A 228036-nucleotide genomic window follows, 5' to 3' on the forward strand; every position below is an offset into this window, starting at 1 on the left:
CACGGAAGCACACCCGTGTCCGCCCTTACCGGCACGCACGTGCAAAACGACGCGGTCGATGAACTTGGACATGTGTCGAATCATCCTCCTTCAGGACTGGTCGAACGCAGAGGTGGGTGTCGGGAAACACACAGGGATGGTGGAGAAAACGCAAAAGCGGGCCAGGGTTTGCACCCTGACCCGCTCGGCTGTTGTCTGGAGAGAGTGAGGCGCTCAGGCCTCGACCGGCTCCGCGACGACGATGTTGACGGTCTTGCGTCCACGCTTCGTGCCGAACTCGACCGCGCCCGCCGCGAGGGCGAACAGGGTGTCGTCACCGCCACGGCCGACGTTCACGCCGGGGTGGAAGTGGGTGCCGCGCTGGCGAACCAGGATCTCGCCCGCGTTGACCTTCTGGCCGCCGAAGCGCTTGACGCCGAGTCGCTGTGCGTTGGAATCGCGACCGTTCCGGGAGCTGGATGCACCCTTCTTGTGTGCCATAGCTGAATCTCCTCGGGATGTCTTACTTGATGCCGGTGACCTTGATGACCGTCAGCGGCTGACGGTGACCCTGACGCTTGTGGTAGCCGGTCTTGTTCTTGAACTTGTGGATGCGGATCTTCGGGCCCTTGGTCTGCTCGACGACCTCCGCGGCCACGGAGACCTTGGCCAGCTTGGCGGCGTCGGTGGTCAGGTCTGCCCCGTCGACGACGAGAACCGGATCCAGGGAGACGGACGTGCCCGGCTTGCCCTCGATCTTCTCGACCTTCACCAGGTCACCGACCGCGACCTTGTACTGCTTTCCGCCGGTCTTGACGATCGCGTACGTTGCCATCGGTCGGCTTCCTCCACTCGAATAAGTACAGTCATGTTTCTTCTCGCGACACAAGTGCGCGACGCGAGATGTTCTTGGCTGGCTTGCTGCGCGGGGCGTAATACAACGCCCATCGCCAGGCAGCGACCGACCAAGGTTACCAGAGCACCCCTTCATCGACCCAATCCGCCCGTCGGCAGCCTGCGAGCAACCGGTTGCCCGCGAGGGTTCGCCGCTTGCTCGACCTGATCGGTCGGGACTCGGCTCGGCCACGGATCCGGCTGCTGCTCAACGATTCGGCCGGGGGGGGGGGGGGGGGGGGGGGGGGGGGGGGCCCGGCCCCCGCCGCGGGCGGGGGGGCCACGGCCCCCGCCCGGGCGCCGCCCGCCCCCCCCCCACCCCTGAACACAACCCGCCCCCAACCCAACCCACACCCCCACACAACCCCCCCCCCCCCCCCCCCCCCCCCCCGCCCCCCCCCCGGCCCCCCCCCCCCCCCCCCCAATCGAAGCCGTTGGCTCAGCTGCTACGCGTCCGCAGGCGGCGGACCCGCCGGACGGCCGACGGCACGGCGGCGCGGACGCCGCTGCGGTACCTCGGCAGGCACATCGGCCGTGTAGTCGACCGCGGGAGCCGGAGCATGGTCTGCGGTCGGCAGCACGAACACCGCACCGCTGCTGTCCGCGGCGGGCGCGGCGGCGGAGCGGGCGACGCGACGCCGCCGTCCGGTGCGCGGCGCCGACTCTGGCGCACCGTTGGTTACCGCGTGATTGTCGAAAGGTTCCGGCGCCGATTTCTCGACCACCGGCGCCGAATCCACTGCGGCCGTTGCGGATTCATCGGCCACCGAGGCGGGCTCCTGGACCGCTGGCGCCGATTCCGCTGTCACCGTTGCGGATTCCCGCACCGCCGACGCAGACCCTCGCGCCACCGGCTCCGATTCCGCTGTCACCGTGGCAGATTCCTGCACTGCCGACGCGGACTCCGGAGCCGCCTGTTCAGCCACCGACTCCTCGGCGGCCGCACCCTGCTCGGTTGCGACGTCCGCCGCAACAGCCTGGTCGGACACCACGTCCGCAGCCGCCACGACCTCGGTATCCGCCGTCGCCGACTCGACCTCGTCGGTCACCGACTCGTCGTCGTCCTCATCATGGTGATGCGCGGCCATCGCCAACGCCACGGGATGTGCCCGCTTGACGGCGATCTCCTCTTCGGACTCGACCGGCGCGGTCCCGTTGGTCGCGGCCGCAGGCGCGGCAGGCGCCGCACCCTTGTCCCGGCCACGGCGGCGGCGCGACCCGGTTTCCCTGGTGCCTCGGGCACCACCGTCGTCACCCGACGACGGCTCGACCGGGTAGGCGTGCACCAGGATGCCGCGTCCATGGCAGTGCTCACAGGTCGTCGAGAACGCCTCGACCAGGCCGGTGCCCAGCTTCTTGCGGGTCATCTGTACCAGGCCGAGCGAGGTCACCTCGGACACCTGATGCCGGGTGCGGTCCCGGCCCAAGGCCTCGGTCAGCCTGCGCAGCACCAGGTCTCGGTTCGACTCGAGCACCATGTCGATGAAGTCGACGACGATCATGCCGCCGATATCGCGCAGCCGCATCTGGCGCACGATCTCCTCGGCCGCCTCCAGGTTGTTCCTGGTGACCGTCTCTTCGAGGTTGCTGCCGCCCGCACCCGTGAACTTGCCGGTGTTCACGTCGACGACGGTCATCGCCTCGGTGCGGTCGATCACCAGGGTGCCGCCGGAGGGCAGCCACACCTTGCGATCGAGCGCCTTGGCGAGTTGTTCGTCGATGCGGTAGGTCTCGAACACGTCGACGCCGTTGTTCTCGTGCCGGGAGACCCGGGCGAGCATCTCCGGCGCCACGGTGCCGATGTACTTCTCGACCGTGCTCCACGCCCGGTCACCCTCGATGACGAGCTTGGAGAAGTCCTCGTTGAACAGGTCGCGGATGACCTTGACCAGGAGGTCGGGCTCCTCGTACAGCGTCTTGGGCGCGCCGTCGTTCTTGCCTTCGGCGGCCTTCTCGATGGTGCGCCAGGTCGCCTGCAGCCGCTCCACATCGCGGGCCAGCTCTTCTTCGGCGACACCCTCGGACGCGGTGCGGATGATCACGCCTGCGTCGTTGGGCACGATGTCGCGCAGGATTTCCTTGAGCCGCTTGCGCTCGGTGTCGGGCAGCTTGCGGCTGATGCCGGTGGAGGTGCCGCCTGGCACGTACACCAGGAAGCGACCCGCGAGGCTGATCTGGGTGGTCAGCCGGGCGCCCTTGTGCCCGACCGGATCCTTCGAGACCTGAACCAGCACCTGATCGCCGGGCTTGAGCGCCTGCTCGATCTTGCGTTCCTTGCCGCCGAGACCCGCGGCCTCCCAGTTCACCTCACCGGCGTAGAGCACGCCGTTGCGGCCGCGGCCGATGTCGACGAACGCCGCCTCCATGCTCGGCAGCACGTTCTGCACCTTGCCGAGGTAGACATTTCCGACCATCGACGCGGAGCCGGTGCTGGTCACGAAGTGCTCGACCAGGATGTTGTCTTCGAGCACGGCGACCTGGGTTGCGGTCGGGTGATCGGGGAACGCCTTCTCGCGCACCACCATCACCCGGTCCACCGATTCGCGGCGAGCCAGGAACTCGGACTCGGTCAGGATCGGCGGGCGGCGCCGGCCTGCCTCGCGGCCGTCCCGCCTGCGCTGGCGCTTGGCCTCCAGCCGGGTGGAACCGGTGATGCCCTGCACCTCGTCGACCGTGGTGGCGCGGCTGCGGCTCTTGTTCCTCGGCTCGCGCTCGTGCACGACGGTGTTCGGCGGGTCGTCGTCGGTGACGTCGGCCTCGTTCGCGTCGCCTGCCACCTTGCGGCGGCGACGGCGCCGGCGGCGCCGGGTCGAACCGTCCGAGGTGTTCTCGTCGTCGTCGGAGTCGGCGTTGTCGTCGGCCGAGTCGTTGGCGTCCGAGGTGTCCGCGGCATCGCCGGTCGGCTCGTCCTCGGTGGTGTTGTCGGAGTCGGCGTCGTCGTTCTCGTCGTCGGCGTCGCTGTGTTGTTCGCCACGACCGCGGCCGCGGCCACGACGGCCACGCCGCCTGCGACGGGGCTGACCGTCCGCGTCGTTCTGCTGGTCGGTCGAGTCCTGCTCGTCCTCGACGGTGTCCGGCTCTTCCTCGGGCTGCTCTGCTACCGGCTCTTCGCGGCGAGGCTCGCGCTCAGGACGTTCGCTGCGCTCGGGACGTTCGGTTCGCTCGGGACGCTCCACGCGCTCGGTTCGCTCCGTGCGGCGCTTGCGGCGGGCCTGTTCGGCCGCTTCGGCGTCCGGCGGCAGGAACAGCGGCGCGGCAACGACGGCGGCGGACTCGAACACCACCGGGGCCGTGACGTGCGGCTCTTCCCGGACCGGGTGGGTGAACAGCTGCACCGACGGCTGGTGGGCAACCGCGTTGGGATCCCCCGCGTTGGCTGCGCCGATGATGGGATCGGGGGCGGAGAAGACCAGCCCGCCGTGTCCCCTACTCGGTGCGGGCTCCGGCGGCGCCGGGGCTTCGACGGGCGCCTGCGGCTGCGGCTCGGCCGGTGTTTCGGCCGTCTCGGCTGCGGGGGCGTCGCCCTCCGGCGGGCCGAGCGCGTCGCGGACGGATTCCGCGATCGCCCGGTCGACGTTCGATTGCGCGCTGCGCGCGTCGGCCCCCAACTCGGTGAGCTTGGCCAGGATGCGCTTGCTCGTTACCCCCAGCAGCTTGGCGAGTGCATGAACTCGAATTCGCTCCGGCAATGGTTCGGCATCCTGTGATGTTGTTTCCAATGGCACTTGTTCGGCCACGAAGTCTCCTCGGACCCCCGGGCGCGTCCCTCCCGGTAAGGAGTGAAGCGGCCGACGCGGGGGCACTTTCCGTTCGCCTCACGCCGCTCGGCGCAAGGTCATATGGTCTCGCCCCGCATGTCCGGTTATCACCATGTCGTTCGTCGGTTTGGGCTAACTGGTCACGCGGCGCCTGGCTGTTGGCTGAACTCCACGGTGTGAGCGCTCATCCAGCGTGCCGACGCGAACAGCAAACCCGACAACCGGGCCTTTTGTCCGTGGCAGCGATGATCGGCATCGAACCGCGGTGTGTCATCCGGCTGCGATTGCCCCGAACATTCACGTACCTGCGCGAACAGTCGGCAGCAAAGGCGGCCGACACCAGTATCCCACACCGTGCGCCGCGATCCCGCCGCGGCGCACGACTTGGTCCGTTCCGTAACTCTTGCTTATGCCGGGAACTCCGGAAACCAGAGAGCAATCTCTCGTTTGGCCGATTCGGGCGAATCGGACCCATGGACAAGGTTCTCCTGCGTCTCCAGAGCGAAGTCTCCGCGAACGCTGCCTGGCACGGCCTTCTCGACCGGATCGGTGCCGCCGGCGAGTTGCCGGAATGCCGCGATGGCGCGGGGACCCTCCAGGATGGCCGCGACGACGGGGCCGGAGGTGATGAACTCGATCAGGGAGCCGAAGAACGGCTTCTCGGCGTGCTCGGCGTAGTGGCCCTTGGCCAGGTCCTCGGACACGTGCTTCAGCTCGAGGGCGGCGATCTTGAGGCCCTTGCGCTCGATCCGTACCAGCACCTCGCCGACGAGGCCACGGGCCACACCGTCCGGCTTGATGAGTACCAACGTCTGCTCAGTCACGGCGACACTCTAACCGGCACCCCCGCCGGGTACCGAACCAGCGCTCGCGTGGCGGGCGACATGGGCCTGGCGATCCCTTCGCCCGGACACGGCAGCGCCCCGGCTCCGAGGGGAAGCCGGGGCGCTGCGCTTCGAGTAGCCGCTACCCAGGGCAAAGCGCCTGACCCGCGCAATTCCACTTCGCGGACATCGAGCTCAGCGTCTGCGATGAGCCAGTCCCCGCATCGCCGACCTGCCCCGCCTCGGATGTCAGCGGCGTGCCGGGCTCCAAAGGCAGCCCTGGCGCAGCCACCGCCTGCCCGGCGCCGAGCACGGCACCGGTCGCAAGTGCCCCAGCCACAACAACATTCGCGATTACGCGTCTCATGAATACTCCTTGTCTCGGCACGACGCCCAATCGACGTCGTCGCCCGCGGCAACGCTATGAGCGAGCACGCGGCCGAAGAAGACAGAAGTTGTCGTGGCCCCAGTTGCCGTAGCCCCGATACTGGGGCCCAGGATTCAGGGCGAACGCTGGATCTGCTGGCTCGGGAGCAGGCCCTTGTCGATGCGGCCGCGCACATCCGCGCGCAGCACCAGGATGAATCCCCAGACGACGCAGAAGACGACGCCGATGATGCCGATCGACAGGTGGATGAAGATGCCGAGCAGGAGCAACACCTGCAGGCCGAGGTTGAAAGGCATTGCCCAGGAACGGCGTTGGAAGCCCGCGCCGAGGAACATCACCACGGCGAGTGTCACCAGATAGGTCCCGGAGAACCAGGTCACGCCGCCGCCGACATCAGCGACGACCGGCAGCGCGAGCAACACCACGATCGCCTCGAGCACCAACGTGCCCGCCATCACGCCGCGGAAGCCTTTCCACGGGTCGGTGGCAGGCGGCGGGACCGCCGGGCTCTGATCGGGCTCACTCATGCTGTCACTCCTCGGCGTGATCGGGGGCCCTCCGTGGTGACGCAAGCTGCCTCCTCCGGGCCTGACCCGATCACGCCGGGTCCTTTCCGAACAACGCACGCGTCGCGCCCGCCGTGACGACCGAGCCGGTGACGACAACCCCTGCGCCGGACACCATCTCACCCGTGTCGCCGACCTCCTCGGCGATCGCGATGGCGGTCTCCAGCGCGTCGGGCAGGGTCGATGCGGTGATCACCCGCTCGTCGCCGAACCGCTGCACCGCCAGGTCGGCGAGGACGTCGACGTCCATCGCGCGCGGCGAACCGTTGTTGGTGACGACGATCTCGTCGAGCACCGGCTCCAACGCGGTGAGGATGCCGTCGGCGTCCTTGTCCGCGAGCACCGCGACCACACCGACCAACTTGCGGAAGTCGAACTCGGAGGTCAGGGTCGACGCGAGCGCCTGTGCACCTGCCGGGTTGTGCGCGGCATCGATGAAGATGGTCGGCGCGCTGCGCATCCGCTCGAGCCTGCCCGGGCTGGTCATGCTTGCGAAACCCGCACGCACCGCCTCGATGTCGAGCTGACGGTCGGCGCCCGCGCCGAAGAACGCCTCCACCGCCGCCAGCGCGAGCACCGCGTTGTGCGCCTGGTGTTCGCCGTGCAGCGGCAGGAAGATCTCGTCGTATACCCCGCCGAGGCCCTGCAATTCGAGCTGCTGGCCGCCGATCGCGATCTGCCGGGCCAGCACTCGGAATTCGGAGCCTTCGCGCGCTACCGCGGCGTCGACCTCGATGGCCCTGCGCAGCAACACTTCCATCGCCTCGGGGTCTTGCTCGGCGATCACCGCGACGGTGTCGCGCGGAACCAGGCTCTCCGGTGCGCGTTTGATGATCCCGGCCTTCTCCCCCGCGATGGCGGTGAGGTCGGTGCCGAGGAAGTCGGTGTGGTCGAGGCCGATCGGGGTGATCACCGCGACCTGCCCGTCGATGACGTTGGTCGCGTCCCAGGTGCCGCCCATGCCGGTCTCGACGACCGCCACATCGACCGGCGCCTCGGCGAAGGCGGCGAACGCCATGCCGGTGAGCACCTCGAACTTGCTCATGGCCGGACCGCCCGCGGCGGCCGAGCGCTCGTCGATCATCTCGACGAACGGCTGGATCTCCCGGAAGGTTTCGACGTACTTGGCCGGGGTGATCGGCGCGTTGTCGATGCTGATCCGCTCGGTGGCCAGCTGCAGGTGCGGGCTGGTGATCCGGCCCGTCCTGCGGTGCAGCGCGGTGAGCAGCGCGTCGATCATCCTGGTCACCGACGTCTTGCCGTTGGTGCCCGCGACGTGGATCGCCGGATAGCCGTGCTGCGGCGCGCCGAGCACGTCCATCAGGGTGGCGATCCTGGTCAGCGACGGCTCGATCTTGGTTTCCGGCCAGCGGGTGTCGAGTTCGGCTTCCACCAGCGCCATTTCGGCGAGCTCGACCGGCGACGGTCCCGAACTCAACCGCGGTCCTGCCGCAGGGTGCCGCAGCTCGTCGCCGTACTGCGGTTCCGGTTCGGTGTTCATTTGCCGCTCAATTCCGCGAGCCGAGCGCCGATGCGGGTCACTTCGGCGCCCGCGATCTCCTGACGGCCCTTGATCTTCGCGACCACCGGCTCCGGCGCCTTGGCGAGGAACGCCTCGTTGCCGAGTTTGGCGGTGGTGGTGGCCAATTCCTTCTCCGCGGCGGCCAGATCCTTCTCCAGGCGGCGGCGTTCGGCGTCCAGGTCGACGGCGCCGGAGGTGTCCAGCTCGACGGTGACGGTGGCGCCGCTCAGCCTGACCTCCACCGACGCGGTGGCGGCGAAGTCGGCGCCGGGGGCGGTGAGCCTGGCCAGGTTGGTGACCGAGTCGTGCTGGTCGGTCAGCCCCGCCACGTCGAGTCCGACGAGCTTGGCGGCCACCTTCTGCTTGTCGGCGAGGCCCTGGTCGCTGCGGAATCGGCGGATCTCGGTGATCAACCGCTGAGTGTCCGCAATGCGTTGCGCGGCAAGTTGATCCGTGGCCACCCCGGAGGCCCGCGGCCACGCGGCGATCACCAGCGACTCGCCGCCGGTCAGCGCCTGCCACAGCGATTCGGTGACGAACGGGATGACCGGGTGCAGCAGGCGGAGCACCGCGTCGAGCACGGTGCCGAGCACCACCTGGGTGGCATCGACGCGCGCCGGGTCCGCGGCGAACTGCACCTTGGTCAATTCCAGGTACCAGTCACACAATTCGTCCCAGGCGAAGTGGTACAGCGCCTCGCAGGCCTTGCCGAACTCGTAGCCGTCCAGCGCCGTGTCGACCTCGGCGCGCACTTCCTCGAGCCGGTCGAGGATCCAGCGGTCGGCGTCGGTGAGGGCGGCACGGTCCGGCAGCTCGCCGGTGTGCGCACCGTTCATCAGCGCGAACTTGGTGGCGTTGAACAGCTTTGTCACGAAGCTGCGCGAGGCGAGCGCGTGCGGCTCGCCGACCGAGAGGTCACCGCCGGGCTGCGCGGCCCGCGCCAGCGTGAAACGCAAGGTGTCGGCGCCGTATTCGTTGATCCAGACCAGCGGGTCGATGCCGTTGCCACGCGACTTCGACATCTTCTTGCCGAACTGGTCGCGCACCAGGCCGTGCAGGAACACGTCCTTGAACGGAACCTGGCGTGCACCGTTCTTGCCTGCGGTGAGCACCGGATCGTCGGCGACGAAGGTGCCGAACATCATCATCCTGGCCACCCAGAAGAACAGGATGTCGTAGCCGGTGACGAGAACGTCTGTCGGATAGAACTTCTCGAGCTCGGGCGAGCTGTCCGGCCAGCCCATGGTCGAGAACGGCCACAGACCGGAGGAGAACCAGGTGTCGAGCACGTCGGGGTCCTGCGCGTACCCCTTGGGCGCGGTCTCGTCGGGTCCGACGCACAGCACCTCACCCTCGGGGCCGTACCAGATCGGGATGCGATGACCCCACCAGAGCTGCCGGGAGATGCACCAGTCGTGCATGTTGTCGACCCAGTCGAACCAGCGCGGCTCCGAGCTGGCCGGGTGAATCACGGTGTCGCCGTTGCGGACCGCGTCACCGGCGGCCTTCGCCAGCGATTCCACCTTGACCCACCACTGCATGGACAGCCGCGGCTCGATCGGCTCGCCACTGCGCTCGGAATGCCCGACGCTGTGCAGGTAGGGCCGCTTCTCGGCGACAACGCGGCCCTCGGCGGCCAGCCGCTCGCGCACCGCGACCCTGGCTTCGAACCGGTCCATGCCGTCGAATTCGGTTCCGGTGCCGATGATCCGGCCGCTCTCGTCCATGATGTTCGGCATCGGCAGGTTGTGCCGCACGCCCATCTCGAAGTCGTTCGGATCGTGCGCGGGCGTGATCTTCACTGCGCCGGAACCGAATTCGGGATCCACGTAGTCGTCGGCGATGATCGGGATCTGCCGCCCGGTGATCGGGTGCTCCAGGGTGGTGCCGATCAGCGCCTGGTAGCGCGGGTCGTCCGGGTGCACGGCCACCGCGGTGTCACCGAGCATTGTTTCGACGCGGGTGGTGGCCACGATCACGTGCGGTTCGCTGTCGTCGAGCGAGCCGTACCGCAGCGAGACGAGCTCGCCAGGGATCTCCTGGAAGTTGACCTCGATATCCGAGATGGCGGTGCGCAGCGCGGGCGACCAGTTGACCAGTCGCTCGGCGCGGTAGATCAGTCCGGCGTCGTAGAGCCGCTTGAAGATCGTCTGCACGGCCCGAGACAAGCCGTCGTCCATGGTGAATCGGTCGCGACTCCAGTCGACGCCGTCACCGAGCGCGCGCATCTGCCACTGGATGGCGCCGCCGGATTCGCGCTTCCAGTCCCACACCTTGTCGATGAAGAGCTCACGGCCGAAGTCCTCTTTGGTCTTGCCGTCGACGGCAAGCTGCTTCTCCACCATCGTCTGGGTGGCGATGCCCGCGTGGTCCATGCCAGGCAGCCACAGCACCTCGTAACCCTGCATCCGCTTGCGGCGAGTGAGGGTGTCCATGAGGGTGTGGTCGAGTGCGTGGCCGATGTGCAGGTTGCCGGTGACGTTCGGCGGCGGCAGCACGATGGAATACGGCGGCTTGTCGCTGGTCGCGTCGGCCGCGAAATAGCCAGCGGCTACCCAGCGCTCGTACATGGCGGCCTCTACGTCGCCGGGGTTCCAGCTCTTGGGGAGGGCTTCGGCACGATTACGCGGGTCAGGGGGTGCGCTGGTCACCCAACGATTCTAGTGGCCGGTCTCAACCGAATTCCGCAGGGGCGGGGTGCCGGAACCAAGGAAGGCGGAGTCTTCGGTGGATGAGGGACACCGAAGACTCCGCCTACACCTGATAGCTTACCGTCCCGATTGGAAGTGTTCTGGAGCCGTTCCGGAATCCATAACTAATTCTCAGATTCCGCCGGTTTCTGAGACCGATGGTCCACTTGACCGGCCGGGAACGACAGAGTTATCCGACGGGAACGGCGTTCGCGGCGGCCAGCGCGAGGTCGCTGTTGATCGCGACGGCTGCGCTGTAGCCAGCGCTTGCCGCGTTGATCACCTGGGCCGCCGGGTTCGAGACATTGCCCGCCACCCAGACCCCAGGGACGCTGGTGCGTCCGGTCGGGTCGGCGACCACCCAGCCCTTCTCGTCGAAGTCGCAGCCGAGGGCGTGCAACAAGTCGGCGTTGGGCAGGAAGGTCGGCGCGACGAACACCGCCGAACGGGGCACCGCCCTGCCGTCGGTCAGTTCCACGCCGCGCAGCGTGCCGTCGACGACCAGGCGAGCGACCTCGCCCTCGACGACGCGGACGCCGCGCGCGGTGAGCTGGGCGCGGTCGGTGTCGGACAGGGTCATCGTGTGCTGAAACAGGATCACGTCGTCCGACCATTGCGGCAACAGCACCGCCAGATGCATCACCCGGGGATCGGCGCCGCCGAGCAGGCCGAGCGGCTGGTCGCGCACCTCGTAGCCGTGGCAGTACGGACAGTGCAGCACCTCGGCGCCCCACCGTTCGCGCACGCCGGGCAAGTCAGGCAGTTCGTCGCGCAGGCCGGTCGCGATCACCACCCGGTGCGCGGTCAGCACTCGCCCTCCGGCCAGGGTGACGGTGAAAACACCATGGTCATCGGACTTTTCGACGATGGTCACGACATCGTCGATCAGCTCGCCGCCGTATCCGGCGACCTCAGCGGCACCGGTGACCAGCAGCTCACCCGGCGGCATTCCGTCGCGAGACAGGAAGCCGTGCATGTGCTCGGCAGGCGCGTTGCGTGGCTCGCCGCCGCGCACCACCGCCACCGTGCGGCGCGACCTGGTCAGCACGAGCGCCGCGGACAGTCCGGCCGCGCCCCCGCCGACGATTACTACGTCGTACTTCTGGCCTGTGTCCATCTCTTCCTCGCTCCTCTACCGATCATCTCCGCCGACCAGGGTGCCGAATATTGCGCGAGAACAGCAACAAATATTGCCGTTTCTGGGAAATCGCGGTGCACTGGTGCGATGGAGAATCAGCCGACCATCGCCGCAACGCTGGCCGACATCGGCCCGCGGCTCAGGGCGCTGCGCACCCACCGCAACATCACGTTGACGGCATTGGCGGAGACCACCGGGATATCCAAGAGCACGCTGTCGCGCCTGGAGTCCGGACAGCGCCGCGCCAGCCTGGAACTGCTGTTACCCATCGCGATGGCCCTGCAGATACCGCTCGACGAACTCGTCGCGGCACCACGGATCGCGGACCCCCGGGTGCACTCGCACCCGCGAAAGATCAACGGTATCACCGTCTTTCCACTCACTCGCCAGCCCGGTCCGATCCAGGCCTTCAAGATGGTGCTCCCGGCCGACCGCACCGAGCCGGAGCCGCGCGTCCACGAGGGTTTCGAATGGTTGTATGTGCTGTCGGGTCGGCTGCGGATGATTCTCGGCGAGCACGACGTCGTCCTCGGGCCCGGCGAGGCCGCGGAATTCGATACCCGCCAACCGCATTGGTTCGGCACCACCGGACGCGGGCCGGTCGAAATCCTCAGCCTTTTCGGGAGCCAGGGTGAGCGCATGCATCTGCGCGCTCGAGCCCGCGGCCGCTCCGACTGATTCCCATGCCCGGATTGTCCGTTCTTGCCAGATCGGCCGAGGACCCGGACCCTGGAGAAGGTGAACCCTTCCGCAAGTCCACTCCGGGAAAATCTCAGTGAAAATCCAGGGTTTTCCCCGTTGCCGCCACGGCGGCGAGTGGGGACGCTGGAAGAGGTGAACCCCCCGCTCGCCACGCTGCCTTCGCCGACCGAGACCGCGATGCCCGTGCTCGCGCCGCACACCGTGCACGATCTACGCGGCCGCGCCGTCGACGAATTGCAGTATCCCCCGCTCTCCGCGTTGGTCATCGCAGGCATCCCCGGTGCGGGCAAGAGCACCGCCTTGCGCCGGTTCTTCGGCACGACCGCCGACGGCGAAGGCCCCGCGGCAGGCCCGGAGGGCTCGGTCGTGCTCGACTCCCAACAGGCCCGCAACCGGTGGCGGCACCGGCTGGACTGGCTGCCGTACCCGCTGTGGCGTCCGGTCGTGCACATCGCGCACTTCGCGGGAATCCGTGCGGCGCTACGCGATACCGAAGGACCGGTGGTGATCCACGACTGCGCCACCTTCGGGTGGGCCCGCAGGCTGATCTCGCGCTGGGCATTCGGGTACGGCAGGGAACTGCATGTGATCCTGCTCGATGTTCCGCCGACGGTGGCCAGGGCCGGTCAACATGCGCGTGGGCGGCGCTCGCATCGAATCACCTTCACGCTGCATTGTTTTCGCTGGCGGCGGCTGATGGAACGGCTGCGGGCCGGCGGCACGATGCGACCGGTTCCCGAGTCGCTGGTGATCGTGGACCGGAGCAACATCAACGAGATCAGCCGAGTCACCTTCGCCCCGTAGCGTTGCCTGGCCCGAAAGGACAGTGCGACAGGCCTTACGGCACCAGCACAGTCAATGCGCCGGGGACGGCGGTGATGGTGATCGGTAGCGTGCCCGCCGGTTCGCCGTCGGCGGTCGCGGGTGCACCGGGCGCAGTGAGCGTGATCGCTGCGGCGCGATATTGCTTGACCTCCGGGTGGTTCTGCCGCTTACCCGCCGACAAGGCGGGCAACAGGCGCAGCATCTCGCCGCGGGACAGCGCGCCGACCACGGTCAGATCGAGCAGACCGTCGTCGAGCACGGCGTCGGGGCAGATCAGCATGCCGCCGCCGTAGGTGCGGGTGTTGCCGACCGCGACCATCACCGCGTCGGTCTCCAGCAGCGCGCCCGCGCCGGGGTTCGTCAGCCCCTCGGTGACCGCGCCGGTCAGCTCCACCCGGTAGGGCACGGTGAAGCGGCCGGAGATCTCGGCCAGTGCGGCCAGTGTGTAGCGCAGTCGACCCCTCGGCCAGCGCATGGCGTTGGCGCGCAGTGTGACTCGGGCGTCGAACCCGGTGCCCGTGACGGTCGCGAACCACATCGGCGTCGAATCGGGTGTCGGCGAGTCGATCCGGCCGAGGTCGATGGTCCTCGTTCGACCGTCGAGTACCGCGTCTGCCGCGGCCGCCGGGTCGTCGGTGGGGATGCCGAGTTCTCTGGCCAGGTCGTTGCCGGTGCCAGCGGGGATCATGCCCAGCGGCACACCCGTCTGCGCGACCGCGGGGAGAAGCACGTTGACCAAGCCGTCGCCACCGATGCAGACCACGGCGTCCTGCCCGCCGCGCTGGATCGAATCCCGTACCTGCCGAACGGATTCGACGGCCGACGCGGCCCGCACCTCGGTGATCTCGGCCCCGCGTTCGCGGAGCCGGGCCAGCGCGGCACCCGCGACGTCATTCCCCTTACCGAGCCCGGCCAGTGGATTGGTGACCACGGTCACCGCGCGCACGGATCGGGATGAATCCTCTGTCACGGAACCAGCTTTCCAGGGTTGAGGATGCCCGCAGGGTCCAATTCGGCTTTCACGGCACGCAACACGCGCACACCGAGCTCGCCGATCTCGGCGGGCAGCCACGGCCGATGATCGGTGCCGACCGCGTGATGATGGGTGATGGTGCCGCCCGCCGCCACGATCGCGTCGCCCACCGCCTGTTTCGCCGTGTGCCACTGGGCAATCGGATCGTCGAGCTGCTTGGCGATGACGGTGAAGTACAACGACGCACCGGTCGGATAGGTGTGCGAGATGTGACACATGACCAGCGGCGGTGTGCCCTGTCGGGCGAGCGAGTCGGCGAGCGCCTCGGTGACCTCCGCCTTGAGCACGGCAAGGTTCGACCAGGTGGTCGCGGTTTCCAAGGTCTCGCACAGCACGCCGACGTCGAGCAGCGCGTCGCGCAGGTACGGCGCGCCGAAACGTCCGTGCTCCCACTCCCTGGCCGGCGTCTCGCCGAGCGCGGCGCCGCCCGCCCCGGCGAGGATCGCCTCCGCCTCGGCGCTGCGGAACGCGACGTGCGCGGCCGTGCCCTCGAAGGTGGTGATGGCCAGGCAGCCCGCGACCGCGCTGCCGCCGATGTCACCGGAGCGGGCCAGGTTGATCCCGGTCTCGGCCTCATCGGACAGCCGGAGCACCGTCGGCGCCGCGCCTGCCTGGACGACCGAACGCAATGCGGCAGCACCGGTTTCGAAGTCGGGGAACGACCACGCCTGGTACGCAGTGGTTTCCGGCACCGGGTGGACGCGCACGGTGACCTCGGTGATCACGCCGAGCGCGCCCTCCGAGCCGACGAACAGCTCGCGGAGGTCAGGGCCTGCCGCCGAGGCGGGTGCGCGACCGAGCGCCAATGTGCCGGTGGGAGTGGCGATCTGCAGCCGCTGCACCATGTCGTCGAAGCGGCCGTAGCCCGCCGAGGCCTGCCCGGAGGACCGGGTGGCCGCGAAGCCGCCGATGCTGGCGAATTCGAAGCTTTGCGGGAAGTGGCCGAGCGAGAGTCCGTGCGCGCGGAGCAGCTGTTCCGCGCGCGGGCCGGTGAGTCCGGCGCCGAGGGTGGCGGTGCCGCTGATCGGGTCGAGCTGCGACACGCTGTCGAGCCTGCGCAAATCCACCGCGATCACGGTGGCGAAGCGGCCGCGCACCGGATCGACGCCGCCGACCACGCTGGTGCCGCCGCCGAACGGCACGACCGCGATGGTGTGCTCGGCGCAGTAGGCCAGCACCGCGAGCACCTGCTCGTGGTCGGCGGGGAAAACGATGGCGTCCGGCGCGTCCTGCGGGCCCACGTCGCGACGGCGCAGCAGATCGGGGGTGCTCTTGCCGCCCGCGTGCACCAGCCGGTCGTGATGATCGGTCGAGATGTGGTCGGCGCCGACCACCGCGACCAACCCCTCGTGTTGGGCGGGAGTCAGCGCCGACTCGCGCAGCGGCACGTCACCCTCATCGCGGCGTGCCACGGGCTCGCCCGACACCCCGAACACCTGCGTCAGCAGACCACGGATCTGCGTGGACAGCGGTTTGTGTCCGGCGGCGATGCCCCAGGCATCCCAGACCATACCTGCTGCGGCCTCGGCGGCAGCCGAATTTGCCGCCTCCGACGAGGCCTCGGCGGGATAGTTGTTCGTCTCGACCATGCGTTACAGTTTGACATAGAATGTCAAGCAGTAACTCGCTACCCGACCTATGAGGTGCCCTTGACCGCTCCGGACGAGCCGCTTTCGGCCATCGATCTGGCGATCCTCGATGCCGCCCGCCGCTGCGTCGAGGAGTTCGGCGTGCGCCGGACCACCCTCACCGAGGTGGCCCGCCGGGCCGGGGTCAGCAGGCCGACCGTCTACCGCCGCTGGCCGGACACCGGGGCGCTGCTCGCCGAACTCCTGGTGCGCGAGCTGCGCGCGATCGTCGCCGCCACCATGCCGACCGAGGGCACCGGCCGTGCCAGGTTGACCGGCGGTATCGTCGCGGGCGCCGCGACGGTTCGATCGAATCCGTTGTTCGGCAAGATCTTCCGCACCGACACCGATCTGATGCTCACCTACGTCTTCGGTCGCCTCGGCCGCAACCAGCGCGCACTGATCGACCTGTTCGCCGCAGGCATCCGCGCAGGCCAGCAGGACGGCTCGATCCGCGACGGCGAGCCGGAGCAGTTGGCGACCATGCTCCTGCTGATCGCCCAGTCCGCGGTGCAGTCGGCGGGCACGGTCGCGCCCCTGCTCGCCGGCGCCGACCTGGATGCCGAGCTGCGCAACGCGATAGACGGCTACCTCGTGCCAGGCAGCGCGCGATGAGCGCGCATTCGACGCCAACCACCTGCTGTGCCACAGATATCGGAAAGGTAGTGCGATGACCAGCAATTCGGCCGTCCCCGGCGATTCGGCATTGAACGCCGAGCGCCGCACCAGGGAACTGCGGCAGCTCGGTGACGAGACGCGGATCGACCTGCTCGTCATCGGCGGTGGCGTCACCGGCTGCGGCGTCGCGCTGGACGCGGCCGCGCGCGGGTTGCGGACGGTGCTGGTGGAGCGGCACGATCTGGCGTTCGGCACCAGCCGGTGGAGTTCGAAGCTGGTGCACGGCGGGCTGCGGTATCTGGCCAGCGGACAGGTCGGCATCGCGCACGAAAGCGCGGTCGAGCGTGGGGTTTTGATTCGCACCACCGCACCGCATCTGGTGCGCCCGCTCCCCCAGCTCGTGCCGTTGCTGCCGAGTATCGGCGCCGCGCAGAGCACGCTGGTGCGGGCCGGGTTTCTCGCGGGCGACGCGCTGCGCCGGGCCGCGGGCACGCCCGCCTCGATCCTGCCGCGGTCCCGCCGGGTCGCGGCGGCCGAAGCGTTGCGGCTCGCGCCGACGGTGCGCCGCGACGGTCTACGGGGCGGATTGCAGTCGTGGGACGGACAACTGGTCGACGATGCGCGGCTGGTGGTCGCCCTGGCACGCACCGCGGCCGCACACGGCGCGACGGTCCTGACCCGAGTGGAAGCTCGTGATGTGACAGGCAATTCGGCGACGCTGCGAGACACACTGACCGGCGAGACGCTGGCCGTCCGTGCCAACTCCGTGGTCAACGCCACCGGCGTATGGGCCGACGAGGTCGATCCGAGCATCGAGTTGCGGCCGAGCCGCGGCACCCACTTGGTGTTCGCCGCAGCATCGTTCGGCGGCCTCAGCGCGTCGCTGACCGTCCCGGTGCCGGGGAGCACCAGCCGCTTCGTCTTCGCGTTCCCCGCCGCGCACGGGCGGGTGTACGTCGGCCTGACCGACGAGGACGCCCCCGGCCCGGTGCCGGACGAGCCGAAACCGTCCGAGGAAGAGATCGATTTTCTGCTCGACACCATCAACACCGCCCTGCGAGAGCCGTTGACCCGCGCGGATATTCGCGGCAGTTACGCCGGGTTGCGGCCGTTGCTGAAGACCGAGGACGACAGCACCGCCGACATCTCCCGCAAGCACGCGGTGCTGCGCTCGCCGAGCGGCGTGATCACCGTTGTCGGCGGCAAGCTCACCACCTACCGCCAGATGGCCGAGGACGCGGTCGATGCCGTGGTGTCCGGCGTCGGCTTCCTCGCGGGCCCGTGCCGCACCAAACGACTACCACTGGTCGGCGCGGTATCCGGTGCGGCACGGGATCGCATCGACGCGTCGCCGGTGCTGATCGATCGCTACGGAAGCGAAGCCACCGCGGTTCTGGCCGCGGCCCAAGACAATCCGGCGCTCGCGCTGCCGGTGACGCCAGGGATCGACGTCACCGCAGCGGAATTCCACTTCGCCGTCACGCACGAAGCAGCGCTCGACGCCGACGATCTGCTCGACCGGCGGACCCGGATCGGGTTGGTCGCCGAGGATCGGCTCGCGGCCACCCCTGCGGCCGTCGTCGCGTTGGCGCCGGTCATCTAGTGACCGGAGCACCCGTCCCGCAACGACTTTCGGTCCGCGCTCAGACGGTCGTTTCGAAGGACCAAGAGTCGAGATCGGCGCGCATCGAGGCGCGCGGCCATTCGTCCAGGCCGTGCGCGGCTTCGGCGGCGCGGATCGCGGCCAGGCCAGGAGTCTGTTCCTCGTCGGTCAGGTAGCGGAAACCGATGCGCTCGTAATAGGGCCCGTTCCAGACGACCTCGGTGAAGGTGGTCAACGTGATCGCCTGCATGCCTTGCGCTTTCGCCCATCGCACGGCGTGGTCGATCAGGCGTTTGCCGATCCGTTCGCCACGGCGATCGGGACGGACGGACACCTGATCGATGTGTGCGATGCGATCAACCACCCCGAGAACCAGGTAGCCGATGGGTTGATCCACCTCGTCGACCCATACCCACGCGCGTCCGGCGCGCTGGAATTCGCGCAGCGTGTCCAGCGTCGGCGGCTCGTCCTCGGCCACCGCCGTCATCCCGATATCCGCGAAGGGTTTTCCCGCCGCCGTCTCGATATCCTGCAGTACGGGCAGATCGGCCTCAGTCGCCGAGCGAATCACGGACACTCCTCGCATCATCGCTGATTCACGGGGCCGGTGTGGCGAGAATGCCGTCGATGAGCACACGAAGCGCCCATTGCGCCCGCGCATCCCCGTCACCCGACACCAAGGACTCGCGCATCGAAACGACCATCGGGTAGCGGTCGGGAGGCAACTCGGCGTACCGCTTCGACACCTCGGCGATATGGGTCTCGGCGCGCATCCCTTTGGTGTTGTACGCGCTCTGCTCGGCGGCCGCGGCGGTGATGTAGAGGAACAGCAGGTCGACGCCCCACGAGTTGGCCTGTTCCGCGACCCCGGCCTCGGCGAGCAGCGCGAGCATCCTGTCGACGAGCACGAGCGCGTTCGTCCCGGTCGGGATCGCACCGAGCGCGACGAGCGCAACGCCCTCGTGCCGTGCCATCGCGGCGACGGCCGCGTTGACCAGCTCGCTCAGCCGATCGCGCCAGCTGCCGCCGCTCGGCGCCGGAACGGTGCCGAGCACATGGTCGAGCATCGCGGCCATCAGGTCGTCGCGGTTCGCGACGTAGACGTAGAGCGAGGCCGCGCCGGTGTCGAGATCCTGCGCGACCCGGCGCATGGTCAGCGCGGCCAGGCCCTCCTGATCGAGGATGCGCAGGCCGGTTTCGATGATCACCTCGCGGCTCAGTGGCGCCTTGGCCGGGCGGGCTCGACGACTGACGGGCGCATCGCTCATGGCGTGAGCATACCGTCCAAACGAACGACGTTTGACACGAACGTCGTTCGGTCTCTACTCTGAGCGTACCGAACAACGTTCGTGACGGACCTTGTTCGGGATCACACCACTGCGTCGACAGTGGCCCATCCCGCATCGATTCAGTTCTCCCCCAAGGACTCCCATGATTCTCATCACCGGTGGCCGCGGCGCGGTCGCTACCGAACTGTCGGCCATGCTGCAGAGCGACGGTCTCGCCGTGCGCGTCGGCTCACGTCAGCCCGAACAGCTCCAGACGTCCAGTGGCGTGGCGGCTGTTGCCTGCGACCTCACCGACCCCGCCACGTTCCCTACCGCACTTGCAGGCGTCACGTCGGTGTTCCTGTACGCCGAGGGCACGACGATCGCCGAATTCGTCACCGCCGCAACCGAAGCCGGTGTCGATCACATCGTGCTGCTGTCGTCGGCGTCGGTGCTCGGCGCGGACGCCGCGGCCAACCCGATCGGCAAGGCACACTTGGACGCCGAGCTCGGCCTCGCCGCCGCGCCGATGACCACCAGCGTGCTGCGTCCCGGCGCCTTCGCGGGCAACGCCCGTTCCTGGGCGGGACCGATCAAAGCAGGCAACCCCATCAGCCTTCCCTATCCGGACGCCTACACAGACCCGATCCACGAGCGCGACATCGCCGAGGTCGCCCACGCCCTGCTCACCAAGAACGAACACCGCGGCACCCAGCACAGCTTGACCGGCCCCGAGACCTTCACCTTCCGCGCGCAACTCGAGTGCATCGCCGAGGTGACCGGACGTCCCGTCACCATCGACCATGTCCAGCCCGAGGCATGGAAACAGCAGGTGGGCGCGCACATGCCCGCCGAGATCGCCGACGGACTGCTCGACTATTGGCGACGCACCGACGGCATCCCTGCACCGATCACCGACACCGTCGCCGCCATCACCGGACGCAAGGGCCGCACCTTCACCTCCTGGGTCGAGGAGAACGTCGCGGCCTTCACCGACTGAAGCCGATGTATTCGCCCGCGCCGGAACATGTTGCGGCCGAGACGGTCACCACATTTATGCGGCATGGCGCATAAATCGAAGTCGGTTGTGCCCGCTCCTCCCCTCGGCATTCGCGATGCTGCCGCCGAGACCAGAAACCCGGCGGCGCTGGCGAATTCGATCCGAGTTCCGGTCTGCTCAGCAGGCACGGCGCGGCATCCGAGCCCGCGCCCGTACCGTTCGACGCACCGAACCGGCTCAGGTGCACGCTCTATGCTGGCTGCGAATGTCGGTACTGCGCCAGGAAGGAGGGCGCGGGTGCGTAGCAAGTCACCCACAGTTGGTATCGCGCCAGGCCACGGCCTGATCGCGCGCTTCGGTGGCGTTGTCGTGTATCTGAGTGCTGAAACCACGGCAACTGACCGGATACTCGGCACGATCGAGGCCGTCGCGGATACCGAACATCCCGGTGCCGCGCTGGCTCAGCGGTTGGCCGCCGTCGTTTTCGGCAGCACCTCCGATGTGCCACCGTTCGGCCTGGTGGCGCCTACCGCCGACGGCACGCTGATCCTGTTGCGCGGCCCGGTATTCGCCGAGATCAACGGCGCCGAGGGCACCAGAAGGTTGGCCGGGGCGCGGGCGTTCACCTGGGTCGATGAGATCGTGCGGGAACCGCTGCGGCGGATCACCGTCGGTTCGGACGGTGCGGGTGCGCTGACGGCGGCGCCGCGCACCGATCTGCGCGCCGGCGTGGTTCCCGGCGGTGGATTCGTGCTGCAGGTGGCGCTGCGCCGGGCGAGCAAAGGGGGCAAGGGTGCCGTTGCGGCCCGGCCCTCGACGCCGTCGTCCGCGCCCGAGCCTGATGCCACGGCCGCCTCCGGGTTTACCGCAATGCCCGAACCGACCGGTGCCGAGGCGGCAGTCGACGGGGGATCCGCTGGTTCGCCCGCGGTCGCCTCGTCGTCGACCGGGCAGACCGCTGCAGCATCGACTTCCGGGGACCAGTCCCCTTCGGCAACCGCATCATCGACAGCCGCATCCGTATCCACCGCCGCCGCGCCGGTGCGCGGGCGCAACGCCAAGCGCGCCGAACCGTCGAGACCGCTGGCGCGTCCGCGGCCGCCGGTCGGCAACCGTTCCCCCGCGAACGCTTGGCCGCCACCCATCGACCGACCCGAAACCGTTGCGCTGCACAAGGCCTCGGCAGATCGCAGCGTTCGCGTGCTGCGGCCGACCACGGCACCGCTGCACAAAACGATCGGCACCCTGATCCTCGAGAACGGCACCGCCTACCCGCTCGACCGCCCCTACGTCATCGGCCGTGGACCCCAAGCCGACGACTCGGTCCGCACTGCCACCGCCGCCCCGATCGTGATCCAACGGGACCGGCACGTCTCCCGCGTCCACGCTTACGTCTCCGTCGACCGAGGCAAGGTCTTCGTCCGCGACGCAACAGACACCTCCGGCACCTTCATCGCCCCGCCAGGCACCGACCAGTGGACCCGGATAAGCACGGCCCCAACCGAACTCCTCCCCGGCTGGAGCGTCCGCATCAGCGAACGAATCCTCACCTACCGCCCCGAAGACCACCCAACCTCCTGACCGCAGGAAGCGCCCGCCCTGCGCGCAGTGATGAATTCGGCTGCGCGCGGAACAACCCATGACGAACGGCGGCGAGTGCGATGGCAGCGGCGATCTCCGCACCGCAGCGGCGATCTCGGCACCGCAGCGGACTCAGCATCGTGGCCGCGGACTCGACATCACAGCAGCAGACTCAGTACCGCAGCGGTCGCGGGCATCGAGGGTGTCAGGAGCGGCGGCGGGCGCGGCGAATGTACCGGCGGCGCTTGCCGATTCGGCGGGCTCCGAGGGCTGCGGCCACGCCGGCGGACGCGGCGAGAACGGCGGATGCGGCGGTGGTGGTCACGGTGGGTGGGCGGGCGAGCAGAATCCAGACGGCTCCGACAACGGCGACGGAGAGCAGGGCAGCGCTGATGGCGAGGCCGATGGTGTTGGCGAAACCACCACGGCCCCTGCGTAAGCGGCGCATGTTCGATTCGAGGTAGGACGCCGCGAAGAGGGCGAGCAGCGCGATACCCGCCGTGGTCGCGGTGGTGGTCGGGCGCTGGACGGCGCGCAGTTCGACCCGTTGAGTGTGGACGGCGGTGCCGTTGCGCAGCAGGACGAGTTCACCGGTCAGCGTGCCTGCCATGACGTACTGGTTGACGGGCGCCGGGAGCACCGCGCTTTGATCGCCTGGCACGAACGGGACGATCTCACCGCCGAGCGGCACGCCGAGCACGGTCACCCGCAGCGAAGCGGCTTGCGCGTCGACCCCGTCGGCCCGCAACGGAATCGGCTTCGTCAGATCGATCTCAATGGGCGTCGTTGCTGGGTCGACACCGCCGAGGGTGACCGTGCCCGGCGCCAGATCGCCGCTGATCGTCGATCCACCGACCCCGACGACGGCGAGCAGCACCGCAGCCACCGCAAGCACCGCAGCGAGCGCGAACGGCACCTTCGCAGAGGAGAAGCTGACGACCTCCTGGATCGGCACCAGATCCCGCCGATCGATCTCGACCAGCAGCGCCCCGTGCTCCGCGATCACCTGCCGTGGTCGCACCCGCGTCACCGCGGGGTGAAATGGCGGTGCGCCCTGACCACGGGTCCGAGAGGACGTCGGTGGACCGGTTCCGGCCGACGGAACGGCCCCTGACGGTCGAGGCCCAGGCGCCATACGGCTGGCAGGCGGTTGCCCACCGCCTGGATACCACTGCACGGTCGGCGGAGCCGTCCCGCTGGCGGGTGGCCGCGTCGCGTCCGAAGGTCGCTGTGCCCCAGTCGAAGACGACGGCGGACCGGGCGCAGACCACGGCACACTCGGCAGCGCAGGTCCGAACAGCGGCGGACTCCCCTCGACCGGCCCTTCTGTGCCCGTTGGCGCAGGCGAAATCCCCTCGCCCGGTGGAGCGGTCGGCGGAGCCATCCGCGAACCAGGCGGGACCACGGCCGAAGGTCGGGACGGCCCGGTCGACGTCCTTCCGGTGGCGGACGGCGGCACGCTCGGAAGAGCAGGCCCGAACGGAGGAGGAGTTGCCTGGCCCTCCGGCGCAGGTCCAGCCGGACCCCACTGCGTCGTCGGCGGGGCGGCATCGAATGGTGGACTCGCCTCCTCAGGCGACCGATCAGGCGCGCTGGACGGCGACGATCCCGAACTCTCCGGCGGTTTGCGAAGAGCTGGCGGCTCTGTCGGTCTCGGCGGGCCGAATACTTCGGTAGCCGACGATGTTTCGTCCCCCGGCGGTCTTGGGACAACTGGCTTGGCCGGAGTCACATCCTGCGCCGGCCCTGGTGGAAAGGTCACAGTCTCGTCGGCAGGGGGAGGTCGATGGCCTTGCTCTCTGGGTGGGCCTGGTTGCACCGGACGGAACGGAGGCGGGGTTTGGTATGCGGCGGGCGGGAGCAGATCGCTTGGGGGCGGGCGGGTTCCGGCATCGGGAAAGGTGGGCGCGGCGTGGAAGGGAGGACCAGGCTGCGGAGTGGGGGCGGTCTGGAAGAGAGGGCCAGGCTGCGGGGTTGGGCCGGACACGGAGCTGGAGCCAGGGTGCACCGGGCGACCAGGGTGAACGACGCGGCCGGGCTGCGGGGTATAGCTGGGATGCGGAGCGTGACGACTGGGCGTCGCGCCGGTGGCGGCCGCGACGATCGTGTCGGCGCCTATGACTGGGATGCCTACGGGCGGTAGCCAGTTCTGCCCCCAGCAGTGCGCGGCTGGTTGAGCCAGCGCGATACCGAAGGCTTCCGCGGTGGGAAAACGGTGGTCCGGGTTGGTGGCCAGGCCGCGCATGACCACTGCGGCAATGGGTTCCGGGATGTTGGGGGCGACTTCGGTGAGCGGTATCGGATCGTCGAAGGCATGTGCGAACAGCATGGCGAGCGGGCCGTCGCCGGGCGGGAACGGCAGCACACCCGAAAGCAGTTGGTACAGCATGGTCGCCAACGCGTAGACGTCGGTGGCGGGGGACAGTTGTTGGCCGCGAGCCTGTTCCGGTGCAATGTAGGAGGGGGTGCCGATGATGTCCCCCGCTTTGGTCATCAAGGTCTCGTCGCCGCCGACGATCTTGGCGATTCCGAAGTCGGTGAGCTTGATCGCGCCGCCCGCAGCGAACATCAGGTTCGCCGGCTTCACGTCGCGGTGCAGGATGTGATGCCGGTGCGCGGCTTCCAGTCCGGCCGCGCACGCGAGGGCGATGGCGACGGCGGTCGCGGAATCGTAACCGTCCGTGGCGAATCGCTCGCCGACCGTGCCGCCAGGCAGGTATTCCATCACCAGCAGGCACAGATCGCCGTGCTCCAAGTAGTCGAAAACCCGCACGACGTGCGGATGATCGATCGCCGCAAGCACCTGAGCCTCGGCGATGAACCGGCGGCGAACCTGGTCGTCGTTGGCGAATTGCGGTGGAATCTGCTTGATGGCGACCGGTCTGCGCAGGCGGCGGTGGGTGCCTGCCAGCACCACTCCGCAGCCGCCCCTGCCGACTTCGGCGCCGATGTCGTAGGCGGGCAACGCCGCCCGCACGCGCTCGCCCTGCTCGGTCACGGTGTCGGCCCTCCGGCCGGGAACCGGTAGGTGTCGGCCGACTCGATGTCGTCCGGGTCGGCGTCGTCGTCGAGGTCGTCCTCGTCCGGTTCCGGTGTCGGCGACGCATACCCGAGGAGGAAGGACACGGCGGCGGCGACACCGGCGAACGCCAACCACAGTCCGGTGTCCGGCACCCACCATCGCGCCACCGACGCGGTGAACGCGAACACCAGCCCGATGCCGAGCCCCGGTGCGAGCATCCGCAGCCCGCGCTGCCACCGATTCGCCGAAAGCCGGTGCCTGGCAACGGCTACCGCAGCATCCGCGAAGGCGAGGGCGGTGAGCACGAACAACGCGATGCCGAACAATCCGTACACCGACCACAGCGAACCGCGCACGTCGGTCACCATCGGAATCGCGGCCACCGCCGCACCGCTCGCACCGTAGACCGCGAGCTCGCCGCCGATGAGCCCGGTCGCCTGCCCCGCCAGCCCGCGCAGCTCGAGCCGATACCGCAGCGACTCGGATTTCCCTGGGGCAATGGTCAATTCGACCGCGGTGGAGTAGGAGAAGAAGCTCAGCCCGAGCACATGCCCGGCGAGCTCGACCTGCCGGATCTGCAGCGGTGCACCGGTGTTGTTGGTCAACGCGATCGCGATCTGCACGGTGCTGCCCGGCTCGAGCCGCATCGGCTGTTGCCCGGACGCAGTCGCGACATCTCGCCCATCGATGTTCGCGGTCATGTCCACGCCGTCAGGTCGAGCGCCCGCCTGCGCCGCCGTCCACAGGAGCACCAGTAACAGCAGCACCGGCCAGACAGCGTGCCCGATACCGTTGGCTCGAGCTGTCATTCGCCCCTCCGCGCTGGTAGATGCGAGACGAGGCGGTGGCCGTAATACCAGCTGCCGAGCACGAGGAAGAACAGAATCACGGTCAGCGTCGAGGTGCCTGCCCCGATGCTGCCGACGAGCACCACATCCAGCGGCGCAACCAAGGTCCGGCCGCACTTGGCCTGCACCTCGTGCCTGCCGACGTCGACGGCGCCGGTGGCCAAGGGCACCTCGAACGCGCCGTCCGCTCCGGCTGTGGTCTTGCCGAGCGCGACGTTCCCGATGGCGATCTGTACCGGTGCCTGCGGATCGCAACCGTGGCCGGTGGCCGTGACGCCGGCGCCGGGACTGACCGCCGATGGCATGAGATCCAATGCGGCGGGCCGTAATTCAGGTGGCGCCTGCGGCGGCGCGGGAGCTGAGGGCAACACCACCGGGGTCCGCGGCGGCACAACGACATCCGGCCTGTTCGGTGGTGGCGGAGGCGGCGGGGTCACGACCGGCGGGGGCGTCGTCGGCACTTCCGTCGGCCGCTGCGGTGTCGTCGGTACCGAGGTGACGGGCGGTTCGGTGGACGTCGGCGGAGTCGTCGTCGGCGGAGTCGTCGGACAGGTCGGCCCATCCGACCAGCCACACGGATCAGGCAGTCTGGGCAGCGGCGGCAAGGGAATGGTCGGGCCGAGCGTTTGGTCTTGCGGCGCAGGCACATCCCGTGAGCCATTGTCCGACGGAACAGGTGGCGGCGGCTGCGCGGGAACAGGCGATACGGGCCCGTCCCTGGTCCCACCGCCGTCCTGTGGCGGCGGAGGCGCCGGTTGCTGCGGAGCAGGCGACACCGGCCCGTCCCGCGTCCCACCACCGTCCTGCGGCGGCGGAGGCGACGGACTCGTCGGCTGCCGCACAGGAACCGGCGACACCGGCCGATCCGCGGCCCCCGCGCCCGCTGCCGACTCGACGACATCCGGTAATGGCACTGGCGGTGCCGCCTCCGCAGCCGGCGGAGGAAGCGGCGCCCGTTCGTCGCGGATCGCCGCGTCCTCGTGTGTAGGCGGCGCGGGGCCGTCGGGAACAACCTCTTGCACAGGCGCAGACACGAGCCCTTCGGGCGCAACCTCTTGCGAAGGCGTAGGCACGGGCCCCTCGGGCGCAACACCATCGCTCGGTATGCCGGAGGGCTGCGCCTGTGTAACCGGGGGTGGCGTCGGCGGCGCCGAGGTCGGTCCACCCGAGCTGGATTGTGGCGAAAAGGCAATCACCGCAACCACATAGAGGATTCCGAGCGCGGCGGTGGACAGGCGATTCACGCGGCGAGACATCACCTGCCGGCGCGCTGCGTCGGCACGCTTCGTAGCTGGTGCGAGCGTCCCCATCGGCTGTGCCCTTGCTAGGCGTGCGATCCCTTGCATCGTAATGCTCTGTGCGCCAGCGTGGAGCCAACTCCGGCTTGCCCGCTTCTGGCAATTACCCAGCAAGGCAACGCTCGCGCGGGGTGCCGCGACCGTCGACGGCGTGGCGCACATGTCCGCTCGTGCGCCGCGGCGCACCCGATCCGTCGATCCGCCCTCGCGACGCGCCGACCGTTAGGGTCGGCGTGGAGCAGCGCGCATGTTCCGCACCCGTGGCGTCCCGAGTGCATACCATCGAAGTAGCTGGTCCACCACCCGACTCAGACACCGCGAAAGAGGACAATAAAAGCCATGCACCGTAACGGGCCGACCCAGGACATCGACGAGTCCGCGCTATCCGTGACCGCGCCGAAGGAGCAGGCCGCCGGGGTTACCGCGGTGGCGGTGTCGTTGACGCGCGCGGTCGGCGAGATGGGCGTGATCCGGACGGCCCGCACCCTGGCCAGGGTGAATCAGGTGCACGGCTTCGACTGCCCCGGTTGCGCGTGGCCGGAGCCGACCGGGCATCGCCGCCCGGCCGAGTTCTGTGAGAACGGCGCGAAGGCGGTCGCCGAGGAGGCGACGCTGCGCACGGTCACCCCGGAGTTCTTCGCCGCGCACTCGGTCGACGAGCTGGCGGGCAAGTCGGGGTATTGGCTCGGCCAGCAGGGCAGGTTGACGCATCCGATGGTGTTGCGTCCCGGCGCCACCCACTACACCCCTATCGCATGGGACGACGCGTACCGACTGGTCGCGGATCATTTGGGCGCGTTGGCTTCTCCCGACGAGGCCGTCTTCTACACATCCGGTCGCACCAGCAACGAGACCGCCTTCCTCTACCAGCTGCTCGTCCGCGCGTTCGGCACCAACAACCTGCCCGACTGTTCGAACATGTGCCACGAATCCTCGGGCGCCGCCCTGGTCAGCTCGATCGGCATCGGCAAGGGTTCGGTCTCGATCGACGATTTCGCGGCCGCGGACCTGATCATCGTCGCGGGCCAGAACCCTGGCACCAACCATCCGCGGATGCTGAGCGCGCTGGCGAATGCCAAGGAACAGGGCGCCAAGATCGTCGCGATCAACCCGCTGCCCGAGACCGGCCTGCTCGGCTTCCGCGATCCGCAGACGGTCAAGGGTTTCACCAGCGGCGTGTCCATCGCCGACGATTTCCTGCAGATCCGGCTCGGCGGCGACATGGCGTTGTTCCAGGCACTCGGCAGACTGCTGTTCGAGGCGGAGGATCGCGCGCCGGGCACCGTGGTGGACCGCGAGTTCGTCGACGCACACTGCGCCGGTTTCGCCGAGTACGAAAAGCAGGTGCGCGCAGTCGATTTCGACACGGTGCTGGAGGCGACCGGCCTGACCATGGCCGAACTCGAGCGCACCGCACGGCGGATGACCGAGTCGAAGAACATCATCATCTGCTGGGCCATGGGCCTTACCCAGCAGGTGCACGGTGTCGCCACCATCGAGGAGGCGACGAACCTGCTGCTGTTGCGCGGCATGATCGGCAAGCCTGGCGCTGGTGTCTGTCCGGTGCGCGGGCATTCGAACGTGCAGGGCGACCGCACCATGGGCATCTGGGAGAAGATGCCCGAGCCGTTCCTCGCCGCGCTTGACCAGGAATTCGGCATTGTCAGCCCGCGCAAGCACGGCTTCGACACGGTCGATGCCATCCGCGCGATGCGCGACGGCCGGGCGTCGGTGTTCTTCGGGATGGGCGGCAATTTCGTCTCGGCCACCCCCGACACCGAGGTGACCGAGGCGGCGCTGCGCACGTGCGCACTGACCGTGCAGGTTTCCACGAAACTCAACCGCAGCCATGTCGTACACGGCAGCACCGCGCTCATCCTGCCCACCCTCGGCCGCACCGACAAGGACCTGCGCGACGGCGTGAAACAGCAGGTTTCGGTGGAGGATTCGATGTCGATGGTGCACCTGTCCACCGGTCGGCTCGACCCGGTGAGCAAGTACCTACGCAGCGAGGTCGCGATCGTCTGCGATCTCGCGCTGACCCTGTTCGGCGCCGATCACCCGGTCCCGTGGGCCACCTTCCGGCGCGACTACGACACCATCCGCGACGCGATCTCCCGGGTAGTGCCCGGCTGCGCGGACTACAACACCAGGGTGCGGGCCCGCAACGGTTTCGTCCTGCCGCATCCGCCGCGCGACAGCCGCGAATTCCGCACCAGCACCGGCAAAGCCAACTTCGCGGTGAACGAGCTGCACTGGACCCCGGTCCCGGCGGGCAGGCTGATCCTGCAGACGCTGCGCAGCCACGACCAGTACAACACCACCATCTACGGCCTGGACGACCGTTACCGCGGCGTGCACGGCGGCCGCAAGGTGGTGCTGGTGCATCCCGACGACATCACCGAACTCGGCTTCGCGGAAAACGATCTCGTCGACGTGATCTCGGAGTGGACCGACGGTACCGAGCGCAGCGTCGAGGGTTTCCGGCTCATCGGCTACCCGACCCCACGCGGCAACGCGGCGGCCTACTACCCCGAGACCAATCCCCTTGTCCCGCTTGACCATGTCGCGGCCCGCTCGAATACCCCTGTGTCCAAGTCCGTCACCATCAGACTGCAACGAGCCTCCCATGAGTAGAGTCACCGCCCGCCGCAGAATGCGCAGGATCTCGCCGCAGGGTGAGATCCAGCGCCCCGACACCCTGGCCGTCGAAGAGCCGCTGGAGATCCGGATCGGCGGTCAGTCACTGACCGTCACCATGCGCACGCCGGGCAACGACGTCGACTTGGTGCACGGATTTCTCTTGAGCGAGGCCATGATCGGCGCCGCCGAGGAGATCATGGCGGCCCGCTACTGCGCGGGCGCCGACGAGGACGGCCGCAACACCTACAACGTCCTCGACCTCACGCTACGCAACCCGGTGCAGGTGCGGCCCCGCAATTTCATGACCACCGGCGCCTGCGGGCTGTGCGGCAAAACCGCACTCGACGAGGTGCGGACCCGCACCCGGTTCCCGATCGCGGGCGGCGGGCCGGTGGTGGACACCCCGGTGCTCGCCGGCATGCCGGATACGTTGCGCGGCAAGCAAACCCTGTTCGAGGCGACCGGCGGCCTGCACGGGGCCGGCTTGTTCACCGCCGACGGCGAGGTGCTCGCGGTGCGCGAGGACATCGGCAGGCACAACGCCGTGGACAAGGTGATCGGCTGGGCGCTGCGGCAAAACCTGATCCCCGCACGGGATCTGGTGCTGATCGTGAGCGGGCGCGCCTCGTTCGAACTGGTACAGAAGGCGGTGATGGCGGGCATTCCGATGCTCGGCGCCGTCTCGGCGCCCAGTTCACTCGCGGTCGATCTCGCCGCCGAAGCGGGCCTCACCCTGGCCGGTTTCTTGCGCGGCGAGACGATGAACGTCTACACGCACCCGGATCGGATCAGCACCGCGCCGACCGCCGACTCGTTGCCTGCCTGAACGTTCCTTGCCTGTCACCGCGTGTCCGACTTACCGTGACAGCACGTGATCGGAGGGGAACGGAGAGACCGATGCGGATTTCAGTAGAGGGCACCCAGGAGGGACTGCGGGTGCGGATGCGCTTCGAACAGTACCGCCGCCGCCTGCTCGCCACCCGAATCATCTTGGCGGTCTTGGCCGTTCAGGGCGCCGTCGTCGGCCTGTGGGCGACCGTCGCGCCGCACTCCTGGTACACCAGCTTCCCCGGTTTCGGCATGCGGTGGATCTCGGTGGACGGCCCCTACAACCATCATCTGGCCGGCGATGTCGGCGCTTTCTTCCTCGCGCTGACCGCGGTGACGATCGCCGCGCTCGTCCTCAACGGCACTGCTGTCGCGCGCGTCGCAGGCATCGGCTGGCTGACGTTCAGCGTGCCGCACGTCGTCTATCACGCCTTCCACCGCCCTGCCGAGCAGAGCACGGTCAGCTTCACGATCAGCGTGGTCAGCGCGGCCCTGCTGGTCGCACTCGGCCTCGCCGCGGTCCTGCTGCCCCCGCGCGGCGACATTCCGCTGACGGACCCGAACCCGATCAACGTCCGGTTCCCGCGCCGTCGACCGGCGGGTGCGCCGCGTCGACGCGACTGACCACCCCGGAGCGCAGCGCCCACGGCGCACATGGGCCCCTGTGCACACGACAACGCCCCACAGCCCGTCTCGGCGCTGTGGGGCGTTTGCATGTCTGTGCGGCTGGGGGCTGAACTACGCCGTTGGGACCGCGAGCAGGCGGTCCTTCGCGAGGCACAGCCACGCCACCGACGTGAGGGTTCGATCCCCGGTCACGCTCTGATCTCTAGCGCCCGTCAGTCCTTCAGGGCGTCGAGCAGTGCCGCACGCTGACGCGCGCCGAGCCCGCCGATCCGGCGATCCTCCGGGATCTCCGCCTGATCCATCAGCTTGGCGGCCTTCACCGGTCCGACACCCGGCAGCGCCTTGATCACGGCGGCCACCTTGGTCTTCTTGACCAGCTCATCAGAGTCGGCCTTCTTGAGCAGGTCGGCCACCGAAACCTTGCCCGCCTTCACCTTGCCGATCAGTTCGGAGCGCGCCTTGCGGACCGCTGCCGCTTTGGCCAACGCTTCAGTGCGCTGCTCCGCGGTCATGGTAGGCAGTGCCATGTCTCCTCCGCTTCCACTCGTCACTCGAACATCTGGTTGACCGGACCGAGTAAACAGCACTTCACCGGCAGCGCAAGGCCGACACACCGGGATCGACTCGGTGGAGTTAGCGATGAGTTTCCTGGATCGGTCCCGTCGAAACCAGTAATCAGCGGACGAAACGGACGAAAAGAATCCTTTGGCGGGCCGCAAAGAAGTCGTAACACCGATGCCGGTCTCCGCGACAAATCCAACGAAAGCATCAGCGCGGGATGAAGGTTCAACGGTGAACCACGGGGGATCAATGACGATTCCCGGCAGCGGGCGCGAGCGGTTTTCCGGTCGTCACCGTGTCCCCTTGTGCGGATGTTTTCCACAAAAGAACGACTGCGGGGGCATGCCAACTTTCGGGGGGACTTGCCAGCGGCGCGAACCACGTCGATCGCCGCGGTCTGCGCAACGACAGCGCGGAACCGATCCTTGACCGCCCCCGCAGGCGGGCTGCTAGGGTGCCGAATTAGAACAGGTTTCACTTCGGCAGGAGTTCGGATGACCAAGCAGATCCGCGATGTGGTCGAGCAGTACGTCAAGCTGGTCGGCTCAGGCCCGACCGAGGCGATCGTCGACCTCTACGCGCCCGACGCGACCGTCGAGGATCCCGTCGGCACCCCGGTCCGCCGCGGCCACGACGCCATCCGCGAGTTCTACGACATCATCGCCGCGCTCGACCGCGAGACCGCGCTGAATCCGGAAACCGTGCGCATCGCAGGCACCGAGGCGGCCTTCCAGTTCACCATCGTCACCAGGGCAGGCGGGCACCGTTTCACCCTGTCGCCGATCGACGTGATGGAGTTCGACGAGGCGGGCAAGATCACCCGCATGCGCGCCTTCTGGAGCCAGGACGACATGCGCAGCGAGGCGGAATAACCTCCTGTCACCGCATGCCGGGTGCAACGAGGCTCACGCGGGCTATCATCTACCCGGTCACCGTGCCACCGCCAGGCGGCCGGTGCCCGAGTAGTCCCAGTTCGCACCGCGATCAGTCGAGTCTCGTTCCGCCCACCAAGTTTGGAGCCGCATGCCCGACGAACATCCCATCGACGATGTCGCGCAGCTGGCGCTGCGCGTGGAGCGGGCCCGCGGGCGCCTCGCGTATCAATACGATCCGGCGCTGACCGACGCGCTGTCGGAAGCCGAGTTGATCGAGGAACGCGAACTGGCCGAACGCATTCGAGAGCAGGACCGCGGCCAGCGCTGGAAGCAGGCCGAGGCCATGGCCGCGGCCGCCGACCGCGCACGGCACACCAGCGAGTCGATCGAGAAGGCCGACATTCGCGATGTGCTGATGGCGCGCAAGGCGATTGCCGCACAGCGCCGCGAATCGAGCCCACACGCGCAGCTAGCCTCGCTATACCAGCACCGCACCTGGTCGTTACGCGCGCTCGCCGCGGTCGTCGTCGCAGGCATGCTGTGGTCGGCGGTCAACGTGCAGCACAACATCGCGCCCGGCGGCCCGACCGATCCGCTGTACTGGTTCAGCTATCTCGTCGAGGCGATGATCAGCGTGTGCCTGGTGATCATCATGATCGGCACGAGCAAGGTCGTCGAGTGGGGCGTGCAGCTCAGCCGCAGCCAGGTACTGATGGCCGAATTCGCTTTGCTCGCACTGACAATCGGCCTCAACACCTACCCGCACGTCCGTGACCAGCGTTGGTTCGACGCGGGCGTGCACGGCGTTGCTCCCGCCATGATCGGCGTCGCCCTGCTCATCCACGACGCCGCGAGCACCCGCTACGACCGCGCCATCACCCGCGCCACTCTCGAAATCCAGGACCGCAGGCACCCCATGACGGGCACCCCGCCGGAAGCCACCGAACGCGACCGCGATCTGTCCGGTCTCTTCGGCCGCAACCCGTCCAACTCCCGAATCTGAGCACTCCCCCGGAAACCCGCCCGCGTGACGAACGCGGGCGGCGCTGCCGCTGGAACAGCCTGCGGCACGGTCGGATACGGAGCTTTCAGTACGGATAGCGGTGTTCCACCGCGTCTTTCGCTTCCTTGAGCCCGGCGCCGGTCAGTTCGCGGTAGCGCTTGATGGCTTGAATCTTCTTGCCCTGAGCCATGAGTTCGTCGACTTCGGCGAAGCTGCCTGCCCCCGAATGCGCGGCGGCCGGCGCGGGCTTGATCGGGACGACGGGAAGCGCGGGAAGTTGCTGGATCCCGAAGTGGTCGAGAAGCACGTCGACCTTGACGTTCAGGGCGTCGATCTTCCGCTCGAGGCGGCGGCGGGCAAACATGATCGAATCGTAGTGACCGCCACCGCTTCTCGTCAGCTGTGGGGATCAGGCGGCGTCCAGGACGGCGTCGGCGAGATTGGCCGCGGTGTCGAAATCGGCCGCCTCACCAGCGACTTCGAGGAGCCGGTCGACGCAGCGGGGGCCGGTGACCAGGCGGACGCGGCGGTCGGTGTGCCCGGCCCAGGTGCGTGCCTCGATCAGCACGTGCAGACCGGCAACGCCGAAGAACGTCACCTGCGAGAGATCGATGACCACGAGTGGAGCCGCGGTGTTCAGCGACCCGATCAGCCGAGAGCGGAACAGGTCGGCGGTGTAGAAGTCCACCTCACCTGCTAGGGCGCACAACGTGACGGCATCGCTCGGGGCGGTGATGGAAACGCTGAGTCGATCCGCCGGGTCGGGCCTGCTTGGCGCCGCACGCCCGAGCGGCAGCGGGGCCGGTCTCGACGGGATACCCATCAGTGCTGCGGGGGAAGTCAGAGTGGTCGACATGAGGACCTCGGTCCTGTCGCGCGCGGCCCCATGAACTCGATGGCCGGCAATGCGTTTCGCTCCGACGCAGCTAGGCGTCCAGAACTGGGCTGTCTACTCAACCTTGAAGGAGGGGTACCCCGTTCGACAGGTCTCCACACCTACCAAAAGAAGCCACTGCATCAGCAGTGGCTTCTTTTGGTAATTCAGTGTGGTCGAGAACTTGGTGGGGTCGGTTACGCCGACTTCTCCCGGCGCTCCGTCCGCTGCGCCTTCCGCGGCACGATGGTCGGCAGCACGTTCTCGGTGACGGTATCCGAGTCGACGACCACCTTGGCGACATCGTCGCGGCTGGGGATGTCGTACATCACCGGCAGCAGGACTTCCTCCATGATGGCGCGCAGGCCGCGAGCGCCGGTGCCACGCAGGATGGCCTGATCGGCGATCGCTTCGAGCGCGTCGGTGGTGAACTCGAGGTCGACCCCGTCCATCTCGAACAGCCGGATGTACTGCTTGACCAGCGCATTCTTCGGCTCGGAGAGGATCTTGACCAACGATTCCTTGTCCAGGTTGGTCACCGAGGCGACCACAGGGAGACGGCCGATGAACTCGGGGATCAGACCGAACTTGATCAGATCCTCCGGCATCACCTCGGCGAAGTGATCGGTGGTGTCGACCTCGGCCTTGGACCGAACCTCGGCGCCGAAACCGATGCCGCGGTGCCCGGTGCGATCGGAGACGATCTTCTCCAGGCCCGCGAATGCACCGGCCACGATGAAGAGCACGTTGGTGGTGTCGATCTGGATGAACTCCTGGTGCGGATGCTTGCGCCCGCCCTGCGGCGGCACGCTCGCCTGCGTGCCCTCCAGGATCTTCAGCAGCGCCTGTTGCACGCCCTCACCGGAGACATCGCGGGTGATCGACGGGTTCTCGCTCTTGCGGGCGATCTTGTCGACCTCGTCGATGTAGATGATGCCGGTCTCGGCGCGCTTCACGTCGTAGTCGGCGGCCTGGATCAGCTTGAGCAGGATGTTCTCGACATCCTCGCCGACATACCCGGCCTCGGTCAGCGCGGTCGCGTCGGCGATGGCAAACGGCACGTTCAGCATCTTGGCCAGCGTCTGCGCGAGGTAGGTCTTGCCGCAGCCGGTCGGGCCGAGCATCAGAATGTTCGACTTGGTGAGCTCGACGACCTCGCCGCGGCTGTCGCGGCCCTTGTCGCCCGCCTGGATGCGCTTGTAGTGGTTGTACACGGCCACGGCGAGGGTGCGCTTGGCAGTGTCCTGCCCGATCACGTAGTTCTCCAGGAAGTCCCGGATCTCGGCGGGCTTGGGCAACTCATCGAGCTTGACCTCGCTGGACTCGGCGAGCTCCTCCTCGATGATCTCGTTGCATAGATCGATGCACTCGTCGCAGATGTACACCCCTGGTCCCGCAATGAGCTTCTTGACCTGCTTCTGGCTCTTTCCGCAGAACGAGCACTTCAGCAGATCGCCGCCATCTCCGATGCGCGCCATCTCGTGGGTCCCTACTTCCTTGTCCGCGTGCAACCGTCTGTCCAGGTTGCCAGTTATCTGCCGCCCTCGGGCGTGGTCGCAAACGCGTCGACCGGTTCCGTGTATGGCGCAGTGCTGTCAACCGGGAGCAAAGGTCCCTAGGTTGACCGTACCTGGTGTGTGCGATGGAGGTCGACAACTCGAGCATGTTTCTCGGCCGGGTTGTGCGAGTTCTCACGGCACCGGAGCGCGTTCTGTCTGTTCGACGGCCTTGGTCGTGCTCCGGCCGCTTATTCATCGACGCCTACTCCCTAAGTGTTTCCGGAGCGGGCGTGTCCTCGATAGCGGTCCGGCCGGGCAGCATGCCACTGGCATACGTCCCGGCCGGATTTCCCTGGGGTACAGCAACGTGAGAGCGAATCACCGCCGGGCGAGGCAATCCGCCCCGTCGTTTCCGGCTACCCGAAAACGACGGGTCGATGCCTTACTTTTGGGCGCTGAGCTTGCGGTAGTCGAACACCGTGTCGATGATCCCGTAATCCTTGGCCTCCTCGGCCGTCAGGATCTTGTCGCGGTCGGTGTCCTTGCGGATGGTGTCCGCGTCCTTGCCGGTGTGCCTGGCCAGCGTGGTCTCCATCAGGCGACGCATGCGCTCGATCTCGGCGGCCTGGATCTCGAGGTCGGAGACCTGACCCTGGATGCCACCCTCCAGCGACGGCTGGTGGATCAGCACGCGGGCGTTGGGCAGGCAGGCACGCTTGCCGGGGGTGCCCGCGGCGAGCAGCACCGCGGCGGCGGAAGCAGCCTGGCCGAGGCAGACGGTCGCGACATCGGCGCGCACGTACTGCATGGTGTCGTAGATGGCCATCAGCGAGGTGAACGAGCCACCGGGCGAGTTGATGTACATGGTGATGTCGCGGTCGGGGTCGAGCGACTCGAGCACGAGCAGCTGCGCCATGACATCGTTCGCGGAGGCGTCGTCGACCTGAACGCCGAGGAAGATGATGCGCTCCTCGAACAGCTTGTTGTACGGGTTCGACTCCTTGACGCCGAAGCTCGAGTGCTCGATGAACGACGGCAGGATGTAGCGCGACTGCGGGCTCTGCGGCGCCGTGCCGCCGAGTGCGCGTGGGTCAAACTGGTTGGCCATCTTGGTCTCCAAAGTCTGTGTGAGGAAGCGGCTGCTGCGCTGGAACGGACGAAGAGTCCGGATGGCGCCTAGTCGTTGCCTACGCCGTTGGTCTGGTTCGCGTGGCTGATCACGCGGTCGATGAAGCCGTACTCCAACGCCTGCTGAGCAGTGAACCAGCGGTCGCGGTCGGCGTCGATGGTGACCTGTTCGACGGACTTGCCGGTGTGGTGCGCCTGCAACTCGTTGAGTTCACGCTTGGTGTGCGCGAACTGCTCGGCCATGATCGCGATATCCGCGGCGGAACCGCCGATACCCGCCGACGGCTGGTGCATCATGATCCGCGCGTGCGGCAGGGCGAAACGCTTGCCCTTGGTGCCCGCGGTGAGCAGGAACTGGCCCATCGACGCGGCCAGGCCCATGCCGTAGGTGGCGATATCGCACTCGGCGAACTGCATGGTGTCGTAGATCGCCATACCGGCGGTGACCGAGCCACCCGGCGAGTTGATGTAGAGCGCAATGTCCTTGGTCGGATCCTCCGCGGTCAGCAGCAGGATCTGCGCGCAGATCTTGTTCGCGATGTCGTCGTCTACCTGCGTGCCGAGAAAGATGATGCGATTACTGAGCAGTCGCTCGTAGACCGAATCGCTGAGGTTGAGACCAGTAGTCGCGGACGCCATAGCGATCCCTGCCTGGTTACTTGTCACGGATACCTGCCTTCTCATACCGGCTCGCTGGCCGACGGCCATCTCTGGTTCGTTGTCACAAACATTAACGAAGCAGGGCGGCACCGAACTCCCGGTACCGCCCTACTTCGCTCACAGCGCAATCAGCCCTGTTCCGGGCCTTGACTCGCGCTGGTTTTCCATAGAAATTATTCGGCCTTCGCCGCGGCGGTCTCGGTCGACTCGATCTCAGCCGCGTCGTCGGCCTCGACCTCGGGAGCGGAATCCTCAGGCGCACCGAACATTTCGGCGGTGTCGACGGTGTTGCCCGCGGAGTCGGTCACCGTGACCTTGCCGACCACACCGGCGAGCGCCTTGCCACGACGGACGTCGGCGAAGATCGCGCCGAGCTGACCGGCCTGCTGCACCTGCTGGATGAACTGCTCCGGCGACAGGCCGTAGCGCTGCGACTGGAACAGAATCCGCTCGGTGAGCTCTTCCTGGCCGACCTGGGTGTTGTCCGCCTCGGCGATGGCGTCGAGCAGCAGCTGGGTCTTCACCGACTTCTCGGCGGACTCCTTGGCGTCCTTGTCGAACTCTTCCCGGCTGGAGCCCTGCGCCTCGAGCGCCTCGGCCAGCTTGGCCTCGTCGTGGTCGAAGCCGTGCACCGCGTCGTGGGTGACGGCGTCGATCTCGGCCTGCACGACCGCCTCGGGCAGCGGCACGTCGACCTGCTCGAGCAGCGTCTCCAGCACCTTGTCGCGGATCTCGCCTGCCTGCTGCACCTTCTTGCTGCGCTCGACCCGGGTGCGCAGGTCGTCCTTCAGCTCGTCGAGGGTGTCGAATTCGCTTGCCAGCTGGGCGAAGTCGTCATCGGCCGCAGGCAGCTCGCGCTCCTTGACGGACTGCACGGTGACGGTGATAACGGCTTCCTTGCCTGCGTGCTCGCCCGCGACCAGGTTCGAGGTGAAGTCCTTCGACTCCCCCGCGGCCAGGCCGATCAGCGCCTCGTCCAGACCCTCGATCAGCTGGCCGGAGCCGACCTCGTGGGACAGACCTGTGGTGGCCGCCTCGGGGACGTCCTCGCCGTCCACGGTGGCCGACAGGTCGATCGAGACGAAGTCGCCGTCCTGGACCGGACGCTCGACACCGGTGAGGGTGCCGAAGCGCTGGCGCAGCGACTGCAGCTGCTCGTCGATGTCCTCGTCGCCGATGGTGAACGCGTCGACGGTGACCGCGATATCGCCGTAGGCCGGCAGGGTGATCTCCGGGCGGACGTCGACCTCGGCGGTGAAGGCGAGCTCTTCGCCGTCCTCGATCTTGGTGATCTCGATCTCGGGCTGGCCGATGACCTTCACCTCTGCGGTGCTGACGGCCTCGCTGTAGCGGCCGGGCAGCACGTCGTTGACGACCTGCTCCAGGATCGCGCCGCGGCCGAGGCGGGCCTCGATCAGCTTGGCCGGTGCCTTGCCCGGACGGAAGCCGGGGATCTTGACCTGCTTGGCCAGTGCCTTGTACGCGCGCTCGAAGTCCGGCTTCAGTTCCTCGAAGGGCACCTCGACATTGATCCGGACCCGGGTCGGGCTCAGCTGCTCGACGGTGCTCTTCACGGACATGCTCCTTGTTCGTCGTCTGTTCTGGTTGAGACGCAATCCCCCATCGCCCCGGACTCGCTCCGGGAACCCCGGCACCCGCCGGGTGGCGAGGGACGCGGCGTACGCATCCCGACCAGGTTAGTAGACCGGGCCGGGCGGGCTGCACTCGGCCGCTGTAGTTCCGGCCGCGACGGCGTCCTACTTTCCGACCGCGACCGCGTCGGTGACGAACACCAGCGTCTCGTTCGGCGCGATGCCACGGCCGCCCGCGCCGTAGCCGAGGTCCGGCGGCACGATCAGCAGCCTGCGCGCGCCCTGCTGGACGCCGACCAGACCCTGATCCCACCCCGGAATGACCTGGCCCGCGCCGAGGGTGAGCTGGAACGGCTTGCCGCGATCGAAGGAGCTGTCCAGCTTCTGCTTGTTGGACCAGGTGACCAGCGCGTAGTTCATGGTCAGCGGCTGGCCGCTCGCGGCGCCGGGCCCGCTGCCGGGGGTCAGGTCCTTGGTGATCAGTTGCTTGGGCGGGTCGCAGTTGTCGGGAATGGTGATCTTCGGGGCAGCGCCGAAATCGCCGCTCACGCCGATGTCCTCCGCGGTGCATTCCCGGCCCTTGCTCTGGGTCGGAGCGCCCGGTGTCGGCGCGACGGGCTTCGCGGGCGACGCGGAAGCGGTCGAAGTGGGGGTCGAGGCCGCCTTGTCGTCCGAGCCACAGGCGACCAGAGTGAACGCCGCGGCGGCCATGGTGCCGATCCCGATAATCCTGCCGAGTGTGTGCATGCGGCGGACCCTAGACCACCGGAGGCCGCCAGGCTCGACAGGACCATCATGGGTGTCGTGCGGCTCGTAGTGACCGCGTCGGGGATTCGAAGGTCACCGATTGTTTCCAGACCGTCGTGCGGCGCGCCGACCGCCCGCGGAACGGGACAGAGATCGGTAGGCTGACCGGGAATTCTCCGTCCGGAGTGGGCGATTGGTCCGGGGCAGCAGCACCCGATGCCGACGATCACTGCGGCGCCGCGTCCGATGTTCCCGAGCGTGAGGAGGGTCGGCACATGACCCACATGGCAAGCGCAGGTGGCGATACTTCGGCCGACAATGTCGAAAGCACCGATGGTCAGACCGTCGCGCCCAAGCCATACCGGCTGGCCGAGGTCGCGGGGCCGTTGGATCCCGACGAGCTGGTGTCGATCGACGCCTGGTGGCGAGCCGCGAACTACCTGGCCGTCGGGCAGATCTACCTCATGGCGAATCCGCTACTGCGCGAACCACTTCGGGCCGAACACATCAAACCGCGACTGCTCGGTCATTTCGGCACCGTCCCAGGCCTGAATCTCGTGTGGACGCACGCCAATCGAGCGATCCGACAACGCGGCCTCGACGCGGTCTTCGTAGCGGGACCGGGACACGGCGGGCCTGGCCCGAACGCGTGCGCATGGCTGGAAGGCACGTATTCCGAGCTGTACAGCCATATTCCGCAGGACGCGGCCGGGATGAGCGCGCTGTTCGCGCAGTTCTCCTTCCCCGGCGGGGTGCCGAGTCACTGCGCGCCGGAGACGCCTGGGTCGTTCCACGAGGGCGGTGAGCTCGGCTACTCGCTGCTGCATGCCTTCGGCGCGGCGCTGGATCAGCCGAACCTGACGGTGTTCTGCGTGGTCGGCGACGGAGAGGCGGAGACAGGCCCACTGGCCACCAGCTGGCATGGCAACAAGTTCATCAACCCGGCACGCGACGGGGCGGTGCTGCCGATCCTCGCGCTGAACGAGTACAAGATCGCCAATCCCACCATCCTTGCCCGTATTCCACAGTCGGAACTGGTTGCGCTGCTACGTGGCAACGGATACGAGGCGATCATCGTCGCGGGCGACGAACCCGCGGCGGTGCATCAAGCGATGGCGGTCGCGATGGACACCTGTTTGGAACGGATCGCGCAGATTCAGCGGGCAGCGCGCAGCGGAGCCGACGGAACACGCCCGGTATGGCCGATGATCGTGCTACGCACCCCGAAGGGGTGGACCTGCCCGCCGATCGTGGACGGCCACCAGGTCGAGGGTACGTTCCGCGCACACCAGGTGCCGTTGCCTGCCGCGCGCTCAGACGCGAATCATCGTGCGGTACTGGAAAAGTGGCTGCGCTCTTATCGCCCGGAGGAGTTGTTCGACGAGCACGGGCGGCCGGTATCGGAGCTGCTGTACCAGGTACCCGAAGGCGATCAGCGGATGAGCGCCAACCCGGTGGCCAACGGCGGCACGCTGGTTCGCGACCTGGTCCTGCCGGACTGGCGCGATTTCGGCGTCGAGGTCACCGAACCCGGTGTGACACAGCACGAGGCGACCAGGGTGCTCGGCGGCTGGTTGCGTGAGGTCACCAGGCACAACCCGGACAACTTCCTCACCTTCGCACCCGACGAGCTGGCCAGCAACCGGCTGCAGGACATCCTCGAGGTGACCGGCCGCGACTGGCAAGCCGAGATCGGGCCGCACGACGAGAAACTCGACCGCACCGGCCGGGTGATCGAAGTGCTGTCCGAGCACATGTGCCAAGGCCTGCTGGAGGGCTATCTGCTCACCGGCAGGCACGGGGTGTTCACCTGCTACGAGGCGTTCATCCACATCGTCGACGCCATGTTCAACCAGCACGCCAAGTGGCTCGACGCCAGCGCGGCGGTGCCGTGGCGGCGGCCCATCGCGAGCCTCAATTACCTGCTCTCGTCCCATGTTTGGCGGCAGGACCACAACGGGTTCACCCATCAGGACCCCGGCTTCCTCGACGTGGTGCTGAACAAGAAACCGTCGATCGTGCGGGTGTATCTGCCGCCGGACGCGAACACGTTGCTGTCCACCTACGACCACTGCCTGCGCTCACGGCACTACGTCAATGTCGTGGTGGCAGGCAAACAACCTCAGGCGGACTGGCTTTCGGTGCACGACGCCGCCGAGCACTGTGCGCGCGGTATCGGCATCTGGGACTGGGCCGGACACAACGACGAGCTCGGCACCATCCCGGACGTCGTGCTCGCCTGCGCCGGTGACGTGCCGACGCTGGAAACCCTTGCCGCTGCGGCAATTCTGCGAGAACGCCTGCCGGAGTTGCGAATTCGAGTGCTCAACGTGGTCGATCTGATGCGGCTGCAACCGCAGGACGAACATCCGCACGGCCTGCCGGACAGCGAGTTCGACACCCTGTTCACCCACGACCGTCCGGTGATCTTCGCCTTCCACGGTTACCCGTGGTTGGTGCATCGACTCACCTACCGCCGCACCAACCATGCCGGACTGCATGTGCGCGGCTACAAAGAGCGCGGCACCACCACAACGCCGTTCGACATGGTGATGCTCAACGACCTGGATCGGTATCACCTGGTGATGGACGTCATCGATCGGGTGCCGAGCCTGGGTGAACGGGCCGCCGGGTTGCGCCAGGAGATGGTGGACGCACGGTGGACGGCGCGCGCATGGACCAGAACGCACGGCGAGGACATCCCCGAGGTCGCCGACTGGCGTTGGCCATATCCGAGTGCGTAGGCGGCGCCACCCGCGCAGGTCCACAAACCCTGTCCACCATTCACAAAGCGTGCGCCCGCTGTGAACAGCACCGAGTCTCTGTGGACCCACGTCCCAGCGTTGACGGTGAAACTTCCTTGCGAACGGTCGTCCGGCTGGGCGACGATCGCAGGATGCTCCTGACTATCACCTGCACACCTCCGGAGGGCGCCGACTGGCCGGCGACCGACCTGGGCTTCTTGCTGCACAAGAACCCCGACCGGGTGCAGGCGTTCGACCAGTCGTACGGCACCGCGCATGTCGTGTATCCGGAGGCGAATGCCGCCCGGTGCACGGCCGCGCTGCTGCTCGAGGTCGACCCGATCCGGCTGGTGCGTGGAAGGTCCGGCAGCACACCGGATTTCAGCCTCGGCCAGTACGTCAACGATCGGCCGTATGCGGCGTCGTCGCTGCTGTCGGTCGCCATCGGCGCGGTGTTCCGCACCGCGCTGCACGGACGCTGCACGCTGCGCCCGGAGTTGGTGGAGACCGCACTGCCCCTGCGCATCGAATTGCCCGCAGTGCCGTGCAAGGGCGGGCCGGAGGTGGCCGAGCGCATCTTCGCGCCGCTCGGCTGGGCAGTGGACGCCACCGCATTGCCACTGGACCCGGCGTTCCCGGACTGGGGCGATTCGCATCACCTCCGGCTCACGCTGACCGGCACCCTTCGCCTGGCCGATGCCCTCTCTCACCTGTACGTCCTGCTGCCGGTCCTCGACGGCGCCAAGCACTACTGGCTGGCCGCCGACGAGGTGGACAAGCTGATCCGCGCGGGCGGCGGCTGGCTGGCCGAGCACCCGGAACGGGGCTGGATCACGCGGCGCTACTTGGCGCGCCGACAGTCGCTGGTGCGTGCCGCACTGGCTCGGCTCGCTGAAGTCGACGAGGTGGAGCCGGAACTGCTCGACGCCGTCGAAGAGGTGGTGGACGAAAGTGACACCACCGCAAGCCTTTCAGATAACACTGTCGCCGAGGCGAAGGCAGCCGCTGGCAATCCGACCGCCGATGTCGGCACACACGCGGGCAGCTCGATCGTGGGCGGCGCTCCCGATACTGGCCGGCACACGGGCAACGTGGTCGCTGCTGCGGGCAGTCCGACCGCCGACCGCAGTTCAGACACCCCCGACGACGCGAGCAACGCGGCCGTCGACGGCGCTCCCGATGTGGGTCAGCACGGGGGCGATGCCGCCGCGCGCGATGCGGACAAGCCGACGGGCGGCGCTGCGGCTGAAACGACCACGCGCACACCGTCATTGGCAGTGACGCGGCGGGCGGCGGTGCGTGCGGCGTTGCACGAGGAGGGGGCGCAGCGGGTGCTCGACCTCGGTTGCGGGGAGGGCGCGCTGTTGCTGGAACTGTTGTCGGACCGGACGTTTACCGAGATCGTCGGCGTCGACGTGTCGATGCGGGCATTGCGGATCGCGGAACGCAGGCTGCGGCTCGACCGGCAGCCGGAACGGGTGGCCCAGCGGCTGAGCCTGGTCCAGGGTGCGCTCACCTACACCGATGCACGGCTGCGCGGCTACGACGCCGCGGTGCTGATGGAGGTCATCGAGCACGTCGACCTGCCGCGGCTCGGTGCGCTGGAGCATGCGGTGTTCGCGTCGGCCGCGCCGAAGACGGTGCTCGTCACCACGCCGAACGCCGACTTCAACGTGCACTTCGACACCTTGCCAGCCGGCGAGTTCCGGCACGCCGATCACCGATTCGAGTGGACCCGTGCGGAATTCGCGGCGTGGGCCGACGCGGTGGCGGCGCGCAACGGCTACGCGGTGCGTTTCGTGCCGATCGGAACGGTGGATCCGGAGTCGGGGGCGCCGACGCAGATGGCGGTCTTCACGAAGTCCGATGCAGTGTCCGCGACGCGGGAAGGGGCGGCGTGATGACGGAGCTCTCGGTGCCGGAACTGGCACTGGTGGTATTGGTCGGCAGCACCGGCTCGGGCAAGTCGACGTTCGCGCGCAAGCACTTCCGATCGACGGCGATCGTCTCCTCCGATGCCTGCCGCGGTGTGGTCAGCGACGACGAGACGGACCAGTCGGCGACGGCGGAGGCGTTCGCGCTGCTGCACCACATCGCGGGTGTCCGGCTGCGGCGCGGCCTGCGCACGGTGGTCGACGCGACCAACGTGCAGGCCAAGGCCCGCCAGGAGTTGATCGCGGTGGCGCGGGCACACGACGTGCTGCCGGTGGCGATCGTGCTCGACGTGCCGGATTCGGTGTGCCTGGAACGCAATGCGACTCGACCGGATCGGGCCGCACTCGGTGCGCACGTGGTCGTCAGGCAGCAGCGCGAGCTGCGGCGCAGCCTGCGCGGGCTGGAGCGCGAAGGCTTCCGCAAGGTGCATGTGCTGCGCGGCGTCGCCGAGGTCGACGCCGCGACCATCGTCGACGAGAAGGCGTGGAACGACAAGCGGGAACTCACCGGCCCGTTCGACGTGATCGGTGACGTGCACGGCTGCCGCGCCGAACTGGAAACGCTCCTCGGCGAACTCGGCTACAGCATCGACCGCGACGACGCGGGCCGCGCGGTCGGCGCCAGGCACCCGGATGGGCGCACCGCGGTGTTCGTCGGCGACCTCGTCGACCGCGGCCCGGACACACCGGGCGTGCTGCGCCTCGTGATGGGCATGGTGGCGGCGGGAACCGCGCTGTGCGTCACCGGCAATCACGAGAACAAGCTGGTGCGCGCCCTCGACGGCAAGCAGGTGCGGGTGGCGCACGGGCTCGCCGAGTCGCTGGCGCAGCTCGACGACGAGGACGAGATCTTCCGCAAGGCGGCGCACGAGTTCTGTCGCGGGCTGGTCAGCCACTACGTCCTCGACGGCGGCAACCTCGTCGTCGCGCACGCCGGTCTGAAGGAGGAGTACCACGGCCGCGCGTCGGGACGCGTCCGGTCCTTCGCCATGTACGGCGAAAGCACCGGGGAGACCGACGAATACGGCCTTCCGGTGCGCTACCCGTGGGCCAACGACTACCGCGGCCGCGCCACCGTGCTGTACGGGCACACCCCGGTGCTCGACCTGCAGTGGGTGAACAACACACTGTGCCTGGACACCGGCGTGGTCTTCGGCGGCAGGCTCTCCGCGCTGCGTTACCCGGAGCGCGTGCCGGTTTCGGTTGCCGCAGAACAGGTGTGGTACGAGCCGGTGCGGCCGCTCGAGGCGACCACGATCAGCACCGCCGAGGGTGTCGTCCGCCGCGACCCCGGCGTGCTCGACCTCGACGATGTCGTCGGCCGCCGGGTCGTCGAAACCCGCTATCACGGACGGGTCGGCGTGCAGGAGGAAAACGCCTGCGCCGCACTGGAAGTGATGAGCCGGTTCGCGATCGATCCGCGGTGGCTCGCGTATCTGCCGCCGACGATGGCGCCGTGCGCGACCTCGGAGCTGCCCGGGTATCTGGAGCACCCGGCGGAAGCCTTCGCGTACTACCGCGCCGAAGGCGTCGAGCAGCTCGTGTGCGAGGAGAAGCACATGGGTTCGCGGGCTGTGGTTTTGGTGGCGCGTTCGGCGCAGGCGGCGCGGGACCGGTTCGGCGTCGACGACGGCGGGACCGGTGTGCTCTACACCCGCACCGGCCGTCCGTTCTTCGACGACCGCGCACAGACCGAGGCGCTGCTGGCCAGGGTGCGTGCGGCCGCCGAGACGGCGGGCCTGTTCGACGAGCTGCAGAGCGAGTGGTTGCTGCTCGATGCCGAGCTGATGCCGTGGTCGGCGAAGGCAATCGGCTTGCTGCGCAACCAGTACGCGGCCGTCGGCGCCGCGGCGCGGGCCGCGCTCGGCGCCGCCGACGCCGTGTTGACCTCGGTCGCGGCGCGCGGGCTCGATGTCGCGGAGCTGGCGGAGCGCACCGGCGCGCGGGCGGCGGACGCCGCCGCCTTCACCACCGCATACGGCCGCTACTGCTGGCCGGTCGACGGACTGTCCGGGCTGCGGCTCGCGCCGTTCCAGATCCTCGCCGCCGAGGGCTCGAATTATGCGGTGCGGGACCATGATTGGCACCTCACCCGGATCGACCGGTTGGCGGCGGCCGACGCCGAGTTGTTCGCGCCGACCGGTCGGGTGTTCGTGGATCTCAGCGATCCGGCGAGCGAGGCCGGCGCCACCGCGTGGTGGACCGAGCTCACCGAGGCGGGCGGCGAGGGCATGGTGGTGAAGCCGCGCCAGGCACTGGTCCGCGGCGGCAAGGAGGGTTCGGGGCGGCTGGTCCAGCCGGGCGTGAAATGCCGTGGTCCCGAGTACCTCCGGATCATCTACGGCCCGGAGTACCTGCGCGAGACCAATCTGCGCAGGCTGCGCACGCGCGGGCTCGGCCGCAAGCGCTCGATGGCGTTGCGCGAGTACGCCCTCGGCCTCGAGGCCCTGGATCGACTCGCCACGGGCGAACCGCTGTGGCGGGTGCACGAGGCGGTATTCGCGGTGCTCGCACTGGAATCCGAGCCGGTGGATCCGCGACTGTGACCGACCTCACATAAGCACAGCTGACCCAGACAGGGTAGACAAAGGTGCACAGCGGCGGCTGTGCACCACGCCAGAAGCATTGCACTCGACAACTGACACACGTTACCGTCGAGTGTTAGCAGGCTGCTTGCAAGTGTTATCGGCCTGGCTGGCGAACCGGACAAAGGAGTCTGCCCATGCCCTCAGCGAGCTCAGACAGCACGCCGAACACCGGGCACATGATCGTCGACGACCGCTTCACCGCCGTAGCCGCGAAGTTCTTCGCGCTGTTCCGGCGCAAGCGGCAGGGCGGCGGCGCGCTCGCGGTGTACCTCAACGGCGCCCCGGTGCTCGACATCTGGGCGGGCTGGGCCAGCCCGGACCGGCGCTGGCACGCCGACACCATGGCGCTGTCGTACTCGACCGGCAAGGGTGTCGCGGCGACGATCGCGCACCGGCTGCTGGAGCGTGGCCTGCTCGAGCTCGACGCACCGGTGGCGACGTACTGGCCGGAGTTCGCGGCAAACGGCAAGCAGGACATCACGGTTCGCGAGCTGCTGAACCATCGTGCCGGACTGCAACGCGTCCGCGGACTGCTCGACAATCCGGCGGACCTGCTCGACCACGACGCGTTGGCCGCCGCCCTCGCCTCGTCCGCACCGGATCCATTGCGGCTGCGCGCGTCCGGCTATCACGGACTCACCTTCGGCACCCTCGTCGCCGAGATGGCACAGCGGGTGACCGGGCGCGGATTCACCGAGGTGGTGCGCACCGAACTCGAAGAACCGTTGGGCGAGAACGACTTCTGGTTCGGCGTTCCGCACCACCAACGCCATCGCCTGGCCGCGTTGTCCCCGCGACTCGGCGTCGCCAAGGTGCCGTTCGATCGGATGATCGCTCCCTTCGCCTCGCTGCGCTCGGTGCATTCGGCGCGCAGCGCGATCTACGACGGCTGGGCCGACATGACGCTCGGCCAGCAGCCCTACGACGCGATCATGCCCAGCTGGAACGGCGTTTTCACGGCAAGGGCCGTCGCCAGGATGTACGGCGCGATCGCCAACGACGGCATGGTCGGGCATCGTCGACTCCTGCGCAAGGACACCACCGACCTGATCGCACAGATGCCGCCGGGCAGCCGCTTCGACTACGTCCTCGGCGCGCCACCGCATTTCGCGCTCGGCTACCACCGCGGCATCGTCGGCACCACCCTCACCAGGCGCGCGCTCGGCCACTTCGGTATCGGCGGCTCCGGCGGTATCGCGATCCCGAGCCTCGGTCTCTCCGTCGCCTTCGTCACCAATCACCTTGGCAATCACGCCATGTCGCTGGGCGATGCCCGCCTACCGGTGCTCGCTGCCTTGTCTCGGCGCGCCGCCGTCGGCGCCGCCGACCTGGACCCAGTCTCGTCGGACTCCCTCGACATCGCCGCAGGCTGACTCAGCCCTTGCCTTTCAGCTTGCGCCACCCACCGGCTCGGTTGTTCGCGATGATCTGCTTGAACATCGCGAGAAGCGCTGGGGCGGGAACACTTTCGCCCTCGCGAACAGCGACGGTGCGTGCCGTCTTGTTCTCGTGCCCTGCGGTGATGATCCCCTCGGGATCGGGCACGATGGCCCCGTCGTAAAGAAACACATTGACGTGCGTCTTCGCCGCGAGCAGCGCGCAGATGTTCCCCTCGAGCACGAAATACGGCTGCACCGTCCGCTTGATCGTCTCGACGACCTCGGGGTCCGCGGCGTGCACCAACTCGCGCACCTCCTGACAGATCGCCTGCTGCCACTCGGGTAGTGCGTCGATATAGACATCGACGCGGGGGTCTACCTCGTAGGACATGCGCTACCTCGCCTTCGCTCGAACCGGCTACGCCGTTCCTGTCGCGATCCAAACACACAATCGGCGAAGCACACCGGATATTTCCTGATCAGGTGTTGGGCTCGGCGCGCACGTGAGCACGCATCCCGTGTGTGCCGAACAGGATCAGCACTTCGACTGCGCCACCGTCGGCGCTGCCGAGCCAGTGCGGCAAGGACGTGTCGAATTCGGCTGCCTCGCCGGGTGGCAGCGTGAGGTCGCGCGCGCCGACGACCAGTCGAAGGTGACCGTTGAGGACGTAGAGCCATTCGAAGCCCTCGTGCGTCTTCAGCGCAGGCTCGACGGGTTCCGGTTGCGCAGGGATCAGCATCTTGAATGCCTGCACCCCACCGGGGCGGCGGGACAGCGGGATGAAAGTCATGCCGAATCGGTGGATCGGCTTCAGATGGATTCGGGGATCGCCGGTGCGTGGGGCGCCGACGAGGTCGTCCAACGGAACGTCGTAGGTGCGGGCCAGCGGGAGTAGCAGCTCCAAGGTGGCTCGGCGTTGTCCGCTCTCGAGGCGGGACAGGGTGCTCTCCGAGACACCGGTCGTCGCGGCGAGGTCGGCCAGGGTGATGCCGCGGTCGCGACGCAGCGCACGCAGCCGCGGTCCCACGGCGTCGAGCACGTCTTCGGTCCCTGGGTCCATGCGGCCATCTTGCCAGAACCGCAATTTTTCGTGCCAGATCACGACTGGGCCGGTGATGCTGAAAACGTCTCGACCGGAAGGAGACCACGATGCCAACCACCACCCGCCGCAGGGACACTCCGCCGCCGCGGACCGGACGCAACGAAACCGAAACGCTGCGCGGCTTCCTCGACTATCTGCGGACCTCGATTGCCGCGAAGGTGGCGGGCGCTCCCGAACCGCAGGTCCGCACCGCCGCGGTACCCTCCGGCACGAACCTGCTCGGCCTGCTCACCCATCTCACCTTCGTCGAGCGCTCGATGTTCCTCGGGGACAACGTCACTGACTGGCAGGCAACATTCCGGGCCGCGCCGACGGACACGGTGGCCGACGTCGTCGCGCGTTATCGGCGCACGGTCGAGCGCGCGAACGAAGTTCTCGACGGGTGCACCGATCTCGGCGCACCGATCCCCCGGCCGGGGCGTGCCGCGCCGAGCGTCCGCTGGGCCCTCGCCCACATGATCGAGGAGACCGGCCGCCACGCAGGCCACGCGGACATTCTCCGGGAACTGATCGATGGCGCCGCCGGGCGCTGAATCCCCTTCTCCAGCAAAGGAACACATGATCACCACAGCACCGTCGGCCCGCCGCTCCACACGGACACTGGCGACCGTCCTGCTCGCTCTCACGCTCACGATCGGCACCGCAGCGTGCTCGACGTCGGCGACCGGCGAACCACCGTCCTATGCCGTTGCCACCCAAGATGATCCGCAGTTCACGAAGAACTTTCGGCACGAGTTCGCCGACGTCGACGGCGTCCGAATGCACTACGTGACCGGCGGCAGCGGCTCGCCGGTGGTGCTGATTCACGGTTGGCCGCAGACCTGGTACGGCTGGTGGCCGATCATGCCTGCGCTCGCCGAGCGGCACACCGTCTATGCCATCGACCTCCCCGGTCTCGGGGACAGCACCGGCTCGCCGACCGGCTACGACAAAGCGACCTTGGCGCGGTACGTGCACGCGCTGATCGCCGATCGGCTCGGGGTGCGCGACGCCCGCGTGATCGGGCACGACTTCGGCGCTGCCGTCGCGTTCCAGTACGCGGCGCAATTCCCCACCGACACTGCGCGTCTCGGTTACCTCGATCTGCCGCTGCCGGGGCCGGCGATCGATGCGCCGACTTACCGATCTCTGAGCTGGCATATCGCCTTCCACTCGCAGCGACGGGTGCCGGAGGCGGTGGTCCGCGACGATGTCCGCGAGTACCTGACACTGTTCTACCCTCAGGTCTCTTTCGGCGGAACGGCATTCGGCGGCACCTCGGATCGATCACCGTTCACTGACGCCGAGATCACCGAGTACGCAAGGACTTACGGCAAACCCGAGGCACTGTCGGGTGGTTTCGAGCTCTACCGCGCGCTCGACAAGGACGTCCGCGACACCGTGGCAGCACCGCCGGTCGGGCTCCCGACCCTGCTCATGTCCGCCCAGGGGCAGCTGGACGCCATCCGCGCCACCGCGGCGCCACGCATGACCAACATCGTGCGCGGGGTGGATGTGCCGCACGCCGGGCATTGGCTCGTCGAGGAGAATCCCCAGTTCGTGACCGCGGAACTGCTGCGTTTCCTCGACGAATGAACCCCATGCCGCCTGAGTACGATCGACCGTATGGAAAGCGGCCCCGAATCTGCCATGCTCCCCCGGCATCGGCCCGCCGACACCACCGACAAGCGGCTGCTCCGCGGGGCGAAGACGCGCCAGACGGTGCTGCGGCAGGCGGCCGATATCGCCTCGCTGGACGGGCTGGAGGGGGTCAGCTTCGGCAGGCTCGCCACCGAAACCGGCCTCAGCAAGGCGGGCATCCAGACGCTGTTCAAGACGAAGGAAGCGCTGCAGCTGGCCACCATCGACTACGCGCGCGAGCTGTTCGTCGACCACGTGGTCCAGCCGGCCAGGCCGCAGCCGCACGGCGTGGCCAGGCTGCGCGCACTGGTCGACAGCTGGCTGGCCTATGTCGAGACGCCCGTGCTGACCGGCGGCTGCTTCTGGGTCGCGTGTGCGGCGGAACAGGACAGCAGGCCGGGTCCGGTGCACGACGCGTTGTTCGATGCCAAGCGGGCCTGGTTGCGCACCCTCGAACGCGAGCTGCGCGAGGCAGTGGACGAGGGCGAAATCGCCGATGTGGACGCCGCATTCGCCGCATTCCAGATCGACGCGGTGCTCTCCGCCACCAATACCGCACTGCGTATCGGCGAGAAGTCCGCCGCAGGCCGTGCCCGAAGCATCGTCGCCAGCCTGCTGGTCACGCCGTGAATCAGGCCTTGTGGGCCACCGCGAAAATGCGACGGAACGGGAACCACGTACTGCCGTCGGCCATTTGCGGATAGGCGTTGCGCAGCCGCGGCGCCAGCTCGGTGCGGAACTCCTGCCAGTCCGCGTTGTCGAGCGCGCCTCGAATCGGCGTCAGCGCGGTACCGGTCACCCACTCCAGCACCGGATCCGGCCCGGTCAGCCGCTGCAGATAGGTGGTCTCCCACACATCGACGCCGGTGCCTTCAGCGATCATCACCGCCACATACGCACGCGGGTCGGGCACCGCATCGGCGGACCGCAGCGCGATCTCCCCCAATGCGCCCTGCCATCGCGGTTCGGTAGCCAACGCCCGGATCGCGCGATGCGACGGCGCATCGAAATTCCCCGGCACCTGCAACGCGAACCACGCACCGCGCGGCAGCGCGGCCATCCACTCCCCCAGCAAGGCCAGATGGTCCGGAACCCATTGCAGCACAGCGTTACAGACCACCACATCGGTCTCCGCATCCGGCTGCCAGTCGTGCACATCGAGCACCCGCGCGGCGACTCCACGCTCGCGCGCCTCGCGCACCATCTCCGGCGAGGAATCGAGCGCATCGATCCGCGCCTCCGGCCACCGCTCTCCGAGCACCCCGGTCAGCGTGCCCGGCCCACACCCCAAATCCACTACGGTGCGCGGTTTTTCCGCATCAATCCGCCCCACCAATTCGAAGAACGGCCGAGCCCGATGATCGGCAAAGTCGAGATATTTCTTCGGATCCCACATCTGACCCTCCTCGCAATACAGTACGAGCGTTCTTAGTACGATTGTACGGTATAGCGTGCCGCCACTACGGGCGTCGTTTCGGGCCGCCGGGCCATGCCCATCGAGCCCAGCTCGACGCCGTCAGGCTTGCTGAGCCAGGTGCTCGGACAGGCGATCCAGGTAGGGGCGTTGGCCGGTGCCGAGTTTGGCGGTGGCGGTGGGAAGGTCGAACCAGGCGGCACGGTCTATTTCGGGAAAGGTGGCGGTCTTGCCGGAGCGCGGAGGCCATTCCATGTCGAAGGTCCCCGGGACAATGACGGTCGGGTCGAGGTCGCCTTCGAGGGCCCAGACGGTGAGGTTCTTCTTGCCTTTGCCGCTGCCATAGCGGACGTCGCCGAGGGGAATCCAGTCGCCCGGCGGGACGAAAAGGCCTAGTTCCTCATGGAATTCGCGGGCGGCCGCAGCTTGGGCTTCTTCGAGGTCCGGTTCGTACTCGCCCTTCGGTATCGACCACGCGCCGTCGTCCTTCTTAGCCCAGAAGGGTCCGCCCATGTGGCCCAGCAGCACCTCGGGCCGGCCTGCGGTCCGGCGGAACAGCAACACGCCCGCGCTGTACTTGTCCGTCACCCCACGCAGTCTAGGAGTGACGGAGGCGGGCGGCGCGGAGGGTGAGGTAGTGGTTCTCCGGCGAGCTCGGGGTGCGGGCCGCGGCGGCCGTGTAGTGGGCGATGGCGGCGGGGAAATCGCCTGCCATTTCATGGAGATGGCCACGCACGGCGTCCAGGCGGTGGTTGGTCGCGAGTTGGTCGTCCAGGGTGGCGGCGAGCGCGAGGCCCGCGGCGGGCCCGTGCACCATAGCGGTGGCGACGGCCCGGTTGAGGGTGACGATCGGGTTGTCGCCGAGCTTTTCGAGGAGCAGGTAGAGATCGAGGATCTTGGACCAGTCGGTGTCTTCGGTACGAACCGCCTGAGTATGCAGGACGGCGATGGCGGCCTGGATTTGATAAGGACCGGAAAGTCCTTTGGCGAGAGTGCTGGTCGTCAACCGAACGCCCTCGGTGATCTGGGTGCGGTCCCATCGCGCGCGGTGCTGCTCGGCGAGCGGAATCAGTTCACCGTGCGCACCGGTGCGGGCCGCACGGCGGGCGTCGGTGAGCAGCATGAGCGCGAGCAGGCCGGTGACCTCGGTGTCGTCGGGTAGCAGCCGATGCACGGCGCGAGCCAAACGAATTGCCTCGGTGGACAGATCGACGCGATGCAGCTCCGGACCGGAAGTACTCGTGCTGCCTTCGGTGAAAATCAGGTAGAGCACGTGCAGGACGGTGCCGAGTCGCTCGCTTCGCGAGAGCTCGTCGATCCCCGCGAATGGCCGGTCCAGCGTCGCCAGCTTCTTCTTCGCCCGCGTGATCCGCTGCGCCATGGTCGTTTCCGGCAGCAAGAAGGCATGTGCGATCTCCGCCGTGCCGAGACCACCGACCGCGCGCAAGGTCAACGCGATCGCGCTGGCCGAGGACAACGCGGGATGACAGCACAGAAAGAACATGGCGAGTGTGTCGTCCTGGTCGACCGGCATCGCATCGGGCACGTCACGATCGAATGCCGTTGTCTCCCTGCGCCGCCGCGCGACCTCGGCGCGCACCGCGTCCGCCATCCGGCGCTGCGCCACCTGAATGAGCCAACCGCGCGGATTGTCCGGCAACCCGTCGACCGGCCACTGGGTCGCCGCGGCCAGCATCGCCTCCTGCACGGCGTCCTCGGCGGTGTCGAAATCACCGAAACGACGGACCAACGCACCGAGGACCTGCGGCGCCAACTCGCGCAACAGGTCCTCGGCCCTCGCCGGGAGCGGTGTGTCGTCGGGCACCACTCGCCGGTTGCTCACTGGTCGGTGGCTGGGACGCTCAGCACCAACCGCACTTCGATGTATTCGCCTATCGGCTTGCCACCCGGCCCCGGTGCCGCCGAGGCCTGCGCGGCGATCTCGTAGGCCCGTTCCGGGCTTTCCACGTCGACGATCCAGTACCCGGCCAGAAATTCCTTCGTCTCCGGGAACGGTCCGTCGGTCACCACCGGCGCCGAGCGGCCGTCGGAGCTGACGATGCGGGCTTCCGTAGGACCGGCGAGCCCTTGCGCGTCGACCAGCTCGCCCGACTTGGCCAATTGCTCGCCGAGGGCGCGTTGAAAGTCTATGTGCGCCTGGATATCTTCGGGGGACCATTCCGCGATCGGAGTGTCGCAGAATGCGGGGGTGGTGTAGGTCTTCAACAGCATGTACTTCATCGAAACTTCTCTCCGGCTACCGCCGATCGGTGCGCCCAGGTGGCGCGCTCGCGATGGGGTCGCAACCGTGCGCGCGGTTTCGACATATCGTGCCCGGTGAACCGCGTCACAGCGGAATCGACGTGTCGGCCAAGCGATCCGGATCGACCGGCTCTCCAGCCAGGATCAGCTCCTTGATCCGGTCGGTCACGTCCCACACGTTCACGTTCATGCCGGCAAGCACCCGGTTGTCCGCGTCGAGCCAGAACGCGACGAACTCGCGGCCCGCCACATCACCACGCGTCACCACGCGGTCGTACTCGCCGGGCGCCGCATAGCCGGTGTACTCCATGCCCAGGTCGTACTGGTCGGTGAAGAAGTAGGGCAGCCGGTCGTAACTGGCGTCCTTCCCGAGCATGGTCGCGGCCGCGACAGCAGGCTGGTTGAGCGCGTTCGCCCAGTGCTCCACCCGAATTCGGCGACCGAGCACCGGATGCTGTTGTTCCGCAATGTCACCGACGGCGACAATGTCCGGATCGCTCGTCCGTAGGTGCTCGTCGACGAGCACGCCGCCGTCGACGGCGAGCCCGGCGTCAGTGGCCAGGCCGATGTTCGGGCTGGCGCCGACCGCGACCAGCACCGCCTGCGCCTCGACGACGGTGCCGTCGCCGAGCTTCACCCCGGTGGCCAGCGCGGTCCCGATCCCGTCCTTCGTGGTGATCTCGGTGACCTGAGCGTCGAGCCGCAGATCGACGCCGTGCGCACGGTGCAGGTCGGCGAACACCTCACCCATTTCCGGCCCGAGCGCGCCGAGCAGCGGGTGCTTCGCGGTTTCGACGATGGTCACCTCCACGCCCGCGTTCCGCGCCGCCGAAGCCACCTCCAGGCCGATCCAGCCCGCTCCGATGATCACGATCCGCTGCGCCGCGCTGCTGAACAGCTCAACCAGGGTGTCGGAATCCTCGATGGTCCGCAGCGTGTACACGTTCGGCGCGTCGGCGCCGGGTATCGGCAGCGTGCGCGGCGTCGAACCGGTGGCGAGCGCGAGCTTGTCGTAGGAGATCGTGGAGCCGTCGGGCAGCGAGATGGTCTTCGCGGCCCGGTCGAGTCCCTCGACGGTCGTGCCGACCTGTACCTCGATGTGATGGTCCCGGTACCACTGGCGCGGTTCGACGGTGAATTCGGGGAGCTGCTTCTTGCCTGCCAGATGTTCCTTGGACAAGGGTGGGCGCTCGTACGGCAGCCACTCCTCCTTGCCGACCAGCGTCACCGTTCCGGGAAAGTCGTTGGCGCGCAATGCTTCCGCTAGCTTCGCTGCGGCGAGTCCGCCGCCGACGATAACGAAATGTTGATCCGAGCTCATGGCGGACTCCTTGTTCGAGAGGTAACCGGACTCCTGGTGGCCAACCCTACTGGGGCCGACGGCGGCATCTCCCGAAAACGCGTCCACCGGACGGGAACGAATCGGCGGCTCCCGTGGTTGCTCGGTAGAGCGGCGAAAAGTGCGCGCCGCCCACTGATCATGTCTTTCGAGAGGACCTACCGTGAGTGATGCCGGTTCCGCCAAAGATGTCGCCGATTTCTGGTTCGACCCACTGTGCCCCTGGTGTTGGATCACCTCCCGCTGGATCCTCGAAGTCGAGCAGGTCCGCGACATCGAGGCGCGCTTCCACGTGATGAGCCTGGCCGTGCTGAACGAGAACAGGGAAGGCCTGCCCCCGCAGTACAAGGAACTGCTCGCCAGCGGCTGGGGTCCGGTCCGGGTCGCCATCGCCGCCGCGCAACAGCACGGCGAGAAGGTGCTGTTGCCGCTCTACACCGCGATGGGCACCCGTATCCACAACCGCCGCGAGGAATACAAGCGCGACTCGCGCACGGAATCCCTCGCCGCGGTGATCGCCGATTCGCTCGCCGAGGTCGGCCTGCCCGCCGAGCTGGCAGCGGCTGCCGAAAGCACCGACTACGACGAGGCGCTGCGCAAGAGCCACCACGAGGGCATGGACAAGGTCGGCGACGACGTAGGCACGCCGACGATCCACATCAACGGCACCGCGTTCTTCGGCCCGGTGCTGTCCCGGATCCCGCGCGGCGAGCAGGCGGGCAAGCTGTGGGACGCCTCGGTCACGCTGGCCGACTATCCGCACTTCTTCGAGCTCAAGCGGACCCGCACCGAGGAACCGGAATTCGACTGAGTGCACGCAGGCATGCCGCGGGATCGCCCCCGCGGCATGCGGCCCGCTCAGAACTGAACGGGTTTGGGCGGTAGCGCGGGCGTCTGCCCGGCGGAGCTCGGATAACCGCCTGGCGCGGGCACTCCCGGTCCGACAGGCACTCCCGGTCCAGCGGGCACACCAGGTCCGGCGGGCGGACTGGGACGCAACCACAGCCTGCCGTGCGCGCTGCGGTCCCGCAGCGCCCACATCCGCCAGGTCAGCACCGGGTGCGAGGACATGGCGTTGACCACCCAGACGAAGAAGCCCTTCTCCTGCGCCGCCCGGTCGGCCATCTCGTCGAAACCGACGAGCCTGTTCATGTACTTCCCCGCGGCCAGCGTGCCCATCGCGGCGGGTGCGCCGACATGCCGATTGCAGAAGCCGTGATTGTCGGCGGTGTACTCCTGCGCGCGGATCAGCGAGGTGCCGATGATCGGCAGGAACGGCACCAGGAACATGCCGAGCTGCCGCCAGTACGAGGTGTGCCCCGCCGCGATGTGACCGACCTCGTGGCCGATGATGAACGCCAGCGCATCGGGTTCGCGTGCGGCGCCGCCGATCTCGAACAGATCGCTGTAGACCGCCACGAAGCGGCGGAACCCGTGCCCGCTGGCGAACGCGTTGATCTGACCGTTGCCGAGCACCACATACGCATCCGGCACCTTGGCCATGCCGAATCGAGCAGCCGCCTCCACCACCATCTGGTAGCCCTCCGGAAACTGCGTCGGCGACATCTTCACACCGTTGACCCGCTGCGTCGAATAGGTGATGCCACGGCCGAACCAGAGCACCACCGGCGCGGAGACCAGCAACAACACATACTGATCGAAGCTGCCGAAAGCCAAGAGCAGCACCGCGAACAGATACGCGACGGTGGTCAACATGACCACCACGACGAGCATCGGGATCTCCCAGTTGTGCCTGGCAGGCATCCCGAAGGGCGAAAGGCCGCGCGGCTGCTGCTGCGGCGGCACCGCAGGCGGGACGGGCGCGCCGGGATAGGCACCGTACGGCGCCTGCGGGTAGGGCGGCGGGAAGGACGCGGCGGACGCGTCCTGCGGCTGCGCCCACCCTGCCTGGGCAGTCGGATCGGCGTGCGGGCCCGACTGATGGGGCGGTTGGGGTTCGTGCGGCTGCATGAGATGAACTCTATTCAGATGCGAGTGAGGGGAGCGGCGCCACGGTGATGCGTCGGGATCCTGACGGTCCCGGACATGCCAGGCGTACTTCTCGATTCGCGGAAGCGGTCCCCGGCGTTAATGGGGTCGTATGCCCCTTCGTGCCTGGCCGGGAACCGGCCTGAGAGAATGCCTGCCATGCGCGTATACCTCGGTGCCGACCATGCCGGTTTCGAACTCAAGAACCACGTCAAGGATCATCTGGAAAAGGCGGGCCACGACGTGGTCGACTGCGGCGCGCTCGAATACGACGCGCTCGACGACTACCCGGCCTTCTGCATCGAGGCCGCCCGCCGCACCGTCGCCGACCCCGGCAGCCTCGGGCTGGTCTTCGGCGGCAGCGGCAACGGCGAGCAGATCGCCGCGAACAAGGTGCCCGGCGCCCGCTGCGCGCTGACCTGGAGCGTGGAGACCGCCAAGCTGGCGCGTCAGCACAACAACGCTCAGCTGGCAGGCATCGGCGGCCGCATGCACTCCACCGAGGAGGCGCTCGCCATCGTCGACGCGTTCGTCTCGACCCCGTGGTCGGAGGAGGCGCGGCACCAGCGGCGCATCGACATCCTGGCCGACTACGAGAAGTCCGGCGAGGCTCCGGCGGTTCCCGCGTACTGATCGCGCGTATCCGTCCGTGCCAGAAGGTCATACGCTGCACCGGCTCGCGAGGCTGCACCAGCAGCGCCTCGCGGGCGGTGTGGTGCGCGTGTCGAGCCCGCAGGGCAAGTTCGCCGCCGGTGCGGCGCGCGTCGACGGACACTTGCTGACGCGCGCCGAAGCATGGGGCAAACATCTACTGCACCACTACGACTCGGGTCTGGTCGTGCACGTGCATCTCGGTCTCTACGGCAAGTTCACCGAATCCGAGCTGCCGATGGGCGAACCGGTCGGCCAGGTCAGGATGCGCATGCTCGGGGCGCCGGACGGGCAACCCGGCTTCGGCACCGACCTGCGCGGGCCCACCGCCTGTGAAGTGCTGCTCGCACCAGAGGTTTCCGCGCTCACCGACCGGCTCGGTCCCGACCCGCTGCGCCGCGGCGCCGACCGCGACCGCGCATGGCAGCGCCTGCACCGCTCACGCAGGCCGATCGGTGCGCTGCTGATGGATCAGTCGGTGCTCGCGGGCGTCGGCAACGTGTACCGGGCGGAAGTGCTGTTCCGGCACCAGGTTTCGCCGTACCGCCTCGGCACCGGACTGTCCGCCGACGAATGGGACGCGATATGGGCGGATCTCGTCGCGCTGATGAAAGTCGGTGTGCGCGTCGGCAAGATGGTCGTGGTCCGCCCCGAAGACGACCACGGCGCACCCTCCTACGCCCCGGACCGCCCCCGCACCTACGTCTACCGACGCCAAGGCGAACCATGCCGCGTCTGCGGCACCCCCATCACCCACGCAGTCATGGACGCCCGAAACCTCTTCTGGTGCCCCACCTGCCAACCCGACTAGCCCCGCAGCCTCACCTAAGCCCGGCCTCACGATCGAGGGGGTACTGGTGCAGGCATCGCCCGAGAAGCCACCTGCACCAGTACCCCCTCGATCAGAAACATCGCCCGTGGGCGCTCGGCATGCAGCGGCACCGTCAGCTGCACTGGAACACCGCCTGCCGACGTCTAACCGTCGGCCCGACTCGTGCCGTCGCTCAACGTGACTCGTCGGTGAGCCGCTCAGCGCGGTGTCTGTCGACGCTTCCTCAGCCTGCGACGGCCGTGTCGATTTCCGGTTCGTCGGCGAGGGCGAAGCGTCGGCCGCCTGCTGTCTTCGCGGAGTACATTGCGCGGTCGGCGCGGCGAAGCAGGTCGCTGAAGTCGCAGGAGCTGCCGGGTGGGCAGTAGGCGGTACCGACGCTCGCGGAGACCGGCACCGGGCCCGCCGTCGACCAGACCGGGTCGCGCAGTGCGGAAACGATGCGGTGCGCGAGGTCGCCGACCGTGTTGTGCGGCGGGTTGACGGCAAGCACGAATTCGTCTCCGCCGTAACGACAGATGACGGTGTCGGGCGGGCACACCTCACGCAGCCGGTTGGCCAGCTCGACGAGCACCTCGTCGCCGATCGCATGCCCGTAGCCGTCGTTGATCTGCTTGAACCGGTCCAAGTCGATCAGCAGCAGGCCGACGCCGCGGTTCGGGTCGGTGGACATCAACCGCACCCGGTCCTGCAGCAGCGTCCGGTTGGCGAGGTCGGTGAGCGCGTCGTGGGTGGCCTCGTGCCGCAGCCGATGCTGCAGCGCGGCGATCTCCTGCACGCGCAACGACACCTTGGCCGAAAGGTTCTGCTCCTGCTGTGCCAGCGCGCGCTCCTGCAGCGCCTGCGCATAGCTGTCGATGGCTTGGCTGGCGACGAACGGCCAGCGCGTGGCGACGAGCGAACCGGGCGCGCCGGAGGGGAAGCCGAGCAGCCAGCGAGTGGCCTGCGCGAGCATCCGGATCCGGTCGAACGGCGCCTCGGCGAGCCGAGCCCCGAGTCCGCGTGCCTCCGGCACCGGGAAGGGCTCGGACCTGGCTAGCGTGAGTAGGCGCTCGACGATCTCGATCAGTACCGGTTCCAGCTGTTGTGGCGACGCGCCGGAACCCGGCTCGGCGCACACCGCCCGGGCCCAGGCGCGGGCCATCGCGGCGACGGGGGGCTCGATATCGACCGACATCGAACTCACCCGGCGCCGGTGACGTCGGTACCCAGAAGCCCTGTGCTGGCACAGGTGCCGTCGTCACCCCGATCGTTCGCACTGCTACGCGGTTCTGTCCACCTGGCTCGGCGCACGCTCACCGCCCCCTTTCCAGATACCCCCGTCCGGCAAAAAGGATCCTAGCAAGCCACCCGGCATCGAAAAACGCTGTTTTACAACGTGTTCTCGATCCCTCGCGAATGGCGATCGGGTATGTGATCGCTGGAATCGCACTGGCGTTACACAGGAATTTTGTTCGCTGAGAAGTCGCGCGCTGACGCGCTGACGACGCGCTACTGGTGCGCGCCAAGCGGGTCCCCGCGACCACCAGCGACACGTCGACGCCGTGGGGCCGCGCGCTTGGTCCAGCGGACCGCGAACCATGGCGTCGCATCCAGGTAGCCGTGTGATTTGCCGAGGATGCGCGAGGCTTCGGCCCGATCGGGAACTGGTGACGGATTTCTCGTCCCGCAGCACACCCGGCGGTCGGAAAGACAGGACAAATTCCTGTTACGGCGGCGAGTTGCGTTGTCGACACAGGCATCCTCTCCGCGACCGCTCGGGCGTGACTGGTGGCCACCCCGTGGGCCACGGCTCCCCCCGACAGGAGTCGTCACGCGTCCCATATGCTCCCCGCTTCCGTGCCGACACGCCCGAGTTTCCAGGAATAGAACCCTTTTAATTTCATTTAGTTCTGGTTCACCCGCCGTAGGCCCGACTGGGCCGATGACGTGCAAGACCGCAGGCGCTGCGTTGCCCGGACGCCAACAACCGTGCCAACGCGGCCGGGCCGAGCGGGGGCTGATTGGCATTTCTGAAGCAGGGTTCGGTACAGTCTGAACGCACACGACATCGTGGCGATCCCATCGATGTCGTATGCCTGCCGGTGTAGTTCAATGGTAGAACTTCTGCCTTCCAAGCAGATAGCGCGGGTTCGATTCCCGTCACCGGCTCCACACAGAATTCAGCCTCGACGGCGGCCACCGCCGCCGCGAGGGACACGGGGTGTAGCGCAGCTTGGTAGCGCATCCGCTTTGGGAGCGGAGGGTCGCAGGTTCAAATCCTGTCACCCCGACCATATTTCACGCCTTCCGGTGCAGGTCAGAGACTTGCACCGGATTCGGCGGTTCGTGGCCGATCGCCAGCGGCGGCCTGATTCGACCGCTGTCGTCCGGTACTTGGTGCACATAAGGTGCCCGCGGCCGCAGGCACCACCGACCCGCGCTACGCCGAAACGCCGGACCAGGTGCGGCCGGTGATGAGTTCGTAGGCCTCCTGGTACTTCTGGCGGGTGGCCTCGACGATGTCTGCGGGGATTTCCGGGCCAGGGTACTCCTTGTTCCAGCCGGTGGAGGTGGCCCAGTCGCGGACGAACTGCTTGTCGAAAGAGCGTTGCGAGCGCCCCGGTTCCCATTCGGCGGCAGGCCAGAAACGGGACGAATCGGAGGTGAGGACCTCGTCGCCGAGGGTGAGAACGTCACCGTCCCAGCCGAACTCGACCTTGGTATCGGCGACGATGACGCCACGCTCGGCGGCATGCGCGGCACCACGGGAGTAGATGTGCAGAGTCAGGTCGCGCAGCTGCTCGGCGACCTCGCGACCCTCCTGGTTCACCACGTCCTCGAAGGTGATGGACTCGTCGTGCCCCTCGGACGCCTTGGTGGTCGGCGTGAAGATCGGCTCGGGCAGCTTGTCGCCCTCGCGCAGACCGGGCGGCAGCGCAACCCCGGACACCGAGCCGAGCTGCTGGTACTCCTTCAGCCCCGAGCCGACCAGGTAGCCGCGGGCGATGCACTCGACCTGCACCATCTTCAACGGCTTGACCCGGATCGCGCGGCCCGCGAACTCGGCGGGCACATCGGTGGCCGAGACCACATGGTTGGGCACATCGGTGAAGAAGTCGAACCACCAGTTCGACAGCTGAGTCAGCAGCGCGCCCTTGTCCGGGATCGGCGTCGGAAGCACCACGTCGTACACCGAGACCCGGTCGGACGCGACGAGCAGCAGCGTTTCGCCGTCCTCGTAGAGGTCACGCACCTTGCCCGCGTGCACATGCTTCACTCCACAGCTCCATCCGGTTCGAGTCGATAGGGTTCTAGGGGAAAAACTCCCGCGCGGGCCACCTTACCGAGGTGGCATCGTGGGGAACGCCCGAGCTTAGTTCTTCGAACCCGAAGGAGCCTCATGCCTGCCCCGAACCTGACTCGCGACCAAGCGGTCCAGCGCGCGTCGACAGTGTCGGTCGAGAATTACCGCATCGACCTGGATCTGACCGACGGCGCGGGCAAACCGGGCGAGCAGACGTTCTTCTCCCGCAGCACGGTCACCTTCACCGCGACCGCGGGCGCGGACACCTTCATCGACATCGTGGCCCGCAGCATCCGCTCGGCGGTGCTCAACGGCACCGCGATCGACGTCTCCGGCTACGACGAGTCGACCGGCATCGCGTTGACCGGGCTTGCCGAAACCAACGAGCTGGTCGTCGAGGCCGACTGCGAGTACTCGCACACCGGCGAGGGCCTGCACCGCTTCGTCGACCCCACCGACCAGGCCGTCTACCTGTACTCGCAGTTCGAAACCGCCGATGCCAAGCGGATGTTCGCCTGCTTCGACCAGCCGGACCTGAAGGCCACCTTCGACGTCACCGTCACCGCGCCCACCGACTGGCAGGTCATCTCCAACAGCGCCGTGGTGGAAACCCTTGCCACGGAACCGGGTAAGCACGTCTTCCGCACCACCCCGAAGATGAGCACCTATCTGGTCGCGCTCATCGCGGGCCCGTATGCGCAGTGGGCCGACGTCTACACCGACGAACACGGCAGCATCCCGCTCGGCATCTACTGCCGCGCCTCGCTGGCCGAGCACATGGACCAGGAGCGCCTGTTCACCGAGACCAAGCAGGGATTCGGCTTCTACCACAAGAACTTCGGCGTGCCGTACGCGTTCGGCAAGTACGACCAGCTGTTCGTGCCGGAGTTCAACGCGGGCGCGATGGAGAACGCAGGCGCGGTGACCTACCTGGAGGACTACGTCTTCCGCTCCAAGGTCACCCGCGCGTCCTACGAGCGCCGCGCCGAGACCGTGCTGCACGAGATGGCGCACATGTGGTTCGGCGACCTGGTCACCATGAAGTGGTGGGACGACCTGTGGTTGAACGAGTCGTTCGCGACCTTCGCCTCGGTGCTGTGCCAGTCCGAGGCCACCGAATACACCGGGGCATGGACCACTTTCGCGAACGTGGAGAAGTCCTGGGCGTACGTGCAGGACCAGCTGCCTTCCACCCACCCGATCGCCGCGGACATTCCGGACCTGGCCGCGGTCGAGGTCAACTTCGACGGCATCACCTACGCCAAGGGCGCGAGCGTGCTCAAGCAGCTCGTCGCCTACGTGGGCCTGGATCCGTTCCTGGCTGGGTTGCGCGCCTACTTCGCCGACCACGCCTACGCCAACGCGACCTTCGACGACCTGCTCGCCGCGCTCGAGAAGTCCTCCGGCCGTGACCTTTCCGAGTGGGGCGCGCAGTGGCTCAAGACCACCGGTCTCAACACGCTGCGCCCGGATTTCCAGGTCGACGCCGAGGGCAAGTTCACCTCGTTCGCCGTCCTGCAGAGCGGCGCCGAGCCCGGCGCTGGCGAGCGGCGCGTGCACCGGCTCGCGATCGGCGTCTACGACGATCAGGACGGAAAGCTGGTGCGCACCAAGCGCGTCGAGCTCGATCTGGACGCGACCGAGCGCACCGAGGTTCCGGAGCTGGTCGGCGTGCCGAGCGGGCAGTTCGTGCTGGTCAACGACGACGACCTGACCTACTGCTCGGTGCGGCTCGACGCGGACTCGCTCGACGTGCTGATCAACCGGATCGGCGATATCGCCGAATCGCTGCCACGCACCCTCGCCTGGTCGGCGGCGTGGGAAATGACCAGGCAGGCCGAGTTCCGGGCCCGCGACTACCTCGCACTCGTCCAGCGCGGCATCGGCGCCGAGTCGGAAATCGGTGTGGTGCAACGGCTCCTGATGCAGGCCAACCTCGCGCTCAAGAGCTACGCCGACCCGGCGTGGGCGGAGAGCACCGGCTGGGCCGCCTACACCGAGCGGGTGCTCGAGCTCGCCCGCGCCGCCGAGGCGGGCTCGGATCACCAGCTGGCGTTCGTCAACGCGCTCACGGCCGCCAAGCTGTCCCCCGCCGTCGTCGACGTGCTGTCCGCGCTGCTCGACGGCGACCCGGCCGAGGTCGGCCTCGCCGGACTGGTGATCGACACCGATCTGCGCTGGCGGCTCGTGATCGCGCTGGCCGCGGCGGGCCGGATCGACGCCGACGGCCTTGAAACCCCGTTCATCGACGCGGTGCTGGCCAAGGACCCGACCGCGGCGGGCAAGCGGCACGCGCAGACGGCCGCGACCGCACGCCCCAACGCCGCGGCGAAGGAGCAGGCCTGGACGAAGGTGATGGACGACGACTCCATCCCCAACATCACCGCCCGCTCGATCGTCACGGGCTTCGCGCCCGCCGGACAGAGCGCACTGCTCGCCCCATACGTCGACCGGTACTTCGCGGAGGTCCCCGGTGTGTGGGAGCGGCGCTCCAGCGAGGTCGCGCAGACCGTGGTCGTCGGGCTCTACCCGGCGTGGGCGGTCACCGAGGACGCCGTCGCCGTCGCCGACAAGTTCCTCGCCGGTGACCACCCACCGGCCTTGCGCCGCTTGGTCGTCGAGGGCAAGGCGGGAGTGGAGCGTGCACTGCGCGCCCGCGCCTTCGACGTCTCGTAGGCAGCGCAGTCGGCAGGATCCCGCCGACTGATAGCTCAAACAAGCACCGAGCCGGACCACCGGCTCGGTGCTTGTCGTTTCAGCGGCACACCCACCAAGCTGCGCGGGCCCGGCAATGCCACCAGCGGGCCGTCCCGACCGGCTTCCCCAAATCCGCACCCGTTCTGTGGATTCGAACTGCCCCCAGCAGCCCGGAACGAGTGCGGACAGTGCGGATCCACAGAGGCTCGGCGCTGTTCACAGAGGGTGCACGCTCTGTGAACCGTGGGCAGGGTTTGTGGAACCTCGAGCCTGGGCGGTCAGCGGAACGAGTCGGCGTTGGCAACGACCCACTGGGCGAAGGTGGTGGCGGGGGCGCCGGTGAGGTCGGCGATCACTGTGTTCGCCTGCTGCGGGTGGTCGACCATCATCGCGAGGCCCTCGACATACCATTCGGCAAACTCGCCCATGATCGGCGTCAGCTGCTGAATCGCCTCGGCGCGTGCGACTTTCACCATGGTGAGCGTCCGGCCGATCGCCGCGCCGATCTGATTGATCTTGTCGGCTCTGGTCAGGGTTTCCGGTCCGGTGAGTTCGTAAGTCTGCCCGGCGTGGCCGTCGGACAGCAGGACCGCTGCCGCGACGCGGGCGATGTCGTCCATCGTGATCGGCGCGTTCGCGGCTTCGGGGTAGGCGTCGGGCACCTGGTCGCCCGCCCGGATCTGCTCGGCGAACATGGTGGCGTTCTCGGTGAACTCCCCGGTGTAGAGGTGAGTCCAGTCGACCCCGGACTTCTCGACCGCCTGCGCGATCGGCTGCCATTCGGTGTGTTCATTACCGGAGAGGTCGACAATGTGTTGGATGCCTGCGGCTTTCGCCAATGCGACGACCTCATCGACCGTTTCCAGAACCGGGGCGAGGTACATCCGGTCCACCCCTTCGAAGGCGGCGGGCAACGACGACACTCGACGGAGGTAGCCCTCGGCGATCTCGACTCCGGCGGGCAGCGCGGCCCGGGCCGGATGGTTGGTCAGTGCCCTGACATCGTCGGCGCCTGCCGCGATCAGATGGTCGACGACCTTGCGGCCGATGTTTCCGGTGGCTGCCGTGACAAGAATCTTCATGCTTCCACGGTGCTCGGGGTGCGCGACGGGGAACAAACCCCAAATGTGGTGCTAGCCAACCCAAAAAATTTCGCGTCTGCGGTGGTCTGTCGCCGCACAGCAGGCCCGAAAACGCCAGCGGCGCGCTCACCCGAGATGGGTGAGCGCGCCGGAAGCATGCTCTCGACTCCGCCGAACCGGCGGTAGGTCAGAGGGTCAGCGGCCGATGGCGGCGGCCATTACACGAACGGCGGAGACCAGTCCGTCGATCAGCTGGCCCTGCCGGAACGAGCTGAGCGCGGCGGTGACGCCGAGCTGGCAGACGCGGTCGTTCGCGCGGTCGGCGACGTCGTGGCCGGAGCGGACCTCGATCGCCTTGTCGTTGGGCGAGACGGCGATCAGCACCGAGCGGGCCGCCTCCGGCGTGGACGGGAAGATCGCGTCCGCGCCCGCGGCCGGATCCGCACCGAGATCGCCGATGTAGACGTTGAACCGCACCTTGGTCGCGCGGGTCGCCTCGGTGAGCACGTTGTCCATCGCCAGCCGCTCGTCATCGCTGAACGGGGCTTCCTTGAACACGTCGCCCGCCTCGTGCACGCCGGAGACGCGCCCGCTGGTGGTGACGACGTACCCGTGCGGCAGGTCGGCCTCGACCACCGCTGGCCAATTAGAACTTGCCACTTGCCCGGCCTCCGATCAGCTCCGCCTGGTTGGCTTCGATCGCCGCATGATGTCCATGCGACGCAGCCTCGTGATGACCGGTCGAGGTCACCTCGTCGGTCGCACTCCACAGCACCGGGGCCGACGTCCACTGCTGACCTAGGTCGAAGTGGGCCGGCTTGTCACCAGCGTATGGCTTACCGAGATACGACAATCCAGCGATCGCGCCGTAGATCACCAGCGGGATGCCGAGGAAGACCAGCACTGTCTCGAGAATGCTCACGGTCCAACGGTAGACGATGCCGTGTAGTAGTTCGCCTTCTGGTTCGAGTGCATGCCCGTGTCGGGGTCGAATTGGCGGCATTCACCGGCCCTACGTGGTCACGCAAGCCGCCTCCTCCGGGCCCTGACGCGCACGCCGCAGGTTTCAGACCAGCCAGGCGGCCGTGTTCGGCGGCAGCTGACCGCCCTCCAGTGGCGCGCTCGCCAGCAGCACATCACCGGGCGGCAGCTGGGTCGGCGTCGCCGACGCGTTCAGCACACAGACCAGTCCGCCCTTCCTGCGGAAGGCGAGACAGCCGGGCGGGCTGCCGTACCACTCGATGAAGTCGCCCGCGAATTCCGGTCGGATACGGCGCAATTCGATGGCCATCCGATACAGCGAAAGGGTGGAGCCGAGCTCCTCGAGCTGGGTCTCCACCGTCAAGCCCGCCCAGTCGGCGGGCATCGGTAGCCAGGGCTGCCCGGTGGTGAACCCGAACGGCGGCTTGGTGCCCTCCCACGGGATCGGCACACGACAACCGTCGCGTCCGCGCTCGGTGTGCCCGGACCGCTCCCAGGCCGGGTCCTGCAGCACCTCGTCGGGCAGGTCGTCCACGTTCGGCAGGCCGAGTTCGGCGCCGTTGTAGATGAACACCGAGCCGGGCAGGCCGAGCTCGAGCAGCAGCATCGCGCGGGCCCGCGCCACCCCTGCTGGACCGTTGCCGTAGCGGGTGACCTCGCGCTTGATGTCGTGATTGGACAACGTCCAGGTTGGCGTCGCGGACACCGGTCCGACCGCGGCCAGCGAATTGTCGATCGCGTCACGGATGGCGTCGGCGTCGAACTCGGTCTCGGCCAGCCGGAAGTTGAAGGCGAGGTGGAGTTCGTCGGGGCGGACGTACTCGCTGAACCGGACGTTGTCGTTGACCCACACCTCGCCGACCGTGATCGCCTCCGGGTAGTCGTCGAGCACCTTGCGGATGCGGCGGTGGATCTCGTGCACGCCCGGCTGGTTGAACCGCAGATCGTCGTCGTCGTTGACCAGCAGCGCGGACTTGACCTCCGCCATGTCGGGCAGGCCTTCCGGCTTCGCCATGCCGTGCGCGACGTCGATCCGGAATCCGTCGACACCGCGATCGAGCCAGAACCGCAGTGTCTTCTCGAAATCCGCGGCGACCTCGGGGTTTTCCCAGTTCAGGTCGGGCTGCTCCGGCGCGAAAATGTGCAGATACCACTGGCCTGGCGTGCCGTCGGGTTCGGTGACCCTGGTCCAGGCCGGGCCGCCGAAGATGCTCGGCCAGTTGTTCGGGGGCTCGGCGCCGTCGGGTCCGCGTCCGTCGCGGAAGTAGTAGCGGGCGCGTTCCGGGCTGCCGGGGCCCGCGTCGCGGGCGGCGAGGAACCAGGGATGTTCGCTGCTGGTGTGGTTCGGCACCAGGTCCATCGTGATCTTGAGGTGGCGGAAGTGCGCCTCGGCGATGAGTTCGTCCATCGCGACGAGCCCGCCGAACAGCGGGTCGATATCGCGAGGATCAGCGACGTCGTAGCCACCGTCGGCCATCGGTGAACGCATCACCGGGCAGATCCACAGTGCGTCGACGCCGAGCAGCTCAAGATAGCCGAGCTTGTCGCGGACTCCGCCGAGGTCACCGACCCCGTCGCCGCCGGAATCCGCGAAGGATCTCGGATAAACCTGGTAGAACACGGCCGATCGCCACCATGGTTGCGTGGTGGGATCCACCGGCGCCCGTACGGCTGGTGCATCAGTCACACCAGTAATAGTGCCAAAGTCTTGCGGCAAAAACCCTAACGAGGAGCAGCATTCTCGACTTCGGGCAAATCGCCAGCTTCCGGCAATGGGCGCGAAAACCCTCGGCCCGTGGCGGCTCTCGACCCAAACGCCCTTACCAGGGCGCGTTCATCAGCGAATTCGCCGCCATCTCCAGATAATCGAGCAGCGCCTTGCGATGTTCGTCATCGAGCACGTCGGGCTCGATCTCGGCAACGGCGATGTGCATGCAGCGCAGCCAGGCGTCGCGTTCCAGCGGACCGATGGTGAACGGGTTGTGCCGCATCCGCAGCCGCGGATGGCCACGCTCGTCGGAGTAGGTGCGCGGTCCGCCCCAGTACTGCTCGAGGAACATGCGCAGCCTGCGTTCGGCCGGGCCGAGGTCTTCCTCCGGGTAGAGCGGGCGCAACACCTCGTCGGTGGCCACCTCGCGGTAGAACGACGCGACGATCCGCCGGAACGTGTCGGCGCCACCGACCGCGTCGTAGAACGACGCAGCGGTCTGCTCGCCTTGCTGTCCTGCCGCCGCCGCTGCTGTCTGCTCGCCCGAAGTCATAGACCCTCTCGATTCGCTGGGATACCGCCACCCCATATTGTGCCCGCACCCCTCAAACCCCGCCCACAGCGCGGTATCCAACGGCCGGAAATCGCGACCCGGCGGCTCTTCAGCCACAGTTAACCGGACATTGTTGAAAATCACCGTGCAATAGCCGTCGTTCCATGGTCAACTGGGTGGCAATCTCTGCCGAGCTAACAGCATGATCCTGCCAATCATGAAATTGAGGTCCAGATGAAGCAGCGGCACAGCGCCAGGTCACACGAGGCGCGGGCACATCGACAACTCCAGCCCGCCGACGTCCACAATCGTGGGTCGGGGGCTACTCCGCTGCATGTCTTGTCCGATCATTATCCGGGCGCGCATCACGGTCATCCAGACCATGCGCACCGCTCCGCACCGCCGCCCAGCGAGACTCCGAGCTGGTTGAAGCGCCGGGTGCTGCTTCTGAACGCCACCTACGAGCCGCTCACCGCCCTGTCCGCGCGCCGCGCGATCGTCCTGCTCATCTGCGACAAGGCCGACACCGTTCATCACGACGCCGACGGCCCGGTTGTCCATTCCGCCGAAGCCGCCGTCACCATTCCCTCGGTGATCCGCCTGCGCAGCTACGTCCATGTTCCGTACCGGGCCCGCGTCCCGATGACCCGCGCCGCCCTCATGCATCGCGACCGCTATCGCTGCGGATATTGCGGTGGCAAGGCGGAAACCATCGACCACGTCATCCCGCGTAGCCGCGGGGGCGAACACTCCTGGGAGAACTGCGTCGCCAGTTGTGCGCCGTGTAATCACCGCAAGGCCGACAAGTTGCTGAGCGAACTCGGGTGGACGCTGCGCTCACCGCTGGTCTCCCCCAAGGGTCCGCACTGGCGACTGCTGTCCACCACCGCCGATCTGGATCCCCTGTGGTTGCAGTACCTCGGCGAAGGCGCCGCCTGACCCGGGCTCACTTCATGATCAGGGGGCACTGGTGGCGGGAGCCACTCGCGAAACGCCGCCACCAGAGCCTCCTGATCATGAACGCGCTCAGGTGTATTCGACGATGAGCGTGGCGGTGGTTCCTGGTTCGAGTGCCTCGAAGACGTGCGGTAGGTCGGAGGGGTAGGCGAGGTAGTCGCCGGGGCCTAGTTCGACGGGTGCGTCGGTGAGGCCGGTCAGGGCGCGGCCGGTGGCCATGAGGACGTGCTCCACCGAGCCTGGGATGTGTGGGTCGGATTTGCGGGCGTGGCCCGGCTCTGCGGTGATTCGGAAGATGTCGCGCCTGGCGTTCGGTGGGCTCGCTGCGAGCAGCGTCGCGCGATAGTTGGCGTGCTCGGCCACGACCACCGGGCCGTCACCCGCGCGGATCACTTGCACGCTCGGGCGTGGCGGGTCGAGCAGCCGGGACAGCGGCATGTCGAGCGCGACACACAAGGCCCACAGCGTTTCCAGGCTCGGATTGCCGGTGCCCGATTCCAGTTGGGAGAGTGTGGATTTCGCGACGCCTGCGCGGCTCGCGACCTCGGTGAGCGACAGTCCGGCGCGGGTGCGTTCGCGGCGCAGCGAGGCGGCGATCACCGCCTGCGGTGCCGCTCCGGTCGAGTCGTCGCGCGCCATGCCTGCTCCCGTCGAGTGATGTAGACCGCACCCAGCGAACCATATTGACGAACCGACCAACAATGTTCACTATAAACGTCATGCGTTCGATATGGCGAACACTCGGGCGGGACACCGCCTCCGGCATCGCGGCGGTCTGCCTTGCCGTCGCGCTGATCGGGGTGTCCTACGGGGCGACCGCCGTCAGCTCGGGTCTGCCCATGTGGCTGCCCATGGTGCTCGGCGTCGTGGTGCTCGCAGGTGGCGCGGAGTTCCTGTTCATCGGAATCATCGCCGCGGGCGGGAGTCCGATCGCGGCCGTGCTGGCCGGGCTCGTGGTCAACGCCAGGCATCTGCCCTACGGACTTTCGGTGCCCGACATGGTCGGCACCGGATGGCGGCGCTGGCTCGGCGTGCACCTGATGAACGACGAGTCGGTGGCGATGTCACTCGCCCAACCCGACATCGCCCGCAAGCGAGCCGCCTACTGGGCCACCGGATTCGGCGTGTTGATCGCCTGGCCGGGCGGCGCCGCCATCGGGGCACTGGTCGGCACCCTGGTGCCGGACACCTCGGTGATCGGGCTCGACGCGGTGTTTCCTGCGGTGCTGCTCTCGTTGGTCATTCCCGCGCTGAGCGACCAGGCAACCCTGCGCGCGGTTCTCGTCGGTGCGGCCATCGCGATCGCCACTGCTCCGTTCCTCCCCGCCGGAATGCCGGTGCTGGTTGCGCTTTTGGGGCTACTGGCCGTCGGGCGCGGGTCTAGTGAAGACAAGACCGCAGAAGAGCAGGCAGGTCATGCAGACGTGCCGCGTGGAGCCACAGTGTCCCTACCATCGGCAGATCGCGCGGGCACACCGCTGAGAGCCGTCGTGCCTGTGCCGTCAGCAGACCGCACGGCGGTACCACTGGAAACCGTTGTGCCAGTGCCACCAAGAAGAACCGCGTCCACGCCGGACGCACGCCGGGGAGTCGACGCGCCCGTGCCACAGAAATGGGCTGCACCCATGTCGTCGACGGACCGCGCAGACGCGCGCCCGGGGACCGCTACGGACATGCTGCCGGAAGATGTTCCGGCCGTGGGGCTTTCCCGCAGTGCAGTGCGAGCTGGTGCCGAATGATGCTGGCCGTGGGGATGGTCGCACTTGCCGTCGGCACCTATGCGTTTCGCTGGGCCGGTCCCGCGCTCCGCGAGCGAATCCGCTTCCCGGCCAGAGCGGTTCGCGTGCTCGAGATCGGTGCCGTAGTCCTGCTGGCCGCACTGGTGGCCGTGACGGCCTTGCCGAGCGGCACCGGCGACTTCGGATTCGCCTTGCCCGCAGGGGTTCTCGTCGCCGGAGTGCTGGCCTGGCGCAAACTACCGATCCTGGTGGTCATTCTCGCGGCCGCCGGAACCACGGCTCTGCTCCGACTCCTCGGCGTCCACTGATCCACCGAGGCCGACCAGTCCCACAGATCGTTCATACCTTTCACAGAGCCGGCAGCCTCTGTGAAAGGTATAGAACCTCTGTGGGCAGTGCCCTATCTGTCGCTTGGTACAGCTATTCGGATCAGAGCGCGAACCGGTGCGCAACCGATCCTTGGTCGATGTCAAAGCTTCTCAGTCCAGATGCCGAAAGGTTAGCGGCACAGCATAATCCGGCACAGTCATGGAACCGGTGCTCGGCCCCTGCGGCGGCGGCGGATCAACTCGGGGACAGCGAGATGCCGCCGCCGAGGCGACGGGCGACCGAACCGTAGCGGGCGTCGATGCGCAGCCACGTCTTGCTGGCGCGGACCCGGACGATCTCGGCAGGCGGGATGCGACGCGAATCGGCCTTGTCCCCCGAGTGCGGGATGAAATCCATTGCGGTGAGGGCGAAAACAACTCGCATCGGCACCTGCACCTCGACGTCGGCGGCCGAGACGGTCAGCACTGTCTGGTCGAGCAGTGACGCGGGTGGCCCGTGACTGCTGCCGTGTTCCTTCGCCAATTGCGCACCCTGCTCGGCAAGTTCGACCAGGGTGCGGGCCGGCACGTCATCGATGTGCGCGAACCCGTCCGGCGGGGGCAGCGCCCCACGCCAGGCGGAATCCATCGAGTAGCCGAGGTCGATCGGTAGCCCCGAATCGAGCCCGGCAAGCACCAGGTCGGCGCCGACGGTCACATCGTCTACGCCGAGGTCGGCGACCACGGTGCGCACCGCGAGCGCCTCGAAACCCGTTGCCACCCAAGCCGAAACATGCCGTTCCCCGCGACGGCGGATACGCACCACCACCGCGGGGTCCAACCGCACCGCCCGAGTCAGGAACGTCGCGAGATTCTCTCGCTCCGCCGGATCGGACAGGTGCAACACGCGTTGCTCCGCCATCACAGCTGCGCTGCCGTTCTCACCCGATGACCACCGTTGCGGATCAGTCGTTCATCCACTCGGCCAGATAGCCGCGCTCGGCATCGCTGAGCCTGCGCAGCCGCTGGGCGTTCATGTCGAACGCGGCGATCTGGGTGGAGGCGAGCACCGCGGGCGGTGAGTCTGGCGCCGCACCGGCGGCGCGCACCTCGTAGCCGATGGTGAAGTCGACCGCCCGCAGCTGCTCGATCCACATGGCGATATCGAGCGGCGTGTCCTCGTGGCGCAGCTGGCCGCGATAACGCACCCGCAGGTCGGCGAGGACGCAGCCCGTCCGCAGTTCTGCGGTCGGGCGGTCCTCCTCGAACAGCCACGGGATGCGCGCTTCCTCCAGCAAGGTCACCATGCGGGCGTGGTTGACATGCTGGAAAGCATCCATGTCCGACCACCTGACATCGACCTTGGTGTGAAAACGCTTGGGCAGCACAAGATTGCCGCCCTTCCCATGACCGTTCAACGAGCTCGTCAACGTGGTACCTCCGATTGCGCGCCCACCCCGCTCACCATGCTTCGCACTTGCCGCGCTGCAACCGACAACGTGGCGAGATCGTGGGTTCCGGACTCGAACAACTCCGACAGTGCCGCTCGGGCGCGGCCGAGCCGGGACTGGTTCTTCGACTCCCAGTATGCAATCTTCTCGTCCGCGCTCTCTTCCGGGTCGCCGGCGGAGAGCACGTCGAGGGTCAGCGAGCGCAGCGACGAGTACATGTCGTCACGCAGCGCGAGCCGCGCCAGCGAGTGCCAGCGGTCGCCGCGCTCGAGGTGGCTGACCGCCTGGAGCAGCCAGTCGATCTTGAGGTGCTCGTTCAGCGCGTAGTACAGCGCGCCGACCTCGTCGCCGTCCCGATCGGTGATGTCGGCGATGTCCACGATATCGAGCAGCGGGAACAGGTTGAGCAGCCCGAACACCTCGGTGGCCAGATCGGTCGGCGCACCGCGCGCGATGAGCTCGGCCGACTGGTCGGTGAGCGTCGAGACGTGGTGCCCGCGCAGCCAGCCCGGCACCTTCGGCGCCAGTTCCTGCACGTCCCGGCAGTACCGGTTGATCTCGGCGCCGACCGCGATGGGCTGCGGCCGGTTGCTCAGGAACCAGCGTGAGGCCCGGTCCAGCGTCCGCTTGGTTTCCAGCTCCAGCAGGTCACGCACGCCGGTGGCAGCATCGGCCGCCCGGATCCGCGCCCACATCTCGTGCAGGCCGAAGATCTCGGTCGCCGCGGCGAACGCACGCACCGAGTCGGTGGCCGTCGCGCCGGTCTCCTCGCTCAACCGGTGCGCGTAGGTGATGCCGCCGTAGTCGACCATCTCGTTGACGATCATCGTGGTCAGGATCTCCCGACGCAGCCGGTGCCGCTTGATCGCCGCACCGAACCGGTCCCGCAACGGAGTCGGGAAGTAGTTCGGCAGCCGGGTCACGAAGTACGGGCTGTCCGGCATGTCGGTGTCGAGCAGGTCCGCCTTCAGCGAAAGCTTCACGTGCGCCATCAGATTCGCCAGCTCCGGCGAGGTGAGGCCTGCGCCGTCCTCGAGCAGCCGCTTCAGCTCCGGATCCGAGGGCAACGCCTCCAGTTCCCGATCGAGCCCGCGCCGCTGCTCGAGGTCGTCGATGAGCCGCATGTGCACGTTCAGCATCTGCGATGCGTCGGTGCGCGACATGCCCATCAGGAAGTTCTGTGCCACATTGTCTTCCAGCACCATCTGCGCGACCTCGTCGGTCATCGAGGCGAGCAGCGGGTTGCGTTCCGGCTCGGGCAGCTGGCCACTGCTCACCACCCCGTCGAGCAACACCTTGATGTTGACCTCGTGGTCGGAGCAGTCGACGCCCGCCGAGTTGTCCAACGCGTCGGTGTTCATCTTGCCGCCGCTGCGGCAGAACTCGATGCGACCGAGCGCCGTCGCGCCGAGGTTGCCGCCTTCGCCGATCACCTTGGCCCGCACCTGGTTTCCGTTGACCCGGACCGGGTCGTTGGACTTGTCGCCGACGTCGGCGTTGCTCTCGGTAGACGCCTTGATGTAGGTGCCGATGCCGCCGTTCCACAGCAGCTGGGCCGGCGCGAGCAGGATCGCGCGGACCAGCTCCGGCGGCGACAGGGAGGTGACATCGTCGGCCAGCCCCAACGCCTTTCGGGCCTGCGGGCTGATCGGCACGGACTTCACCGTGCGATCCCAGACGCCGCCGCCCGCGCTGATCAGCGCGGGATCGTAGTCGGCCCACGACGAACGCGGCAGCTCGAACATCCGCTGGCGCTCGGCGTACGAGACCGCGGTGTCCGGGTTCGGGTCCAAGAAGATGTGCCGGTGATCGAACGCCGCGAGCAGCCGGATGTGCTCGGACAGCAGCATGCCGTTGCCGAACACGTCACCGCTCATGTCACCGATGCCGACGACGGTGAAATCCTCGGTCTGCGTATCGATGTCCATTTCCTGGAAGTGGCGTTTGACGCTCTCCCACGCGCCCTTGGCGGTGATGCCCATCGCCTTGTGGTCGTAGCCCGCCGAACCGCCGGAGGCGAAGGCGTCGCCGAGCCAGAAGCCGTAGCGCTGCGCCACATCGTTGGCGATGTCGGAGAACGTCGCGGTGCCCTTGTCCGCGGCAACCACCAGATAGGTGTCGTCGCCGTCGCGGCGCACCACCCTCGCGGGCGGCAGCACCTTGCCGGTCGCGCGATCCACGTTGTCGGTGATATCGAGCAGGCCGGAGATGAACGTCCGGTAGCACGAAACACCTTCGGCGCCGAGCGCTTGCCGGTCTGCTACGGGATCACCGGTGGCGGCAGGCGGCTGCTTCACGACGAAACCACCCTTGGCACCGACCGGCACGATCACCGCGTTCTTCACCGCCTGCGCCTTCACCAGGCCGAGCACCTCGGTGCGGAAATCCTCCAGCCGGTCCGACCAGCGCAACCCGCCACGGGCCACCGGACCGAACCGCAGGTGCACGCCCTCGACGCGCGGCGAGTACACGAAGATCTCGAACTGCGGACGCGGCTTGGGCAATTCGCTGATCTCGCGCGGCTCCACCTTGATCGACACGTAGTCGCGGGACATGCCCTCGACGTCGGTGATGTAGTAGTTGGTGCGCAGCGTCGCCCGGATCAGGGTGAGGATGGCGCGCAGGATGCGGTCCGCATCCAGGCTGACCACCTCGTCGATCCGGGTCCGCACCTGGGTTTCCAGCTCGGCGGCGTGCTCGGCCGAGACGGTGTCCGGGTCGAAGCGGGCCGCGAACAGGTCGACGAACAGCCGCGCCGCATCCGGATAGGTGAGCAACACTCGGGCGATGTTGGCCTGGCTGTACGGAAAACGCGCCTGCTGCAAGTACTTCGCGTACGTGCGCAGGATCGACACCGCACGCCACGGCAGCCGCGCGCGCAACACCAGCTCGTTGAGCTGGTCCGCTTCGGCGCGGCCGTACCAGGCCGCCTCGAACGCCTCGGTGAACCGTTCGCGCAGGCCGCGCACCTCCGCCTCCAAAACGGCGGCACGCTTGGATGATTCGAGCAGTTCCGCGTCCAGGTCCCGGTCGAGCGCGCTGCGCAGCAATTCGGGACGAGCCAGCAGGCCGAAATCGTAGATCCACCGTTCCCGGCTGGTGCTCGGGTCGGCACCCGGCGCCACGTCCAGCTCGAGCTGGTAGGGCCGCTCGTCGACCACCTCGACGCCGAGGCTCTGCAGCACGGGAAGCACCTGGCTCAGCGAGATGCCGGTGCCGCCGACGTAGAGCGAGAACCGCCACGAGCCGGGATCGGAATCGGCGTTGCGGTACAGGTATTGGTCGATGCCGCCGTCGCTCAGGTTTTCCAGGCGGACGATGTCGGCGAGCGCGCGACCTGCCTCGAAGTCTTCCTTGTACGCGTCGGGGAACGCCTGGGCGTAACGCTCCACGACTGCGGGGTCGAGCATCGTCGAGGTGCTCACCTCGTCGTTGAGCCGGTCTTCCCAGGTCCGGCTCGCCTCGGCGAGCAGCGCCTGGATGCGCAGCCGGTTGGCCTCGGAAGTGTTCGCGGTGGTCGACGCCGCATAGCGCGGCACCCCGAACTCGGCCTCCGGCATCCGCACCGTGAAATACACACTGGCCAGGTCGCTTTCGCTGACCCGCGCGGAGTAATCGATGTCGACGCCGCCGAGCTCACGGACCAGGATGTCCTGCATCTCCAGCCGCACCCGGGTGGTGTAGCGGTCGCGGGGCAGGTAGACGAGGCAGGCGACGAATCGGCCGTAGCCGTCGGCACGCAGGAACAACCGCACCTGACGACGCAGTCCGACGTTGAGCACCGCGACGGCGGTCCGGCGCATGGTCTCGGCGTCGGAGGAGAACAGCTCGGTGCGCGGGAAGGACTGGATGACCTCGAGCATCGCCTGCCCGGAGAACGACTCCAGGTCGAACCCGCTCTCTTCGATCACCGAGCGCACCCTGCGCTCGATCACCGGAATGTCCAGCACGTTCTCGTGCACGGCGGTGACCGTGAAGACGCCGATGAACAGGTGCTCGCCGACGATGGTGCCCGCCTCGTCGAAATCGGCGACACCGATGAAGTACGGGTACACCGCGCGGTGCACGGTGGCGGGCACCAGGCCCTGGGTGAGCATCAGCAGAGGCCGGTCGGCGGCGTTGATCGGCACCCGGAAATCGGTGCCGACGTCGGGGCGCAGCACGCCCAGGCAGGTGCCCGGCAGCGGGTTGGAGCTCTGCTGACCCTGATCGGTGCTCAACCGGTAGCGGGCGTACCCGAGCACGGTGAAGTTGCCGCCGGCCAGCCAGCGCAGCAGGTTCGCGGTGTCGACCAGGTCGGTCTCCGAGAACGGCGCCTTACCCGACTTCGCGGCCAGCTCCAGGTCGTCGGCCAGCCTGCTCTGCACATCCTTGATGGCCTCGGTGTCGCCGATGACCTGGCGGACGTCGGCGACCACATTCGGCATGCCCGATTCGATGCGGCTCAGCACCGCGGGGCTCGTGGAGGGGTGCAGCTGCAGGTGCATCCACGATTCGCGGATGCCGCCCGCGCCGTTGCCGTCGACCTCGTGCGGGGCGGCGTGCTCCAGCCTGCCTTCCGCGTCACGCTCGACCTCGAAGATCGGGTGAATGACTTCGCTGACGCTCACGCCGAGCTTGTTCAGAGACGACGTGATTGATTCGACAAGTAGCGGCATATCGTCGGTGACCAGCTGCACCGCCGCGCCGAGGCCGGAACCGTCGTCCGGGTGGTACACCCGGACCAGCGCCCGACCCGCGGGCCGGTGCATGGCCAACTCCATGTGCCGCCGGAAGATCTGAGTGATACCGGTGATCGCGCAGTCCACATCGCCCGCGTCGACGTGGCGGAAATACGCTTCCTCGAGCGTCGCGAGTTCGCCGCGCAGTGCCTGCGGCAGACTCGCGGCCCACGCCGCACTGGACAATTCGGACGAGACCGTCATTTTTCGCCTACTCCCTCGGATTCGGTTCCGTAACAAAGCGACGCCGGTCCGAGAGTAGCTGTGCGTCGAAGACGCGGGGGTGAAATCCCTTCCAATCCTGGGTTGTTCACCGCAACCGCCGCGTTCGCCACGCGATTGCCGACCTCGGTGGAATGAGCTCGGCATAGCCATCGTTCGGACTCACGAACGTCAGGTGAGCGCGACAGGGACTTTCCGCGGCGGCAGCGGCACCCGAGCGGAACCTCGGATCAGCTCGGCCACCAGGTCGGCGGTAGGGACCACCGATTGATCGAACTGCGCCTTCGCATTCACGGGTTCCACCCTAGCGAGCTTCGCGCGGGCCGTGGGCACGGGCCGGTCGCGGTTGTGCCGGATACGAGACAAAAAGGACGGGGCAGGTGGTTTGACCACCTGCCCCGTTGGTAACCCCAATCAGTCGCGCGTCAACCTGCGGTGGGTAACCCGGTGCGGGCGGGCCGCTTCCAGGCCGAGCCGCTCGACCTTGTTGGCCTCGTACGCCTCGAAGTTGCCTTCGAACCAGAACCACTTGGCGTCGTTGTCGTCGTTGCCTTCCCACGCGAGGATGTGGGTGCAGGTCCGGTCGAGGAACCAGCGGTCGTGCGAGATGACCACGGCACAACCGGGGAACTGCTCCAGCGCGTTCTCCAGCGAGCCGAGGGTTTCCACGTCGAGGTCGTTGGTCGGCTCGTCGAGCAGGATCAGGTTGCCACCCTGCTTGAGCGTCAACGCCAGGTTCAGCCGGTTGCGCTCACCACCGGAGAGCACGCCTGCAGGCTTCTGCTGGTCCGGGCCCTTGAAGCCGAACGCACTCACGTACGCGCGCGACGGCATTTCCTGGTTGCCGACCTGGATGAAGTCCAGGCCTTCGGACACCACCTGCCAGACGTTCTTCTTCGGGTCGATGCCTGCGCGGTTCTGGTCGACGTAGCTCAGCTTGACCGTCTCGCCGACCTTCACCGTGCCGCTGTCCGGCGACTCCAGCCCGACGATCGTCTTGAACAGCGTCGTCTTACCGACACCGTTCGGACCGATCACGCCGACAATGCCGTTGCGCGGCAACGTGAACGACAGATCCTTGATCAGCTGACGGTCGCCGAAGCCCTTGTCCAGATGGTCGACCTCGACCACCACACTGCCAAGGCGCGGGCCAGCCGGAATCTGGATCTCCTCGAAATCCAACTTCCTGTGCTTGTCGGCCTCGGCGGCCATCTCCTCGTACCGGTCGAGGCGGGCCTTGTTCTTGGCCTGACGAGCCTTCGCACCCGAGCGCACCCAGGCCAGTTCGTCCTTGAGCCGCTTCTGCAGCTTCTGGTCCTTCTTGCCCTGCACCTCGAGCCGCTGGGCCTTCTTCTCCAGGTAGGTGGAGTAGTTGCCCTCGTACGGGTAGGCGCGGCCGCGGTCGAGTTCGAGAATCCACTCGGCGACGTTGTCCAGGAAGTACCGGTCGTGGGTGACGGCGAGGACGGCGCCCGCGTACGCGGCCAGATGCTGTTCGAGCCAGAGCACGCTCTCGGCGTCGAGGTGGTTGGTCGGCTCGTCGAGCAGCAGCAGGTCGGGCTTGCTCAGCAGCAGCTTGCACAACGCGACGCGGCGGCGCTCACCTCCGGAAAGGTTGGTGACCGGCTCGTCCGGCGGCGGGCAGCGCAGCGCGTCCATGGCCTGTTCCAACTGGGAGTCGACGTCCCACGCGTCGGCGTGGTCCAGGTACTCCTGCAGCTTGCCCATCTCGTCCATGAGCTCGTCGGAGTAGTCGGTGGCCATCAGCTCGGCGATCTCGTTGAAGCGATCCAGCTTCACCTTCACCTCGCCGAGGCCCTCCTCGACGTTGCCGCGAACGGTCTTCTCCTCGTTCAGCGCGGGCTCCTGCATCAGGATGCCCACCGTCGCGCCGGTCCCGAGGAACGCGTCACCGTTGTTCGGCTGGTCCAGTCCGGCCATGATCTTCAGCACGCTGGATTTACCCGCGCCGTTCGGGCCGACGACACCGATCTTGGCGCCGGGAAGGAAGTTCAAGGTGACATCGTCGAGCACGACTTTGTCGCCGTGCGCCTTGCGAACCTTCTTCATTGTGTAAATGAACTCAGCCATAAGGAGGAAGCCTATCGGTGTCGGAAACGGTGAGTTGAACCGGCGGATACCCCTCGCGACGCTCAGCCAAAAGTCCGCAGCGCCGATGGTCAGGCGTCAGCGTGCTCGGGGTGGATGCTTCGGGGTGATGCCGCAGGAGGGGCTGCGACATTCTCCCCCAGTCCATCGCCATTCGGCATCTGGACCTCGCCCCCGAGTGTCGGAGCCTGGCCGCCGGATGTCAGGGGTTCGCCCCCTGGCCCCCGAGGTTCAGCACCGAATCGGTCCTGAGTATTCCGCACCTCCGACCATCGGGTCACCTGCGCGGTGCACCGCCCCAGATCAGGGCCGACCGCACTGGCGCGCATCTCCAGATCCCGCCGGTCCACGCCGTCTTTGGTCCGATACTCGACCGAGCGCAACTGGCCGTACACGATGACCGGATCTCCGCGCCGCAACGACGCTTCCGCGCCTGCGGCCAACCTCCGCCAGCAGGTCACCGTCAGAAACAACGTGCCGTTGTCGACCCATTCCCCAGTCGCTTGATCCAACCTTCGGGAGTTGCTGGCCATCCGAAAGGTCAGTACCTGATCGCCATTCGGCAGCTCCCGCTTCGCCGGATGGTTCACCACCGTCCCCACCACAGCCGCGTTGGCCTCGTACATCGCTGCGCCCCTTCGCTTTTCACCCCGAGGCCGGTCCCCGAGAATCCCCCGAAGGAGACCCCTCCACCTTCACCGATCTCCGCCCCATCCGGGACCCCGCCCAGCAGAATGTGCACAACTTTCTCGGTTGTGGACATCCGCCGCTTCGCACTGACCGAACGGCGTGACTGTCCGCAGCGGTGGCCCTACAGGACCGCGAGATCGGTGTTGGCTCCGCAGAGGATGATCACCGGGCGTTCGTCGGGAGCGGGAAGGTAGACGCCGCTTTGGATAGCGGCAAGGGCCACAGCGCCTGCCAGTTCGACGACGATGCGGAATTCCCGCCAGAGGTAATCCCGCGCAGTGGCGATGGCGTCGTCGGTGACCAGGAGGGAGCGGAGTTCGTAGCGACGCGCGATGTCCATCGCGATGTCGCCGATTCTGGTGGCGCCCAACGATTCCGCGGCGATGCTGGACACCTCGACCTCGACCGGGCGGTTCGCGTCGAGTGCCGCGTGCAGGGTGGGGATACCTTCGGGTTCGATGCCGATCACCTGGTGGCGTCTGCCGATCGCGGCGGCAATGCCCGCGACCAGCCCTCCCCCGCCGACGGCGGCGAGCACCGGCGGACGACCGCGCACCTGCTCCTCGATTTCCAGGCCGACGACGCCCGCGCCCGCGACGATGGCGGGCAGGTCGTAGGCGTGTAGTCGAAGCGCCTTGCGTTCCTTGGCCAATTCGATCGCGTGATCGAGCGCTTCGGCGTAAGTCGTTCCGTGCCAGAGCACTTCGGCGCCGTGCGACCACATCGCGGCGACCTTGGTGTGCGGCGCGGACTCCGGAACCACTACGGTGCAAGACTTTCCGAGCTGCGCGGCAGCCAAGGCGGCGGCGATACCCGCGTTGCCGCCGGAGGCGATGACCACCTGATCGGCGCAGTCGGCGGATTCCAGCAGCGCGTTGAGACTGCCGCGAACCTTGAAAGTGCCGCCGTACTGAAGGTATTCGAGTTTCATCGTGACCGGAACCGGGCCGTTCGGCCCGGCAACGGAGGTATGGAAGACCGGCGTCTTGCGGATCCGCCCGGCCAGCCTGCGCCGCGCCGCCCGCACATCGGATCGGTAGACGCGCTCGATCGGTTCGGAGCACAGGATGGATCTCTCGGTCACCACGGCGCCTCGCTCGCGCCCAGTTCCGCCGTACGCGAATGCGCGCTGTCAGCTAGCACAACAACACCTCGACCACACTCGACTCCACCATCCGCACCGATGTTGCGCCCGAGGGCACCATGCCCTTCATACCTGAAGAACGGCCTGCATGTGCGGTGGCTGTCCCCGCTGGCGACGGTGCACCGGCGGGCCGGCAACTCACTTACGTACCTTACGGTCTCGTTTGGCCAGTTCGGCGAACATCGCGTTGTGCGCGGCGAGGGCCGCGTCGTGGTCACGGTCGGCGGCCCGGTCGGTGCGCTGCGCCAATCGCCGATCGCTGCGCGACCATTGGATGAGCAACGCCAGCATCACCACGACCAACGGCACCTCACCACTCGCCCAGGCCAGGCTGCCACCGGTGCGTTGATCGCCGAGCAGGTCACCGTTCCAGCCGAGACCGAGTCCGCGATAGAACCAGCCGCCGAGCACCGTGGTCATGCTCATCAACGCGATGCCGAAGAAGGCATGGAACGGCAGCGAACCGAACACCATGGCGAGCCTGGTCAGCGGTTCCACCTGGCGCGGTTTGGGGTCGATGCCGATGACCACCCAGTAGAACAGGTAGCCGCTCAGCAGGAAGTGCAGGTTCATCAGCAGATGTGCCGCATGGGAATCCGCGTACGCGTCGAAGATTCCGCCGAGGTACAGCGCGTAGAACCCGCCGACGAAGATGGCCGACGCCACGATCGGGTGCGTCAAGAATCGCGAGACCGGATTGTGCACTGCCGCGAGCAGCCACTCGCGCGGCCCCGGCGCACCGGTCCGGCCTGCCGGCGGCAAGGCACGCAACGCCAGCGTCACCGCACCGCCGAGCGCGAACAGGATCGGCGCGAGCATGGACAACGCCATATGGGCGCCCATGTGCACGCTGAACATCGCGGGCGAATACCGGCCGACACCCGACGAGGTCGCGAACAGCAGCACCACGCAGCCGGACAGCCAGGCGAAGGTCCGGCCGATCGGCCACTCATCACCCCGGGCCCGAAGTCGGCGCACACCAAACAGATACAGCACCGCGAGGACGATGGCGAGGGTGCCGAAGATCAGATCGAAGCGCCAGTCGAACAGCAGCCGCCCGACCGTCGGCGGTCCGGCGAGGTTGTAGCCGAGTTCGACCTCGGCCGGTGTCGGCTCCGAGACAGGCGGCGGGGGCGGTGTCCGGCCGAGGCCGACGGCAAGACCCATGGTCGCCGCGAACACCAGCACCTCGACACCGGCGAATCGGATCAGCGCGCCACGGTCCTTCGGATCCGCGACGAGCGCGGGCAGCGCCGCACGTCGTTGCGCGAAACCGAGCAGACCGAGGACGACAAGTGCGCCCGCCTTCGCCAGCACCAGCCTGCCGTAGGTGGTGCTGAACAGTTCGTCCCACGGCACCCGAACCCACGAGTTGATCACCCCGCTGGCGCCGATGGTGACAAACGCGACAGTCGCCGTCAGCGAGAATCGCCGGGCCGCGAGATCGGTGTGCGGACCGCCGCGACGTGCGTGCGCCAGCAGTGCGAACAGACCGCCCACCCACACGGCGGCCGAAACCAGGTGCAGGATCAGGCTGTTCGTGGCGACATCGTGCGCACCGCCGGAGGACGAGTGTCCAGTCAACGCGAGCGGCATCATCGTCACGATGGACGCGCCGAACAGCACCGGCGTCCACCCCCAGCGCAGCGCGAGCCGGGCACCGATCGCGACGATCAGCGCGAACAGCACCGTCGTGCGCCAGGCGCCCGCCAGTTCGATCTGATCGATCGCGCGCCACAATGCCTCGGGCCGCAAGCTGGCGCTGACTGGCTGGCCTGTGGTGTCGGACACGGTCAACGGGATGAGCAACGCCGCGCAGGCCGCCCAGATGAGCGCGAAGTTCGAGGCCCTTCGCACCGCGCGATAGCCGCCGACGTCCAGCAATCCGTTCGCCTGCGGCGGCGCCAGAAACGCCGCGAACAACAGCGAACCGACCGTCAACGCCGCCGACAGATCGGCGAGTGCACGCACCGCGGGCAGGCCGTAGGTGGTCAACGCGCCGGGGTCGGGGATGCCGAGCAGGCTCAGCGCCTGTGCCGCGGACAGCCCGACAACCAGCGCCGCAACCAGCGCCGCGATCGCGCAGGCCAGCGCCACCAACACCGCGTATGTCGCCGCCGTCCGAGTGACCTCGAGATCAGGTGAAGCGGACGAATCCTGCGCTGACGACATACGACTGAGGGTAGTTCGATTGTTAACGCGTGGCCGCGTCGGGTTTGGGCCGATATTGTGGGCGGCGAATCACGGAGGTGCAATGTCGATCGTCTCGATCGTGTTGATTGCCATGGTGGCGTTGTTCTTTGCCGCCATGGGAGTTTTCGGGCTCTTGCGGCCCAGCCAACTCGTCGACTCGCTCGGGGTGCTCGCCGACAGACCCGACTCCCGCGCCGAGGTGCGGGCCGTCTACGGCGGTTTCGGGATCGCCATCGCGGTGGTGCTGGTTTTGGCCGCCGTCGATGTCGGTGACCTGCGATTCGGTGCCTGTGTTGCGGTCGCTGCCGCCCTCGGCGGGATGGCGGTCGGGCGCGTCTGGTCGGCCTGCATAGAGGCGCCTTCCGCCTTCTATCCAGTCTGGTTCTTCCTGGTGCTCGAAGTGATCATGGCCGCAATGCTCGTCTTGGCCGTCGCGCTTGACCCCTAGCCATCTGGTCGGTCGCTATAATTGGCGCGCTGGACAGCACGACCAATGTCGGCCATGGTGGAACCCACTGCCTCCGTAGCTCAGTTGGATAGAGCAAGGGCCTTCTAATCCCTAGGTCGCAGGTTCGATTCCTGCCGGGGGCGCCGCGGACGTCCCCCCAGTCCTGAACACCAGGTCTGGGGGGACTTTTCAGTTCAGGTACCCAGTACGCCACGAACCAAACACAACTTTGCCGACGCGTCGGGCGAGATGTCAGCAGGCCAACGTCACGTGCTCCTCCAGCACCTGGGCAGGCTCGACCAAGACTTCCGACACTCCCTGGTCCGCAGCCACGCGACGAGAGAGGAGGGCGGCTTGCTCGGCGGATCATTGCGTTGCTGGCGCACGTAGCCGACAATCGCGTCGTGGCTTCGGGGGGATCTGTAGACAGGCCCAGAGGCCTGAATCTCGATAGCGTTCACTGGCACCTTGTCAGAGAGGACGCGCAGCGAGCTTCGATATCGACGCGGGCCGGCGCGGTGCTGAGCACGAACGCGCTTGTGGTCGCCGGGACAGCGTTGGCCATCTCACTGAAAGGATCGAGACCGCTGAATCCGGCGGTGTTTGTTCCTGCCTTGTGCACTTTGCTGTTTGTCGCCGCCTCGGTGGTGTACGCGACACGGGCGTTGGTCATGCTGAGACAAACGGAGGTCGGGTTCGTCGAGCCACGTAGCGGGGCTTCGATGTTCTACAACCTGTCGGGCATAAGCCGACACTGGCCAACCTTCGAGGATTTCAGGGCTGCAGCCATGAACCAATCGCCTGAGCAGCAGCTTCGAGGAGCCCTCGATGAGCTGTGGCGCGTCTCCCATCTGCATCTCTACCGCTACCTCAAGCTCCGTAGAGCTGCATGGCTCCTTCTAGCGTCGATAGGCCTGCTGGTGGTCACGGTTGTCCTGGCTGCTATGTCCTATTGAGCTGTCCGATCGACGACTTCATTGTTAGCCGAAGGGCGCTGGGTTTCGATGTCGATCCAGGATCGTGCCGTAATGGTGCCCGCGCCGCAGAGCGAAGTCATCGACCCCGAGTACTCGCGGTGTCTGCTGATCTGGGTCCGGCAGAGCCCGGATCAGCCGCAGTAGCGTCATTCGGCTGACCGAAGCGGCCAGATGCCGCGTCATCCGGGCACCCGGACGACCACCCAACGCCAGCACGACCGCGCACTGCAAACGGTTCAGAAGGGTCGCGCACCGCGCATGACGTGCCGCTAGCCCAGTCCTTCTCCTGCAATCGGAGTTATCGCAGAACAGCCGTCTCGCCTGCAAGCGGATCATTACTTCCCGGCCGGTGGCCACACCGAGCGCGGTCGCGCCCACGCTGCTCACGATGTCCCAACTGTCTCCTTCAGTACGCATAGCATCCTCCGATCGAGTCGACGAGCAGATAGGGAACTGGTGGCGGAGGGCTCGGTCGTTGCCGCCGCCAGTTCCCGCAACAAGAGTCGATAGCCGTCTGGCAACCAGGGCAGACGCCGTGATCTGCTCACCGGCCGGTAGGCAAGAGTGCTTCGGGGTTCAGGTCGGCGATCGTCGGGTAGCCGTCGAGGCCCATCAGCAGGTCTGTTTCTTGCAGCAGCGCGTCGAGGACGTTGACGATGCCGTCGGCTCCCGCGAGGGAAAGGCCGTAAATGTAGGGGCGGCCGATGCCGACGGCGGTCGCGCCGAGGGCAAGAGCCTTGACGATGTCGGCGCCGGATCGGATACCGGAGTCGAACAACACCGGCATGCCGTCGGCGGCCGCGACGACACCGGGCAGTGCGTCGATCGCGGCCAGGCCGCCATTGGCTTGCCTGCCACCGTGATTCGAGCAGTAGACGGCGTCCACGCCGGTGTCCTTGGCGCGCCGGACATCGTCGGGGTGACAGATTCCCTTGAGTATCAACGGAAGACGAGTCAGCGAGCGGAGCCACGGCAGGTCGTCCCAGGTGAGGCGGTTGCCGAAGATCGAGTTCCAGGTGTCCATCGCCACCGACGGATCCGCTACGGCCGAGGTGGGGAGCAGCTTCCGGAACACCGGATCAGTGAGGTAGTTCGCCAGGCACTCGCTCCGCAGCCGGGGCGAGTTGGTCAGCGACGGGTCGCGGGGTCGCCAACCGGTGTGCCAACAGTCCAGAGTGACCACCAGCGCACGGAAACCCGCGGCTTCGGCACGGTGCACCAGGCTTTGCGCCAAGTCACGATCGGTCGGGGTGTAGAGCTGGAACATTCCAGGAGTGCCGCCGAAATGTCCGGCGACCGTTTCCAGCGGATCCACGGCCATGGTCGACGCCACCATCGGCACGCCGGTGCGGGCCGCCGCCTGAGCGGTCGCGATCTCACCGTGCCCGTGCGGATCACACAACCCGATCACCCCGACCGGGGCCATGAACAGCGGGGTCGGCAGGGATATACCGCACAGCTCGACGGACAGATCACGGTGCGCGCTCGCGCGGAGCATGCGGGGAAGCAGAGCGAGTTTCTGGAAGGCGGCCACGTTGTTGGACTGAGTGAATTCGTCACCCGCCCCGTGCGAAACATACGACCAGATATCGGCCGCCATCGTGGTGCGTGCCTTGTCTTCCAGTTCGATGTAATCCGCGAAGTTGGTCATGAGCATGCCTTTCTCGGTCGGTCGAGGCAGAGCACGGGACTCACCGCGGCGGTTAGCCGGGTAGAACTGGTTTGAGCATTCGGATCAGGGCCGGGGAGGTTGCCAAGGAATCGAGTGCCGGTCGCAGGCTCTCGGTCAGGGCGGCACGGTTGTGGCTGGTCAGGTGTTGCAGGAAGTAGCGGCGTACCCGGTCGATGTGGTCCGGTGCGACGGTGCGCAGAAGTTCGCGGCCGGATTCGGTGAGCACGACCTCGACGCCGCGTTTATCGGTGACTGCCTGCTGACGGTCGACCAGACCGCGGGCCTGCATGCGCTTGATCTGCTGGGACAACCTGCTCTGCGACAGCAAGGCCGCTTCGGCCAGGTCGTTCATGCGCACCCGGAAATCCGGTGCCACCTCCAACGCGACCAGGATCCCGTATTCGTCCAGCGTCAGTCCGTGTCCACGCCGCATGTCGGTGTCGAGTCTGTCCAGCAACAGTCGACTGGTGAACACCAACGACCACCACGCTGCCAGCTCGTCACCGTCCCACCTGCTCGCATGTGCAGTATCTACGGACGTGTCCTGTGCGACCATGATCACATCTCCTTCGGTGCAACTGTTCAGCTACCATCCAATTTACATTAAATTTGATGCAATCAACAGGAGGTAGCTATGACCAACACCGCAAAGCTGCTCCACCAGCACCAGCCCGCGGCGCAGCGGAGTTTCAAGGATCTGATCCACGATCGACTTCCCTCGACCCCGGCGTCGTTCCCGCAGGACGGCACCTTCGACGAGGCCACCGCGACCTGGAACTACCTGGCCCAAGCGCAGCCGGTCGGGGTAGTGGCCCCTCGTTCTACCGCGGAGGTGCAGGAAATCATCCGCTGCGCCCGCGAAGCGGGAGTCACGCAACTGGCCATCCGCTCGGGCGGGCATTCCTTCGAAGGCGCCAGCCTCGGCGGGCGCGATGGTCACGCGGTGGTGATCGACATGGTCGAGATGGACGACATCAGCATCGACCGCGACGCCCAGACCGCGACCGTCGGCGGCGGAACACTGACCGGCAATCTGATGGTGGCAGCCTTCCAACAGGGCGGGCTCATGCTGCCCACCGGGGAATGTATTGCGGTCGGCATGGGCGGCCAGATCCAGTGCGGCGGTTACGGCCACTACTCACGCACGTACGGCATTCTCACCGATCGTCTGCTGCGGGCCGAGATGGTGCTGGCCGATGGATCCGTGGTCGTCGTCGACGAGCACACCAACGCGGATCTGTTCTGGGCGATCCGCGGCAGCGGCACCGGCTCGTTCGGCGTGATCACCAGCCTCACCGTCGAATTGAACAAAGCCCCTGCCGCACCGGCGAACTTCTTCATCCAATACCCGCTGACCGATGCCGCGTCGTTCGCGTCGACGTTCAAGGCGATGCAGGAGTACTCGCTCAACGCGCCGCCTGCCTTCAATCCGATGATCGTCATCTGGCGCGGGCGTCTGGAAATCCTCGGCTCCCTGGCCACCGAAACCGCAGCCGAACGCGACGCGCTGGTCGCGGACATGCGCGAAAAGCTACCCGCTACCGAGGAATTCGATATCCGGCCCGCGGACTACCTGGAAACCATGCGGATCCAAGGCCTCGAGGACACCTCCGCGCCGTACTACCCCGACCTCAGCGATGTCCGGCGCGAACGCCGAGAGCACCTGCGCTACATGAAGATCAAAGCCGGATTCGTCCCCGAACCGTTCACCGACGAATTCATCGAGACCCTCGCCGAATTCGCCGTCACCCAACCCACGGAAGGACTACGGATCCAACTGCTGGGCCTGGACCCGAGCTCCGGGCTTCCCGTCGACGCCACCGCCATCAAGAATCGCGACTGCCCATGGCTGATGGGGATGTCGTGCTGGATACCACTCAGCGATGCCGGTGACATCGCCACGATGGAAACCACCGGCAAGAACCACGAACAGTGGCTCAACCAGGCCTACGAGATCTTCTACCCCTACACCACCGGCGGCTACATCGGCGACGACGACTACGCCGAAGGCGAGCAAGGCCGTGACATGTTCGACAGCTACTACGGCCAACACCTACCACAGCTGAAAGCCATCAAGCGCAAGTACGACCCCGACAACCTGTTCCACCACAAACTCAGCATTCCGCTCGACTGACCAGCGCGGGGCGACACCCGCTCGAGGAAGGAGTGCACGTGACGACGGTACGAGAAGCTTCCTACCAGGTCCTGAGGTCGCTGGGCGTCACCACCTTTTTCGGCAACCCCGGATCGAACGAACTGCCGTTCCTGCAACAGTTCCCAGACGACTTCCGCTACATCCTCGCCCTACAAGAGGGCGCCGGTCTGGCGATGGCCGACGGCTACGCACAAGCCACCGGAAAACCAGCACTGGTCAGCCTGCACTCCGCCGCAGGCGTCGGCCAGGCCATGGGCAACCTCGTCAACTCCTGGCAAGCCGGAACACCCCTGATATTGATCAGCGGCCAGCAATCCCGCCCACTGATCACCCTGCAAGGCATGCTCACCAACCACGACGCCACCACACTGCCCCGACCACTGGTCAAATGGAGCTTCGAAGCGCCCTCACCCCAAGCAGTCCCCGCCGCCCTGGCACGAGCAATCGCCTGCGCGACGACCGCACCCACCGGACCGGTGTATCTGTCTGTGCCACTATCAGATTGGAACGAACCCGCCGACACCGACAACCTGCCCTACCTCTTGGGCCGCCACATAGCCGGACGACCCATCGCCGACCGGGCAGCGCTACAAGCACTCGCTCGACGCCTGGACACCGCCGACAACCCCGTGCTGGTCCTCGGACCCGACGTAGACGCCTACGGCGGCTGGGACGCCGCGGTCGCACTCGCCGAAAAGGCCGGACTACCAGTCAAATTCGGCACCTACGAATACCCCAGAATCTCTTTCCCGACCCAGCACCCCTGCTACCAAGGCACCCTGGGACCAGCAGTAGGCCAGGTCCGAGAACAGCTGGCGCCCTACGATTTCGTCGCCTGGGTCGGCGGGGCGGTGCTGCCCTACCACGCGTGGGAACCGGGACGATACCTACGCGAGGGCACCGAACTGACCCTGCTCACCCCCGACCCCGACCAAGCCGCACGCACACCACTCGGCACGGCCATCATCGGCGACCCCGCCGAAGCACTAGCCCGGCTCGCCGAACTCGTCACCACCACCCATCCACTGCCTGAGCCGATGAAACAACCTGCACCGGTTGATATCTCGGTGCAGCACACCGACACGATCAGCGAAACCCAGTTCCTCCGAGTACTCGCCGATGAGCACCCCGCCGACCCCGCCTGGGTCTTCGAAGCACCCTCGCTGGGCCCGTGGTGGAACCGGCTACCGATCACCGAACCCAACAGCTACTTCTGTGCGGCCGCCAGCGCGCTGGGCTACGGGCTGCCCGCGGCGGTGGGAGTCGCGCTCGCCCAACCGGACCGGCCGGTTATCGCCCTGATCGGCGACGGCTCAGCGAACTACAGCATCACCGGACTATGGAGCGCCGCCCAGCACCACCTCGACATCACCTATCTCATCGTGCACAACGGCGCCTACCGGGTATTGAAAGATCACGGAGCCTGGCTGAACGCGGACGGACTACCGAGCCTGAACCTGCCAGGCATTGATTTCACCGACATCGCCACCGGTTACGGGATTCCCGCCCGCACTGTCGCCACCACCAACGACCTGGCCGACGCTCTCAAACAAGCCTTCGGCACTACCGGCCCGCACCTGATCCAGGTCCAGATCACCGACGAATCGAGCGGCGTATTCGACTGAATACCCGTACACCTCAACAACTTCGAAGAGGCAAGATGCGCGCATTGCACTTTCGACGGTCCGGGGCCTATCAGACGGGTCATCGCAGCCAGGCGCTCACCCGCAGTTACCTCACCGCTGTCGTCCGAGTCGACGCAGACAAGCCAAGGGAGCTGAATTGACCGACATCGCAACGCTTCTCCGCCAGCACCTGCCCTCGGTGCAGATGAGTTTCGAGGGCGATCCGGAGTACGACCGGGCTCGGGCTACCTGGAACGTGCGGACCCAGTTCCGTCCGCTGGGGATTGTGCGGCCGCGCAGCACCGCCGAGGTAGCGACGATCGTACGATGTGCGCGCGAGGCGCGGGTCACCCAGCTCGCGATCCGTTCCGGCGGGCACTCCATCGAGGGCAATGGGCTGGGCGGCCGCGGCGGACATGCCCTGGTGATCGACCTGATCCACCTCGATAAGATCAGCGTGGACCCGCAGGGGCGCATTGCGACCGTGGAACCCGGTGCGCTGCTGGGCAATCTGTACTGGGAAGCATGGTCACACGGCGAGCTCATGGTCCCCGGCGGTGACTGCCTGCCGTCGGCATCGGTGGACAGGCCACCTGCGGTGGATACGGGCGCTCGGTTCGCCGGTACGGCATCCTCACCGACCACGTGATGCAGGTAGAGGTCGTCACCGCCGACGGACGCGTGCTGATCGCCGACGATGACACCAACCCTGATTTGTTCTGGGCGCTGCGCGGTTCCGGCACCGGATCGTTCGGTGTGATCACCAAGTTCGTCTTCCGCCTGCACGAGGCGCCGAAAGCTCCCGCGAACTTCTCCCTGCGCTACCGCCTGACCGACATCGACTTCGTCGAAACATTCACCGCGCTACAGGATTTCACGCTGAACGCGCCAACGACCTTCAGTCCGATGCTTGTCATCTGGCAAGGCATCCTGGAAATGGTCGGCGCGATCCTCACCGACACACCCGCCGAGCGCGACGCCCTCATCGCCGACATGCGCGCGCGTCTACCGCGTCCGACCGAGTCCGAGATCGAACCGATGAGTTATATCGATGTGGTTGCCACCCAGGCCGCGACCCAGACCTCGGCGCACTGGCTGGCCAAACCCGGCAAGGTCAGCCGCGAGGCCGGGGAAAACCTGCGCTACCAGTCGATCAAGGCCGCGCACCTGCCCGAGCCTTTCACCGGGGAGGTCATCGCGAAACTCGGCGAACTCGCGGCGCGGCAACCACTGCAGGGCGCCCGGATGCAGATGCAGGCCCTGGACCCGGCTTCCGGGCTCCCGGCCGACGCCACCGCGGTCAAGGTCCGCGGCGATGTGTGGCTGCTGGGCTTCGGCACCGATGTCGAATCCGACGAGACCGATGACCCCGCGCACCTTGTCAGCCTCGGTGACGCTCGCCGCGGGTGGCCGCGCGAGGCCTACGAACTGATGTACCCCTACACCGCCGGCGGCTACATCGGCGACGACGACCTCGAAGAACAACTCCACGGACGTGACATGTACGCCAGCTACTACGGCGACCACTTCCCCCGGCTCCAGGCCATCAAACGAAAGTACGACCCCGACAACCTGTTCCACAACGCCATGAGCATCCCGCTCGACTGACACCCCCATCGGCGAAAGGTCAGCTACACCGCAAGCTCGGCATTCGTTGTCCAGTTCGTCGGATCGAAGGAGCTGATCGTGAAGTTCTTGCAGCCATTTCTCCATGCGCCGGCACTACTGGATTCGCCCGGTGTCGCGGCCGACGCCGCACCCGAAAAGTTTGCGGCGGGCTCCCCGGCATCGTTGAAGGCCGATTTGGAGTCCCTGCTCGGTGCGGACAAGGTGCATGCGCGGGCGATCGATCTCGTGCGGTATGCCAGTGACTACAGCCCGTACCGGTTGATTCCGAAGGTAGTGGTCAATCCGCAGACACCGGCGGAGGTCGCCGCGGCGCTGGCGTATGCGCGCGAGCACGGGCACACAGTGACGTTCCGGGCGGCGGGCACCAGCCCGAACGGGCAGGCGACAGGCGACGACATCCTCGTCGATGCCCGGCGCGGCTGGAGCGGGGTGATCGTGGAGGACCAGGGGCAACGGGTGCGGGTGCGACCGGGCACCGTGCTGGCCGTAGCCAATGCGGCGCTGGCTCGGCGCGGCACCCGGCTTGGGCCCGATCCAGCCAGTGCCGCTGCGTGCACCGTAGGCGGCGTGATCGCCAACAACTCCTCTGGCTTCGCGGCGGGAGTGGCTCAAACGGCTTCGGCCACACTACGTTCGGTCACGGTGGTGCTGCCGTCGGGAACCGTCGTCGACACCGGCGCGGACGACGCCGATGAGGTGCTGGCCAGTGCCGAGCCGGAACTGGCGGCGGGGTTGATGGGGATCAAAGCCGAGATCGAGGCCGATACCGAACTCGCCGACCGCATCCGCCGCAAGTTCAGTATCAAGAACGCCAGCGGGTATCGGCTCGACGGCTTCCTGATCGGGGCGACTCCGGCGCAGATCCTGACCCGGTTGATGGTGTGCTCGCAGGGCACGCTGGGATTCGTCGCCGAGGCCGTGTTCGACACGGTGCCGCTGCTGCCCGCCCGCGCGGACGCTTTCTTGCTGTTCGACACACTCGAACACGCCACCGAGGCGGTGCCGAAGTTCGTCGAGGCAGGCGCCCAGGTCGCCGAACTGCTGGATGGGCGCACCCTGCGCGCATGCGCGCAGCTGCCCGCGGCGAATCCCGCTTGGGCCGAACTGGATTCGGGTTCGGCGGCGTTGCTGGTGGAAGTACGGGCCACCGACGAGGCGGCACTGGATTCCACGCTGCCGCCGGTGGAATCGATTTTGGCCGACTGCGTACTGATCGAACCCGGCCAATTCACCCGCGACCGAGCCCAGATCGCCATCTATTGGCAGCTCCGTGAGGGACTGGGGGGTCTGGTGGGCATGCAGCGCCCCGTCGGCGCGACGATGATCGGCGAAGATGTCTGTGTGCCGCCCGCTCGGGTTGCCGACGCAGCGAAAGACCTTGCCGCCCTGCTGGACAGACACGGCTACGACCCTTCCCTGCAGGGGCACGCCTCGGCGGGCAACTTCCACTTCTGCCTGATGGCCGACTTCGGCACCGACGAAGGCACGAACAACTACGCGACGTTCATGGATGAACTGGTCGAGCTCATCACCGGGAAGTACGACGGCTCGTTGAAGGCCGAGCACGGCAGCGGCCGCAACATGGCACCGTTCGTACCGATCGAATGGGGCGGTAAGGCCACCGAACTGATGTGGCGGATCAAGCACCTGTTCGACCCACACGGGGTGCTCGCTCCGGACGTGCTGCTCACCCGCGATGCCACCGCACACCTGAAACATCTGCAGTCGATGCCCCGGGTGGAAGACACGATCGAGCATTGCATCGAATGCGGTTTCTGCGAACACGTCTGTCCCAGCCGCCATCTCACCACCACACCACGTCAACGCATCGTCGTGCGGCGGGAAATGGCACGCCAGGGCGGGGATACTGCGCTGCGGCGCGCGCTGCTCGAACAGTACGAGTACGACGCGGTGGAAACCTGCGCCGGAGACGGCAGCTGCTCACTGGCCTGCCCGCTCGACATCGACACCGGCACAATGATGAAGGCCTTGCGGCGTTCGGAACATAGTCCGCGAGAAGAGAAGGCGTGGCTGCTGCTGGCGCGGCGGTGGGGACTGATCGAGCGGCTGGCACGGGTGGCGGTGCGCGGTGGGCACTTGATGGGTGCCACCGTGATGACGGCGATCACCGGACTGCTGCGCCTGGTCGTGAGCACCGAGCTGATGCCGGGCTGGCTGCGCGAGATGCCCGCCGCGGCCCCCGCACACCTGCCGAGGACCGAGCGAGCCGGTGCCGTGGCGGTGTACTTTCCCGCCTGCATCAATCGCATCTTCGGCCGCGCACAACGGGATCAGCGGGAGTTGAGCTTGCCCGAGGCGCTGGTCGAGGTGTCCGAGCGGGCGGGTATGCCGCTGTGGATTCCCGAGGATGTGCGCGGTAGCTGCTGCGCCACAATGTGGCATTCCAAGGGCTACCACGACGGCAACACCTACATGGCCAACCTGATCATCGAAAACCTCTGGCGTTGGAGCGATTCCGGCAACCTGCCGGTCGTCATCGACGCCGCCTCCTGCACGCTGGGTGTGCTGGATGAGATCACCGCCTACCTCACCGAGGACAACGCGGCGCACCGAGCGGCGATGACGATCATCGACGCCACCACCTGGGCCCAGCAGCAGTTGCTCCCCAAGCTCACCGTCGGCGAGAAGCTCGACCGGGTTGTAGTGCATCCCACCTGCTCTACCCGCCACCTCAATATTGACGGCACGCTCGCCGAAATCGGTGCGGCGCTCGCGACCGAGGTCGTCGTGCCACAGCAGGCCACCTGCTGTGCCTTCGCCGGCGACCGCGGCTTCCTGCACCCCGAACTCACCGAAGCCGCTACCCGCGACGAGACCGACGAGCTCACCGGCCAGAACTTCGACGCCTACCTGTGCAACAACCGCACCTGCGAGGTCGGCCTCGAGCACGGCACCGGCGGCCACTACGAATCATTCGTCTTCGCCCTCGAACGCCAGACCCGCCCCTAGGGCTGACCCGCCCACTCAGAAAGGAAGTACGCAGATGACGACGGTACGAGAAGCTTCCTACCAGGTCCTGAGGTCGCTGGGCGTCACCACCTTTTTCGGCAACCCGGGATCGAACGAACTGCCGTTCCTGCAAGAGTTCCCCAAGGACTTCCGCTACATTCTCGCTCTGCAGGAGGGCGCCGGTCTGGCGATGGCCGACGGGTATGCCCAATCCACCGGAAAACCGGCACTGGTCAGCCTGCACTCGGCAGCAGGCGTGGGCCAGGCAATGGGTAACCTCGTCAACTCGTGGCAGGCCGGAACACCTTTGGTGTTGATCAGCGGCCAGCAGTATCGTCCGCTGATCACCTTGCAGGGCATGCTCACCAACCACGACGCGACGACGTTGCCGCGGCCGCTGGTGAAATGGAGCTTCGAAGCGCCGTCGCCGCAAGCGGTCCCCGCCGCCTTGGCACGGGCGATCGCCTGCGCGACGACCGCGCCCACCGGGCCGGTGTATCTGTCTGTGCCACTATCAGATTGGAACGAACCCGCCGACACCGACAACCTGCCCTACCTCTTGGGCCGCCACATAGCCGGACGACCCATCGCCGACCGGGCAGCGCTACAAGCACTCGCCCGACGCCTGGATACCGCCGACAATCCGGTGCTGGTCCTCGGCCCCGACGTAGACGCCTACGGCGGCTGGGACGCTGCGGTACACCTCGCCGAAAAGGCCGGACTGCCGGTAAAATTCGGCACCTACGAATACCCGAGGATCTCGTTTCCGACCCAGCATCCCTGCTACCAAGGCACCCTCGGAGCGGCGGTGGGCCAGGTCCGAGAACAATTGGCCCCCTACGATTTCGTCGCCTGGATAGGCGGGGCGGTGCTGCCCTACCACGCGTGGGAACCAGGCCGGTACCTGCGCGAGGGCACCGAGCTGACACTCCTCACCCCCGACCCTGACCAAGCCGCACGCACACCACTCGGCACGGCCATCGTGGGCGACCCCGCCGAAGCACTTGACCGGCTCGCCGAACTGGTCACCACCACCCGTCCACTGCCTGAGCCGATGAAACAACCTGCACCGGTTGATATCTCGGTGCAGCGCACCGACACGGTCAGCGAAGCCCAGTTCCTTCAAGTGCTCGCCGACCACCACCCCGACGATGCCGTGTGGGTATACGAAGCGCCGTCGCTGGGCGCGTGGTGGGACAGACTGCCGATCACCAAGCCCAACAGCTTCTTCTGCGGCGCCGCCAGCGCCCTGGGCTACGGGCTACCCGCAGCGGCCGGAGTCGCACTGGCCCAACCGAATCGGCCCGTGATCGCGCTCATCGGCGACGGCTCGGCCAACTACAGCGTCACCGGCCTATGGAACGCCGCCCAGCACCACCTCGACATCACATACCTTATCGTGCACAACGGCGCCTACCAGGTGCTCAAGGACTACGGAGTCTGGCTGGGCGCGGACGGGCTGCCGGGGTTGAACCTGCCGGGCGTCGATTTCACCGACATCGCCACTGGCTACGGCGTCCCCGCCCGCACCGTCACCACCACCGGTGACCTCGCCGACGCGCTGAAGCAAGCCTTCGCCGCCTCCGGTCCGCACCTGATCCAGGTCCAGATCACCGACGAACCGAGCGCAGTATTCAACTGAATCACGCAGCAGCACAAAGGCGTTGAGGGAATTCCGACAGTGAGCGGCTGGTTCCGCTTGCCGTCGCGGCCTGGCTCGATGAAACGAGTGTGCGCGCGGTGCTTGCCGACCCGAACGCCTATGCCGAGGCGGTGCGTGCCGACGAGCAGGAAGCGACACCTAGGTGGGCCGCGCCGCTCTGCAGGCTCGCCCGCACCTCAGCGGATATTGAACGCTGTCGCGCCTCGCCGATTTCGGGTCAGACCGCTTTCACCGAATGCACCTGAGTGGCGACATCGGCCGGAATATTGAGCTGTTGACCTGGGCCGCTCCGGAAGATGATGCCGCCGCGATAGTTGTATTCGGTGAACCCGTCCCAGTATCGGCCGGTGCGGTTCCACTTCGAATAGGCTTGGCCGTCGATGTTCTGCAGGCGTAGATCGGTGGAGCCGAGGCGGAAGTATGCGATTCGCCCGCCCCCGTTGGCGGCGCTGAAGAGGCAGAAATGCCCATTCGGGCAGCGGTCGTATCCGGTGGCGGTTTGGGCGGGGGCGGCTTGGGCGGGGGCGGCCAGGCCGGATATGCCGAGGACCAGCAGCGCCGTCACGGCGACTTCGCGCAGTTTCATCGTCTTCTCCTACTTCTCGAGATCCCCTGTGACACAGGAGATTTATCGAGTCGACGGTACGACTCGGCGGATATCGTCGGCGTATCGAAAATCCCATACGCGCTGACAACGATTCGCCGCCGACAATGCCTGCCCGCGGCGGCATGCCCCCGCGGCATTCACCCGACGCCGTCGGCAAGCGCCGACACAAGCCGCTCGACGCAGACTTCGAGATCGCAGCAGGCTCCGATGGCGACCGACTCGCACAACGACAACCTCCGCTTCGACCTCGGCGAGCCGACGTCGGCTCCAATTCGGCCACCGAATAGCAGTCACGCGGCCTCGTGGTAGAGGTGCTCGAACACCCCCTCGCTCAACGTCACGCTGGTCAGTCTGGCTTCGGCGGTCTTCAGCAGATCGAGCGCTACCGATGGATCCGGTGATGCGGCACGATGCACGTGATAGAGCCATCCCGAGGCCCGCAGTAGTTCGACAACTGCCTTGTCGAAATCGGATATGGCATTCGTCAGATCGAGATTGTTCACGAGATGTCCTTACACAGTACAGAAGAGAACAGACGCTACTCGCCTGCGAGAAGAAATTCGAAACGAAGGGTGGGATATTGCTCACACCAGATCGAGTGCCGAGCCGTCGGATATCCACGAATTCAAGGGAGGCGGATGTTGAGAAAGAGCACGACTGACGTTGCAATCGAGAACGTGAGGAAGACCGTGGCTCCCAGCATGTTTCGGTCGCCGGTGCGGACGTGGGCGAAGATCGCGCCGGTGAAGTAGAGCACCAGCCCGATCGCGGCGGCGATGGCGAAGGGCGGGAACCAGATGCCCAAGAGGAGGCCGATCGTCGCGGCGATCTGCAGGCTCCCGAGCACGGTGAGCTGGGAGGTGGTGAGGTGGACCGCTTCGGCGAATTGGCGTAACCAGGCTGGGCGGACGAACTTCATCACTCCGGAGTGGAGCATCGCCACAGCGAGCAGGACGGACAGGACCAAGGCTGCGATTTGCATGACGGCAACGCTAGGGATCCGATAGGTACCCTTTGGTAACCTTTGGACCGTGAGCCCTCCTGCCGGAACCATGTTCATGTCCGACTGTCCTGCGCGCACAGCAATCGAGATCGTCGCGAACAAGTGGTCCGTAGTCACCCTCTACGCGCTCAAAGACGGCCCCAAGCGGCACAGCGAACTTGTCGCTCTGTCCGGCGGGATCTCCCGGAAGGTGCTGACCCAGACCCTGCGCCGGCTGCAGAGCAACGGCCTCATCGACCGACAGCGCTACGCCGAAGCGCCCCCACGAGTGGAATACAGCCTGACCCCACTCGGTAGAACACTCCAGGAACCGATAGCGATGCTGACCGAATGGGCGCAGGTGCACGGAGAAGCACTCGTCGACTTCCAGGAATCGACAGCCGCAAACCAGACACAGTAGGTTCCGCTCAGCCCGCACTGTCGGATTTGCCAGATTGTCTGTACAGCAATGGCTTTAGCACCGCGACAACCCCGACTCGGCGGGCCGTGGACTAGAGTGTCGAGCCGACGTACTCGCGGATCTCGGCGAAGTGGGAGTCCGTGAGGCCGGTCCGGGGGTTGACAGGGATCAAGTGGGTGGGCGTGTCGCCGCGGGAAGCCAGGAACTCGTCGCGGGCGGTGGGGTACATGCTGAAGTCGTCGTCGAGCCAGACGAGCGGGCGCTGCCTGGCGTAGGCGCAGACAGCGGGGAACTTCCAGGCAGGGCCGGTGTCGCCGAACCGGATCACCGGCAGACTGGGCAAACCGATGGCGGGGCCGACCATGGTGTTGGCCTTGTGTTCCCAGGTGGTGGCCCAGACCAGCTCGGCGGGTCCTGCGGCTTGCAGTAGGGCCTGGCCGTGGTGGTATCACGCCTCCTTATACGACCGCAGTTCCTGCCTGGCGACCACGCCGAGGTGAACCTCGTCGGGCCCGTCGGCCAGCCGCAACGACCGCGCACCCGCGAAAGCACGCGCCAGCGGGAAGTCGTCGGACATGCCTGCGCCGCCGTGCAATTGGATGGCCATATCGATGACGTCCTGCGTCATCCGTGGCACCACTGCCTTGATTTGGGACACCTCGCTGCGGGCGCCGGCGATGCCCTTGGTGTCCAGCAGCCACGCGGTGTACAGCACCAGCAGCCTGGCCTGGTTGATGGCAATGCGCGCCTGAGCAATTCGTTCACGGTTGCCGCCGAGGTTCACCAGCGGCTTCCCGAATGCCGTGCGCGACAGGCCACGCCGACAGGCCAGCTCCAGCGCGCGTTCGGCGAGCCCGATGGCACGCATGCAGTGATGGATGCGTCCGGGGCCCAACCGGCCCTGCGCGATCTCGAATCCCCTACCTGGGCCGCCGATTACGGCGTCGAGTGGCAGTCGCACATCCGTGAAGGACACCTCACCGTGCCCGTACGGCTCGTCGAAGTAACCGAACGCGCTGAGCATGCGCTCGACCTTCACGCCTGGCGTGTCCAGCGGCACCAGGACCATCGAATGTCGCAGGTAGACATGGGCTTGCGGGTCGGTCAATCCCATGAAGATCACGAACTTGCAGTTCGGGTGACCGATGCCGGTGCTCCACCACTTACGTCCATTGAGGACGATCTGGTCGCCATCGACCTCGGCACGAGCCGCCATATTCGTCGCGTCCGAGGACGCCACATCCGGCTCGGTCATACAGAAGGCCGAGCGAATCGTGCCGTCCAGCAACGGCATCAACCAGTCCTGCCGCTGTTGCGGGCTGCCGTATTGCACAAGCACCTCGGCATTGCCGGTGTCGAGCGCGTTGCAGTTGAAGATCTCCGGCGCCAATCCCGAACCGCCCATGGCCTCGGCCAACGGCGCGTAGTCGACATTGCTCAGACCCGCACCGTGTTCGTCCCCGGGGAGGAACAGATTCCACAGTCCGGCCGCGCGGGCTTCACGTTTCAGTTCGTCCACCACCGGCGGCACCGTCCACGGCGCCTCCGCCAAGGCGGCCACGACCGCCGGCTCTTGCGGTTCTATGCGTTCGTGAACGAACCTCCGCACCTCATCGAGGAGGCTCGCCGCGCGGTCGGAGTGCGAGAAATCCATATCAGCCTCTTTTCGTCGGATCAACGGAACAGTCGTATTACAGCTTCCGCGACACAGGCTGGTTTGTCGGCACCTTCGACATGGATGACCGCCGTGGTCAGCTCTTCGATCGATGCGAACGCACGCATCAGCCGACCAATCCGCCACTACAGGTGAGGGTTTCGCCGGTGATGTAGTCGGATTCCGGCAGGCACAGCAGGTAGACCGCGCCCGCGGCTTCTTCGGGCGTGCCGAGACGGCCGAGTGGTGTGATGTGCGGTGCGGCTTGCAGGATCATCGGGTTGACGCCGACCTTGATCTCGCGGCCTGCGATGTCGATGGTCGCGTCGTCGTCGGCGGATCCGGTGAGCCGGGTTTGGATGAGGCCGAAGGCAACCGCGTTCACGGTGACGCGGTAGCGGCCCCATTCCTTGGCGATCGCCTTGGTCAGGCCGAGGATTCCGGCCTTTCCTGCCGAGTAGTTGGCTTGACCGGCGTTGCCGTACAGGCCTGCGAGTGAGGAGATGTTGACGACCTTGCGGGTGATCGGATTGCCCTGCTCGCGTTCGCGTTTCGCGGCGGCGCTGATAACAGGCTGTGCGGCGCGCAGGATCTGGAACGGCGCTTTGAGATGGACGTCGAGGATGTCGTCCCACTGCTCGTCGGTCATCTTCTGCACGACGGTGTCCCAGGTGTAGCCCGCGTTGTTGACGATGATGTCCAGTCCGCCGAAGGACTGCACGGCGGTATCGACGAAACGGGGCGCGAACTCGGCATCGGTGACGCTGCCCGCGCAGACTGCGGCCCGCCCACCGGCACTGGTGATCTGATCGGCGACCTGTTGTGCGGCAACGGGATCGAGGTCGTTGACGACCACGGCCGCGCCGTTCGCGGCGAGTTTGGTGGCGATGGCGGCTCCGATGCCGCGTCCGCTGCCGCTGACGATCGCGGTCTTCCCTGCCAATGGTGCTGACATCAGGATGTCGGTCCTTCCGTGGTGAGCTTCGTGAAGTCGCCGTGCCTGCCCGCGCCTGCGGCGAAGCGGGCGGCGCCGGCCAGGCTGTCGGCAAGAAATGAGGTGGTGCCGTGTTCGAATTCGTTTGCCAGGGCTTCGGTTTCGGTGCGGCCGTGCTGTTCGAGCATCGACAGCCGGTCATGTCGCATGCAGGTTTGCGGGAAGCGGGTGAGGTCGTGGGCGAGCTCGCGGGCTGCTGCCAGGGCTTGCCCGTGCGGCACGACCCGGTTGACCAGGCCGATCCGGAGCGCTTCGGCGGCGTCGACGGGGCGGCCGGTCAGAATCAGATCCATGGCGTGGCTCTCGCCGATCAGTCGAGGCAGTCGCACGGTGCCGCCATCGATCAGCGGAACACCCCAGCGCCGACAGAACACACCGAGGACCGCGTCCTCCTCGGCCACCCGCAGGTCAGCCCACACGGCCAGTTCGATACCGCCGGCCACGGCATACCCGGAGATCGCCGCGATCACCGGTTTGGACAAACGCATGCGCGTTGGCCCCATCGGACCATCCCCGTCGGGTGCCGCCCGGTTGCCGCGCTCGGTGCCGAGCGCCTTGAGATCTGCTCCAGCACAGAATGTTCCGCCGATGCCGTGCAGCACGGCTACTGCCGCATCGGGATCGGCGTCGAAGTCACGGAACGCGGTGGCCAGTGCCGCGGCCGTCGGACCGTCGACCGCGTTGCGGGCCTGCGGCCTGTTGATGCCGATCAGCGTGACCGGCCCGGCACGCTCGATGAGAACGGTGTCCTCGGACATGGAACCTACCTCCATCAGGCTGGTCTACAGCGACCGTGCGATATCGACCTGCCAGGTCGGCGATTGCCGACGGCACCTTCGACGTGCCCGCCGTTTGCGGCTCGGCTCGCTGCTCGGCTACCCACAAAGTGAAACAGTCCGATCGTACTGTTGTCAACACCTGCGATGATGCAGCCATGGCACGCACGGAAGGACGTCAGCACAGCGACGCGGCACGCAGCCACCAGACCCGCGAGCGCATCCTGCGCGCCGCAGTCGACTGCCTCATCGAGGACGGATACGCCGCAACCAGCATCGGGGCCATCCAAGCCCGCGCGGAAGTCTCTCGCGGCGCGTTACTGCACCAATACCCGAACAAGGCACACCTGCTAGTCGACGCCGTACGGCATCTGACCGATCAGCAGATGCGTGAGGCCGCCGACAACGCGGAAACGAAAGCCACCGAAGAAGATTGGACCGACATGCTGTGGCGCAGCTTCGCCACGCCACTGTTCGGCGCCGTCCTCGAACTGTGGGTAGCCGCCCGCACCGACACCGAACTGCGCGAGGCATTGCTGCGCCATCAGCGGGAACTACACGACAACATCCGCGCGACCCTCGTCAGCAACGCCGAGGGCGCCCCGGAAAACCTCGACACCGTTTTCGAGATGACCCTCACCTACTTCCGTGGGCTAGCCCTCACGACCATTCTCAGCACCAACCACCGCGACAAATTGCTCGCCGACTGGCGCCGCACCGTGCACGCGCTGCTCACCACAGCAATAACGCGCTGAGCATCGCAAGCAGGACCCCGTCCGAGCACTCGATCATCGACGCGGGCGCGCACCGAGTGAGCCCTTACCTTCTGTCAGGCAGCGGATCTGCCACTTGGCTTCCCACGCCCACGCCCCGAATGCTTGCATGGTCCACAGCAGCGCACCGGCGATCGCGGCCTCGCACCGCGACTGCAAGGCCTGGCGCACTGGCCCGACCGGTTACTTCGGAGTGACGAATTGGGACAGCACGGTAGTGGTGCTGCATCCGTCCGGTGCCGGAGTATCGGTGTTGAGACGTTCCCCCAGCCAGGAGAACGCGGCAGAGAAACCCGACAGAATCGGGGTCATGTGCTCGGCCAGCTGCTCACGTACATAGGTGACCCGAACCCCACGAGCACAGAGGTCGTCGACCATCCGGTCGGTCGAGCCCACCGGAATCACTTCGTCCTGCACAGCTTGAAAGACATAGAGCGGCGCAGTCGGCGCGTGGGTACCCAACCTGGCCTGGTTGATAACGTCGGCGAGCGGCGGCAACGCCAGGACCTGGTCCAGCGGGATGTCGAAATACCGTTTCCAGTCGGAGAAGAACTGCTGGGGCAGAGTAGACGACAGGCATTGCGTCTGGAGCTGTTCCATCACGGCCACTCCCTCGGGTGTCAGGTGCGGTCGCATCGCCGCTTCGACCTCGGGATAGGTGGTGTAGTACGAGGACAAGCCGCTACCGACGATGGCCGAGAAGGGCCCGCCGTTCGTGGTGAACAATGCCGCATTGATGTCAGGTCCGGGGCCGCCGTATGCGGCGCCGACGATGTTGAGTTCGGGTGCGTAACTGGGTTGCAGCTCAACCGTCCACCCTGTCGCGAACCCGCCGCCCGAATATCCGAACAGACCGATGCGAGTCTCGGGACCGAGACCGAGCGGAGCGAACTGTGTGGCCGCGCGAATGCCATCCAGCGTCATATAACCGGGCTCTCGGCCAACCGGGAAGTGGCCGAATCGCCCGCCGAAGTCGGGCACCGACACCACCCAGCCGTTCGCCAGTATGGATTGCAGATCCTTTAGCTGCCCCATGGTCTCCGTAGAGGACTGAGCACCGGCCCGCAGCCCGTAGGACGGGACGCATTGTGGACCGGAGGCGTCCTCGAACATTTCCTGCGACACCAATGGCCGGTCCGGTCGGACATTGTCGGGCAGGAACACCGTGGTGACGGTGACATCCGGCTGATCGAACACATCGGTGGTGCGATAGAGCAGTTGCCAAGCTTGTGCAGGCAGTGGCACGATCAACTCGATCGGCCTGGATCGCAGAATCGCGCCCGGCGCTGCGGACTCGAAACCGACTGGTGGCTGGTAGAACTCATCCACCTGCGGAAGCGACGGCGCCGCACCCGCCGGATTCGAGGAAACAATCGCCGGCCCGGCCAACATCACCACGACGGCCACTGCGGCAACGCCGAACTTGCGGACGCGTCGTTGCGCCTTACTGGACATCTCGACCTCCATTGTTCGGATACACCGGCCTCGCGACTGCGAACCCCGGCAAACCTGTTGTGATGCTTATTAATGCCGGTGGGCCCGACCTGGAACCACCCGAAAATGCACCAGCCCACGGCCGAAAACGGGGAAAGAATTGCCGCCACCCACAGGGGGATCAAAACAGGAAGCAACCAGAACTCGATAAGTATTGCCGGAGTGAACATGGCGGCAAATGACAGAAGCGCGACGACGTCGATACCAGCAAAGAACAGTATCCCTGGTCCGCAACTGAGACCGGCTTCCTTGGCTGACGCTGCGGCGTTGCGCAGCTGGTCGGCGGTATAGGTTCGCTCTACGGGAGCGGCATCGTCGATCCAGACGGTGGCCGTCGCGGACTCGTCATGGCGGCTCACCAGGCGCTGTTCGGTATGGCGAGTAACTGTGCCGTAGAGCATTCCGAGAGAACCCATCAGCACAACACTCAAACGCCGCTGAACACGCATACCGCCACGCTCCTTGTCAGACGTAAGAACGCTGAAATGAGTCACGCAACGCAGGGTCAGCTGTCGACCCCGCTGAGACATTCAATACATCATGTCTCAATGAGACATTAGATCATGAATGTCTCATCGGCAAGGGTTCGACTCCCGGGAAATATCGACAATGCAGTCGCGCGGACAGGGCGAGGATAGGGGTATGTCCGATACAGGTCCCGCGTCGTCAGCCATCGATTTCCGGATCGATCCCATTGGTGCGGCTCGACAGAGAACCAATCCGACCGTGCTGTGCCGGATGCGCACCGGGTGGGCAGTCATGGGCAACACGCAGCATCTGCCGGGATACTGCGTACTACTGCACGATGGTGCCGCAGATCAGCTCACCGAGCTTCCGCGTGCCGAGCGGGTCACCTTCATGCACGACATGGTGCTGCTCGGCGAGGCCGTCGAGAAGGCTTGCCGCGCAGCCGATCCAGCGTTCGCTCGGATCAACTATGAGGTGTTGGGGAACCTGTGGCCACATCTGCACGGACACATCCATGCCCGATACCACTGGGAACCTGACCACTTACGTATCGGCCCGGTCTACCTCTACGGCCCTGACCGTGACGCACCAGAGCACCAGCTCAGTGCCAGGCACGACACCCTGCGCAATGCCATCGCAATGGCATTGCGCGAGATCCTCACCCAGTAGCCCGAGGTCGAGCTGATGCTGGAAATCGGAGGCTATGCGTTCACCGCCTATTGCGCTCGACCGGTTCAGAACGCCGCCAGTGGTGGTGGCGTTCGCAGGCTCGAACCGCTCACTCCTGCAGAGTTATAGGGGCATCGGTGAGGGCGGCGCTGGAATGGTTTCCGTCTGCGCAGTAGAAATCCCAGCTGTTGTTGAATTCGGCGGGGCCGGACTTGAATGGGAAGGACGTCGTGTTCGGGATGTCGACGGTGTAGGGGTGTGCGGCGCCGTCGCAGGGGATCAGTATCGCCGTCTTCATGGACAGCTCACTTTGGACTTCGCCCTGCCGTAGCCAGCTGTTCCGCAAGCTGTTGGTGCGGCCGCCGGTGCAGGTGTAGGTGCCCTTGATCGTCACACTGCCGTCGGCGTTGAGGCGCTGGGTTTTGTCGACCGTGAGGCTGGAGGACGAAGCCGCCTCGGTCGGTCCCGCCTGCAAGACCGTGGCAGCGAGCACCACTGCGGCGGCGGCGACCAGTTTTCCTGGGATGGTGGTCCACCGTTCGGCGGTCCGGAAATATTCGACCATTTCACGACTCCCTCGTGCAGGAATGGAAATTCGAGGATCCAGACCGCGATTTGGGCTGTCCCCCGCAACTGTAGAAGCGCCACCCCGGACGAACTACTCTCAGTTGTTTTCTGCGCCAAGCAAATACATTGCCGACTCGACCGATATCGTTGATGATGCGTGGAATAGATTGTGTACCAATATCTTTCCGCCAATCGCCCATTATTTCAACTCGACTTTGCGGCCCCGCGTCTGCTGCATCAAAACCCCCCGCCAACAGCACCAACGGTCGACTGCATAAGAACACCCGCGGCGACTGCTCGACTTTTCAATGTCGAATGAACCATTCTGTCACCACGTCGGCAGAATCCGCACAAAATGTTCACTTTCCCGCAACCACGAGCGTTTCCACCTCTAATGCATTGGGACACAACAGCTCTCACGCCAAAGCATCGACTGTCTCGACACTCCATGAGTATCTAGAGGCGATCCGTTCGCCCCAGCCCAGTAGCCTGTGCCGGTGGGGCCAATGAACAAAACACTGGGAACAACGACGCGACCGGGCACTGCCCTGGCAGCGGTCACCGTCGTCCTGTTCGTCACCTTCCTCGACACCACTGTCGTCAGTGTCGCGCTCGGCGATATCCGCCGCGAACTCAGCACCGACGTGACGTTGCTGCAATGGGTGGTCAACGCCTACACCGTGGTCTTCGCCAGCCTCATGCTGGCGGGCGGTTCGCTGGGTGACCGCTGGGGTCGTAAACGGGTCATGCTCATCGGATTGGTGATCTTCTGCGCCGGATCGGCGACCGCCGCGCTTGCGGCCAGCGTGCCGGTGCTCATCGCCGGTCGCGCGATCATGGGCTTGGGCGCGGCCGCGTCGGAGCCGGGCACCCTGTCGGTGTTGCGACACATCTTCCCGGATGACCGGAAGCGCGCCAGGGCGATCGGTGTGTGGGCGGCGGTGTCCGGACTGGCGCTGGCGGCCGGGCCGGTGCTCGGCGGTGTGCTGGTGCACGCGTACGGGTGGCGCTCGATCTTCTGGTTCAATCTGGTGATCGGAGTGGTGGCGCTCGTCGCCGCACTGTGGTCCGTCCCGGAAAGCGCCGATCCGGGCCTCGGTCCCGTCGACTGGGCCGGATCCCTGCTCGGCGCACTCATTCTCGGGTCGGTGATCTACGCCGCGATTTCCGGCGAGGAGAAGGGCTACACCGCGCCCTCGGTGATCACGCTGTTTGCGCTCGGCGCTCTCGCGTTCGCCGCGTTCGTCGCCGTCGAAGCGCGAGCTCGCGCGCCCATCTTCGACTTTCGATATCTGCGCATACCTGCGGTGCGCGGCGCGCTGGTTGTCGCCTTCGCGGTCTACTTCGGCGTCTTCTCGATCTTTTTCTTCACCGCGCTGTATCTGCAAGTGATGCAGTCGTATTCGGCGGCACACACGGCGACGGTGTTCGTGCCGATGGCGGTCGCGATCGTCGTCGGCTCGCTGGCCGCCGGTTTCTGGGTGGCGCACCACGGGGCGCGCACTCCCATGATCATCGGTTGTGTGGTGGGCGCCTGCGGGATCCTGCTGACCCGGCATGTCCTCGCGGGCCCACTGCACGACCTGCCGCTGGCAGGGGCGATGGCGGTGGCCGGGTTCGGCTTCGGCATCGCGGTGGTGCCGTTGACCTCGGCCGTGCTGTCCGGGGTTGCTCCGGAACAATCGGGCATGGCCGCCGCAGTGACCAACACGATGCGCCAAGTCGGTTCGGCGGTCGGCGTCGCCGCGCTCGGGGCAATGGTGAGCGCGTACCTCAGCTCGGATCTGAAGGCACGGATGACCGAATTAGGCCTGCCGACCGCACTGCAACCCACTGCCATCGACGCCGTCGAACGCGGCCGGATACCCGCGGGTGTCGACATCACCCCGTATCTCGCCTATCTGTCGAAGGTGTCCGACGTGCTCAACACCGGAAAGGCGGCATTCCATCACGGTCTCGATGTGGCACTGCTGGTTTCGGCGTTATTGATCCTGGCGTCGGCGGCTTTCACCGCGATCGATGCCGCATACCATCGAGCGGACGCCACCTGACGCAGCTCGTTACTACCGCTCGTCGACACCGCCGAGCACCGGTTTCACATCGATGACCGGCGTACCATCGAGAGCTTCCAGATCACGGACGGTCAGGACCGATCCGTCCACATCGACCACCGTAACCCGGTGCAGACCAACCGGATTCGGCCGATGGGGCGATCTGGTCGCGAAGACTCCGGCGGGCGGCCTTGCCCGGCTACAGCGCGGATACACCACCAGTACGGCACGGTCCGCGCGGTGCAGCCAGGTCAACACCAGCACCTCGGCCCCAGCGCGCAGACCGACCGTGGCCTCGATCAGCTCCGCGCGCAGGCGAATTCGCGCGATAGGCGCTCCCTCGTCCCCCTGCTTCGGGGCCGTGGCCCAGTCGGTGAGCGGCGACTCCACCCAGCCGACCGGGGACAGCAGATAGCCATCGTTCACGGCTGCAGCAACCCGATCACGTTATCGTCGGCGTCGATCACCGTGGCGATCAGTTTCCCGCCGCCGACGTCGCGCGGCTCCTCACGCACCTCGGCGCCCGCCTCGACCAGCGCCGCGATGCGCTTGTTGATGTCGTCTACCTGCCAGTACCCGATCGGTCCTGTCATTCCCTTCGCCGCGTGGCCGTTCGGATCCAGCCCGATGTCCTGACCTGCAACCGCGTAACCCACGTAGTGCGGAGTGTCCGCAGTCGGCTCCGCGCCAAAGAGGGCTCCGTACAGTGCTTTTGCCTTGACGAGGTCGGTAACGGGGTACACGATGGTCTGCAGTCCGTCTGTCACATTCGCTCCTTGTTCGTTCCAGTGAGGTGCTCCGGCTGTCCCTCCGGTGACGACTACTTGACCGGCCCGAACGGGAAGATGTGACACATGGACCAGAATTTCCTTGCCGAGCGCTTCGAGGAGCACCGCACGCACTTGCTTGCGGTGGCCTACCGAATCCTCGGCTCGGGCAATGAGGCCGAGGACGCGCTGCAGGAGGCGTGGCTTCGGTTGAGCCGTTCCGATACCGCCGAGATCGACAACCTCGGCGGCTGGCTGACCACCGTGGTGGCCCGGATCTGCTTGAACGTGCTGCAGTCGCGCAAGGTCCGCAACGAGGAACCGCTGGCGGATCACGAACCCGCCGACATCGCGACCGATCCGGAAACCGAAGCGGTGCTGGGCGATTCGATCGGGCTCGCGCTGCTGGTGGTGCTCGACACCCTCGCGCCGCCGGAGCGGCTTGCCTTCGTGTTGCACGATATTTTCGCGGTGCCGTTCGACGAGATCGCCCCGGTGGTCGGCAAAACACCTGCCACCGCACGGCAATTGGCGAGCCGGGCACGGCGGCGGGTGCAGGGCGCGCGGGCCGCCGCAGACCGCGACCGCCAGCGTCAGGTGGTCGCCGCCTTTCTCGCTGCCGCACGTGGCGGCGATTTCGACGCGTTGCTGACATTGCTGGACCCGGATGTAGTGCTGCGGGCGGACGCCACTGCGGTCGCGACCGGCGCGGTCCCCGCATACGGAGCCAAGGCGGTCGCCGACACCTTCGCCGGTCGCGCCAAGGGCGCACGGCTCGCGCTGATCGACGACCGCTCGGGTTTGGTGTGGACGGTATCCGGCACTCCCCGAGTGGTTTTCGACTTCACCATCTCGGACGGCCGGATCGTCGCGATCGATCTGCTCGCCGACGCGGACACGCTCGACCAGCTGGAGCTACGAGTACAGCGCTGAAGGAATCGCCTTACGCCGGTACAGTTTTCGATCCGACCGAGGCGGTGGCCGAGTCCAGCGCCGGGTGCTCACTCCCGAGGGGCACGCTCTTCGGCGGTGGCAAGCGCCTTCGCCAACGTCGCGACTAATCCCGCGGCACCGGCGGCGTCCAGATCGCCGTCCTCGCCCGTGGTGACGACAAAGCGTGTCGGACCGCGCTGTATTCCTCTCCTGTCGCGATAGTCCGCGACGAGCAACATCACCGTCCCACATGTCGTGCCGGGAATGGCGAATGTGCGCCAGTGACAACGCATTCCGCCTGCACCGACACCGTCGTCTTCCCACGCGTGGTCGGCGGGACGCTCACACCAGCGTGGACATGGCGGTGGCTGCTGAGCGGGTGGGCCTGGATCGGTGCCGCAAAGAGCTGTGGCGGGTATGGAGTCACCGCCGGTCAGCACGCCCACGACCTCCGGAAGCATGGGGAACCAGCACGCCCATGCCTGCTCCGCGCAATTCACGTTCGATGGTCTCGGCGGCCACATGATTGCCCGCGGCATGCAACTCGTTGATCCGAGCCGAAATTGCCTCCATGCCGTGCGTCGCCGCGATCTCCCGCAAGTCGTGCGGCATCGATGGCGGTCCGAACTGCAACCGCAGTTTGACAGGTCCAATACGTGTAGACATCGTCGAAGCCAATCTTTTCTGGACTGTAATGCAATTCGACCAGTGCGCTCGTGCTGGTCGGATCCCCGCCTCCCGATCAGCGCCGCGCGGCTGCTCGAATTCGGTGATCAGCCGAGTGTGCCGAGAGTTGTCGCCGCCGGATCTCGAAGAATGGGGAATCTTCGATGGCGCGATCGGTTTCCGCTCCCCCGAGGTCATGCTCGCCCCGTTATGCATCGCGACCTCTAACCCACTCGCCCTTCCACTCCTGTCAATGGAGCTGAAATCAGAATTTTCGATGATGGTCAAAAGCTTGTGCACCGAGAGTAGGCGTCGTCCGGAACACAGTCAACCCACATCAATAGCTATACAGTGCACGTTTATCGATGCCAGTGGTTTGCCACGGATACCGGAGCAGCCCAGTCGATGTGGTGGTCGGTGAGCCAGTCGGCGGTGTTGGCCGTGCGGCCTTTGAGAAGTTTGAGCAGCACGTGATCGCGGAGCAGGCTCGGTATGCGGCCGACCGGCGTGGCGGCTTTGCTCATTCGCGCGCTGGTGACCATCGCCCGTGTCACCCGGGGACGACGCAGCCGATCGTAAGCGGCGAAAGCGGCTTCGATAGTCGGCAGGTCCCGCAGGCATTGCGCCAGTACGACGCTGTCTTCCATCGCCATCGACGCACCGTGGCCTGCCTGGGGTATCGCCGCGTGGGCCGCGTCGCCAACAACGATCATGTTCCGCGTGTGCCAGGCGGGCAGCCTGGGTAGGTGATAGGCGGTGACCGCGACAACGTCCGCAGTCGACCGGATGAATTCGGCGGCGGGAGTGTTGTCACCGGCCACGCAATCGATCGCCTGCTGTTGCCAATACTCCGACGCGCTCACTCCGTCTTCGGTGTTGCCCCTTTGTGGCCCAGGGATATTGGTGAACCACCAAGTTTGCCCGTCCGGGTCGGTGATGTAGACGAAGGCGACGCGGCGGCCGTAGACGATGCGATAGGTCGCCGGCTCGGTCGGGACCGGACTGTGCCGGGTATATCCGCAGACCATTGTGGCCCCGGTGTACTGCGCTTCGGGTGCGGCCGCATCGATGAGGCCACGGACCGTGGAGTGCGCCCCATCCGCACCGATGAGTAGCTCGCCCTCGCTCTCGCTGCCGTCGTCGAAGGTGGCCACCACCCCGCCACCGGCGGTGCTGGTGGCCGTGCTCAGCCGTTTCCCGTATTCGATACGCAGTCCACGCCGGATGGCCTCGTCCCGCAGGACCCGATACAGCTGTGCGCGGGTCAGCGTGCGCGGGCCTGCGCCGTGGCTGCCGCCCATATTTCCCTGTCCCAGAAAGCGACCCGTCTTGTCGTATGCCTCGGAGCGTTCAGCAGCGAACGAACAGTCGAGCACGGGCTTGTCGGCCTCGAGCGTGCGAAGAACATCCATGCCGTTGGCGAAGAGGGCGAGAAACGCACCCACATCATCGGCACCGTGCGGATATGCCTCGTACACCACCGATTCGATGCCGGCTTTCTGTAACGCCATCGCCGTGACCGGACCGGCGATACCACCGCCGATGATGAGCGCCTTTGTCATGATTCGTCCCTCTGTTGACTAGCTTGTGACGCGGCCGGTTGTCATGGCGGCAGTGTCTGTCGTCATGTCGACCTTTTCGGGGAGTTCAGCGTGCTGAGGCGCCTACTGGAGGCAATGCACTTGCGAGAGTGAGCAGTTCGCTGACGTCAGCGTCGAATCCGTCGGTTGCCGGGCTGGCGATCGGCACAGCAGGTCCTTCGACATCGATGCCCGTGGCACGGGCGTGCAGCGCACGCCGCAGTTGCTGCGCCAGCTCGGCGGGCGTGTCGGCGCCTCGCTGATCGTCGCCGCGGATATGGGCGACGTAGGGGCTGATGCGGACCAGCCCGTCCCGGCATTCGATGACCCGTCGATAGAAACGACGGTGCACGCCGGTGAGGCGGAACCGGTCCAACCGGGGGTTGGTCGGCACACGGTTGGTCAGCGCGTCTTCCGGGAATTCGGCATGCAGCAGCGTCCACAGCGGGGCAAGGTCTCGGTATGCGCGACGGTGGCGCAACCAGATACGCGCCGCGGCCACCCTGGTGACCGCGGCAGGCAGGGTGATCCCGAGGAAGAACAAACCGCACCCTGGCAGCAGCAGCACGACCGCGGTCAGCTGAATCGGCGTTGGCAGGTTGATATTCGCGAAGAGCAGTGCACCGTTGAGCACGAAGAGGACGCAGACGACCACCAACGTCGCCGACCCCGCCGTGGTGATCAGCAGCGCCCGCCGGAACCAACCCGCGGCGTGGCGCACCGCGCGGCCGGTCGACACTGCCGCGGTCACTTCCGCGTAGAGCATGAAGGCGTTCGCGGCGGTGTAGAACAAGGCGATGCTGGCCACGCCGCGGGCGGCCGGATCCTGGTACGAGGACAGCCGCGCGCCGATGAGCCGCATGTCGGCAGGCATGATCACGGTCGCAACGAGCAGCACGATCAGCACGGTGACCAGCACCAGCGCTTGGCGCTTCGCCCGAACGGCGGCCCGTCGTTCGTCGAGCAACGTGAACGCGAAAAAACACACCATGCAGTACGCGCCGGTCAGCACGAGCACCTGGCCGATGAACTGCCACCACATCGGATCCAGCCCCAGGAAGGCCTCGCCTTTGACGGCTTGCAGGATGCAGGGAATGTTCCCGCTCCAGCACGCGACCATGGCGGTGATCCAGCGCAGCCGCACATCTCGCGGTCGGCGCACCACCAGCGACAGCATCCACACCAGGGCGGCTGCCTCCAGCCACGCCACGATCGGTATCAGCGTCACAGCCAGCCCAGCCTGTCGTTCAGCGAGGATCCGAGACGCCGTACCGATTCGTCCGAGACCAGCTGCGGCGTGACGCGGTCCAGCACCGACGCCCACTCCAGGATGATGGTGGCCACCGTCTCCGCCTCACGTTCCTGGGCGGAGTCGTACGAGGTGCGGCGCAGCGCGCGACGCACCGCATCGGGCGGTAGGTCGCCGCCGCGGAACAGCTGCGCCGAGAACGACTCGTCCTCTTGCTCGCTGCGGTGACCGGCGAGCAGATGTCCGAGCTCGTGCAGAATGATGTGGTCTTGGTGCGCCTTGGTGGTTTCCTGTTGATAGAGGATGTAGTCGGCGCGTTTGGTGGTGATCCACGCACCGAACGGACCAGGCACGATGATCGGGTGCGGCACCAGCCGAATCGGTTTTCCGCGTTGCTCGCCGACCCGCGCACACAGCGTGGTCACATCCAGCGGTGGCCGGATATTCAAGTCATTGAGCAGTCGGCGACAGCGCCTGCGCAACTCGCGCTCGGTCATGCCGCGCCCCCCTTGGTCGCCGATGAACCTCCGGCAGTACGGATCTCGTGCCGACTCAGTCGTTGCCGAATTCGCTGCGCTGGCTCAGCCGGATGTCTCGCCACGTTCAGCCTGTTCCAGGCGATACACCACATCCAGCAGTTCCATTACCTGCCGACGCCTTTTACTCGATAACTCGCCTGCCCGCAGCGCCATCATTTGTGCTTCGCTGCTTTCGGCGATCTCGGCGAGGCGGCGCTGCTCGGCTCGTAATTCCGCCAACCGCTCGCCGACCTGGTCGGTGACCGCTGCCTCGAAGAAGTAGGCGGGTGGCACACCGAAATAATCCGCAAGCGCCTGCACATGCCGCAATGTCGGATTGACCTTGATGCCTTTGCGTAGCTGCCAGATGTAGCTCTGCGATATCGGCACGCCGTCTGTGGTGATCGCCGAAGCCACCTGCTCGTTGCTGCACTCGCGGCCCTCGGCCGTAGTGACTGTCGCGAACAGATAATTCAACTTCTCGGCGAAATCACCGCCTGTGGGCTCCCCCCTCCGTTCGCCCTTGTGCATCACACCCTCCAGGACCGAGCATCGTGTTTCGACCTCAATCAATCGTTCTCGAATCGAGGCTGTCGACGATGGTTGAAGCGCTGTGGTACGAGATTAAACTTCTTGGCAATGTGAGTCAATCCACCTGCCGCGCGGCGAACCGCAGCGAAATCGGCTGGGCCGTAGCCCTTCTCGGCCGGGCGGGCAGGTCCAGATCGCCACGGCCTCGCATCTGGGCTGGTCGGGCGCGTGCTCGCCACCAAGCCTCATGGCCATGGATTTTCGATACCCGTTGCCGATCTACACCCACTCGGTGAGGCGGACGACGAGGCCGTTCGGGTCGCGGACCTGGAAGTATCGTTCGCCGGAGTTTTCGGCCCATTGCGAGTAGGCGAGGGGCGTGACGATCTCGACGTTCGCTTCTTGCAGGCGGCGGTATTCGCCGTCCACACCGTCCACGACCATCACGATGATCATGCCCTTGCTCAGCGCGCCTGCCACCGAGGGCGGCTTGAAGTCCGGGAGCCCGACCCGCAGGAAGGCCAGCCGCAACCCGCCCTGCGTGTGGGAGACCACGGCCAGGCCGTCGTCGGACATGGTGTGCGTGAACTCCAGGTGATCGACCAGAAAGTCGGCCGAAGCGGCCGGATCGGGGACGTTGAGCATGATGGCACCGGCAAGGACGTACACCCATCGCCTCCGCTCGTCTGCTCGATCTGAAGACCATCGACGTGCACAACCCGCAGGTGAGGAGTAATTCACGGGTCCGAGCAGAGCTTATCCGGCCGCCTTCCGGAAACGCCGCAAGCATTCGAAGGGAGTGGCGCGATCGCGGGCGCGGCGCCCTTTGCGTGCCCAACCCCTGATACTCGAGGAGCGCCGTCTCCTTCGGATATCCACACCATCTACTCGAGATATCCACAACTGGCACTCCATCGTGTTGAGCGGCCGCGGTCCCCTAATAGATCGAAAGTCGAGCAGCCAATCGCGGTACGCCATAACCACTTCCCGTCGTCGCTGGTGGGACGGGGTTTTGCCAGGCAAGGAGAAGGCGGGCGAAATCGAGTTGAAGTACCGAGCCTGGGACTGAAAGATATAGATACGCAAGCGGATTGGCCTGTACGACAATTCCTGCGACTCCCACGAGGGGGGAAAATCCATTGCTAGAGAAGGTATTTCAACGTGCTTAGATCCAGCAGAGCAGCTGTCACCACCGTGGCAACGCTCAGCGCGCTCGCTGCGGCGATCGCGTTCACCGCGCCTCAGGCGGCGGCAGATGTCAGCGTCCGTGTCAACGCCGGGCAGAGCTTCGGTAGCTCGCAAGGCGCCATCGGCACGGGCTGCGCCTACCCGATCACCGTGTACTCGGAACCGGGCAAGGAGTTCTTCCTCGTCGACATGATCGGCGATGACCAGCGGTCCGCGAACTACGAGACGTTCCGTCCGTATCGGGTGGTCACGGATGCGTCCGGAGCGGCGCACTCCACGTGGACCCCCAACCGGCGTGGGCCGCTCAAGATCGTCGTGCTCGAGGCGTCGGCCGACGACAAGGACGCCTTCGACGCATGGGTTCCGCGCAATACGACGAACGTGGGGACCGGCATCAACCTCGGCCCTGCTTGCGCCGTTTTGCCGTAGTCGTTTCGCTGCAGACCGGTGTGTTGTCCACGGCTGAACGCCGGACAACACCCGGCCTGTCTCGCGTTCGGCCACACATGAACTGACCTGCGGCGCTCGCGTGCGGCCCGCCGCCAGTAAGCCGCTTGGGCGATACTGACGACATGTCACGCACGGACATCCCTGATCAACCCGACGCACCTCGACCCGAACTGGATGCCCGACCCGACTGGCAGCGGACCTACCACGTGTGCTTTCCGGTCGCCGCCGTCGTCGGCACCCAACGATGGGTCTTGCGGATCAACGGCTTTCCGGACCACCCGCTCTGGACACTGTTCGTCGACGGCATCCGACGATTCGATCTCGAAGGCTCACCGCCGGGCTGGGTGCTCCCCGCCGCCGACGCCGCGGCACCGATGGATATCGACCTCGCGCACGAAATCATCCAACCGGTGGCAGGTTACGAGGCCTACGGCAGCGAGATCGGCGATCCGTGCGACGACCCGGTCTGCTGCCCATAACCGCACTCCGCAGCGCAGTACTGCGTTCGGGCAGACGGGATTTGCGAATCCGCCGGAGTCGGCACCGCCGTCGGACCCATCGCGATAGTGTGAGAGCTGGCGCAGCCCACCGAACTGCCTCGATGAAGCAGCAGGCAGTCTTGCCGAAGGGGAGGGACCGTGCAGCCAGATCCGCAGTCCGAGTTCGGTTTCATGCCCTTGTGGCCCTTCCGGAGCGTGGCGGAGGCTCTCGACTGGCAGAGGTCGTATCCCACGAGCGACGCCGAGGACTGGCATCTCGACGCCGACCTGACGGCGCTCACGTTCACCAGGGAGTTCCTCGGTCACGTCACGGTGGACAAGGTGGTGCGCGGCACCGAACGCAGGGTCGTCGTCGGCCGCGAGACCATGGTCGGCGTCGGGTTCGACGCGCCGAACGGGGCGCCGATCACCGCCGCCGTGCTGCACCTGGTCCGCATCGGTGCAGGCGATGATGCGCCATGGGAGGTCGTGGGGAGCAAGGGCGGCACGCTGTCGGTGGACACACCCGAGTACGGCGCGACAGTGACCTCGCCCGTCGAGATCGGCGGCCGGATCACCGGCGTCGACGAGAGTCTGACGGTCCACATCCGCGTCCAAGATCAGGCCGAGCCGCTGGGTCAGGTGTCCGGTATCGCGGCGGGCGGCACCGACGAGCCGTGGTCGGCGACGGTCACTTTCACCGCGGAACCAGGCAGCATACTCACTATCGCCGTGTCGACCGGCGGGCATATCGCCGAAGTCGAGCACTTCGCGATCACTGGCGTCCAGCACTGAACCTCGCGCTCGAGATCCGCCACGCCCGACGTCGGCAACTCCTCGTCAGCGCAGGTGAATTCGAGGACAGCTGCGACGGGTCGTCGTACGGTGAAGGCGTGGTGTGTGAGGACTACGCCGCGCCCACCCGGTGGGCCGAGCGGTGACCCAGCTGATCGACTTCTCGGCCGCACTCATCGAGCCGGCCGACATCAGGGCGGCCGGATTCGCGGGCGTCGTGGGCTACTTCTCGGAGTCACGCCCCGGAACGAACTTCGGCGCGAAACCACTGCGCCGCGACTACTGTGACCGGTTGCGTGCCGAGGGCCTCGAGATCGTCACGAACTATCAGTACGGGAAGGGCCCGACCGCGGACTGGCGCGGCGGCTACGACGGCGGCGCGCGCCATGCCGAGACGGCGCTGCGCTTGCATTTCGAGGCGGGTGGGCCCGGCTATCGGCCGTTGTACGCACCGGTCGACGACAACCCGACCCTCGACGACTGGAATTCGCTCATCGCACCGTTCTTGCGCGGGTGGGCCTCGGTGGTCGGGCCGGAATGGACCGGCGTCTACTGCAATGCCCGTTGCATCGACTGGGCGTTGGAAGACGGTGTCGGTCAATGGTTTTGGCAGCACAACTGGTCCGGCGATCCGTCCATCAACGGGGATCATCCGGCCGCGCACATGCATCAGATAGAGATCGATCGACGCGAAATCGGCGGTGTCGGTGTCGATGTCAACAACGTACTGAAACCTGACTATGGACAGTGGTCGGCAACACGCGACCCGGCCACCCCGGTCTCGCCGATCAGCAGGGAAGACGATCAGACCGGCATCAGCCCCAACACCTCGTCGCGCGGCGGCGCGCCGGTGCTGTGGTTCCTGCTGCACACACAGGAGGGCAATGGCGACGCCCAATCGCTGGCGAACTATCTGCAGAACCCGAATTCCGGTGTCTCCTACCACTACACCGATGACAACACCGGCACCGTGATCGACGTGGTCGACACCGATCTCGCGTCCTGGTCCGTGCTCGGCGGCAACTCACGGTCGATCAATCTGTGCTTCGCCGGATCGCGGGCGGCCTGGTCGCGAGACGAATGGTTCGCGCGGATGCAGCGCGGAATCGACTGTGCGGCATGGATCACGGTGCAGGACTGCCGCAAGTACGGGCTGCCGATCCGCACCATCTCCCCGGAAGAATTGGGCCGCGACGAGCGCGGTGTCGCGGACCACAACGCCTACACGATCGGCAAGCACGACGGCTCACACACCGACGTCGGCCCCAACTTCCCGTGGGACTACCTGAACGACAAACTGGCGGAGTACGGCAACTCGTAGTGACGCGCGGGCCGCCGCACCGGGTTTCGGAGGGTCGGATGCTGAATCGGCGAGCAGTGTTGGCCGGCGGTGCCGTGCTGGGGGCGTCACTGGCCGCGCCGGGACTCACCAGCTGCGGCACCGATACGAACGCGTGCCTTCGTTCGCGGCATCGCCACCACCGGGCTCGCTGGACGGTGAAAGTCGTTGGGCCACAGTCTTTTCAGATGCTCAAACCGCTCCATTGCGTCACCGTGTACGGCCGGTGACCCAGCTGTCCGTCCCACGCGCTGATGAGCAACGTCAGATTCGTCGGGCCCTCGCTGCCGGGATGGATGTAGCCGCCATACAGGTACGGCTGCGTCCGTCCGAAGAACCAATGCGACGGTGGCCACCAGGCATTGGCGACGACCTGGGTTTTCGGGGCAGTCCACACCTGGTCGGGTCGCGGGGCGGTGCGGGTTCGGATGCTGCCGTCCGACACGTCGAAATAGCTCATCACGTACAGGTCGCCGATCCGTTTCACCGAGAACTCGCCGATGTGGTTCTGCGGGCCGAACAGCGACGAAGGTCTGGCCTCAGCGGCCGGAACCCAGCGCCATGAGCCGTTCAGGTACGCCCAGTGCTCCCGCGCATCGAGCCTGCCGTTGAAGAAATCGACTGGCTTGTAACGGAACACCTGGATCTGCCCGCGGTCACCCCGGTAGAAGTGGCTGCCGTTCCACGCCTTACTGAAGACGTACAGCAGCCCGTCGGGGTCGACGCCCGCGAAGCTCCACATCATCTCGAGGCTGCCGCTGCTGCCCTGCGCATCACCGGGCCAGTGCCGATCGAAGTCCCGCCAGGTCGCGCCGTTGTCGTCGGAATAGGCGATGCCGGACATGAGCGAACCGTCGGTGGTGCTGCCCGCCTTGATCCACCGGTGCACCGAGGTGTACTGGATGAAGATCCGGCTCCGCCCGCCGACGGTCAACGTGATCGCATCGTTCGGAATCCGCGTCACCTCATGCCCGAAACCGTTGTCCGCGTGATGCTGATAGTCGAACAGCTCCGCGCACTTCTCCGGTGGCTGGGACGCCGTGAAGAAAATAGGAGTGCTCCCAGACCGGTCGAACTCGGCCTGATACAGCATCAAGGGACACCCGGCGTACTCCCCCGCAGCCCCCTGCCCCCGAAACGTATCCCCGAAGACATACCCCCACGTCCCGTCGTACCGCAGATAGGGAATACCGAGATCACTCGACCCCATACCGAACCGACTAGCCGAATCCCTCACGTTGTCAACAAGATACGTCCCACTCTGCACGCTCGCCACACTCCGCGGCATGGGCTCCTCCATCAGCAGTCAACCCCGGTAGCCCCTTGGCCGCACACGGACCCAACAGCCCAGCAAGGCAACGTCACCACCAATCATCCCAGCCCCTCCCCCGAACAAGACCGAAAAGCACGATCCCACTCCCCACCACCCGTTCACCGAACCGGCGCCGCCGCGCCCGTTCTGGATTTGGTCGGTTGATCACGAGGCACTGGTGGCGGCATCGCCCGAGAAGGCCCCGCCACCAGTGCCCCCTCAGCACGAAACCATCTCCTTCGATCGTGGACCCCGAGCCCCACGCATCCGCGCCCGTTCTGGAGTTGGTCGCCTGATCACGGGGCACTGATGGCGGCATCGCCCGAGAAGCCCCCGCCACCAGTGCCCCCTCAGCACGAAACCACCGCCTTCGATTCCACACCGGGACCGCAGGTGCCCCTGAGACCGGCAACCACCGCCAGCCCCACCCCAACACCGAAATCCGCACCCCCACTCTGCATCCGCACCCCACCATGCGTCCGCACCCCCACCATAGGTCCGCACCCCCACCATGCATCCGCACCCCTTCTGGCCGCCCACAACCAGTGCGAATCCACAGAACAAGTGCAGATTCCGAGTCCTCGCTCGCGAACCCCTCGCAGCCGCACACCTTCTGTCTTCCCGCACACTTCCTGTCTTCCCGCACACGATCTGGCATGCGAAATCGTGTGCGGGAACTCAAAAAGTGTGCGGCACAGAGTTTTTGATCTTGAAAGCTCTCGAAACGAGAGCACAGCCAAGTGACCCGGCTGGGACAAGACACCGGGTGACTGACTGCAGAGGTCAGCCGGGTACGGCAGGCGACGCCACCACGCTAATCCGGTGCAAACCCTTGGCTGCCGAACTCACAGGAGACCGTGGAGCCTGGGGAAGCTCTGCCTTCGCCGAGCCCAAAGCGGCACGACCGCAGTCCAACCCGGCCCGTGGGGCGCGGTCTCGGACGAGCGCGGCTTTGGGGGCTGGTGCGGGATTCGTGGGGCGTGTTGCGTTTGGGGTGGTGGTTTATCCGCGGGTTGAACGGTCTCCTGACGAACGGGACGGTTTCGGGGTTTGCACCGGATAGCGTGGTGGCGTCGTGTGCGGTACCCGGCTGGCCTTCGCAGTCGATCACGCGTTCTCTCGTTCCAGCCGGGTTACTTGGCTGTGGTCCGGTTCAAAGATCTTTTCGGGGAAGTGATCTCGAGGAAAGTTGACCGGAGTCTTATGGTGCGTGTCGTGCGGCGTGTTGCAACCATAGGACTCCGCTCAACGCAGATCAGCAACCATTTCTCTCTGGTCAACGGAGCGGCAACCATTTCTCCCGTCGGGGGTTTCACAGTCGAGTTGGGTTCTTCGCATGCCTGTTGTGGGCGTCGCGTTCCGTGTGAGGAAACGGCCGCGTGAGCCCGGTTGAGTGTGAGGTGGGTCTCGGGGGTGGATTCTTACGTGTTCTTGCTTTTGGGTTGGCGTGGCTTTGCCGATAGGTGGACAGGATTGGGTCAACGCCGGATCGAGAGGGACGACATGCCTGTATTTCTGCAACTGATTCTTACGTTGGTCGCGCTTGGCCAGTTGACGAGTAGCTCGGTATGAGCGGGCGAGGAGGGAATAGTATGAGCACCTTGGCATTTGGTACGTCTGCTGATGAACGTCCGCTTGTTTTGCCTGCTGCGACGACGCAGTATTGGGCGGGGCGGCATGTGGTGGTCACCGGAGGTAGTAGTGGGATCGGGTTGGCGGTGACGGAGTCGGCGCTGGCCGCGGGGGCTCGGGTCAGTGTTGTTGCGCTCGCTGACGCTGCGCTGGAACGACTTTCGGCCGCTGCGCAGGCGACGCCGGACGTGTTGACCGTGGTCGCCGCCGATGTGAGCAATCAGCAGCAGGTGGCTGCGGCGCTCGATCGGGCGCGGGTGGCCAACGGCCGGATCGACGCGGTGATCGCCTGTGCGGGCATCGCGAAGCCGAACTACTTCGAGTCGCTGACCGATGGCGACTTCACCAGGCATATGGCCGTCAACTATTTCGGTGCGCTGCACGTCATCCGGGCTGCGCTGCCTGATCTAAAGACCGGCGAACGGGCGAGCATCACGGTCATTTCGTCGATGGCGGCGGTGCTGCCGTGCTTCGGGTACGGCGCTTACAGTCCAAGCAAATTCGCGGTGCGTGCGCTGTGCGAGGTGCTGCGCCAGGAGCTCAAGCCGCACGGCATCACCGTGACGGTGGTCCTGCCACCGGACGTGGACACACCACAGCTCGCGGCCGAGTCGGCGACGAAACCGCCTGAGCTGCAAGCGTTGAGCGGGTCGACGCCGATCACCGCCGAGCAGGTCGCGCAGGCCCTCTTGGTCGGCGCGGCGCGCGGCGACGCCTCGGTCATCCCGTCGTGGAACGCCCGCCTGCTGAGCTGGTTTGCCGGGTTCGCACCGGGGCTGGTCGCACGGTTCGTGGATTGGACCATCGCCCGCGTGCAGCGCGGTCAGCTGTGAGCGGAACAGCCAATCATGGTGCGTCGGTGCATGATTCGTAGCTGATCGACCCGGTAGCGCTCAGCCTGTAGCGCCGAACCACTTGGGCAGCACCGTGATCAGGTCCTGCTGATCATCGCCGACCCACGCCACGTAGCCGTCCGGGCGCAGCAGGATCGCGGGCACCTCGAGTTCCTCGCTGAGGTCGACGACGTGGTCCACGCGATCCGCCCATCCTGCCGTCGAAAGGAGGCCGGTCTGATCGAGGAGCAGTCCACGACCTCCGTGCATCAGTTCGTAGAGGCGTCCGCGCCGCAACGGCATGTCGCGCAGCCGCCTGCCGAGTAGTTCGTGCCCTGCGCCGAAGTCGTAGCGGATGCCGATACCGGTGAGCTTCTCGATCAGATACCGGTTCACCACATCGAAGTCCATCAGCTCCGCCACCAGCCGACGCGCCGCCTGGGGCCCTGGCTCGGGAGTTATCAGCAGGGACTGGGCGCGCGTGGTGTTCAGCACGTCGGCGGCCACCGGATGCCGTTCGGCCTGATAGCTGTCCAGCAGATCCGCCGGCGCCGACCCGTTGATCACGGCCGCCAGCTTCCAGCCGAGGTTGAACGCGTCCTGGATACCGAGATTGAGGCCCTGCCCACCCAACGGCGGATGGATGTGCGCCGCATCGCCCGCGAGCAGCGCGCGGCCGCTGCTGTAGCGCTCGGCCTGCCGAGTGGCGTCGCCGAAGCGCGCGATCCGGCGCGGTGCGTGCGCGCCGAAATCGGTGCCTGCGATCTCGCGCAGCCGCTGCGTGAATTCCTCGAATGTCGGTGGGACCGTGCGGTCTTCGGCCACGTCCTCGGTGCGCATGACGAAGCCGTACACGTCCTGTTCGTAGGGCACGGGTCCGAACCGCAGCAGGCTGGTGCCGATGTCGGCGGCCACGGCGGCCAGCTCCGCCGCAGACGCGGTCACCTCCACATGGCCGAGCAACCACTCGACCGTGGCCGGCTCACCGGGGAAGCCGATGTCGAGCAGCTTGCGCACGGTGCTGCGGCCACCGTCGCAGCCGACCAGGTAGCGCGCCGACAGCCGGGTGCCGTCGGCCAGCTCGGCGGTCACTCCGGTGTCGTCCTGGCTCAACCCGACCAGCTCGACGCCGCGCCGGATCTCGGTGCCGAGTTCGATGGCACGCTCGGTCAGCAGACGCTCGGTAATGTGTTGCGGGATACCGAGAATCCATGGATGCGCGGTGTCCAGTCGCTCCGGCGTCGGCGTCTTGATGCCCGCGAAGCCCCCGCCGACCGGGTACTTCGTGCCGAACTCGAGGAAGCGCTCCAGCAGACCGCGCTGGTCCATCACCTCGATGCTGCGCACATGCAGGCCGAGCGCCCGGGCCTGCACGGTCGGCTCCGGCGCCTGCTCCAGCACCACCACGTGCACGCCGTGCAATCGCAACTCGCAGGCAAGCATCACTCCGGTCGGCCCGCCGCCGGTGATGATCACGTCGATCATGAGACCCCATCCACGTTCGCGCATCCTTGGTTCCGCAGCTGCTGGCTTCGGCTGAGCGATTGTGCCGCATGGGGACAGATCCGGTCACCTTCGGGTGCGGCGCCACCTCAACGAGCGGGTCCCGGTGCCGACGCCCGCCAGGTGCAGGGCGATCAGCAGCAGGCCGAGCGTGGTCAGGGTGCCTGCGGTGATGATGTCGCCGACGGTCTCGTCCGTCAGATCGAGTATCAGCGCGAGACCGAAAGAAACGGCGGCAGCTATAGCCATCATGGTGAACCTCCTTGTGGTGCGGAGGAATTACCCCGATCGGGCGCCGCGAACCACCCGCACCGTGTGAATCGCCACCGAGTGGGCATTACGGGCGGTGAAGGAATGAGGAACCATGAGCATTTTCCGAAGTACGAACAGGTATCGGCGACATGATCGGGTCGGCACCGCGCGACGCGGGTGGGGACGGTCCGGCGGATGGGGACGGTCGGGCGGACACCGCGGCTGGGGCCGCCGCGACTCTGACTACGACCGCAGATCCGCGAGTTCGGGTGGGCTGGAAGCGGTTGCGCGCTTCGGGTTCATCGCGCGCGGCATCGCCTACCTGGTGATTGGCATCCTCGGATTCATGCTGGCAATCGGAACGGCCGAGCACGAACCGGACGGCGGCGGTGTGCTCGCGGCGATCGCGGGCAAGCCGTTCGGGTATCTGCTGCTGTGGATTCTGGTGTTCGGGTTCGCCGCGCTGGTGGTGTGGCGGATCGCTCAGGTCGCCGGTGCGCGGCGGACGTACTCCGGCGGGCAGCGCGCCTACGCCGTGGTTTCCGGAATCGTCTATGCCCTGGCCTTTTTGGGCACGTTCCGGTTTGTGGTGCACGGCCGGACACCGAAGCCGAGCGACGCGATCGCGCGTGATCTGAGTGCGCGCATCCTGAGTTGGGACGGCGGTCAGGTGGTCGTCCTGTTGATCGGTCTCGCCATCATCGCCTTCGGGATCTGGCAGACGATCCGTGGCCTCGGGCTCAGCTTCGTCGACGACCTCCGCATGGGCTGGATGACCTACGGCGCGCGCCGGGCCGCGGTCTGGCTCGGCCGGATCGGCTATCTCGCGCGCGGCGCGATCGTCATCGGCATCGGCATCGCCGCCGTGGTCGCGGCCATGAACTACGACCCCGCCGAGGCCAAGGGCATCGATGCGGTGCTGCGCGATTTCGCGGGCATGGCGTTCGGCCCGTGGCTGCTCATCCTGATCTCCCTCAGCCTGATGGCCTTCGGCCTGTTGTCGTTCCTCGAGGCCAAGTACCGCAGGACCTACGGCGGCGTCCCTGTCTGATCCGGGCCAACCTGCTCGAGCACTGCAACCCCACCGATCTGTGCAGATGCGACTGCCGAACGGTGGGGTTCGCCGTCGATTACCACGTCGAAGACCTGCGCAACAATGCATATGCACTAAGTCACTGTCTGAGCTATCAGCACTATGTCGATAGCGCATTGCCGCCTCGGACTGTGAGCATGATCCTGTCGCCTTGCCGGTGTGACCTGGGCGATAGAGCAACGATGCTGATGGAGGATCACGTGGGCAAGTCTCGACTGCGTCGACTCGTCGTACTGACGATGTCGGCGTTGGTGGCGGTGGGCGGCGCGGGGGTGGCTGCGGCCGATCCCCCTTATCCGACCTTCCCGCCGGACCGAAATCAGTTGCCGCAGTTGCCGACCGAACCGCAACTGTACGACCTGCTGCCGATTCCGACGCCGCGTGAGGATCCTTGGTACAACGATCCGGAGAACCTGGATTCGTATCAGCCCGGCCAGATCGTGCGCTCCCGCGAGGTGCAGACTCGGCTGCTCGGCATCCCGTTCCCGGTGTACACCAAGCAGTTGTTGTTCCGGTCGAACGACGTGCACGACAACCCGATCGTCACCGCGACGACGGTCATCGTGCCGGGTATTCCGTGGTCAGGCAGCCCGCGGCCGGTGCTGTCGTTCCAGGAGGCGATCGACTCCACCGACTCGGCGTGCAATCCGTCGTACACGCTGCAGACCGGAACCATGAAGGAAGCCGCGCTCGCGGTGTACTGGCTGACGCAGGGTTTCGCGATCAACGTGCCCGACTTCGACGGCAAGTTCAACACGTTCAACACCTACGCCGAAGGCAAAATGGTGCTGGACAGCTTGCGCGCCATGAAGAACGACGCCGGACTCGGTCTCACCGATTCGGGTATCGCACTCTACGGGTATTCCGGCGGCGGATCGGGATCCATTCGCGCGGCCGAGTTGCGCGCGACCTACGCCCCCGATGTGCGGATCCTCGGCACCTCGATCGGCGGCACGCCAGGCAACCTGGTCGGGATTGCCTCCTACGCGACACGCGAGCAGCCCGGCTTGACCGGCACCAGCAACTTCACGATGTGGCTCGGCCTGGCCAGCTTGGCTCGCGAGTATCCGGACGTGTTCCGGCCGGAGAATCTGCTGAACGACGAAGGACAGCGGTTGCTCCGGGATTTCCAGAGCCGCTGCTATGCGACCATCGCGCTGTCGGGCGTCTACCGGCCGCTCAGCGACTACTACCAGCCGGGCCGGTCGCTGGAGACCTCGCCGGAGATCCTGAAGGTGTTGCAGGACAACAGCCTCGGCCAGCACATCCCGGACACCCCGGTGCTGTGGTGGCACGGCATGTGGGACGAGCTGATCCCGCCCTCGGTGGTGTTGCCGACGGTGAACTCGTACTGGGAGCGCGGCGCGGATCTGCGCTTCTACACCGTGCCGGTGCCCGAGCACATCACCAACGCGGTGACCGGCTGGCCGCCCGCGGTCGCCTGGACCAGCGCGGTGCTGCGCGGGCTGCCACCCGGCCCGAAGTTCAAGGCGGACTTCCAGCCGTTGCCGCCGGGGTTCCCCGGTAGCTGATACTTCGCCCGGCGGCACGCGGGGGTGCCGCCGGGCGGAAGGACCGCGTATCCTCCGCAGGAGTTTGTGCCGAGAGGCGGGAGTCCGATGACGCACATCCCCCCGACCGGCGAACTGAACAGTGGACCGGACCGATGGCCTGCGATGATCGCCGCCATCCGGGCGCGCGCGATCGCGCTGACCGACCAGGTCCGCGTGGACGTTCCGCCGTACGACGCGCTGCCCGCGTCGCTGTTCGTCGCCGATTTCGTGCCGAGCGCGCGGTTGAACCTCGAACTGTTCTTCCGCTACGCCGTCGACAACGTCGAACCCTCCGAGCACGACACCCTTCCCCTGATCGAGCGGGCCATGAAGCTGGTCAGGGACGGTATGCCGCTCGCGGAGGTGCTGAGCAACTATCGCGTCGGCATCGGCTTCTTCTGGTCGCAGCTGATGCCGGCGATCGACGCGGGCGATCACCCACTCATCCCGCAGCTCGGCTTGCTGCTCACCAACTATTCGAGCCTGGTCATGTCACGCATCGCGATCGCCTTGGTCGACGATGCGCGGCAACCTCGGTGGGATCTGTTGGAGCAGAACGAGATCGCCGCCGCGCTGCTCGCCGGGCGGGATCCGAGCGAATGGACCCGCGACCACGAGGTGACCTTGGCGGAGGCCTTCCTCGTCGCGGTCATCCGCCTGGGCGAGTCGGCGCCGGGCACGCTGACCGGTCTGCGCTCTCGCATCGGCAAGGTGCCCGGCGCCTTCCTGCACCGCGATCGCGGCGGCTGGACCGCGCTGGTCCCGCTCGGCCCCAACGACCATGACGACCCGGTCGGCGCACTGGTCACCCGACTCGACTTGCGCGACAACGGATCCCATCCGCAGTTCTGGATCGGCGTCGCCACCGCGGCCGCACACGCCGACATACCCAGCGCGTATGCCGAGGCCCAGATCGTCGCGGAAACCGCACGCTGCCTTGACCTTTCCGCTGTCGTCTGCCGCCGCCAGGACATGATGTTCGAGTACGCGATAGCAACGACGGGCGCCGCACTGCCGAACCTCGCCGCGATCCTCGATCCGCTCGACGACCACCCGCTCCTGGTCGGCACCCTCGACCAGTACGTGGCAAACCAGTTCAACCACAACGCCACCGCCCGCGCCCTCTACATCCATCGCAACACGGTGACCTACCGACTCTCCCGCATCGCCGACTTCACCGGCTACGACCCACAAGACCCCGCAGGCATTTCCACGCTGATGGCGGCCCGCGTCGCCCGCCGCCTGGTCACCAAATCCTTCCGCACGTAGCGCGACAAGACCGACTCAGAAGGTGGAGCGGTCGCTCCGACGACGTCGTGCTCGATCCTGCGCATTGTGATCTACGCGGCGGAATCACCGGACGCGAGCGCAAGGCGACGGGATAATCGGTGGGCGCCTGGAGCGGGGCAGGCGGTCGAAAGGAGACCACTGTGGCGGACTCGATCAAGGAGCGACCGTTTGCGGTTGGCACGCTTGCCGGTGGGAATCCGCCGGTCGGCGGCACGCGGTTCTTGGTGCGGATGGCTCGGCTCGGGCGGCTGGATTCGGTGCTGACGCCGGATCATTTGATCAGCGTGTTTCCGAAGTCCATCTGGGACACCGATTTCACGCCGCAGGCGAAGGTGGTGCGCAGCCCGGACGAGCAGCTGGATTTCGCGCCGCTGCTCGGCCATCTGGCGGCCGGTGCTGGGCGAGTGCAGATAGGGGTCGGGGCAACCGATCCGCATCGCAGGCACCCGGTGCTGTTGGCGCAGACGTTTCTGACGCTGGCGCAGATGACGAAGGTGCCGCCCATCCTCGGGATCGGTTCCGGTGAGCGGGAAAACCTGGAGCCGTACGGGTTCGCCTGGAATCGGCCGGTCGATCGTTTCGAGGAGGCGCTGCAGGTGCTTCGTGCGGCGCTGACCGCGCCGGAATCGCTCGACTTCGCCGGCAAGTACTACCGAATCGACCGGGCAGTCATGGATTTGACGGCACCGCCGGATCGGATGCCGCAGATCTGGATCGGCGCGCACGGGCCGAGGATGCTCGAGCTGACGGGGCGTTATGCCGACGGCTGGTATCCGTGGGAGACGGTGTCGCCGCAGGAGTATCAACGACGACTCGGCGTAGTCCATGCGGCTGCACGCGCGGCCGGTCGCGATCCCGACGCGATCGTGCCTGCGCAGATGATCCAAATGCTCACCGCACGTATCCCTTCGGGCATCCGGCGACTGCTGCGCGCCCCTGCGGTCCGCTATCTCGGCTTGATGGCGCCGAACGCGGTGTGGGCGCGCTGCGGTGCGAAACATCCTTTCGGCGAGGACTTCCGGGGGCTGATCGATCTGATGCCGCACCGGTTGACCAAGGCCGAGGTGTACGAGGCGATCGCGGAGGTCACCGACGAGGTGCTGCATGAGTGGCTCACGATCGGCACGCCGCGCGAGATCCTGGCCCACCTGCGCGAACTGTCCGACGCCGGATTGCGGCACGCCATCATCTTTCCGGCCGCCGCGCTGGTCTCGAACGCGGACGTCGCATTCGGGTACGGGGTCGTGTTGTGGCTGGCGGCGCAGATGCGGCGACAAGCGGAATGAGCCCCGCGGTGGGGCCAGCACTACCACCAAGAAGGGTGGTCACTACCTGGGAAAGGCACCCAGCTTCTTCGTAGCGTGACAGTGTCCGCCACGAAGGGAAGAGTTTTGCGCATCAAGGTAAGCCGTCGACCGTTGGCCACCGCACTGGTGGCCTGCGCGACGGTAGCTGTCATGGCGTCGTGCAGTTCCACGGAAACCGAACAGGCTCCTGCCGACACTGGACGAGCGGCGATCGTCGAAGCCCTCGACAAGTTGATCACGGAAGACCACCTGCCCGGCGCCCAAGCCGTGATCACCGAGCACGGTCAGGTCTGGAGCGCCGCCGCGGGCGCAGGCGATCTCGAGCGCGGCACCCCCTTCCCGGACGACGCCCGCGTGCGAATCGGCAGCAACACAAAGCCTTTCGTAGCGACCGTCATGCTGCAGTTGGTAGCCGAGGGCAAGGTCGCGCTCGATGCGCCGGTGGCGCAGTATCTCCCTGGCGTCGTGCAAGGCCCCGGCATCGATGGACATCGGATCACCATCCGAAACCTGTTGCAGCACACCAGCGGACTACCGGAGTACGCGGCGGAGTTCGGCGTGACCCCCAAGCCGGGACAGCTCGACATGTACACCGACCGCGTGCGATGGGGCAAGGTGGACATCGCCGAAGTCGTGCGCAACGCGCTCACCGCACCCGCGGATTTCGAACCAGGCACGCAATGGGCGTACTCCAACACCAACTACGCCATCGCAGGCATGGTGATCGAGAAGATCACCGGAGACACCCTCGCCGCGCAGCTCACTCACCGCATCATCGAGCCACTCGGCCTGCGCGACACCTACTACCCCGACCCTGACGAAACCGGGATCCGCGGCCCCCATCCCCGCGGTTACCGCACGACCGACGGCACCCGAATCGACTCCACGGAGCAGAACGTGACATCGGCAGGCGCGGCGGGCGCACTCGTCTCCACCGGTGCTGACCTCAATCACTTCTTCACCGCCCTCCTGAACGGTGAACTACTCCCGCCTGCCCAACTGGCTGAGATGAAAACGACCGTCCCCCTGCCGATTCCGGGATCGACCGCCGGTTACGGGCTCGGCCTGATGCTCCGTCATCTCTCCTGCGGCAAAGACGCTTGGGGCCACGGCGGCGACATCGACGGCTTCGAGACCAGGGGCGGTGTCACCACCGACGGCCGCGCGATCACGATCAGCGTCAACGAGGTCCCCGAAACCGCCGAGCCCACACAGCACATCACGGCAATCGTCGACAACGCTCTCTGCGCGCCGTGACCGGCACTGCCGGATGCGCGTCGTCCCGCGTTCAGATCATCGAGCGGTAGATCCCCTGCGGTTCACCGCCGAGCTGAGTCAACGCCGAAGCATGGAAGATCGAGCCGGGCACGTGGATCGCGTGCGCCAGTCCGGCGTGCGCGTCGCGCCAGAATCGTTGCAGCGGCGTCTTCATCTGCAGGGCACCGCCACCCGAACGGGCGAAGATCTCGTCGACGGCGCGGACCACCCGCCATGCGGCGGCGGTCTGCGTGCGTCGACCGATGGCGCGCAACTCGAAGGTGATGTCCTGCCCCTTCTCGCTCATGTCCCAGAACCGGTCCACCGTTTCCAGGATCGCGGCCCTGGATGCCGCGATCTCGGCGGCGGCCTCGCCGATCGCGAACAGCACGTAGGGATCGTCCTTGATCGCGGTGCCCGCCACCGTGATTCGCGATTTCTGTGCGGCGAGGTGGCAGGCCAACGCACCCTCGGCGATGCCGATCAGCGACGAGGTGATGCCGAGCGGGAAAATGCAGGAGAACGGAAACCGGTACAGCGTCTCGGTGCGACCCGATTCTTTCTGCGCGGTGCCCTCGAAGACCTTCAACGCATCGATGGTCCGGTGGGTGGGAACGAAGGCGTCCTTGACGATCAGGTCTTTGCTTCCGGTGCCGCGCAGGCCGACGACATCCCAACTGTCCTGGTCGATGTCGTAGTCGCTGCGTGGCAGCAGCACGTGCAGCATCTGCGGCGGCAGCAGCCGCTTGCCGTGCTTGTCGCCGACGGCGGCGCCGATCATCACCCACTGACAGTGGTCGGTGCCGGACGAGAACGACCAGCGGCCACTGAGTTGGTATCCGCCGTCGACCGGAGTCGCGATACCCATCGGCGCGTACGGCGAGGCCATCCACGTGTCGGGGTCGGCACCCCACACCTCGTCTTGGGCCGCAGGATCGAAAAACGCGAGCTCCCAAGGATGTACCCCGACGATGCCGGTAATCCACCCGGCGGCGCCGTCCATCGCGCCGATCGCCATGGTGGTTTCGGCGAACTCGCGCGGGTGCACTTCGAGACCGCCGTACTGCTTCGGCTGCAGCATCCGGATGGCGCCGGACTCCCGCAGCCGCTGGGCCACGGTGTCAGGCAAGCGCATCAGCTTGTCGCCCTCGACGCCTGCCGCGCTGATCTCGTCCGCGTATTGCGCGATGCGCTCCAGAACCTGCGCCATCACATTCCCCGTCCCTTCCGGTCCGACCACGAACCCCTAAACTAGAACGCGTTTCATTAGATCGGGGGCGGAACTCTCGAGTTTGCTCGGAGATACCGCGCGAGAGTCCGCCCTCAGGCAGGTCAGCGGGTTTCAGAGATACGGGAGGCGGCCCGCTGCGGCAACCCGTCGGCCTCGAGATACCCGCGAAGCCGGGCGAGCGTGTCATTCACCATGAGGATCGCGGCGGTGGCGAGGCCCGCGGTCAGACCCAACCAGACGCCGATCGCGCCGAGACCGAGGGGGAAGGTGAGCAGCAGCGCGACCGGAAGCCCGACCACCCAGTTGCCGAGCAACGATGCGCGAAAGCCGACGCCGGTCTCCGTCAGACCGCGCAGCAGGCCGACCCCGAGAGTCTGTGCGGCGTCGAAGAATTGGAGCACGACCGCGACGCAGAGAAACGTGTGCGCGATCCGCAGTGTCGCCGCCGACTCCGCACCGTCGAGAAACCAGCGAAGCACCCAATCGGGGGCGAGCAGATACAGCAGCCCGGCCAGCGCCGGAATCACCGCGGCTTGCCGCACCGCCAGCCAGGTCAAGGCGTGCGCCTGCCGGTACGCCCCACCGAAAACCGCACGGCTCAACAGGATCGAGGCGCCGTGCGACAGTCCGACCGCCGCCTGCAGCACGACGTAGACGACCTGACTGACGACGTTGTGCGCGGCCAGTGTTGCCGCCCCGAACGTGCCGATCACCAAGCCGAGCACCGAGAAGATGCCCGCCTCGGAGCCGAAGGTCAGTGCGATCGGGGCGCCGAGCCGTAGTTGGGCACGCACGTCCGGCCAGCGCACCGGCCAGATCCGCACCGACAGCGCCACATTCAGTGCCGGATCGCGGCGCACAAGAAGCCAGAACACCACGGCGGTGAGCAGGAAGACCACCGACGTCGCGGCGCCGATGCCGGTGAGTCGCAACGCCGGTAGCGGGCCGAAGCCGTAGACCAGGCACGGCACGAGCACCAGGTTCAGCAGCGCGGCGCCGACGGAGACCATCGACGCGACCTGGGCGCGTTGCATGCCGATGGTGTACAGGCGCAACACCTGAAACCACAAGTACGGCAGCAGCGCAGGCGCCAAGGCCACGATCATCGGTCGCGCCGCGTCGAGCACCGCCGCGTCCTGGCCGAGCCATTGCAGCGACCAGCCGAACCCGATCAGCAGCAGTCCGCCGAGCACGCCGGACACCGTGGCGATCGCGAAGCTCGATCGCAGCACCGCCCTGAGGTCGGAATCCGGTGTCACCTCACGTTTTTCGGCGCTGCTCACCGCGATCGCGACGAGATTCTCGGTGCCGGTGATCACGCCGACGCAGATGCTGCGAATCTGGTTGAACAACAGCAGCACAAGGCCACCTGCGGCGATGTGGCGCACACCGAGTGTGCCCATTACCGCGTAATTGGTCGTCGACATCGCGACTTGCGTCAGCTGCACCACCGAAATCAATGCACCGAGTGTTGCCAGCCGCCGACCGTCCGAATAGCTCACCAGACCTCCTCAGCCGCACCTCGGTGCCAGAAGCGGGGATCGTGCCAGGTAGGAGCGTTGAGCAACAAGTTGTTGGCAGAATACTGTGCCGTTGCGGGTTTCGACCCGAAAACGCTACGCATTCGGCTGCCGACATGCGACGCGCTCGGAGCACACGCAACTGTCGGCATTCGACAGGTATTGTTCCCCCGGCTGTTCGTTTACCGAGGATTTATGCGCCGCGCCCGGACGGTGAAACCACACGCTCACGTCGGGTGTCGAACTATGCGACAGCACCGAATAGCAATTCCTACTTATGTGGAGGCGTCGTGAACTGGGAGCAGTGGCAGGACAGTTGGGACCGGCAGCAGGAGTTCTACATGCCCGACCGCGAGGAACGGTTCCGGGTGATGATCGAGCTGGTCGAGGCGGTCGGCGGCCATGCGCCCGGGGTGCTCGACCTGGCCTGCGGCACCGCGACCATCAGTCACCGGCTGTTCGCGCGGCTGCCCGAGGCAAGGTCGGTCGGGGTGGATCGGGATCCGGCGCTGCTCGCGATCGCCCGCGGTTCGTTCGAGGGCGACCCGCGGATGACGTTCGTGACCGCCGACATCAAATCGCCCGACTGGATGTCCGGCTTGCCCGACGAACCCTTCGACGCGATCGTCACCGCGACGGCACTGCACTGGCTGAAGGCCGAACCGCTCGCGCGGCTCTACGGCGACCTCGGCAAACTGTTGCGCCCCGGTGGCATCTTCCTCAACGCCGATCACATGCCGGAGCCGGGAACGCCGCTGCTCAACGCCATCGACGAGACCGTGCAGCAGGCACACCAGCAGCGGGTGACCCGCGCGGGCAGCATGGACTGGGCGGACTGGTGGGTTGCGGCCGCCGCCGACCCGCAGCTCGCGGCCGAGGTCGCGGCCAGCCGCGAGATCATGAGCACTCACGTCAAGGGTGAGGAACATCCGGCGGGATGGCACATCGCGCAGCTGCGCGAGGCCGGCTTCCTGGAGGCGGGCATCGCGTGGCGCTCGGTGACCGACGCCTTGGTCGCCGCCATCCGCTGACCGCGCCGTCCCACCAGCCACGAGCCGCCCCGGGGAGCACGCACGAATCCGGATCGCCCGTCGCCCCATTCATTCCGCACTGGGTGCCGGGTGATCCGGGTGTGCGTGGGGTTCATGCCTTGCGCGCGATACCGCCGACCATCAACCGCTGTCCGATGCTCAACGAGCTCGGCACCTCGCCGTCGGGGTGCCATTCGGGCAGGTAGACCAGGCCGGGCTCGACCAGGTCGAGGCCGCGGAACAACCCGAGAATCTCGTCCTCCGTGCGGAAGCGGCCGGTGCCGAGCAATTGCAGGAACGACTTCTCCAACTCGCGTGCCTCCGGGCCGGAGTCGCAGAAGTGGGTGATGAACACGTAGCTGCCCGCGGGCACGGCGGCGAGATACTGGTCGACGATGCCTGCCGGGTCTTCGTCGTCGTGCAGGTGATGCAGGATGCCGACGAGCAGCACCGCCACCGGTTCCGCGAAATCCAGCGTCCGCTGGACGTCCGGGTCGGCCAGCACCGCCGCGGGCACCCGCATGTCCGCCGCGACGACCGTGGTCCGCTCCTCGCCCGCCACCAGAGTTCGACCGTGTGCCAACGCAATCGGATCGATGTCGACATAGACGACGCGCGCCTCCGGCTGCAGCGCCCCCGCCACCTGATGGGTGTTCTCCATGGTCGGCAATCCGGCGCCGAGATCGAGGAATTGTTTAATCCCTGCCACGCCCGCTAAATAGCGCACGCCTCTACCGAGCATCGCCCGGTTCACCTTGGCCACCTCCGCGACCTCGGGCACCGTCTCGGCAAGGTGCTCGACGACCGCATGATCGGCAGGGAAATTATCTTTTCCGCCTAGTAACGCGTCGTAGACGCGCGCAATACTCGGCTTGGTTGTGTCGAACTCCGCTGACTCCGAACCTGACATTGTTCGTCCTCTCGCATGACACCCACAGGGTCACTGTCCCGCTCCTCGCATGCACCTAAGCATGAATGTTCAACCATTGCGGCACATTTACTGAACCGTGACCCACATGAGCGGCCTGTCGCGCGAAAGTTGGCCGAATGTTCGATATCTCGGCCGAGATCTGCGTCCAATATGCGAGTTTTCCTCGTCAGGGCTTCACATTTGGTGTAAGTGGTTGAGTCGCGGTGTAGTTCACGAACCGAGATCAAGGCGGCAGTTGTCGGACACACCGTCTACTTGCATGCGTGGGTGGTGGTCGGCTTCGTCGAAGTCGATGTCGGAGTTGTCGTCGACGTCGGGGTTGTCGTGCGCGACGGTGTCGTTGTCGTCGTCGGCACGTGCGCGACTGTCGGTGTCCCCGTTGGTGTCTTGGCCACGGATGCGGTAGCGCAGCTGGTCGGCGCCGGGCTGGACGACTTCGCCGGTGACGTTGTCGTCGTGGTCGCCGTCGTGCTGGCGGGGACGGTCACGGTAACCGTGATCGTTTTCGGTGTGGTCGTGGCCGTGGTGGTCGCGGGGACGATCACGGTGACCGTGGACGTCCGCGGTGTTGTCGGCCAGCTCGGGACGACGACGGTGACGGTGGACGGCCTGCTGCCCCACGGGTCGGGGTCGGGCTGTATCGAAATGCCGCCGGTGATCGAGAAACTGGGGAACGTCCACGGGCTGGAGGTGGCCGTCACCGTGGTCGTTGTGGTCTCGGTCGGGACCGTGCTGGTTTCGGTGGTCTCCGTGGCGCTGGTGATGGGCTCGGCCGAGGCCGTCTCCGTCACGGTCACGGTTTCCGGGGCGATCGGGCCGGTGCCATCGACCGAAGCGTTCGGGTCTGCGGCGGGAGGCGGTGCGTCACTGGTTGTTTCGGTGACCACGCTGGTAAGGCTCGACTCGAGCGACGTGGTGCTCGTCATGCTGCCGTGCAGCAGCTGCGAGAGATCGCCGAAGTTCTGCGTCCCCGACGACGACGCGGTGTTGCCCAATCCGTCGCTGCCCGATTTGTTTCCCATCGCGATCGCTCCCCCGGCCGACGCGACGATCACGACGGCCGCGACCGCGGCGTACGGAAGGTGTCTGCGCGCATCACCGGTGGTCACATACTCGGTGACGCGCCGCCACGTCCGCACGAACGGCGACGCGACCTCCTGGTCGGAAGTCGCGTCGTCGCAGGCCTGCTCGTCCAACGGTGCCGCCGTGTCCGTGGAATCCACACCGGGCCCGACCTTTTCGCCAGCATCGGGAATGCTGATGACTTCGGTTGCCTCGGGATCCTGGTCGTCGGGTTCTTTGTTGGCGAGCACGAGATGCCTTCTTCTCTGAGTATCAGGAGCCGGTCAGCATGCCGCGGAGAAGCCGGCCGAGGATGCCCCCGGCGCCTTCCGCGGAACCAGAGCTGCTTCCCGACGACCCGAACGAACCCGACGACCCGGTGGTCGACGACCCCGTTAGTCCTGGGCCGGAGAACGACGATCCGGTACCCAATTGACTGGACTCATCCGTGTTTTGCACGACCGGCTCGACCGACACACTGCCGGTGACCGGAACAGGCTGTGCGGTCGCGGTAACCGCAGGCAACGCGAGAGCCCCCAACATGGCGCCGGTGACAATTCCGGCAGAAATTGCATTGAACTTACGCATAGAACTGAAAACCTTTCATAGCTACACAAACCAGCACTGGGCGACCGGTATCAGGCAGAAGAGTAGCGGTGGGACAAATCAGGTCCAGGTCAAACCATCCGTGGGTGAAGCGGGTCGGGAGATTGCGCGTATCACGTTAGCGGGCAAGCGCTTCCGCACTCAGTTCCCACTCAAGTGGTGACCACCGCGCTGCGCTGCCCACGAGGTAGAAGCGCACGCCGAGCGACTCCTCCTTCCCCGACAGTCGTCGGCCGATCGTCGGAACCTGCCCCACCGTACGGCCGTTCGGATCCGGCGCCCCATCGTCGATCCCGGTCACCGGAACCGAACGGCGAAAATCGTTGTCGAGAACTGCGATAACTGGTTCCCACTGTGTTCAAGTGGGATTTTACGAAGGCGTCGGATCGGCTTAATCTCCGACCATCGGGATTCAACCGTCCCTTTGGAGGAGCCGTCATGCCCCGCATTTCCTGCCGCGCCAGAGCCGGCCATGTAATTGCCGCCGCCACTGCGCTACCCGTTGTTTTGTCGCTCGTGTTCGCGGGTTCGGCACACTCGGAACCAAGCGCCGCGCCCGAGCGACAATTAGTCGACTCGGTCCAGGTGCCGAACATCAAACGCCACCTCGACAAATTTCAGTCGATCGCCAACGCACACAACGGAACCCGTGCCGCAGGCACGCCAGGCTTCGACGCCTCCCGCGACTATGTGGCCGAAAAGCTGCGTGGCGCAGGCTATCAGGTGACGGTGCAAAAATTCGATTTCCCGTTCTTCAAGGAAAAGTCGACGGGGGTCATGGACCAAATCTCCCCCAACGCCAAGACCTACAAGCCGACCCCGCCCGGTAGCAGTACGCTCGGCGACTTTGCGACCCTGACCTATTCGGGCTCGGGCGACACCAAGGCCGCGGTGCAGGCTATTGACCTCACGCTGCCGCCGACGCCGACGCCGAGCTCGACCTCCGGCTGCGAGGCCACCGACTTCGCCGGCTTCAAAGCAGGCAACATCGCGCTGCTCCAGCGCGGGACCTGCCCCTTCGCCGACAAGGCCAAGAATGCCCAGGCCGCAGGGGCATCCGGGGTGATCATCTTCAACGAGGGACAGCCAGGACGCACCGACACCTTCACCGGAACCCTCGGCGGACCGGGCTTCACCCTGCCGGTGGTCGGCACGAGTTTCGCCATCGGCCAGGAACTCGCGACGACGGCCAACGTCGTCGTCCGGCTCAAGACCGACACCGAAAGCACCACGCGCACAACCAGTAACGTCATCGCGGAGACCAAGAAGGGCAACGCGGACAAGGTCGTGATGGCGGGGGCGCACCTGGACTCGGTGCTCGCGGGACCCGGCATCAACGACAACGGTTCCGGTAGCGCAGGCCTGCTCGAGGTCGCGCTGCAGACGGCCATGTTCACGCCGAAGAACAAGGTCCGCTTCGCCTGGTGGGGCGCGGAGGAGCTCGGCTTGCTCGGCTCCGAGCACTACGTGGCGAGCCTGTCCGAGGCAGACCGCAAGAAGCTCGGGCTCTACCTCAACTTCGACATGATCGGTTCGCCGAACTACGCGTACATGATCTATGACGGCAGCGAAGGCGGACCGGCAGGCTCCGCGGAGATCGAGAAGAACTTCGATCGCTACTTCGACACCCTGCGCCTCCCGCACATCACCACACCGTTCGACGGCCGCTCGGACTACGGCCCGTTCATCGCGGTCGGGATCCCGGCAGGCGGTCTGTTCACCGGCGCGGAGGGCATCAAGACGCCCGAACAGGCGAAGATGTTCGGCGGCGAGGCGGGCAAGGCCTACGACGCCTGCTACCACTCGGCCTGCGACAGCACCAAGAACATCAACGAGAAGGCGCTGCGGGTGAACACCGGCGCGATCGCCTTCTCGGTCGCGACCTACGCCTTCAGCGACAACCCGCCCGGCAAGGCAGGCGAGACGAAGGCCGCTGCCCCGCAGCGCGCGAAGGACGCCCCCTACAAGGGAGGTCTGATCCGGTAACTCGAACCACTAACACCGAATGACAGAACGTCCCTCGGCGCGATCCGCAGCGCGCCGGGGGGCGTTCTGCTGCTTCCCGCCGACCAGAAAAGCCGCACCCACCCTGGGTGCTTGATGTGTCCAGCGGATAGGTTGTGGCGCAGTGTCACAACGAGGCGACCCGAATGCGTCTGTCGTTGGCACTGCACAGTTCCGGTTCACCGGGGGCCGAGACCAGGAAGGCAGCTCAATGGAAGCGACGTTGGACGCGGTCGGGCACATGGAGTCGTTGGTGGGACATCACTACCGAGTCGACGACTACTACGAGGTCGGGCGGGAGAAGATCCGCGAGTACGCGCGCGCCGTGCAGGATTTCCATCCGGCGCACTGGAGCGAGGATGCCGCCGACGCGCTCGGCTACAGCGGACTGGTCATGCCGACCACTTTCGTCTCGATCCCCGCGATGCTGGCCAACCGCAGGCTCTTCGAAACCGTCATCACCGGCTATGACGTGTTCGTGCAGACCGATCAGGTCTTCGAGATGCACAAGCCGGTGGTCACCGGCGACCGGCTGGTCAGCGATGTCGAGCTGGAGTCGGTCCGGCGGATCGCGGGCCGGGATCTGCTCACCGTCAAGAACACCTTCACCGACCAGACCGGCGAGGTGGTGCAGGTCATGCACACGACCGTCGTCGGTGTCACCGGCGAGGAGGTCGACGCGGGCATCAGCGACGCCGTCAAACGAGTGGTCATGCACGGCATCGAAGTTCCCTCCCGGACCAAGGTCGCCGAGACGAATGGCGGTAGCGCACCGGACGCCGGGCTGCACCTGTCCCAGGCGACCCGAACGCGGGTGCCCCGCACCGCGATCCGATTCGACGACGCCACCGTCGGCACCGAGCTTCCGCCGCGGATCGCGACCCTGACTCGCGGTGATCTGGTCAACTACGCGGGCGTGGCCGGCGACGCGAACCCGATCCACTGGGCGGACAGCGTCGCACCGCTCGCCGGGCTCCCGGATGTCATCGCGCACGGGATGCTCACGATGGGGCTCGGCGCAGGCTTCCTCACCGAATGGCTCGGCGACCCGGGCGCCATGACCCGGTACGCGGTTCGACTGTCGAATTACACTGTCGTCGAATCGAATACCGTCGGCAGCGTCGAATTCACCGGCCGCATCAAATCTCTCGACCCCGAGACGAAGACCGCGGTCATCGTCCTCGTCGCGAAGTCGGCCGGGCGCAAGATCTTCGGCCTCGCCACCGCCGAGGTTCGGCTCCGGTGAGCTGAAAGCGGTCGATCACGGCCGGTCCAGGTCCGCGGGCGTCGGGAGTTCACTCCCGACGCGGACCAAGACATCGATCTGGGCCGGGTTATACAGGTCGAACAAGGCTTCGGTGAGGGTATTCGCGGCGAACTGCTGACCGCGTGGCGAGTCGGCGATCAAGTTCCGTACGTGGGGGTGATCGGCGTACATCTGCCTGGTGTCCACCAGCATCCGCTTCGCCAGGTCCGCGCGCGCCTGCTCGTCGGCATCCGCGGGCAAGTCAGCGAATGCCCGGCTGCTCGGATAGTTCGCCAGCGCCGCGGTCATCGCCTGCGTTCCGTCCGGGCCGAGCAGCCGGGCGAGGACGAACATGAGTGATCGGTCGGCGCCGGACAACACCACATCGGCGGCCGCCGTGGCGAATTCGGACGGCAGGTCGATCGCCGCCTGGTTGCTCAGGACCTGGGCGATCTCGGCGCGGACCCGCTGGAGCCGGTCGATGGTTTCGGCGAGTTCCGCGTCGAGTTCGCGTAGCGCCGCCGCCGGCTGCGCGTCGGTATCGTCCATCTCGGCGATCTGCGCGAGCGAGAGACCGAGCCCGGTAAGGCGTTTGATCCGCAGCACCCGGACCAGGTGCGCTACGCCGTAGCTCTTGTAGCCGTTGGCGCGGCGTTCGGGCTCGGCGAGCAATCCGATGTCGTGGTAGTGCCGCACCGTGCGCAGGCTGGTGCCCGCCAGCTCGGCCAGCTCACGCGTACTCCAGCCCACGATCACTCCTTTCCGCATCGGATACCTATGCCGTCAGTCGACACTATGCCGTTACGGCACAGTCAAGCGCCGCGAGGTCTGGAATCCGGATCCTGGCGACCGCCGAGATGCTCGGCGAGGAATCGGTCGATCGCGCGATAGAGGTCGATGGCGTTCTCCGGGTTCAGGAAGCCGTGGCCTTCGTCGTCCTTGATCAGGTACTCGACCTCGACACCGCGCGCGCGGAGCGCCTTGACGAGATTGTCGGATTCGGCTTGGACGACGCGAACATCGTTGGCGCCCTGCGCAACCAGCAACGGGGTGCGGATGTCGTCGGTTCGGCTGATCGGCGACCGAGCCAGCATGTCGGCTTCCTGCGCCGGGTCGCCGGGGTCGCCGACGAAGCGGTACCAGTTGTTGACCAGGAACGGCCGGGAAAAGGCAGGCACGGTGCGCAGGAAGTTCGCCAGGTTCGAAATCCCGACATAATCGATGGCTGCGGCAAAGACGTTGGGGGTGAAGCAGACTCCGACCAGCGCGGCATAGCCGCCGTAGGAACCGCCGAAGATGGCGACTCGATCACGGTCCGCGTATCCCTGTGCGACAGCCCAATTCACCGCATCGATGAGATCGTCGTGCATCTTGCCCGCGAATTCACCGACGGCGGCGTTGACGTGCGCCTTGCCGTAGCCGGTCGAACCGCGAAAGTTGACCTGTAGCACCGCATATCCACGATTGGCGAACAGTTGCACTGCCGGGTCGTAGCCCCAGCTGTCGCGCGCCCATGGGCCGCCGTGCACCATCAGGACCAAGGGCAAGTCGGTCGGTGCCACGCCGACCGGGAGCGTCAGATACGACGGGAGTGCAAGCCCGTCGCGCGCGGTGACAGTGACCGGCGTCATCGGGGCCAACACGGCTGGGTCCAGGTCCGGAAAGGGCCGGAACAACAGGCGACTCTCGCCGGTGGCATGGTCGTAGTAGTAGGTGGCGCCGGGGTCACGATCGTGCTCGAAGCTGACGATCCACCGCGTGCCACTCGCGTCGGAGGACAACGCGCCGAGGTCGCCGTCGGACAACGACGTCAGATTCGCCAGCACCGCAGCGAAATTCGGCTCGAGCGGGTGAATCACCTGTCGCGCACCGAGATAGCGTGCACCGATCAGCTCGCCCGTCCGCCGATCGCGGATCAGCGCCGACGGGTAGCCGGGCGAAATCCCGCTGCGCGGGTCGAGATCGAAGGTCGGATGGCTGTCGACCTCGGTCTGCTCGCCCGTAGTCAGGTCGAGCCTGGCCAAGCGGGTCCGGTCGGTGCCGCGATTGGACCCGATCCACACGCCGGTGCCGTCGGGGGTGAGCTGCAGCGGGTTGACGCCGACCGGGTAGTCGGCGCCGTCGAACACCACGATCGTACGCAATGTGCCTGTGCCGCCGTCCCATTGGGAGAATTCGAGGTCGCCGTCGGTCGTCATCGCCGAGAAGTACAGGTCGCCGTTGTCGCTGAAGAGCCAGCTACCGCCGCGGCCCGGGTTCTGTGCGAGCAGCGTGAGGGCACCGGTGCCGAGGTCGAGTTCGTGGATGTCGAACTCCGCGACCGCCCTGCTGTTCAGCTGGAGAATCACGGTGCCCGGCCTGCCGCGGGGCAGGTCGAAGGTCAAGACCTTCGCGCCGGGAAACGGGGTGAGATCGACCGCGCCCGCCTCCGGGCTCTCCAGGTCGACCCGGTACAGGTGCCAGTTCTCGTCGCCGTCGTTGTCCTGCAGGTAGAGCAGCCAGCGCGGATCGTCGGTCCATTCGAAGCTGACCACACTGCGCTTGTCGTCGGCGGTCACGCATCGGGGCGCCGCGGCGGCGTCCAGGTCCTGCACCCACACATTCAGCCGGTGCTGCCACGGCGCCAGATAGGCGATCCTGGTTCCGTCGGGTGAGACAGACGCCGCCGCACGGACGGGTGAGTCGAACAGGTCGGCCACGGTGAGCAGTTTCGGTAGTGCCATGTCCGTAGTGGACACCGTGCCGCTACGGCATGGTCAACCCTGCGCCGGCGTCACGAGGTCAGCGACTTCGTCGGCGAACAGCAGGGCTGGGTCGAATCCCATTCCGGCGAAATGGCCCGCGAGTTCGAGGGAGAGCACGCCGTGCACTCTCGTCCAAAAGGACAGTGCCCGATGGAGAGTCGCGGTCGACGCCGGATGGCCGCCCGCCCAGTCCCGGTGGTGGTCCAGGTGCGCGTCGAACGGCGTTGCCTGCTTGTCGACCGCCTGCGCGGCGTGCGCGTTGATCAGCACCGTCATGATCTCGTTCGAGATCTTCGTTGTGTCGTCGGGTGCGTGGTAGCCGGGCACGGGCGTGCCGTAGACGAGGAAGTACCGGTGCGGGTCTTCGAGCGCCCAATCTCGGAAGGCGAGTGCCAATCCGGTGATGTCCGAACCGGATTCGGCAGCGGCCTGGACGGTGTCGGCCAGGCTGCGGTAGGCGTCGCGGATGAGCTCGGTGAGTAGCTCGTCGCGGCTGGCGAAATACCGGTAGAGCGCGGGGCCGCTCATGCCCATGTGTTTGGCGATCGCGTTGAGCGACAACGCGGAAACACCCGTCGTCGCCAGTTGCTCCCACGCGTGCTGCTTGATCTCCGCGCGCACCTGGTCCCGGTAGCGCTCGCGCGGCGTCTTCCCACCGGTGTCTGCCATCAGCTCTCCCAATCCATGCAACGCCATCGAAGGTTAGTTAGAGCCTATCACTTTCCCTATTGACGCTCACTCATTCCAGTTATAACCTCTAACTAGAGCAAGTGATGCTAACTCAAAGCCGAAAGTGGCCGTTGAACAGGAGAGAACCGTGCTTGATATCCAGCAGGAGCAGGCAGTGCCCACCACGATGTCGCGCCGTACCAGCCACCCCGCCGCGCGATCGGTCATCATTTCCGCCTGGGCCGTACCCGTTCTGATCATCGGCCAATTCGCCATGGTCGCCATCGTCCCGGTCGCGCTCGTGCTGATCGGCACGCTGCGCAACGCCCACCTCCACGCCCTCCGCCGGTGGGCCGCCGCCCTCGCGACGGCCTACGGCACCGCCCTCGCCCTCTGGGCAATCGGCCCCGACCGCGCCCCGAGCCTCTCGAAAGACCTCAACCCCGCCCTCGCAGGCATCATCGTTGCCGCAGGCATCGCCGTCGCCATCCGCTACCACCTCCTGCGATGGAAGCAGAGTTGAGCCAAGTTATCGATCATTATCATTGACACCAAATCACCCGGCACCCTCAGGTGACACCTGCGATCCAACAGCACCCAGCAGCGCCTACCCCACAAAAGCAAGCAAAGATCGCGTTAGACAGAGACAATCGCGCTGCATCCAGCCGGGCAAGCACGAATCAATGCGGTTCTTCCAAAGCCGAGACGACAGGCCGGTCAGCCTGTTAAGTTAATCACTATTCTTCCATCTACAAGACGCAGATCGGCACCTATCGGCCGGGCAGTGCGTCGACATGGTGGTGTCCAGGCTCGGCAAGGAGTAGCGACATGGACGGACTCAGTAGGCGTACCGCGTTGAAGGCAGGCGGGGTGCTCGGCGCGCTCGGCACAGTGGCGATGGTGGCACCCGGACGGGCGGAACCGTGGACCTGGTCACCCGGCGGGTCGGTGGCAGGGACCGGATCCGGGGTCGATCCGATGGGGGTGTGGGATGCGGAGGCAGATCCCTTGGTGGCCGGGCTGATCGAGCGTGGCGAGGTATCGAGGGTGAACGAATCGCTGCGGACGTGGACCAGGAACGGACAGCCGCTTCCCGCTGAATTGCCCACGGAGTTAAGGGATTTCATGGAGTACGCGCGGCAGCTGCCGCAGTGGGCCGATCCGGGCAAGCTGGGCACCTCGGTCGAATTCACCAAGAAGCGGGGGCTGTATCTCGGCGTGCTGTACGGATTGGCCAGCGGTATGATGAGCACGGTCATTCCGAAGGAAGCGCGGGCGGTCTACTACTCCAAGGGCGGTCATGATCTGAAGGACCGGATCTCCAAGACCGCGAAGCTCGGCTACGACATCGGCACCGCGAATGCCTATGCGCCCGACGGCGAGATGGTCGTGACGTGTGTGAAGACCCGGCTGGTGCACGCGGCCGTTCGCCATCTGCTTCCGCAGTCCCCGCACTGGGTGTACGCCGCCAACGAGCACATTCCGATCAGCCAGAACGACATGATGGTGACCTGGCACAGCTTGCCGACGACCGTCATGAAGCACCTGACCGCCTGGCGCGTGCCTATTCCGGCGCACGAGTCCGACGCATTCCTGCACTCGTGGCAGGTGTGTGCGCACCTGCTCGGCATCCGCGACGAGTACATCCCCAACTCGTGGGGCGAGGCCAATTCTCAAGCGACTCAGGTCCTCGACCCGATTCTGGCCCCGACTCCCGAGGGTGCGGCACTGGCCGACCGGTTGTTGCGGCTCGGCATGAACATCGACCTCACGGTGTTGAGCAAGCCGGTGCTCGGCGCCTTCACCCGCTTCCTGCTCGGCGATCCGATCGCCGACGGGCTGGCCATCCCGCGGGAACCGGTCTGGGATCCGCTGCTCAGAGTGAGTTGGGGTCCTTTCATCGCGGTCCGCGAGGGCCTGCTCCCCGTCGTCCCACTGGCGCCGGAGGCCTACTGGCTCTTCGACGAATTCCTCCGCCAGGCAGCCCTGCTCTACCTGGCCGAACTCCGCATGCCGATCAGCATCGAACTCCCCCAGCACAACCGCGACATGAGCCAACCACCCCGCTGACTCCCCCGAGGGCGGTGCGTGCGCTCGCCGGTTTCAATATTCGGTCTTGACTTATATAAGCACAGCCTTAAGTATTGAGTTATGCACGCGTTCGATGTTCTCGGGGATCCGGTGCGGCGGCGACTGCTCGAGCTGCTCGCCGAGGGTGAACGGACCGCAGGCGAGCTGGCCGCGGTCGCACACGAGGAGTTCGGGATCAGCCAGCCCGCAGCGTCCCAGCACCTGAAAGTGTTGCGCGAGAACGGCTTTGCCACCGTGCGAGCAGAAGGAGCGCGACGGCTCTACGTTGTCGACACGACACCACTGCGTGAGGTGGACCGTTGGCTGGAGCACTTCCGGCACTTCTGGACGACCCGGATGGCGGCACTGGACACCGAGATCGCCCGCGGCAAGCGCATTCGCGCGCAACACCACGATGAAGGGAATCCGGAATGACTGAGCCGACCATGGACACCGATCAACAGCTCGACGCCCTCGATCGTACGTTGAAGACTGATGAGCACGGCGAAACAGTCAGTGCCACACTAGGATTGAGCCAGGTTTACGCGACGGACATCGACGATCTCTGGGACGCGTGCACCTCCACCGAACGGCTGGCCCGCTGGTTCGCACCGGTCACCGGTGAGCTGCGCGTCGGCGGACGGTTCCTGGTGCAGGACAATGCGAGCGGCACCGTCGAAAGCTGCGATCGACCCCATGGATTCACCACTACCTGGGAGTTCGGCGGCGAAACCTCGCGCATCGAGGTACGGCTCACCGCGGAGTCCCCCGACCGGACCAGGATGACGCTGACGCACAGCGGCGAAATCGACAGTGCACGTTGGTCGGAGTTCGGACCCGGCGCGTTGGGCGTCGGCTGGGAACTCGGCTTCGCCGGCCTCGGCCACTACCAGAGCACCGGCGCGCGCACGCCGCTGGAGTCCTCCGGGTGGCTGCACACGGCCGACGCCAAACGCTTCATCACCGAGAGCAGCCGCCGGTGGTCCGAGCAGGCGCGCACGGCGGGGATGCCGGACGACGCAGCGCAGGCCGCACACGAACGCACCGCGGCCTTCTACACCGGCACCGAAATGAACTGAGCGGTAACGTATTCGAGCGCCGGTGCGGGCCTCGACCTCACCAGATGCGCCGGCGACGCGCGTTTCGCGTCGCCGTCGCACCCGAGAGAGACTTTCGGCCTGACCCTGACCGCACTGCTGAGCACCGAGGCGAACTCGACGTCCGCCGACTACGCGGTGGTTTGCCGCTTCGGCAGCTTCCAGCCGGGACGCGGGAAGTGGCAGGTGTAGCCGTCGGGGTACCGGAGCAGGTAGTCCTGGTGTTCCGGCTCGGCCTCCCAGAAGGTGGGGGCCTGCGTCACCGGGGTGACCACCTTGCCGGGCCACAGACCGGAGGCGTCGACATCGGCGATGGTGTCGAGGGCAACCCGCTTCTGATCTTCGTCGGTGTAGAAGATCTCCGAGCGGTAGCTGGTGCCGATGTCGTTACCCTGGCGGTCCTTCGTCGTCGGATCGTGGATCTGGAAGAAGAACTCGAGCAGCGCCCGGTAGTCGGTCTGCGCGGGGTCGTAGACGATCTCGACGGCCTCCGCGTGGCCGGGATGGTTGCGGTAAGTGGGGTTGTCGTTGCTGCCGCCGGTGTAGCCGACTCGCGTCGAGAGCACACCGGGCTGCCTACGGATCAAATCCTCCATGCCCCAAAAGCATCCGCCGGCCAGAATCGCCTTTCGCGTGTCCGTCACACGTCCTCCTTCATGAAAAGAGCCTTGTACTGCCCATAGCCTTCCGCCTCCAGCGCGTCGAGGTGGACGAACCGCAGCGCCGCCGAGTTGATGCAGTACCGCAGGCCACCCTCCGCGCGGGGACCGTCGGTGAAGACGTGCCCCAGATGGCTGCCGCCGTGCGCCGAACGCACCTCGGTGCGGATCATCAGATGACTGAAGTCCCGCTTCTGCACCACGTTCTCCGCGTCCACCGGTTTGGTGAAACTCGGCCAGCCCGAACCACTGTCGAACTTGTCGACCGAGGCGAACAACGGCTCACCGGACACCACGTCCACGTAGAGACCAGGCTCGTGATTGTCCCAGTATTCACCGGTGAACGCCCGCTCGGTCCCGTTCTCCTGGGTGACGCGGTACTGCTCGGGCGAGAGTGCGGCGACCGCCGCGGGATTCCTGTTGTACTCCTTGGCCACATGACCTCCTCATATCGGCTCCCCGTACAACGGGTGCGCCGAGCAGGAAAATCCCGTCCGGCCTGCGCGTCACACTTCGGTCATTATTCGCTCGGGACGGTCGCCGCGGTAGACCCGCCGGTGCCGGGAGGAGACTGAGTACGTGGCGAATGACGGGGTTGCGCTGGTGGTGGTCGATGCCGCGAATGTGGTCGGGTCGCGGCCCGACGGGTGGTGGCGTGATCGGGCGGGCGCGGCACGGCGGTTGCTGGTCCAGCTGACCACAGTGGGTCAGCGGCTGGATCAACCCAGTGAGGTGGTTGTGGTGCTCGAGGGGGCGGCGCGGGCCGCGGTCACGGACGCGGCCGATGCGGATTTCGGCGGGCTGCGGGTGGTGGCGGCGGACGGTTCCGGAGACGACGCGATCGTCGACGTGGTCGCGGCGGCGATCGGCGCGGATCCACAGCGGTCGATCACCGTGGTGACCGCGGATCGCGGACTCCGTGACCGCGTCGAAGCGCTCGGCGCAACGACCGTCGGCCCGCGCTGGCTACTCGACCGCATCGAGCCGTGAAGCGGGCGCTGAGCTCGGCGGGCACTACCGATCGGCGGAACGGGAGACTCCGAACGGTCTCCGACCCATAACAACCCGCTCGGTGGGTAGTCCTGCGATATGAGCGATGCAGTCGAGGAACGTGGCCAGCCGTCCCTCGGACGCGCTTCCCCCGAGCTATTGGCGACGCGGGCCGTGATCGAGCAGGCCAAGGGCGCGTTGATGCTGGTCTACGGGATCGACGCCGAGCAGGCGTTCGGCATGCTACGCAAGCGCTCGCAAGCGACGAACGTCAAGCTTCGTGCGCTGGCCGCGCAGTTGATCGCCGAGATCCCGACGCTGAACCTCACGTCCCCCGAACTCCGCACCCAGGTCGACCATCTCCTGCTGATCGCACACACCCTCGCTGAAAAGTCCCGGCAGCCGCCGAACGGGGCATGACCACAACGCTTACTGGGCAGCGTCGACCCGTTCGTGCACGGTCAGCAAGAGGTGATCGAATCGAGTGCGGAACCCCGCGGTGTCATTGCTCAGCAACCTGAGCTCGTGCACGAACTGCGCGGCGAGATCGCGCAGTTTCGTGTTGGTCTCCTGCGACCGCCAGCGCAGCACTCGGAACGCCTGCTCCGCGTTCACCCCGTACGCCAGGATCAGCGCGCCCTTGGCCTGCTCGATCACCGCCCTCGACTCGATCACCTCGGGCAGGATCTCCTCGAGCACTTCCTGGCGCTGTTCCTCCAGCCGTTCGGTCACGTCCACGTAGTACCCGGACGTGCCGACCACGACCCCGTCGTCATCGGTCATGAGGTCGCCGACGACGACCACCTCACGCACCTCCCCCGCGGTGTCGATGATCCGATGCCTGCCGCAGAACGGCTGCCCGGTTTTGGCCGCCGCGGCGATACAACCCGCGACATGCTCCCGATCGTCGGGGTGTTTGTGCGAGAGCAGCAGGTCGGTGGTCGGCGCTACCGTGTCCGGCCGGTAGCCGTACATCGCGGCGAGCTCGGCGGACCACTCCCACCGCTGGTCGGCAAACCAGAATCGAAACCAGCCCGGCTCGGCGCAGGCGTCGATGCCGATGGTCTCTTCCATCGCGCTCACCGCCTCGGCGGCGAGCTCTTCGCCCATATTCACTCGTTCAGTATCCGCCGAAACACTGCCGCTTCATATGAAGACCCCGAACCGGGCGGCGAATCACAATGCGGTGTGCGGGCTCGGCATGCGATCGTTGTGCCGAGCTCGTCTCCGCCGCGACCCGGCGGGTGAGCGAAAGTAGTTGAGCCAGAACTGAATCGCGAGGAGAAACATGACGTTCCGACGATCGTTACGGCGCATCGGCGCACCCGCACTCGCCTGCGTGATCGCGATGATGGTGACGGCGTGCGGCGACACCGGCGCCGACGCACCGCAGGCAGGCACCACACCCGCGCCACCCGCGGCCGACGAGTCGTCGTTCGTGTCGATCACCGATGTCGATCCGACGATCCTGGTCGAAGCGCGCTATTTCGGGCAGCACAACTTCCTCGGCACCGTGGTGAACGGCTACGAAGCACCCAAATGCCTGTTGAGCAAGCAGGCGGCGGCCAAGCTCGCCGAGGTGCAGCGGGAGCTGCGGTCGATGAACCTCACGCTCAAGACCTACGACTGCTATCGCCCGCAGCGCGCCGTCGACCACTTCGTCGCATGGGCGAAAGACCTCGGCGATGTGAAGATGAAGAAGGAGTTCTACCCGAACGTCGACAAGGCGAATCTGTTCCGCGACGGCTACATCGCCGAGAAATCCGGGCACAGTCGCGGCAGCACCCTCGACCTCGGCATCGTCGCGCTGCCCGCGGCCGATCCCGAGCCGTATCGGGACGGTGACCCGCTGCGCGAATGCTTCCTGCCCGCCGAGCAGCGCTACCGCGACAACATCCTCGATTTCGGCACCGGCTACGACTGCTTCGACCCCGCGTCACACACCGCGAACCCGGCCACCGGCGGCACCCAGCGTGCGGTGCGCACGCTGCTCACCCAGTTGATGGACGAGCACGGCTTCAAGAACCTCGCCGAGGAATGGTGGCACTTCACGCTGCGCGACGAACCGTTCCCCGACACCTATTTCAACTTCCCCGTGCGCTGAATCGAGCGGGCGGCGCCGGTGTACAGGCGCCGCCGAGCTCCATACACTGAGAAAACTGCGGCACGGTCGATCGCCGGAACGCCACGGCAGCACAGCGGTCGGCAACTCCCGAAGTCCCGATCCCAGGGCGGCGCCAGTCGTCCGTTCATGGAGGAGGCAAGATGCCCGATCCATCGCATCGCAAGGTGTGTCTGCTCGGCCGGGGCTGCGTCTGCCCCACCGTCACGCTGTTTCTCGCGCCGGAACCGTTGATACCCGGCGGCAGCATCCTGCACCTGCTCGAGCAGGCCCCGCTCGGCGGCGACACCGCAGGCCCGCGCCGCGACCCCGACCTGATCGCGCTGGTGCAAACCGAATCCGCGATCACCGATCCGCGCTTGCTGCGCACCGAGTTCCGCGCGTTCCACACCGGCAGGCCCGATCCCGGCCAGGTCAACACCATCCTGCACGACCACCACATCACCGACACCGCACCCATCGGCCTCGATCTCGACGACCCCGCCGAACTCACCCGCCTGGCGCTGCTCCCCGAACACTCCATCGGTTTCCGCCGCACCGAAGACTTCCAGCAGGCGGCCATGCGCGCCGCCATGCTCGCCGTCTACCGCCACTTCGACGTAGACCACCGAATCCGCCTGATGTACCACGGCTTCGCCGACCCCGCCACCGGCTGGTTCGCCCTCCGCACCGCCACCGCCTGAGTGGTCGGCTCCGCGCTTCAGTCCTTGTGGGCGAGGGCGCCGTAGGCGCCGGAGGATTCGGGGTGGTCGCCTACGTCGGAGGGGTTGTCGGGGCGCCAGAGGGGGAGGTGGACCAGGCCGGGGTCGAGGAGGGTCCAGCCGTCGAAGAAGGTGGCGATCTCGGGCTTGGTGCGCAGGACTATTTCGGTGGAGGTGCGGCCGGAAAGCTTTTGCGCCTCAAGGACTTCGGTGGGCTGACCGTCGAGGGTGGCGTGGGTGATGGCGAGATAGCTGCCGGGGGCGACGGTGTCGCGCAGCCGGGCAACGGCGGCCGCGGGATCGGCATCGTCGGGGACGAAATGCAGGACGCCGAGGAGTAGGACGGCGACCGGCTTGTCGAAGTCGAGGAGCTTGGCGACCTGAGGGTCGGCGAGGATGGTGTCGGGGGCGGCGATGTCGGCGTTGACCACCGCCGCGGCCGGGTTACCGTCGAGAATGGCGCGGCTGTGCGCGACCGCGACCGGATCGATATCGACGTAAACCACACGGGCCGAAGGGTTTCGAGCCTGCGCCACCTCGTGGACATTGCCGACGGTGGGAATGCCGGAGCCGATGTCGAGGAACTGGGTGATGCCCGCGTCGACGAGGAAGCGCACGCAGCGGCGCAGCAGATCCCGGTTGGCCCGCATGGTTTCGGCGACATTCGGCGTGAACGCCTCGATCTGGCGCGCCAGCATCCGGTCGATCTCGAAATTGTGCATGCCGCCGACGAAGTAGTCGTACACGCGGGACGCACTGGGCCGATCCAGATCGATTCCCTCAGGTGCCCAACTCGGTCTGGTCATCGATCCCGAACCCTTCTCGATATCCCGCGAAAGCACCGCCATCGTAGCGGGGTTCACAGGTGTCCCGCTCGAGGATGGCAGTCGGCGGGGTGGGTGAATCCAGTCGTGCGAATAGCTGACTGGGACGTGTAGTTTGCGGAACGCAGCGGGTACTTCCGTCCGGATGGACTCTGTCCGGTTGCTCCCATTAAGCAGGGTACGGAAAACCGGACTACGATCTGAGCTTATGGCGTCGGATGCCGGGAGGGGATCAGATCCTGGCGGACCGCACGCCGAACTGGCCGAACGGTGGGCGGCCGCACTCGGTGGCGGGCCGCGCAACCATGTCGTGCCCATGAGTTCCGCCGAGTCCCGCCTGCTGCTTGCCGCGCTTGCCGAAGAATTCATCGCCGCCGCCGCATCCACCGAACCGGCCGACCGGGTCGGCGAACTCGGCAGTGAGCTGGCCAGATCGCATTTCGTCGGCGACGAGGTGCTCGGCCGCACCCTTGCCGTGTTGAACGCCTACCTCGTCGGCACGGTGCCCGCCGACCGCGCGGCAGAGCTGTTGTCCGCCTTTGCCACCGGTTATCTGCGCGCCTTCCGCAGCTGGTTGCTGGCCGAGCAGGAAAGCGTCCGCGCGGCCGAGATCGCGGCCCGCCGCATGGTGGAACAGCAGCTGCGCGCCAGCGAAGCGCGGTTGCGCGCGGTGTTCTCGCAAGCGGGCATCGGCACCGGGCTCTCGGATATGACCGGGCGGATCATCGAGGTCAACAACGCGTTCGCGGGCATGCTCGGCTATCAGCCGGAAGAGATGCTCCGGCTGTCGGTCACCGACCTGACCCACCCCGAAGACGGCCCGGACATGTGGCAGAAGTACGCGGGCGTCCTCGCGGGCAAGTACGACAACGTGCAGTTGGAGAAGGCCTACCGGCATCGCGACGGCGGCACCGTGTGGACCAACATCAACGTCTCGCTCATCCGTGACGAGCACGGCAAGCCGCAATACACGCTGGTGCTGGTGGAAGACGTCTCGGAACGACGGGCGTTGCGAGAACGCTTGCAGTACCGCGCACACCACGATCAGCTGACCGGGCTGCCGAACCGGTCCCGGTTCTTCGATGCGCTCACCGCCGCGTTCGCGGACAGCACCAGGGTCGGGCTCTGCTACGTCGATCTCGATCATTTCAAGACCGTCAACGACACCTTCGGGCACGCGGTCGGCGACGAACTACTCGCGCAGGTGGCCGCGCGCCTCAGCGCGTGCCCGACCCGGGCCGATCAGCTCGTCGCGCGGATGGGTGGCGACGAATTCGTCTTATTGGTGCCGCATTCCAGCGGTGTCAACGAAATGGCGGGCCTGGCCAGAACGGTCCTGCACGCCTTGGCCAAACCGTTCTATGTTCGCGAACATCAACTGACCGTTTCGGCGTCGATCGGCGTGATGGAGGAACGGGCCGATCGCTGCTCCGCAGGTGAGTTCCTGCAAGCCGCCGACACGTCGATGTACTGGGCCAAGGCGGCGGGCCGTGGGCGCTACGCGATCTTCGATGCCGATCGTGGCCGCCGCGAACACACCAGCGCCGAGCTGTCGGCGGCGATGCCGTCGGCGTTGCGGCAGGGCGAGTTCTTCCTCGACTATCAGCCGATCGTGTCGCTCGCGAACGCGCAAACCGTCGCCGTCGAAGCGTTGGTGCGCTGGCGGCATCCGGACCTCGGCGTGCTCAGCCCCGCCAGGTTCGTCGACCTCGCCGAGGACAACGGCCACATCGGCGCGCTCGGCGCGGTGGTGCTGGAGCGGGCCTGCCACGACAGCAGGCAGTGGCACAACCGGTATCCGCACACGCCGACCGTCAGCGTCAATGTGTCCGCCGCCGAGGTCGCCGACCCGGCCTGGCTCGACCACGTCCAGCACATCATCGCGGACACCGGCATCAACGCGAACATGCTGCAGCTGGAACTGACCGAGCGCGCGTTCATGCAGACGACCGGCCGCCCGCTGCGGGCGCTGCACACCCTCGCCGACTCCGGAGTCCGCATCGCCATCGACGATTTCGGCACCGGCTACTCGAATCTGGCCTATCTCGGCCAACTTCCGTTGCACGTGGTCAAGCTGGCCGGCCCGTTCATCCAGCGCATCCGCACGCCGGACACCGCGAGCCCCACCGATCTGCTGCTGCTCGAAACGATCATCAACCTGACCCATGCCCTCGGCTTCACCGTCACCGCCGAATGCGTCGAGACCCGCCATCAGGCCGATCTGCTCCGCGATCTCGGCTGTGACACCGCCCAGGGCTGGCACTTCCATTACCCCATGCCCGCCGACCAGGTGACCGCCCTGCTCGGCCTCTCGGACCTGCACCTCAGCTGAGCGCCGAACGTGGTTGCGCACCACGCATTCTGATCCCGCTCCACCCCAATGAGCTGGACCGCACCGCATCCCAGAAATCCATCAGGTTCGGCAGTATCCGCAACTGGATGCCCGCACGCTCGTGCAGGCCGAGGAGATCACCAACGGGCTGCGCCGGTCCGAGCGGCTCGACCGGCACCGTCGCCACCATGGCGTGCGACACCGGGGCATCGAACGGCCGGAACGGAGCCGCAGGCAGTCGATAGGCATACAGATCAACCGTCTGCAGCGCGGCCAACCAGCGGAACTCGATGGCGTGCACCCGATCTCCGCCGCCGGGTCCGATGATCCGCTCGCGATCGGCGGCGGTCGTGGTCGGCGCCACCCACGCCAGCACCCGCGGGCAGTCACGGGGAAACCAGTAGTCGGGCGAGCGCACGCTATCCACCGCCCACACATACTCTTCGGGCTGTTGCGCGGTCCGCGCGACGTGCGGAACGAACCGCTCGATGGTCGGGTCTTCGGAGAAGTGCAGCACCTCCCCCACACCGGGATACACACCACTTACCTTGGCAGAGTGTCTGGTCCGGCGAGATCACAGACCCTGCCCACTGTTCACAGGGCGAGCAACCTGTGTGAACAGTAGGCAGGGTTTGTGGGACACCGAAGGGTCCACCGCTCAGCCGTGGACGGGTTGTCAGTCGCAGACGGCGCCGTACGAGGCGGAGCCGACTAGTCTCGCGTACTTGGCGAGGACGCCGCGGGTGTAGCGGGGCGGCAAGGGTTTCCAGCCTTCGGCGCGGCGGGCGAGTTCCGCCGGATCGATGAGGAGGTCGAGGGTGCCTGCGCCGACATCGAGGCGGATCTGGTCGCCGTCCTGGACGAAGGCGATGGGGCCACCGTCCACTGCTTCTGGGGCGACGTGTCCGACGCAGAGGCCGGTGGTGCCGCCGGAGAAACGGCCGTCGGTCAGCAGCAGCACGTCTTTGCCGAGGCCCGCGCCCTTGATCGCGGCGGTGATGGCGAGCATCTCGCGCATACCGGGGCCGCCCTTGGGGCCTTCGTAGCGGATGACGACGACATCGTTTGCGGTGATGGTGCCGTCCTCGAGTGCGTCCATTGCGGCGCGCTCGCGGTCGAAAACCCTTGCGGTGCCAGTGAACACGTCGGAGTCGAACCCGGCCGACTTCACCACGGCCCCGCCGGGCGCCAGCGAACCCTCGAGGATGGTGATGCCGCCGGTGGGATGGATCGGCGACGCCATCGCACGGACGACCTTGCCGTCCGGATCCGGCGGTGCGATATCGGCAAGGTTCTCCGCGACGGTCCGGCCGGTCACGGTGAGGCAATCACCGTGCAGCAGACCGGCATCCAGCAACGCCTTCATCATCACCGGCACGCCGCCGATCCGGTCGACGTCGGTCATCACATGTTTGCCGAACGGTTTGACGTCGGCGAGGTGCGGCACCCGGCGGCCGATGCGCGCGAAATCGGCAAGCGTCAGTTCGACATTCGCCTCGTGCGCGATCGCAAGCAGATGCAGCACGGCATTGGTGGAACCGCCGAACGCCATCACGACCGCGATCGCGTTCTCGAAGGCCTCGCGGGTCAAGATGTCCGATGTGGTGATGCCACGCCGGATCAGCTCGACCACCGCTTGCCCGCTGCGCCTGGCGTACCCGTCGCGGCGGCGGTCGGTCGCCGGCGGCGCCGCACTGCCCGGCAGCGACATGCCGAGCGCCTCGGCCGCGCTGGCCATGGTGTTGGCCGTGTACATGCCACCGCACGCGCCTTCACCAGGACAGATCGCCCGCTCGATGGCGTCGACATCCGCGCGGCTCATCAGCCCGCGCGAACAGGCGCCGACCGCCTCGAACGCGTCGATGATGGTCACCTCGCGCTCGCTGCCGTCGGACATTTTGGCGATGCCAGGCAGAATCGACCCGGCATAGAGGAAAACGCTGGCCAGGTTCAGCCGCGCGGCCGCCATCAGCATCCCCGGCAGCGACTTGTCGCAGCCTGCCAACAGCACCGAGCCGTCGAGCCGCTCGGCCTGCATCACCGTCTCGACGCTGTCGGCGATCACCTCCCGCGACACCAGGGAGAAGTGCATCCCCTCGTGCCCCATCGAGATGCCGTCGGACACCGAGATGGTGCCGAACTGCATCGGGAACCCGCCGCCCGCGAACACGCCGTCCTTGCAGGCACGGGCGAGCCGATCGAGCGAGAGGTTGCACGGGGTGATCTCGTTCCAGGACGAGGCCACCCCGATCTGCGGCTTTCCCCAATCGTCGTCACCCATGCCGACGGCACGCAGCATGCCGCGCGCCGCGGTCTTCTCCAGGCCGTCGGTGACGTCGCGGCTGCGTGGCTTCAGGTCAGGGACGTTCGAATCGTGAGGCACGGTTGCCCATCATCCTCCGTCCGTATCCGGTCGAGCCGCCGACCACGCCGACGGCCTCGTGAAACGCAAGGCTGACCGGTGTCATGGCTGGTCAGCGCGGTCATTCGATGGTCGGGACGACCCAGCCGCTGCGGTTGATCTGCACCGTCGGATCGAACACCTGCGTCCCGTTGAACTCTTGCGGCACCGCCGGGAACACCTCGGTCGGTGGCTCCGTCGGCGACGGCGGCTCCGGCTTGTCCTCGCGACGGCGCCCTGGGAAGAACCGGTTGGTGGTGCGCTGGTATTCGGCATAGTCGGGCCGCGATTGCACGCTGTAGTACTCGGTGGGAACGGCGCCGGTGTAATAGACGAGCGTGTAGTAGAGCACCGCGGAAATGCTCAGCAGACCGATGAGGGTGATCACCCACAGCGCGCCGGGTGTGTCGTCGCGGCGGCTGATCAGGGTCGGCAGGACGAGCAGGATCACCGCGTTCCACTGCATCCATTGCCCGAAGTAGTTGGGGTGGCGGCTGTATCGCCAGAGGCCAACGTCGCAGGTGCGCCGCTTCGCCAGCCGTTCGACGCGTTCGAGGAACTGCGGCTTCTGCCAGTCCGCCACCGACTCGAAGCCGAAGAACAACGCCCACAACACCAATGCCACGATCTCGACCACACCGAGCGAACGCGGATGCGCGGCGGCAAGCAACGCGGGAATGGCCAAAATGGTCATGTTGGCCAGCCCGCGAAGCATGATCTCGACCTGGACCGACAGTCGTTCATTGCGCAAACCGGCTGTCTCCCAATGCAACCGCCGATATCGGTAGCGCGCCGCGTCCCCGGTCAGCGCACCGGTGGTCCCGGCGAGCGTCGCCCAGATCCCCAGCCGAAGGCCGATGACCACGTAGATGACGCCGACCGAGACCGTCAGCGACGAGTCGATGCCGCCGAGCGCGAGTGTCAGCACACCGAGCTCGACCAGACCCCAGGACCAGGCCAGGTCGACGTAGCTCATGTGCCCGGTGCGGTACGCGGGCACACTCGCCAAGACGCCGAAGAGGACACCTTGGATCACCAGGTTCGTCACTGCGAACTTCGTCAGATCCGACTGCCACGCCACAGCGATGAAAATGCCTGCGGCGGCGAGATATTGCGCAATCCGAGCCCGGGTCACCGACATCTATCCTCCTTCGTGCTCACCCGAAAGCGAGCAGCGGTTGACTCCCGTCGGGAGCAGCGTGCTCGGGCATGGGCTGTGCGTCGCGCGCCGCACGGATCCGCGCGTACTGCTCGACGGGAGTTTCGACGCCGTAGTGGGCGCGAGCCTGTTCCGGCGACCAGACCACGGGGTTGTCCGGGGTCACCTCGCACAGGATCGGATCCACCACCGGAACGGTCAGCGGGCTGGCCATGCCGAGGACGAATCGTTGAGCCGCAACGCTTTGCGCGAGCATTCGAAACATGGCGCGCATCGCGACGGTCACCACCGCGTCGGTCACCGCCGACTGATGCACGCCGCCCATCTTGCGCATCCAGCCGGGCAGGGTGGCGATGGTCGCCTTACGGAACACCGTCTGGGTGAGCTTCGCGACCGGCCACAACACCGGCGAGTCCGGCAACAGCGTCGACGCGCTGTCGAGCAGTTGATCGACATGCTGTTGTGTCGCTTCGGTTGCCGCGAGAATGGGACGCATCCGCGCGTAGTAGGCGCGCATCTCTTCGCGTGAACGCGGCACGGTGTCGAGGTCGATGGTCTGGAACTGCGCGGCCCGCGCGCACTCCGCCCAGTACTGATCCTCTTCTGCCGGAGTCAGTTTGCCCGGCCCGAACTTCTCGTAGGTGTAGAGCACCGAATGCCAGGCCGTCAGGTGAATCCACAGCTGCGCCTCGGGATCGTTCGCGTCGTAGCGCAATCCGCTGATCGGCTCGGTGCCGGTGATCTTCGAGTGGATCTTCACCAGGATGTCGGAAGCCTTCAACACCGAACGGCTGTCATGGAATACGACGGTGGCCATGTACTGCAAGGTTCGGTCATAACGCAGGGAGGGGCGTTTGCTGACCGCGCCGGTGTCGTTCACCGACGCCAGCAGGAACGGCTCGTACATCTCGGTGACGACCGTGCGCTGGAACCCGACCGACAGGGTCGTCGGATACCGGAACACCTTCCAGGCCACCGAATCCGGGCCGAAGAAACCGTAGTCCTCGTGCGGGACCACTGCATCGTGGTTACTCATCGCCTGTCCACCTCTCACTGCTCGGGCGGCATCGAGCTACGTGCTCAGCCCGAAAACCATGGGCACCAACGTGCGTCGCGCGTAGGCGCGGATCGACTCGTCGGTGCGCAGATCAATACCCTGCGCGGTCGGCATCAGCACGCAGGCCGCGAACAGCATCGCGATGCTTTGTCCGGCCTCGTCCGGATCCAAATGCGTTGCGTAGCCATCGGATTGCCCCTGCCGGAGCAGCTCGGCGACAACGCCGCTGCCGAGCTTGAGCAACGCCGCGTCGTCGGCGAGGCCTGCGGCGACGAGCCGGTCCGGCTCCAGCGCCGCGGTGCGCGCGATCACCGGGTGTTCGCGGGCCATCCGCATGCAGGCCACGAAACCCTCGACCAGCCGGCTCGGGTGATCGTGCACGTTCTCGACCGCACTGAACACGGTGTCGGCCATGCGTCTGCCCTCGCGCATGGTCGTCGCCTCGATCAGACCGTCGAGATCGCCGAAGCGGCGGTAGACCGTTGCCCGGTTCACGCCCGCACGCCGGGCGATCGCGTCGATCTTCAAGCGCGCGACGCCGGTCGCCGCCGCCTCCGCGACGGTGGCATCGAGGATCCGCTCCACCGTCCGATCGGTGGACTCGTCCCTGCTGCCGAAGAATCCGGCGGCCAGGAGAGCGGCGATGCTCTGCTTCATGAGCTCGACCCTAAGGCCAAAATCCGGCCGATGCAACACTTTGTGTTCATTCTGTTGCATCTGCTGCAGAGGACTATCGGCGTCGATCTCGGCCGCACCGGCGGCGCGCACGGCACCTGACACGACAACCACCCATCGAGCCGGCGCCGCCCGAACCCGCAGGTCCGCAGGGTAGATCGCCACCATGCATGCTCCCGAATTGTATGGTACAAATGAGACACTGAGCGTCCGATCGTCTCGAAGGTACTGTTGAGGCCCGGGAGACGACAAGGAGAGCCGTGACGAAAGTGACGAGGGACACGTTGCTGGACAAGCTGGCGGCACCCGATCCCGAGGTGCTCCGCCTGCTCGATGACGCAGACGAGGTCACCGAGCGGATCCTGGCTGCGGCCTTCGAGCAGATGGCCGTCGTCGGCTGGCGGCGTTCCACCGTGGAAGACGTCGCCAAGCGGGCCGGACTCGGCCGCGCGACGGTCTACCGCAAGTTTCCCAGCAAGAACGCGCTCACCGAAGCCGTCCTGCTCGCCGAGCTACGCAAGTACCTCGCAGGCAGCACCGCCGCCACCAGCGATCAGCCGACCGTGGCCGATCGCATGGCCGAAAGCTGCGCCTACACCGTCGAATTCCTGCGCGATCATCCGCTGCTGCGTCGGCTCCTGGAAACCGAGCCGGATGCCATCCTGCCCTCGCTGACGGTCGGCGCGGGTCCGATCGTCGACATGTTCCGCGAGTTCTGCGTGACCCTGTGGCAACACGAGTTCTACCGCGACACCACGATTTCGGACGAGGAGCTGCGGCATCTGCGCACCGTGGCCGAGCTGCACATCCGAATCACCTTGTCGCTCATCCTGACCAAGCCCTCGGCCATCGAGCTGGACACCGCCGAGCAGGCCAGGATTTTCGCCCGCCACTACCTGGTGCCGATGCTGGACGCCAAATAGCCTGCCGCGCAATCACACTGACGCCGGATCCGGCATGGTTGCCGCAGGGTAGATCATCCGGTCCGGCGGGTTACTCGTCCGACGAGCCCACGGGTAATAGATCGCCGCAGTGAACACGATGCCGACGATCCAGGAAATGTCTGCGCCGCCGAGCTTTTCGGTGAGCGGGCCGGTATAGAGCTGCTGCGCCAGAAACGGAATCTGAGCCGCGATGCCGAGCGCGTAGCAGACCAGCGCGGTGCTGTTCCAGCGCCCGTACCGCCCCTGCGGGTCGTACAGCGCCGGAATGTCGATGCGTTCGCGCGAGATCAGGTAGTAGTCGATCAGGTTGATCGCGCTCCACGGCGTGAACACCATGAGCAGGGTGAGCACGAAATTCTTGAAGTTGCCCAGGAAGTCGGCGCTCGCCCCGATCGCGATGACCATCGACACCGCGGTGAAGCCGACGATGTAGGCGGCCCGCGCAACGGGCGTGGCGCGCGACTGCCCGGTGAACGCGCTCACCGACGTCAGCATCGACATGAATCCGCCGTAGGCGTTGAGGCAGTTCACCGTCAGCTTGCCGACCACGATCACCAGGTAGATCAGGAAGGCGAGCACCGCGGGGCCCGCGAGCCCGCCGATGAACCCGACTTGGTTGCCGAGGAACGCTTTTCCGGCCACCGCCGCGACCAGCGCGCCGAATGTCATCGACCACTGCGAGCCGAGCACGCTGCCTGCGAAGGTCGCCAGGAAGGTGGTGCGATCGCTGGTCGAGCGCGGCAGGTAGCGCGAATAGTCCGCGACGTACGGCCCGAACGTCAGCTGCCAGCCCGCGCCGAGCGAGATGGCCAGCACGAAGGTCACCATGTCGAACGGCTTCACGCCGACGAACGCGCTCACGTCGTACTCGGTGCACAGCCGGACGCCGAGGTAGGTGAAGCCGACAATGCCGACCACGGTGGCGATCCGGCCGATGACGTGGATCAGCCGATAGCCGGTGACCGCGACCACCGCGGTGAGCGCCCCGAAGATCAGGATGCCGACCGTCGTGTCGTCGATGTGCAGAATCTTGTTCACCGCCTGGCCGGCCAGCACCGTGCCCGTCGCGGCGAAACCGAGGTACATCACCACAACGAGCAGCAGCGGAACCACCGCGCCGAAGACGCCGAATTGTGCTCGGCTGGAGATCATTTGAGGCAGTCCGAGGCGGGGCCCCTGTGCCGAGTGCAGTGCCATCACGATGCCGCCGAGGATGTTCCCGACGAGCAGGCCGATGATCGCCCACAGCGCGTCGGCGCCGAACACCACCGCGAGCGCGCCGTCGACGATCGCGGTGATCTGCATGTTCGCCCCGAACCAGAGGGTGAACTGGCTGCGCGGGGTGCCGTGGCGTTCCGCGTCGGGAATGACCTCGATGGTGCGGCGCTCGATCGGCCCGGCCGCGTCGAAGTGCTTGTCCTGCGCCATGGGCCCGCCTTCAGTCGTACGAACAGCTATGGACGTCCGGGACCAGACCCGTGAGCCGTCACTGGCGTCCGATCAGCAGTATGGCCCACACTGGTCGGTCTTGTAGGGCGATGACACATCCGGCTTTGCGGCCCATCGCACCCGTTAGGTCTGTTGCCCAGCTGCGCGCAATCGGGTGCGACTCGCGGCGAGTTCGGGCCGAATCCGCAGGATGAAGCGAATGACCGGATCGGCGAAGATGCCTGCCAGCCGGGTGTAGGGCCAGATCGCGAGGAACGACAGCACCGCGAGCCCGCGAGCCTGATAGATCAACGGGGCATTGGCCATCGCTTCGGGATTCGGATGCAGCGTGAACAGCGACCGGAACCAGGTGAACAGCGTTTCGGTGGTCAGATTCGCACCGGCGGAGGAGTTCGGGTCGAACTTGACCGCCACCCAGGACAGCAGCGCGGCCACCATCAGCGGAAAGGTCAAGCGATCCAACGGCGTCACCGCCTGCCTGGCCGGCGTGCCGATCATGTCCGGCACGAACACCAGCACGGCGCCGACCGACCCGGCCACGAGTGCGCACACCTCGACCACCGCGAGAACGATGTCGAGCGGCCCGTCGGGATGATTGTGCGGCCCGGTGAAGAACAGGTCGGTCAACCGGACGACAACCAGCATCCCGATGCCGATCCGCAGCGCGGGCGCCCCGATCCGTTGCGCCCGATCGACATCGGGCCCGGTGATGTACCAACTGAAACGGTCGTGCCGATACCGCCAGACGTGGCCGACCGCGAAAGATAGAAAGGCACTGTACGGCAGGATGATCCACAGCAGCGACATCATCGCCTCGACTCGCCTTCTCCGTCTTACGATCGGGTGCGAACAACCATGTCAGACATGGCATTGGCAAACAAGGGTCGTTACCGAGGGAAACCCTCGGTAACAACACGCTTACCGGGTGATCGTCGTGGCTCGCTCCGGTGTTAACGGAATCACACCTGGTGCTTGCTGATCCACCGCACTCGTCGCACCGATGACCTCAGCGCAGGGGTGCGGCGCACTCGCGATCACTGCGGACAAGATGAACCCGACCACCGCCGCGACCTCGCCTACCGCCTGCTTGTCGACACGCATCTCGGATCCCCTTTCTTCCGACCGAACGGTATCAACGCGACGGCGCGGTGCCCAGCCGTCACTTTCCGTGCCCGCATTGCCGGGGGTACTCCAGCTCGTCACCGAACCGTCCACCGCGGGAACGGGATTCGGCGCTCAGGCGGACGCGATGGCCGTGATGAGGGTGCGGGAGGCGAGGGTCCTGGTCGTGATGAGCTGAGTGAAGGTCCGCGGCTGCTCACCTGGATACTGCTGCGTCAGTTTCACTTCCCAGTGCGCGAGACCGTCGTCGCCGTCGCGGGAGCGGCTGATCTGCACGCAGTAGCGGGTGCCGACGGGAATCAGGTTGATGCCGCGCTGGATCTGGTCGGCGGGCGACACGATCGCGTTGTCGGCGACCACCGCGCGGGCGCGATAGCCGGAGCGTTCCACGTAGTAGGCGTATTCGAAGGCGAGGATCGCGTCGGGTCCGTTGGCGGTGCCGCCGGGATCGGTGCCGGAGACGACGTCGGCGGTGCGCTTCTGTTCGCACCCCTGGGTCGCCAGGGCGGAGGCCTGCGCGGGCGGCGGCGCCGACGTCGCTGTGCTTACGGTGCTTGTGCCGGTCGGGCCTGGCACCGCCGACGCAGCGGAGGTGGCCGCGGTCGACGATGTGCCGGAACCGAATCCGTTGATGGCGGTGGCCAGGATCGAGGCCACCGCGATTCCGACGCCGAGCACGATCAGGACAGCGAGCACCTTGTTGCCGCGCGGCTGCTGATCGCGGCGGCGCGTGGGATGTCGCAGCGGGACACCGGGATGGATGCCGGACCGGTTGATGATCGCCGGCGGTGGCGCGACATTGTCGTCGTAGCTCTCGGGCGGTAGCTCCGCTGCCCGCGCCGCGTAATCCGGCTCGTCCAGTGGCTCCGGCGGCTCGGCCGCGACGGGCGGGTCGAGCCATTCCTCCCAGTCCCCGGTGCGCCGCAGCCGATTCGGCGGGCGCTCCGGGATGTTCGGTTCTGGCACGTAGACCTCCGGATCTCGACGCCGCATCGGGTTGCGGCGGGCCGCCGAGCGCCGTCGCTTCCGTGCCTTGCCGGTGGGTACGCGCAGCATGGGCAGCCCGGTGTCGAACGGATTGCCTTGCCCTTCTTGCCGACCCGGATGGTTCGGGTCAGAGGGTGTCATCGTCGTAGTCGCCGAGCACCGGGGTCACGGCAACCACAGCGGTCGGCACGGTCACGCCGAGCTGACCCTCACGCGACTTGTGTTCCTTGTCGTCCGGGGCCGGCCCTGGCGGCAACGCCACACCGCCGGTGGTCCCCGGATGATGCTGCTGGCCGGGATCGGCCGCCCGCGGCGCCGGATCCGAGGGGGCAGGCGCGGGCGCGGGGGCGGGCGCCGGACGCGATTCGGGTTGCGGCGCTTCGGCTCTCGTGGTCGACGCGGCTCCGTTGTTGGGTGGGATCACCGTGCCGGGTCCGCTCGGCGCGGGTGTCGACGGCTGCGCGGACGGCCGCCCGCCGGTCCCCGCACCGAAGTCGAACAGCTTCGGCGAGCCCGGGGAGTTCGCGCTCGCTGAGTTGTCGCCGGTGGTGCTGCCCGGCCGGATCGCCTCGGTGACCGCCTTGTCCGCCCCGGCCGCCACCGTGTCGATGGCGTGGGTGCCGACATCGGCGACCTTGTCGATGATGTGGGTGCCGATGCCCGCGATCTTGTCGATGATGTTGGTGCCGATGTCGACGCCCGCGTTGATCGCGGTGGTCCCGATCTGCACACCGGCGCTGATCAACTGTTGCTGCAGTTGAAGTTGCGCGGCGAGCGCCGGATCCATCGGTTGTCCGGTGCCGGGAACCGTGGTGCCCTGCCCGAAGGGAACGGTGCCGCCGGTGCCGGTGCCGTACGGGCCGACCGCGTTGTACGGCGAGGTGGTGACGCCGGAGGGTTGGGTGACCGTGAGCGGGCCCATCGCGTCGAGTCGCCTGCTGTGGTCGTCCATCTCGGTTTTCGCGACGTTGACCGTGGTGAGCGCGTCGCGCAGGGCCTGACTCGCCCGCGCGATCACGGCGTCGGTGTCCGGCGCCGCGGTGGCGTTGCCGAGGATCTCGCGCGCATCGCGACGGAAGTCCGCGATGATCTGGTCCACCGTGCGCGCCGCGCGGGAGCTGGTGGCGTGCGCGTCGGACAGCACCCCGAGATAAGCCGGTCCGCGGTCGGAGATTTCGCCGATCTCGGTCTGGGTGGTGCGCAGCGCGGGCACCGCGGCGTCGGCGCCGCGGGAGGTCCACGTCGACTCCAGCGCGTGCAGGCCGTCGCGGTGCGGACCCTCGACGTCGGCAGCCCGGGTCGATGCGGCGGACAGCGCACTGGTGGTGGTCTGGTTCGGCGTCGCGACGCCGGTGCCGAGGCTGGCGCGCAGCTGCAGCAGCGGCTTCACCAGCGCGGCGACGATCGGCGGATCGACGTTCGGGTCCAGGTACATCGGGGCAGGTGCGACCGTGTCGGTCGTCGGCGCTTGCGGCCTGCGGCGTAGTCCGGAAAGGCTTCTCATGTCAGCGTCTCCCCTGTTCGGGTGATGGCGCCTGCGGTGTCGGCGTCGACACCCTGCATGTCGGCGTTGTAGCCGCGCAGTACCTGGCCGTACGTGCCGACGAGTTGCCCAGCGGTCGACAGCGCCTGCGCGTGCTCGGACACCGCGGTGGCGAACCTGGCCGCGAAATCCGCGCCGACCAGCCCGAGATCGGTGGCCAGCTGGTCCGGATTCACCGCGCCGGAGGCGACCGCCGCCGCGTCCGCGAGCTGTTGGGATACCGCGTCGGCGATCGCGGTGTAGGCGGCTACCGCCGCCGGGTCGAGCTTCAGCGTGTCCACCGTTCCCCTCCCGGGTTCCCAGTCTTTCGCTACCGCGACATGATTCGATGACCAGCCTACTGCGCTAACCGGACACCTGTGCCCGATCGTCGCCAGTCGTTGCGCCTGAGTATGGCAACCAACCCCGGCCATGTCATGTGCTGGTCACGCCAGGACTATTTTTCCAGCAATTTCGTGGCAGGGGTGCCGAATCCGTCGGTCAGCGACAGACGGCGCGGACCGCGGCGGTGAGCACCCTCCGGACAATCCGAAGGGATCACGTTTCTAACATTGCCGAGATCGTTGTGTGGCACTTTTCCAAAAACCGTGCGGAACGCTTCCGCGTGTCTGCTCACGGACATTAGGCTTGACTCTTTGTGCGCGGCAGAGCAGCGGGGGACGGATGGCTCGCCGCACGAGGGCACCCGCAGCGCGGCCTAGCGGTCTATGTGCACCTCGCCAAAGCGGGTTTCCGACGACAGTCGCAGTACAAGCTCGCGATGTTCGCCGGGCTGTTCACCAATTGCGTTTTCGGGTTCGTCCGGGCGGCCGTGCTCATCGCCGCGGTACGCTCAGCGGGCGAATTCGGCGGCTACACCGAGGGATCGGTCGCGGCCTACGTCTGGATCTCCCAGGGCCTGCTCGGCGCGACCCAATTCATGGGACCACCCCTCGAGCTGGTCGAACGAGTGAAGAACGGCGACATCGCGATCGACTTCCTGCGCCCGGTCGACGTCCAATTCGCCTATCTCGCCGCCGATCTGGGGCGAGCGGTCTGCACCTTCGGGCCGCGCGTGGTACCGAGTGTGCTGGTCGGCATGCTGACCTTCGGGCTGACCATGCCGACCACGCCCGCCGCCCTCGCCCTGGGGACCGCCAGCGTGGTTCTCGCGGTGATCATCTCGTTCCTGTGCCTGTTCGCGGTCACCCTGATCGGATTCTGGGTTGTCGAGACCAGAGGTCTGCGGGTGCTCTACCAAACCTGCGGCACCTTCCTCGCCGGACTTTTTGTGCCGGTGCACATGTTCCCCGACTGGCTACACGCCATCGCGCATGCCACCCCGTTCCCGTCGATCCTGCAATCACCGGTCGACATCCTGTCCGGGCGGGTCGGTGGCAGCGGCGCGGTGGCAGCGGTTGTGGTGCAACTGTTCTGGGTGCTGGTGATCGGCGCGCTCGGCCGCGTGTTGCTCACCGCGGGGCGGCACCGACTGGAGGTGCAAGGTGGTTGACGCGGCCGCCGGGCGGGCCGGAACCTGGGCCACCCCGTACACGGCCGTGCTCCGTTCCCGGATCCGAGCCCAGCAGTCCTACCGGTTGTCCTTCGCCAGTGAGGTATTCAGCGCGTTCCTGATCGGCATCGTCGAATTCGCCGAGGTATGGGTGATCTTCACCAATGTCCGGGCGCTCGGCGGGCTCGACCTGAACGCGGCGCTGCTGCTGTTCGGCTTCGGCCAGACCACCTTCGCGTTGGCTCAGGTGGTGTTCGGTCACCTCGATACGCTGCCGACGCTGATCAGGATGGGCCAGCTCGACGCGTATCACCTACGCCCGCAACCCTTGCTGCTCCAACTGATCACCAGCGACATCTCGTTGCGCCGCTTTGCCCGCGCAGGCGTCTCGGCGGCGGTGCTCGGCGTCGGGCTGTGGCGCAACGACATCGACTGGGGGCCGACCACATTCGCGCTGGTGGCGATCGCGCTACCGAGCAGCATCGCCCTGTTCGGCGGCGTGTTCGTCTGCGCGGCAGGGTTACAATTCTTCCTGATCGACGGGGCGGAGCTGACCAACAGCTTCACCTACGGCGGCTCCTTCGCCGCGATCCAGCCGGCCTCGGTCTTCCCGACACCGCTGAAACTCCTGTTCGGGTTCGCCATTCCGGTGTCGCTGACCGGATACCTACCCACCATCGCCCTGCTGGGCCTGCCAGGACCGCCGCTGCTGCCCGCGTGGCTGGCCTGGCTTGCGCCGCTGGCGGCGCTGTGGGTGTGGGGTATCGCCTTGGCCCTGTGGCGGATCGGTACTCGGCACTATCAGGGAGGTGGCGGATAAGCGTGGCGGATTCCTGTTCTTCGGACGCGATCATCGACATCGAGGATCTGACAAGGCAATTCACGCTGTCACGCAAGGACGGCAGGGGCTGGCGCCGGCGCCGCGAAGTATTGACCGCGGTCGACAGGATGACCTTCCGGATCGAACCAGGCGCGGCGGTCGGGTATATCGGCGCCAACGGTGCGGGCAAGTCGACCACCATCAAGATGCTCACCGGCATCCTGGTGCCGACCGCGGGCCGGGTGCGCACGTGTGGGCTCGAACCGGTCCGGCAGCGGCGCGAACTCGCCGCGCGCATCGGCGTGGTGTTCGGGCAGCGCTCCCAGCTCTGGTGGGATCTGCCGCTGCGCGAGTCGTTTTCGATACTCGCGGCCATCCACCGACTGGAGCCCGATGCCGCGCGCAAACGGACGCACGAGTTGATCGAGCAACTGGAGATGGCCGACACCCTCTACACCCCCGTGCGCCAGCTCTCGCTGGGCCAGCGCATGCGCGCCGAAGTTGCTGCGGCACTGCTTCATGCACCCGAGCTGGTGATCCTCGACGAGCCGACCATCGGGCTCGACGTGCTGTCCAAACAGCGGCTTCGCGAATTCCTGCGCGCCGAGCGGGCCGATCGCGGCACCACGCTGCTGCTGACCACGCACGACATGGGCGACATCGAAAGGCTTTGTGACCGTGTCCTCGTGGTGGATCACGGCCGCCTGGTCTACGACGGGTCGCTGACCGGGCTTGCGGCCACCGTCGGCGCGCGGCGCGTGCTCGTCGTCGACCTGGCCGAGCCGACACCGGATATCGACGACCTACCCTGCGCGCAACTGCTGGCGTCCGAGGCGGGCGGGATGCGGCAGCGGCTGGCCTTCGACCCCGAACGGACCACCGCGGCACGGCTGCTCGCAGCCGTCTCCGATCGGGCCGAGGTGCGCGATCTGTCCATCGAGGAGCCCGAGATCGAGGACGTGGTGCGCCGGATATACGAATCCGCCCGCTGAGCCGGCGGGCGGATCCGTCGTTCTCTTCAGTTGTGGTGCGGTTCAGCGTGTTCAGGGTTCGCGTGCGCCCTGATCGAGCCGGAACGGCGGATACTCGTCGCGCATCAGGCCCGCGTACACCTGGACCCGGATGGTCCAGCGGGCGATGCCGACGAGGAAGTCGTACAGGCCCTGCGGATACCGCCCGGTGAACAGCAGCCCGATCACCGCGACGAACAACAGGATCGACATCAGCGGGATGCTCGTGACCACGCCCCAGCTGTCGCTGTCTCCCATTCCCCAGGATCCTCCGCTGGTCAGTGCGATGAGGATCAGGTATTGCGGCAGCACGAGCAGCCACCACTTCACCAGCACCAACCCGCGACTCAGCTGCTCCGGATAGTCGATCTCGAGGTCGGCCGGGTACTCGTCGTTCGCCTGCAGGCTGAACGGCGGATACTTGTCGGTCCCGACCACGTACAAGGCATAAAAGCCGACCCGCCAGCTCCAGCGGACTACTCCGACGTTGAAGTCGAATATCGCCTTCGGGTACTTGCCGGTGAACAAGATCGCGAAGAAAGCGACCACCGTCAAAACGAAGTAGGCGATGTGCAAGAAGAACAGCACAATGTAGTGCGGAATGGCCAGGATCCACTTGACCAGCCACATCCACCGGGATAACGCGGGATCCAGATCCCCTCGGACACGAACAGGATTGACCGGATCGGCCGGCTTATTCGAGTTCGCGAGTTCGTTCTCGGGTTCCATGATCGACGCTCCTTTCAGGTGCTTTCGATCCACGCCACAAACCAGGTGCGGAATGTCCTGATTGTCGCGTATTACGAGACCTGCGAGACCACGATCAGGTACCGACACGCCAACAAATAGGGGTGCACGGGTTCGGAGCGTCGCAAACTCCGCCGTAAATCGTGACGGAGCTGATCCCCTCACCGTCCCCCGAGCCTCGACACGCGAGCGGATCAGCTCCACCTAGTTGCTCAGCCGAGCGGCCTGCCCACCGGCAGGTTCACAAAGCTGGGCGCCGCAGGATCGAGCACCACATGTTGCGGCGTCAGCGCATTCAGGATCCCGCCGTCGAACAGCATCGGCGGCGCGAGGAAGCCACGCGGAAAATTACTGGCAAAGACGTTGACGCGCAAGCGATGTCCCGGCTGCAGCACCGCGTCGACCGGGTTGACCGCGACGTCCAGCGTGGTCGGCTGCCCCGGCACAACGGGCTGCCGGTCGGCGAACGTCAGCTTGTACACGGTGCGCGTGTAGTCGCCGTCGGCATCCTTCTCGCTCTTGTCCTCGTCGATGGCGCGCATCGACGCCGCGAGCTGACCGCTGGCCAGCACCGTCGACTGTCCGTCCGGCGCAACATCGTTCACCGTGACCGCCCAGTAGCCCTCGACGTTGTCGTACTTCGTGTTGAGATGCACGGTGATCGGGCCGGACAGCATCGTCGGCTCGCCGACCGGGGCACCGGTGAAGGTGAGCCCGCCCAGCTCGTGAATGCGATCATCGCGCCCACAGAAGTTGGCAACGCTGAGCACGCCGGTGGATTCGACCGCGGCGTCCCGAGAACACAGCGAGGTGATGCCGGTGACCGGCGAGACCGTCAATTGTGCTGCATCCGTAGGTGTTTGCCCGCTCAGCGACCCGTCGTAGACACTGTTCGCCGTGCCGCTACGGGCCGGCGAGAGATACATCCGCTGGTATTCCATCCCCCGGCGCGGGAACTCCGACGTGGTGGTCCAACCGCTGCCCTGTTGCCAGAGCGCAACTGGCCCATACTGATCGATGCCGTTGTCGATCCCCTTGAGCCACTTGTCGAACCAGGCCATCTGCAGCACATCCAACCGCGGTGGCCGACCCGGATTCCCGAAGCCGGATCCGGGATTGGCATGGTAGGTGTCGCCCATGATCAGCTTCTTACGTTCCGGCGGCAGCGGAATGTCGGCGAACGAGCGCGCGCTGGACGAGGCGAATATGTCGTGCCAGCCGCCGTAGACGAACGACGGCACCTGGATCCGCTCCGGATGACTGTCGGTCCACGCGTTGCGCAGCGAACTACCCGGCATCGTCTGCTGCCTGAGCGGTTCCGGGACCGAATCCACGTTGAGCGACAACGCCATCAAGAAGTAGTCGAAGAATTCCAGCGGTGTCTCGATCCGGTCGACCAGCCATTTCAGGTCCAGATGACCGAGCGCGATGCCGACCAGGTCCGGGAAATTCGAGATGATGTCGACCCCGGCGATGTAGAGCGGGCCGAACAACCCGACGCCACCGCCAGGAAATGCGACGTCGGTCAGCACATCGGTACTGCCCTCGACCGGGAAAATGGCCTCGAGCGCCGGTGGATTCTGCTCGGCCGCCTTGAATTGATTGATGGCGGAGTACGAGAGCCCCGACATTCCGATGTTGCCATCCGACCACGCCTGCTTACTGGCCCAGTCGATCAATTCCAGAGTGTCCTCGGTCTCTCGTTGCTGCAAGAACTGCCAGGAGCCCTGCGAATACCCGGTACCGCGCACATCGGCGACGACGTAGGTGTAGCCCTGCTGCACCAGCTTCCGGTCGGCGGCGAACGTGCGCGGCGCACCGCCGCTGGCCGCTCTGGTCAGATCGGTGATCGAGTCGAACGGTGTGCCGCCGAAGTCGAATCTGTTGACCAGTTCGATCAATGCGTCGGACAGCACCGGAATGTTCAGGGCGATGTCGGCGAGCAACGAAGCGAATTTGGTGTACGGGGTCAGGTTCACGATGGTCGGCAGTGGCTCTTCCACGATCCGTCCTGCGGCGTCGACCGGACGATAGATATTGGCCTTCAGCACCGTTCCGTCGCTCATGGTGACCGGCACGTCGAAGTCGATGTGCACCGGTCCTGGATACTTCGGCGGGCCGTCATGGGCGGCGATCCACCCTGCGGCGAGTGCGCCGCCGTCGGGCTGGGTTTCCGCGACCGCCGGGCTCGGCACGATCCACAGTGCGGTCATTGCGGCGGCGACTGTCAGCACTCCCGTGCTGACCAGCGTGCGGCGAACTGTCTTCATCGACATCGAATCTCCTGGCTGACCCGCTTAAAAACGCTGCCGTACCTATCGAAGATGTGAGAGTAACCGGACTCACATCAATTGGGCAAGTATGGCCCGGGTCACATCGACGCGGTGTCTATCCTCAGGGGATGGGACTTGAAGCCGGCGTAGACCGCGGCCGCCTACCGCGCGGCACACACGGCCTGGCACCGGAGGCGGTCGCACACTCACAGCGCATGCGGATGTACCTCGGCGTGGTCGAGGCGGTAGCCGAACGTGGTTATGCGGCAACAACTGTCAGCGATATCGTGGCCCGCGCCAACGTCTCCCGGCGCACCTTCTACGAACTGTTCCGCGGCCGGGACGACTGCTTCTCCGAGGCATTCGAGGCGGCCGTCGGGCTGGTGCTCGGCGAACTCGACACCAGCGTCGCGGCCACGCCGCGCGCCGAATGGCGTGCCCTCATCCGGACGACACTGCAGACCTATCTGCAACTGTTGTCCGACAACGGGATCTACGCCCGCGCGCTGCACATCGAATGCCTGGTCGCCGGGCCGATCGTCGCCGAACAACGCCGTCAGCTGAAAACGCTGCTCGCCCACCGGATGCACGCGGCCTTCCGGATCGGCCGCACCGCAGGCGATATCCCGGTGGACATCCCGCCCGAGACCTTCGAGGCACTCATCGGCGCCGTCGACGATCGCATTCGCGATTGTCTCGACGGGCCTGGGCCGCAGGCATTGCCGAACTTGAGTGCACACCTGTACCAGATCACCATGGCGCTGTTCGGCGTTCCGGACTGGCAGGACTAGACCGGACCGTTCTCCTGTGCGGAATACAGGCTGACTTCCCCGTCCTCGCTGAGAAAGGCGTTGACCAGCATCGTGCCCTGCGCGCGCAGCTCGTCCTGATCCGGCACCTGCGTGGTGATCGAAATCTGAGGTATGACCGCCCAGTTCACCACGTAGCGCTCCGGCGGCCCGTCGTCGTCGGACAGCCGGGCCAGCCGAAATACCGAAACGGTCTTCCGCAAGATGAGGGTGCGCACGACCTCGCCGATTCGCTCCGGGTCTTCCAGCGCGAACATGAACCCGAAGGTCAGTTCGGGTGAGGACACGTAAGCGGGCACAAAGATCGAGGCTAGCCTATCCAACGTCGGCATGCAGCCGCCGCGCCGAAGCGGTTGCTGCTCATGCGCTATCGCGTTCGCGGCGGAACAGCCGACCGTATGATCTTGTGACCGATCCGTGACGGATCATAACGATTTACAAGCGGCTTTCAGATTTGTACACCATACTATTGCGCGGATTCGGCAACCGCGCTTTCCTGAAAGAGTCCCGATTTCTCGGGCCGTCTTCCTCATCGCATCGTCGCGGATTTCCCGGTTTCTTTGCCGTGCTGGTGGACTGTGGGGGTGACGTCCGAGCACGGGGCTGCGCCGGAGCCGAGGGGTGCCCCTCCCCGAAATCCCCCTCGGCCCTGGCGCATCCAGAATGGATCGTTAGCAGGGGTGCGTGCAACATGCCAACCGAATACGCCGGAGTCCGTATCGGAACCGAAGCGCTGCCGCCACCTGCCGAGCTATTGCGCGCGTTCCGTGACGGCCAGAACCGCAACAAGCACAGTGTGCTCGCGGCCGCGCGCGAACTCGTCGAATGCCATGAGCAGCGGCACCAGGCGATGGAAGCGGCGCATGACCCCGAGGCGGGCAATCGGCGGGTCGCGGCGTGCAGTCACCTGGTGGAGGACATCGACGGGCACCGGGCCGAACTTGTCGGACAGATCGACAGCTGGGTGGCAGGCAATGTCGAGCATCGCGGCGGCGCCTCACTGCACACCGAGACGCTCGGCGCGGTCATCGACCGGCTGGCGTCGAAATGGATTGCGGCACAACATGCTTTGCGAAAGACGCCGCAGCAGCGGACGCACCCGGTGCAGGTGGACGGGGAAGCCCACCTGCAGTGGTGCAGGCTCGCCGAGCTGACCGACGGGTACCGGGACTTGATCACCGACGTCACCGAGCACCGGCGCAGGCTGCCGGTGTGGTGAGGATCAGCGTGTCTCGTCGACCCCTGGCTCGACTATCTCGGCGTCGACGAACGACGCCTCGGTAGCCGCAGGCTCGGTCACCGTCGGCTGCGGCGCCGCGGCGTCCTCGGCGTCGAGATCGCCGTCGCGCTCGAGATCGAGCTTCCGCTGCGCTTCGGCATCGCGCCTCGCTGCCGCGGCGGCCTCGTTCATCTCGATCGCGTCGGTGATCCACTCACCGATCTCCCGAGTAACCTCCTGAACGGTGCCGGTGATGATACTGGCAATATTGCCGACCCGCTTGGCACCAGAGGAAGTCAATTCCTGAATGAGATCCTTGTTGCTTTCGAATTTCCCGATCATTCACACGCCCACTTCGCTTGCCTTTCGCTGACGCATCACGATAACACCGGGAGATGGCTCGCTCTTGACCAAGCTCGGCGGCAACGCCAACTTGAAAATCTTCAGCCACACCGAGCCGATCTGCTTGCTCAGCGAACCCGTGTTGTACGGAAGTCCGTACTTTTCGCACAATGCCCGCACCTCCGGGGCAATCTCCGGATAGCGCATGGCGGGCAGATCGGGGAACAGGTGGTGTTCGATCTGGTGCGACAAATTGCCGGACATGATGTGGAACAGCTTGCTTCCAGTGATGTTTGCCGAGCCGAGCATCTGCCGGATGTACCACTCGCCCCTGGTCTCGTCGGCGGTCTCTTCTTCGGTGAACGTCTGTACGCCGGTGGGGAAATGGCCGCAGAAGATGATGGAGAAGGCCCAGACGTTGCGGACCAGGTTGGCGGTGACGTTGCCTGCCAGCGTGCTGAGGAACAGCGGGCCGGTCAGCAGCGGGAAGATCAGGTAGTCCTTGAGCGACTGCTTGCCCGCCTTGCGGAGCTGGCCCTTGATCAGGCGCTTGACCTCGGGCCACTTGCGCTTGCCCGCAAGGATGTTCTCGACCTCGAGGTCGTGGCCCATCACACCCCACTCGAACAGCATCATCAGCGCGAAGGCGTAGACCGGCTGGCCGAGGCGAAGCACGTTCCACGACTGCGCTTCGTCCATCCGCAGGATGCTGTAGCCGATGTCGCGGTCCTTGTTGTGGATGTTGGTGTAGGTGTGGTGCAGGTAGTTGTGCGAGTGCTTCCACTGGTCCGCCGGGCAGACCGTATCCCATTCGAAGACACGGGAATTCACGCCGGGCTCACGCATCCAGTCGTATTGGCCGTGCATGACGTTGTGGCCGATCTCCATGTTGTCCAGGATCTTCGACACGCTCAGCGCGGCGACGGCGGCCAGCCAGACCGGCGGCAGGAAGCCGAGGTACATCAGGCTGCGCCCGGCGACCTCGAAGCCGCGCTGCGCCTTGATGATCGAGTAGAGGTATTCGCGGTCGCGGTCGCCGAGATCGGCGACGACCCTGGCACGCAGGTCATCGAGCGCCTTGCCGAGCTCCTCGATCTGCTCAGGACCCAGTACCAGCGGGCCATTTTCGGTTTCGGTCAGAAGTGTCATTGGTTTCCCCTTGCTAGTCAGATGTCGATGTCGACGTCGCCCACGGGGGCATTGATGCAGAGCTGGATGGGCTGGTCCTGCTCACTGTCGGTCTCGCCGGTGCGCAGGTTGCGGGTGCAGCCGGTGCGGCGAACCGCCGTGCAGGAGAAGCAGATTCCCATCCGGCAGCCGTATGCCGGGCTGAGGCCCGCGGCCTCGGCCTGCTCCAGCAGCGGCGCGCCGGTGTTCGCCGCGCTGCGGCCGGAGGCCGAAAAACTCACCGTGCCATGGGCTTCGTCGGCGTCGACGGGAGTGAGCGACACCGTGAATTCCTCGGTGTGCAGCCGCGCACCGAGCTGTTCGGCCTCGTAGATCTTGCGCACCGCGTCCATCAGCGACTGCGGGCCGCAGACGAAGGTTTCCGCGTCGGCGAACCACGGTGCCACCCGCTCCAGTTCGTCGTAGTCGAAGTATCCGCTGGTCTTCGCGGGCGCCACGTCGATCCACGGTGCGCCGTGATCGGCGTTGGCGGTGTCCGGCCGCCACGGATGACGCAGCTCGATGCGGAAGTTCTTGTGCCGCTCGGCAATCGCGTCGAGCTCGGCCCGATGCGGTACCACCTCCGGCGATTTCGCGTAATGCAGGAAGACGACTTCGCCCGGGTAGCCCTCGGCCGCGAGGGTGCGCAGCATCGAGAGCACCGGCGTGATGCCGCTGCCGCCGCTGATCAGCAGCACCCGGTCCGGGCGCAGGTCGGGCAGCCGAAACACCCCCGCGGCGGGCGCGAGATCGACCACCATGCCGGGGCGCGCGTTGCGGTGCAGGTACTGCGACACCAGGCCCTCGGGATGCGCCTTGACGGTCAGCCGGATATGCCGGTCCCGCGTGCCCGCCGGATCGATCGGGGAGTAGCAGCGCGCGTGGCGGACACCGTTGATCACCACGCCGATCTGGACGTACTGCCCGGCGGCGTGGCCTTTCCACTGCCGGGTCGGCCGCAGGGTGAGCGTCACCGAGCCAGGGACCGCACGGTCCACGTGCACGATCTCGGCGCGCAGCTCCCGCGCGGTCAGGGTGGGACGGACGAGTTCCAAGTACCGATCGAGCGGATGCGGCGTGGTCAGGGTCTGCACCAGGTTGATGAGATCCACCATTCGTTCTCCGTGCCTCTTGTCGGGCTGTGCGACTGTTGGACGCTCGCGACGGTGCGGTGCCAATTTCAGTGCACGTCTGTACACTCAACTAGTGTGACTGATGGCAGGGGTCGGGTGTCAACCGGCAAAACATGTGACACGAACAACATCTTCCGATAGGGCGAATGGTGAACGGATGTATGCTCACCGTGATGAGCGAGCAGGCAGCAACCCGAGGCGAGCGCAAGGAGCGCACGCGACAGGCACTGGTGGACGGCACCCTCGCATTGGCGGCCGACCGCGGTTTCGCGGCGCTCAGCCTGCGGGAAATCGCCCGTTCCGCCGGCATCGTGCCGACCGCCTTCTACCGGCACTTCGCGTCGCTCGACGACCTCGGTGCGACGCTCGTCGATGACGGCATCACCGCACTGCGGCTCGCCTTGCGCGAGGTGCGCCGGAACCAGGACGCGAACCTGTCCGACACCGTGCGATTCGTGTTCACCCAGGTTGACCCGAAGCGCGAACTCTTCGGCTTCCTCACCAGGGAACGGCACGGCGGCTCGGCCGCGCTGCGCAAGTCCATCGCACTGGAACTGCAATTGATCGTCCGCGAGCTCGTCGCCGACCTCTCCCGCATCCGCGCCCTCGACTCCTGGTCGCCGCCCGATCTGGAGATCGCCGCCGACCTCCTGGTCGCCACCGTCGCCGACGGCATCGTCGCCTACATCTCGGCGGCGCCCCGCGAAGCAGACGCCATCATCGACCGCACCGTGCAGCAGGTCCGCCTGATCGCCCTCGGCATGAGCGCATGGTGGCCACCGAAGGAGCGGTAGCGACCATCCACCGGCCGCCACCTCGACGCCGAGGACCTGCTGCCTGGTAGCGGTGACGTAGTCCACCGAATTGCCGGTGCGCGACACGCTCGTTGTGCTAATTTTTTACCGTGTCTAACATCAGTCGCCGCAAGATATTCGTTTCGGTGGCCGCAGTAGGACTTGTCGCGGCATTCACCGCAGCATCCTGTAGTTCCGATTCGTCGAACACCTCGTCGCCGAGCCCGTCGAGTGTTGGGACGCAAGACAATACGAAACTCTTCCACGAGATCTACCAGCAATTGGTGGAAACCGACACCACGCATTCGACCGGAAGCACCACCGACGCCGCGAATGTGGTCAAGCGCCGCCTGCTGGACGCGGGATTCGCCGAGGGCGATATCCAAATCTTCGAACCGGTGCAGCGCAAGGGCAACCTCGTCCTCCGCTTCACCGGGTCCGGGCAACGGAAACCGTTGCTGCTCTTGGGACATCTCGACGTGGTCGAGGCCAAGAAGGAAGACGGCTGGAGCACCGACCCGAAGAAGCTCACCGAGGCGGACGGCTTCTACGCAGCCCGCGGCGCGCTCGACGACAAAGCCATGGTGTCGGCCTTCGTGGCGAACCTGATCCAATTGAAGCGTGAAGGCTTCAAGCCGACGCGCGACATCGTCATGGCGCTGACCGCCGACGAAGAGGCCGGAAAAGACAACGGCGCCAAGTGGTTGATGGAGAACAAGGCCGACCTGATGAGCGCCGAGTACGGCCTCAACGAGGGTGGCCGGGCATTCCTCGTCGACGGAAAGCCCGCCCTGCAGGGCGTGCAGGTCGCCGAAAAGACCTACGCCATCTACGACGTGGAAGCCAAAGCACCCGGCGGGCACAGTTCGGTGCCGAAGCCGGACAATGCCATCTACGCCTTGACCGCCGGGTTGAATCGCCTGTCCGCGTATCGCTTTCCCGCGTCACTGAGCGACGCGGTCCGCGACAACTTCGGTGCGCTCGCCGCCTCGAAGACCGGGCAGGAGGCCGACGACCTGCGCGCGGCCGCCGCAGGCAATTCGAGTCCTGAAGTGCTGGACCGACTGTCAGCGGTGCCCGAGTACAACGCGCTGCTGCGGACCACCTGCGTGGCCACCATGCTGACCGCGGGCGAAGCCGAGAACGCGCTGCCGCAGCGCGCCAAGGCGACGATCAACTGCCGAATCCTCCCCCAGGACAACCCGGCCGACATCGAGCGTCAGGTCAAGGCGGCACTGGCCGACGACAAGCTCGCCGTCACGCCCAAAGTCGATCCCGCAGGCGGCATCTCCCCCATCAACGGCGATATGCTGGCCACCGTCACCTCGTTGACCAAGGAAATGTTCCCGACCGCCGCCGTGAGCACCTTCATGTCCACCGGTGCGACCGACAGCAAATACGCACGCAGCAAAGGCATTCCGATGTACGGGGTCAGCGGGCTTTTCATGGAATCCGCCGACGCGAGTCGCATCCACGGCGTGAACGAGCGGGTGCCGATCGCCGGGCTCGACGGCAGCCGCGAATTCCTCTACCGCCTCGTCAAGCAGCTTTCGCAGTAGTACGACGCCCAGGTGCGGCGCGTGGCCATGCGTCGCACCTGGGCGGCTACTGTCGGTCTGTGCCACAGGATTCCATCGACCGGATGGTCGACGAATGGGCCGCGCGGGATGCGCGGCTCGACGTCAGCGCCTTGCAGGTGATCGGCCGTCTGTTCCGATGCGCCGCGCACGGGCAGCAGGCCGTCGTCGACGCGCTGACGCCCCTCGGGCTGAGCTATGCCGACTTCGACGTGCTGAATACGCTGCGGCGGCGCAACGAGCCCGGCGGCACGAACCCGCGAGATCTTGCGCGCACGGCGCTGATCACCTCGGGGGCGATGACGACCCGGCTGGACCGGCTCGACCGGATGGGCTTCATCGAGCGGCGGCCGGACCCGGACGATCGACGGGCCGTGCGGATCCACCTCACCACAGCGGGAGAGAAGATCGCGGCGCGGGCGCTGGCCGCCGTGCTGGCCGCCGACGAAGACTTCCTCGCGCCACTCGGCCCCAAGCAACGCGACGCGCTCGCGGCCTCGCTGAAAGTGCTACTGCTGCACAGCGAAGGGGACGACCAAGCCTCCTGACGTGGCGCTCACCCAGGCTGCTGTCGGCGTCAGTGCGTTGCGTCGAACTCCGCGTTGAACGCCGCGGCGCGCTGCAGCGAATCGACGGGCCAGCTGACCAGGCTCACCGGCACCTTGTCGCCGACCTCGGCCCGTACGTCGCGCGCCGCGAGCAGCGATGCGCCGCCGCAGAGTTCGATCAGCTCGGCGCCGTGCTCGACCAGTTCACGCGCCACCGCAACGGCGGCAGCGGAATCCGGCACGGCCACCGCCGTGGTCTTCGCGCCGCCGTTGCCGCCGCGCACGAATCGGTGGGTCGCCGGGTCCGCGCTGGGGTGGCCGACGAAGATGGTCGCCGACTCACGGATCGGCCCGGCCGCCGCGGTGCCGAAGCCGAACCCGGCGACGCCGACCGCGGCACGACCGTCCACCGCCTCGATCACCTGCGCGGCGGATTCGAGACCGAAGCCGCGGTACAGCTCGATCAGCTTCGTCCCTGCGGCAACCGCTGCCGCCGCCACGGTGGCGGCGGCGGCACCGTCCGGTACCCACACGAGCAGCGACTCACTGTCGCCGAAATCCTGAATCACCCGGTCTGCCTCGGGATTCGCGCCTTCCTCCAGGAAGAGGAACAGCTCGGCAGTCTCGCTCATCTCGAACTCCCCATTTAGCTTGTCATCAAACTACTTGATACCAAGCTTAACGGGGGGGTGGTACGCGGATATTCCGGCGCACCAAGGCGATTCAGGAGAGCCGATCCTCCGGGCCCGCGGCGGGAGTCCCGACCACCTCGGTCGGCTCCGGCGAGGGAATCGGGAGCAGGGCGACCAGCCCGACCGCAAGGACCAGGATGATGCCGACGATGCCTGCCCTGTCACTGTCGAAGACCACGACGAAGAGCGCGAAAAAGGCAGGGGCCAGGAAGGAAACGGCTCGGCCCGTGGTCGTGTAGAGGCCGAAGAGCTGCCCTTCGCGCCCGGGTGGCGCCAGGCGAGCGAGGAAGGACCGCGCGGCGGACTGTGCAGGACCGACGAAGATCGTCAGGAGCAGGCCGAAGATCCAGAACATCAACGGACCCGAGACGAAGAGCAAGATCACACCGCAAATCACCATGGCGACAAGCGAGACCACGATGACCCGCTTCGGGCCGCTGCGGTCGTCGAATCGGCTGGCGACGATGGCGCCAAGCGCGGCAACGACATTGGCCGCGATGCCGAACAGCAGCACGTCGGCATCGGCGATGTCGTACACCCGAACCGCAAGCACCGCACCGAAGGTGAACACCCCGGCCAAGCCGTCCCGGAAGACGGCGCTGGCCACCAGGAATCCGAGGGTGCGCTGGTCGGTCCGCCACAGCTCACGCAGGTCGCGCCACAGGATGGCGTAGGAGGCGAAGAAATCCGCGTCCGCCGCGCCGGGATCGGCGTCGGTGCGCGGCAATTCGGGCACCGCGAACAGCACGGGCAGGGCGAACGCGGCGAACCACACCGCCGCGACGATGGCGACGAGGCGGATGTTGAGGCCGTCATCGGTCGGAATGCCGAGCAGGCCCCGGTTGTCACCCTCGCCGGAGATGAAACCGAAGTAGCAGATCAGCAGCAGGAAGATGCCGCCGAAATAGCCCATCGCCCAGCCGAATCCGGAGACCCGGCCGACTGTCGCGGGCGTCGACACCTGACGCAGCATCGCGTTGTAAGGGACGCTGGCCAGTTCGAAGAACGCCGACCCGAAGGCCAGCAGCGCCAGCCCGAGCCACAGATAGTGGTAGTTGTCGTGCACGAAGAACATCAGCGTCATCGAGGCGATGCAGAGCACAGTCAGCACGGCAAGGGCGCGTTTGCGTTTCGCGGCCGCGTCGAACCACTGCCCGGCGACCGGCGCGGTCACCGCAACCACCAGGCCCGCGAGCGCAAGCGCCAAGCCGAGCCAGGCGCTCGGGGAAATCCAGCCGGGCAGGTTCTCGCCGACCTTCTTCGTCAGATAGACCGAGAACACGAACGTGAGGATCACGGCGTTGAATGCCGAGGATCCCCAGTCCCAGAACCCCCACGCCACCACTTGCCCGCGCCCGGCGGCTTGTCCCACAGTCGCCCGCGCGTTCACCTCGGTCATGCCGCGCAGCCTAGTGGGAATTCGGCCTTGACGTGGGCAACGTACGGTTCGCTTCCGATTGCGTCGGCCTGCCGGAACGCTGTTATGCAATCAGTTGCATAGTACCGACTGTAACGGCTAACCTGAGCGACATGGCCCTCGAGCATGCGCTGCTGGTATCGCTGACCGAGCGGGCCGGCTCGGGCTACGAGCTGGCGCGCCGCTTCGACAAGTCCATCGGCTACTTCTGGAGCGCCACCCACCAGCAGATCTATCGCGTGCTCAAGCGGATGGAGGAATCCGGCTGGGTCAACAGCGAGTCGGTGGTCCAGGACGGTCGCCCGGACAAGAAGGTGTACGCCGTGAGCGCGGCGGGCCGCACCGAACTGGCCCGCTGGATCGCGGAACCCAGCGACACCTCCACCCCGCGCAACGAACTCGCGATCAAAATCCGAGCCGCCGCCTACGGCGACGTCGAGGCACTCTGCACCGAGGTCGCCCGGCATCGCGCCGAGCACGCCCAGCGCCTCGACGTGTACCGCCTCATCGAGAAACGCGACTTCCCGGCACCGGATCAGCTCTCCGGTACCGCCCTGCACCAGTACCTCGTCTTGCGCGCGGGTGTCCGCGTGGAAGCGGGGTTCATCGAATGGTGCGACGAAGTTCTGCACGCCCTCACGCCGCGCGCGACAGCCCCGCCCGCGGATTAACACGCCAGAAAGTAGAGACTCGCCGATGAGTTCCTTCCCTCACCTGTTCGAGCCACTCGACCTCGGCTTCACCACCCTGCGCAATCGCGTGGTGATGGGGTCAATGCACACCGGCCTCGAGGACCGCGCCTGGGACACCAACAAGCTGGCCGCCTACTTCGCCGAGCGCGCCCGCGGCGGCGTCGGCCTGATCATCACCGGTGGCTACGCGCCCAACCGCACCGGCTGGCTGTTGCCTTTCGGCGCCAAGCTGACCAACAAGTCCGAGGCCTACCGGCACCGGGCGATCACCAAAGCGGTGCACAAAGAGGGTGGCAAGATCGCCATCCAGATCCTGCACGCGGGCCGCTATTCCTATATGCCAGGCAGTGTGTCGGCGTCCTCGATCAAGGCGCCGATCAACCCGTTCCGGCCGCGCAAGCTCTCGGCCAAGGGCGTCGAGCAGACCATCGACGACTTCGCGCGCACCGCGAAACTCGCCAAGTTCGCCGGGTACGACGGCTGCGAAATCATGGGCGGTGAAGGCTATTTCATCAACCAGTTCCTCGCGCCGCGGACCAACAAGCGCACCGACAAGTGGGGCGGTTCGCCGGAGAACCGGCGCAGGCTCGCGGTGGAGATCGTGCGCCGCACCAGGGCCGCGGTCGGCCCCGAGTTCATCATCGTGTTCCGGCTTTCCATGGCCGAGCTGGTCGAGAAGGGCCAGACCTTCGACGAGATCGTCGCGCTGGCAAAGGAACTGGAGGCAGCGGGTGCGAGCATACTGAACACCGATATCGGCTGGCACGAGGCGCGGGTGCCAACCATCGTCACCTCGGTGCCGCGTGCGGCCTTCGTCGAGTTCACCGCGAAAATCACCAAGCAGGTGAACATTCCGGTGTGTGCGTCCAACCGGATCAACATGCCGGAGATCGCCGAGGAGATCCTGACTCGCGGTGACGCGCAGCTGGTTTCGCTGGCGCGCCCGTTCCTCACCGACCCCGAATGGGTGAACAAGGCCAAGCAGGACCGGGTCGACGAGATCAACACCTGCATCGCGTGCAACCAGGCCTGCCTCGATCACGCCTTCCAGCACAAGACCGTGTCCTGCCTGCTCAACCCCCGTGCGGGCCACGAGACCGAGCTCAAACTGCTGCCGACCCGCCGCACCAAGCGCGTCGCGGTCGTCGGTGCCGGACCGGCCGGGCTGTCCGCGGCGGTGAACCTGGCCGAACGCGGCCACCGGGTCGACCTGTTCGAGGCCGACGACAAGATCGGCGGCCAATTCGACATCGCCCGCCGCATTCCGGGCAAGGAAGAGTTCACCGAGTCGATCCGGTACTACCGCCGCATGCTCGAGATCACCGGCGTGACAGTGCATTTGAACAAGCGGGTGACCGCGGCCGAGCTCATTGCCGCCCGCTATGACGAGGTGGTGCTCGCCACCGGCGTGAAGCCGCGTATCCCGAACATTCCCGGCATCGATCACCCGATGGTGCTGTCCTACGCCGAGCTGGTGCGCGAGGAACGGCCGGTCGGCAAGCGCGTCGCGGTGATCGGGGCAGGCGGCATCGGCTACGACGTCAGCGAATTCCTCACCGTCGAAGGACATCCCGCGCTGAAGCTCGACGAGTGGAAGGAAGAGTGGGGCGTCACCGCCGACGACGAGCAGGCACGCGGCCAGCTCACCAAACCCAAGCCCGCCCCCGCCGCCCGCGAAGTGGTGCTGCTGCAACGCAAGACCACGCCGTTCGGCAAGGACCTCGGCAAGACCTCCGGCTGGGTGCACCGCGCTGCGCTGAAGGCCAAGGGCGTCGAGCACATCGGCGGCGTCAACTACGAGCGCATCGACGACAACGGCCTGCACATCAGCTTCGGCGAGAAACGCCAGCGCCCGCAACTGATCCCGGTCGACAACGTCATCGTCTGCGCCGGCCAGGAATCCGTCCGCGACCTGGAGGACGAACTGCGCGCGGCCGGGGTGAACCTGTACCTGATCGGCGGCGCTGAACTGGCCGCCGAGCTGGATGCCAAGCGCGCGATCGATCAGGGCACCCGCCTGGCCGCACGGCTCTGAGTTCACACTCGGTGTCGTTGCTGTTTACCGGCAGCAACGACACCGAGTGACCTGTGCGGGTGGGCAATTGGGACGTGCGCAGGGGAAATTCGCTGTCGCTTCCGGCATATGCACCGGATACTCGGTGCATTCGGCGGGAAGGATGCGCGATGAGCGATGTGCTCTTGGAGGGTGTTGTCGGGTCGCACGCCTATGGATTGAACACGCCGGCGAGTGATTTCGACTATCTGGGCGTGTATGTGGAGCCGACCCGGACCTTTCTCGGGCTGCATCCGCCTACCCGGGACCGGGGGACGCGGCACGGCCGAGATGGGGCTGATGCCACCTATCACGAGGTCGGCAAGGCGATGGGGCTGATCCTGGCCTGTAATCCGACGGTCACCGAGATCTTGTGGCTGGAGAACTACACCGTCATCAGCGATTTCGGTGCCGAGCTGGTGGCGCTCCGGTCGAATTTCCTCTCTGCGCATCGGGTTCGGCATTCGTACTTCGGCTACGCGATGGCCCAGTTCCGGCGAATGCTGCATCGCCGCGAGACACAGGGGCTCGACGATCCGCGGCTGGCCAAGCACGCCAGGCACACCATGCGGCTGCTGTCTCAGGGGTACGAGCTGTACACGACCGGTGTGCTTCAGGTCCGATTGCCGGACCCGGAGCCATATTTCGAGTTCGGTCGCCAGTTGACGACTGGATCCGGCGAGGCCGCCGCCAAGGCGCTGATCGCCGAGTACGAGCAGAAATTCGACAGCGCGAAGTCTGTGCTGCCGCAGCAGGCGAACGAGGCTCCGCTGGAGGACTTCCTGCAGCGCGTGCGGCGCGCGCATCTCGACGACCAGTAGTGATCACCTGGTGCGTGCTGCATCGGCGGCGCGCACCGGGTGACCTCGTCTGATTTCCGCCAGCATTTCGGCGGGCGACTCGTAGCGTCGATCCGGTGACACCGGACAACAAGACCATCGTGCAGCACGCATGGAAAGCCTTCGCCACACACGACTTCGATACAATCGCAGCGTTCTTCACCGAGGACGCCGAGTGGCTTGCACAGCCCGAGAATGCGACCGCGGTCTTCCTGAACGGCACGCACCACATGGTGGGCCGCGCCGCCATCGCCGACTTCATCGCCAACGGTTTCTCGAAACTGTTCGCGCAGGATGTCGCGATCGACTTCCGCGGGTTCTATGCCGAAGGTGACCGTGTCATCGTGGAAGAGACCATGCGCGCCACCCTGTCGAACGGCAATGCCTATCACAACGACTACTGCTTCGTCTTCGAACTCCGCGACGGCCTGATCCACCGCGTGCGCGAATACATGGACACCGCCCGGGGCCACCGCATGGTCTTCGGATAGCCCTAGCATCGGTGGGATGACGGTTTCTTATGTCGTGACCGGCGGCGGGCGCGGTATCGGCCGGGCGATCGTGGAGCGATTGCTCGGCACGGACAACGTCGTCGTCGCTGTCGAACGGGATGCTGAGGCGCTCGAATGGGCTGGCGGGCAGGTGATTCCGGTAATCGGTGACGCCTCCGCCGCGGAGATCGCGGAGCAGGCCGCCGATGCGGCGGAGCAGGCAGGTACGTTGACCGGCTGGGTGAACAATGCGGCCGTATTCCGTGACGCCTCAGTCGATTCCGCGGCGGCCAGCGAGATTGTCGAGCTGATCACGGCGAATCTCGCTCCGCCGGTTGTCGGTTGCACCACGGCGGTGCGGCGCTTCCTGCGCGCGGACACCACCGGCGCGATCGTCAACATCACCTCGCATCAAGCGCAGCGTGCCGTGCCGGGTGCGCTGCCCTACAGCACGGCCAAGGCGGCGATCGAAGGGCTGACCCGCGCGCTCGCGGTCGAGTACGGCGCGCGCGGCATTCGCGTGAACGCGGTCGCGCCCGGCTCGGTGGCCACCGAGCGGTACGCCGAATTCCTTGCGAGCCTTGATCCTTCGGTGGCGGCACGGGTCGAGCGGCAGATGGCGGAGCTGCACCCGATCGGCAGGGTCGCCACCACCGAGGAGATCGCCGCGGCCGTCGAGTACCTGCTCTCGCCGGACGCGAGCTTCGTCAACGGCGCGGTGCTGCCGGTCGACGGCGGCCGCTCGGTGCTCGCGCTCGACCCCGAAGCGCGCTAGCAGGCCGGCTCGGTATACCCCGAACGACGCTCGAACGCGGCATCCCACCTGGTCCGGAGGACGGGTGCCGGTCCGTGCCCCAGATCGCATAGGCTCCTCGCGTGAGCTTGCCCTCCCCTACTTCCGAGAATCGCGCCGTCGTCACCGGCGCCTCCTCCGGCATCGGCACCGCGCTTGCCGCCGACCTCGCCGCCCGCGGCTACTCGTTGATCCTGGTTGCCCGCCGCGGCGAGGTGCTCACCGAACTCGCGCAGCGGCTGACGCTGGCGCACGGCGTCACCGCCGAGGTCCGTGCGGTGGACCTCGCCGACCGCGCCCAGCGCGGAGCACTGGTCGAGGAGCTGAGCGCGCGCGACATCTCGATCCTGTGCAACAACGCGGGCATCGCGACCTTCGGCGCCGTCGCCGAGCTCGACCTGGCCTACGAGCGCGCGCAGATGGAACTCAACGCGGTCGCGGTGCACGACCTCACCCTTGCTGTGCTGCCCGGCATGATCGCCCGCGGCGCGGGCGGCATCTTGATCAGCGGCTCGGCGGCGGGCAACATGCCGATCCCCAACAACGCCACCTATGCCGCGAGCAAGGCCTTCGCCAACACGTTCTGCGAGTCGCTGCGTGGCGAGCTCAAGGGCTCCGGCGTGCACGTCACGCTGCTCGCGCCAGGCCCGGTCCGCACCGACGCCCCCGACCCGGCCGACGCCTCGATCGTCGACCGCCTGGTCCCCGATTTCATGTGGGTCTCCTCCGAGTACACCGCGAAGGTCTCCATCGACGCGCTGGCCCGCAACAAGATGCGGGTGGTTCCCGGCCTGATCAGCAAGGGGATGAGCGTGGCAGGCCAGTACGGTCCGCGCGCGATGACCGCGCCGATCGCGGGCGCCTTCTACAAGAAGCTCGGCAGCTGAGACCCCGCTCACTCGCTGGTCAACGATCCGTCAAGATCAGCCTTCCGCTCGTCAAGCACCCGTAAGCTGGTCAGTTGACCAGGGAGAATCGGCGTAGTCCTGACAACGGCCCCGCATACGGAATAGCGGGGGCGCACACAGGAGACACCGTGACGCTGCTCGAAATTTTCCCGTCATTGAAGTCGGGAATGCCATCGCGCCTCGACTCGGCTGTATGGCCGCGGGACACGCACTACGACGACGCGGGCCGCATTACGCTCGGCGGGGTCGCCCTCGCCGACATCGCCGATCAGTACGGCACTCCTACCTACGTCCTCGACGAGCGCGAGGTCAGGGAGCGTTGCCAGGCCTACCGCAAGGCCTTCCCCGACGCGGAGATCTTCTACGCGGGCAAGGCCATGATGATCAGGGCGGTCGCCAACTGGGTCACCCAGGAGGGACTGTCGGTAGATGTCTGCTCGTCCGGTGAGCTGGCCATCGCACTCGCGGCAGGCGTCGCCCCGCGCCGAATCATCATGCACGGCAACGGAAAATCCTTCGACGAACTGACCGCCGCGGTCAAGGCCGGTGTCGGCCGGATCGTGGTCGACTCACTGGCCGAGATCACGCTGCTCTCGGCGTTGGTCACCGGTTCGCAGAACGTGCTGCTTCGCCTGTCCCCCGGCATCGACGTGCACGGGCACCCCGCGGTGAAGACCGGGGTCACCGACCAGAAGTTCGGCTTCCCGATCGGCGGACCCGCCGCCTCCGAGGCGGTCGCGCGCATCCTGCGCCAGCCGAAGCTGAACCTGGTCGGCCTGCACTGCCATCTCGGGTCCCAGATCCACGACCCGGACTACTACGGCGAGGCCGTGCGCCGGATGGTCGCCGAGATGGCGCGGATCCGGCTCGAACACAACTACCTGCTGACCGAGCTCGACCTCGGCGGCGGGCACGCGGTCGCCTATCGCACCGGCGACCTGGAGATGAACCTGACCGACCTGGCCGCCATCATCGAGGACGCCCTCGACGCGGCCTGCGCGCGGCAGCACTTCCCGCGCCCGCACATCTCGCTGGAACCCGGCCGGGCCATCGTCGCCCGCGCCGGCGTGACGCTGTACCGGGTGCTGTCGGTCAAGCACATCGACGGCGGGCACACCTACGTCACCGTCGACGGTGGCATGGGCGACAATGCGCGCGTCGCGCTGTACGGCGCGCGCTACAGCGTTGTCGTCGCCAACCGGCACCCCACCTGCACGAGCATGACCGCGACCGTGGCGGGACGCTACTGCGAGGCGGGCGACATCCTGGCGACCGACGTGCAGTTGCCGGTCGACCTGCGGCCCGGTGAGGTGCTCGCGGTGCCGTGCACCGGCGCCTACCATCACAGCCTCGCCTCGTCCTACAACAGCGTCGGCCGTCCGCCGATCGTCGCGGTGCGGCACGGGCAGTGCAGGGAGTTGGTGCGCAGGGAGACCACCGCGGATCTGTTGAGCCGCGACGTCGGCTGCTGAGCACGGCGGATCCGCGGTGACGCCCCGCGGATAGCCGGCAGATCGGGCATGCCTGCCGGGCGAGGAGATTTCTCCTCGCGCGGCAGGCACCGTCAGCGATTCGTCAAGATCGGAATGGGCGCGGTCAACATCGCGCAAAACCCCCTGTCGCCGCGGCCTTCGGCGGCATAAGACTGGATAGGCCCCGCAGAGAGAGAAAGCGGGGAGCGGATCAGGAGAGCACCCGTGACGTTAGTGGACTTCTTCTCGCCGGTACGGTCGGGCACGACCGCGCACCTGGATTCCGCGATCTGGCCACACGGCGCGAGGTACGACGCCGACGGCCGCATCATGGTCGGTGGCGTCGCGCTCGCCGACATCGCCGAAACCTATGGCACCGCGGCGCGGGTGGTCGACGAGCACGAGGTCAGGCTGCGCTGCCGCGCGTATCGCAAGACCTTCCCCGAGGCCGAGATCGCCTACGCCGCAACGGCATTGCTGATCGGCGTGGTTGCCGACTGGGTCACCGACGAAGGACTGTCGATGGCAGTCCACTCGTCCGGCGAGCTGGCCGCCGCGTTAGCGGCCGGGGTCGATCCGAAGCGAATCATCCTGCACGCCAACGGATTATCGCGCGAGGAGCTGGCCACCGCGGTCACCCAGCGGGTCAACCGGATCGTGCTCGGCTCACCCGCCGAGGTCGACCTGCTCGCCACGGTCGCCACCCGGACACAGCGCGTGCTGCTGCGCCTGGATCCCGGCATCGAGCGGGACACGCGGCAGAGCGCGGCAGGCTTTGCGCTCGGCACGCCTGCGGCGGCGGCCGTTGCGCAGGTGCTTGGTGTGCCGACGCTCGAGTTGATCGGATTCAGCTGTCACCTCGGGTCGCAGCTCTACAACCCGGATCACTACGGGGAGGCGATCCGCCGGATGATCGCCGAGATGGCGCAGGTTCGGCACGACCACGATCGGCTGCTCACCGATCTCGACCTCGGCGGCGGGCACGCGATCGCCTATCGCAGCGGTGACGCGGAGATGAATCTTCCTGAGCTGTCCGCGATTATCGAGGACGCGCTGGATGCGGGATGTGCGCGTCAGCATTTCCCCCGGCCGAACGTCGCGCTGGAACCGGGGCGCGGGATCGTGGCGCGGGCGGGAGTGACCCTGCATCGGGTGATGTCGGTCAAGCACAGTGACGGCGGGCACGTCTCCGTTGTCATCGACAGCGCGGCCCGCGCTCGCAGCGGCGATGGCGCCGGGATGGTCGTCGCGAATCGCCGGGCGACCGGCCCGCAGGTGACGGCGACCGTCGCCGGGCGCGCGGGTGATGTCATCCTCGCCACCGGCGTTCGGCTCCCGGCCGACCTGCGGCCAGGCGAATTGCTCGCCGTGCCGTGCACCGGCGCCTACCACCACAGCAGCACCCGCACCCGCGTCATTGCGGTGCGCGCTGGCCAGTACGCCCAGCTCGTCCACCGCGAGCCCGACTTCCTGGACCGCGACGCCAGCTGAGCCGCCGGACCCCGCCCCTGCGGATCCCGGAGGGGCGTTCACGCCGAGGGGGTACTGGTGCAGGTGGCTTCTCGGGCGATGCCTACACCAGTACCCAGTGATCAGTCGACCAACTCCAGAACGGCGCTCAGCGCTTCCTGGTGCCGAAGATGCTGCGGCTGATCTCCCGGCCTGCCGCGGTGGCGGCGGAACGCAGGAAGCTTTTCACCGCAGGGTTTTTCATGATCCGCTCCGCGGTCGAGTCCTCGGCCTTCGGCGACCGCCCCGGCGCCGGAGCCGGCTCCGAGCTCTGGTCCGCCGCAGCGACTTTCGCCGCGAGGATCTCGTAGGCCGATTCCCGATCGACGGTCTGGCCGTACTTGCCGTGCAGCGAGCTGGACAGCGCCCGCGACTTGATCGCGTCGTCGCCGATGGTGTCCATCAGCGAGCGCGGCGGCTGCATCCTGGTCCACGCCACCGGCGTCGGCGCGCCCTTCTCGGAGAGCACGGTCACCACCGCCTCGCCGGTGCCGAGCGAGGTGAGCGCCTTCTCCAGGTCGTAGGTGCTGGTCTTGGGATAGGTGCGCACGGTCTTGGACAGCGCCTTCTGATCGTCCGGGGTGAAGGCGCGCAGCGCGTGCTGGATGCGCGCACCCAGTTGGGACAGCACCGGATTCGGGATGTCGGTGGGCAACTGGGTGCAGAAGAACACCCCGACACCCTTGGAGCGAATCAGCTTGACGGTCTGCTCCACCTGATCCAGGAACGCCTTGGACGCGTCGGCGAACAGCAGATGCGCCTCGTCGAAGATGAAGACCAGCTTGGGCTTATCGATATCGCCCACCTCGGGCAGCGTCTGGAACAGGTCGGCGAGCACCCACATCAGGAAGGTGGAGAACATCACCGGCCGCGACGCCTGCGCGCCGAGCTCGAACAGCGTGATGACGCCCTGGCCGCCCGCGACGCGCACCAGGTCGCTCGGATCCAGTTCCGGCTCACCGAAGAACGTGTCGCCGCCGTCGGCCTCCAGATTCACCAGTGCCCGCAGGATCACGCCCGCGGTGGCGGCCGAGACGCCGCCGATGCCCTTGAGGTCTTCCTTGCCCTCGGGGCTGGTGAGGTGGGTGATCACCGCGCGCAGGTCCTTCAGGTCGAGCAGCGCGAGGCCGTTCTTGTCCGACCAGTGGAAGATCAGGCCGAGGGTGGATTCCTGAGTCTCGTTGAGCCCGAGCACCTTACTGAGCAGCACCGGCCCGAACGAGGTGATGGTGGCGCGGATCGGGATGCCGATGCCGTTGGTGCCGAGCGAGACGAACTCGGTCGGGTAGCCGGTCGGCGTCCAGTCGTCCGCGCCCGTTTCGGCGGCGCGTGCGTTCAGCTTGTCGTTGGCTTGACCGGGTTGCGAAAGACCGGAGAGGTCGCCCTTGATATCGGCGAGCACCACGGGAACGCCTGCGCGCGAAAGCTGTTCGGCGATGCCCTGCAGCGTCTTCGTCTTACCGGTGCCCGTCGCGCCTGCCACCAGCCCGTGCCGGTTCATGGTGCGCATCGGAATGCGTACGCGCGCAGTCGGATCCACTTCGTCGTCGACCACGACAGTGCCGAGTTCCAGTGCCACCCCGTCGAATGCGTAGCCCGCGGCGATCTCTTTGGCGGCCGCCGAGCCCTTGGCGCCGGCCTGTGCCGCCTTGTCCTTGGCGTCGGATTCCTTCTGGTCCGCCTTGGTGGCGGCTTCCGTGGCGGCAGCAGCTGTCTGATCGGCTTTGGCCGCCGCGCTCTCGGCCTTCGCGGCCGCGTGCGCCCCGCTCTCGCCGTCCGGCTGCTCGGCCAGCTCGCGTTCCGCGGCCTCAGCGGCAGCCGCCGCTTCGGCAGCAACCTTCGCCGCGTCTTCAGCAGCCTTACGGGCTGCGGCAGCTTTCTCCTGGGGGGTGGTCATCGCACGGTCCTCCGTCTGGTCTGACTCGAACTGCTAACGCAGTGTTTGCTGTCGTACCGAAAACGCTGTGCCGATCAGGACAAACTCTATCGCCGCGCGAAACTTTCGTCTGCGACGACTCCCTGCAGGTCGCTGGGCGGCTGCCTTCGGCGAAACGTGCGCGAGATGGGGCCCTTCGGACCGCATGTCGGATGATCGCGCGCCGCGAACACGCGGCGGCGCAGGCGCGCGGTATTCGACACAGCTAATGTTGCTCGCGTGTCGGATAAATACGTGGTGTGGATGGATTGCGAGATGACGGGGCTGCGCCTGGACAGCGACAAGCTGATCGAGGTAGCCGCGCTCGTGACCGACAGCGATCTCAACATCCTCGGCGATGGCGTGGACGTGGTGATCCACGCGGACGACGCGGCGCTGGCCGCCATGCCCGCCGTGGTCGTCGATATGCATGAGCGCTCCGGCCTGACCGAGGAGGTGCGGCGTTCCACCGTCACCATGGCCGAGGCCGAGCAGCAGGTGCTCGACTACATCCGCCAGTACGTGCCGACCCCCGGCACGGTTCCGCTGGCCGGTAACTCGATCGCGACCGACCGCGGCTTCATCGCCCGCGACATGCCGACGCTGGATGCCCACCTGCACTACCGGATGATCGACGTGAGTTCGATCAAGGAGCTGTGCCGCCGCTGGTACCCGCGCATCTACTTCGGCCAGCCGGAGAAGGGCCTGACCCATCGCGCGCTGGCCGATATCAAGGAATCCATCCGCGAGCTGGAGTACTACCGGCGCACCGCGTTCGTCGCGCCGCCAGGCCCGTCGACCACCGAGATCGCGACCGTCGCCGCCGAGATCAGCAGCAGCGCGGAAGCCGTCGAATCGGCGCAGGTCAACGGCGTGCCGGAAACCGATTAGGGAGTCGAAGGGGTGACACGCTAATATCGACGGCGCCGGTGTTCAGCCGGTGATGGTGACCGTAGTTCAGCTGGTAGAGCACCAGGTTGTGATCCTGGGTGTCGCGGGTTCGAGTCCCGTCGGTCACCCCAGCAGCCCGGGCGGCTCCGAGAAATCGGACCTCCCGGGCTTTTTCATGCCCACGTCACAATGTGAAACGTTCTTGTTCCGATTGCCCACCGGATCACGGTGCAGCTCCGCAAACTCCGGCGCGTGGGCGGTGTCGCTGGAACACCACCCGGTTGACCAGAAAGACACAGGTCGTGATGCGTTCCGCGGTACTCACAGCGTTCGTCGGCGCCACCCTCCGCACCGGAGCAGGCACAGCCGACGCGGGGATCGGGCTCCCCTCGATGTCGAGCTCCGGCTCGGACTCGACCGGATCGGCGGGCAGGGTCGTCGTCACCGGCTCGGCGGGGATCGCCTGCCTGGCGGTGGGCAGCGCGATGGCGCTCATCGGCGACGCACACCTGGGCTGCACCAAGCTCCCCTGAACAACGAAAAACGGGCCACCAGTTCGCACTGGTGGCCCGTTTTCGTTGTGGCTCAACGCGGATCGGCGTTACCCGCCTTCCACTCCGGCCACGGGATGTTCCAGTCACCCAAACCGTCGACGCCGGAAAGGGTTCCGCCGACCGTGTTCTTGACGATGGTGATATCGCCGCGCTTCGCGTTCTGATAGACCCACAGCGCGTTGGCCGGGCTCAGGTTCAGGCAGCCGTGGCTGGTGTTGCTGTAACCCTGCTGGCCCACCGACCACGGCGCGGAGTGGAAGAAGATGCCGCTGTAGGAGATTCGGGTCGCGTAGTCGACCGGCGTCTTGTAGCCGTCCGGCGAGCTCACCGCGACGCCGTAGGTCGACGAATCCATGATGATCTTGTCGAACCGGTCGCTGACAATGTAGATGCCGTTATCGGTCGGCGTGCTGCTCTTGCCCATCGACGTCGGCATCGTGCGCACGACCTGACCGTTCTGCTCGACCACCACCTGCTTGGTGTTGTCGTCGGCGGTGAAGATCGTCGCGTCACCGATGAGGAAATGCGACTGGATGTTGTCCTGGCCGAACAGACCATTGCCCAGATCACGCCCATAGACGTTCACGTTGATGGTGACCTTGGTCCCCGGCGTCCAGAAATGTTCAGGGCGCCACCGGACCTCGCGGTTGTTCACCCAGTAGAACGCGCCCTCCACCGCGGGCTCGGTAGTGATCTTTATCGCATCCTGCGCGGCCTTGCGGTCCGGGATGTTCTCGTCGAACTGGATCGCCACCGGCTGGCCGATGCCGACCACCTCGCCCTCGCCAGGCAACAGATACGGCTTGGTCTGGCTGTTCGGCGAACTGGTGGTGAAGTTCAACACGGTCGAGTTCGCGCCGCCGAGACCGACCGCGTCGGCCTTCAAGCGGTAAGACTTGCCGTAGCCGAGCACCTCGGTGGTCTCCCACGACCGGCCGTCGCCGGCCAGCTTCCCGCCGACCGGCTTGTCCTGCGCGTTCACCAGGCTCACGGAGGTGAACCGGCCGTCCTCCACATGGAACGCCAGCGGCACACCCGGCGAAACACCGACCTCGCCGTCCTTGATCGGCGACATCAGCTTCGGCTTGATCAACTCGAGCAGCGGGTTACGGTCGATAGCGACCGTGGACGAGTCCGTCGCACTCGACGACGAGCAGCCAGACACGGCCAGCGCCGCCACCGCGAACACGGCGACCGGTCCGGCGATATGTCGTAGCCAACGCCGTCGACCCTGACCAACACTCATCTCAACCCCGTTTCAAGACTCGATGCATGATGCGCACCGATGCTCCGGATCTCAACCACGTACTGCTTCACTCCGCTGCGTGCCCGCGGAGCGGCCGAGATCACTTCCGTCATTCTGCCAGCACGAGAACCTCGCACCAACGCTGAATGCCGCGTCGACACAGTGGTGTTACACGGGATAGATCCGCACAACCCCTCCCCTTGTTAACAAGACACCCGATCGGCCCATCGTCCCCGCTCAGGGCGCGATTTCACATCTGCGGCCTCGGCCTGTTAAGGTTTCTCTCGCACCGGAACACGGAGCAAGCGCCATTAGCTCAATTGGCAGAGCAGCTGACTCTTAATCAGCGGGTTCGGGGTTCGAGTCCCTGATGGCGCACACTTCTGGTGTCTATGGACACCATTCCCGCATCTCGTGTTCTAGCGCGCTAGAACACGCTGCAAAGGCGCCGAATCTCGGCAACGCCCTCCCGTTCGCCCTGCCCGAATCAGGGATGACGGCCGATCACCGTGGTGCGCCGCCCGACTCGGGCATCCGCCGACGCGCCTTCGGGGCGGACGCCTGGACCCGTTGCAGCCGACTTCGCTGGACCGGATTCGTGTCGACGCTGCCTCCTCCAGGAGAGAAGCGCCGGGCTAGGGGCGCGGTTCAGGCGTTGATGGCCAGGCTCGCCGTTGGCGCGTTCGACCTCGATCTTGCGGGGCTTGGCCTTCTCCGCGACCGGAATCGCCAGGCGCAGTACACCATCGGTGTAATCGGCGCGAATGTGGTCGGTATCGAGGCCCTCGCCGAGGAACAACTGGCGGCTGAACACTCCGCGCGGGCGTTCCGCAGCGGTGACTGCTATTCATAGGCGGGGTAAACCCCCGCACTCAGCAGTCGCGCGAGATGAGCGGCGTTGCGTGCCATGGCCTTTGTAGCCGACGCGATCCGGTCCGGGACAGGATCGAGGTCACGATAGTCCGTGCCGCCCATCGCTTCCCCGTTCAAGTAGGTACACCCTCGAGCGGGAACGGAGAAACCGATGTCGTTGAGGGCCTGAAACAGGTCACCCACGATCTTGTGCGCACCGTCCTCGTTGCCGACGACCGCGACGATACCTACCTTGCCGACCATAGAAGGGCCTTCCCGCGTCATCGGTTTCGGACAATTCCGCATCCAGCCGTTCGAGCACCCGCTGAGCCACCGAAGACATGTGCCCTACCCACGTCGGCGTCGAAACGAGCAGAATGTCCGCGGACAGAATGCGTTCCCGGATGGTAGGCCACTGGTCGCCGGAACCTTCGTCGGTACTGACACCAGGCTGAACGTCATAGTCGACAACGCGCACGATCTCACCCTTGATATCGCTTTCGGCCAGCGCGTCCAGCGCATGCCGGGCGATGAGGTCGCTACTGGATTCCGCGGGTGACTTCTGCAACGTGCATACCAACGCGAGTGCGGTCGAATTCGTCATGCTGTTCCGCCTCCTTAAAGTGGTGATGGAAATGCGCTGCCAGGTCGGCCTCCCTCCGCCTGCCTATCGCGTACCAGACGACGACACGCGCAACCACTCACCACTCGGTTGGCGGCATTTGGCAGGTTTCGTCTGGCCGACCTTGAGCTCCACCGGCTGACCTCGCCTTCAACCGGTGGGCCGGCGCATTACGCGCCAATGCCTCAGCAGCCCTAGCGCAAACATCCCTTCAGGTGCAAATACCACTCGGATTCGTGGGTAAGCCGCGGATATGACCAGCATCGGATACTTCCTCTCCAGCGAACAATTCGATCCGAAACAACTCATCGAACAGGCACAACGCGCCGAGCAAGCGGGTTTCGAGCGGCTGTGGATCTCCGACCACTTCCACCCGTGGAACGACGCGCAAGGCCAAAGCCCGTTCGTCTGGGGCGTGATCGGCGCACTGTCACAGGCCACCTCGCTGCCGGTCACGACCGCGGTGACCTGCCCGACGATGCGCATCCATCCCGCCATCATCGCCCAAGCCGCGGCCACCGCCGCCTGTCAGCTCGACGGCAAGTTCGTCCTCGGTGTCGGCAGCGGTGAAGCCTTGAACGAGCACATCTTCGGCGATGCGTGGCCTGCCCCCGCCATGCGCCTGGAGATGCTCGAAGAAGCCGTCGAAGTCATCCGGGAGCTGCACCGAGGCGAGGTCGTCAACCATCGCGGCAAGCACTACCGCGTCGAAGACGCACGGATCTACACCCTGCCCACCGAAGCGGTACCGATCTATGTCTCCGGCTTCGGGCCGCAGGCCACCAGGCTCGCCGCACGCATCGGCGACGGCTACTGCACAGTAATGCCCGACGCCGAGTTGGTGGCCACCTTCCGCGCGGCCGGAGGTGGCGATCGGCCGGTACAGGCCGGCACGAAGGTCTGCTGGGACCGTGACGAGCAGACCGCGCTCGACCTCGCGCACCGGCTCTGGGCTAACGAACTGCTGCCCGGCCAGTTGGCCCAGACCCTGCCCCGCCCACAGGATTTCGAAGACGCGATGACATTGGTGCCACGCGAATCCACCCGCGAGCACTTCGCCATCGGCGCCGACCCGCAACGCCACCAGCAGCAGGTGCGGCAGTTCATCGAGGCCGGGGTCGACGAAATCTATGTGCAGCAGATCGGTACCGACATCGACGGCTTCTTCTCGGCATGGGAAAAGCAGATCCTGCCGGAACTGCAGTGAAGGAGCGCCGATGACCACATCGACCAACGAGCTCGCCGAGCAGATCGCGACGGCCGCACAGCGCACCCGAACCACCATCGCCGTCGCCGAATCGTTGACCTCCGGCCAGATCGCCGCCGCATTAGGGGCAGCGCCCGACGCCGGCGCATGGTTTCACGGCGGTGTCGTGGCCTACTCCAGACACCTCAAACACCACGTTCTCGACGTACCCGACGGTCCGGTGATCTCGCGCCCCGCCGCCGAGACCATGGCCCACACCGTGCGATCGATGACCGATGCCACCCTCACCGTCGCCGTGACCGGCGTCGGCGGCCCCGACCCGCAAGACGGCGAACCTCCCGGCACGGTGTGGTTCGCCATCGCCGTCGACCACAACCCGGTGACAATGCACCGATACTTCCAAGGCGAGCCAAGCGAGATTCTCCAGCAAACCATCACCCAAGCCCTCGAACTACTACTCACCGCGATCAACAACCCCACCCAGCTGGTATCGCTGTCTGGTAGCGACGATATCGCGAACACTCGATTCACGCCCTGAAAGGCGGGTACGCCAACCCCATGGAGCTACTTGTCATCCTGGGTATCGCGGTGACCGTCGGCGCCGTGCTGCTGTACCGCAAACTATCGGGCAAACAAACCGATACGTCGTTGTCCACCGGCAACCCGTCCGGCAACGACGACGAATAATGCGCGATACCTACCCACCTCGAGCACCTCGGCCACTGACACGCGTGCCGGTAGGCGAGCACGTCGACCTTGTCGTTCCCGCGACAATCGCACGATTCAGAAGCCTGCACTTCGGCGGTATTGCGCGGCTCGGCAGGCTGGATTTCGATGAGCGATGTGGCTGCACGATTACGCGCGGCACTTCCGGGCGGCCGTTGTCGTACGACATCCCCAAATGCCGCCTGGCGCGCGGTTCGACGCGACCATGCGGCACTTCCGGAAGATCAACGGGCCGAGATCATCTCGACGACCTCAACGCACCATATTGCCGACGTGCGGTTGTTCCGCAGGGCCCGACCTTCGATCGGCAGGCAGTGGCCTCGATCATTTCACCGAAAGACAAGTCGCCGCAGCAGCGCGGTGGCGAGCGCTGGGGTACAGCAGGTTCGGGCCCCGCCGAGCGGCGGCAGCTGCGCAGGTCACCGCACAGCACGGTGAACCCCCGCTGGGCCAGCGTCGGCGCCACCCTGTGCCATGTCGCCGAGGTCCGCGGATGTCCATGCAGCAACAACACCGGCGGTCCAGAGCAGCCAACCATCGAGCGAAGCAGAGCCCGGCCAATCGAACACCTTGCGGCCAGCGGTCACTCGGCGACGACCCGGAGCGTGTTCAGCTCGGGATCGGCGGGGTCGGGCACGTTCATTCCCGCAGCGTGACCGGTAAGCAGGTATTCGATGACGGCCTCGTTGATTCGTTCACCGGGCACCAGCACGGGAATACCCGGTGGATAGGGCGTGACCTGTTCCGCGGCTATCCGCCCGGCAGCTTCCCTCAGCGATACAGCTTCGACAGGGCCGAAGAACGCATCGCGGGGCAGCATCACCGATTCCAGTTCCAGTTCGCTCGGCGCGGGAAGCCGAATGCCATGCGGTTGAGGATCTTTCAACTGATCTCGCCAGGCGGACAACGCTTCGACGAGTGCGCCGATAGTGGTGTCGTCGTCGGCGATAGACAGGGTCGCCAGGATTCGGCGGTGGTCGCTGAGGCCGACGTCGATATGGCGATGCGCCCGCAGCCAGTCAGCGGCCTCGTATCCTGTTGCGCCCGTGGCGGATACATCCATCAGCAGTTGCATCCGGTCGAGATCGTGGGACGCTTCCACACCGAGCAGTTCATCCTCCATCACCGCGATTCCCGGGATCCGAGCTACGTCTGAGCGTGCTCGCTCCGACAGTTTCAACGCCGCCGAGAGCAGCTCGTTTCCGTGCTGGACCATCTGCCTGCGCCACCCATCGATGGCTGCGTAGAGCAGCACATTGGGGCTGGTGGTCATGAGCAGATCGGCACAGGCGCTCAAACGGGAAAAGTCGACGAGGTCGCCTTGGGCGTGGAACACCGAGCCCTGTTCGAATCCGGCGCCCATCTTGTGCACGCTGACCACACACACGTCCGCACCGGCATCCATGGCCCACGTCGGCAGTTGATCATGGAACGGCAGATGCGCGCCCCAGGCCTCATCGACCACCAGCGGTTTGCCGCGTCGGTGGCATTCCTCGGCGATACCGGCGATGTCGGCGCAGGTGCCATAAGGACTAGGGCTGACGATCAGCGCGCCCGCCGCATCCGGGTGCCGTTCCCACGCCTGGCGCACTTGCTCGACCGATGGCGGGTGGGACATGTGCCGTTCGGAATCCCAGCGTGGGGTGATCCAGCGAGGCTGGACACCGGAAAAAATCAACCCCGCGACAATGGACTTATGGCTGTCACGTCCGACGAGTAATCCGTCGCTCCCGCCCGCCACCGCCATCATGGCGGCTTTTACCGACAGCGAACTGCCGCAAGTGGAGAAGAACGCCATTTCCGCGCCGACCGCGTCGGCCATCAGTTCTTCGGCATCGGTCAGATAGCGGCCGCGGGCCAACCGGTCATCGAGCCCACCCGAGGCGAGCACATCGGCGCGCAGCGCATCACCGAGCACCGCGTGCACGTGGGGGTCCGCGCCGCGACCTTGGCGGTGACCGGGCGGAGTGAACCCATAGCGGCCGAGCCGATGATAGTCGGCGAGCGCGTCCAAAATCGGTGTTGTCGAATGATCCACACTCCACGACTACCCACCCGCGCCGAGAGCACGCAACACCCGTGCACCGAGTCATCGCCCACGCGATCTGGGCACGCGCTGTGTCCAGAGCCTGCACGTCACAGGCAGTTACCGCCGGATCGACAACACACGCGCACGCCACCCTGCGTCGCCGACGACGGGGCGGTCGATCCGCCCGCGAACCTCCAGCCACCACACGTCCTGCCATCGCTTTTCACCGTCGCCGACGCTGGTCGGTATGACGAGCGATATCGAGGCGGCGGGCATGTGGGTCACCGCGGACGGGCACCAACCTCATCGATGTGATCGACGTCTCCAGACGGTTGAGGTCACCACGCAGGACGAAGTTCCTGCACGCTGTGCGGGTCGGGAACCTCGGCTTATACGACAGCCTCTGAAGCCAGCTGTAGGTTTGACGAAGCCAAGGACTGAGGGCTGATCTCGCTCACATGGACACTTTCACAGTGTCCTTTAACACCGAAAGTGTGTCCAAGTCCCTGATGGCGCACAACAAAGCCCAGCAGTCCACTGCCGGGCTTTTCTCATTTACTCTCCCTCGTCGACACGACACCGACTGCACCAGTCCGCTATTCGTTGCGGACAGGGCGTACGGCGAGCTGTTCGGCGATCCAGCTGACATCGGTGCGTTGCGTGGCGACGGTCTCGATGAGTTCGACCACCGCGCCCATCACAACACCGGGAACCAGCCCGTAGCAGCTGAGCAGCAGTCGCACCGCCACCCAGGCGGTCTGCTTATTGCCTTCGGTGAACGGCTGGTCGCGAATGACGGATTGGAAAACGGCGGCAGCTTTGAGTTCCGGTGTGGGATAGGCCGCTTCGCCGAGCACGACTGCGTCGGCACGGGTAGCGGCAGCGGCAACGAGCCCGAGATCACGGACACGACCTCGGCCTTCAGTGACGCGCAGATTGCATTTGATGAGCGCTTCGGGCCGCACCTATTCCATGTCCCTGATCATCGCAAGCAGTGCGGCGTCTTCGGTCATGACTCGATCAAGGATGGCGTCTTCGCGCCGCGACAGCGCACGCGCAGCCACCCAATCGCGCAGCGCGTTGCAGATGGCGGTATTGAGCGAGAGGTGAGCAGCGGCGGCTTCGACGGTGACTTGCTCGTGCAAGTCGTCGGGTAGCCGAAGGTTGAGATTCGACATAGCACCAATCTAGCACCACTACACTCGGCAGAGCCCTTAATAGCCTTCCAACAGGAACGAATCGATCTCACCACCGGTCGACGAAGTTACATCCGCGGGTCTGAGCACACGGATCGCCCCTCGATAGTTTCGGATCTCCAACTGACTGTCGGGCGTTGACTCAGCTAGGAGCCTGACGCTTCGATCGAGCATAGAGCGCCGGTAGACCCTGAACTTCTTCTCTCGTAACAACTTTCCCCGGCCGAGCTCAGCGAAGCCGACGTCGCTGTGGAGGTCGAATCGCAGATCAATCACCGGAAACGGCTCGCGATCCCACGTGGTTGACGGCATCGAGTCTCGCCCGTGCAGTCGAACCGCGACGAAGGCTTCAGTGTCGCCGTCGCCGATCTCGCAGTCGAGAATCGGCATGACTTGGCCAACCCGACCGTCGTAGCGGCTGTAGAACAACGACGGAGCACACATCAGCACGTGATCGAATCGGCCGATTGGCGTCTGCAAACGCAGCTTGTGGTGAGACCGACCGTCGAAGGCCAAGGCAACTCGTGGGCGGACGAATCCAAGAAAGTCCGAGACCAACTGGTAATCATGGCCGGGCTTGTTGACCACGAATTGGACAGCGCGGCGCTTATCGTCGCTGAGCACCAGGTATTCGTAGAAGGAACGCGATTCGTCACCGTAGTCGTGATGCTTCGCATAGGCACCCTCATGCCGTCGACAGACTCGTACCCAGTCCAGTAGAAATCCCATGCACCTGGATACCGCCGCTCCTCGTGTACCCGCATCACATCTAGAAGTGGGGCCGCGTCCCAGACATCGACGACATCTGTAACCCTGTGTTGTTCGACCTCGACATACCCCTGGCGGCGCTTCTCCTTGGCCTTGTACTCGAAATGACGCACCGCGTGAGCCTCGTCATCGAGTATCATGGTCGACCCCTGAATCTTGCCACCGACCCGACCCCAAGCCATGTAGCAGCGAACGCCTTCACGCCGGATCTGCCAGAACCTCGCTGAACCGTGGTTGTCCTTCTCAAAGTATCGAGTCTCAGACATCGATCCGCCTTTCCCCGCCAAGCATGCTCCCCTAGCGTCGTCAAGCTTTGTCGAGACACGGCCCATTGGTATCTAGGGCACGCAACTCCGCTTCGGGCGTCGCCTAACCTACCCCGTCCAAAGACGTTCCCATTCATGGGATCCCGGCATTCGAGTGCCGTGCATGATCTCGACACCAGCTGCAACGTCGAAGACCGGCAGTACCGGCCCTCGCTGGCCGTCCCTGCCGTCGATAGCAATGATCACCAAATCGGTCGTCAGCGGTGCCGTGAGCTGACCAGCGACCTCAAATGAAACCGGCGAGCCGAATCCGATCGCAGCGATTCCGCACCGCAGGCCCGGGCCGGTGGATCGCCGCAGGCGTCATTTTTGGTGCTCTATAACAGGGGGTTCGGGGTTCGAGTCCCTGATGGCCTCGGTGTCCCGTTGGAAGTTGGGGGTGAACGGCGTGTCTTCGGCGGCGGCTCATGGCGGAGATGGTCGAATCGTTGTGCTGCCGACTCCGCTGGACCTGGTCGCCTGTCTCGGAGCGGCGAGCGTCTGTGCTGATGACGGAACTGTTTTCGACATGATGCGTCGATGCGGCGCGCCCAATCGGACAAGGTGGTCGAGTTCATTGCCGGGTAGGTCAGTGCCAGTGGGTCTGCTTGCTATCGCTACGTTCCTCGGAATCGGTTGTGCGCCTGTCCATGCCGTTCCGGACGGGCAAGCACTGCCTGCGGCGCTGGCCGCGGCGATTGCTCGAGATCTCGGGCTGACGCCTGCACAGTTCCTCGACCGTGCCGAGCGCGCTCAGCAGTTGAGCCACTTCGCCAGCAGTGCGCGCGACCATTACCCGGCGGCTTTCGCCGATGCCTGGCTCGACGACTCCGGCCGACCCATGGTGGCCGTTCGCGCGGGTGCGCAGGAAACCGGGCTGCGTGACGCGGCCGGCGCCGCCGGATTCACCATCACCACTGACGCCCGACCGGCGAAAAACGGTCGACCACAGGCTGTTTCCGACGGGTTCGACATGGCGTCGCGGTCTCCCGCCGCCGTCGGCGATCGACTGATCATGGGCGGGGACCGCTACATCATCCGCAACACGGCGCGGATCGAATTCTGCTCGATGGGTTTCAACGCGACGGATGCGCAAGGCAACGCCGTCAACATCACCGCAGGACACTGCGATATCAACGGTCCAGCCGAAGGGGCAGCCGAAGAGTCGACACTGTCGATGCACATGCACAGCACCACAGACCAGCCGTTGGGGGGCGCCACCGACCAGCCGCTCGCCGAAACACTGCTCGACATGCTGACCCGTCGCCCGACCGAAAAGGTGGCGGTCTTCACCAAATCGGTCAACACCGGCCACGACTACGCGATCGCCCGCGCACTCCCTTCCGCCACACAGCGATTCGACAACAATCTCGTCCGCGGCCCCCGCTTCACGACCGTCGCGATCGACGGCGTCGCCGACCCGATCGTCGGAGCACCGGTCTGCAAATCCGGCGCCACCACCGGATTCACCTGCGGCACAATCTCCGCCGTCGACCAGACCATCGACGTCGAAGGAGTCCAGAACCACGACCAGTTCACCACAACCATCTTCGGCATCCCCGGGGACAGCGGCGGCCCGATCTTCAGCGGCACCAAAGCCATTGGAGTCCTGACCGGCGCCTCCATTGCCACCTCCCCGTTAGAACCGTTCTTCACTTACGGCCTGCCGGTCCGCACGATCCTCGACGAGAACCCCGGCCTGCACATCCGAACCCGATAGCGATCGCCCGAGGGCTACGCCCCGTCGGCCTTCTCGGCGATGTCCTCCATGACCTTTTGGAACTCCGGCGATACGTAGAGTTCGAGGGCTTCGAGGGATTGGATGACGGCGGCGGCGAGGTCGATTGCTCCGTCGTGCCACCAGTAGACCGATGAGCTCACCGGCGAGGGGCGTTCGGCGTGCGCCGTCACCGCCAGCTTTGCCAGCGTGCCGACGGTGACGTAGGCATCCGCACCGTTGAGCGGGTGAATGTAGACGGAGCCTTCGCAGGGCACGATGAAGGCCGAACCCCATTGTCCGGCAACGGGATATGCGTCCAGCCAGCGGACGTGCGCGCTGGCATAGTCGGGCAGGTACAGTCCGACGATGTTTTCCTCGGAGTCGTTCGCCAGATCGGTGACCTCGACGAGTCCGTCGCCGCGGGTGTTGGCTTCCGCGAGCTCGAACAACGCCGATTCCGCTATCGGCCAGTGGGACAGCTGGTCATAGGTGACCGGGATGATCGTGTTGACCTGATCGAGCACCACCCGCTGGACCAGGCCAGGTGCGAGAGTTCGGGACACGATCGGGTAGCCGGCGTCCTGCATGTTCTCCGGGTACATCCGCGTCCGGATCAACGACCGCATCCGGTCGAAGTCGTCGAACTCGAGCGGTGCTTCCGCCTCGAGGTCGATCCCGGCCAGCAGGGTGCTCAGATGATCCGTGATCATGGCAGGCCATTGATCCGGTGGCTCCTGATCCACGGTGCGGCGCAGGTTCGCCAGGTTCAACACCCAGTCGGTTTTGCCGTTGCCAGCGAGCTCCAGCTGGTCGTCGGCGGTGAAAGTGCAGGTGTAGCCGTGGTTTTGGACTATTTCGACAACCAGTGCGGTCAACCGATCCGAGGCGTCACTGGTGCGGTGTGCAGACTTCGCCGCGTCGATGTCGGACCGGAGCCGCACGAATTGCTGGCCGTCCCGGATCTGAACCGCCTCGATGACGCGCTGCAGCGGCGCCAGCGGCGGAAGACCTTCGATACCGAATGCGACACAAGGCATTCCGGCGAGCTTCCCCGTGCCCCATACCCAGCCGCCACTGCCTGCCCGCCGCAGCGTCTCGCCCAGATACCCCATGGCAGCCTTGACGAAAGGCAAAGCAGCGCGATCCATCATGCTGTTCTGGTCGGGTAGCTGCGCGAGGATCAGTTCTTCCAACGCTCCCAGCGAGGCGAGCGAGTAGTCGCCGTCGAAACCGGGCGCACGGGTGGCGAATACCTCCGATACCACGAAGGGAAATTGCTGCCGCCAGACCTCGATTCGTTGTTCGTCGGTCTCGGCAGGTCCGTCGATCCAGAAGCTCACATCATCACCCCGATACACAAGGCGCGAAATCGCACGCGCCGCACCGCTGTTTCTACCGCCTCACCCCGAGCCGGACAACCGACTCGGCGGGCGATGTCGACTCGGTGACCGACCGGCGTGTCATCGGCGGCGACGAATGGTGGAGATGGTCGAATCGGTTCAGCTGCCGGTTCCGCAGGCCTGGAGCGCCTGGTCCTGGAGTCGGTCGGCGAGCATCTGTGCTGATGAGGGGACTGTATTCGACAAGCTGCGTCGATACGGCGCGCCCAATCCGGACAAGGTGGTCGAGGTCATTGTCGGCTAGGTCAATGCCAATAAGCCTGTTTGCTGTCGCCACGTTCCTCGGCATCGGTGGTGCGCCTGCCCAGGCTGTCCCGGACAGCGCGGAGCTGTCGCCTGCGCTGGCCGCAGCCATTGTCCGGGATCTCGGGATCAGTCCCGCGCAGTTTCTCGATCGTGCGGATCGCGCTCAGCAGTTGAGCGCCTTCGCCAACAATGCACGCGACCATTTTCCGGCGGCCTTCGCCGACGTCTGGCTCGACGACTCCGGCAGGCCGGTCGTGGCAGTTCGGCCCGGTGCGCAGGAAACCGGGCTGCGTGACGCTGCCAGGGCTGCCGGATTCATCGCTACCATCACGACCGACACCCGTCCAGCGAAACAGACACGGCCACAGTCTATTTCCGACACGTTCGGGGTGCCTTCTCGATCGCCTGTCGCCGTCGGCGATCGACCGATCATGGGCGGGGACCGCTACATCGTCCGCAAAAGGTCGATGTTCGAGTTCTGCTCGATGGGTTTCAACGCGACCGACGCACAAGGCAACGCTGTCAACATCACGGCTGGGCACTGTGAAATCAACGGGCCTGCCGAAGCATCGGCGGCAGAGTCGACGTTGTTGATGCACGTGCACGCCGGCGCGGACCAGCCCGCGTATCCCTTCGAAGGTTCGACCGACCAGCCGCTCGCCGAGACGCTGCTCGACACACTGACCCAGCGGCCGATCGAAAACGTCGCGGTCCTCGCGAAACCGGTTGATACCAGCCACGATTACGCAATCGTCCGCCCAGCCCACACCGTCACGCACCGATTCGAGAACAACCTCATCGGTGTAGCAGGCGCCGCTGCTGTCTCCATCGACGGCATCGCCGACCCGATCATCGGAGCACCGGTCTGCAAATCCGGCGCCACCACCGGATTCACCTGCGGCACAATCTCCGCCGCCGACCAGAAAATGGACGTCGAGGTAATCCAGAACCACAACCTCTTCGCCACCACACTTTTCGGACTCCCCGGCGACAGCGGCGGACCGATCTTCAGCGGCACCAAAGCCGTCGGAGTACTGACGGGCGCCTCGATAGCCACCTCTCCGTCCGAATCGTCGCTCGTCTACGGCCTACCGGTCCGCATCGTCCTCGACGAGAACCCCGGCCTGCGCATCCGAACGCAGTAGGCGTCGGCATTATCAGCTGGCTCCGAAATCCGTTGTGCCGAGGATGAATCCGCCGATATCGATCCCTCCAGAGCTTTCATTCGTGTCGTACCCGCGCGCGTAGATGACGTACGCTCCTGCAAGCTGGCGAGGTCCGCCTCCAGCGCCTTGAACCGCCGATTGAATCCGTTGTCGCCTCCGGCCATGACTCGGTCTTGTCTGTCGACCCAGGGACGGTGTTTGAAGGTCGGCTTGAATTCGATGTTGAACGGCATCAGTAAGTCCTTTCGGGTGATGCGGGCGAGGTTGACCACGCTGTCGGAAGCTGGGGGTGCATCTTCACCGCACAGGGCGGCTCCACGGTCTCAGCGTTGGAGTTCGGCTAGTTGTCGTTGGGCGTTGGCCAGCCTCGGTCCGTAGGTCAGGTGGTCGGTGCGATCGAGCGCGGTGTAGATGTCGACGGCCTGCTGCGCCAACGGGATCGCCCTGGCCTTCTGCCCGGTCCCGACCAAGAAAGGAACTGCGGGCCAGCTGATCCAGTCGGCCAGCACCGGGCGGTAGGACGGGAAAGTCGCCGCGAGCAAGCGGAGACTCTCTACGGCGTCCGCGGCCAAGGCCGCGGCCTTCTGCTGGAGTTGCTGCTTGTTCCAGAGTGCCTGCGCCACCACGATCTGCGACCACGAGATGCGGTAGACGAGCTCGCTGTCGCCGGGTGCCTCCGCGGCGAGTCGGCGATAGAGCGCGACCATTTCGTCGCCGAGTGCTTCGGCTTTGTCGAATCGACCGACGCTCGCCAGGAACGAGACGCCAGGCCAGGTCCCGGTTTCGGCCAAGAAGCTCCGGTACGAGGGTGCGCGCACCACAAGCTGCCGTAACCGGTCGGCGCTGTCGGCCACGAGATCGGCGCACTTCTCGTGCAACTCCTGTTTGCCCCACAAAAACTGCGCGACACAGGTTTCCGACCACGCCACGCGGAACGCGAGTTCGTCGTCCGTCGGGGTCTCTGCGGCGAGTTGGCGATACAGCGAGATGGCTTCGTCGCCGACCGCTTCCGCCTCCTCATATCTGCCGACCTCCCCGAGAAACGCGGTGGTTGGCCAGGTATCCCAGGCGGCGAGCTGACGGCGGTAGGACGGTGTTCGCGCGGCGACAACGCGCAGATCCGCCCTACTGCGCACAGCCAGGTCAGCGGATTTGGCACGGAGCCCAGGACTGGCCCAGAGATGTTGCGCAACCACGATTTCCGACCAAGACAACAAGTAGGCCAGCTCATCGTCGGCAGGTTGCTCGGCGACGAGCCGTCGAAACATCGAAATACCCTCGCTACCAATAGATTCCGCCCGGTCGAAATGACTCAGCGTGGCGAGGAATGCCGAGACGGGCCACACTGCCCACTCGGCGAACGCGCGACGGTAGGACGGCGTCCGCGCGGCCAGGCACCGAACGTTGTCGAGACCCTCGATGAGGTAAGCGATCGCCTTCGCGCGCAGTTCCGGTTTGCCCCAGAGCCGCTGAGCGATGACGACTTGCCCCCATGAGACCCGATAGGTCGTGGCAGCGTCGCCGGGACTCTCCGAGGCGAGGGTTCGGTAGATCGTGACCGCCTCGGCCCCAACGGATTCCACCTCATCGAACCTGCCGAGTTCGGCGAGGAAGAACGCGCCGGGGTCCAGGCACGCGTCCGCAAGCTGTCTGCGGTACGACGGGCTCCACGCGGCCAGGATGCGCAGATCGGCGAGTGCGGCGAGATAGAGTTCGGCGGCCTTCGGGCGCAGCGCGGGTTTGATCCAGAAGACATTCGCGATAGCCCTTTCCACCCAGGAGATCCCGAAGGCCAGGTCATCGTCGTTCGGCTGTTCCGCCACGAGTTGCCGAAACAACGCAACGGATTCCGCGGCGACTGCCTGCGCCTGGTCCAGGCGATCGGCGTTCACCAGGTAGTTCACCACCGGAGTCGCGCACCACTCCGCGAGTTGCCGCCGGTACGAACGATTTTCGGTGCTGAGCTGACGGACGATGCCGATCGCTTCGACTGCGCGATCGGCCGCCTCGCCCCTGGCCGGATTCGGCAGCGCGGCCAGCCGCGCCGCCTCCTCGAACAGCGCCCTGGCCCGCGCCATCCGCTCCTCAGGTGTTTGCCCTCTGGTACTTGCCGAGACTGGCGAGTCGGAAGTCATGGATCTTACTTTCTGACGAGGTGGCGGGCCGCTGCGGCCATCAGCTGTCGGCAATGGTCACCCGCAGCCCTGAGACTTGAACGATCTCGCCAGTCGCGGAGCGGTTCCCCTCAGCGAGAACGACATAGGTCGAGTTGGGGTCGATCTGGACACGGTTGATCGGCGCGTTGACAGTGATCACATCATCGGACGCGGCACCGTTGATATAGAGCTGGGCGAGCTTATCCGGCAAGGTCTTGGTGGGATCAACGCGGAAGAATTCGAAGCGCACAAATCCTGTGCCCTTGAAGCGGCCAACAGCCGTGAGCGAGGTAATAAATCCGGCGGTGGGCATCGGTATGTTGACAATGCCTTTCGACTGGGTCTCAGGGAATGGGATGTGCGAAGATCCGTCCACGCCGATCCACCATTGCTTCTCGTTGCCGGTCGGGCGGAGTATCGGACTCACCGACACTTGACTCGGCACGGGGGTGGCCACCTTGTTCAGTGCGGCACTGACATCCCTGAACCGCTCACGGAGGGTATCGAGGTCTGCCTCCAATGCCTTGAATCGCACATTGAATCCGTCTGGACCATCGGCTTTCACCCGATCCTTCCGGTCCTTCCACGGCCGATGCTCGAAGGTGCGTTTGAATTCGATGTTGAACGCCATCGGTCAGTCCTTCTTGGTCAGCCGCGCGAGGTGACGTCCACGCAGGCGGTAAGTCGGGTAGGTGTAGTAGGGGTAGAGCTCGGCTTGGTCGGGTTTGAGGTCGGGGACGCGGCTCCGGATGTCGGCGACCTCGAATTCCACGCCGATGGGATGTAATTCGTTGAGCACGTTCATGATCAGCTCGTACTGGGTGCGCCCGACGATGACCGTCGGGTCGGCGAGCAGCTGTGGGTCCAGGCTGACGTGCACCGTGTAGGGCCCGTTGCCGTCGACGCGGGAACGAACCTGAATGTCGACGGCGCCTGCCTTTTCCGCGGTGAGGACCGTGAGATCACCACCGTTGCCGTCGAGGTGGGCAGTGGCACTGTCGGCCGCATGCAGTGACCAGTCCCGGCGACCGTCACTCGGCGACAACAGCGGCCACAGCGACGTGACCGTGTGCTTGGCGTTGGAAACGACGGCAACGGCATCGGATTGGTCGCGCTCCACTCGGCCGCGCAGCGCCACCAAGACCTCCTGTCCCGAGGGGATCGACAGGGAGACCGGTATTCCGGGCACGGTCGTGGCGTTGACCAACTCACCAAGGATGGTCCTGCGCTCGATTCGCCGAGTGGCACCGCCCGCCAGGTACAACGCGCCGATCTTCTCGTCCAAGGCGATTCGGGTCGGCGACGCGTCGGTGTCCTTGGAGTTGCGGATCATGGTGCCGTTGGCCGAATCGACGATCGTCAGCTGGGTTCCGCCTGCCATGTAGACATTCGAGCTGCCCGCGGCCAGCGCCGTCGGCGGGAAGTCCAGCGCCACCGTTGTCCGCCAGGTCTCTCTCTCCAGATCGAGGCAACGCAGCATGCGATCCGCGCACGCCACCCAGACGAGGTTGCCGGATGGGTTGACCGCCAACAGCTTTCCGATATTCGATGCCGGAATCTGTATCTGCTTGTCGATGGCGAGCAGACCGTTGGTCGCGATGGTGAACACCTTGGTCGGCATCAACACCACGACGCGCGGCTGGTTCGGGTGGCTGGCGATCGCCACCGGCGCCTCCGGCAACAGCACCGAACTCGTGACCGTCGCTCCGGTGGACACCGTAATCGCGGTGATCGTCCGGTTGGTCTCGCTGGCCGTGAACACCGTTTGGCCGTCGGCACTTACGGCAATCCCGACCGGATTCGGCCCCACCGACACGGTGGCGCGCAGGGCACCCGTGTATTGATTGAGCAGCGAAACGGTCGAAGTGCCCTGGTTCACCACGCAGATGGTGTCGCGGGCCAGCACCGCATCGACCGGGTTGTCGAACCGAGGAAGTCCGATCGACGCCGTGGCGCCGACTGTCACTTCCGCCGGTCCGCTGACCGCCATATGCGCCCCGGCCCGCTGTGCCACTCGCACCACCGTGCCGGTGTTCTGGACGTAGTCGAAGCCCGCGCAATGTGCCGCTGCAGCAAGCCTTTCCACGGTCAGCTTGCTACCCGCAGCGGGCGCGAGCGACAGCGCTCTGCCGATACCGTCCAGGCCTGTGCCACCCTCGCTCCAGCCCGACACCAGCCGGACCGTCGCCGAGTCCCGCCCGTACCGGAAGAGCGCACTCAGCAATCGCCCGAAACAGACGGCCGTGTTTGCCTGCATCCGATTCGATCCCGGCACCGCGACCTGCAACATCGGATCACTCACGGTGACCAGGTCTTCCGGCGAGTAGGCACTGTCCGCCGTGGTGCCCGCGATGGATTCGGCGACGCCGTAGGTACCGTCCGCCGCGATCGTCTGTCCCGCTGGCACATCCAACGGTCCGATGGTGAATCTGCGGGTAGCCGAGAAGGTTTTCTCGCCGAGACGAGCCTCGAGTTTCACGGTGACCGCGCCAGGCTGCGATCCCTTCAAAACGACAGTGGTGGGATCAGCAGGGTCACTGATCAGCTCCGCCCGCCCCGGGCCTGCCTGCAACACCGACCAGCGCAACAGGCTGTCTTTCGGTGGCACCGGCGCGAGCCCCAGCGGCACCTGCTGGATCTCGGAGAGATCCTTTCCGTACCACTCCCCTTGCGGCCCAACGATTTCTATGGTCGACCGGTCTGCGATTGATGCGTAGACACCGACATTGGCAACATGCCACACCCAGGAGAATCCCGCTCGATGCGCCAGTGCGGCCAACCGGTCCGCCGCTATTTGCCGATGGGTGATCAGCACCGCGCGGCCGACCGCGCGAAGTTTCTCCGCCTTCGGGTCATACATCGCAATATTCAGCCGGGCATCGTCGAAACCCGGTTCCTGTCCGACGAGTTCGATCAGCCTGTCGAGGTATCGCACCATCGATTGCCGGATCCGCCGTTCGCCGCCGACCGCGTCGACCGACGCGTTGTCATAGCTGACCAGCAACCGCGGGTCGAACTGGTCGTCGGCGCGCGTGCCGCAGATCTGCTCCTCGGTGGTGTTGCTTCGGCCTCGCGCATCAATGGTGCGGTCGACCGGCAGTGTGGCAGGCCGGATCGTCAGCGTGTGCGCGCCGACCGGGGTGCGCACGAAGGCATCCGAGAGCGTGATCGGATGGCCAATGCCCCCGATCTCACCGACGATGGAGTTCACCGCTTCGGCGATGTTGGCGGGTGTCGGCAGATTCCAGCTCCGGAACAGCGTGAGCCGCTTGCGATACGACTCGTCGTCCTCGCCGAGCACCGGGGCGAACGACGACTGCGCGTTGCGTGTGATCCGAACCTCGTCGAGACTTCCGTAGAATCCGACGCGACCGTCGCCTGCCGGGCCGGTAGATCCGATACGCAGTGGCGAAGTACTGGTCAGCGCACCGAGATCGGCGGCGGTGCTTGCGACAAGCGCGCCGTCGACATAGAGCCGAGCCCGCTTGCGAGAGCGATCGAATACGGCGGCAACATGCTGGTATCGGTCAGTGTTCAGCGATACACCCGCGTCCACCGTGACCGTCTTCGAGCCGTCGGACAGCAGCAGCCGGATATCGCGATCGCGTCCGCGGAAGTTCCCGATCGACAGCGACCATCCAGGCCCGGCGGGGTCAGTGATCTTGGACAGCACCGCGCCGGTCCACGGGCCGGGTGCGGGCCGGACGAAGCATTCCGCGGTGAAATTCGCGGAAAAGACAACGGGCAGCGCGAAAGCCGGGTCATCGTCGACGAGGATCTCGGACTGGCCGTCGGTGAATCCCATACCGGACCCGAAGCGCCCATCGACGCCAGGCTTGCAGTTGGTCCTGGTGCCCGAGTGACCCTTGCCCGCGTATGCCTTCGTCGCATCCGCGACGGTCGTGGTGGTCGGGTCGTCATCAAGGTGATAGAGCGCGATGGTGTCCGACGTGTATCCGTAAGGCAGCGGCGGAAAGCGCGGGATGTCGAGATCTGAACCGATCAGGTCCAACGACAGGCCGACCGCCTCGGCGACGGACTTCTGCCGTCGCGCCTGTTGCAGATGAGCTCCGAGCGTGTCTCGCTCACCCCCGAGCACCCAGAGCAGCGCGGCAAGGTCGCCGAGCAGTGCCGTGAATCGGAAGGTGTCCCGCACCGCGGGCAGCTTTTCCCCCTGGGGCGCACGGAGGGCGACGCGCGCCAGCACCGCAGTTGCCGCGTCGGCGCCGAGCGGCACCAGCACCGAGGTACCCGCAAGGGTGCCTGCCGGGAAGAAGCACCTGACGGGAGCTTGCTCGCGGCTGCCCGGCACGGTGTAGTACACGGTCATCGTGATATCGGTCTCGATGTCCTGTAGCACCCTGACGATGTAGCGCGGGCGCGGTTCGGTGCCGAAACGCGCACGGTGCTCGGCGAAGTCGTAGTCGGCGAAGTAATCGGAGGTACCCGGTTCGCCGCCAACGTATTCCAGGTCGATGCGATCGGCGCCCGCCGCGAACGGCTGGGTGAGCGTGCCCGCCATTCGATCGACGGCAGCCGGATACGGCGGCAGTGGAAGATCTTTCATCGATCGACCACCTGGATATCGATCAGGCGGCTGTTCTGTCGGAACTGCCCGATCTCCGTGGGGCCGAGCACCAGGTTCTCCCCGAACCCGATCTCGATCGGTGCGGCGGAGGTCGCCGCGTCGGTCGCGTCCGCCGGGTACCGGCGTAGTCGCAGGTCGCGGACGTCCACCACGCTGGTCTGTTCGACCAAGAGCCGCATGACTTGGGAGAAGACCACGTCGCTGCCGAGCCGCAGAGTGTCGAGGCTGTTGGACAACCGATCGAGAGCCGCCGCCCGCACCGAGTTCGGGTCCTGCCCGCGCTCGACGACGAGGGTGGCGCGCACACCGACGTCGACGTGGTTGGCCCTGATGATGTTCGGGTAGATGCCGATCGGGCGAACCCGATCTACCTGAGCCTTCACCTGCTCGTAGATGCCGGTGACCGTGCCGGTGGTCCGCCACGGCCTGGCCAGTTCGTGCGCGACGACCACATCGAAGAAATACGGTTCGCCGAAACGACGGTCGGCGCTGAACGAGCGATCGCCGAAATTGAAGGTGTCGTAAAAGCTTTGGGTGGTGTCGACGCCGCCGAGCGGATCCGACAGCAGCACGTCCGTCACCCCGCGGACCCGAAGCACGGCAGCGCGGGCGCTTTGCAGCGTCCACATGTCCCGGGGGAAGCCGAGTTGCCTTGCGCGGTACGAGTTGTCGTCCTCCTGCCGTCCACCGCCGGTGATCGCGTCCCGGTTGGTCGCGGTGACGGTGACGGACGTTGCGAATCCCAGTTCGGTGTGCAGGTATTCCGGGTCGACCTGAGCGAGACGGTCCGGTCCGATCTCGGAGTCGACTCCGGGGCGGAAGGCACGCACGCGCACGGTCGCCGTCGGCGCCTCGAAGGTGAGTTTCACCGGAGCGGTCGTGAAGAAGGCTGTCGTGTACGGTGCGGCGTACTTGTCCAGCACCACCGTGCCCTCCGGCAGGAGATACGGAACGCCCGGCACAGCGCAGACGATTTTCAGCTCCGCGTCGCCCTCAGCGAACAGGTAATTCCTTGGTAGGCCGATATCTTCGCCCAACATGTTGAGCGCTTGACCTGATGCGGTGGAAGCGAATTGGCTGTAGTAGACATCCTCCAGCCGCTGCCAGAGCATGGCGTCCTCGTCGGCAGTGGCCTGGAGAAGTTTGGTGAGCACGCTGGTGCCCGCGAGGTCGATGTCGGGGCCGAATGCGTCAAGTGCCCGCTGCTGCGCGGACTTCAGGATTTCGGTGAAACCCTTGAGGACGAATCCGTCCTTGGTGACGCCGTATTGAGTCATGAGGGAGCTCCTACGGTGGTGGTCAGCACCGCGGGGGTGCCGTCGCTGGTCGTGATGGACACGTCGACCTGCCAGGCCCGGTGACGCGGGTCGGTGCCCGAGTCGACGATCTCGATGTCGCGGATGTCCTGGACTCGCGGGTCGGTGCCGATGGTGCGGACGAGGTTGAGGCGCACTAGATCTCGCATTTCCTGCGCGGAGACCGGCGCGGTGAAGACGGCGCCGTAGTCGAAGCCGTAGCGTGTGTCGTAACGGTCCGTGCCAAGCGGGGTCAGCACGCGGATCTGTAGTGCCTGTGCGAGATTGGGCAGTCCGGTGACGAGTTCGATCTGACCTTTGGTCAGCACGATATCGCCGCGCTCCAGCCGAATTCCCTTGACGTTTGCCGATGGCATGAATATCCCCTCCTAACTTTTGACGTGGAGAATGGACTGGCCTGCATCCACCTTGATCAAGGTGCCCGCAGGGCCGATCGTCGCGGCGATCGTCGCGAGAACGACCGGTTCGTTGTTGACCTTCAGCACCGTCGAAGTACCGGCGGTGAGACTGAAGGTCGAGCATTTTCCGCCGGCCGAGCCCTGGTTCGCGCAGGGGAAGTCCGGTGATCGAAAGCTGGATTTCACCAAGACCGGTTTGCCGTTGACCGTCAGCGCAGCTGTGGATTTCACGCCGATCAGGGCATGGCCTGTCGCTAACGCACCGCACAGCAGCTTCGCTTCGGTGGTGAGTACGTCCTCCATCAGCCCACATCCACCGATTTGGCAGACAGCTTGATTTTGTCCGCGTTCAAGGTGATCTCACCTTCGCCGAGGACAATCGACGCCTTCCCGTTGTCGAGCTTGATGTCCTTGCCCGCGGTGGTTACGCCGACCGAGCCGTCCTCGCTGATGGTGATCGTTGTGCCTTTGCCGTGCTTGATGGTCAGGGACTGATCCCCCGTCGGCGTCGGCCGGACACCGACCTCGGGCAGCACACCCGTGCCGACCTGGATGTCGAGTCCCATCGCCTGGATGACCCGGTGCCCGGTCGCATCCGTGAGGTCGTTGACCGTCTTACCTGCAGGACGCCCGTCGGACACCTTGGTGGGCAAGCACAGCCAGTAATCACCGGCTTCGTTCGGCGGCGGTTCATGATTTGCGTGCCGCGACCAGAGGAAACCGCCTGCCACGGCGTCGTTGACCTGCCCCGTGTTGTGCAGCAGCAACGCGCGCATCCCCGGATACACCGGAACCATCAATCCCGTTTTGTCCCAGGCAAATATCGACGCCATCGGCTTGTCGTGCAGCTGCAGATCGCTGCCGACCGGATCGTCGACGCTGGAGGCCTCGCGGCGCTGCCCGTACTGCATGGTGGCACGGTGTCCGCCGTTGTCGCCCGCGCCGGACTTGTTGTAGGAGGCGACTTCACCTACGTCGATCGACGGATGATCCTCGAGCAGTGCGCGTGTCATCGCGTGCATGCCGTCGGCGACGGCGGGCGCGCCCGTCAGCGCTTCCGCGGGAATCGGTCCGCTGGTGTCGAACACGGTCACGTCGCACGTGTAGCCGCTGTGCAGGCTGAACGAGTGGTGCACGGATTCGATGCGCAGCGTGCGGGATTCATTGCCTTCGAGCTCGACCTTGGCGCCGATTTGCAGTGCGGGATCGCCGAGCACCGTCATCTCGTACCGGGTCGTTGTGCCGGATCCCCCCTGTGGATCGGGGGCTGCGCTGTCCCTGCGGCGCTTGCTGACGATGTTGGTGTCCGCCCGGAACCTGACCGGCGATGCGGAATCGTCGGCGATCCCGAGCGTCGCGATCCCCGCTCGGATCGCCAGTGGCAGTTTCGCGCGGGTCGCCAGCTCACCCAGCGCACCGAGCGCCGTGCCTGCGTCGATGGTGAGATCCTTCTTGGCATAGGCGATTTCCGGATGTTTGATGGGGACGGTCACCGATTCCTTTATCTTCTCGATGACGTCCTTGAAGGTGGATTCGCCCAGTTTGTGATAGTGAAACGCCTTCTGCCGCAACAGGAACCCGGCGTGTTCGGTACCCGTGAGCAAGGTCTGCAGACTGCCGTTGGCGGTAACCTCGTTGTGGATCTCGGTGACGGCCCCGAGTAGCACCGAGGCTTGCTGAGATGCTGGTTGATCGAAATAGCCCAGCTGGATCCGAACCAGCAGCGGGGCGTCCGACCCGGCCCGCGACCGAGATTGCTCGGCGAGGCCGCGCGCGGCCTCCAACGGCAGATCCACCAGCCTGATCCGGAACGTGGACGGGTGCGGTCCGAGGTTGGCCCTCGTCTCGACATCGGCGTCGAGCAGTAGGTCACCCTGCAACGCGTCATTGGAAACCTGCAGCAGTGCGGGGCCGTCCAGCGCGGTACGGAATTCGAGGCGATACCAGATCACGAAGCCCATCGCAGCGCCACACCTCCCACCAGCTTCGACCCGAACGCGCCTGAACCATTGATATTCCGCGGATGCACCAGCAGTTCGGTGAACAGCAGCGACAGTTCGTGCGCGTGATACTCCAGATTGGGCACGATCTTGCGGCGGAACAGGATTCGTGTCCCGGCCGGCTCCTCCGCGGCGACCTCCACTGCCAAGAAGGCCCCCGGTTTCGGCAATTCCAGTGGCTTCGCCGAAAGCAACAAGCTCTCATCGGTCACGTTGGCATACGTCGACAGCACGTAGATTCGCTCGCCGAGCGCGATCCGGATGGCCTGCGGGAACCCTTGATCGGCGTCTATCGGGATGCGCAGGTATTGCGGCGTGTTCATAGATGTTGCCTCACAAGCGGATTTGTTGTTGGTCGGGTCACAGCGGCACCGAGGGGACGGCAGGCAGCGCCGACGGCGCGGCGGCACCGCCGAACATCGCGGTGCCCGCGGCGAGCGCGAGATCGGCGATCTCGCCCGCCAGGGCCGACGCCTTGCCGCGCGGCACATGTTCGAGGCTGATGGAGACATCGATCGCGTCCCGCTTCTGCACGTTCTGGGTGAACCGCAAGTCCGTGATCTGCATGTCCAGGCTGATGGTCAGCCCGCACACCACCGGAATCCCAGTCACTGCAAGAGTTCTCGCGGTCGCGGCGACCAGCAGACGAGAGTTCAGTGCGAGCACCTCCAACGACTTCTTCAGCAGTAGCCGTTCCCGCCCGAGCAGCATCGCTTCGATCGCGATGGCTTTGCGGGTCGGCGCAAGCGCCTGCGAAAACTTGCTGTCCGCGATTCGCTGGATCTGATAACCCTCGGTCATCGTCAGGTTCTGCACGTACAGCAGGGGGACCGGACCGATCAGTACCGGTTGTGCCGTCATATGTCCGGCTCCTTACTTGGTCGACATTGCTTGTGTTGCCGCATGGTTCGATCACGGCTGATAACTGATCCAGCGCGCGCGGGCCAGCACGTCCGGATCGAGGTATCCGTCCAGCACCCAGTCCAGGGCGGTCCGCTGCTCGACCGGCCAGCCGCCGATCTCCAACGCTTGGTCGGTGACATGGGAGGAACCTCGGCCGCGCGCACCCTCGACGTTGCGGCTATCCCATTGATTGGTGTGCCGGGAGCCGAGGACCATATCGGTGCCACCCGACTTCGCGCTGGTGAGATGGGATATCTCCAGCTGCTTGGAATTTTCGTTCCATACCACGGCGTCGCCGAATTTCGCGTGCAGCCTTCCGGTCTCTTCGTCGAGCAGGAAGCGCAGCGGATGGTCCGGGTTGTCGCGAAGAAACTTTTCGAATCTCCTGCGGAAGACCTGTGTATCGGTGATCTTCGCAATATCGCCGAGGGCCGACGCGGGAATCGTCTCGCGCTGCTCGACGTACAACGCGTGCTGCGCCGCGGCTTTGGCGCGTTCCAGCATGTCGGAATCGCCGAAGCCGACCGGATCATCCTTCGTCAACCGTTCCCAGAGCTGGTACTCCTTCTGCGGCCCATGGGATTTCCGCGCCTCCGCGACACGAGCGAGGAAGTGCTCGTATCGGGCAGTCGTCGTGCCGAACCGGTGCGCCGTAACGCGCACCACCGCAGGGCCCGCGTCGGCGACGAACTCCTCCGCGCCACGCGCCCTGGCCACCCGGATGAACGTCACCGCATCCATGGTGGCGAGCCAGTCGGCCTCGAGCCGATCCGCAATCCGCAGCAGGACAGGCATTTCGGCGCGAGATACGCCTCGCAGCAAGGCATTGACCGTCTCGGCCGACCACTGTGCTTTCGTGCCAACTACTTCCAGAATGTGGTTGGCGCCGGCCCAGACCTCGGCAAGCTCGGTCCCCGGGCCGACGGCCTGCTTGATCGTCTTCGCGACCTCCATCGCGTCTTGCAATCGTCGTGCGGCCGCCCGTTTTTCCTGGGTGGTGAGAAACCTCCTCAGATTCGCCGACAGCTTGGGCGCGTTGTCGAGGATCGCAGTCAGGTCGTGCTGATACCGCGCGGGCAACAGCTCGATGATTCGGCCGACCTCGCCGACGTCGCCCCATTTCAGTGCGGTGGCAAGCGCCTCGAACAACCGGACCCGGGTGGTCAGCGTCTCGAGCGTCGCGAGTGCCGCGGTTGCCGGTACACCGGCGAACGCCGTGAGGAGCTCCAGAACGATGTTGATGTGCACTGTTTGCGTCAGCGCATCGGTGACCGAGCTCTTGGCGCCGAGCAGCGCCTCGATGTGGCCGAGGCCCGCGAGCGCCGTGCTCCCCGCCGAGCCCATGTGCGTCAGGAGCGCGTGCACCTGGGCAAGGGCCTCGGGATCAGATCCCAACGGCACGTTCGGCATACCCGGAATCGGAACCACCGGGATGGCACCGAATGCCCGGCACAGCAACCAGTAGAGCTCGAACATCTTGGGCACGATCTCCACGATCTGCATTGGTAGCCGCGGCAGCTCACCGACACCGCCGACGGTCTTGCGTCCCCAGTCGTAGCCACCGGAGAGTAATTGCTCGATATCGGGTATCAAACGGGGGTTCTTCAGCATCTTGCCGAGGAGTTCCAGCAGTTGTTCGGGTGTCGGCGGTGCAACAGCGATATGCCTGCCGACAGCGAAGAGCAGTTGGAAGGCCGGTTTGTCCAACTGAGAGAACAACTTCAGCAGTGTTCCGTCGGCAGCCAACGGCAGAAGCAGTGCATCGAGTTCCCACTTCGACGGGCACGATGCCAGGAGTTCGACGATGGCGGAGCCGAGCTGCTCGCTGTCCACATCCTTCACTGCCTGCCTGCTGACCCGCAGCAATGCGGACAGGTACCGGGCGCGATCCGTCGCACTCATCGTCTTGAACAGCGAACGGTCCAGTGTCACAAGGAAATGCGCGATAGCGAGGTCATCGGGGTACTCGTAGGTGAGCGCCTCGACCACCCTCGCGGCGTCCGCGCGGTCGAGAGCACCCGGATTGCTCGGATCGGCCAGCCCGCTGTCGATGTTCTCCCCTGCCCACTCGGTCGGCGAGTCCGCGAATTCCTTGCGGTACAGGCGATGTCCGTCGGCGGTGGCGACGATCAGCGGTTGCAGGCCTGGATCGGTGACCAATCGGCCACCCGCGGCGGGTACCCGCGTCGGTACTCCCCGGTGCCCGGGCTGGTTACTGATCGTCGGGACAAATCCGCCGAAATCTTTCTCGCGCAACGGTTCCGCGAGTGGACGGACGAGGAGCCGGTCCGGCGTACTCGAGCGCGTGAGCACCGCGTAGCCGCGATCGCCGAACAGGTATCGACCCCAATTCACCGCGCGCACCGGATCTCCGGTCTCAACCTCGAGGTGCCCGCCCGCCGGTATCCAGTGCGGAAACACCTTGCCGACATCAATGACCGGAGAACTCGGGGTCGCCCCGATCCGCAGGATATCGCCGTCGACTAGACGCCATTCCCGCTCAGGCTTCAGCGGCCCCTCGGCGGCGATCTCCGCAAGGGTTGGTGGTTCGTGCCGTTCCGTCGACTGCAAGTCATCACGGCAGGCCAGGACAGCCTGGCTGATACCGCGCCGGATCGCCGAATCGATGGCGCGCCGGTTTTCCGCCGCCAGCGAGCCGGTGTAGCTGACCGGCATGGCGCCGGAAGGTAGTATGTTGTCGGGCATCGGAATTCACGCTCTACTTCTCGATCTGCACGTGCAGATGGTCGACGCCGTCCGGGAACAGCGATTTCAGCAGCCCGCCGGTATCCCCGGCTTGCAGCCGCTCGAAAATCGTCTTGGCTTGGGGCGCCAACGCGCTGATAGCTCCCTCGATCGTCCCGCCGCCCGGCATGGTCGGCGGCTTCGTTTCGTGCGGCTGCGGCGTTTCGCGCGGGAAGAAGAAATCCCGGTAGCGGAACTGCGGCAGCAAAATCGGATGCCCTGGCGCGCTGGTGTCGTAGTACTTCCGCTTCCGCTTATCCGCGGCATCAAGGTTTGCTCCGGTGCGCGCCATGCGTGGGTTTCGGGTCAATCCCAACGAGAACCTGGTTCCCACCGGGACCGGGGTGACGCCGCTTGCCGGCGGACCGAAGAGCGGAACATCGAGCATGTCGGCGTAGAACTGGGTGACCGCACGGACCGCTTCGCCGCCGTGTTGGAAATCGATCCGGAACCCGTTGTAGCGGTCGATATCCAACAAGCGCCCGCCGCTGGGATGCCCGCCGTTCTTTCCGGTCAGTTGGATGATCCGGAAGTCCGGCTTTTCCGTCTGTCGCTGCCTTGCCTTATCGACCATTCGCTGCAGGATGCGCGCCATACCGACGGACAGGTGCGCAGGTAATGGTTCGCCGTCCGCGGTCGCGGTAATCGCCTTCAGTTGGTGGGCGATCGAATCGACGAACTCGGCGATACCCGCGGACCTGGCGTCGAGCACCGCCGCGGCAGCCGCCACGATCTCGTTCCGATCGGCTTGTGCAGCAGACATTTCGTCCGCTGTGGCAGCTTTCGCCGCCTGGTGCCGGACCCGACCGAGCGCACCGAGCCCAGCGGACTGACCGGGGGTATCCGGCCTGTCCGACTCGCGTGGGGTCCGGATCGACTGCGGCACGGTTTTTTTGGGCATGGGCGGCGCACCGACGTTGGCTTCGGCCACGTCGCTGAGCGCAGCGGCGAACAGCAACCCAGCCGGCCTGGCCGCACGCAACTGTTTGGCGACCGCACGGGCCACCGATTCGGTCAACCGGTCCAGGTCCGCGCCGGAGGGAGTGCCGACAATCCGCACCTTGATCGGGATTTCGACCCGGCCGCCACCATCCGTCGCAGCGGGCAACGAATGTTCTTGCTGTGGCAGGTCGTTCGTTGGCATGTGGGGTCCTCCTATCTCTTCGTGAACCTGGACCAGCCGAGTGCCCGTCAGCCGCGGTTGCGCAGTGTCGTATGCAGTTGGTCGAAGACGTATTTCGCGACTTGGCGCAGCTGCTCGTCGCCCAGCTCACCGACGACCTCCACCTCCACCGGGAAGTGATAGGTGGGTTCGCCTTGCTGATCCTGGCCCGGTTCAGGCCAGGACTGCTCGGAAGCCACTACCTACTCGATTCCCGGCTGCAGGCACAGGCAGGAGAAGGTCGCCTGCGGGACGCCGTCGATGACGACGTTGCTCGGGTTGGCCGAGGTGATGATGCAGCGGCCGAACTTGAGCGCCTTGAAAGACCAGTCGGTGCCGGTCTTTTCGGCGACCGCGATGTCGAATTCTTTACCGGTGACGGCGAGCTGGGTCAGGTCGGCGACGACGGCGGCGAAGGCCTGCACGGTCATGGTGAAGGTGAAGGTCTGCGGTTGACGAACGTAGCCGAGGTTGTCGGCTTCGACGCTGTGCACGACGGTGTGCGGGACGTTGAAGGTCGGGGTGAACTGGGAGATCGGGCTGATCACCGTGCTGCCCAGTCGCACTTCGAGTCGGGTATTCCAGTTGGCCATATCCTCTGTCCTCAAAGGTGTTGTGTCCGGCGACCACTCGGGTCGCCGGGCCCGGCGTTGGGCCTAGTTGAACTTCAGGTTGATGTTGATGCGGTGCATCGCGCCCGCATATTCGACGCTGACCAGCACCTGCGCGACGCGGTTCTCGTGCGCGTCCTTGACCGCCCTGATCTGGGTGTCGGTGAGCGTTGCCGGATCGGCGTCGAGCAGGTTGAGCACCGGGATGTTGAGCCGGAAGCCCTCCAGGACACCGGCGGCGACCAACGGGTTGAGTTCGGATTCGAGCGTGACGATCAACGCCCGCAAGCCGGAACGGCTGATCCGCAAGTTGCCGATCGACCCGATCAGGCGCGCCTTCAGCTTGAAGGTGATGTCGTCGATCGTGCGCTGCACGTCGATGAACTTGATCTGGCCGGTGGGATTGGCGTTGTAGCCCTCGCCGAGATAGGTGCCGGAGCCGGGAAGGAGCGCCGGGGAGGTGAGCCAGACGACGCCTGCGCCGCCGACGAGCGGCTTCGGTGAGTCCTCGACCTCCTCACCGTTGAGCGCGTCGATCTGCACGCTCGTGAACGAGGTATTGGTGATCGAGACCGGCTTCAGGATCATCGAGGTGTGCGGCGGGTACCCGGCAATGGTGGCGGCGACCGCGGCGGCGGCATCGTCGTCGCTCTGATGCGCGACGTACACCATGCGGTCGCTGACCAGGTCGCCGGCCACCACCTTTGGATCGGCCAAGCCCTTCTCCAGCATCGCGACACCCATGCGCTCGTTGCCATCTCCCCGGAGGGACACCGAGTTGACGTGCGTGACAAGGGATCTGATCGCCGCGACCTGAGCCTTCTTCGGATCGCTGTCGCCGGGCACGCTCAACGACGTGTTGGCGAGCACGACGAACTGCACGTTCAAACCCTCGGCGGCGGCGAGGCTGGCGGCCACGGTGCCCTGCCGGATGCCCCAGATCCGGCGCGGTCCCGGGGTCTGCCGCATCGCGGTGACCAGCGCTTTTGACAACGGCGACGCCGTCAGTGGGTTCGAGCTGAATGCCTTCAGCGCCTGATCCGGCGTCGTCACCTCGACGGCGACGTCACCGACGCCCACCGTCGCGTCGCCGATCACGACGAGGTTTCCGGTCGGCCGGATCACCGGCGAGAAGTTGTCGAGTTGGGTTTTCACCCGTACGTAATGCAGTGGCATGGATATCTCCTCCTACTGTGGGAGCTGGTTGCGTGGAATTCGGTGGCGCGGCGATCACGGCTGATGGAACTGGGCGCGCAGCTTCGCGCGGAATTCCTCGATCTCCTCGTGCGACAACGGGATTGGTGTTTCCGCCGGATCGGACGGCTGCTCGGCCTGCTCGACCGCCGTGGCGTCGGCCGGGTCTGGACGTTTGGTCATGGTGCTCTCCTTGTGATGTTTCGTCGCTCGGCTCAGAGGAAGACCGCGAGCGTGTGTTGATCAGCGAAGAACGCGCTGATCTGTTCCTTGGTGAGTCCGCTGTCCGCGACCTTCGCGGCGGGGAAAACCACCAAAGGAGCTAGGTGTGCGGTGGTTTCGGCGAAATCGGCGTCGGTGCGCTCGTCGACCACCGGCCCCTGGGCCGCGACCATCTGACGGACCTCCCGCAGCGCGTCCGCGATGGCGATGTCGTTGCGGATCAGCACGCCGACCCGCAACGGCAGGCGTCGCGAACTCGCCGGGTCGGCCGGATCGAAGGGCGGCGCAGGCTTCAGCTTGGCTTCGGTGAGCAGGTATCGGAACGCGCGCCGCAGGTCGTCTACGGTGGTCAACCGGTTCTCCCGCATGAAGGCGTCCAGGTCGAGGTAGCGGAATCGCTGGCGGAACTCGTCCAAGGTCCGGAAGCCGCGGATCTCGGTGCTGCGCAACGATTCGAGTCCGCCGGCGTCGACCTCGAGCAGCACGGTGACCGACAGCTCGGCGACCACGTCGATCCACCGGGGCGCGGCGCCGTCGCTGCCGACGATGTCGACATCGGTGCGCAGGTGCGTTGGCATGGTCTGGGTCCAGTTCCCGGTGCGGCGCACGATCGGATACAGCGGCCGTTCGCATTCGACGGCAAGCACATCCACCGCCGTGATGTCGTGCACCACGGCGTGTGGCAAGTGATAGGCCGCGGCGAGCAGCGTGCGGATTCTGCTGCGGCCCGCATCGCCACTCACAGGGAAGACGACGTCGTGGACGCCTGCGGCATTCGCAAGGCGCAGGAGCGCGGTGTCTACCGGATCACCCACGGGTAAACCTCTCGATCGGTTCGGATTGGTCGGCCGCCGAAATGCGGCAAATGCCGTGCCCGCCAATGGCTTC

The 228036-nt window shown here is 66.3% G+C and carries 211 protein-coding genes, 5 tRNA genes and 5 pseudogenes (1 of these 221 only partly in view); 90 read left to right on the forward strand and 131 right to left on the reverse strand.

All coding sequences use genetic code 11. From position 1 onward, the window contains the following. From obgE to ACGFNJ_RS12990, 9 genes are all read right to left on the reverse strand, one after another. Positions 1 to 72, reverse strand: the 5' end (the start) of a protein-coding gene (obgE, locus tag ACGFNJ_RS12950) for a GTPase ObgE (RefSeq protein ID WP_393446725.1). Its footprint begins 1383 nt before the window's first position; only the first 72 of its 1455 coding nucleotides appear in the window; its start codon is at positions 70 to 72; the stop codon falls past the left edge of the window. A gap of 141 nt (positions 73 to 213) precedes the next feature. Beyond that, entirely contained in the window at positions 214 to 480 is a 267-nt protein-coding gene (gene rpmA / locus ACGFNJ_RS12955) for a 50S ribosomal protein L27 (protein ID WP_014982626.1), read from the reverse strand. A gap of 22 nt (positions 481 to 502) precedes the next feature. Beyond that, positions 503 to 814 (reverse strand): 50S ribosomal protein L21, encoded by a 312-nt coding sequence (gene rplU, locus ACGFNJ_RS12960; RefSeq protein WP_014982625.1) that lies wholly within the window; start codon positions 812 to 814, stop codon positions 503 to 505. 505 nt (positions 815 to 1319) lie between these two features. Then, positions 1320 to 4610, reverse strand: a complete 3291-nt coding sequence (locus ACGFNJ_RS12965) for a translation initiation factor IF-2 N-terminal domain-containing protein (RefSeq protein WP_393446728.1) — start codon at positions 4608 to 4610, stop codon at positions 1320 to 1322. Positions 4611 to 5038: 428 nt separating this feature from the next. Next, on the reverse strand, positions 5039 to 5455 hold the full coding sequence (gene ndk, locus ACGFNJ_RS12970) for a nucleoside-diphosphate kinase (protein ID WP_393446730.1): 417 nt from the start codon (positions 5453 to 5455) through the stop codon (positions 5039 to 5041). Between the two features lie 501 nt (positions 5456 to 5956). Next, a complete protein-coding gene (locus ACGFNJ_RS12975; RefSeq protein ID WP_393446732.1) occupies positions 5957 to 6370 on the reverse strand; it encodes a DUF4233 domain-containing protein in 414 nt (137 codons plus the stop codon). A 70-nt stretch (positions 6371 to 6440) separates the two neighbouring features. Beyond that, a complete protein-coding gene (locus tag ACGFNJ_RS12980; RefSeq protein WP_393446734.1) occupies positions 6441 to 7910 on the reverse strand; it encodes a bifunctional folylpolyglutamate synthase/dihydrofolate synthase in 1470 nt (489 codons plus the stop codon). After that, entirely contained in the window at positions 7907 to 10582 is a 2676-nt protein-coding gene (locus ACGFNJ_RS12985; RefSeq protein ID WP_393446736.1) for a valine--tRNA ligase, read from the reverse strand. Before ACGFNJ_RS12985 ends, ACGFNJ_RS12980 begins: the two co-directional genes overlap by 4 nt. Before the next feature lie 229 nt (positions 10583 to 10811). After that, positions 10812 to 11738 carry an NAD(P)/FAD-dependent oxidoreductase gene (locus tag ACGFNJ_RS12990; RefSeq protein ID WP_393446738.1) on the reverse strand — a complete coding sequence of 309 codons (927 nt, stop codon included), beginning with the start codon at positions 11736 to 11738 and terminating at the stop codon, positions 10812 to 10814. A gap of 108 nt (positions 11739 to 11846) precedes the next feature. On the opposite strand from ACGFNJ_RS12990, the gene ACGFNJ_RS12995 reads away from it, so the two are divergent. Both ACGFNJ_RS12995 and ACGFNJ_RS13000 read left to right on the forward strand, forming a co-directional pair. Further along, positions 11847 to 12437, forward strand: coding sequence for a helix-turn-helix domain-containing protein (locus ACGFNJ_RS12995; RefSeq protein ID WP_393446740.1), 591 nt, complete (start codon positions 11847 to 11849; stop codon positions 12435 to 12437). A gap of 156 nt (positions 12438 to 12593) precedes the next feature. After that, positions 12594 to 13265 (forward strand): AAA family ATPase, encoded by a 672-nt coding sequence (locus tag ACGFNJ_RS13000; RefSeq protein ID WP_393446742.1) that lies wholly within the window; start codon positions 12594 to 12596, stop codon positions 13263 to 13265. Positions 13266 to 13299: 34 nt separating this feature from the next. Here the strand turns inward: ACGFNJ_RS13000 and ACGFNJ_RS13005 are convergent, their stop codons facing one another. Both ACGFNJ_RS13005 and ACGFNJ_RS13010 read right to left on the reverse strand, forming a co-directional pair. Further along, the gene (locus ACGFNJ_RS13005; RefSeq protein ID WP_393446744.1) at positions 13300 to 14256 is read right to left on the reverse strand and encodes a diacylglycerol kinase; all 957 of its coding nucleotides are present in this window, start codon (positions 14254 to 14256) and stop codon (positions 13300 to 13302) included. Then, positions 14253 to 15830, reverse strand: coding sequence for an FAD-binding oxidoreductase (locus ACGFNJ_RS13010; RefSeq protein ID WP_393447826.1), 1578 nt, complete (start codon positions 15828 to 15830; stop codon positions 14253 to 14255). The genes ACGFNJ_RS13005 and ACGFNJ_RS13010 overlap by 4 nt, the downstream gene beginning before the upstream one ends. Before the next feature lie 138 nt (positions 15831 to 15968). Between ACGFNJ_RS13010 and ACGFNJ_RS13015 the strand changes: the two genes are divergently transcribed. Both ACGFNJ_RS13015 and ACGFNJ_RS13020 read left to right on the forward strand, forming a co-directional pair. Beyond that, positions 15969 to 16562 carry a TetR/AcrR family transcriptional regulator gene (locus ACGFNJ_RS13015; RefSeq protein WP_393446746.1) on the forward strand — a complete coding sequence of 198 codons (594 nt, stop codon included), beginning with the start codon at positions 15969 to 15971 and terminating at the stop codon, positions 16560 to 16562. A 55-nt stretch (positions 16563 to 16617) separates the two neighbouring features. Beyond that, positions 16618 to 18168, forward strand: coding sequence for an FAD-dependent oxidoreductase (locus tag ACGFNJ_RS13020; protein ID WP_393446748.1), 1551 nt, complete (start codon positions 16618 to 16620; stop codon positions 18166 to 18168). 40 nt (positions 18169 to 18208) lie between these two features. Here the strand turns inward: ACGFNJ_RS13020 and ACGFNJ_RS13025 are convergent, their stop codons facing one another. Continuing rightward, positions 18209 to 18739, reverse strand: coding sequence for a GNAT family N-acetyltransferase (locus tag ACGFNJ_RS13025; RefSeq protein ID WP_393446750.1), 531 nt, complete (start codon positions 18737 to 18739; stop codon positions 18209 to 18211). 25 nt (positions 18740 to 18764) lie between these two features. Next, a complete protein-coding gene (locus tag ACGFNJ_RS13030) occupies positions 18765 to 19436 on the reverse strand; it encodes a TetR/AcrR family transcriptional regulator (protein ID WP_393446753.1) in 672 nt (223 codons plus the stop codon). Between the two features lie 163 nt (positions 19437 to 19599). On the opposite strand from ACGFNJ_RS13030, the gene ACGFNJ_RS13035 reads away from it, so the two are divergent. Next, complete coding sequence (locus tag ACGFNJ_RS13035) at positions 19600 to 20436, forward strand: SDR family oxidoreductase (RefSeq protein ID WP_393446755.1); 837 nt, start codon at positions 19600 to 19602, stop codon at positions 20434 to 20436. Positions 20437 to 20733: 297 nt separating this feature from the next. Continuing rightward, positions 20734 to 22017 carry an FHA domain-containing protein gene (locus tag ACGFNJ_RS13040; protein ID WP_393446757.1) on the forward strand — a complete coding sequence of 428 codons (1284 nt, stop codon included), beginning with the start codon at positions 20734 to 20736 and terminating at the stop codon, positions 22015 to 22017. Positions 22018 to 22222: 205 nt separating this feature from the next. Here the strand turns inward: ACGFNJ_RS13040 and ACGFNJ_RS13045 are convergent, their stop codons facing one another. From ACGFNJ_RS13045 to ACGFNJ_RS13060, 4 genes are read right to left on the reverse strand one after another with little or no spacing between them, the layout of a single operon-like run. After that, positions 22223 to 25015 (reverse strand): protein kinase, encoded by a 2793-nt coding sequence (locus ACGFNJ_RS13045; protein ID WP_393446759.1) that lies wholly within the window; start codon positions 25013 to 25015, stop codon positions 22223 to 22225. Then, positions 25012 to 25848: a hypothetical protein gene (locus ACGFNJ_RS13050; protein WP_393446761.1), complete on the reverse strand. Its 837-nt coding sequence runs from the start codon at positions 25846 to 25848 to the stop codon at positions 25012 to 25014. The genes ACGFNJ_RS13045 and ACGFNJ_RS13050 overlap by 4 nt, the downstream gene beginning before the upstream one ends. After that, complete coding sequence (locus ACGFNJ_RS13055) at positions 25845 to 26192, reverse strand: hypothetical protein (RefSeq protein WP_393446763.1); 348 nt, start codon at positions 26190 to 26192, stop codon at positions 25845 to 25847. Before ACGFNJ_RS13055 ends, ACGFNJ_RS13050 begins: the two co-directional genes overlap by 4 nt. Positions 26193 to 26217: 25 nt before the next feature. After that, the gene (locus ACGFNJ_RS13060; protein WP_393446765.1) at positions 26218 to 26463 is read right to left on the reverse strand and encodes a hypothetical protein; all 246 of its coding nucleotides are present in this window, start codon (positions 26461 to 26463) and stop codon (positions 26218 to 26220) included. A 1061-nt stretch (positions 26464 to 27524) separates the two neighbouring features. On the opposite strand from ACGFNJ_RS13060, the gene ACGFNJ_RS13065 reads away from it, so the two are divergent. From ACGFNJ_RS13065 to ACGFNJ_RS13075, 3 genes are all read left to right on the forward strand, one after another. Continuing rightward, a complete protein-coding gene (locus tag ACGFNJ_RS13065; RefSeq protein ID WP_393446767.1) occupies positions 27525 to 29822 on the forward strand; it encodes an FdhF/YdeP family oxidoreductase in 2298 nt (765 codons plus the stop codon). Continuing rightward, positions 29815 to 30654, forward strand: a complete 840-nt coding sequence (gene fdhD, locus ACGFNJ_RS13070) for a formate dehydrogenase accessory sulfurtransferase FdhD (RefSeq protein ID WP_393446769.1) — start codon at positions 29815 to 29817, stop codon at positions 30652 to 30654. Before ACGFNJ_RS13065 ends, fdhD begins: the two co-directional genes overlap by 8 nt. A 71-nt stretch (positions 30655 to 30725) precedes the next feature. After that, a complete protein-coding gene (locus tag ACGFNJ_RS13075) occupies positions 30726 to 31280 on the forward strand; it encodes a hypothetical protein (RefSeq protein ID WP_393446771.1) in 555 nt (184 codons plus the stop codon). Between the two features lie 215 nt (positions 31281 to 31495). Here ACGFNJ_RS13075 and mihF read toward each other — a convergent pair whose 3' ends face one another. Then, a complete protein-coding gene (gene mihF / locus ACGFNJ_RS13080; protein ID WP_029895202.1) occupies positions 31496 to 31810 on the reverse strand; it encodes an integration host factor, actinobacterial type in 315 nt (104 codons plus the stop codon). A 528-nt stretch (positions 31811 to 32338) separates the two neighbouring features. Here mihF and ACGFNJ_RS13085 point away from each other — a divergent pair. After that, positions 32339 to 32716: a nuclear transport factor 2 family protein gene (locus tag ACGFNJ_RS13085; protein WP_393446774.1), complete on the forward strand. Its 378-nt coding sequence runs from the start codon at positions 32339 to 32341 to the stop codon at positions 32714 to 32716. 151 nt (positions 32717 to 32867) lie between these two features. Beyond that, entirely contained in the window at positions 32868 to 33722 is an 855-nt protein-coding gene (locus tag ACGFNJ_RS13090) for a hypothetical protein (RefSeq protein ID WP_393446776.1), read from the forward strand. A gap of 85 nt (positions 33723 to 33807) precedes the next feature. On the opposite strand, the gene ACGFNJ_RS13095 is transcribed toward ACGFNJ_RS13090, so the two are convergent. From ACGFNJ_RS13095 to ACGFNJ_RS13125, 7 genes are all read right to left on the reverse strand, one after another. Continuing rightward, entirely contained in the window at positions 33808 to 34086 is a 279-nt protein-coding gene (locus ACGFNJ_RS13095) for a ribosomal protein L7/L12 (protein WP_393446778.1), read from the reverse strand. A gap of 45 nt (positions 34087 to 34131) precedes the next feature. Beyond that, a complete protein-coding gene (locus ACGFNJ_RS13100) occupies positions 34132 to 34578 on the reverse strand; it encodes an STAS domain-containing protein (protein WP_393446780.1) in 447 nt (148 codons plus the stop codon). Between the two features lie 215 nt (positions 34579 to 34793). Further along, entirely contained in the window at positions 34794 to 36074 is a 1281-nt protein-coding gene (clpX, locus tag ACGFNJ_RS13105) for an ATP-dependent Clp protease ATP-binding subunit ClpX (protein ID WP_014982582.1), read from the reverse strand. Between the two features lie 463 nt (positions 36075 to 36537). Beyond that, positions 36538 to 37203, reverse strand: a complete 666-nt coding sequence (locus ACGFNJ_RS13110) for an ATP-dependent Clp protease proteolytic subunit (protein ID WP_393446782.1) — start codon at positions 37201 to 37203, stop codon at positions 36538 to 36540. 68 nt (positions 37204 to 37271) lie between these two features. Next, positions 37272 to 37862: an ATP-dependent Clp protease proteolytic subunit gene (locus ACGFNJ_RS13115; RefSeq protein ID WP_393446784.1), complete on the reverse strand. Its 591-nt coding sequence runs from the start codon at positions 37860 to 37862 to the stop codon at positions 37272 to 37274. Positions 37863 to 38056: 194 nt separating this feature from the next. Then, positions 38057 to 39457, reverse strand: coding sequence for a trigger factor (gene tig, locus ACGFNJ_RS13120; RefSeq protein WP_393446786.1), 1401 nt, complete (start codon positions 39455 to 39457; stop codon positions 38057 to 38059). Positions 39458 to 39640: 183 nt separating this feature from the next. Further along, positions 39641 to 40222, reverse strand: coding sequence for an FKBP-type peptidyl-prolyl cis-trans isomerase (locus ACGFNJ_RS13125; RefSeq protein ID WP_393446788.1), 582 nt, complete (start codon positions 40220 to 40222; stop codon positions 39641 to 39643). Between the two features lie 275 nt (positions 40223 to 40497). Here ACGFNJ_RS13125 and ACGFNJ_RS13130 point away from each other — a divergent pair, with 275 nt between their 5' ends. The 4 genes from ACGFNJ_RS13130 (at position 40498) to ACGFNJ_RS13145 (ending at position 48861) form a co-directional block, all read left to right on the forward strand. After that, positions 40498 to 42966: a phosphoketolase gene (locus ACGFNJ_RS13130; RefSeq protein WP_393446790.1), complete on the forward strand. Its 2469-nt coding sequence runs from the start codon at positions 40498 to 40500 to the stop codon at positions 42964 to 42966. A gap of 152 nt (positions 42967 to 43118) precedes the next feature. Beyond that, positions 43119 to 44867, forward strand: a complete 1749-nt coding sequence (locus tag ACGFNJ_RS13135) for a 3' terminal RNA ribose 2'-O-methyltransferase Hen1 (protein WP_393446792.1) — start codon at positions 43119 to 43121, stop codon at positions 44865 to 44867. Beyond that, the gene (locus tag ACGFNJ_RS13140; protein ID WP_393446794.1) at positions 44867 to 47446 is read left to right on the forward strand and encodes a polynucleotide kinase-phosphatase; all 2580 of its coding nucleotides are present in this window, start codon (positions 44867 to 44869) and stop codon (positions 47444 to 47446) included. The genes ACGFNJ_RS13135 and ACGFNJ_RS13140 overlap by 1 nt, the downstream gene beginning before the upstream one ends. Positions 47447 to 47622: 176 nt before the next feature. Beyond that, on the forward strand, positions 47623 to 48861 hold the full coding sequence (locus tag ACGFNJ_RS13145; protein ID WP_393446796.1) for a serine hydrolase domain-containing protein: 1239 nt from the start codon (positions 47623 to 47625) through the stop codon (positions 48859 to 48861). A 1-nt stretch (position 48862) separates the two neighbouring features. On the opposite strand, the gene ACGFNJ_RS13150 is transcribed toward ACGFNJ_RS13145, so the two are convergent. Both ACGFNJ_RS13150 and ACGFNJ_RS13155 read right to left on the reverse strand, forming a co-directional pair. Beyond that, entirely contained in the window at positions 48863 to 49258 is a 396-nt protein-coding gene (locus ACGFNJ_RS13150) for a DUF1801 domain-containing protein (protein ID WP_069166992.1), read from the reverse strand. A gap of 88 nt (positions 49259 to 49346) precedes the next feature. Continuing rightward, a complete protein-coding gene (locus ACGFNJ_RS13155) occupies positions 49347 to 49928 on the reverse strand; it encodes a helix-turn-helix domain-containing protein (RefSeq protein WP_393446799.1) in 582 nt (193 codons plus the stop codon). Positions 49929 to 50017: 89 nt separating this feature from the next. Between ACGFNJ_RS13155 and ACGFNJ_RS13160 the strand changes: the two genes are divergently transcribed. Genes ACGFNJ_RS13160 through ACGFNJ_RS13170 form a run of 3 tightly spaced genes read left to right on the forward strand, consistent with a single transcriptional unit; the run spans position 50018 to position 52220 of the window. Then, positions 50018 to 50503, forward strand: coding sequence for a DinB family protein (locus ACGFNJ_RS13160; RefSeq protein ID WP_393446801.1), 486 nt, complete (start codon positions 50018 to 50020; stop codon positions 50501 to 50503). Between the two features lie 25 nt (positions 50504 to 50528). Then, positions 50529 to 51545 carry an alpha/beta fold hydrolase gene (locus ACGFNJ_RS13165; protein ID WP_393446803.1) on the forward strand — a complete coding sequence of 339 codons (1017 nt, stop codon included), beginning with the start codon at positions 50529 to 50531 and terminating at the stop codon, positions 51543 to 51545. A gap of 30 nt (positions 51546 to 51575) precedes the next feature. Further along, positions 51576 to 52220, forward strand: coding sequence for a TetR/AcrR family transcriptional regulator (locus tag ACGFNJ_RS13170; protein WP_393446805.1), 645 nt, complete (start codon positions 51576 to 51578; stop codon positions 52218 to 52220). Between the two features lies 1 nt (position 52221). On the opposite strand, the gene ACGFNJ_RS13175 is transcribed toward ACGFNJ_RS13170, so the two are convergent. The 5 genes from ACGFNJ_RS13175 to ACGFNJ_RS13195 form a co-directional block, all read right to left on the reverse strand. Continuing rightward, positions 52222 to 52986: a trans-aconitate 2-methyltransferase gene (locus ACGFNJ_RS13175; RefSeq protein WP_393446807.1), complete on the reverse strand. Its 765-nt coding sequence runs from the start codon at positions 52984 to 52986 to the stop codon at positions 52222 to 52224. 120 nt (positions 52987 to 53106) lie between these two features. Continuing rightward, a complete protein-coding gene (locus ACGFNJ_RS13180; RefSeq protein ID WP_393446809.1) occupies positions 53107 to 53592 on the reverse strand; it encodes an NUDIX domain-containing protein in 486 nt (161 codons plus the stop codon). A gap of 10 nt (positions 53593 to 53602) precedes the next feature. After that, positions 53603 to 54847, reverse strand: coding sequence for an RNA polymerase sigma factor (locus ACGFNJ_RS13185; protein ID WP_393446811.1), 1245 nt, complete (start codon positions 54845 to 54847; stop codon positions 53603 to 53605). Beyond that, positions 54844 to 55245, reverse strand: a complete 402-nt coding sequence (locus ACGFNJ_RS13190; RefSeq protein ID WP_393446813.1) for a YciI family protein — start codon at positions 55243 to 55245, stop codon at positions 54844 to 54846. The genes ACGFNJ_RS13185 and ACGFNJ_RS13190 overlap by 4 nt, the downstream gene beginning before the upstream one ends. Positions 55246 to 55351: 106 nt before the next feature. Then, entirely contained in the window at positions 55352 to 56587 is a 1236-nt protein-coding gene (locus ACGFNJ_RS13195) for an NAD(P)/FAD-dependent oxidoreductase (RefSeq protein WP_393446815.1), read from the reverse strand. A gap of 181 nt (positions 56588 to 56768) precedes the next feature. On the opposite strand from ACGFNJ_RS13195, the gene ACGFNJ_RS13200 reads away from it, so the two are divergent. Beyond that, positions 56769 to 57416: a DsbA family protein gene (locus ACGFNJ_RS13200; RefSeq protein WP_393446817.1), complete on the forward strand. Its 648-nt coding sequence runs from the start codon at positions 56769 to 56771 to the stop codon at positions 57414 to 57416. 47 nt (positions 57417 to 57463) lie between these two features. Here the strand turns inward: ACGFNJ_RS13200 and ACGFNJ_RS13205 are convergent, their stop codons facing one another. Beyond that, on the reverse strand, positions 57464 to 58576 hold the full coding sequence (locus ACGFNJ_RS13205; RefSeq protein WP_393446819.1) for a M48 family metallopeptidase: 1113 nt from the start codon (positions 58574 to 58576) through the stop codon (positions 57464 to 57466). A 177-nt stretch (positions 58577 to 58753) separates the two neighbouring features. Between ACGFNJ_RS13205 and ACGFNJ_RS13210 the strand changes: the two genes are divergently transcribed. Both ACGFNJ_RS13210 and ACGFNJ_RS13215 read left to right on the forward strand, forming a co-directional pair. Then, positions 58754 to 59227 carry a ribose-5-phosphate isomerase gene (locus ACGFNJ_RS13210; RefSeq protein WP_393446821.1) on the forward strand — a complete coding sequence of 158 codons (474 nt, stop codon included), beginning with the start codon at positions 58754 to 58756 and terminating at the stop codon, positions 59225 to 59227. 16 nt (positions 59228 to 59243) lie between these two features. Next, positions 59244 to 60056 carry an Fpg/Nei family DNA glycosylase gene (locus ACGFNJ_RS13215; RefSeq protein WP_393446823.1) on the forward strand — a complete coding sequence of 271 codons (813 nt, stop codon included), beginning with the start codon at positions 59244 to 59246 and terminating at the stop codon, positions 60054 to 60056. A 244-nt stretch (positions 60057 to 60300) separates the two neighbouring features. Here the strand turns inward: ACGFNJ_RS13215 and ACGFNJ_RS13220 are convergent, their stop codons facing one another. Next, entirely contained in the window at positions 60301 to 61251 is a 951-nt protein-coding gene (locus tag ACGFNJ_RS13220; protein ID WP_393446825.1) for a diguanylate cyclase domain-containing protein, read from the reverse strand. 903 nt (positions 61252 to 62154) lie between these two features. Between ACGFNJ_RS13220 and ACGFNJ_RS13225 the strand changes: the two genes are divergently transcribed. Continuing rightward, positions 62155 to 62228 (forward strand) — tRNA-Gly (locus tag ACGFNJ_RS13225). Positions 62229 to 62273: 45 nt separating this feature from the next. After that, a tRNA-Pro gene (locus tag ACGFNJ_RS13230) sits at positions 62274 to 62350 on the forward strand. A 146-nt stretch (positions 62351 to 62496) separates the two neighbouring features. Here the strand turns inward: ACGFNJ_RS13230 and ACGFNJ_RS13235 are convergent. Next, the gene (locus ACGFNJ_RS13235; protein ID WP_393446827.1) at positions 62497 to 63333 is read right to left on the reverse strand and encodes a phosphoribosylaminoimidazolesuccinocarboxamide synthase; all 837 of its coding nucleotides are present in this window, start codon (positions 63331 to 63333) and stop codon (positions 62497 to 62499) included. Positions 63334 to 63456: 123 nt separating this feature from the next. Here ACGFNJ_RS13235 and pepN point away from each other — a divergent pair, with 123 nt between their 5' ends. Next, on the forward strand, positions 63457 to 66036 hold the full coding sequence (gene pepN / locus ACGFNJ_RS13240) for an aminopeptidase N (RefSeq protein ID WP_393446829.1): 2580 nt from the start codon (positions 63457 to 63459) through the stop codon (positions 66034 to 66036). Between the two features lie 299 nt (positions 66037 to 66335). Here pepN and ACGFNJ_RS13245 read toward each other — a convergent pair whose 3' ends face one another. From ACGFNJ_RS13245 to ACGFNJ_RS13265, 5 genes are all read right to left on the reverse strand, one after another. Then, a complete protein-coding gene (locus ACGFNJ_RS13245) occupies positions 66336 to 67139 on the reverse strand; it encodes an SDR family oxidoreductase (RefSeq protein ID WP_393446831.1) in 804 nt (267 codons plus the stop codon). Between the two features lie 195 nt (positions 67140 to 67334). Next, on the reverse strand, positions 67335 to 67799 hold the full coding sequence (locus ACGFNJ_RS13250) for a DUF5130 domain-containing protein (protein ID WP_069166975.1): 465 nt from the start codon (positions 67797 to 67799) through the stop codon (positions 67335 to 67337). Further along, positions 67786 to 68061 carry a hypothetical protein gene (locus tag ACGFNJ_RS13255; protein WP_393446833.1) on the reverse strand — a complete coding sequence of 92 codons (276 nt, stop codon included), beginning with the start codon at positions 68059 to 68061 and terminating at the stop codon, positions 67786 to 67788. Before ACGFNJ_RS13255 ends, ACGFNJ_RS13250 begins: the two co-directional genes overlap by 14 nt. Positions 68062 to 68205: 144 nt before the next feature. After that, on the reverse strand, positions 68206 to 69807 hold the full coding sequence (locus ACGFNJ_RS13260) for a glycoside hydrolase family 13 protein (protein ID WP_393446835.1): 1602 nt from the start codon (positions 69805 to 69807) through the stop codon (positions 68206 to 68208). Positions 69808 to 69940: 133 nt separating this feature from the next. Beyond that, positions 69941 to 70381: a globin gene (locus ACGFNJ_RS13265; protein ID WP_393446837.1), complete on the reverse strand. Its 441-nt coding sequence runs from the start codon at positions 70379 to 70381 to the stop codon at positions 69941 to 69943. A gap of 234 nt (positions 70382 to 70615) precedes the next feature. Between ACGFNJ_RS13265 and ACGFNJ_RS13270 the strand changes: the two genes are divergently transcribed. Then, positions 70616 to 71320, forward strand: a complete 705-nt coding sequence (locus tag ACGFNJ_RS13270) for an HNH endonuclease (protein WP_393446839.1) — start codon at positions 70616 to 70618, stop codon at positions 71318 to 71320. Between the two features lie 87 nt (positions 71321 to 71407). Here ACGFNJ_RS13270 and ACGFNJ_RS13275 read toward each other — a convergent pair whose 3' ends face one another. Beyond that, on the reverse strand, positions 71408 to 71977 hold the full coding sequence (locus ACGFNJ_RS13275; protein ID WP_393446841.1) for a helix-turn-helix domain-containing protein: 570 nt from the start codon (positions 71975 to 71977) through the stop codon (positions 71408 to 71410). 80 nt (positions 71978 to 72057) lie between these two features. On the opposite strand from ACGFNJ_RS13275, the pseudogene ACGFNJ_RS13280 reads away from it, so the two are divergent. Then, positions 72058 to 72705: pseudogene (locus ACGFNJ_RS13280) on the forward strand (AzlC family ABC transporter permease); the annotation flags it as partial. 368 nt (positions 72706 to 73073) lie between these two features. Beyond that, positions 73074 to 73385: an AzlD domain-containing protein gene (locus tag ACGFNJ_RS13285; RefSeq protein WP_393446843.1), complete on the forward strand. Its 312-nt coding sequence runs from the start codon at positions 73074 to 73076 to the stop codon at positions 73383 to 73385. Between the two features lie 256 nt (positions 73386 to 73641). On the opposite strand, the gene ACGFNJ_RS13290 is transcribed toward ACGFNJ_RS13285, so the two are convergent. The 8 genes from ACGFNJ_RS13290 to ACGFNJ_RS13325 form a co-directional block, all read right to left on the reverse strand. Then, the gene (locus ACGFNJ_RS13290) at positions 73642 to 74307 is read right to left on the reverse strand and encodes a hypothetical protein (protein WP_393446845.1); all 666 of its coding nucleotides are present in this window, start codon (positions 74305 to 74307) and stop codon (positions 73642 to 73644) included. Between the two features lie 43 nt (positions 74308 to 74350). Beyond that, positions 74351 to 74725 (reverse strand): acyl-CoA thioesterase, encoded by a 375-nt coding sequence (locus tag ACGFNJ_RS13295; protein WP_393447828.1) that lies wholly within the window; start codon positions 74723 to 74725, stop codon positions 74351 to 74353. A gap of 86 nt (positions 74726 to 74811) precedes the next feature. Continuing rightward, complete coding sequence (locus ACGFNJ_RS13300) at positions 74812 to 79761, reverse strand: NAD-glutamate dehydrogenase (protein ID WP_393446847.1); 4950 nt, start codon at positions 79759 to 79761, stop codon at positions 74812 to 74814. 189 nt (positions 79762 to 79950) lie between these two features. Next, positions 79951 to 80073, reverse strand: coding sequence for a hypothetical protein (locus tag ACGFNJ_RS13305; RefSeq protein ID WP_281197161.1), 123 nt, complete (start codon positions 80071 to 80073; stop codon positions 79951 to 79953). A 120-nt stretch (positions 80074 to 80193) separates the two neighbouring features. Then, positions 80194 to 81870 carry an energy-dependent translational throttle protein EttA gene (gene ettA / locus ACGFNJ_RS13310; protein WP_393446850.1) on the reverse strand — a complete coding sequence of 559 codons (1677 nt, stop codon included), beginning with the start codon at positions 81868 to 81870 and terminating at the stop codon, positions 80194 to 80196. Positions 81871 to 81959: 89 nt separating this feature from the next. Further along, entirely contained in the window at positions 81960 to 82514 is a 555-nt protein-coding gene (gene ssb, locus ACGFNJ_RS13315) for a single-stranded DNA-binding protein (protein WP_393446852.1), read from the reverse strand. Between the two features lie 185 nt (positions 82515 to 82699). Next, positions 82700 to 83662, reverse strand: coding sequence for a serine/threonine dehydratase (locus ACGFNJ_RS13320; protein ID WP_393446854.1), 963 nt, complete (start codon positions 83660 to 83662; stop codon positions 82700 to 82702). A gap of 198 nt (positions 83663 to 83860) precedes the next feature. Further along, positions 83861 to 85894 carry a cytochrome c oxidase assembly protein gene (locus tag ACGFNJ_RS13325; protein WP_393446856.1) on the reverse strand — a complete coding sequence of 678 codons (2034 nt, stop codon included), beginning with the start codon at positions 85892 to 85894 and terminating at the stop codon, positions 83861 to 83863. A gap of 82 nt (positions 85895 to 85976) precedes the next feature. Here ACGFNJ_RS13325 and ACGFNJ_RS13330 point away from each other — a divergent pair, with 82 nt between their 5' ends. From ACGFNJ_RS13330 to ACGFNJ_RS13340, 3 genes are all read left to right on the forward strand, one after another. After that, entirely contained in the window at positions 85977 to 86363 is a 387-nt protein-coding gene (locus tag ACGFNJ_RS13330) for a DUF4345 family protein (RefSeq protein ID WP_393446858.1), read from the forward strand. 69 nt (positions 86364 to 86432) lie between these two features. Next, positions 86433 to 86506, forward strand: a tRNA-Arg gene (locus tag ACGFNJ_RS13335). Positions 86507 to 86767: 261 nt separating this feature from the next. Next, positions 86768 to 87319, forward strand: coding sequence for a hypothetical protein (locus ACGFNJ_RS13340; protein WP_393446860.1), 552 nt, complete (start codon positions 86768 to 86770; stop codon positions 87317 to 87319). A 363-nt stretch (positions 87320 to 87682) separates the two neighbouring features. On the opposite strand, the pseudogene ACGFNJ_RS13345 reads toward ACGFNJ_RS13340, so the two are convergent. The 3 genes and pseudogenes from ACGFNJ_RS13345 to ACGFNJ_RS13355 form a co-directional block, all read right to left on the reverse strand. Further along, positions 87683 to 87757: pseudogene (locus tag ACGFNJ_RS13345) on the reverse strand (hypothetical protein); the annotation flags it as partial. A 127-nt stretch (positions 87758 to 87884) separates the two neighbouring features. Continuing rightward, positions 87885 to 88997, reverse strand: a complete 1113-nt coding sequence (locus ACGFNJ_RS13350) for an alpha-hydroxy-acid oxidizing protein (RefSeq protein ID WP_393446862.1) — start codon at positions 88995 to 88997, stop codon at positions 87885 to 87887. A gap of 46 nt (positions 88998 to 89043) precedes the next feature. Next, entirely contained in the window at positions 89044 to 89568 is a 525-nt protein-coding gene (locus tag ACGFNJ_RS13355; RefSeq protein WP_393446864.1) for a MarR family winged helix-turn-helix transcriptional regulator, read from the reverse strand. Positions 89569 to 89646: 78 nt separating this feature from the next. On the opposite strand from ACGFNJ_RS13355, the gene ACGFNJ_RS13360 reads away from it, so the two are divergent. From ACGFNJ_RS13360 to mdlC (ACGFNJ_RS13385), 6 genes are all read left to right on the forward strand, one after another. Beyond that, positions 89647 to 91146, forward strand: a complete 1500-nt coding sequence (locus ACGFNJ_RS13360) for an FAD-binding oxidoreductase (protein WP_393446866.1) — start codon at positions 89647 to 89649, stop codon at positions 91144 to 91146. A 38-nt stretch (positions 91147 to 91184) separates the two neighbouring features. Further along, on the forward strand, positions 91185 to 92792 hold the full coding sequence (gene mdlC / locus ACGFNJ_RS13365) for a benzoylformate decarboxylase (RefSeq protein ID WP_393446868.1): 1608 nt from the start codon (positions 91185 to 91187) through the stop codon (positions 92790 to 92792). Positions 92793 to 92949: 157 nt separating this feature from the next. After that, on the forward strand, positions 92950 to 93441 hold the full coding sequence (locus tag ACGFNJ_RS13370) for an FAD-binding oxidoreductase (RefSeq protein WP_393446870.1): 492 nt from the start codon (positions 92950 to 92952) through the stop codon (positions 93439 to 93441). Then, on the forward strand, positions 93441 to 94400 hold the full coding sequence (locus ACGFNJ_RS13375) for an FAD-binding oxidoreductase (RefSeq protein ID WP_393446872.1): 960 nt from the start codon (positions 93441 to 93443) through the stop codon (positions 94398 to 94400). The genes ACGFNJ_RS13370 and ACGFNJ_RS13375 overlap by 1 nt, the downstream gene beginning before the upstream one ends. Before the next feature lie 78 nt (positions 94401 to 94478). Further along, a complete protein-coding gene (locus tag ACGFNJ_RS13380; protein WP_393446874.1) occupies positions 94479 to 97391 on the forward strand; it encodes an FAD-binding and (Fe-S)-binding domain-containing protein in 2913 nt (970 codons plus the stop codon). Between the two features lie 34 nt (positions 97392 to 97425). Further along, on the forward strand, positions 97426 to 99033 hold the full coding sequence (mdlC, locus tag ACGFNJ_RS13385) for a benzoylformate decarboxylase (RefSeq protein WP_393446876.1): 1608 nt from the start codon (positions 97426 to 97428) through the stop codon (positions 99031 to 99033). A 238-nt stretch (positions 99034 to 99271) separates the two neighbouring features. On the opposite strand, the gene ACGFNJ_RS13390 is transcribed toward mdlC (ACGFNJ_RS13385), so the two are convergent. The 3 genes from ACGFNJ_RS13390 to ACGFNJ_RS13400 all read right to left on the reverse strand — a co-directional run bounded on the left by ACGFNJ_RS13390 (position 99272) and on the right by ACGFNJ_RS13400 (position 100643). Further along, positions 99272 to 99640 carry a peptidase inhibitor family I36 protein gene (locus tag ACGFNJ_RS13390; RefSeq protein WP_393446878.1) on the reverse strand — a complete coding sequence of 123 codons (369 nt, stop codon included), beginning with the start codon at positions 99638 to 99640 and terminating at the stop codon, positions 99272 to 99274. Positions 99641 to 99951: 311 nt separating this feature from the next. Further along, positions 99952 to 100164: a hypothetical protein gene (locus ACGFNJ_RS13395; RefSeq protein ID WP_393446880.1), complete on the reverse strand. Its 213-nt coding sequence runs from the start codon at positions 100162 to 100164 to the stop codon at positions 99952 to 99954. Positions 100165 to 100286: 122 nt separating this feature from the next. Next, positions 100287 to 100643, reverse strand: a complete 357-nt coding sequence (locus ACGFNJ_RS13400; protein ID WP_393446882.1) for a DoxX family protein — start codon at positions 100641 to 100643, stop codon at positions 100287 to 100289. A gap of 49 nt (positions 100644 to 100692) precedes the next feature. Between ACGFNJ_RS13400 and ACGFNJ_RS13405 the strand changes: the two genes are divergently transcribed. Continuing rightward, positions 100693 to 101064: a winged helix-turn-helix transcriptional regulator gene (locus ACGFNJ_RS13405; RefSeq protein WP_393446884.1), complete on the forward strand. Its 372-nt coding sequence runs from the start codon at positions 100693 to 100695 to the stop codon at positions 101062 to 101064. A 91-nt stretch (positions 101065 to 101155) separates the two neighbouring features. On the opposite strand, the gene ACGFNJ_RS13410 is transcribed toward ACGFNJ_RS13405, so the two are convergent. The 4 genes from ACGFNJ_RS13410 to ACGFNJ_RS13425 all read right to left on the reverse strand — a co-directional run bounded on the left by ACGFNJ_RS13410 (position 101156) and on the right by ACGFNJ_RS13425 (position 104470). After that, complete coding sequence (locus tag ACGFNJ_RS13410; protein WP_393446886.1) at positions 101156 to 101428, reverse strand: hypothetical protein; 273 nt, start codon at positions 101426 to 101428, stop codon at positions 101156 to 101158. An 84-nt stretch (positions 101429 to 101512) separates the two neighbouring features. Next, the gene (locus ACGFNJ_RS13415) at positions 101513 to 102718 is read right to left on the reverse strand and encodes an acyl-CoA dehydrogenase family protein (protein ID WP_393446888.1); all 1206 of its coding nucleotides are present in this window, start codon (positions 102716 to 102718) and stop codon (positions 101513 to 101515) included. Positions 102719 to 102845: 127 nt separating this feature from the next. Then, positions 102846 to 103673 carry an SDR family NAD(P)-dependent oxidoreductase gene (locus ACGFNJ_RS13420; protein WP_393446890.1) on the reverse strand — a complete coding sequence of 276 codons (828 nt, stop codon included), beginning with the start codon at positions 103671 to 103673 and terminating at the stop codon, positions 102846 to 102848. After that, positions 103673 to 104470 carry a crotonase/enoyl-CoA hydratase family protein gene (locus ACGFNJ_RS13425; protein WP_393446892.1) on the reverse strand — a complete coding sequence of 266 codons (798 nt, stop codon included), beginning with the start codon at positions 104468 to 104470 and terminating at the stop codon, positions 103673 to 103675. The genes ACGFNJ_RS13420 and ACGFNJ_RS13425 overlap by 1 nt, the downstream gene beginning before the upstream one ends. 176 nt (positions 104471 to 104646) lie before the next feature. On the opposite strand from ACGFNJ_RS13425, the gene ACGFNJ_RS13430 reads away from it, so the two are divergent. Continuing rightward, positions 104647 to 105243: a TetR/AcrR family transcriptional regulator gene (locus ACGFNJ_RS13430; protein WP_393446896.1), complete on the forward strand. Its 597-nt coding sequence runs from the start codon at positions 104647 to 104649 to the stop codon at positions 105241 to 105243. Positions 105244 to 105444: 201 nt separating this feature from the next. Here ACGFNJ_RS13430 and ACGFNJ_RS13435 read toward each other — a convergent pair whose 3' ends face one another. Then, positions 105445 to 106716 (reverse strand): lipase family protein, encoded by a 1272-nt coding sequence (locus ACGFNJ_RS13435; protein WP_393446898.1) that lies wholly within the window; start codon positions 106714 to 106716, stop codon positions 105445 to 105447. Further along, a complete protein-coding gene (locus ACGFNJ_RS13440; RefSeq protein WP_393446900.1) occupies positions 106653 to 107204 on the reverse strand; it encodes a hypothetical protein in 552 nt (183 codons plus the stop codon). Before ACGFNJ_RS13440 ends, ACGFNJ_RS13435 begins: the two co-directional genes overlap by 64 nt. Positions 107205 to 107397: 193 nt before the next feature. On the opposite strand from ACGFNJ_RS13440, the gene ACGFNJ_RS13445 reads away from it, so the two are divergent. Next, positions 107398 to 107892, forward strand: a complete 495-nt coding sequence (locus ACGFNJ_RS13445) for a diadenosine tetraphosphate hydrolase (RefSeq protein WP_393446902.1) — start codon at positions 107398 to 107400, stop codon at positions 107890 to 107892. 109 nt (positions 107893 to 108001) lie between these two features. On the opposite strand, the gene ACGFNJ_RS13450 is transcribed toward ACGFNJ_RS13445, so the two are convergent. After that, positions 108002 to 108457, reverse strand: a complete 456-nt coding sequence (locus ACGFNJ_RS13450) for a DUF6299 family protein (protein ID WP_393446904.1) — start codon at positions 108455 to 108457, stop codon at positions 108002 to 108004. A gap of 508 nt (positions 108458 to 108965) precedes the next feature. On the opposite strand from ACGFNJ_RS13450, the gene ACGFNJ_RS13455 reads away from it, so the two are divergent. After that, a complete protein-coding gene (locus ACGFNJ_RS13455; protein ID WP_393446906.1) occupies positions 108966 to 110510 on the forward strand; it encodes an MFS transporter in 1545 nt (514 codons plus the stop codon). Positions 110511 to 110522: 12 nt separating this feature from the next. On the opposite strand, the gene tsaA is transcribed toward ACGFNJ_RS13455, so the two are convergent. Both tsaA and ACGFNJ_RS13465 read right to left on the reverse strand, forming a co-directional pair. After that, positions 110523 to 110936, reverse strand: coding sequence for a tRNA (N6-threonylcarbamoyladenosine(37)-N6)-methyltransferase TrmO (gene tsaA, locus ACGFNJ_RS13460; protein WP_393446908.1), 414 nt, complete (start codon positions 110934 to 110936; stop codon positions 110523 to 110525). Next, positions 110933 to 111277: a VOC family protein gene (locus ACGFNJ_RS13465; RefSeq protein WP_393446910.1), complete on the reverse strand. Its 345-nt coding sequence runs from the start codon at positions 111275 to 111277 to the stop codon at positions 110933 to 110935. Before ACGFNJ_RS13465 ends, tsaA begins: the two co-directional genes overlap by 4 nt. Before the next feature lie 87 nt (positions 111278 to 111364). Here ACGFNJ_RS13465 and ACGFNJ_RS13470 point away from each other — a divergent pair, with 87 nt between their 5' ends. After that, a complete protein-coding gene (locus ACGFNJ_RS13470) occupies positions 111365 to 112210 on the forward strand; it encodes a sigma-70 family RNA polymerase sigma factor (RefSeq protein WP_393446912.1) in 846 nt (281 codons plus the stop codon). Positions 112211 to 112278: 68 nt separating this feature from the next. Here ACGFNJ_RS13470 and ACGFNJ_RS13475 read toward each other — a convergent pair whose 3' ends face one another. The 7 genes from ACGFNJ_RS13475 to ACGFNJ_RS13505 form a co-directional block, all read right to left on the reverse strand. Beyond that, positions 112279 to 112452, reverse strand: a complete 174-nt coding sequence (locus ACGFNJ_RS13475) for a hypothetical protein (RefSeq protein ID WP_393446914.1) — start codon at positions 112450 to 112452, stop codon at positions 112279 to 112281. A gap of 181 nt (positions 112453 to 112633) precedes the next feature. Then, positions 112634 to 112876 carry a hypothetical protein gene (locus tag ACGFNJ_RS13480; protein WP_393446916.1) on the reverse strand — a complete coding sequence of 81 codons (243 nt, stop codon included), beginning with the start codon at positions 112874 to 112876 and terminating at the stop codon, positions 112634 to 112636. A 359-nt stretch (positions 112877 to 113235) separates the two neighbouring features. Then, on the reverse strand, positions 113236 to 114438 hold the full coding sequence (locus tag ACGFNJ_RS13485; RefSeq protein WP_393446917.1) for an FAD-dependent oxidoreductase: 1203 nt from the start codon (positions 114436 to 114438) through the stop codon (positions 113236 to 113238). Positions 114439 to 114523: 85 nt separating this feature from the next. After that, a complete protein-coding gene (locus ACGFNJ_RS13490; RefSeq protein ID WP_393446919.1) occupies positions 114524 to 115684 on the reverse strand; it encodes an MAB_1171c family putative transporter in 1161 nt (386 codons plus the stop codon). Further along, on the reverse strand, positions 115681 to 116202 hold the full coding sequence (locus ACGFNJ_RS13495; RefSeq protein WP_393446921.1) for a hypothetical protein: 522 nt from the start codon (positions 116200 to 116202) through the stop codon (positions 115681 to 115683). Before ACGFNJ_RS13495 ends, ACGFNJ_RS13490 begins: the two co-directional genes overlap by 4 nt. An 84-nt stretch (positions 116203 to 116286) precedes the next feature. Further along, on the reverse strand, positions 116287 to 116754 hold the full coding sequence (locus ACGFNJ_RS13500) for a helix-turn-helix domain-containing protein (RefSeq protein WP_393446923.1): 468 nt from the start codon (positions 116752 to 116754) through the stop codon (positions 116287 to 116289). A gap of 279 nt (positions 116755 to 117033) precedes the next feature. Next, positions 117034 to 117423: a VOC family protein gene (locus ACGFNJ_RS13505; protein WP_393446925.1), complete on the reverse strand. Its 390-nt coding sequence runs from the start codon at positions 117421 to 117423 to the stop codon at positions 117034 to 117036. A gap of 492 nt (positions 117424 to 117915) precedes the next feature. On the opposite strand from ACGFNJ_RS13505, the gene ACGFNJ_RS13510 reads away from it, so the two are divergent. The 4 genes from ACGFNJ_RS13510 (at position 117916) to ACGFNJ_RS13525 (ending at position 120987) form a co-directional block, all read left to right on the forward strand. Then, positions 117916 to 118371, forward strand: coding sequence for a hypothetical protein (locus ACGFNJ_RS13510; RefSeq protein ID WP_393446927.1), 456 nt, complete (start codon positions 117916 to 117918; stop codon positions 118369 to 118371). A 143-nt stretch (positions 118372 to 118514) separates the two neighbouring features. After that, complete coding sequence (locus tag ACGFNJ_RS13515; RefSeq protein WP_393446929.1) at positions 118515 to 118871, forward strand: hypothetical protein; 357 nt, start codon at positions 118515 to 118517, stop codon at positions 118869 to 118871. A gap of 159 nt (positions 118872 to 119030) precedes the next feature. Further along, a complete protein-coding gene (locus ACGFNJ_RS13520) occupies positions 119031 to 119666 on the forward strand; it encodes a Gmad2 immunoglobulin-like domain-containing protein (RefSeq protein ID WP_393446931.1) in 636 nt (211 codons plus the stop codon). Positions 119667 to 119808: 142 nt separating this feature from the next. After that, complete coding sequence (locus ACGFNJ_RS13525; RefSeq protein WP_393446933.1) at positions 119809 to 120987, forward strand: glycoside hydrolase domain-containing protein; 1179 nt, start codon at positions 119809 to 119811, stop codon at positions 120985 to 120987. A 202-nt stretch (positions 120988 to 121189) separates the two neighbouring features. Here the strand turns inward: ACGFNJ_RS13525 and ACGFNJ_RS13530 are convergent, their stop codons facing one another. Next, positions 121190 to 122305: a DUF4185 domain-containing protein gene (locus tag ACGFNJ_RS13530; protein ID WP_393446935.1), complete on the reverse strand. Its 1116-nt coding sequence runs from the start codon at positions 122303 to 122305 to the stop codon at positions 121190 to 121192. A 1604-nt stretch (positions 122306 to 123909) separates the two neighbouring features. Here ACGFNJ_RS13530 and ACGFNJ_RS13535 point away from each other — a divergent pair. After that, positions 123910 to 124782 (forward strand): SDR family oxidoreductase, encoded by an 873-nt coding sequence (locus tag ACGFNJ_RS13535; RefSeq protein ID WP_393446937.1) that lies wholly within the window; start codon positions 123910 to 123912, stop codon positions 124780 to 124782. Positions 124783 to 124842: 60 nt separating this feature from the next. Here ACGFNJ_RS13535 and rox read toward each other — a convergent pair whose 3' ends face one another. Continuing rightward, a complete protein-coding gene (gene rox, locus ACGFNJ_RS13540; protein ID WP_393447830.1) occupies positions 124843 to 126267 on the reverse strand; it encodes a rifampin monooxygenase in 1425 nt (474 codons plus the stop codon). Positions 126268 to 126351: 84 nt separating this feature from the next. After that, a complete protein-coding gene (locus ACGFNJ_RS13545) occupies positions 126352 to 126537 on the reverse strand; it encodes a hypothetical protein (RefSeq protein WP_393446939.1) in 186 nt (61 codons plus the stop codon). Between the two features lie 112 nt (positions 126538 to 126649). Here ACGFNJ_RS13545 and ACGFNJ_RS13550 point away from each other — a divergent pair, with 112 nt between their 5' ends. From ACGFNJ_RS13550 to ACGFNJ_RS13570, 5 genes are all read left to right on the forward strand, one after another. Further along, on the forward strand, positions 126650 to 127588 hold the full coding sequence (locus ACGFNJ_RS13550) for a DUF1206 domain-containing protein (RefSeq protein WP_393446941.1): 939 nt from the start codon (positions 126650 to 126652) through the stop codon (positions 127586 to 127588). A 281-nt stretch (positions 127589 to 127869) separates the two neighbouring features. Then, positions 127870 to 129162 (forward strand): lipase family protein, encoded by a 1293-nt coding sequence (locus tag ACGFNJ_RS13555; protein WP_393447832.1) that lies wholly within the window; start codon positions 127870 to 127872, stop codon positions 129160 to 129162. Positions 129163 to 129249: 87 nt separating this feature from the next. Beyond that, positions 129250 to 130452 (forward strand): PucR family transcriptional regulator, encoded by a 1203-nt coding sequence (locus tag ACGFNJ_RS13560; RefSeq protein ID WP_393446943.1) that lies wholly within the window; start codon positions 129250 to 129252, stop codon positions 130450 to 130452. 161 nt (positions 130453 to 130613) lie between these two features. Next, positions 130614 to 131759, forward strand: a complete 1146-nt coding sequence (locus ACGFNJ_RS13565) for an LLM class flavin-dependent oxidoreductase (RefSeq protein ID WP_393446945.1) — start codon at positions 130614 to 130616, stop codon at positions 131757 to 131759. 171 nt (positions 131760 to 131930) lie between these two features. Further along, positions 131931 to 133037: a serine hydrolase domain-containing protein gene (locus ACGFNJ_RS13570; protein ID WP_393446947.1), complete on the forward strand. Its 1107-nt coding sequence runs from the start codon at positions 131931 to 131933 to the stop codon at positions 133035 to 133037. 31 nt (positions 133038 to 133068) lie between these two features. Here the strand turns inward: ACGFNJ_RS13570 and ACGFNJ_RS13575 are convergent, their stop codons facing one another. Both ACGFNJ_RS13575 and ACGFNJ_RS13580 read right to left on the reverse strand, forming a co-directional pair. Further along, positions 133069 to 134247 carry a hydroxylase gene (locus tag ACGFNJ_RS13575; RefSeq protein WP_393446949.1) on the reverse strand — a complete coding sequence of 393 codons (1179 nt, stop codon included), beginning with the start codon at positions 134245 to 134247 and terminating at the stop codon, positions 133069 to 133071. Between the two features lie 122 nt (positions 134248 to 134369). Then, complete coding sequence (locus ACGFNJ_RS13580) at positions 134370 to 135770, reverse strand: MATE family efflux transporter (RefSeq protein WP_393446951.1); 1401 nt, start codon at positions 135768 to 135770, stop codon at positions 134370 to 134372. Positions 135771 to 136078: 308 nt separating this feature from the next. On the opposite strand from ACGFNJ_RS13580, the gene ACGFNJ_RS13585 reads away from it, so the two are divergent. Then, a complete protein-coding gene (locus ACGFNJ_RS13585) occupies positions 136079 to 136819 on the forward strand; it encodes a class I SAM-dependent methyltransferase (protein WP_393446953.1) in 741 nt (246 codons plus the stop codon). Between the two features lie 112 nt (positions 136820 to 136931). Here the strand turns inward: ACGFNJ_RS13585 and ACGFNJ_RS13590 are convergent, their stop codons facing one another. Further along, positions 136932 to 137729 (reverse strand): SAM-dependent methyltransferase, encoded by a 798-nt coding sequence (locus ACGFNJ_RS13590; RefSeq protein ID WP_393446955.1) that lies wholly within the window; start codon positions 137727 to 137729, stop codon positions 136932 to 136934. 231 nt (positions 137730 to 137960) lie between these two features. Beyond that, a complete protein-coding gene (locus tag ACGFNJ_RS13595) occupies positions 137961 to 138371 on the reverse strand; it encodes a hypothetical protein (RefSeq protein WP_393446957.1) in 411 nt (136 codons plus the stop codon). Here ACGFNJ_RS13595 and ACGFNJ_RS13600 point away from each other — a divergent pair. The 3 genes from ACGFNJ_RS13600 to ACGFNJ_RS13610 all read left to right on the forward strand — a co-directional run bounded on the left by ACGFNJ_RS13600 (position 138345) and on the right by ACGFNJ_RS13610 (position 142668). Continuing rightward, positions 138345 to 139082, forward strand: coding sequence for a hypothetical protein (locus ACGFNJ_RS13600; RefSeq protein ID WP_393446958.1), 738 nt, complete (start codon positions 138345 to 138347; stop codon positions 139080 to 139082). The two genes, ACGFNJ_RS13595 and ACGFNJ_RS13600, sit on opposite strands and share 27 nt — an antisense overlap. Before the next feature lie 921 nt (positions 139083 to 140003). Beyond that, positions 140004 to 141404: a M28 family metallopeptidase gene (locus ACGFNJ_RS13605; protein ID WP_393446960.1), complete on the forward strand. Its 1401-nt coding sequence runs from the start codon at positions 140004 to 140006 to the stop codon at positions 141402 to 141404. A 229-nt stretch (positions 141405 to 141633) separates the two neighbouring features. After that, positions 141634 to 142668 (forward strand): fused (3R)-hydroxyacyl-ACP dehydratase subunits HadA/HadB, encoded by a 1035-nt coding sequence (locus ACGFNJ_RS13610; RefSeq protein WP_393446962.1) that lies wholly within the window; start codon positions 141634 to 141636, stop codon positions 142666 to 142668. Between the two features lie 15 nt (positions 142669 to 142683). On the opposite strand, the gene ACGFNJ_RS13615 is transcribed toward ACGFNJ_RS13610, so the two are convergent. The 3 genes from ACGFNJ_RS13615 to ACGFNJ_RS13625 are packed head-to-tail and all read right to left on the reverse strand — an operon-like array spanning position 142684 to position 146081. After that, entirely contained in the window at positions 142684 to 143436 is a 753-nt protein-coding gene (locus ACGFNJ_RS13615; protein WP_393446964.1) for a MerR family transcriptional regulator, read from the reverse strand. A 44-nt stretch (positions 143437 to 143480) separates the two neighbouring features. After that, the gene (locus ACGFNJ_RS13620) at positions 143481 to 145391 is read right to left on the reverse strand and encodes an alpha/beta fold hydrolase (RefSeq protein ID WP_393446966.1); all 1911 of its coding nucleotides are present in this window, start codon (positions 145389 to 145391) and stop codon (positions 143481 to 143483) included. A gap of 33 nt (positions 145392 to 145424) precedes the next feature. Further along, on the reverse strand, positions 145425 to 146081 hold the full coding sequence (locus ACGFNJ_RS13625) for a TetR/AcrR family transcriptional regulator (protein WP_393446968.1): 657 nt from the start codon (positions 146079 to 146081) through the stop codon (positions 145425 to 145427). A 148-nt stretch (positions 146082 to 146229) separates the two neighbouring features. On the opposite strand from ACGFNJ_RS13625, the gene ACGFNJ_RS13630 reads away from it, so the two are divergent. The 4 genes from ACGFNJ_RS13630 to ACGFNJ_RS13645 all read left to right on the forward strand — a co-directional run bounded on the left by ACGFNJ_RS13630 (position 146230) and on the right by ACGFNJ_RS13645 (position 149230). Then, the gene (locus ACGFNJ_RS13630) at positions 146230 to 146604 is read left to right on the forward strand and encodes a hypothetical protein (RefSeq protein WP_393446970.1); all 375 of its coding nucleotides are present in this window, start codon (positions 146230 to 146232) and stop codon (positions 146602 to 146604) included. A 305-nt stretch (positions 146605 to 146909) separates the two neighbouring features. After that, positions 146910 to 148151 carry an oxygenase MpaB family protein gene (locus ACGFNJ_RS13635; RefSeq protein WP_393446972.1) on the forward strand — a complete coding sequence of 414 codons (1242 nt, stop codon included), beginning with the start codon at positions 146910 to 146912 and terminating at the stop codon, positions 148149 to 148151. Positions 148152 to 148232: 81 nt separating this feature from the next. Beyond that, complete coding sequence (locus ACGFNJ_RS13640) at positions 148233 to 148586, forward strand: ArsR/SmtB family transcription factor (protein WP_393446974.1); 354 nt, start codon at positions 148233 to 148235, stop codon at positions 148584 to 148586. Then, positions 148583 to 149230: an SRPBCC family protein gene (locus ACGFNJ_RS13645; RefSeq protein WP_393446976.1), complete on the forward strand. Its 648-nt coding sequence runs from the start codon at positions 148583 to 148585 to the stop codon at positions 149228 to 149230. The genes ACGFNJ_RS13640 and ACGFNJ_RS13645 overlap by 4 nt, the downstream gene beginning before the upstream one ends. Before the next feature lie 149 nt (positions 149231 to 149379). On the opposite strand, the gene msrA is transcribed toward ACGFNJ_RS13645, so the two are convergent. After that, on the reverse strand, positions 149380 to 149844 hold the full coding sequence (gene msrA, locus ACGFNJ_RS13650; RefSeq protein WP_393447834.1) for a peptide-methionine (S)-S-oxide reductase MsrA: 465 nt from the start codon (positions 149842 to 149844) through the stop codon (positions 149380 to 149382). 44 nt (positions 149845 to 149888) lie between these two features. Continuing rightward, complete coding sequence (gene msrB / locus ACGFNJ_RS13655) at positions 149889 to 150344, reverse strand: peptide-methionine (R)-S-oxide reductase MsrB (protein ID WP_393446978.1); 456 nt, start codon at positions 150342 to 150344, stop codon at positions 149889 to 149891. A gap of 142 nt (positions 150345 to 150486) precedes the next feature. On the opposite strand from msrB, the gene ACGFNJ_RS13660 reads away from it, so the two are divergent. Together ACGFNJ_RS13660 and ACGFNJ_RS13665 are read left to right on the forward strand one after the other, a co-directional pair. Further along, on the forward strand, positions 150487 to 150897 hold the full coding sequence (locus tag ACGFNJ_RS13660) for a hypothetical protein (RefSeq protein WP_393446980.1): 411 nt from the start codon (positions 150487 to 150489) through the stop codon (positions 150895 to 150897). 99 nt (positions 150898 to 150996) lie between these two features. Further along, positions 150997 to 151317: an ANTAR domain-containing protein gene (locus ACGFNJ_RS13665; RefSeq protein WP_393446982.1), complete on the forward strand. Its 321-nt coding sequence runs from the start codon at positions 150997 to 150999 to the stop codon at positions 151315 to 151317. Positions 151318 to 151326: 9 nt separating this feature from the next. Here ACGFNJ_RS13665 and ACGFNJ_RS13670 read toward each other — a convergent pair whose 3' ends face one another. Further along, the gene (locus ACGFNJ_RS13670; RefSeq protein ID WP_393446984.1) at positions 151327 to 152007 is read right to left on the reverse strand and encodes a PAS and ANTAR domain-containing protein; all 681 of its coding nucleotides are present in this window, start codon (positions 152005 to 152007) and stop codon (positions 151327 to 151329) included. A 178-nt stretch (positions 152008 to 152185) separates the two neighbouring features. On the opposite strand from ACGFNJ_RS13670, the gene ACGFNJ_RS13675 reads away from it, so the two are divergent. Together ACGFNJ_RS13675 and ACGFNJ_RS13680 are read left to right on the forward strand one after the other, a co-directional pair. Beyond that, on the forward strand, positions 152186 to 153001 hold the full coding sequence (locus tag ACGFNJ_RS13675) for a M15 family metallopeptidase (protein WP_393446986.1): 816 nt from the start codon (positions 152186 to 152188) through the stop codon (positions 152999 to 153001). 161 nt (positions 153002 to 153162) lie between these two features. Beyond that, the gene (locus ACGFNJ_RS13680) at positions 153163 to 153702 is read left to right on the forward strand and encodes a hypothetical protein (protein ID WP_393446988.1); all 540 of its coding nucleotides are present in this window, start codon (positions 153163 to 153165) and stop codon (positions 153700 to 153702) included. 17 nt (positions 153703 to 153719) lie between these two features. Here ACGFNJ_RS13680 and ACGFNJ_RS13685 read toward each other — a convergent pair whose 3' ends face one another. Next, on the reverse strand, positions 153720 to 154526 hold the full coding sequence (locus ACGFNJ_RS13685; RefSeq protein ID WP_393446990.1) for an SAM-dependent methyltransferase: 807 nt from the start codon (positions 154524 to 154526) through the stop codon (positions 153720 to 153722). A 226-nt stretch (positions 154527 to 154752) separates the two neighbouring features. On the opposite strand from ACGFNJ_RS13685, the gene ACGFNJ_RS13690 reads away from it, so the two are divergent. Next, positions 154753 to 156876 (forward strand): putative bifunctional diguanylate cyclase/phosphodiesterase, encoded by a 2124-nt coding sequence (locus ACGFNJ_RS13690; RefSeq protein WP_393446992.1) that lies wholly within the window; start codon positions 154753 to 154755, stop codon positions 156874 to 156876. Here the strand turns inward: ACGFNJ_RS13690 and ACGFNJ_RS13695 are convergent. From ACGFNJ_RS13695 to ACGFNJ_RS13715, 5 genes are all read right to left on the reverse strand, one after another. Continuing rightward, positions 156869 to 157414 (reverse strand): DUF6886 family protein, encoded by a 546-nt coding sequence (locus tag ACGFNJ_RS13695; protein ID WP_393446994.1) that lies wholly within the window; start codon positions 157412 to 157414, stop codon positions 156869 to 156871. The genes ACGFNJ_RS13690 and ACGFNJ_RS13695 overlap by 8 nt on opposite strands. Before the next feature lie 138 nt (positions 157415 to 157552). Further along, on the reverse strand, positions 157553 to 159259 hold the full coding sequence (ilvD, locus tag ACGFNJ_RS13700) for a dihydroxy-acid dehydratase (protein WP_393446996.1): 1707 nt from the start codon (positions 159257 to 159259) through the stop codon (positions 157553 to 157555). A 100-nt stretch (positions 159260 to 159359) separates the two neighbouring features. Beyond that, on the reverse strand, positions 159360 to 160418 hold the full coding sequence (locus ACGFNJ_RS13705; RefSeq protein WP_393446998.1) for a DUF1295 domain-containing protein: 1059 nt from the start codon (positions 160416 to 160418) through the stop codon (positions 159360 to 159362). A 16-nt stretch (positions 160419 to 160434) separates the two neighbouring features. Then, the gene (locus ACGFNJ_RS13710) at positions 160435 to 161472 is read right to left on the reverse strand and encodes an oxygenase MpaB family protein (protein WP_393447000.1); all 1038 of its coding nucleotides are present in this window, start codon (positions 161470 to 161472) and stop codon (positions 160435 to 160437) included. Between the two features lie 36 nt (positions 161473 to 161508). Next, positions 161509 to 162150 (reverse strand): TetR/AcrR family transcriptional regulator, encoded by a 642-nt coding sequence (locus tag ACGFNJ_RS13715; RefSeq protein WP_393447002.1) that lies wholly within the window; start codon positions 162148 to 162150, stop codon positions 161509 to 161511. 278 nt (positions 162151 to 162428) lie between these two features. On the opposite strand from ACGFNJ_RS13715, the gene ACGFNJ_RS13720 reads away from it, so the two are divergent. Next, positions 162429 to 163091, forward strand: coding sequence for a TetR/AcrR family transcriptional regulator (locus ACGFNJ_RS13720; RefSeq protein ID WP_069159874.1), 663 nt, complete (start codon positions 162429 to 162431; stop codon positions 163089 to 163091). 12 nt (positions 163092 to 163103) lie between these two features. On the opposite strand, the gene ACGFNJ_RS13725 is transcribed toward ACGFNJ_RS13720, so the two are convergent. From ACGFNJ_RS13725 to ACGFNJ_RS13750, 6 genes are all read right to left on the reverse strand, one after another. Then, positions 163104 to 164540, reverse strand: a complete 1437-nt coding sequence (locus ACGFNJ_RS13725; RefSeq protein WP_393447004.1) for a purine-cytosine permease family protein — start codon at positions 164538 to 164540, stop codon at positions 163104 to 163106. A gap of 144 nt (positions 164541 to 164684) precedes the next feature. After that, complete coding sequence (locus ACGFNJ_RS13730; RefSeq protein WP_393447006.1) at positions 164685 to 165371, reverse strand: respiratory nitrate reductase subunit gamma; 687 nt, start codon at positions 165369 to 165371, stop codon at positions 164685 to 164687. A 108-nt stretch (positions 165372 to 165479) separates the two neighbouring features. Beyond that, the gene (locus tag ACGFNJ_RS13735; RefSeq protein WP_393447008.1) at positions 165480 to 165662 is read right to left on the reverse strand and encodes a hypothetical protein; all 183 of its coding nucleotides are present in this window, start codon (positions 165660 to 165662) and stop codon (positions 165480 to 165482) included. Positions 165663 to 165797: 135 nt separating this feature from the next. Further along, positions 165798 to 166811 (reverse strand): hypothetical protein, encoded by a 1014-nt coding sequence (locus tag ACGFNJ_RS13740; protein ID WP_393447010.1) that lies wholly within the window; start codon positions 166809 to 166811, stop codon positions 165798 to 165800. After that, a complete protein-coding gene (locus tag ACGFNJ_RS13745) occupies positions 166798 to 168174 on the reverse strand; it encodes a hypothetical protein (protein WP_393447012.1) in 1377 nt (458 codons plus the stop codon). Before ACGFNJ_RS13745 ends, ACGFNJ_RS13740 begins: the two co-directional genes overlap by 14 nt. After that, on the reverse strand, positions 168171 to 168494 hold the full coding sequence (locus tag ACGFNJ_RS13750; protein ID WP_393447014.1) for a hypothetical protein: 324 nt from the start codon (positions 168492 to 168494) through the stop codon (positions 168171 to 168173). Before ACGFNJ_RS13750 ends, ACGFNJ_RS13745 begins: the two co-directional genes overlap by 4 nt. A gap of 356 nt (positions 168495 to 168850) precedes the next feature. Here ACGFNJ_RS13750 and ACGFNJ_RS13755 point away from each other — a divergent pair, with 356 nt between their 5' ends. The 3 genes from ACGFNJ_RS13755 (at position 168851) to ACGFNJ_RS13765 (ending at position 171517) form a co-directional block, all read left to right on the forward strand. Further along, the gene (locus ACGFNJ_RS13755) at positions 168851 to 169705 is read left to right on the forward strand and encodes an ABC transporter permease (protein WP_393447016.1); all 855 of its coding nucleotides are present in this window, start codon (positions 168851 to 168853) and stop codon (positions 169703 to 169705) included. After that, a complete protein-coding gene (locus tag ACGFNJ_RS13760; protein WP_393447018.1) occupies positions 169698 to 170525 on the forward strand; it encodes an ABC transporter permease in 828 nt (275 codons plus the stop codon). Before ACGFNJ_RS13755 ends, ACGFNJ_RS13760 begins: the two co-directional genes overlap by 8 nt. 128 nt (positions 170526 to 170653) lie before the next feature. Further along, on the forward strand, positions 170654 to 171517 hold the full coding sequence (locus tag ACGFNJ_RS13765) for an ATP-binding cassette domain-containing protein (RefSeq protein ID WP_393447836.1): 864 nt from the start codon (positions 170654 to 170656) through the stop codon (positions 171515 to 171517). A 51-nt stretch (positions 171518 to 171568) separates the two neighbouring features. On the opposite strand, the gene ACGFNJ_RS13770 is transcribed toward ACGFNJ_RS13765, so the two are convergent. Further along, a complete protein-coding gene (locus tag ACGFNJ_RS13770) occupies positions 171569 to 172264 on the reverse strand; it encodes a DUF4389 domain-containing protein (protein WP_393447020.1) in 696 nt (231 codons plus the stop codon). A 230-nt stretch (positions 172265 to 172494) separates the two neighbouring features. Further along, positions 172495 to 174552 carry a CocE/NonD family hydrolase gene (locus tag ACGFNJ_RS13775; RefSeq protein ID WP_393447838.1) on the reverse strand — a complete coding sequence of 686 codons (2058 nt, stop codon included), beginning with the start codon at positions 174550 to 174552 and terminating at the stop codon, positions 172495 to 172497. Between the two features lie 131 nt (positions 174553 to 174683). Here ACGFNJ_RS13775 and ACGFNJ_RS13780 point away from each other — a divergent pair, with 131 nt between their 5' ends. Continuing rightward, entirely contained in the window at positions 174684 to 175346 is a 663-nt protein-coding gene (locus tag ACGFNJ_RS13780) for a TetR/AcrR family transcriptional regulator (protein ID WP_393447022.1), read from the forward strand. Here the strand turns inward: ACGFNJ_RS13780 and ACGFNJ_RS13785 are convergent. Further along, complete coding sequence (locus ACGFNJ_RS13785; protein WP_393447024.1) at positions 175343 to 175663, reverse strand: hypothetical protein; 321 nt, start codon at positions 175661 to 175663, stop codon at positions 175343 to 175345. The two genes, ACGFNJ_RS13780 and ACGFNJ_RS13785, sit on opposite strands and share 4 nt — an antisense overlap. A 392-nt stretch (positions 175664 to 176055) precedes the next feature. Here ACGFNJ_RS13785 and ACGFNJ_RS13790 point away from each other — a divergent pair, with 392 nt between their 5' ends. After that, a complete protein-coding gene (locus tag ACGFNJ_RS13790) occupies positions 176056 to 176583 on the forward strand; it encodes a DUF4254 domain-containing protein (RefSeq protein ID WP_393447026.1) in 528 nt (175 codons plus the stop codon). Positions 176584 to 176586: 3 nt separating this feature from the next. Here the strand turns inward: ACGFNJ_RS13790 and ACGFNJ_RS13795 are convergent, their stop codons facing one another. From ACGFNJ_RS13795 to ACGFNJ_RS13805, 3 genes are read right to left on the reverse strand one after another with little or no spacing between them, the layout of a single operon-like run. Beyond that, positions 176587 to 176883, reverse strand: coding sequence for a hypothetical protein (locus tag ACGFNJ_RS13795; RefSeq protein WP_393447028.1), 297 nt, complete (start codon positions 176881 to 176883; stop codon positions 176587 to 176589). Positions 176884 to 176925: 42 nt separating this feature from the next. Then, positions 176926 to 178074: a fatty acid desaturase family protein gene (locus ACGFNJ_RS13800; RefSeq protein WP_393447030.1), complete on the reverse strand. Its 1149-nt coding sequence runs from the start codon at positions 178072 to 178074 to the stop codon at positions 176926 to 176928. 17 nt (positions 178075 to 178091) lie between these two features. Continuing rightward, on the reverse strand, positions 178092 to 179207 hold the full coding sequence (locus ACGFNJ_RS13805; RefSeq protein WP_393447032.1) for a ferredoxin reductase: 1116 nt from the start codon (positions 179205 to 179207) through the stop codon (positions 178092 to 178094). Positions 179208 to 179398: 191 nt separating this feature from the next. On the opposite strand from ACGFNJ_RS13805, the gene ACGFNJ_RS13810 reads away from it, so the two are divergent. The 3 genes from ACGFNJ_RS13810 to ACGFNJ_RS13820 all read left to right on the forward strand — a co-directional run bounded on the left by ACGFNJ_RS13810 (position 179399) and on the right by ACGFNJ_RS13820 (position 182144). Next, positions 179399 to 180019, forward strand: coding sequence for a TetR family transcriptional regulator (locus ACGFNJ_RS13810; protein WP_393447034.1), 621 nt, complete (start codon positions 179399 to 179401; stop codon positions 180017 to 180019). A 110-nt stretch (positions 180020 to 180129) separates the two neighbouring features. Further along, positions 180130 to 181578 (forward strand): M20/M25/M40 family metallo-hydrolase, encoded by a 1449-nt coding sequence (locus tag ACGFNJ_RS13815; protein ID WP_393447036.1) that lies wholly within the window; start codon positions 180130 to 180132, stop codon positions 181576 to 181578. A 59-nt stretch (positions 181579 to 181637) separates the two neighbouring features. Continuing rightward, positions 181638 to 182144 (forward strand): MarR family winged helix-turn-helix transcriptional regulator, encoded by a 507-nt coding sequence (locus ACGFNJ_RS13820; protein ID WP_393447038.1) that lies wholly within the window; start codon positions 181638 to 181640, stop codon positions 182142 to 182144. Between the two features lie 29 nt (positions 182145 to 182173). Here ACGFNJ_RS13820 and ACGFNJ_RS13825 read toward each other — a convergent pair whose 3' ends face one another. Together ACGFNJ_RS13825 and ACGFNJ_RS13830 are read right to left on the reverse strand one after the other, a co-directional pair. Next, complete coding sequence (locus ACGFNJ_RS13825; RefSeq protein ID WP_393447040.1) at positions 182174 to 182776, reverse strand: DUF6506 family protein; 603 nt, start codon at positions 182774 to 182776, stop codon at positions 182174 to 182176. Positions 182777 to 182867: 91 nt separating this feature from the next. Next, entirely contained in the window at positions 182868 to 184235 is a 1368-nt protein-coding gene (locus tag ACGFNJ_RS13830) for an MFS transporter (RefSeq protein ID WP_393447042.1), read from the reverse strand. A gap of 131 nt (positions 184236 to 184366) precedes the next feature. On the opposite strand from ACGFNJ_RS13830, the gene ACGFNJ_RS13835 reads away from it, so the two are divergent. The 8 genes from ACGFNJ_RS13835 to ACGFNJ_RS13870 all read left to right on the forward strand — a co-directional run bounded on the left by ACGFNJ_RS13835 (position 184367) and on the right by ACGFNJ_RS13870 (position 192992). Further along, positions 184367 to 184924: a PadR family transcriptional regulator gene (locus ACGFNJ_RS13835; protein ID WP_393447044.1), complete on the forward strand. Its 558-nt coding sequence runs from the start codon at positions 184367 to 184369 to the stop codon at positions 184922 to 184924. A gap of 25 nt (positions 184925 to 184949) precedes the next feature. Continuing rightward, a complete protein-coding gene (locus ACGFNJ_RS13840; protein ID WP_393447046.1) occupies positions 184950 to 186980 on the forward strand; it encodes an FAD-dependent oxidoreductase in 2031 nt (676 codons plus the stop codon). Positions 186981 to 187129: 149 nt separating this feature from the next. Beyond that, a complete protein-coding gene (locus ACGFNJ_RS13845) occupies positions 187130 to 187819 on the forward strand; it encodes a DNA polymerase beta superfamily protein (protein WP_393447048.1) in 690 nt (229 codons plus the stop codon). Between the two features lie 95 nt (positions 187820 to 187914). Further along, positions 187915 to 188328, forward strand: a complete 414-nt coding sequence (locus ACGFNJ_RS13850) for a nuclear transport factor 2 family protein (RefSeq protein WP_393447050.1) — start codon at positions 187915 to 187917, stop codon at positions 188326 to 188328. A 16-nt stretch (positions 188329 to 188344) separates the two neighbouring features. After that, the gene (locus ACGFNJ_RS13855) at positions 188345 to 189103 is read left to right on the forward strand and encodes an SDR family NAD(P)-dependent oxidoreductase (RefSeq protein WP_393447051.1); all 759 of its coding nucleotides are present in this window, start codon (positions 188345 to 188347) and stop codon (positions 189101 to 189103) included. Between the two features lie 101 nt (positions 189104 to 189204). After that, positions 189205 to 190008 (forward strand): mycolate reductase, encoded by an 804-nt coding sequence (gene cmrA / locus ACGFNJ_RS13860; RefSeq protein ID WP_393447053.1) that lies wholly within the window; start codon positions 189205 to 189207, stop codon positions 190006 to 190008. A 149-nt stretch (positions 190009 to 190157) separates the two neighbouring features. Continuing rightward, entirely contained in the window at positions 190158 to 191501 is a 1344-nt protein-coding gene (gene lysA / locus ACGFNJ_RS13865) for a diaminopimelate decarboxylase (protein WP_393447055.1), read from the forward strand. A gap of 225 nt (positions 191502 to 191726) precedes the next feature. Beyond that, complete coding sequence (locus ACGFNJ_RS13870) at positions 191727 to 192992, forward strand: diaminopimelate decarboxylase family protein (protein WP_393447057.1); 1266 nt, start codon at positions 191727 to 191729, stop codon at positions 192990 to 192992. Positions 192993 to 193119: 127 nt separating this feature from the next. Here ACGFNJ_RS13870 and ACGFNJ_RS13875 read toward each other — a convergent pair whose 3' ends face one another. Continuing rightward, a complete protein-coding gene (locus ACGFNJ_RS13875; RefSeq protein ID WP_393447059.1) occupies positions 193120 to 194907 on the reverse strand; it encodes a helicase HerA-like domain-containing protein in 1788 nt (595 codons plus the stop codon). A 258-nt stretch (positions 194908 to 195165) separates the two neighbouring features. Here ACGFNJ_RS13875 and orn point away from each other — a divergent pair, with 258 nt between their 5' ends. From orn to ACGFNJ_RS13890, 3 genes are all read left to right on the forward strand, one after another. Next, on the forward strand, positions 195166 to 195816 hold the full coding sequence (orn, locus tag ACGFNJ_RS13880; RefSeq protein ID WP_393447061.1) for an oligoribonuclease: 651 nt from the start codon (positions 195166 to 195168) through the stop codon (positions 195814 to 195816). A gap of 55 nt (positions 195817 to 195871) precedes the next feature. Next, a tRNA-His gene (locus ACGFNJ_RS13885) sits at positions 195872 to 195947 on the forward strand. Positions 195948 to 196121: 174 nt separating this feature from the next. Continuing rightward, a complete protein-coding gene (locus ACGFNJ_RS13890; protein WP_393447063.1) occupies positions 196122 to 196349 on the forward strand; it encodes a hypothetical protein in 228 nt (75 codons plus the stop codon). Between the two features lie 52 nt (positions 196350 to 196401). On the opposite strand, the gene ACGFNJ_RS13895 is transcribed toward ACGFNJ_RS13890, so the two are convergent. After that, positions 196402 to 197616, reverse strand: coding sequence for an Ig-like domain-containing protein (locus ACGFNJ_RS13895; protein ID WP_393447065.1), 1215 nt, complete (start codon positions 197614 to 197616; stop codon positions 196402 to 196404). Positions 197617 to 197921: 305 nt separating this feature from the next. On the opposite strand from ACGFNJ_RS13895, the gene ACGFNJ_RS13900 reads away from it, so the two are divergent. Then, a tRNA-Lys gene (locus tag ACGFNJ_RS13900) sits at positions 197922 to 197994 on the forward strand. Positions 197995 to 198292: 298 nt separating this feature from the next. Here ACGFNJ_RS13900 and ACGFNJ_RS13905 read toward each other — a convergent pair. Next, positions 198293 to 198457 (reverse strand): annotated as a pseudogene (locus ACGFNJ_RS13905) (Hsp20/alpha crystallin family protein); the annotation flags it as partial. 2 nt (positions 198458 to 198459) lie between these two features. Beyond that, positions 198460 to 199072, reverse strand: a pseudogene (locus ACGFNJ_RS13910) (flavodoxin family protein). A gap of 271 nt (positions 199073 to 199343) precedes the next feature. Between ACGFNJ_RS13910 and ACGFNJ_RS13915 the strand changes: the two are divergent. Genes ACGFNJ_RS13915 through ACGFNJ_RS13925 form a run of 3 tightly spaced genes read left to right on the forward strand, consistent with a single transcriptional unit; the run spans position 199344 to position 200984 of the window. Further along, on the forward strand, positions 199344 to 200297 hold the full coding sequence (locus tag ACGFNJ_RS13915) for a TIGR03557 family F420-dependent LLM class oxidoreductase (protein WP_393447067.1): 954 nt from the start codon (positions 199344 to 199346) through the stop codon (positions 200295 to 200297). Between the two features lie 10 nt (positions 200298 to 200307). After that, on the forward strand, positions 200308 to 200835 hold the full coding sequence (locus tag ACGFNJ_RS13920) for a CinA family protein (protein ID WP_393447069.1): 528 nt from the start codon (positions 200308 to 200310) through the stop codon (positions 200833 to 200835). 20 nt (positions 200836 to 200855) lie between these two features. After that, a complete protein-coding gene (locus ACGFNJ_RS13925; RefSeq protein ID WP_393447071.1) occupies positions 200856 to 200984 on the forward strand; it encodes a hypothetical protein in 129 nt (42 codons plus the stop codon). A 277-nt stretch (positions 200985 to 201261) separates the two neighbouring features. On the opposite strand, the gene ACGFNJ_RS13930 is transcribed toward ACGFNJ_RS13925, so the two are convergent. The 6 genes and pseudogenes from ACGFNJ_RS13930 to ACGFNJ_RS13955 all read right to left on the reverse strand — a co-directional run. Further along, positions 201262 to 201561 carry an alpha/beta fold hydrolase gene (locus tag ACGFNJ_RS13930; protein WP_393447073.1) on the reverse strand — a complete coding sequence of 100 codons (300 nt, stop codon included), beginning with the start codon at positions 201559 to 201561 and terminating at the stop codon, positions 201262 to 201264. A gap of 45 nt (positions 201562 to 201606) precedes the next feature. Beyond that, on the reverse strand, positions 201607 to 203061 hold the full coding sequence (locus tag ACGFNJ_RS13935) for an aminotransferase class I/II-fold pyridoxal phosphate-dependent enzyme (RefSeq protein WP_393447075.1): 1455 nt from the start codon (positions 203059 to 203061) through the stop codon (positions 201607 to 201609). A 587-nt stretch (positions 203062 to 203648) separates the two neighbouring features. After that, a complete protein-coding gene (locus ACGFNJ_RS13940) occupies positions 203649 to 204017 on the reverse strand; it encodes a Fic family protein (protein ID WP_393447077.1) in 369 nt (122 codons plus the stop codon). Next, the gene (locus ACGFNJ_RS13945; protein ID WP_069159838.1) at positions 204018 to 204230 is read right to left on the reverse strand and encodes a toxin-antitoxin system HicB family antitoxin; all 213 of its coding nucleotides are present in this window, start codon (positions 204228 to 204230) and stop codon (positions 204018 to 204020) included. Between the two features lie 36 nt (positions 204231 to 204266). Continuing rightward, the gene (locus ACGFNJ_RS13950) at positions 204267 to 204977 is read right to left on the reverse strand and encodes a hypothetical protein (protein ID WP_393447872.1); all 711 of its coding nucleotides are present in this window, start codon (positions 204975 to 204977) and stop codon (positions 204267 to 204269) included. A gap of 101 nt (positions 204978 to 205078) precedes the next feature. After that, positions 205079 to 205348, reverse strand: a pseudogene (locus ACGFNJ_RS13955) (WGR domain-containing protein); the annotation flags it as partial. Positions 205349 to 205919: 571 nt separating this feature from the next. Here ACGFNJ_RS13955 and ACGFNJ_RS13960 point away from each other — a divergent pair. After that, positions 205920 to 207041 (forward strand): S1 family peptidase, encoded by a 1122-nt coding sequence (locus ACGFNJ_RS13960; RefSeq protein ID WP_393447079.1) that lies wholly within the window; start codon positions 205920 to 205922, stop codon positions 207039 to 207041. Between the two features lie 14 nt (positions 207042 to 207055). Here the strand turns inward: ACGFNJ_RS13960 and ACGFNJ_RS13965 are convergent, their stop codons facing one another. Beyond that, entirely contained in the window at positions 207056 to 208381 is a 1326-nt protein-coding gene (locus ACGFNJ_RS13965) for a hypothetical protein (RefSeq protein ID WP_393447081.1), read from the reverse strand. Between the two features lie 308 nt (positions 208382 to 208689). On the opposite strand from ACGFNJ_RS13965, the gene ACGFNJ_RS13970 reads away from it, so the two are divergent. After that, positions 208690 to 209832 (forward strand): S1 family peptidase, encoded by a 1143-nt coding sequence (locus ACGFNJ_RS13970; RefSeq protein ID WP_393447083.1) that lies wholly within the window; start codon positions 208690 to 208692, stop codon positions 209830 to 209832. Between the two features lie 344 nt (positions 209833 to 210176). Here the strand turns inward: ACGFNJ_RS13970 and ACGFNJ_RS13975 are convergent, their stop codons facing one another. The 16 genes from ACGFNJ_RS13975 to ACGFNJ_RS14050 all read right to left on the reverse strand — a co-directional run bounded on the left by ACGFNJ_RS13975 (position 210177) and on the right by ACGFNJ_RS14050 (position 227963). Beyond that, complete coding sequence (locus ACGFNJ_RS13975) at positions 210177 to 211988, reverse strand: hypothetical protein (protein ID WP_393447085.1); 1812 nt, start codon at positions 211986 to 211988, stop codon at positions 210177 to 210179. 40 nt (positions 211989 to 212028) lie between these two features. Further along, positions 212029 to 212640: a hypothetical protein gene (locus tag ACGFNJ_RS13980; protein ID WP_393447087.1), complete on the reverse strand. Its 612-nt coding sequence runs from the start codon at positions 212638 to 212640 to the stop codon at positions 212029 to 212031. A 3-nt stretch (positions 212641 to 212643) separates the two neighbouring features. Next, the gene (locus tag ACGFNJ_RS13985; protein ID WP_393447089.1) at positions 212644 to 216576 is read right to left on the reverse strand and encodes a LamG-like jellyroll fold domain-containing protein; all 3933 of its coding nucleotides are present in this window, start codon (positions 216574 to 216576) and stop codon (positions 212644 to 212646) included. Next, on the reverse strand, positions 216573 to 217874 hold the full coding sequence (locus ACGFNJ_RS13990) for a baseplate J/gp47 family protein (RefSeq protein WP_393447091.1): 1302 nt from the start codon (positions 217872 to 217874) through the stop codon (positions 216573 to 216575). Before ACGFNJ_RS13990 ends, ACGFNJ_RS13985 begins: the two co-directional genes overlap by 4 nt. Further along, positions 217871 to 218269, reverse strand: a complete 399-nt coding sequence (locus ACGFNJ_RS13995) for a hypothetical protein (protein WP_393447093.1) — start codon at positions 218267 to 218269, stop codon at positions 217871 to 217873. Before ACGFNJ_RS13995 ends, ACGFNJ_RS13990 begins: the two co-directional genes overlap by 4 nt. Positions 218270 to 218281: 12 nt before the next feature. Continuing rightward, on the reverse strand, positions 218282 to 218614 hold the full coding sequence (locus tag ACGFNJ_RS14000; protein WP_393447095.1) for a hypothetical protein: 333 nt from the start codon (positions 218612 to 218614) through the stop codon (positions 218282 to 218284). Next, positions 218614 to 220272: a hypothetical protein gene (locus tag ACGFNJ_RS14005; protein ID WP_393447097.1), complete on the reverse strand. Its 1659-nt coding sequence runs from the start codon at positions 220270 to 220272 to the stop codon at positions 218614 to 218616. The genes ACGFNJ_RS14000 and ACGFNJ_RS14005 overlap by 1 nt, the downstream gene beginning before the upstream one ends. Continuing rightward, entirely contained in the window at positions 220260 to 220634 is a 375-nt protein-coding gene (locus tag ACGFNJ_RS14010) for a hypothetical protein (RefSeq protein WP_393447099.1), read from the reverse strand. The genes ACGFNJ_RS14005 and ACGFNJ_RS14010 overlap by 13 nt, the downstream gene beginning before the upstream one ends. A gap of 37 nt (positions 220635 to 220671) precedes the next feature. Then, entirely contained in the window at positions 220672 to 221172 is a 501-nt protein-coding gene (locus ACGFNJ_RS14015) for a hypothetical protein (protein WP_393447101.1), read from the reverse strand. 51 nt (positions 221173 to 221223) lie between these two features. Beyond that, positions 221224 to 223920 carry a hypothetical protein gene (locus ACGFNJ_RS14020; RefSeq protein WP_393447103.1) on the reverse strand — a complete coding sequence of 899 codons (2697 nt, stop codon included), beginning with the start codon at positions 223918 to 223920 and terminating at the stop codon, positions 221224 to 221226. A gap of 13 nt (positions 223921 to 223933) precedes the next feature. Further along, a complete protein-coding gene (locus ACGFNJ_RS14025; RefSeq protein WP_393447105.1) occupies positions 223934 to 225103 on the reverse strand; it encodes a hypothetical protein in 1170 nt (389 codons plus the stop codon). A gap of 47 nt (positions 225104 to 225150) precedes the next feature. Then, positions 225151 to 225321, reverse strand: a complete 171-nt coding sequence (locus ACGFNJ_RS14030) for a hypothetical protein (protein ID WP_393447107.1) — start codon at positions 225319 to 225321, stop codon at positions 225151 to 225153. A gap of 3 nt (positions 225322 to 225324) precedes the next feature. Beyond that, a complete protein-coding gene (locus ACGFNJ_RS14035) occupies positions 225325 to 225714 on the reverse strand; it encodes a hypothetical protein (RefSeq protein WP_069159805.1) in 390 nt (129 codons plus the stop codon). Positions 225715 to 225777: 63 nt separating this feature from the next. Further along, positions 225778 to 226908, reverse strand: coding sequence for a hypothetical protein (locus ACGFNJ_RS14040; protein WP_393447109.1), 1131 nt, complete (start codon positions 226906 to 226908; stop codon positions 225778 to 225780). Between the two features lie 54 nt (positions 226909 to 226962). Beyond that, positions 226963 to 227109 (reverse strand): hypothetical protein, encoded by a 147-nt coding sequence (locus ACGFNJ_RS14045; protein WP_393447111.1) that lies wholly within the window; start codon positions 227107 to 227109, stop codon positions 226963 to 226965. 32 nt (positions 227110 to 227141) lie between these two features. Further along, a complete protein-coding gene (locus tag ACGFNJ_RS14050) occupies positions 227142 to 227963 on the reverse strand; it encodes a hypothetical protein (RefSeq protein ID WP_393447113.1) in 822 nt (273 codons plus the stop codon). Between the last annotated feature and the right edge of the window lie 73 nt (positions 227964 to 228036).

The organism is Nocardia sp. NPDC049149 (genome assembly GCF_043197455.1).
Lineage (GTDB): Bacteria > Actinomycetota > Actinomycetes > Mycobacteriales > Mycobacteriaceae > Nocardia.

What these genes read in the sequence shown, in the direction of transcription:
- rpmA (WP_014982626.1), bottom strand. Translation starts at nt 480, where the DNA reads ATGGCACACAAGAAGGGTGCATCCAGCTCCCGGAACGGTCGCGATTCC.
- rplU (WP_014982625.1), bottom strand. Translation starts at nt 814, where the DNA reads ATGGCAACGTACGCGATCGTCAAGACCGGCGGAAAGCAGTACAAGGTC.
- ACGFNJ_RS12975 (WP_393446732.1), bottom strand. Translation starts at nt 6,370, where the DNA reads ATGAGTGAGCCCGATCAGAGCCCGGCGGTCCCGCCGCCTGCCACCGAC.
- ACGFNJ_RS12980 (WP_393446734.1), bottom strand. Translation starts at nt 7,910, where the DNA reads ATGAACACCGAACCGGAACCGCAGTACGGCGACGAGCTGCGGCACCCT.
- ACGFNJ_RS12990 (WP_393446738.1), bottom strand. Translation starts at nt 11,738, where the DNA reads ATGGACACAGGCCAGAAGTACGACGTAGTAATCGTCGGCGGGGGCGCG.
- ACGFNJ_RS12995 (WP_393446740.1), top strand. Translation starts at nt 11,847, where the DNA reads ATGGAGAATCAGCCGACCATCGCCGCAACGCTGGCCGACATCGGCCCG.
- ACGFNJ_RS13010 (WP_393447826.1), bottom strand. Translation starts at nt 15,830, where the DNA reads ATGGTCTGGGATGCCTGGGGCATCGCCGCCGGACACAAACCGCTGTCC.
- ACGFNJ_RS13020 (WP_393446748.1), top strand. Translation starts at nt 16,618, where the DNA reads ATGACCAGCAATTCGGCCGTCCCCGGCGATTCGGCATTGAACGCCGAG.
- ACGFNJ_RS13030 (WP_393446753.1), bottom strand. Translation starts at nt 19,436, where the DNA reads ATGAGCGATGCGCCCGTCAGTCGTCGAGCCCGCCCGGCCAAGGCGCCA.
- ACGFNJ_RS13035 (WP_393446755.1), top strand. Translation starts at nt 19,600, where the DNA reads ATGATTCTCATCACCGGTGGCCGCGGCGCGGTCGCTACCGAACTGTCG.
- ACGFNJ_RS13050 (WP_393446761.1), bottom strand. Translation starts at nt 25,848, where the DNA reads ATGACAGCTCGAGCCAACGGTATCGGGCACGCTGTCTGGCCGGTGCTG.
- ACGFNJ_RS13055 (WP_393446763.1), bottom strand. Translation starts at nt 26,192, where the DNA reads ATGCCATCGGCGGTCAGTCCCGGCGCCGGCGTCACGGCCACCGGCCAC.
- ACGFNJ_RS13065 (WP_393446767.1), top strand. Translation starts at nt 27,525, where the DNA reads ATGCACCGTAACGGGCCGACCCAGGACATCGACGAGTCCGCGCTATCC.
- fdhD (WP_393446769.1), top strand. Translation starts at nt 29,815, where the DNA reads ATGAGTAGAGTCACCGCCCGCCGCAGAATGCGCAGGATCTCGCCGCAG.
- ACGFNJ_RS13075 (WP_393446771.1), top strand. Translation starts at nt 30,726, where the DNA reads ATGCGGATTTCAGTAGAGGGCACCCAGGAGGGACTGCGGGTGCGGATG.
- mihF (WP_029895202.1), bottom strand. Translation starts at nt 31,810, where the DNA reads ATGGCACTGCCTACCATGACCGCGGAGCAGCGCACTGAAGCGTTGGCC.
- ACGFNJ_RS13085 (WP_393446774.1), top strand. Translation starts at nt 32,339, where the DNA reads ATGACCAAGCAGATCCGCGATGTGGTCGAGCAGTACGTCAAGCTGGTC.
- ACGFNJ_RS13090 (WP_393446776.1), top strand. Translation starts at nt 32,868, where the DNA reads ATGCCCGACGAACATCCCATCGACGATGTCGCGCAGCTGGCGCTGCGC.
- ACGFNJ_RS13095 (WP_393446778.1), bottom strand. Translation starts at nt 34,086, where the DNA reads ATGTTTGCCCGCCGCCGCCTCGAGCGGAAGATCGACGCCCTGAACGTC.
- ACGFNJ_RS13100 (WP_393446780.1), bottom strand. Translation starts at nt 34,578, where the DNA reads ATGTCGACCACTCTGACTTCCCCCGCAGCACTGATGGGTATCCCGTCG.
- clpX (WP_014982582.1), bottom strand. Translation starts at nt 36,074, where the DNA reads ATGGCGCGCATCGGAGATGGCGGCGATCTGCTGAAGTGCTCGTTCTGC.
- ACGFNJ_RS13110 (WP_393446782.1), bottom strand. Translation starts at nt 37,203, where the DNA reads ATGGCCAACCAGTTTGACCCACGCGCACTCGGCGGCACGGCGCCGCAG.
- ACGFNJ_RS13115 (WP_393446784.1), bottom strand. Translation starts at nt 37,862, where the DNA reads ATGGCGTCCGCGACTACTGGTCTCAACCTCAGCGATTCGGTCTACGAG.
- ACGFNJ_RS13125 (WP_393446788.1), bottom strand. Translation starts at nt 40,222, where the DNA reads ATGCACACACTCGGCAGGATTATCGGGATCGGCACCATGGCCGCCGCG.
- ACGFNJ_RS13130 (WP_393446790.1), top strand. Translation starts at nt 40,498, where the DNA reads ATGACCCACATGGCAAGCGCAGGTGGCGATACTTCGGCCGACAATGTC.
- ACGFNJ_RS13135 (WP_393446792.1), top strand. Translation starts at nt 43,119, where the DNA reads ATGCTCCTGACTATCACCTGCACACCTCCGGAGGGCGCCGACTGGCCG.
- ACGFNJ_RS13140 (WP_393446794.1), top strand. Translation starts at nt 44,867, where the DNA reads ATGACGGAGCTCTCGGTGCCGGAACTGGCACTGGTGGTATTGGTCGGC.
- ACGFNJ_RS13145 (WP_393446796.1), top strand. Translation starts at nt 47,623, where the DNA reads ATGCCCTCAGCGAGCTCAGACAGCACGCCGAACACCGGGCACATGATC.
- ACGFNJ_RS13150 (WP_069166992.1), bottom strand. Translation starts at nt 49,258, where the DNA reads ATGTCCTACGAGGTAGACCCCCGCGTCGATGTCTATATCGACGCACTA.
- ACGFNJ_RS13155 (WP_393446799.1), bottom strand. Translation starts at nt 49,928, where the DNA reads ATGGACCCAGGGACCGAAGACGTGCTCGACGCCGTGGGACCGCGGCTG.
- ACGFNJ_RS13160 (WP_393446801.1), top strand. Translation starts at nt 50,018, where the DNA reads ATGCCAACCACCACCCGCCGCAGGGACACTCCGCCGCCGCGGACCGGA.
- ACGFNJ_RS13165 (WP_393446803.1), top strand. Translation starts at nt 50,529, where the DNA reads ATGATCACCACAGCACCGTCGGCCCGCCGCTCCACACGGACACTGGCG.
- ACGFNJ_RS13170 (WP_393446805.1), top strand. Translation starts at nt 51,576, where the DNA reads ATGGAAAGCGGCCCCGAATCTGCCATGCTCCCCCGGCATCGGCCCGCC.
- ACGFNJ_RS13175 (WP_393446807.1), bottom strand. Translation starts at nt 52,986, where the DNA reads ATGTGGGATCCGAAGAAATATCTCGACTTTGCCGATCATCGGGCTCGG.
- ACGFNJ_RS13190 (WP_393446813.1), bottom strand. Translation starts at nt 55,245, where the DNA reads ATGAAGTACATGCTGTTGAAGACCTACACCACCCCCGCATTCTGCGAC.
- ACGFNJ_RS13195 (WP_393446815.1), bottom strand. Translation starts at nt 56,587, where the DNA reads ATGAGCTCGGATCAACATTTCGTTATCGTCGGCGGCGGACTCGCCGCA.
- ACGFNJ_RS13205 (WP_393446819.1), bottom strand. Translation starts at nt 58,576, where the DNA reads ATGCAGCCGCACGAACCCCAACCGCCCCATCAGTCGGGCCCGCACGCC.
- ACGFNJ_RS13210 (WP_393446821.1), top strand. Translation starts at nt 58,754, where the DNA reads ATGCGCGTATACCTCGGTGCCGACCATGCCGGTTTCGAACTCAAGAAC.
- ACGFNJ_RS13220 (WP_393446825.1), bottom strand. Translation starts at nt 61,251, where the DNA reads ATGTCGGTCGATATCGAGCCCCCCGTCGCCGCGATGGCCCGCGCCTGG.
- pepN (WP_393446829.1), top strand. Translation starts at nt 63,457, where the DNA reads ATGCCTGCCCCGAACCTGACTCGCGACCAAGCGGTCCAGCGCGCGTCG.
- ACGFNJ_RS13245 (WP_393446831.1), bottom strand. Translation starts at nt 67,139, where the DNA reads ATGAAGATTCTTGTCACGGCAGCCACCGGAAACATCGGCCGCAAGGTC.
- ACGFNJ_RS13265 (WP_393446837.1), bottom strand. Translation starts at nt 70,381, where the DNA reads ATGACTTCGGGCGAGCAGACAGCAGCGGCGGCGGCAGGACAGCAAGGC.
- ACGFNJ_RS13270 (WP_393446839.1), top strand. Translation starts at nt 70,616, where the DNA reads ATGAAGCAGCGGCACAGCGCCAGGTCACACGAGGCGCGGGCACATCGA.
- ACGFNJ_RS13275 (WP_393446841.1), bottom strand. Translation starts at nt 71,977, where the DNA reads ATGGCGCGCGACGACTCGACCGGAGCGGCACCGCAGGCGGTGATCGCC.
- ACGFNJ_RS13285 (WP_393446843.1), top strand. Translation starts at nt 73,074, where the DNA reads ATGATGCTGGCCGTGGGGATGGTCGCACTTGCCGTCGGCACCTATGCG.
- ACGFNJ_RS13290 (WP_393446845.1), bottom strand. Translation starts at nt 74,307, where the DNA reads ATGGCGGAGCAACGCGTGTTGCACCTGTCCGATCCGGCGGAGCGAGAG.
- ACGFNJ_RS13295 (WP_393447828.1), bottom strand. Translation starts at nt 74,725, where the DNA reads ATGGATGCTTTCCAGCATGTCAACCACGCCCGCATGGTGACCTTGCTG.
- ACGFNJ_RS13300 (WP_393446847.1), bottom strand. Translation starts at nt 79,761, where the DNA reads ATGACGGTCTCGTCCGAATTGTCCAGTGCGGCGTGGGCCGCGAGTCTG.
- ettA (WP_393446850.1), bottom strand. Translation starts at nt 81,870, where the DNA reads ATGGCTGAGTTCATTTACACAATGAAGAAGGTTCGCAAGGCGCACGGC.
- ssb (WP_393446852.1), bottom strand. Translation starts at nt 82,514, where the DNA reads ATGTACGAGGCCAACGCGGCTGTGGTGGGGACGGTGGTGAACCATCCG.
- ACGFNJ_RS13325 (WP_393446856.1), bottom strand. Translation starts at nt 85,894, where the DNA reads ATGTCGTCAGCGCAGGATTCGTCCGCTTCACCTGATCTCGAGGTCACT.
- ACGFNJ_RS13330 (WP_393446858.1), top strand. Translation starts at nt 85,977, where the DNA reads ATGTCGATCGTCTCGATCGTGTTGATTGCCATGGTGGCGTTGTTCTTT.
- ACGFNJ_RS13350 (WP_393446862.1), bottom strand. Translation starts at nt 88,997, where the DNA reads ATGCTCATGACCAACTTCGCGGATTACATCGAACTGGAAGACAAGGCA.
- ACGFNJ_RS13355 (WP_393446864.1), bottom strand. Translation starts at nt 89,568, where the DNA reads ATGGTCGCACAGGACACGTCCGTAGATACTGCACATGCGAGCAGGTGG.
- ACGFNJ_RS13360 (WP_393446866.1), top strand. Translation starts at nt 89,647, where the DNA reads ATGACCAACACCGCAAAGCTGCTCCACCAGCACCAGCCCGCGGCGCAG.
- ACGFNJ_RS13375 (WP_393446872.1), top strand. Translation starts at nt 93,441, where the DNA reads ATGCAGGTAGAGGTCGTCACCGCCGACGGACGCGTGCTGATCGCCGAC.
- mdlC (WP_393446876.1), top strand. Translation starts at nt 97,426, where the DNA reads ATGACGACGGTACGAGAAGCTTCCTACCAGGTCCTGAGGTCGCTGGGC.
- ACGFNJ_RS13390 (WP_393446878.1), bottom strand. Translation starts at nt 99,640, where the DNA reads ATGAAACTGCGCGAAGTCGCCGTGACGGCGCTGCTGGTCCTCGGCATA.
- ACGFNJ_RS13400 (WP_393446882.1), bottom strand. Translation starts at nt 100,643, where the DNA reads ATGCAAATCGCAGCCTTGGTCCTGTCCGTCCTGCTCGCTGTGGCGATG.
- ACGFNJ_RS13410 (WP_393446886.1), bottom strand. Translation starts at nt 101,428, where the DNA reads ATGGTCGGCCCCGCCATCGGTTTGCCCAGTCTGCCGGTGATCCGGTTC.
- ACGFNJ_RS13415 (WP_393446888.1), bottom strand. Translation starts at nt 102,718, where the DNA reads ATGGATTTCTCGCACTCCGACCGCGCGGCGAGCCTCCTCGATGAGGTG.
- ACGFNJ_RS13420 (WP_393446890.1), bottom strand. Translation starts at nt 103,673, where the DNA reads ATGTCAGCACCATTGGCAGGGAAGACCGCGATCGTCAGCGGCAGCGGA.
- ACGFNJ_RS13425 (WP_393446892.1), bottom strand. Translation starts at nt 104,470, where the DNA reads ATGTCCGAGGACACCGTTCTCATCGAGCGTGCCGGGCCGGTCACGCTG.
- ACGFNJ_RS13430 (WP_393446896.1), top strand. Translation starts at nt 104,647, where the DNA reads ATGGCACGCACGGAAGGACGTCAGCACAGCGACGCGGCACGCAGCCAC.
- ACGFNJ_RS13435 (WP_393446898.1), bottom strand. Translation starts at nt 106,716, where the DNA reads ATGTCCAGTAAGGCGCAACGACGCGTCCGCAAGTTCGGCGTTGCCGCA.
- ACGFNJ_RS13440 (WP_393446900.1), bottom strand. Translation starts at nt 107,204, where the DNA reads ATGCGTGTTCAGCGGCGTTTGAGTGTTGTGCTGATGGGTTCTCTCGGA.
- ACGFNJ_RS13445 (WP_393446902.1), top strand. Translation starts at nt 107,398, where the DNA reads ATGTCCGATACAGGTCCCGCGTCGTCAGCCATCGATTTCCGGATCGAT.
- ACGFNJ_RS13450 (WP_393446904.1), bottom strand. Translation starts at nt 108,457, where the DNA reads ATGGTCGAATATTTCCGGACCGCCGAACGGTGGACCACCATCCCAGGA.
- ACGFNJ_RS13455 (WP_393446906.1), top strand. Translation starts at nt 108,966, where the DNA reads ATGAACAAAACACTGGGAACAACGACGCGACCGGGCACTGCCCTGGCA.
- ACGFNJ_RS13470 (WP_393446912.1), top strand. Translation starts at nt 111,365, where the DNA reads ATGGACCAGAATTTCCTTGCCGAGCGCTTCGAGGAGCACCGCACGCAC.
- ACGFNJ_RS13480 (WP_393446916.1), bottom strand. Translation starts at nt 112,876, where the DNA reads ATGTCTACACGTATTGGACCTGTCAAACTGCGGTTGCAGTTCGGACCG.
- ACGFNJ_RS13485 (WP_393446917.1), bottom strand. Translation starts at nt 114,438, where the DNA reads ATGACAAAGGCGCTCATCATCGGCGGTGGTATCGCCGGTCCGGTCACG.
- ACGFNJ_RS13495 (WP_393446921.1), bottom strand. Translation starts at nt 116,202, where the DNA reads ATGACCGAGCGCGAGTTGCGCAGGCGCTGTCGCCGACTGCTCAATGAC.
- ACGFNJ_RS13500 (WP_393446923.1), bottom strand. Translation starts at nt 116,754, where the DNA reads ATGCACAAGGGCGAACGGAGGGGGGAGCCCACAGGCGGTGATTTCGCC.
- ACGFNJ_RS13515 (WP_393446929.1), top strand. Translation starts at nt 118,515, where the DNA reads ATGTCACGCACGGACATCCCTGATCAACCCGACGCACCTCGACCCGAA.
- ACGFNJ_RS13530 (WP_393446935.1), bottom strand. Translation starts at nt 122,305, where the DNA reads ATGGAGGAGCCCATGCCGCGGAGTGTGGCGAGCGTGCAGAGTGGGACG.
- ACGFNJ_RS13535 (WP_393446937.1), top strand. Translation starts at nt 123,910, where the DNA reads ATGAGCACCTTGGCATTTGGTACGTCTGCTGATGAACGTCCGCTTGTT.
- rox (WP_393447830.1), bottom strand. Translation starts at nt 126,267, where the DNA reads ATGATCGACGTGATCATCACCGGCGGCGGGCCGACCGGAGTGATGCTT.
- ACGFNJ_RS13545 (WP_393446939.1), bottom strand. Translation starts at nt 126,537, where the DNA reads ATGATGGCTATAGCTGCCGCCGTTTCTTTCGGTCTCGCGCTGATACTC.
- ACGFNJ_RS13550 (WP_393446941.1), top strand. Translation starts at nt 126,650, where the DNA reads ATGAGCATTTTCCGAAGTACGAACAGGTATCGGCGACATGATCGGGTC.
- ACGFNJ_RS13555 (WP_393447832.1), top strand. Translation starts at nt 127,870, where the DNA reads ATGTCGGCGTTGGTGGCGGTGGGCGGCGCGGGGGTGGCTGCGGCCGAT.
- ACGFNJ_RS13560 (WP_393446943.1), top strand. Translation starts at nt 129,250, where the DNA reads ATGACGCACATCCCCCCGACCGGCGAACTGAACAGTGGACCGGACCGA.
- ACGFNJ_RS13570 (WP_393446947.1), top strand. Translation starts at nt 131,931, where the DNA reads ATGGCGTCGTGCAGTTCCACGGAAACCGAACAGGCTCCTGCCGACACT.
- ACGFNJ_RS13575 (WP_393446949.1), bottom strand. Translation starts at nt 134,247, where the DNA reads ATGGCGCAGGTTCTGGAGCGCATCGCGCAATACGCGGACGAGATCAGC.
- ACGFNJ_RS13590 (WP_393446955.1), bottom strand. Translation starts at nt 137,729, where the DNA reads ATGTCAGGTTCGGAGTCAGCGGAGTTCGACACAACCAAGCCGAGTATT.
- ACGFNJ_RS13610 (WP_393446962.1), top strand. Translation starts at nt 141,634, where the DNA reads ATGGAAGCGACGTTGGACGCGGTCGGGCACATGGAGTCGTTGGTGGGA.
- ACGFNJ_RS13615 (WP_393446964.1), bottom strand. Translation starts at nt 143,436, where the DNA reads ATGCGGAAAGGAGTGATCGTGGGCTGGAGTACGCGTGAGCTGGCCGAG.
- ACGFNJ_RS13620 (WP_393446966.1), bottom strand. Translation starts at nt 145,391, where the DNA reads ATGGCACTACCGAAACTGCTCACCGTGGCCGACCTGTTCGACTCACCC.
- ACGFNJ_RS13625 (WP_393446968.1), bottom strand. Translation starts at nt 146,081, where the DNA reads ATGGCAGACACCGGTGGGAAGACGCCGCGCGAGCGCTACCGGGACCAG.
- ACGFNJ_RS13635 (WP_393446972.1), top strand. Translation starts at nt 146,910, where the DNA reads ATGGACGGACTCAGTAGGCGTACCGCGTTGAAGGCAGGCGGGGTGCTC.
- ACGFNJ_RS13640 (WP_393446974.1), top strand. Translation starts at nt 148,233, where the DNA reads ATGCACGCGTTCGATGTTCTCGGGGATCCGGTGCGGCGGCGACTGCTC.
- ACGFNJ_RS13645 (WP_393446976.1), top strand. Translation starts at nt 148,583, where the DNA reads ATGACTGAGCCGACCATGGACACCGATCAACAGCTCGACGCCCTCGAT.
- msrA (WP_393447834.1), bottom strand. Translation starts at nt 149,844, where the DNA reads ATGGAGGATTTGATCCGTAGGCAGCCCGGTGTGCTCTCGACGCGAGTC.
- ACGFNJ_RS13665 (WP_393446982.1), top strand. Translation starts at nt 150,997, where the DNA reads ATGAGCGATGCAGTCGAGGAACGTGGCCAGCCGTCCCTCGGACGCGCT.
- ACGFNJ_RS13670 (WP_393446984.1), bottom strand. Translation starts at nt 152,007, where the DNA reads ATGGGCGAAGAGCTCGCCGCCGAGGCGGTGAGCGCGATGGAAGAGACC.
- ACGFNJ_RS13675 (WP_393446986.1), top strand. Translation starts at nt 152,186, where the DNA reads ATGACGTTCCGACGATCGTTACGGCGCATCGGCGCACCCGCACTCGCC.
- ACGFNJ_RS13680 (WP_393446988.1), top strand. Translation starts at nt 153,163, where the DNA reads ATGCCCGATCCATCGCATCGCAAGGTGTGTCTGCTCGGCCGGGGCTGC.
- ACGFNJ_RS13685 (WP_393446990.1), bottom strand. Translation starts at nt 154,526, where the DNA reads ATGACCAGACCGAGTTGGGCACCTGAGGGAATCGATCTGGATCGGCCC.
- ACGFNJ_RS13690 (WP_393446992.1), top strand. Translation starts at nt 154,753, where the DNA reads ATGGCGTCGGATGCCGGGAGGGGATCAGATCCTGGCGGACCGCACGCC.
- ACGFNJ_RS13705 (WP_393446998.1), bottom strand. Translation starts at nt 160,418, where the DNA reads ATGTCGGTGACCCGGGCTCGGATTGCGCAATATCTCGCCGCCGCAGGC.
- ACGFNJ_RS13710 (WP_393447000.1), bottom strand. Translation starts at nt 161,472, where the DNA reads ATGAGTAACCACGATGCAGTGGTCCCGCACGAGGACTACGGTTTCTTC.
- ACGFNJ_RS13715 (WP_393447002.1), bottom strand. Translation starts at nt 162,150, where the DNA reads ATGAAGCAGAGCATCGCCGCTCTCCTGGCCGCCGGATTCTTCGGCAGC.
- ACGFNJ_RS13725 (WP_393447004.1), bottom strand. Translation starts at nt 164,540, where the DNA reads ATGGCGCAGGACAAGCACTTCGACGCGGCCGGGCCGATCGAGCGCCGC.
- ACGFNJ_RS13730 (WP_393447006.1), bottom strand. Translation starts at nt 165,371, where the DNA reads ATGATGTCGCTGCTGTGGATCATCCTGCCGTACAGTGCCTTTCTATCT.
- ACGFNJ_RS13735 (WP_393447008.1), bottom strand. Translation starts at nt 165,662, where the DNA reads ATGCGTGTCGACAAGCAGGCGGTAGGCGAGGTCGCGGCGGTGGTCGGG.
- ACGFNJ_RS13740 (WP_393447010.1), bottom strand. Translation starts at nt 166,811, where the DNA reads ATGACACCCTCTGACCCGAACCATCCGGGTCGGCAAGAAGGGCAAGGC.
- ACGFNJ_RS13745 (WP_393447012.1), bottom strand. Translation starts at nt 168,174, where the DNA reads ATGAGAAGCCTTTCCGGACTACGCCGCAGGCCGCAAGCGCCGACGACC.
- ACGFNJ_RS13765 (WP_393447836.1), top strand. Translation starts at nt 170,654, where the DNA reads ATGACCTTCCGGATCGAACCAGGCGCGGCGGTCGGGTATATCGGCGCC.
- ACGFNJ_RS13770 (WP_393447020.1), bottom strand. Translation starts at nt 172,264, where the DNA reads ATGGAACCCGAGAACGAACTCGCGAACTCGAATAAGCCGGCCGATCCG.
- ACGFNJ_RS13775 (WP_393447838.1), bottom strand. Translation starts at nt 174,552, where the DNA reads ATGAAGACAGTTCGCCGCACGCTGGTCAGCACGGGAGTGCTGACAGTC.
- ACGFNJ_RS13780 (WP_393447022.1), top strand. Translation starts at nt 174,684, where the DNA reads ATGGGACTTGAAGCCGGCGTAGACCGCGGCCGCCTACCGCGCGGCACA.
- ACGFNJ_RS13790 (WP_393447026.1), top strand. Translation starts at nt 176,056, where the DNA reads ATGCCAACCGAATACGCCGGAGTCCGTATCGGAACCGAAGCGCTGCCG.
- ACGFNJ_RS13800 (WP_393447030.1), bottom strand. Translation starts at nt 178,074, where the DNA reads ATGACACTTCTGACCGAAACCGAAAATGGCCCGCTGGTACTGGGTCCT.
- ACGFNJ_RS13805 (WP_393447032.1), bottom strand. Translation starts at nt 179,207, where the DNA reads ATGGTGGATCTCATCAACCTGGTGCAGACCCTGACCACGCCGCATCCG.
- ACGFNJ_RS13810 (WP_393447034.1), top strand. Translation starts at nt 179,399, where the DNA reads ATGAGCGAGCAGGCAGCAACCCGAGGCGAGCGCAAGGAGCGCACGCGA.
- ACGFNJ_RS13825 (WP_393447040.1), bottom strand. Translation starts at nt 182,776, where the DNA reads ATGAGCGAGACTGCCGAGCTGTTCCTCTTCCTGGAGGAAGGCGCGAAT.
- ACGFNJ_RS13830 (WP_393447042.1), bottom strand. Translation starts at nt 184,235, where the DNA reads ATGACCGAGGTGAACGCGCGGGCGACTGTGGGACAAGCCGCCGGGCGC.
- ACGFNJ_RS13835 (WP_393447044.1), top strand. Translation starts at nt 184,367, where the DNA reads ATGGCCCTCGAGCATGCGCTGCTGGTATCGCTGACCGAGCGGGCCGGC.
- ACGFNJ_RS13840 (WP_393447046.1), top strand. Translation starts at nt 184,950, where the DNA reads ATGAGTTCCTTCCCTCACCTGTTCGAGCCACTCGACCTCGGCTTCACC.
- ACGFNJ_RS13845 (WP_393447048.1), top strand. Translation starts at nt 187,130, where the DNA reads ATGAGCGATGTGCTCTTGGAGGGTGTTGTCGGGTCGCACGCCTATGGA.
- ACGFNJ_RS13855 (WP_393447051.1), top strand. Translation starts at nt 188,345, where the DNA reads ATGACGGTTTCTTATGTCGTGACCGGCGGCGGGCGCGGTATCGGCCGG.
- ACGFNJ_RS13875 (WP_393447059.1), bottom strand. Translation starts at nt 194,907, where the DNA reads ATGACCACCCCCCAGGAGAAAGCTGCCGCAGCCCGTAAGGCTGCTGAA.
- ACGFNJ_RS13890 (WP_393447063.1), top strand. Translation starts at nt 196,122, where the DNA reads ATGCGTTCCGCGGTACTCACAGCGTTCGTCGGCGCCACCCTCCGCACC.
- ACGFNJ_RS13895 (WP_393447065.1), bottom strand. Translation starts at nt 197,616, where the DNA reads ATGAGTGTTGGTCAGGGTCGACGGCGTTGGCTACGACATATCGCCGGA.
- ACGFNJ_RS13915 (WP_393447067.1), top strand. Translation starts at nt 199,344, where the DNA reads ATGACCAGCATCGGATACTTCCTCTCCAGCGAACAATTCGATCCGAAA.
- ACGFNJ_RS13920 (WP_393447069.1), top strand. Translation starts at nt 200,308, where the DNA reads ATGACCACATCGACCAACGAGCTCGCCGAGCAGATCGCGACGGCCGCA.
- ACGFNJ_RS13925 (WP_393447071.1), top strand. Translation starts at nt 200,856, where the DNA reads ATGGAGCTACTTGTCATCCTGGGTATCGCGGTGACCGTCGGCGCCGTG.
- ACGFNJ_RS13930 (WP_393447073.1), bottom strand. Translation starts at nt 201,561, where the DNA reads ATGGTTGGCTGCTCTGGACCGCCGGTGTTGTTGCTGCATGGACATCCG.
- ACGFNJ_RS13945 (WP_069159838.1), bottom strand. Translation starts at nt 204,230, where the DNA reads ATGTCGAATCTCAACCTTCGGCTACCCGACGACTTGCACGAGCAAGTC.
- ACGFNJ_RS13950 (WP_393447872.1), bottom strand. Translation starts at nt 204,977, where the DNA reads ATGGGATTTCTACTGGACTGGGTACGAGTCTGTCGACGGCATGAGGGT.
- ACGFNJ_RS13970 (WP_393447083.1), top strand. Translation starts at nt 208,690, where the DNA reads ATGCCAATAAGCCTGTTTGCTGTCGCCACGTTCCTCGGCATCGGTGGT.
- ACGFNJ_RS13975 (WP_393447085.1), bottom strand. Translation starts at nt 211,988, where the DNA reads ATGACTTCCGACTCGCCAGTCTCGGCAAGTACCAGAGGGCAAACACCT.
- ACGFNJ_RS13980 (WP_393447087.1), bottom strand. Translation starts at nt 212,640, where the DNA reads ATGGCGTTCAACATCGAATTCAAACGCACCTTCGAGCATCGGCCGTGG.
- ACGFNJ_RS13985 (WP_393447089.1), bottom strand. Translation starts at nt 216,576, where the DNA reads ATGAAAGATCTTCCACTGCCGCCGTATCCGGCTGCCGTCGATCGAATG.
- ACGFNJ_RS13990 (WP_393447091.1), bottom strand. Translation starts at nt 217,874, where the DNA reads ATGACTCAATACGGCGTCACCAAGGACGGATTCGTCCTCAAGGGTTTC.
- ACGFNJ_RS13995 (WP_393447093.1), bottom strand. Translation starts at nt 218,269, where the DNA reads ATGCCATCGGCAAACGTCAAGGGAATTCGGCTGGAGCGCGGCGATATC.
- ACGFNJ_RS14000 (WP_393447095.1), bottom strand. Translation starts at nt 218,614, where the DNA reads ATGGAGGACGTACTCACCACCGAAGCGAAGCTGCTGTGCGGTGCGTTA.
- ACGFNJ_RS14005 (WP_393447097.1), bottom strand. Translation starts at nt 220,272, where the DNA reads ATGGGCTTCGTGATCTGGTATCGCCTCGAATTCCGTACCGCGCTGGAC.
- ACGFNJ_RS14010 (WP_393447099.1), bottom strand. Translation starts at nt 220,634, where the DNA reads ATGAACACGCCGCAATACCTGCGCATCCCGATAGACGCCGATCAAGGG.
- ACGFNJ_RS14015 (WP_393447101.1), bottom strand. Translation starts at nt 221,172, where the DNA reads ATGACGGCACAACCGGTACTGATCGGTCCGGTCCCCCTGCTGTACGTG.
- ACGFNJ_RS14020 (WP_393447103.1), bottom strand. Translation starts at nt 223,920, where the DNA reads ATGCCCGACAACATACTACCTTCCGGCGCCATGCCGGTCAGCTACACC.
- ACGFNJ_RS14025 (WP_393447105.1), bottom strand. Translation starts at nt 225,103, where the DNA reads ATGCCAACGAACGACCTGCCACAGCAAGAACATTCGTTGCCCGCTGCG.
- ACGFNJ_RS14035 (WP_069159805.1), bottom strand. Translation starts at nt 225,714, where the DNA reads ATGGCCAACTGGAATACCCGACTCGAAGTGCGACTGGGCAGCACGGTG.
- ACGFNJ_RS14040 (WP_393447109.1), bottom strand. Translation starts at nt 226,908, where the DNA reads ATGCCACTGCATTACGTACGGGTGAAAACCCAACTCGACAACTTCTCG.
- ACGFNJ_RS14045 (WP_393447111.1), bottom strand. Translation starts at nt 227,109, where the DNA reads ATGACCAAACGTCCAGACCCGGCCGACGCCACGGCGGTCGAGCAGGCC.